Origin of the sequence: Natrinema sp. H-ect1, assembly GCF_041821105.1 — an archaeon.
GTDB classification, from domain to species: Archaea; Halobacteriota; Halobacteria; order Halobacteriales; family Natrialbaceae; genus Natrinema; species Natrinema thermotolerans.
Map to the genome: position 1 here is coordinate 330994 of NZ_JBGUBA010000002.1, position 224777 is coordinate 555770.

Annotated in this window: 220 protein-coding genes, 2 tRNA genes and 3 pseudogenes (2 of these 225 only partly in view); 129 read left to right on the forward strand and 96 right to left on the reverse strand. The window is 65.9% G+C overall.

Annotation, left to right across the window (positions count from 1 at the left end; all coding sequences use genetic code 11):
• The 3 genes from ACERIM_RS05890 to ACERIM_RS05900 all read left to right on the forward strand — a co-directional run.
• Window positions 1-515 carry the 3' portion of a DUF6293 family protein gene (locus ACERIM_RS05890; RefSeq protein ID WP_049965837.1) on the forward strand. It extends 388 nt beyond the left edge of the window, so only the last 515 of its 903 coding nucleotides appear in the window; its start codon lies beyond the left edge, outside the window; it ends in the stop codon at window positions 513-515.
• A gap of 674 nt (window positions 516-1189) precedes the next feature.
• Window positions 1190-3904 carry a valine--tRNA ligase gene (locus tag ACERIM_RS05895; protein ID WP_373632007.1) on the forward strand — a complete coding sequence of 905 codons (2715 nt, stop codon included), beginning with the start codon at window positions 1190-1192 and terminating at the stop codon, window positions 3902-3904.
• Window positions 3905-4306: 402 nt separating this feature from the next.
• The gene (locus ACERIM_RS05900) at window positions 4307-5062 is read left to right on the forward strand and encodes a glucose 1-dehydrogenase (RefSeq protein WP_373631703.1); all 756 of its coding nucleotides are present in this window, start codon (window positions 4307-4309) and stop codon (window positions 5060-5062) included.
• 29 nt (window positions 5063-5091) lie between these two features.
• Here ACERIM_RS05900 and ACERIM_RS05905 read toward each other — a convergent pair whose 3' ends face one another.
• The gene (locus tag ACERIM_RS05905) at window positions 5092-5727 is read right to left on the reverse strand and encodes a TetR/AcrR family transcriptional regulator (protein WP_373631704.1); all 636 of its coding nucleotides are present in this window, start codon (window positions 5725-5727) and stop codon (window positions 5092-5094) included.
• An 83-nt stretch (window positions 5728-5810) separates the two neighbouring features.
• The gene (locus tag ACERIM_RS05910) at window positions 5811-6503 is read right to left on the reverse strand and encodes a DUF1405 domain-containing protein (protein WP_006647811.1); all 693 of its coding nucleotides are present in this window, start codon (window positions 6501-6503) and stop codon (window positions 5811-5813) included.
• A 239-nt stretch (window positions 6504-6742) separates the two neighbouring features.
• Between ACERIM_RS05910 and pdxS the strand changes: the two genes are divergently transcribed.
• Together pdxS and ACERIM_RS05920 are read left to right on the forward strand one after the other, a co-directional pair.
• Window positions 6743-7651, forward strand: coding sequence for a pyridoxal 5'-phosphate synthase lyase subunit PdxS (gene pdxS, locus ACERIM_RS05915; protein ID WP_006647810.1), 909 nt, complete (start codon window positions 6743-6745; stop codon window positions 7649-7651).
• A gap of 95 nt (window positions 7652-7746) precedes the next feature.
• On the forward strand, window positions 7747-8520 hold the full coding sequence (locus ACERIM_RS05920) for a hypothetical protein (RefSeq protein WP_373631705.1): 774 nt from the start codon (window positions 7747-7749) through the stop codon (window positions 8518-8520).
• Window positions 8521-8570: 50 nt separating this feature from the next.
• Here ACERIM_RS05920 and ACERIM_RS05925 read toward each other — a convergent pair whose 3' ends face one another.
• From ACERIM_RS05925 to ACERIM_RS05940, 4 genes are all read right to left on the reverse strand, one after another.
• Window positions 8571-10082: a hypothetical protein gene (locus tag ACERIM_RS05925; protein ID WP_373631706.1), complete on the reverse strand. Its 1512-nt coding sequence runs from the start codon at window positions 10080-10082 to the stop codon at window positions 8571-8573.
• A gap of 125 nt (window positions 10083-10207) precedes the next feature.
• Window positions 10208-10540 carry a hypothetical protein gene (locus tag ACERIM_RS05930; RefSeq protein WP_373631707.1) on the reverse strand — a complete coding sequence of 111 codons (333 nt, stop codon included), beginning with the start codon at window positions 10538-10540 and terminating at the stop codon, window positions 10208-10210.
• Between the two features lie 7 nt (window positions 10541-10547).
• Window positions 10548-11435: a homoserine kinase gene (locus tag ACERIM_RS05935; RefSeq protein WP_373631708.1), complete on the reverse strand. Its 888-nt coding sequence runs from the start codon at window positions 11433-11435 to the stop codon at window positions 10548-10550.
• Window positions 11436-11549: 114 nt separating this feature from the next.
• Window positions 11550-14627: a methyl-accepting chemotaxis protein gene (locus ACERIM_RS05940; RefSeq protein WP_373631709.1), complete on the reverse strand. Its 3078-nt coding sequence runs from the start codon at window positions 14625-14627 to the stop codon at window positions 11550-11552.
• A 357-nt stretch (window positions 14628-14984) separates the two neighbouring features.
• Between ACERIM_RS05940 and ACERIM_RS05945 the strand changes: the two genes are divergently transcribed.
• From ACERIM_RS05945 to ACERIM_RS05955, 3 genes are all read left to right on the forward strand, one after another.
• Complete coding sequence (locus ACERIM_RS05945; RefSeq protein WP_373631710.1) at window positions 14985-16238, forward strand: ABC transporter substrate-binding protein; 1254 nt, start codon at window positions 14985-14987, stop codon at window positions 16236-16238.
• Between the two features lie 341 nt (window positions 16239-16579).
• The gene (locus tag ACERIM_RS05950) at window positions 16580-17917 is read left to right on the forward strand and encodes an ABC transporter substrate-binding protein (RefSeq protein WP_373631711.1); all 1338 of its coding nucleotides are present in this window, start codon (window positions 16580-16582) and stop codon (window positions 17915-17917) included.
• 458 nt (window positions 17918-18375) lie between these two features.
• Window positions 18376-19716 carry an ABC transporter substrate-binding protein gene (locus ACERIM_RS05955; protein WP_373631712.1) on the forward strand — a complete coding sequence of 447 codons (1341 nt, stop codon included), beginning with the start codon at window positions 18376-18378 and terminating at the stop codon, window positions 19714-19716.
• A gap of 66 nt (window positions 19717-19782) precedes the next feature.
• Here ACERIM_RS05955 and ACERIM_RS05960 read toward each other — a convergent pair whose 3' ends face one another.
• Window positions 19783-21048, reverse strand: a complete 1266-nt coding sequence (locus tag ACERIM_RS05960; protein WP_373631713.1) for an MFS transporter — start codon at window positions 21046-21048, stop codon at window positions 19783-19785.
• A gap of 101 nt (window positions 21049-21149) precedes the next feature.
• Window positions 21150-21728, reverse strand: a complete 579-nt coding sequence (locus tag ACERIM_RS05965; RefSeq protein ID WP_373631714.1) for a DUF6149 family protein — start codon at window positions 21726-21728, stop codon at window positions 21150-21152.
• Between the two features lie 238 nt (window positions 21729-21966).
• Here ACERIM_RS05965 and ACERIM_RS05970 point away from each other — a divergent pair, with 238 nt between their 5' ends.
• From ACERIM_RS05970 to ACERIM_RS05995, 6 genes are all read left to right on the forward strand, one after another.
• Window positions 21967-23205, forward strand: coding sequence for an NAD(P)/FAD-dependent oxidoreductase (locus tag ACERIM_RS05970; RefSeq protein ID WP_373631715.1), 1239 nt, complete (start codon window positions 21967-21969; stop codon window positions 23203-23205).
• Window positions 23206-23357: 152 nt separating this feature from the next.
• On the forward strand, window positions 23358-23606 hold the full coding sequence (locus tag ACERIM_RS05975; protein ID WP_006647798.1) for a hypothetical protein: 249 nt from the start codon (window positions 23358-23360) through the stop codon (window positions 23604-23606).
• Between the two features lie 74 nt (window positions 23607-23680).
• Window positions 23681-24091 (forward strand): hypothetical protein, encoded by a 411-nt coding sequence (locus ACERIM_RS05980; RefSeq protein ID WP_006647797.1) that lies wholly within the window; start codon window positions 23681-23683, stop codon window positions 24089-24091.
• A 227-nt stretch (window positions 24092-24318) separates the two neighbouring features.
• Entirely contained in the window at window positions 24319-25236 is a 918-nt protein-coding gene (locus ACERIM_RS05985; protein ID WP_006647796.1) for an ABC transporter ATP-binding protein, read from the forward strand.
• A complete protein-coding gene (locus tag ACERIM_RS05990; protein WP_373631716.1) occupies window positions 25233-26105 on the forward strand; it encodes an ABC transporter permease in 873 nt (290 codons plus the stop codon). Before ACERIM_RS05985 ends, ACERIM_RS05990 begins: the two co-directional genes overlap by 4 nt.
• Window positions 26106-26143: 38 nt before the next feature.
• A complete protein-coding gene (locus ACERIM_RS05995) occupies window positions 26144-26680 on the forward strand; it encodes a DUF5815 family protein (protein WP_373631717.1) in 537 nt (178 codons plus the stop codon).
• A 17-nt stretch (window positions 26681-26697) separates the two neighbouring features.
• Here the strand turns inward: ACERIM_RS05995 and ACERIM_RS06000 are convergent, their stop codons facing one another.
• Complete coding sequence (locus tag ACERIM_RS06000; RefSeq protein ID WP_373631718.1) at window positions 26698-29070, reverse strand: PAS domain S-box protein; 2373 nt, start codon at window positions 29068-29070, stop codon at window positions 26698-26700.
• A gap of 266 nt (window positions 29071-29336) precedes the next feature.
• Here ACERIM_RS06000 and carB point away from each other — a divergent pair, with 266 nt between their 5' ends.
• Window positions 29337-32513 carry a carbamoyl-phosphate synthase large subunit gene (gene carB, locus ACERIM_RS06005; RefSeq protein WP_373631719.1) on the forward strand — a complete coding sequence of 1059 codons (3177 nt, stop codon included), beginning with the start codon at window positions 29337-29339 and terminating at the stop codon, window positions 32511-32513.
• Window positions 32514-32532: 19 nt separating this feature from the next.
• Here the strand turns inward: carB and ACERIM_RS06010 are convergent, their stop codons facing one another.
• Complete coding sequence (locus ACERIM_RS06010) at window positions 32533-33333, reverse strand: alpha/beta fold hydrolase (RefSeq protein WP_373632008.1); 801 nt, start codon at window positions 33331-33333, stop codon at window positions 32533-32535.
• 91 nt (window positions 33334-33424) lie between these two features.
• A complete protein-coding gene (locus ACERIM_RS06015) occupies window positions 33425-35095 on the reverse strand; it encodes a hypothetical protein (RefSeq protein ID WP_373631720.1) in 1671 nt (556 codons plus the stop codon).
• Window positions 35096-35307: 212 nt separating this feature from the next.
• On the opposite strand from ACERIM_RS06015, the gene ACERIM_RS06020 reads away from it, so the two are divergent.
• Together ACERIM_RS06020 and ACERIM_RS06025 are read left to right on the forward strand one after the other, a co-directional pair.
• The gene (locus ACERIM_RS06020; protein WP_373631721.1) at window positions 35308-36084 is read left to right on the forward strand and encodes an ABC transporter ATP-binding protein; all 777 of its coding nucleotides are present in this window, start codon (window positions 35308-35310) and stop codon (window positions 36082-36084) included.
• Between the two features lie 152 nt (window positions 36085-36236).
• Window positions 36237-36479, forward strand: a complete 243-nt coding sequence (locus ACERIM_RS06025; protein WP_373631722.1) for a hypothetical protein — start codon at window positions 36237-36239, stop codon at window positions 36477-36479.
• A 61-nt stretch (window positions 36480-36540) separates the two neighbouring features.
• On the opposite strand, the gene ACERIM_RS06030 is transcribed toward ACERIM_RS06025, so the two are convergent.
• The gene (locus ACERIM_RS06030) at window positions 36541-36912 is read right to left on the reverse strand and encodes a cupin domain-containing protein (RefSeq protein WP_006647788.1); all 372 of its coding nucleotides are present in this window, start codon (window positions 36910-36912) and stop codon (window positions 36541-36543) included.
• Window positions 36913-37104: 192 nt separating this feature from the next.
• On the opposite strand from ACERIM_RS06030, the gene folP reads away from it, so the two are divergent.
• Window positions 37105-39624 (forward strand): dihydropteroate synthase, encoded by a 2520-nt coding sequence (folP, locus tag ACERIM_RS06035; RefSeq protein ID WP_373631723.1) that lies wholly within the window; start codon window positions 37105-37107, stop codon window positions 39622-39624.
• 27 nt (window positions 39625-39651) lie between these two features.
• On the opposite strand, the gene ACERIM_RS06040 is transcribed toward folP, so the two are convergent.
• The 3 genes from ACERIM_RS06040 to ACERIM_RS06050 are packed head-to-tail and all read right to left on the reverse strand — an operon-like array spanning window position 39652 to window position 46688.
• Window positions 39652-43410 (reverse strand): UvrD-helicase domain-containing protein, encoded by a 3759-nt coding sequence (locus ACERIM_RS06040; protein ID WP_373631724.1) that lies wholly within the window; start codon window positions 43408-43410, stop codon window positions 39652-39654.
• Window positions 43403-44431, reverse strand: a complete 1029-nt coding sequence (locus tag ACERIM_RS06045; RefSeq protein ID WP_373631725.1) for a hypothetical protein — start codon at window positions 44429-44431, stop codon at window positions 43403-43405. The genes ACERIM_RS06040 and ACERIM_RS06045 overlap by 8 nt, the downstream gene beginning before the upstream one ends.
• On the reverse strand, window positions 44424-46688 hold the full coding sequence (locus ACERIM_RS06050; RefSeq protein ID WP_373631726.1) for a hypothetical protein: 2265 nt from the start codon (window positions 46686-46688) through the stop codon (window positions 44424-44426). Before ACERIM_RS06050 ends, ACERIM_RS06045 begins: the two co-directional genes overlap by 8 nt.
• Window positions 46689-46826: 138 nt before the next feature.
• Here ACERIM_RS06050 and ACERIM_RS06055 point away from each other — a divergent pair, with 138 nt between their 5' ends.
• A complete protein-coding gene (locus tag ACERIM_RS06055) occupies window positions 46827-47231 on the forward strand; it encodes a CBS domain-containing protein (protein WP_006180811.1) in 405 nt (134 codons plus the stop codon).
• Between the two features lie 159 nt (window positions 47232-47390).
• On the opposite strand, the gene ACERIM_RS06060 is transcribed toward ACERIM_RS06055, so the two are convergent.
• The 3 genes from ACERIM_RS06060 to uvrA all read right to left on the reverse strand — a co-directional run bounded on the left by ACERIM_RS06060 (window position 47391) and on the right by uvrA (window position 51379).
• Window positions 47391-47750 carry a hypothetical protein gene (locus ACERIM_RS06060; protein WP_373631727.1) on the reverse strand — a complete coding sequence of 120 codons (360 nt, stop codon included), beginning with the start codon at window positions 47748-47750 and terminating at the stop codon, window positions 47391-47393.
• A gap of 148 nt (window positions 47751-47898) precedes the next feature.
• Complete coding sequence (locus tag ACERIM_RS06065; RefSeq protein ID WP_373631728.1) at window positions 47899-48315, reverse strand: hypothetical protein; 417 nt, start codon at window positions 48313-48315, stop codon at window positions 47899-47901.
• A 100-nt stretch (window positions 48316-48415) separates the two neighbouring features.
• Complete coding sequence (gene uvrA / locus ACERIM_RS06070) at window positions 48416-51379, reverse strand: excinuclease ABC subunit UvrA (protein WP_373631730.1); 2964 nt, start codon at window positions 51377-51379, stop codon at window positions 48416-48418.
• A gap of 226 nt (window positions 51380-51605) precedes the next feature.
• On the opposite strand from uvrA, the gene ACERIM_RS06075 reads away from it, so the two are divergent.
• Window positions 51606-51839, forward strand: a complete 234-nt coding sequence (locus ACERIM_RS06075) for a hypothetical protein (protein ID WP_006647780.1) — start codon at window positions 51606-51608, stop codon at window positions 51837-51839.
• Window positions 51840-51888: 49 nt separating this feature from the next.
• Here ACERIM_RS06075 and ACERIM_RS06080 read toward each other — a convergent pair whose 3' ends face one another.
• Window positions 51889-52158 (reverse strand): hypothetical protein, encoded by a 270-nt coding sequence (locus ACERIM_RS06080; protein WP_049965871.1) that lies wholly within the window; start codon window positions 52156-52158, stop codon window positions 51889-51891.
• 204 nt (window positions 52159-52362) lie between these two features.
• Between ACERIM_RS06080 and ACERIM_RS06085 the strand changes: the two genes are divergently transcribed.
• Window positions 52363-52569, forward strand: a complete 207-nt coding sequence (locus tag ACERIM_RS06085; protein WP_006180818.1) for a cold-shock protein — start codon at window positions 52363-52365, stop codon at window positions 52567-52569.
• A gap of 252 nt (window positions 52570-52821) precedes the next feature.
• On the opposite strand, the gene ACERIM_RS06090 is transcribed toward ACERIM_RS06085, so the two are convergent.
• From ACERIM_RS06090 to ACERIM_RS06115, 6 genes are all read right to left on the reverse strand, one after another.
• On the reverse strand, window positions 52822-53961 hold the full coding sequence (locus tag ACERIM_RS06090) for a universal stress protein (protein ID WP_373631731.1): 1140 nt from the start codon (window positions 53959-53961) through the stop codon (window positions 52822-52824).
• A 2-nt stretch (window positions 53962-53963) separates the two neighbouring features.
• Window positions 53964-54629: a TrkA family potassium uptake protein gene (locus tag ACERIM_RS06095; RefSeq protein ID WP_373631732.1), complete on the reverse strand. Its 666-nt coding sequence runs from the start codon at window positions 54627-54629 to the stop codon at window positions 53964-53966.
• 118 nt (window positions 54630-54747) lie between these two features.
• On the reverse strand, window positions 54748-56277 hold the full coding sequence (locus tag ACERIM_RS06100; protein WP_373632009.1) for a TrkH family potassium uptake protein: 1530 nt from the start codon (window positions 56275-56277) through the stop codon (window positions 54748-54750).
• A gap of 101 nt (window positions 56278-56378) precedes the next feature.
• The gene (locus ACERIM_RS06105) at window positions 56379-57065 is read right to left on the reverse strand and encodes a TrkA family potassium uptake protein (protein ID WP_373631733.1); all 687 of its coding nucleotides are present in this window, start codon (window positions 57063-57065) and stop codon (window positions 56379-56381) included.
• Between the two features lie 24 nt (window positions 57066-57089).
• On the reverse strand, window positions 57090-57563 hold the full coding sequence (locus ACERIM_RS06110) for a universal stress protein (protein WP_373631734.1): 474 nt from the start codon (window positions 57561-57563) through the stop codon (window positions 57090-57092).
• Window positions 57556-57915: a hypothetical protein gene (locus tag ACERIM_RS06115; RefSeq protein WP_049965878.1), complete on the reverse strand. Its 360-nt coding sequence runs from the start codon at window positions 57913-57915 to the stop codon at window positions 57556-57558. Before ACERIM_RS06115 ends, ACERIM_RS06110 begins: the two co-directional genes overlap by 8 nt.
• Before the next feature lie 430 nt (window positions 57916-58345).
• Here ACERIM_RS06115 and ACERIM_RS06120 point away from each other — a divergent pair, with 430 nt between their 5' ends.
• From ACERIM_RS06120 to ACERIM_RS06130, 3 genes are all read left to right on the forward strand, one after another.
• Window positions 58346-59089, forward strand: a complete 744-nt coding sequence (locus ACERIM_RS06120; RefSeq protein ID WP_049965879.1) for an Lrp/AsnC family transcriptional regulator — start codon at window positions 58346-58348, stop codon at window positions 59087-59089.
• Window positions 59090-59189: 100 nt separating this feature from the next.
• Complete coding sequence (locus ACERIM_RS06125) at window positions 59190-59693, forward strand: hypothetical protein (RefSeq protein ID WP_373631735.1); 504 nt, start codon at window positions 59190-59192, stop codon at window positions 59691-59693.
• Between the two features lie 123 nt (window positions 59694-59816).
• Window positions 59817-60746, forward strand: a complete 930-nt coding sequence (locus ACERIM_RS06130; protein ID WP_373631736.1) for a ribonucleotide reductase — start codon at window positions 59817-59819, stop codon at window positions 60744-60746.
• Here the strand turns inward: ACERIM_RS06130 and ACERIM_RS06135 are convergent.
• The gene (locus tag ACERIM_RS06135) at window positions 60709-60957 is read right to left on the reverse strand and encodes a hypothetical protein (protein ID WP_049965882.1); all 249 of its coding nucleotides are present in this window, start codon (window positions 60955-60957) and stop codon (window positions 60709-60711) included. The two genes, ACERIM_RS06130 and ACERIM_RS06135, sit on opposite strands and share 38 nt — an antisense overlap.
• 314 nt (window positions 60958-61271) lie before the next feature.
• Between ACERIM_RS06135 and nirK the strand changes: the two genes are divergently transcribed.
• Window positions 61272-62330, forward strand: coding sequence for a copper-containing nitrite reductase (gene nirK, locus ACERIM_RS06140; protein WP_373632011.1), 1059 nt, complete (start codon window positions 61272-61274; stop codon window positions 62328-62330).
• A gap of 227 nt (window positions 62331-62557) precedes the next feature.
• Window positions 62558-63349, forward strand: a complete 792-nt coding sequence (locus ACERIM_RS06145) for a hypothetical protein (RefSeq protein WP_006181557.1) — start codon at window positions 62558-62560, stop codon at window positions 63347-63349.
• Between the two features lie 27 nt (window positions 63350-63376).
• Here the strand turns inward: ACERIM_RS06145 and ACERIM_RS06150 are convergent, their stop codons facing one another.
• Window positions 63377-63616: a hypothetical protein gene (locus ACERIM_RS06150; protein ID WP_006647775.1), complete on the reverse strand. Its 240-nt coding sequence runs from the start codon at window positions 63614-63616 to the stop codon at window positions 63377-63379.
• A 180-nt stretch (window positions 63617-63796) separates the two neighbouring features.
• Here ACERIM_RS06150 and ACERIM_RS06155 point away from each other — a divergent pair, with 180 nt between their 5' ends.
• The 4 genes and pseudogenes from ACERIM_RS06155 to ACERIM_RS06170 all read left to right on the forward strand — a co-directional run bounded on the left by ACERIM_RS06155 (window position 63797) and on the right by ACERIM_RS06170 (window position 66670).
• Window positions 63797-63946: a hypothetical protein gene (locus tag ACERIM_RS06155; RefSeq protein ID WP_162834895.1), complete on the forward strand. Its 150-nt coding sequence runs from the start codon at window positions 63797-63799 to the stop codon at window positions 63944-63946.
• A gap of 5 nt (window positions 63947-63951) precedes the next feature.
• Window positions 63952-64643 (forward strand): annotated as a pseudogene (locus ACERIM_RS06160) (triose-phosphate isomerase).
• A gap of 109 nt (window positions 64644-64752) precedes the next feature.
• The gene (locus ACERIM_RS06165; RefSeq protein ID WP_006647772.1) at window positions 64753-65169 is read left to right on the forward strand and encodes a universal stress protein; all 417 of its coding nucleotides are present in this window, start codon (window positions 64753-64755) and stop codon (window positions 65167-65169) included.
• A gap of 250 nt (window positions 65170-65419) precedes the next feature.
• Window positions 65420-66670 carry a digeranylgeranylglycerophospholipid reductase gene (locus ACERIM_RS06170; protein ID WP_006647771.1) on the forward strand — a complete coding sequence of 417 codons (1251 nt, stop codon included), beginning with the start codon at window positions 65420-65422 and terminating at the stop codon, window positions 66668-66670.
• 50 nt (window positions 66671-66720) lie between these two features.
• Here the strand turns inward: ACERIM_RS06170 and ACERIM_RS06175 are convergent, their stop codons facing one another.
• Complete coding sequence (locus ACERIM_RS06175; RefSeq protein WP_373631737.1) at window positions 66721-67977, reverse strand: RNA-guided endonuclease TnpB family protein; 1257 nt, start codon at window positions 67975-67977, stop codon at window positions 66721-66723.
• 323 nt (window positions 67978-68300) lie between these two features.
• Window positions 68301-69941 (reverse strand): TrkA family potassium uptake protein, encoded by a 1641-nt coding sequence (locus ACERIM_RS06180; RefSeq protein WP_373631738.1) that lies wholly within the window; start codon window positions 69939-69941, stop codon window positions 68301-68303.
• Between the two features lie 158 nt (window positions 69942-70099).
• Between ACERIM_RS06180 and ACERIM_RS06185 the strand changes: the two genes are divergently transcribed.
• Window positions 70100-70897 (forward strand): ZIP family metal transporter, encoded by a 798-nt coding sequence (locus tag ACERIM_RS06185; RefSeq protein WP_006647769.1) that lies wholly within the window; start codon window positions 70100-70102, stop codon window positions 70895-70897.
• A 66-nt stretch (window positions 70898-70963) separates the two neighbouring features.
• Entirely contained in the window at window positions 70964-71407 is a 444-nt protein-coding gene (locus ACERIM_RS06190; protein ID WP_373631739.1) for a universal stress protein, read from the forward strand.
• Between the two features lie 32 nt (window positions 71408-71439).
• Here ACERIM_RS06190 and ACERIM_RS06195 read toward each other — a convergent pair whose 3' ends face one another.
• From ACERIM_RS06195 to ACERIM_RS06215, 5 genes are all read right to left on the reverse strand, one after another.
• The gene (locus ACERIM_RS06195; protein ID WP_006647768.1) at window positions 71440-71844 is read right to left on the reverse strand and encodes a hypothetical protein; all 405 of its coding nucleotides are present in this window, start codon (window positions 71842-71844) and stop codon (window positions 71440-71442) included.
• Window positions 71845-71960: 116 nt separating this feature from the next.
• The gene (locus tag ACERIM_RS06200) at window positions 71961-72542 is read right to left on the reverse strand and encodes a cysteine hydrolase family protein (RefSeq protein WP_049905353.1); all 582 of its coding nucleotides are present in this window, start codon (window positions 72540-72542) and stop codon (window positions 71961-71963) included.
• On the reverse strand, window positions 72539-73336 hold the full coding sequence (locus tag ACERIM_RS06205) for a YqcI/YcgG family protein (RefSeq protein ID WP_049905352.1): 798 nt from the start codon (window positions 73334-73336) through the stop codon (window positions 72539-72541). Before ACERIM_RS06205 ends, ACERIM_RS06200 begins: the two co-directional genes overlap by 4 nt.
• Window positions 73337-73493: 157 nt before the next feature.
• Window positions 73494-74186 (reverse strand): YqjF family protein, encoded by a 693-nt coding sequence (locus ACERIM_RS06210; RefSeq protein ID WP_373631740.1) that lies wholly within the window; start codon window positions 74184-74186, stop codon window positions 73494-73496.
• 261 nt (window positions 74187-74447) lie between these two features.
• Entirely contained in the window at window positions 74448-75188 is a 741-nt protein-coding gene (locus ACERIM_RS06215; protein ID WP_373631741.1) for an SDR family NAD(P)-dependent oxidoreductase, read from the reverse strand.
• Between the two features lie 105 nt (window positions 75189-75293).
• Between ACERIM_RS06215 and ACERIM_RS06220 the strand changes: the two genes are divergently transcribed.
• Complete coding sequence (locus ACERIM_RS06220) at window positions 75294-75755, forward strand: universal stress protein (RefSeq protein ID WP_049905330.1); 462 nt, start codon at window positions 75294-75296, stop codon at window positions 75753-75755.
• Between the two features lie 98 nt (window positions 75756-75853).
• Complete coding sequence (locus tag ACERIM_RS06225; protein WP_049905329.1) at window positions 75854-76318, forward strand: universal stress protein; 465 nt, start codon at window positions 75854-75856, stop codon at window positions 76316-76318.
• A gap of 101 nt (window positions 76319-76419) precedes the next feature.
• On the opposite strand, the gene ACERIM_RS06230 is transcribed toward ACERIM_RS06225, so the two are convergent.
• Entirely contained in the window at window positions 76420-76842 is a 423-nt protein-coding gene (locus tag ACERIM_RS06230; RefSeq protein WP_373631742.1) for a hypothetical protein, read from the reverse strand.
• 164 nt (window positions 76843-77006) lie between these two features.
• On the opposite strand from ACERIM_RS06230, the gene ACERIM_RS06235 reads away from it, so the two are divergent.
• The 19 genes and pseudogenes from ACERIM_RS06235 to ACERIM_RS06325 all read left to right on the forward strand — a co-directional run bounded on the left by ACERIM_RS06235 (window position 77007) and on the right by ACERIM_RS06325 (window position 92553).
• On the forward strand, window positions 77007-77984 hold the full coding sequence (locus tag ACERIM_RS06235; RefSeq protein WP_373631743.1) for an ROK family protein: 978 nt from the start codon (window positions 77007-77009) through the stop codon (window positions 77982-77984).
• A 107-nt stretch (window positions 77985-78091) separates the two neighbouring features.
• Window positions 78092-79495 (forward strand): LVIVD repeat-containing protein, encoded by a 1404-nt coding sequence (locus ACERIM_RS06240; RefSeq protein ID WP_373631744.1) that lies wholly within the window; start codon window positions 78092-78094, stop codon window positions 79493-79495.
• A gap of 60 nt (window positions 79496-79555) precedes the next feature.
• Entirely contained in the window at window positions 79556-79921 is a 366-nt protein-coding gene (locus ACERIM_RS06245; RefSeq protein WP_373631745.1) for a NifU family protein, read from the forward strand.
• A gap of 533 nt (window positions 79922-80454) precedes the next feature.
• Window positions 80455-80604 carry a hypothetical protein gene (locus ACERIM_RS06250; RefSeq protein ID WP_373631746.1) on the forward strand — a complete coding sequence of 50 codons (150 nt, stop codon included), beginning with the start codon at window positions 80455-80457 and terminating at the stop codon, window positions 80602-80604.
• Between the two features lie 8 nt (window positions 80605-80612).
• Window positions 80613-81608 carry a sulfite exporter TauE/SafE family protein gene (locus ACERIM_RS06255; protein ID WP_373631747.1) on the forward strand — a complete coding sequence of 332 codons (996 nt, stop codon included), beginning with the start codon at window positions 80613-80615 and terminating at the stop codon, window positions 81606-81608.
• A gap of 131 nt (window positions 81609-81739) precedes the next feature.
• Window positions 81740-82309, forward strand: coding sequence for an amino acid-binding protein (locus ACERIM_RS06260; protein WP_373631748.1), 570 nt, complete (start codon window positions 81740-81742; stop codon window positions 82307-82309).
• The gene (locus tag ACERIM_RS06265; RefSeq protein ID WP_373631749.1) at window positions 82309-83256 is read left to right on the forward strand and encodes a homoserine dehydrogenase; all 948 of its coding nucleotides are present in this window, start codon (window positions 82309-82311) and stop codon (window positions 83254-83256) included. The genes ACERIM_RS06260 and ACERIM_RS06265 overlap by 1 nt, the downstream gene beginning before the upstream one ends.
• A gap of 233 nt (window positions 83257-83489) precedes the next feature.
• Window positions 83490-84755, forward strand: a complete 1266-nt coding sequence (gene tuf, locus ACERIM_RS06270; protein ID WP_006181534.1) for a translation elongation factor EF-1 subunit alpha — start codon at window positions 83490-83492, stop codon at window positions 84753-84755.
• Window positions 84756-85064 carry a 30S ribosomal protein S10 gene (rpsJ, locus tag ACERIM_RS06275; RefSeq protein ID WP_004215311.1) on the forward strand — a complete coding sequence of 103 codons (309 nt, stop codon included), beginning with the start codon at window positions 84756-84758 and terminating at the stop codon, window positions 85062-85064. It begins immediately after the preceding gene.
• Between the two features lie 158 nt (window positions 85065-85222).
• On the forward strand, window positions 85223-85918 hold the full coding sequence (locus ACERIM_RS06280) for a rhomboid family intramembrane serine protease (protein WP_373631750.1): 696 nt from the start codon (window positions 85223-85225) through the stop codon (window positions 85916-85918).
• A gap of 200 nt (window positions 85919-86118) precedes the next feature.
• Window positions 86119-86190 (forward strand) — tRNA-Ala (locus ACERIM_RS06285).
• 168 nt (window positions 86191-86358) lie between these two features.
• Window positions 86359-86598 carry a hypothetical protein gene (locus ACERIM_RS06290; protein WP_049965900.1) on the forward strand — a complete coding sequence of 80 codons (240 nt, stop codon included), beginning with the start codon at window positions 86359-86361 and terminating at the stop codon, window positions 86596-86598.
• 348 nt (window positions 86599-86946) lie between these two features.
• The gene (locus tag ACERIM_RS06295) at window positions 86947-87315 is read left to right on the forward strand and encodes a hypothetical protein (protein WP_373631751.1); all 369 of its coding nucleotides are present in this window, start codon (window positions 86947-86949) and stop codon (window positions 87313-87315) included.
• On the forward strand, window positions 87305-87502 hold the full coding sequence (locus ACERIM_RS06300) for an RNA polymerase subunit sigma-24 (RefSeq protein ID WP_373631752.1): 198 nt from the start codon (window positions 87305-87307) through the stop codon (window positions 87500-87502). The genes ACERIM_RS06295 and ACERIM_RS06300 overlap by 11 nt, the downstream gene beginning before the upstream one ends.
• Before the next feature lie 112 nt (window positions 87503-87614).
• Window positions 87615-89276: a winged helix-turn-helix transcriptional regulator gene (locus ACERIM_RS06305; protein ID WP_373631753.1), complete on the forward strand. Its 1662-nt coding sequence runs from the start codon at window positions 87615-87617 to the stop codon at window positions 89274-89276.
• Between the two features lie 780 nt (window positions 89277-90056).
• Window positions 90057-90782: a hypothetical protein gene (locus ACERIM_RS06310; RefSeq protein WP_373631754.1), complete on the forward strand. Its 726-nt coding sequence runs from the start codon at window positions 90057-90059 to the stop codon at window positions 90780-90782.
• Window positions 90783-91710: 928 nt separating this feature from the next.
• Window positions 91711-91964, forward strand: a pseudogene (locus ACERIM_RS06315) (hypothetical protein).
• Window positions 91965-92014: 50 nt separating this feature from the next.
• Complete coding sequence (locus tag ACERIM_RS06320; RefSeq protein ID WP_006651066.1) at window positions 92015-92167, forward strand: hypothetical protein; 153 nt, start codon at window positions 92015-92017, stop codon at window positions 92165-92167.
• Window positions 92164-92553, forward strand: a complete 390-nt coding sequence (locus ACERIM_RS06325) for a type II toxin-antitoxin system VapC family toxin (protein ID WP_373631755.1) — start codon at window positions 92164-92166, stop codon at window positions 92551-92553. The genes ACERIM_RS06320 and ACERIM_RS06325 overlap by 4 nt, the downstream gene beginning before the upstream one ends.
• 15 nt (window positions 92554-92568) lie before the next feature.
• Here the strand turns inward: ACERIM_RS06325 and ACERIM_RS06330 are convergent, their stop codons facing one another.
• The 9 genes from ACERIM_RS06330 to ACERIM_RS06370 all read right to left on the reverse strand — a co-directional run bounded on the left by ACERIM_RS06330 (window position 92569) and on the right by ACERIM_RS06370 (window position 99106).
• The gene (locus ACERIM_RS06330; protein WP_006651064.1) at window positions 92569-92952 is read right to left on the reverse strand and encodes a hypothetical protein; all 384 of its coding nucleotides are present in this window, start codon (window positions 92950-92952) and stop codon (window positions 92569-92571) included.
• Window positions 92949-93215 (reverse strand): hypothetical protein, encoded by a 267-nt coding sequence (locus ACERIM_RS06335; protein WP_373631756.1) that lies wholly within the window; start codon window positions 93213-93215, stop codon window positions 92949-92951. Before ACERIM_RS06335 ends, ACERIM_RS06330 begins: the two co-directional genes overlap by 4 nt.
• Before the next feature lie 241 nt (window positions 93216-93456).
• Window positions 93457-94641 carry a hypothetical protein gene (locus tag ACERIM_RS06340; protein WP_373631757.1) on the reverse strand — a complete coding sequence of 395 codons (1185 nt, stop codon included), beginning with the start codon at window positions 94639-94641 and terminating at the stop codon, window positions 93457-93459.
• A gap of 109 nt (window positions 94642-94750) precedes the next feature.
• Window positions 94751-95560: a hypothetical protein gene (locus ACERIM_RS06345; protein WP_373631758.1), complete on the reverse strand. Its 810-nt coding sequence runs from the start codon at window positions 95558-95560 to the stop codon at window positions 94751-94753.
• A complete protein-coding gene (locus ACERIM_RS06350) occupies window positions 95557-96135 on the reverse strand; it encodes a hypothetical protein (protein ID WP_373631759.1) in 579 nt (192 codons plus the stop codon). The genes ACERIM_RS06345 and ACERIM_RS06350 overlap by 4 nt, the downstream gene beginning before the upstream one ends.
• Window positions 96136-96137: 2 nt before the next feature.
• Entirely contained in the window at window positions 96138-97751 is a 1614-nt protein-coding gene (locus ACERIM_RS06355) for a hypothetical protein (protein ID WP_373631760.1), read from the reverse strand.
• Between the two features lie 257 nt (window positions 97752-98008).
• Window positions 98009-98530 (reverse strand): hypothetical protein, encoded by a 522-nt coding sequence (locus tag ACERIM_RS06360; RefSeq protein WP_373631761.1) that lies wholly within the window; start codon window positions 98528-98530, stop codon window positions 98009-98011.
• Complete coding sequence (locus ACERIM_RS06365) at window positions 98520-98660, reverse strand: hypothetical protein (protein ID WP_158413756.1); 141 nt, start codon at window positions 98658-98660, stop codon at window positions 98520-98522. The genes ACERIM_RS06360 and ACERIM_RS06365 overlap by 11 nt, the downstream gene beginning before the upstream one ends.
• Before the next feature lie 11 nt (window positions 98661-98671).
• On the reverse strand, window positions 98672-99106 hold the full coding sequence (locus ACERIM_RS06370) for a hypothetical protein (protein ID WP_373631762.1): 435 nt from the start codon (window positions 99104-99106) through the stop codon (window positions 98672-98674).
• A gap of 122 nt (window positions 99107-99228) precedes the next feature.
• On the opposite strand from ACERIM_RS06370, the gene ACERIM_RS06375 reads away from it, so the two are divergent.
• Together ACERIM_RS06375 and ACERIM_RS06380 are read left to right on the forward strand one after the other, a co-directional pair.
• Entirely contained in the window at window positions 99229-99414 is a 186-nt protein-coding gene (locus ACERIM_RS06375) for a hypothetical protein (protein ID WP_373631763.1), read from the forward strand.
• A 245-nt stretch (window positions 99415-99659) separates the two neighbouring features.
• The gene (locus ACERIM_RS06380; protein ID WP_373631764.1) at window positions 99660-99920 is read left to right on the forward strand and encodes a hypothetical protein; all 261 of its coding nucleotides are present in this window, start codon (window positions 99660-99662) and stop codon (window positions 99918-99920) included.
• 71 nt (window positions 99921-99991) lie between these two features.
• Here the strand turns inward: ACERIM_RS06380 and ACERIM_RS06385 are convergent, their stop codons facing one another.
• Together ACERIM_RS06385 and ACERIM_RS06390 are read right to left on the reverse strand one after the other, a co-directional pair.
• Complete coding sequence (locus ACERIM_RS06385) at window positions 99992-100495, reverse strand: type IV pilin (RefSeq protein WP_373631765.1); 504 nt, start codon at window positions 100493-100495, stop codon at window positions 99992-99994.
• Window positions 100496-100501: 6 nt separating this feature from the next.
• Complete coding sequence (locus ACERIM_RS06390; RefSeq protein WP_373631766.1) at window positions 100502-100918, reverse strand: type IV pilin; 417 nt, start codon at window positions 100916-100918, stop codon at window positions 100502-100504.
• A gap of 320 nt (window positions 100919-101238) precedes the next feature.
• Between ACERIM_RS06390 and ACERIM_RS06395 the strand changes: the two genes are divergently transcribed.
• From ACERIM_RS06395 to ACERIM_RS06405, 3 genes are all read left to right on the forward strand, one after another.
• Window positions 101239-102036 carry a hypothetical protein gene (locus tag ACERIM_RS06395; protein WP_373631767.1) on the forward strand — a complete coding sequence of 266 codons (798 nt, stop codon included), beginning with the start codon at window positions 101239-101241 and terminating at the stop codon, window positions 102034-102036.
• Window positions 102037-102174: 138 nt separating this feature from the next.
• Window positions 102175-103185, forward strand: a complete 1011-nt coding sequence (locus ACERIM_RS06400) for a Cdc6/Cdc18 family protein (RefSeq protein ID WP_373631768.1) — start codon at window positions 102175-102177, stop codon at window positions 103183-103185.
• 142 nt (window positions 103186-103327) lie between these two features.
• Complete coding sequence (locus ACERIM_RS06405) at window positions 103328-103609, forward strand: hypothetical protein (protein ID WP_373631769.1); 282 nt, start codon at window positions 103328-103330, stop codon at window positions 103607-103609.
• A 5-nt stretch (window positions 103610-103614) separates the two neighbouring features.
• Here ACERIM_RS06405 and ACERIM_RS06410 read toward each other — a convergent pair whose 3' ends face one another.
• On the reverse strand, window positions 103615-103878 hold the full coding sequence (locus ACERIM_RS06410; RefSeq protein WP_373631770.1) for a winged helix-turn-helix domain-containing protein: 264 nt from the start codon (window positions 103876-103878) through the stop codon (window positions 103615-103617).
• 234 nt (window positions 103879-104112) lie between these two features.
• Between ACERIM_RS06410 and ACERIM_RS06415 the strand changes: the two genes are divergently transcribed.
• The 5 genes from ACERIM_RS06415 to ACERIM_RS06435 all read left to right on the forward strand — a co-directional run bounded on the left by ACERIM_RS06415 (window position 104113) and on the right by ACERIM_RS06435 (window position 108077).
• Window positions 104113-104538 carry a PadR family transcriptional regulator gene (locus ACERIM_RS06415; RefSeq protein ID WP_373631771.1) on the forward strand — a complete coding sequence of 142 codons (426 nt, stop codon included), beginning with the start codon at window positions 104113-104115 and terminating at the stop codon, window positions 104536-104538.
• Window positions 104531-104866 carry a hypothetical protein gene (locus ACERIM_RS06420; protein ID WP_373631772.1) on the forward strand — a complete coding sequence of 112 codons (336 nt, stop codon included), beginning with the start codon at window positions 104531-104533 and terminating at the stop codon, window positions 104864-104866. Before ACERIM_RS06415 ends, ACERIM_RS06420 begins: the two co-directional genes overlap by 8 nt.
• Entirely contained in the window at window positions 104859-105869 is a 1011-nt protein-coding gene (locus tag ACERIM_RS06425) for a site-specific integrase (protein WP_006651083.1), read from the forward strand. Before ACERIM_RS06420 ends, ACERIM_RS06425 begins: the two co-directional genes overlap by 8 nt.
• A gap of 223 nt (window positions 105870-106092) precedes the next feature.
• The gene (locus ACERIM_RS06430) at window positions 106093-107205 is read left to right on the forward strand and encodes a lipid II:glycine glycyltransferase FemX (RefSeq protein WP_373631773.1); all 1113 of its coding nucleotides are present in this window, start codon (window positions 106093-106095) and stop codon (window positions 107203-107205) included.
• Between the two features lie 149 nt (window positions 107206-107354).
• The gene (locus ACERIM_RS06435) at window positions 107355-108077 is read left to right on the forward strand and encodes a helix-turn-helix domain-containing protein (protein ID WP_006651085.1); all 723 of its coding nucleotides are present in this window, start codon (window positions 107355-107357) and stop codon (window positions 108075-108077) included.
• 104 nt (window positions 108078-108181) lie between these two features.
• Here the strand turns inward: ACERIM_RS06435 and ACERIM_RS06440 are convergent, their stop codons facing one another.
• Together ACERIM_RS06440 and ACERIM_RS06445 are read right to left on the reverse strand one after the other, a co-directional pair.
• Entirely contained in the window at window positions 108182-109039 is an 858-nt protein-coding gene (locus ACERIM_RS06440; RefSeq protein ID WP_006651086.1) for a hypothetical protein, read from the reverse strand.
• Entirely contained in the window at window positions 109032-110234 is a 1203-nt protein-coding gene (locus ACERIM_RS06445; RefSeq protein WP_373631774.1) for a PQQ-binding-like beta-propeller repeat protein, read from the reverse strand. Before ACERIM_RS06445 ends, ACERIM_RS06440 begins: the two co-directional genes overlap by 8 nt.
• 172 nt (window positions 110235-110406) lie before the next feature.
• Here ACERIM_RS06445 and ACERIM_RS06450 point away from each other — a divergent pair, with 172 nt between their 5' ends.
• From ACERIM_RS06450 to ACERIM_RS06465, 4 genes are all read left to right on the forward strand, one after another.
• Complete coding sequence (locus ACERIM_RS06450; RefSeq protein ID WP_006181526.1) at window positions 110407-110727, forward strand: 30S ribosomal protein S24e; 321 nt, start codon at window positions 110407-110409, stop codon at window positions 110725-110727.
• Window positions 110728-110862 (forward strand): 30S ribosomal protein S27ae, encoded by a 135-nt coding sequence (locus ACERIM_RS06455; protein WP_006181525.1) that lies wholly within the window; start codon window positions 110728-110730, stop codon window positions 110860-110862.
• Between the two features lie 124 nt (window positions 110863-110986).
• Window positions 110987-112624: a bifunctional N(6)-L-threonylcarbamoyladenine synthase/serine/threonine protein kinase gene (locus ACERIM_RS06460; RefSeq protein ID WP_373631775.1), complete on the forward strand. Its 1638-nt coding sequence runs from the start codon at window positions 110987-110989 to the stop codon at window positions 112622-112624.
• Between the two features lie 89 nt (window positions 112625-112713).
• Window positions 112714-112998, forward strand: a complete 285-nt coding sequence (locus ACERIM_RS06465; protein ID WP_006181523.1) for a DUF5808 domain-containing protein — start codon at window positions 112714-112716, stop codon at window positions 112996-112998.
• A gap of 139 nt (window positions 112999-113137) precedes the next feature.
• Here ACERIM_RS06465 and ACERIM_RS06470 read toward each other — a convergent pair whose 3' ends face one another.
• Window positions 113138-114808 carry an NADH-quinone oxidoreductase subunit D gene (locus ACERIM_RS06470; RefSeq protein WP_373631776.1) on the reverse strand — a complete coding sequence of 557 codons (1671 nt, stop codon included), beginning with the start codon at window positions 114806-114808 and terminating at the stop codon, window positions 113138-113140.
• An 83-nt stretch (window positions 114809-114891) separates the two neighbouring features.
• Between ACERIM_RS06470 and ACERIM_RS06475 the strand changes: the two genes are divergently transcribed.
• Window positions 114892-115545 carry a helix-turn-helix domain-containing protein gene (locus ACERIM_RS06475; protein WP_373631777.1) on the forward strand — a complete coding sequence of 218 codons (654 nt, stop codon included), beginning with the start codon at window positions 114892-114894 and terminating at the stop codon, window positions 115543-115545.
• 23 nt (window positions 115546-115568) lie between these two features.
• Here the strand turns inward: ACERIM_RS06475 and ACERIM_RS06480 are convergent, their stop codons facing one another.
• A complete protein-coding gene (locus ACERIM_RS06480; RefSeq protein WP_373631778.1) occupies window positions 115569-115895 on the reverse strand; it encodes a cupin domain-containing protein in 327 nt (108 codons plus the stop codon).
• A 113-nt stretch (window positions 115896-116008) separates the two neighbouring features.
• Between ACERIM_RS06480 and ACERIM_RS06485 the strand changes: the two genes are divergently transcribed.
• Window positions 116009-116560 carry an XTP/dITP diphosphatase gene (locus tag ACERIM_RS06485; RefSeq protein WP_049965928.1) on the forward strand — a complete coding sequence of 184 codons (552 nt, stop codon included), beginning with the start codon at window positions 116009-116011 and terminating at the stop codon, window positions 116558-116560.
• Window positions 116561-116602: 42 nt separating this feature from the next.
• Here ACERIM_RS06485 and ACERIM_RS06490 read toward each other — a convergent pair whose 3' ends face one another.
• The 5 genes from ACERIM_RS06490 to ACERIM_RS06510 all read right to left on the reverse strand — a co-directional run bounded on the left by ACERIM_RS06490 (window position 116603) and on the right by ACERIM_RS06510 (window position 121895).
• Window positions 116603-117739: a guanosine monophosphate reductase gene (locus ACERIM_RS06490; protein ID WP_373631779.1), complete on the reverse strand. Its 1137-nt coding sequence runs from the start codon at window positions 117737-117739 to the stop codon at window positions 116603-116605.
• A 71-nt stretch (window positions 117740-117810) separates the two neighbouring features.
• Entirely contained in the window at window positions 117811-118284 is a 474-nt protein-coding gene (locus ACERIM_RS06495; RefSeq protein ID WP_373631780.1) for a hypothetical protein, read from the reverse strand.
• A gap of 148 nt (window positions 118285-118432) precedes the next feature.
• Window positions 118433-119536: a putative sulfate/molybdate transporter gene (locus ACERIM_RS06500; RefSeq protein WP_373631781.1), complete on the reverse strand. Its 1104-nt coding sequence runs from the start codon at window positions 119534-119536 to the stop codon at window positions 118433-118435.
• Window positions 119537-119686: 150 nt separating this feature from the next.
• Window positions 119687-121312, reverse strand: a complete 1626-nt coding sequence (locus ACERIM_RS06505) for a methyl-accepting chemotaxis protein (RefSeq protein WP_373631782.1) — start codon at window positions 121310-121312, stop codon at window positions 119687-119689.
• Window positions 121305-121895, reverse strand: a complete 591-nt coding sequence (locus ACERIM_RS06510; protein WP_006651098.1) for a heme NO-binding domain-containing protein — start codon at window positions 121893-121895, stop codon at window positions 121305-121307. Before ACERIM_RS06510 ends, ACERIM_RS06505 begins: the two co-directional genes overlap by 8 nt.
• A gap of 248 nt (window positions 121896-122143) precedes the next feature.
• Between ACERIM_RS06510 and ACERIM_RS06515 the strand changes: the two genes are divergently transcribed.
• A complete protein-coding gene (locus ACERIM_RS06515; protein ID WP_373631783.1) occupies window positions 122144-123178 on the forward strand; it encodes an AIR synthase family protein in 1035 nt (344 codons plus the stop codon).
• Here ACERIM_RS06515 and ACERIM_RS06520 read toward each other — a convergent pair whose 3' ends face one another.
• The 3 genes from ACERIM_RS06520 to ACERIM_RS06530 form a co-directional block, all read right to left on the reverse strand.
• The gene (locus ACERIM_RS06520; protein WP_049965936.1) at window positions 123179-124381 is read right to left on the reverse strand and encodes a PQQ-binding-like beta-propeller repeat protein; all 1203 of its coding nucleotides are present in this window, start codon (window positions 124379-124381) and stop codon (window positions 123179-123181) included.
• 70 nt (window positions 124382-124451) lie between these two features.
• Window positions 124452-124805 carry a type II toxin-antitoxin system PemK/MazF family toxin gene (locus ACERIM_RS06525; RefSeq protein ID WP_373631784.1) on the reverse strand — a complete coding sequence of 118 codons (354 nt, stop codon included), beginning with the start codon at window positions 124803-124805 and terminating at the stop codon, window positions 124452-124454.
• Between the two features lie 2 nt (window positions 124806-124807).
• Window positions 124808-125080: an AbrB/MazE/SpoVT family DNA-binding domain-containing protein gene (locus tag ACERIM_RS06530; RefSeq protein ID WP_373631785.1), complete on the reverse strand. Its 273-nt coding sequence runs from the start codon at window positions 125078-125080 to the stop codon at window positions 124808-124810.
• A 166-nt stretch (window positions 125081-125246) separates the two neighbouring features.
• Here ACERIM_RS06530 and ACERIM_RS06535 point away from each other — a divergent pair, with 166 nt between their 5' ends.
• From ACERIM_RS06535 to ACERIM_RS06555, 5 genes are all read left to right on the forward strand, one after another.
• Window positions 125247-125444, forward strand: a complete 198-nt coding sequence (locus ACERIM_RS06535) for a hypothetical protein (protein ID WP_373631786.1) — start codon at window positions 125247-125249, stop codon at window positions 125442-125444.
• A 111-nt stretch (window positions 125445-125555) separates the two neighbouring features.
• Window positions 125556-126917 (forward strand): bifunctional hydroxymethylpyrimidine kinase/phosphomethylpyrimidine kinase, encoded by a 1362-nt coding sequence (thiD, locus tag ACERIM_RS06540; protein WP_373631787.1) that lies wholly within the window; start codon window positions 125556-125558, stop codon window positions 126915-126917.
• Window positions 126914-127906 (forward strand): TIGR03560 family F420-dependent LLM class oxidoreductase, encoded by a 993-nt coding sequence (locus tag ACERIM_RS06545; protein ID WP_373631788.1) that lies wholly within the window; start codon window positions 126914-126916, stop codon window positions 127904-127906. The genes thiD and ACERIM_RS06545 overlap by 4 nt, the downstream gene beginning before the upstream one ends.
• A gap of 74 nt (window positions 127907-127980) precedes the next feature.
• Complete coding sequence (locus ACERIM_RS06550) at window positions 127981-129402, forward strand: APC family permease (RefSeq protein ID WP_006651106.1); 1422 nt, start codon at window positions 127981-127983, stop codon at window positions 129400-129402.
• Window positions 129399-130091, forward strand: a complete 693-nt coding sequence (locus ACERIM_RS06555; protein ID WP_373631789.1) for a universal stress protein — start codon at window positions 129399-129401, stop codon at window positions 130089-130091. The genes ACERIM_RS06550 and ACERIM_RS06555 overlap by 4 nt, the downstream gene beginning before the upstream one ends.
• Before the next feature lie 29 nt (window positions 130092-130120).
• On the opposite strand, the gene ACERIM_RS06560 is transcribed toward ACERIM_RS06555, so the two are convergent.
• Window positions 130121-130885 (reverse strand): universal stress protein, encoded by a 765-nt coding sequence (locus ACERIM_RS06560; RefSeq protein WP_373631790.1) that lies wholly within the window; start codon window positions 130883-130885, stop codon window positions 130121-130123.
• Window positions 130886-131004: 119 nt separating this feature from the next.
• On the opposite strand from ACERIM_RS06560, the gene ACERIM_RS06565 reads away from it, so the two are divergent.
• From ACERIM_RS06565 to mutL, 9 genes are all read left to right on the forward strand, one after another.
• A complete protein-coding gene (locus ACERIM_RS06565; protein WP_373631791.1) occupies window positions 131005-132138 on the forward strand; it encodes an ATP-binding cassette domain-containing protein in 1134 nt (377 codons plus the stop codon).
• The gene (locus ACERIM_RS06570) at window positions 132135-132953 is read left to right on the forward strand and encodes a hypothetical protein (protein WP_006651110.1); all 819 of its coding nucleotides are present in this window, start codon (window positions 132135-132137) and stop codon (window positions 132951-132953) included. The genes ACERIM_RS06565 and ACERIM_RS06570 overlap by 4 nt, the downstream gene beginning before the upstream one ends.
• 84 nt (window positions 132954-133037) lie before the next feature.
• Complete coding sequence (locus ACERIM_RS06575) at window positions 133038-133283, forward strand: hypothetical protein (RefSeq protein WP_373631792.1); 246 nt, start codon at window positions 133038-133040, stop codon at window positions 133281-133283.
• 48 nt (window positions 133284-133331) lie between these two features.
• Window positions 133332-133655, forward strand: coding sequence for a hypothetical protein (locus tag ACERIM_RS06580; RefSeq protein WP_006651112.1), 324 nt, complete (start codon window positions 133332-133334; stop codon window positions 133653-133655).
• A gap of 86 nt (window positions 133656-133741) precedes the next feature.
• On the forward strand, window positions 133742-134464 hold the full coding sequence (locus ACERIM_RS06585) for a hypothetical protein (protein WP_373631793.1): 723 nt from the start codon (window positions 133742-133744) through the stop codon (window positions 134462-134464).
• Window positions 134465-134728: 264 nt separating this feature from the next.
• The gene (gene mutS / locus ACERIM_RS06590; protein WP_373631794.1) at window positions 134729-137398 is read left to right on the forward strand and encodes a DNA mismatch repair protein MutS; all 2670 of its coding nucleotides are present in this window, start codon (window positions 134729-134731) and stop codon (window positions 137396-137398) included.
• 593 nt (window positions 137399-137991) lie between these two features.
• The gene (locus ACERIM_RS06595) at window positions 137992-138792 is read left to right on the forward strand and encodes an SDR family NAD(P)-dependent oxidoreductase (protein WP_373631795.1); all 801 of its coding nucleotides are present in this window, start codon (window positions 137992-137994) and stop codon (window positions 138790-138792) included.
• Window positions 138793-138917: 125 nt separating this feature from the next.
• A complete protein-coding gene (locus tag ACERIM_RS06600; protein ID WP_373631796.1) occupies window positions 138918-139820 on the forward strand; it encodes a hypothetical protein in 903 nt (300 codons plus the stop codon).
• A gap of 135 nt (window positions 139821-139955) precedes the next feature.
• The gene (mutL, locus tag ACERIM_RS06605) at window positions 139956-142160 is read left to right on the forward strand and encodes a DNA mismatch repair endonuclease MutL (protein ID WP_373631797.1); all 2205 of its coding nucleotides are present in this window, start codon (window positions 139956-139958) and stop codon (window positions 142158-142160) included.
• Between the two features lie 9 nt (window positions 142161-142169).
• On the opposite strand, the gene ACERIM_RS06610 is transcribed toward mutL, so the two are convergent.
• Window positions 142170-143465, reverse strand: coding sequence for an MFS transporter (locus tag ACERIM_RS06610; RefSeq protein ID WP_373631798.1), 1296 nt, complete (start codon window positions 143463-143465; stop codon window positions 142170-142172).
• Window positions 143466-143591: 126 nt separating this feature from the next.
• Between ACERIM_RS06610 and ACERIM_RS06615 the strand changes: the two genes are divergently transcribed.
• Window positions 143592-144533: an ArsR family transcriptional regulator gene (locus ACERIM_RS06615; protein ID WP_373631799.1), complete on the forward strand. Its 942-nt coding sequence runs from the start codon at window positions 143592-143594 to the stop codon at window positions 144531-144533.
• A 14-nt stretch (window positions 144534-144547) separates the two neighbouring features.
• On the opposite strand, the gene ACERIM_RS06620 is transcribed toward ACERIM_RS06615, so the two are convergent.
• Window positions 144548-145942, reverse strand: coding sequence for an MFS transporter (locus tag ACERIM_RS06620; protein WP_373631800.1), 1395 nt, complete (start codon window positions 145940-145942; stop codon window positions 144548-144550).
• A 130-nt stretch (window positions 145943-146072) separates the two neighbouring features.
• Here ACERIM_RS06620 and rtcA point away from each other — a divergent pair, with 130 nt between their 5' ends.
• Window positions 146073-147128 carry an RNA 3'-terminal phosphate cyclase gene (gene rtcA / locus ACERIM_RS06625; RefSeq protein WP_373631801.1) on the forward strand — a complete coding sequence of 352 codons (1056 nt, stop codon included), beginning with the start codon at window positions 146073-146075 and terminating at the stop codon, window positions 147126-147128.
• Between the two features lie 15 nt (window positions 147129-147143).
• Here rtcA and ACERIM_RS06630 read toward each other — a convergent pair whose 3' ends face one another.
• Entirely contained in the window at window positions 147144-147392 is a 249-nt protein-coding gene (locus tag ACERIM_RS06630) for a hypothetical protein (RefSeq protein ID WP_006651123.1), read from the reverse strand.
• A 243-nt stretch (window positions 147393-147635) separates the two neighbouring features.
• On the opposite strand from ACERIM_RS06630, the gene kdgK1 reads away from it, so the two are divergent.
• Together kdgK1 and ACERIM_RS06640 are read left to right on the forward strand one after the other, a co-directional pair.
• The gene (gene kdgK1 / locus ACERIM_RS06635) at window positions 147636-148589 is read left to right on the forward strand and encodes a bifunctional 2-dehydro-3-deoxygluconokinase/2-dehydro-3-deoxygalactonokinase (protein ID WP_373631802.1); all 954 of its coding nucleotides are present in this window, start codon (window positions 147636-147638) and stop codon (window positions 148587-148589) included.
• A 105-nt stretch (window positions 148590-148694) separates the two neighbouring features.
• On the forward strand, window positions 148695-149243 hold the full coding sequence (locus ACERIM_RS06640; protein WP_049965960.1) for a GNAT family N-acetyltransferase: 549 nt from the start codon (window positions 148695-148697) through the stop codon (window positions 149241-149243).
• A 66-nt stretch (window positions 149244-149309) separates the two neighbouring features.
• Here ACERIM_RS06640 and ACERIM_RS06645 read toward each other — a convergent pair.
• Window positions 149310-149603, reverse strand: a pseudogene (locus ACERIM_RS06645) (RNB domain-containing ribonuclease); the annotation flags it as partial.
• A 45-nt stretch (window positions 149604-149648) separates the two neighbouring features.
• Between ACERIM_RS06645 and ACERIM_RS06650 the strand changes: the two are divergent.
• Complete coding sequence (locus ACERIM_RS06650; RefSeq protein ID WP_373631803.1) at window positions 149649-149936, forward strand: hypothetical protein; 288 nt, start codon at window positions 149649-149651, stop codon at window positions 149934-149936.
• A gap of 321 nt (window positions 149937-150257) precedes the next feature.
• On the opposite strand, the gene ACERIM_RS06655 is transcribed toward ACERIM_RS06650, so the two are convergent.
• Both ACERIM_RS06655 and ACERIM_RS06660 read right to left on the reverse strand, forming a co-directional pair.
• Complete coding sequence (locus tag ACERIM_RS06655) at window positions 150258-151556, reverse strand: RNB domain-containing ribonuclease (protein ID WP_373631804.1); 1299 nt, start codon at window positions 151554-151556, stop codon at window positions 150258-150260.
• 99 nt (window positions 151557-151655) lie between these two features.
• Window positions 151656-152549, reverse strand: a complete 894-nt coding sequence (locus tag ACERIM_RS06660) for an alpha/beta fold hydrolase (RefSeq protein ID WP_373631805.1) — start codon at window positions 152547-152549, stop codon at window positions 151656-151658.
• Window positions 152550-152634: 85 nt separating this feature from the next.
• Between ACERIM_RS06660 and ACERIM_RS06665 the strand changes: the two genes are divergently transcribed.
• Entirely contained in the window at window positions 152635-153276 is a 642-nt protein-coding gene (locus ACERIM_RS06665; protein WP_373631806.1) for a helix-turn-helix domain-containing protein, read from the forward strand.
• 23 nt (window positions 153277-153299) lie between these two features.
• Here the strand turns inward: ACERIM_RS06665 and ACERIM_RS06670 are convergent, their stop codons facing one another.
• Window positions 153300-153593 (reverse strand): hypothetical protein, encoded by a 294-nt coding sequence (locus ACERIM_RS06670; protein WP_006181481.1) that lies wholly within the window; start codon window positions 153591-153593, stop codon window positions 153300-153302.
• 113 nt (window positions 153594-153706) lie between these two features.
• Here ACERIM_RS06670 and ACERIM_RS06675 point away from each other — a divergent pair, with 113 nt between their 5' ends.
• A complete protein-coding gene (locus ACERIM_RS06675) occupies window positions 153707-154186 on the forward strand; it encodes an RNA-binding protein (RefSeq protein ID WP_006651131.1) in 480 nt (159 codons plus the stop codon).
• A 167-nt stretch (window positions 154187-154353) separates the two neighbouring features.
• Window positions 154354-154803 (forward strand): cyclic nucleotide-binding/CBS domain-containing protein, encoded by a 450-nt coding sequence (locus tag ACERIM_RS06680; RefSeq protein WP_373631807.1) that lies wholly within the window; start codon window positions 154354-154356, stop codon window positions 154801-154803.
• A 29-nt stretch (window positions 154804-154832) separates the two neighbouring features.
• Here the strand turns inward: ACERIM_RS06680 and ACERIM_RS06685 are convergent, their stop codons facing one another.
• Window positions 154833-155597: a DUF1028 domain-containing protein gene (locus tag ACERIM_RS06685; protein ID WP_373631808.1), complete on the reverse strand. Its 765-nt coding sequence runs from the start codon at window positions 155595-155597 to the stop codon at window positions 154833-154835.
• Between the two features lie 214 nt (window positions 155598-155811).
• Between ACERIM_RS06685 and sepF the strand changes: the two genes are divergently transcribed.
• The 4 genes from sepF to ACERIM_RS06705 all read left to right on the forward strand — a co-directional run bounded on the left by sepF (window position 155812) and on the right by ACERIM_RS06705 (window position 161209).
• Window positions 155812-156174: a cell division protein SepF gene (gene sepF / locus ACERIM_RS06690; protein WP_006651134.1), complete on the forward strand. Its 363-nt coding sequence runs from the start codon at window positions 155812-155814 to the stop codon at window positions 156172-156174.
• 541 nt (window positions 156175-156715) lie between these two features.
• Window positions 156716-159118, forward strand: coding sequence for a rhodanese-like domain-containing protein (locus tag ACERIM_RS06695; RefSeq protein WP_373631809.1), 2403 nt, complete (start codon window positions 156716-156718; stop codon window positions 159116-159118).
• On the forward strand, window positions 159119-160438 hold the full coding sequence (locus ACERIM_RS06700) for a Coenzyme F420 hydrogenase/dehydrogenase, beta subunit C-terminal domain (protein ID WP_373631810.1): 1320 nt from the start codon (window positions 159119-159121) through the stop codon (window positions 160436-160438). It abuts the gene before it with no gap.
• Between the two features lie 111 nt (window positions 160439-160549).
• Entirely contained in the window at window positions 160550-161209 is a 660-nt protein-coding gene (locus ACERIM_RS06705; RefSeq protein WP_006651138.1) for a helix-turn-helix domain-containing protein, read from the forward strand.
• 36 nt (window positions 161210-161245) lie between these two features.
• Here ACERIM_RS06705 and ACERIM_RS06710 read toward each other — a convergent pair whose 3' ends face one another.
• Window positions 161246-161683, reverse strand: coding sequence for a universal stress protein (locus ACERIM_RS06710; RefSeq protein WP_006651139.1), 438 nt, complete (start codon window positions 161681-161683; stop codon window positions 161246-161248).
• 162 nt (window positions 161684-161845) lie between these two features.
• Between ACERIM_RS06710 and ACERIM_RS06715 the strand changes: the two genes are divergently transcribed.
• Entirely contained in the window at window positions 161846-162223 is a 378-nt protein-coding gene (locus ACERIM_RS06715) for a VOC family protein (RefSeq protein ID WP_373631811.1), read from the forward strand.
• Here the strand turns inward: ACERIM_RS06715 and ACERIM_RS06720 are convergent.
• The gene (locus ACERIM_RS06720; RefSeq protein WP_373631812.1) at window positions 162220-163425 is read right to left on the reverse strand and encodes an MFS transporter; all 1206 of its coding nucleotides are present in this window, start codon (window positions 163423-163425) and stop codon (window positions 162220-162222) included. The two genes, ACERIM_RS06715 and ACERIM_RS06720, sit on opposite strands and share 4 nt — an antisense overlap.
• A gap of 303 nt (window positions 163426-163728) precedes the next feature.
• Between ACERIM_RS06720 and citZ the strand changes: the two genes are divergently transcribed.
• Complete coding sequence (gene citZ / locus ACERIM_RS06725; protein ID WP_006651142.1) at window positions 163729-164877, forward strand: citrate synthase; 1149 nt, start codon at window positions 163729-163731, stop codon at window positions 164875-164877.
• 55 nt (window positions 164878-164932) lie between these two features.
• Here the strand turns inward: citZ and ACERIM_RS06730 are convergent, their stop codons facing one another.
• The gene (locus ACERIM_RS06730; protein WP_006651143.1) at window positions 164933-165277 is read right to left on the reverse strand and encodes a hypothetical protein; all 345 of its coding nucleotides are present in this window, start codon (window positions 165275-165277) and stop codon (window positions 164933-164935) included.
• On the reverse strand, window positions 165274-166338 hold the full coding sequence (locus ACERIM_RS06735) for a hypothetical protein (RefSeq protein ID WP_373631813.1): 1065 nt from the start codon (window positions 166336-166338) through the stop codon (window positions 165274-165276). Before ACERIM_RS06735 ends, ACERIM_RS06730 begins: the two co-directional genes overlap by 4 nt.
• A gap of 119 nt (window positions 166339-166457) precedes the next feature.
• On the opposite strand from ACERIM_RS06735, the gene ACERIM_RS06740 reads away from it, so the two are divergent.
• The 12 genes from ACERIM_RS06740 (at window position 166458) to ACERIM_RS06795 (ending at window position 176127) form a co-directional block, all read left to right on the forward strand.
• Window positions 166458-166931 carry a gamma-glutamylcyclotransferase gene (locus tag ACERIM_RS06740; RefSeq protein WP_049965977.1) on the forward strand — a complete coding sequence of 158 codons (474 nt, stop codon included), beginning with the start codon at window positions 166458-166460 and terminating at the stop codon, window positions 166929-166931.
• Window positions 166932-167180: 249 nt separating this feature from the next.
• Window positions 167181-168392 (forward strand): threonine ammonia-lyase, encoded by a 1212-nt coding sequence (gene ilvA / locus ACERIM_RS06745; protein WP_373631814.1) that lies wholly within the window; start codon window positions 167181-167183, stop codon window positions 168390-168392.
• Between the two features lie 170 nt (window positions 168393-168562).
• Window positions 168563-169780: a serine hydrolase domain-containing protein gene (locus ACERIM_RS06750; RefSeq protein WP_373631815.1), complete on the forward strand. Its 1218-nt coding sequence runs from the start codon at window positions 168563-168565 to the stop codon at window positions 169778-169780.
• Window positions 169781-169833: 53 nt separating this feature from the next.
• Window positions 169834-170214: a Rid family detoxifying hydrolase gene (locus tag ACERIM_RS06755; protein ID WP_373631816.1), complete on the forward strand. Its 381-nt coding sequence runs from the start codon at window positions 169834-169836 to the stop codon at window positions 170212-170214.
• A 16-nt stretch (window positions 170215-170230) separates the two neighbouring features.
• Complete coding sequence (locus ACERIM_RS06760; protein ID WP_084158293.1) at window positions 170231-170494, forward strand: hypothetical protein; 264 nt, start codon at window positions 170231-170233, stop codon at window positions 170492-170494.
• A gap of 27 nt (window positions 170495-170521) precedes the next feature.
• Window positions 170522-170602 (forward strand) — tRNA-Ser (locus ACERIM_RS06765).
• Between the two features lie 520 nt (window positions 170603-171122).
• Window positions 171123-171824 (forward strand): SOS response-associated peptidase, encoded by a 702-nt coding sequence (locus ACERIM_RS06770; protein ID WP_373631817.1) that lies wholly within the window; start codon window positions 171123-171125, stop codon window positions 171822-171824.
• A 74-nt stretch (window positions 171825-171898) separates the two neighbouring features.
• Window positions 171899-172417 (forward strand): gluconate 2-dehydrogenase subunit 3 family protein, encoded by a 519-nt coding sequence (locus tag ACERIM_RS06775; RefSeq protein ID WP_373631818.1) that lies wholly within the window; start codon window positions 171899-171901, stop codon window positions 172415-172417.
• Entirely contained in the window at window positions 172414-174054 is a 1641-nt protein-coding gene (locus ACERIM_RS06780; RefSeq protein ID WP_373631819.1) for a GMC family oxidoreductase, read from the forward strand. Before ACERIM_RS06775 ends, ACERIM_RS06780 begins: the two co-directional genes overlap by 4 nt.
• Before the next feature lie 83 nt (window positions 174055-174137).
• A complete protein-coding gene (locus tag ACERIM_RS06785; RefSeq protein WP_162834896.1) occupies window positions 174138-174308 on the forward strand; it encodes a hypothetical protein in 171 nt (56 codons plus the stop codon).
• Window positions 174305-175291, forward strand: a complete 987-nt coding sequence (corA, locus tag ACERIM_RS06790; protein ID WP_373631820.1) for a magnesium/cobalt transporter CorA — start codon at window positions 174305-174307, stop codon at window positions 175289-175291. Before ACERIM_RS06785 ends, corA begins: the two co-directional genes overlap by 4 nt.
• An 89-nt stretch (window positions 175292-175380) precedes the next feature.
• Entirely contained in the window at window positions 175381-176127 is a 747-nt protein-coding gene (locus ACERIM_RS06795; protein WP_373631821.1) for a dolichyl-phosphate hexose transferase, read from the forward strand.
• 88 nt (window positions 176128-176215) lie between these two features.
• Here ACERIM_RS06795 and ACERIM_RS06800 read toward each other — a convergent pair whose 3' ends face one another.
• The 6 genes from ACERIM_RS06800 to ACERIM_RS06825 form a co-directional block, all read right to left on the reverse strand.
• A complete protein-coding gene (locus ACERIM_RS06800; RefSeq protein WP_373631822.1) occupies window positions 176216-178252 on the reverse strand; it encodes an ArnT family glycosyltransferase in 2037 nt (678 codons plus the stop codon).
• 43 nt (window positions 178253-178295) lie between these two features.
• Window positions 178296-179912: an ABC transporter permease gene (locus ACERIM_RS06805; protein ID WP_373631823.1), complete on the reverse strand. Its 1617-nt coding sequence runs from the start codon at window positions 179910-179912 to the stop codon at window positions 178296-178298.
• A 4-nt stretch (window positions 179913-179916) separates the two neighbouring features.
• The gene (locus ACERIM_RS06810; protein WP_006651157.1) at window positions 179917-181077 is read right to left on the reverse strand and encodes an extracellular solute-binding protein; all 1161 of its coding nucleotides are present in this window, start codon (window positions 181075-181077) and stop codon (window positions 179917-179919) included.
• Between the two features lie 39 nt (window positions 181078-181116).
• The gene (locus ACERIM_RS06815; protein WP_373631825.1) at window positions 181117-182298 is read right to left on the reverse strand and encodes an alpha-1 4-glucan-protein synthase; all 1182 of its coding nucleotides are present in this window, start codon (window positions 182296-182298) and stop codon (window positions 181117-181119) included.
• A 7-nt stretch (window positions 182299-182305) separates the two neighbouring features.
• Complete coding sequence (locus ACERIM_RS06820; RefSeq protein ID WP_373631826.1) at window positions 182306-183457, reverse strand: lysylphosphatidylglycerol synthase transmembrane domain-containing protein; 1152 nt, start codon at window positions 183455-183457, stop codon at window positions 182306-182308.
• A gap of 110 nt (window positions 183458-183567) precedes the next feature.
• Window positions 183568-184497 (reverse strand): NAD-dependent epimerase/dehydratase family protein, encoded by a 930-nt coding sequence (locus ACERIM_RS06825; protein WP_373631827.1) that lies wholly within the window; start codon window positions 184495-184497, stop codon window positions 183568-183570.
• Between the two features lie 181 nt (window positions 184498-184678).
• On the opposite strand from ACERIM_RS06825, the gene ACERIM_RS06830 reads away from it, so the two are divergent.
• Entirely contained in the window at window positions 184679-185020 is a 342-nt protein-coding gene (locus ACERIM_RS06830) for a hypothetical protein (protein WP_373631828.1), read from the forward strand.
• A gap of 192 nt (window positions 185021-185212) precedes the next feature.
• Complete coding sequence (locus ACERIM_RS06835; RefSeq protein WP_373631829.1) at window positions 185213-185431, forward strand: hypothetical protein; 219 nt, start codon at window positions 185213-185215, stop codon at window positions 185429-185431.
• 119 nt (window positions 185432-185550) lie between these two features.
• Here the strand turns inward: ACERIM_RS06835 and prf1 are convergent, their stop codons facing one another.
• Window positions 185551-186810 (reverse strand): peptide chain release factor aRF-1, encoded by a 1260-nt coding sequence (gene prf1, locus ACERIM_RS06840; RefSeq protein ID WP_373631830.1) that lies wholly within the window; start codon window positions 186808-186810, stop codon window positions 185551-185553.
• A gap of 184 nt (window positions 186811-186994) precedes the next feature.
• Here prf1 and minD point away from each other — a divergent pair, with 184 nt between their 5' ends.
• Both minD and ACERIM_RS06850 read left to right on the forward strand, forming a co-directional pair.
• On the forward strand, window positions 186995-187882 hold the full coding sequence (minD, locus tag ACERIM_RS06845; protein ID WP_373631831.1) for a cell division ATPase MinD: 888 nt from the start codon (window positions 186995-186997) through the stop codon (window positions 187880-187882).
• Window positions 187883-188172: 290 nt separating this feature from the next.
• Window positions 188173-188694, forward strand: coding sequence for a hypothetical protein (locus ACERIM_RS06850; RefSeq protein WP_373631832.1), 522 nt, complete (start codon window positions 188173-188175; stop codon window positions 188692-188694).
• 108 nt (window positions 188695-188802) lie between these two features.
• On the opposite strand, the gene argS is transcribed toward ACERIM_RS06850, so the two are convergent.
• From argS to ACERIM_RS06880, 6 genes are all read right to left on the reverse strand, one after another.
• Entirely contained in the window at window positions 188803-190590 is a 1788-nt protein-coding gene (gene argS / locus ACERIM_RS06855) for an arginine--tRNA ligase (protein ID WP_373631833.1), read from the reverse strand.
• 540 nt (window positions 190591-191130) lie between these two features.
• On the reverse strand, window positions 191131-191667 hold the full coding sequence (locus ACERIM_RS06860) for an NUDIX domain-containing protein (RefSeq protein ID WP_373631834.1): 537 nt from the start codon (window positions 191665-191667) through the stop codon (window positions 191131-191133).
• 25 nt (window positions 191668-191692) lie between these two features.
• Entirely contained in the window at window positions 191693-192826 is a 1134-nt protein-coding gene (locus ACERIM_RS06865; RefSeq protein WP_373631835.1) for a threonine synthase, read from the reverse strand.
• Window position 192827: 1 nt separating this feature from the next.
• Window positions 192828-193787 (reverse strand): succinylglutamate desuccinylase/aspartoacylase family protein, encoded by a 960-nt coding sequence (locus tag ACERIM_RS06870; RefSeq protein ID WP_373631836.1) that lies wholly within the window; start codon window positions 193785-193787, stop codon window positions 192828-192830.
• Window positions 193788-194046: 259 nt separating this feature from the next.
• A complete protein-coding gene (locus ACERIM_RS06875) occupies window positions 194047-194919 on the reverse strand; it encodes a proline dehydrogenase family protein (protein ID WP_373631837.1) in 873 nt (290 codons plus the stop codon).
• Window positions 194920-195018: 99 nt separating this feature from the next.
• Window positions 195019-197316, reverse strand: a complete 2298-nt coding sequence (locus ACERIM_RS06880; protein ID WP_373631838.1) for an amino acid permease — start codon at window positions 197314-197316, stop codon at window positions 195019-195021.
• 434 nt (window positions 197317-197750) lie between these two features.
• Here ACERIM_RS06880 and ACERIM_RS06885 point away from each other — a divergent pair, with 434 nt between their 5' ends.
• Together ACERIM_RS06885 and ACERIM_RS06890 are read left to right on the forward strand one after the other, a co-directional pair.
• The gene (locus tag ACERIM_RS06885; RefSeq protein ID WP_373631839.1) at window positions 197751-199133 is read left to right on the forward strand and encodes an aspartate aminotransferase family protein; all 1383 of its coding nucleotides are present in this window, start codon (window positions 197751-197753) and stop codon (window positions 199131-199133) included.
• A gap of 20 nt (window positions 199134-199153) precedes the next feature.
• Window positions 199154-199543 (forward strand): Rid family detoxifying hydrolase, encoded by a 390-nt coding sequence (locus tag ACERIM_RS06890; protein ID WP_373631840.1) that lies wholly within the window; start codon window positions 199154-199156, stop codon window positions 199541-199543.
• Here ACERIM_RS06890 and ACERIM_RS06895 read toward each other — a convergent pair.
• From ACERIM_RS06895 to ACERIM_RS06905, 3 genes are all read right to left on the reverse strand, one after another.
• Window positions 199540-199992 (reverse strand): DUF4870 domain-containing protein, encoded by a 453-nt coding sequence (locus ACERIM_RS06895; protein ID WP_373631841.1) that lies wholly within the window; start codon window positions 199990-199992, stop codon window positions 199540-199542. The two genes, ACERIM_RS06890 and ACERIM_RS06895, sit on opposite strands and share 4 nt — an antisense overlap.
• A gap of 20 nt (window positions 199993-200012) precedes the next feature.
• On the reverse strand, window positions 200013-200615 hold the full coding sequence (locus ACERIM_RS06900) for a hypothetical protein (protein WP_373631842.1): 603 nt from the start codon (window positions 200613-200615) through the stop codon (window positions 200013-200015).
• A 162-nt stretch (window positions 200616-200777) separates the two neighbouring features.
• Window positions 200778-201248 (reverse strand): hypothetical protein, encoded by a 471-nt coding sequence (locus ACERIM_RS06905; RefSeq protein WP_373631843.1) that lies wholly within the window; start codon window positions 201246-201248, stop codon window positions 200778-200780.
• A gap of 485 nt (window positions 201249-201733) precedes the next feature.
• Between ACERIM_RS06905 and ACERIM_RS06910 the strand changes: the two genes are divergently transcribed.
• Window positions 201734-203014, forward strand: a complete 1281-nt coding sequence (locus ACERIM_RS06910) for an amidohydrolase (RefSeq protein ID WP_373631844.1) — start codon at window positions 201734-201736, stop codon at window positions 203012-203014.
• 72 nt (window positions 203015-203086) lie between these two features.
• Here ACERIM_RS06910 and ACERIM_RS06915 read toward each other — a convergent pair whose 3' ends face one another.
• Window positions 203087-203998 (reverse strand): hypothetical protein, encoded by a 912-nt coding sequence (locus ACERIM_RS06915; RefSeq protein ID WP_373631845.1) that lies wholly within the window; start codon window positions 203996-203998, stop codon window positions 203087-203089.
• A 273-nt stretch (window positions 203999-204271) separates the two neighbouring features.
• Here ACERIM_RS06915 and ACERIM_RS06920 point away from each other — a divergent pair, with 273 nt between their 5' ends.
• The 4 genes from ACERIM_RS06920 to ACERIM_RS06935 all read left to right on the forward strand — a co-directional run bounded on the left by ACERIM_RS06920 (window position 204272) and on the right by ACERIM_RS06935 (window position 209883).
• Entirely contained in the window at window positions 204272-205483 is a 1212-nt protein-coding gene (locus tag ACERIM_RS06920; RefSeq protein ID WP_373631846.1) for an acyl-CoA thioester hydrolase/BAAT C-terminal domain-containing protein, read from the forward strand.
• A gap of 135 nt (window positions 205484-205618) precedes the next feature.
• The gene (locus ACERIM_RS06925) at window positions 205619-206266 is read left to right on the forward strand and encodes a hypothetical protein (RefSeq protein ID WP_006651177.1); all 648 of its coding nucleotides are present in this window, start codon (window positions 205619-205621) and stop codon (window positions 206264-206266) included.
• Window positions 206267-206722: 456 nt separating this feature from the next.
• A complete protein-coding gene (locus tag ACERIM_RS06930; RefSeq protein WP_373631847.1) occupies window positions 206723-208387 on the forward strand; it encodes a BCCT family transporter in 1665 nt (554 codons plus the stop codon).
• A 134-nt stretch (window positions 208388-208521) separates the two neighbouring features.
• On the forward strand, window positions 208522-209883 hold the full coding sequence (locus ACERIM_RS06935; protein WP_373631848.1) for an aminotransferase class III-fold pyridoxal phosphate-dependent enzyme: 1362 nt from the start codon (window positions 208522-208524) through the stop codon (window positions 209881-209883).
• Between the two features lie 35 nt (window positions 209884-209918).
• Here ACERIM_RS06935 and ACERIM_RS06940 read toward each other — a convergent pair whose 3' ends face one another.
• The gene (locus tag ACERIM_RS06940) at window positions 209919-210464 is read right to left on the reverse strand and encodes a CDP-2,3-bis-(O-geranylgeranyl)-sn-glycerol synthase (RefSeq protein ID WP_006651180.1); all 546 of its coding nucleotides are present in this window, start codon (window positions 210462-210464) and stop codon (window positions 209919-209921) included.
• Between the two features lie 217 nt (window positions 210465-210681).
• On the opposite strand from ACERIM_RS06940, the gene ACERIM_RS06945 reads away from it, so the two are divergent.
• The 3 genes from ACERIM_RS06945 to ACERIM_RS06955 all read left to right on the forward strand — a co-directional run bounded on the left by ACERIM_RS06945 (window position 210682) and on the right by ACERIM_RS06955 (window position 213991).
• The gene (locus tag ACERIM_RS06945) at window positions 210682-211863 is read left to right on the forward strand and encodes a M24 family metallopeptidase (RefSeq protein ID WP_006651181.1); all 1182 of its coding nucleotides are present in this window, start codon (window positions 210682-210684) and stop codon (window positions 211861-211863) included.
• A 63-nt stretch (window positions 211864-211926) separates the two neighbouring features.
• Window positions 211927-213234, forward strand: coding sequence for a glutamate dehydrogenase GdhB (gene gdhB / locus ACERIM_RS06950; protein ID WP_006651182.1), 1308 nt, complete (start codon window positions 211927-211929; stop codon window positions 213232-213234).
• A 97-nt stretch (window positions 213235-213331) separates the two neighbouring features.
• Window positions 213332-213991 carry a DUF502 domain-containing protein gene (locus ACERIM_RS06955; RefSeq protein WP_373631849.1) on the forward strand — a complete coding sequence of 220 codons (660 nt, stop codon included), beginning with the start codon at window positions 213332-213334 and terminating at the stop codon, window positions 213989-213991.
• Between the two features lie 3 nt (window positions 213992-213994).
• Here ACERIM_RS06955 and ACERIM_RS06960 read toward each other — a convergent pair whose 3' ends face one another.
• Window positions 213995-214969, reverse strand: coding sequence for an NAD(P)-dependent oxidoreductase (locus ACERIM_RS06960; protein WP_373631850.1), 975 nt, complete (start codon window positions 214967-214969; stop codon window positions 213995-213997).
• Between the two features lie 98 nt (window positions 214970-215067).
• Between ACERIM_RS06960 and ACERIM_RS06965 the strand changes: the two genes are divergently transcribed.
• Together ACERIM_RS06965 and ilvA (ACERIM_RS06970) are read left to right on the forward strand one after the other, a co-directional pair.
• Window positions 215068-216408: an amidohydrolase gene (locus ACERIM_RS06965; protein WP_373631851.1), complete on the forward strand. Its 1341-nt coding sequence runs from the start codon at window positions 215068-215070 to the stop codon at window positions 216406-216408.
• The gene (ilvA, locus tag ACERIM_RS06970) at window positions 216405-217664 is read left to right on the forward strand and encodes a threonine ammonia-lyase (protein WP_373631852.1); all 1260 of its coding nucleotides are present in this window, start codon (window positions 216405-216407) and stop codon (window positions 217662-217664) included. Before ACERIM_RS06965 ends, ilvA (ACERIM_RS06970) begins: the two co-directional genes overlap by 4 nt.
• Before the next feature lie 54 nt (window positions 217665-217718).
• On the opposite strand, the gene ACERIM_RS06975 is transcribed toward ilvA (ACERIM_RS06970), so the two are convergent.
• A complete protein-coding gene (locus ACERIM_RS06975) occupies window positions 217719-218678 on the reverse strand; it encodes an alpha/beta hydrolase (RefSeq protein ID WP_373631853.1) in 960 nt (319 codons plus the stop codon).
• A 152-nt stretch (window positions 218679-218830) separates the two neighbouring features.
• On the opposite strand from ACERIM_RS06975, the gene pyrE reads away from it, so the two are divergent.
• Window positions 218831-219355 carry an orotate phosphoribosyltransferase gene (gene pyrE / locus ACERIM_RS06980; RefSeq protein ID WP_049966008.1) on the forward strand — a complete coding sequence of 175 codons (525 nt, stop codon included), beginning with the start codon at window positions 218831-218833 and terminating at the stop codon, window positions 219353-219355.
• Between the two features lie 19 nt (window positions 219356-219374).
• On the opposite strand, the gene ACERIM_RS06985 is transcribed toward pyrE, so the two are convergent.
• Window positions 219375-220016 (reverse strand): class II aldolase/adducin family protein, encoded by a 642-nt coding sequence (locus tag ACERIM_RS06985; protein ID WP_373631854.1) that lies wholly within the window; start codon window positions 220014-220016, stop codon window positions 219375-219377.
• The gene (locus ACERIM_RS06990; RefSeq protein ID WP_373631855.1) at window positions 220013-220723 is read right to left on the reverse strand and encodes an HAD family hydrolase; all 711 of its coding nucleotides are present in this window, start codon (window positions 220721-220723) and stop codon (window positions 220013-220015) included. The genes ACERIM_RS06985 and ACERIM_RS06990 overlap by 4 nt, the downstream gene beginning before the upstream one ends.
• 178 nt (window positions 220724-220901) lie before the next feature.
• Here ACERIM_RS06990 and ACERIM_RS06995 point away from each other — a divergent pair, with 178 nt between their 5' ends.
• Entirely contained in the window at window positions 220902-221714 is an 813-nt protein-coding gene (locus ACERIM_RS06995) for a hypothetical protein (RefSeq protein ID WP_373631856.1), read from the forward strand.
• Between the two features lie 328 nt (window positions 221715-222042).
• The gene (gene thrS, locus ACERIM_RS07000) at window positions 222043-224001 is read left to right on the forward strand and encodes a threonine--tRNA ligase (RefSeq protein WP_373631857.1); all 1959 of its coding nucleotides are present in this window, start codon (window positions 222043-222045) and stop codon (window positions 223999-224001) included.
• A 57-nt stretch (window positions 224002-224058) separates the two neighbouring features.
• On the opposite strand, the gene ACERIM_RS07005 is transcribed toward thrS, so the two are convergent.
• Together ACERIM_RS07005 and ACERIM_RS07010 are read right to left on the reverse strand one after the other, a co-directional pair.
• Complete coding sequence (locus ACERIM_RS07005; protein WP_373631858.1) at window positions 224059-224496, reverse strand: hypothetical protein; 438 nt, start codon at window positions 224494-224496, stop codon at window positions 224059-224061.
• Between the two features lie 108 nt (window positions 224497-224604).
• Window positions 224605-224777: the 3' portion of a hypothetical protein gene (locus ACERIM_RS07010; RefSeq protein ID WP_373631859.1), read on the reverse strand. It continues 700 nt past the right edge of the window; only the last 173 of its 873 coding nucleotides appear in the window; the start codon falls outside the window, past its right edge; the stop codon is at window positions 224605-224607.

The window sequence follows — 224777 nt, forward strand, 5'->3', positions numbered from 1 at the left end:
ACACCTACTACACCGCCCCCGAGAAGTACCTCGAGACGGAACTCGCCGAGGAGTTGCGAGAGCAGATCGCCCTGCTCGAGGACCTCCGGAACGACGACGACCCCGAAGACGACCGGATCGCGACCCGCCTCGAGAGCGCGCGGGACCTGTTGGCCGAGTTCGACGAGCGCGGGACGACCATCGGCGCGAAAGAGATCGACGGCAAGCACATCGTCGAGTTACCGGTCGCTTCCTTCTCGAACGTCAAGCCCTTCGAGGAACTCATCCTCTACAAGCTCGGCGAGGACGGCGAGTTCGACTCCGTCTCGGAACTCGCGGAGTCGCTGGCCCGCGAACTCAACGAGGAGTACACCGACAGCTTCCGCTCGAAGGTCATCTACAACGTCGACCGGCTGGGGCCGGGCGGCAAGGGCTACATCGAGCGCGAGGAACACGGGAAGTCCTACCGGACGCGACTCTCCCGGATCGGCGAACTGTGGGTGCGGGCCCACTCGGACGACGATGCAGACGAATGAGATCCTCGGCGGTTGATTTTCTTCGACAGACCATAATATAGATAAAAGTTATTTCAGAATAGAAATTGATTTCATATCTGTATGCGAGAGGCTTTCGGAGGTATCTCCGGTCTCGGAGATCCATGGGTGATCGTTCCTATTTCGCTTGTTATCGCGTCTCTCGGCCTGTATCTGCATCTACATACCGAGCGAAGAGACAGTAGTCGAATTCTGTCTGCTGTGGCGTTCTCACTCCTCGGATATTACACCTATCTTTCGAATCAGCTTCTACTCACAGTATTACTCTCAATAGCAGCAATTTCGACGCTGTTCTCTTTGGCGCATGTGCGATACCTCAATCGATAATACTCGACTAGTATAGTGGTTGGGTGAACGAGTAGAAGACCGGTAATTCTCCGAGTAGCGATCGACAGTGGACGACGAAACACCTAACACCGTTCCCGGGGCAAGTGAGACGTATGATCGAGTCCGTCGCGGCGAACGACCCGTTCGACGGCCCGTTCGGCACCGTTTTCGTAGGGGCCCCGTAGCCCCGCATTCCCACCCCGTTTCGACGGATGTATTGTCGCCGACCAGCATTCACAGCACAACGACCGCTCTATGGACGACAATCGACTGCACGTTCGAACTTCGACGGATCGACGACGCCCGCGACGGGCGGTGAGAGCATGAGCATGGACGCGCCCGAACAGGCCGACGAGCCGACCCTCGAGGGCGGCTACGACCCCGAGGCGGTCGAGTCGCGCTGGCAGGAGCGCTGGGTCGATTCGGACGTCTACGCCTACGACGGCGACGAGAAGCGCGATCCCAACACCGTCTACGCGATCGACACCCCGCCGCCGACGGTCTCGGGGAGCCTGCACATGGGCCATCTCTACGGCTCGACCCTGCAGGACTTCGCCGCGCGATTCCAGCGGATGGCCGACGGCGACGTCCTCTTTCCCTTCGGCTACGACGACAACGGGATCGCGAGCGAGCGCCTGACCGAGAAGGAACTGGACATTCGCCATCAGGACTACGAGCGCCGGGAGTTCCAGGAACTCTGCCGCGAGGTCTGTACGGAGTACGAGGCCGAGTTCACGGAGAAGATGCAGAACCTCGGGACCTCGATCGATTGGAACAACACCTACAAGACGATCGAACCCCGCGTCCAGCGAATCTCCCAGCTGTCCTTCCTCGATCTCTACGAGAAGGGCCGCGAGTACCGGAAGAAAGCGCCCGCGATCTGGTGTCCCGAGTGCGAGACGGCCATCTCGCAGGTCGAGATGGAAGACGACGAACGGGGTTCCCATTTCAACGACATCGCGTTCGAACTCGCAAGTGATGGGACGGACCGCGACGAGTTCATCATCTCCACGACGCGCCCCGAACTCATCCCCGCTTGCGTCTCCGTCTTCGTCCACCCCGACGACGAGGAGAACCAGGACCTCGTCGGTGAGACTGCTCGCATCCCGATCTTCGGCCACGAGGTGCCGATCATCGAGGACGAACGCGTCGACATGGAGAAAGGCAGCGGCGTCGTGATGTGTTGTACCTTCGGCGACCAGAACGACATCGAGTGGTACCAGGCCCACGATCTGCCGCTGCGGGTGGCCATCGACGAGTCCGCGACGATGACCGACCTCGCCGGCGACTACGAGGGCATGTCCACCGAGGAGGCCCGCGAGGCCATCGTCGAGGACCTCGAGGCCGAGGGTTCCCTGCGCGACCGCTGGGAGATCACCCACGCCGTGCAGGTCCACGAACGCTGTGATACCGCCGTCGAGTACCGCGTCTCCAAGCAGTGGTACGTCGAAATTCTGGATCACAAGGAGGAGTACCTCGAGGCCGGCCGGGAGATGGACTGGTACCCCGAAAAGATGTTCTCTCGTTACCAGCACTGGATCGAGGGCCTCGAGTGGGACTGGCTGATCTCGCGCCAGCGCGACTCGGGGATCCCGTTCCCGGTCTGGTACTGTGCCGACTGCGACCACGAGGTCATGGCCGAGAAGGCGGACCTTCCGGTCGACCCGCTGAGCGACGACCCGCCCGTCGATCGCTGTCCGGAATGTGGCGGCGACGAGTTCGTCGCCGAGGACGACGTCTTCGACACGTGGGCGACCTCTTCGCTGACGCCGCTGATCAACGCCGGCTGGGACTGGGACGCCGACAGCGAGGCGTTCACGATGGACAACCCCGAACTCTACCCCTTCGATCTCCGTCCGCAGGGCCACGACATCATCTCCTTCTGGCTGTTCCACACCATCGTTAAGTGCTACGAACACACCGGCGAGGTGCCCTTCGACGCGACGATGATCAACGGCCACGTCTTAGACGAGAACCGCGAGAAGATGTCGAAATCGAGAGGGAACATCGTCGCCCCTGACGAGGTCCTGGCGGAGTATCCCGTCGACGCAGTCCGGTTCTGGGCCGCAAGCGCCGCCGTCGGCGACGACTTCCCGTACCAGGAGAAGGACCTCACCGCGGGCGAAAAACTCCTCCGGAAGCTCTGGAACGCCTCGAAGCTCGTCGACACCCTCGCACCGCGCGAGCCCGACGAACCCGCCGACCTCGAGGCGATCGACCGCTGGCTGCTGGCGGAACTCGACGACGCCGTCGCGGATCTGACCGCCCACTTCGAGGACTACGAGTTCGCGAAGGCCCGCGACCGCCTGCGGACCTTCTTCTGGAACACGTTCTGTGACGACTACCTCGAGATCGCCAAGACCCGCGAGGACAACCCGTCGACCCAATACGCGCTGCGGACGGCCCACCGGACCTTCCTCGAACTCTGGGCCCCGTTCCTGCCCCACGCGACCGAGGAGATCTGGCAGGCCGTCTACGCGGACGGCGAGGCGGCCCTCGAGGACAGCAGCATCCACGTCCGCGACTGGCCCGCACCGCAGGGATACGAGGCCGATCTCGAGGCCGGCGAGACCGCCATGGAGGTCATCTCCGCGCTGCGCCGGTACAAAAGCGAGAACCAGCTGCCGCTGAACGCCGACCTCGAGTCGGTGTCGGTCTACGGCCCGGTCGACGGCTTCGAGGACGCGATCCGGAACGTGATGCACGTGCGGGAGCTGACTCTGCTCGAGGACGAGCCCGAGATCTCGACCGAGGTCGCCGCGATCGATCTGGACTACTCGACGCTCGGGCCGAAGTTCGGCTCGAAGGTCGGCGAGATCGACGCCGGGATCGAGAGCGGCGAGTACGAGATCGTGAGCGCGGAGCAACGCTCCGCGGACGAGTCGAGCGGCGATGAGCCGCGAGACCACGATGACGACGGTGTGTTGCGCGTCGCCGGCGAGGAACTCGAGGACGACCTGTTCGAAGTCGAACTCGAGCGGACCTACTCCGGCGAGGGCGAGATGATCGAGACCGAGTCGGCGGTCGTCATCCTCGAGGGCTGAAACGGCCGCCGAAAGCGGGTCCGTCGGAGCCCCGTTGGAACGTCGAGAAATCAGTACTGCAGTTCGCTAACTGCCGCCGTTCGTCGCGGCTGACTGCTCCATCGCGGACGGTGCTGGCCGTTTTCGCCATCCGTCGCGGTCGGCGACCGGAACGGTCCTCTGGCGCTCGCACCGAGGGTCGTGCGGCGTGACACCCACCCGACTGGGCAGTGTTCGGACGATTCTGTGAGGTATTCGCGATAGTGAGGAGCTGTTGTCTCCGTTCGGTGACCCGGAGCGATCCGGATCGCTTCGAGACGGGACGAGTCCGAACCGAGTACACCGTGTTTGGCCTGAACGTGTCGTCCGTGGAGGGAGGGTGCAACCCAAGATTTATATATTAACCAAATATTCAATACAAGTATGACGGACGAATTCGACGGGAAGACGGTGATCGTAACGGGAGCGGGATCGGGTATCGGACGGGCGTCGGCAGAACAGTTCGCATCTCGAGGGGCACGGGTCGTCGTCGCCGACGTCGACGAGGACGGCGGAACCGAGACCGTCGACGGAATCGAAGCGGACGGTGGTGAAGCGACCTTCGTGGCAGTCGACGTCACCGACGAAAACGACGTCGAACGGATGGTCGAAACCGCGTGTGAAACCTACGGCGGCCTCGACGTGGCCCACAACAACGCGGGTATCGAGGGGGAAAACGCGCCATTGACCGAACAGACGGCGGAGAACTGGCACCGCGTTCTCGACATCAATCTGACGGGCGTCTGGTTGTCGATGAAATACGAACTCCCGAAACTCGTCGAGGGGGACGGCGGTGCGATCGTCAACACGTCTTCGATCGCCGGCCTCGCAGCTGATGGGACCGCACCCTATACGGCGAGCAAACACGGCGTCGTCGGGCTCACCAAATCTGCGGCCGTCAACTACGCCGATCGGGGTGTTCGCGTCAATGCGGTCTGTCCGGGCGTCGTCAGGACCCCGATGGTGGAACGATCGCTCGAGAAACACCCCGATGCGGTCGAACGGATCACCGGCGAACAGCCCCTCGACAGGATGGCAGAACCGGCGGAAATCGCCAATACGGTCGCGTGGCTCGCCTCGTCGGACGCGTCGTTCGTGAACGGTCACGCCCTTCCGGTCGAAGGCGGAAAACTCGCCTGAGTGGGGAGCCCCGATCCGACGAGTCCAGTTCAGTCGTCGTCCGCTCGGGGCGCGCTCGAGTCGGCGTCGGCCGAGATGCGGTCGATGTGGGACTCGATCGCGGCCTTGAGCGAGTCGATCGACTCTGCCGGCTCATAGACGGTGAGACGCCGTGCCCGCGTTCCGATCAACAGCGAGAGGAGCAGTTCCGCCTCCACTGCCGGATCGATCCGTTCGAAGTCTCCGGCTTCGATACCGCGCGAGAGGATGTCCGTGAGATGCGATTTGAGTTCGTCGTCGACAGCCAGGTACTGTTCCCGACAGTCGTCGTCGTGGGGCGCGTTGACCCGGAGTTCGAACATCGCGAGCATCACGCGATACGGCTCCTCGTCGACGGTCGTCGGTAACAGCGTGTCGACGAGCGTTTCGAGTTCGTCTCGAGGCGACTCCGAACTGGCCGGAAGTTCCGCGAGAAACCGCTGTAGAACGTAGTCGAGGAAGTCGACGAGCAGTTCGCTTCGCCCGTCGTAGTGGTAATAGAGCAGTGTTTTGCTGTTCTCGAACTCGTCCGCGATGTCTTGGATCGTGAGGTCGCTGTACCCGTGTTTACTGACGGCGGTGTACGTCGCCTCCATGATGTCTCGCTTCCCGGGGTCCATCTCGTCGATCGCGTCCGAAGCACACATACCCGAGTCCTGCCGCCCCAGTAGCGTGTTCCTTTCGGGTCCCGAATCGAGGTTGATCGCTGCTTCGCTCCGCCCGTTCCCGTTTACGTCTCGAGTTTTTGCACCCGGATCGCGAGCGCGAGAAACAGTGCCAGCAGGACGAACGTGACCTCGCCGGCGGCGATCACGCCCAGTGCGTCGGCCTCGAGGAACATCGCCCTCGCGCGCTCGACGGGGATGATCGTGTGGTGGGGCTCGCCGACGATCGGGACGAAGTAGTCGACGATCAGGTTGCTCCAGTACCAGACGGCGGCGACGCCGACGGCCCACACCGGGAAGTCGCTGATCCGGTGGAGGACGAAGGCCTGGACGACCATCGCGAGGTGACTCCAGAAGAGGAAGTGATACATCCAGACGGGGAGGTACGCGTAGGAGTCGGCGAAGGCAAGCAGCGTGTACGGCGTCCACAGGCCGAGGACGACGTTGCCGAAAAAGGCGAGCGCGGTCAGCCACGGCTGCTCGCGACCCAGTTTCCAGGCGGCGATCGCCAACGCGATAAACAGCGTCGCGAGCGGACTGTCGGGCACCCAGGGCCACAGCGCGGTCGCAGTCCCGGCAAACTGTCCCGAGTAGTACCAGAAGCCAAAGGCCGTCCCCGCGAGGTTGATCGCGACGACCAGCCACGCAAAGCGCAGGCCGAGGTCCTCGAGCGCTCTCGGGACCGGCGCGAGATAGGCCGGGAGCGACTCCTCGTCGTCCGCGCGTCCGCGCTCCGCCGTCCGAGTCGACGCGGTCATCGTCCGGCGCGACGGACGGCACCCGCAAAACAGTAGCGGTCTCCGAACCGGCACGCGCTGCCTCGAGCAGTGGTCCGGTCCGTGACCGCGGCCGGCCTCGGGAACGTCTCGCGAGCGATCCGACGGTCGACGGCGCAACGGCGGCGATCGACCGCCGGGCGAGGCAAACGATTTCGAGGTCCGCGGCCGGACCGTTCCCAAAGAACACGCGTAAGTGCGACGACTCCTAAGCGCGCAGTATGTCGGAACCAGCCGATCTCGAAGAACTACGACGCGGGACCGATCTCGTCAAGCGCGGGTTCGCGCGGATGCAGAAGGGCGGCGTCATCATGGACGTCGTCAACGAAGAGCAGGCCCGAATCGCCGAGGACGCCGGCGCGGTCGCCGTGATGGCCCTCGAGGCCGTCCCGGCCGACATCCGCAAGCGCGGCGGCGTCGCCCGGATGGCCGACCCCGCCGACGTCGAGGCGATCGTCGACGAGGTCTCGATCCCGGTGATGGGCAAGTCCCGGATCGGCCACACCAAGGAGGCACAGATCCTCGAGGCGATCGGTGTCGACATGATCGACGAGTCGGAGGTCCTGACCCCGGCGGACGACGCCTACCACATCGACAAGCGCGACTTCACCGCGCCATTCGTCTGTGGCGCGCGCAACCTCGGCGAGGCACTGCGCCGGGTCAACGAGGGCGCGGCGATGATCCGCACCAAAGGTGAAGCCGGTACCGGCGACGTCAACCAGGCCGTCCACCACCAGCGGACGATCAAGGGCGCGATCCGCGAACTCGAAGGGATGACCCACGAGGAACGCGAGGCCTACGCGCGTGAGATCGAAGCGCCCGCGGAACTGGTCCACGAGACCGCCGAACTGGGCCGGCTTCCGGTCGTCAACTTCGCCGCCGGCGGTATCGCGACGCCGGCCGACGCCGCCCTGATGATGCACCACGAGTGTGACGGCATCTTCGTCGGCAGCGGCATCTTCGGCGCAGAGAACCCGCCCGAGATGGCCGAGGCGATCGTCGAGGCGACGAACAACTGGGACGATCCCGAGCGCCTCGCCGAGATCTCGAAGAACCTCGGCAAGGGGATGAAAGGCGACGCGAACGCCGACCTCCCCGAGGAAGAGAAGCTGCAGGACCGCGGCGTCTAACTCCCGACGGGACCTGTTTCCGTTAGCCGACGGTCCGGGGATCGTCACCTCTTCGCAAGCACGGCCGTTTTCCCCGTGTCGACCCGACCGGTCGTATGAGTTCGGCACTGTCGCCGACCGACGTCGAGCAACTGGTCGACCAGCTTCTCGCGGGGGCCGAACGACACCTTCTGGAAATTGCCGCCGACACCCCGAACGAGGCGCTGGCGACGATGGCCAGCGAACTCCGCGATGTCGTCGAGGAAGTCGACGACCTCCTCGAAACGATCGATTTCGAGACGCTGCCGGACACCGTCGACGTATCGGCGCTACCGGCCCTCGTCGACCTGGCCGAACTCCCGAACGCGATCCGCGAGCGGGATCCGGATCTGGCACTGGATCTCAGTACGCTCCGGGACGTCGTCGAACTGCAGGAGGTCTGGAATACCGTCGATATCACCGGTTTCGTCCGGGGACTGCGACAGCTCGAGCGCGAACTCGAGGACGTCGTCGGTCCCGACGCGTTCGCGTCGTCGGGGGACTCCGTGGCGGGAGCCGAGATCCGGGCGTTCATCGACGAAAACAAACTGGAAGCGACGAACGCGGCGCTTCAGCAAGAAGCGAAAAAGGGCGCACGAGTGGCTCGCAAGGGCGTCATCGACGGCCACTCGACGTTCGAAGAACTGTACGAGTCGAAACAGCGCGGCACCGGTTACGCCGGTCGGAAACCCGTTTCGAATAACCCGACCACAGTCTCGTCGGTCCCGTACGGTCCGCTCCCGGACAGCATCTCCACGAGGGTCTCGACGGTCCCCGCCGCTGTCCGGCATTCGAAGGTCGATGCGCTCCCGCGGATCTACGGTCGCCGCTGGCGGACCGCGACGGAGTAGCGGTAATACTGCCCGGACGGGTACGTCGGGACAGCGGACGATATGGGGGGTCACTCCTCGAGCGACACGTCGTAGGCGGTCACGCCGAGACGCCGGAGCCGCGGTCCGGTGACGGCGACCTCGGCGGTGGCGATCCGCTCGTCGTACGCGACCCCGCCGGGTCTGACGTTGCCGACCGCGACGCGCTCGGCGACGATGCCGCCCCGGACCGTCGGGTTTCCCTGCAGCGAGACGCTCGAGTCCGGCGCGTAGACCAGTCCCGCAACCGTCGGGGTGCCCGTCGCAGTCGTGACGGTGCCGTCGGCCGAGACGAGCAACTGCGTTCGGCCCGGGTCGGAGTCGTTCCCGACGACGGCGTTTCCGCCGACGGAAACCGGCCCGTCCACGAGGAGAGTCAGGTCGTTCTCGCCCACCTGACGGAGATCGTCGCCCTGAACGTCGATCCCGTCCCGGACCACGACCTCGATATCCCCGTCGGACGTATCGAACGTGTGCCCATCCTCGAGCGTCTCGACGCAGTAGCGACCGCCCTCGAGGACGTCGTCGGGCTCCTCGAACCCCGTTCGTTCACACGCCGCGACGCGGCCGGAGACGTAGCTATCGACCGACGGGTGGTCGTAGCCCGCTCCGGAGACGCTCCCGTCGACCCGGTCGGCGTCGACCCGGTCGGCGTCGACGCTGGCCGCGTCGACGTCGCCCTCGATCGGCGGCGCGTTCCGATGGATATCGACCTCGTGTGCGGCGATGGCGGTATCGATACCGCCGATGTCGGGCGGGTCGGTCAGTTCGAACCGAACGCGGTCGGTCCGCCCCGCCGAACACCGCTCGGTGACTCCGCTGGAGAGCGTCGATTCGATCTCGCGCTGCCAGCCCTCGCAGTAGGCGCTCTCGATCTCGATCCGCACGTCGCCGCTCTCTGCCCGGTCGTCGCCCCGGCCGACGCGTGTCGGCGACTCCGACCGACTCACGACGCCGTCGATGGCGTTCCCTCGAGTCCGCGTCTCGACGAACCGAACGACGGGGAACCACAGCGACCCGTCCCGATACTCGAGCGGCGGCGCGGAGACGGCGACGGTCCCATCCCCGTCGGACCGCCACACGCCGCCGCCCTGGGACGCGATCTCGGTGTCGCCGTTGGCGTACGTGACCGCTCCGAGCGGTTCGTCGTACAACACCTCGGTCCCCGAGCCGTCCTCGCGGACGATCCGCAGGCGGCCGGCGTCCGCTCGCGTCTCGAGCGTTCCGCGATCGAGCCCCTCGATCGTCACCGGCACCCGATCGCCGCCCGTTTCGGTCGCGGTCCGGGTCGCGTGCGTGAACTCGACCAGCGAGCGCTCGGCGTGTTCGATCTCGACGGCCGATTCGGATGCCTCGAGGCCGGAACCGCCGAACAACAGGACCGCGCCGGATCCGACAACGACGATACCGACGAGCAACACGTAGCCGAGCAGGTGTGTCTGTCCTCGATCCCGATCCGTCGGGACGCCGCCGGACGACGTTTCGGCGTCCCGCTCGATCTTCGGTACTCCCCCGCTCCGCGGCGCGTCGAACTCCCCCCGCATACGGGAATCGATCCCTGACTGTCACGGATAGTTATCAGTCGAGTTCCGATCCGTAATCGGCGGCCTACCAGGTGGTAGACGGTCGTTACGGCGGTTCGATTCGACGAACTGCCAGGAGAGTTCGACTACCTGGCACGCGATATGACGACGGCAAACAGGAACAGCAGGTACGTCACTAGCGTTCCGATCCCCGCCGAGAGGACGGCTGTCGGTGCGAACGCGACGCCGAGCCCGACGATACCGAACGACAGCGCGAGCGCCGCGAGCTGGACCGGCCTGCGCTCCCAGTACGCCCGGACCGTCCCGTAGTACTGGAACGCGACCAGCTCGAAACCGATCGTCCCGACACAGCCGAGTACAAAACAGGAAATCGAGAGCCGGGAGCCGACGTGAGCGAACGCGATCACGAACCCGGCCAGCGAGATCGACGCAAGTACCGCGTCGGTTCGGGTTCCCATCGCCGAGCTACGAGCCGTCCCAGTACAGCGTCGCCCCCTCGCTGACGGTCGTCTGGTAGGCCCGACTCTCGACGCCGGCGGCGTCGAAGGCGTCGACCATCGCCGAGGCGATCGCCCGCTGATTCTGCCGATGACAGACCGCCAGAATCCCGGGACCGGCTCCGCTGACGGTGACGCCGGTCGCGCCCGCCTCGAGGGCGGCCTCCCGAACCCGATCGTAGCCGTCGATGAGTTTGGTGCGCTCGGGCGTGACGACCGTGTCGGCCATTCCCGAACCGACGAGATCGGGATCGTTCCGGCTCATGCCGACGGCTAGCGTGGCGGCGTTGCCGACGGTATCGACGAGTTCGTCCATCGTCGCCGACTCGGGGACCACGCCGCGCGCATCGCGCGTGGAGACGGAGATATCGGGGAGGCAGACGACGACGGGGACCGAGGCGTCGACCTGCGTGACCCCGTCGTCGGTGACGACGGTAAACCCGCCCAGTAGCGAGGGTGCGACGTTGTCCGCGTGGGCCTCGCCGGAGACGAGCGCCTCGCCCTCGGCGGCGATCGGCACGAGTTCCTCCCGGGTGCGACCGCGGTCGTACAGGGCGTTCAGGGCGACGGCCGCGGCGGCCGCGCTCGCGGCCGACGACCCCAGTCCCGACGAGGGACGGACCCCCTTGTCGATTCGGATGCGAGCGGGGGCGTCGAGCGCCTTCGCAACCGCACCGACGGTGTTCTTCTCGGGGTCTTCGGGGATGTACTCGCTGCCGGCACCGGTGACCGAGATCGTCGTCTCCGGTGCGCGTTCGACCCGGACGACGTCGGCGGGCGTCCCGAGAGCGACGCCGAAGACGTCGAAGCCGCTCCCGAGGTTCGCACTCGTTGCAGGGGCCCGCACGGTGAGCATGCCGATTCCTTTCCAGACTGCAGTCAAAAAGGTAGCGAACGACGACGACAGCCGCGGCGGCTGCCGTCGGCGACTCGAGCGGTCCCGATCGGGAACCGACTCGGTCGATCGTCGTTACTCGTCGTCGGTCGTGCCGAACGTGAAGACGTCGTCGTCGGCGGCGTCGTCAGCGTCGGTTCCGCCGTCGTCAGCGTCTCCCTCGTCGGTGTCGGCGTCGGTGTCGTCAGCGTCGTCGACCGGCTCGAGCGGTTCGGCGGCCGCATCGTCGCTGTCGGCTTCCTCGTCGACTTCGAACCCGGGACTCTCGTCGGCCGCGGGTTCGCCCTCGGTCGCCGATTCCGTCTCGTCGGCCAGCGGGTCGGCCGGCTCACTGTCGTCGGCCAGCGGATCCGGTTCGTCGGCGTCGGCCAGCGGGTCGTCCGTCTCGCCGTCGTCGGCCAGCGGATCCGTTTCGGTGTCGCCGCCGAGCGGCTCGGCTGACTCGTCGTCGGCCAGCGGATCCACATCGTCGGTCGCGGTCGCTTCGTCGGCGTCCGTCAGCGGCTCCGCCGCCGCTTCGTCCTCGATGCCGAGAATCTCCTCGGCACCGATCTCCTCGGGGGTGTCGGCGTCCTCGACCGCGGTCGCGGGCTCGGCGTCCGTTTCGTCGGCGCTCGATTGCGTCGCCTCGAGGGCGTCCCCGTCGTTGTCGTCGTCCGTTGGCTCGGCGTCGGCCGCGGGCGCGTCGTCGTCACCGATGCCGGGACTTGCCGCCGTCTCGGTGTCGTCGGCGTCGGTATCGAAGGTAATCCCCTGTTCCTGTTCGTCGGCCGCGTCGTCGACCGCGTACTCGGGTTCGGTCTCGCTAAGTTCCGTATCGACGTCGAACGCCGACTCGAGTTCGACGTCCGCGAGGTCGATCTCGGTGTCGAACCGGTCGAGCGCTTCCGAGAGCTGCGAAGCCTGTTCGGAGAGACTCGAGGCGGACTTGGTGACCTCGGTCAGTGCAGTGGTCTGTTCCTCGGCGGCGGCGGCGACGTTTTCGGCCTCGGAGGTCGTCTCCTCGGAGATCGTGGCCGCGTCGTCGACCATCGCGACGACCTCCTGAGTCGAGGCCGCCTGCTCTTCGGTCGCCGCGGAGATCTCCTGGACGCCGACGTTGGTCTCCTTGGCGAGGTCGGCGATCTCCTCGAGCGCGCTGACTGCCTCCTGGACCTGCCGGCTGGCGTTCTCGATGTCGCTACTCGTGCCCTCGACCTCGGCCGCGGACTGCTCGGTCCGATCGCGGATCGCCTCGAGGCGGTCCTCGGCCTCGTTGGCGGCCTCGGCGACGTCTTCCGAGAGTGCCTTGACCTCCTTGGCGACGACGGAGAACCCTTCGTCGTCGCTGCTGCCGCCCGCGGAGCGGGAGGCCTCGATGTTGGCGTTCAGCGCCAGCATGTTGGTCTGGCGGGCGATCTCGGAGATCGTGTTGATCAGCTCGTCGATCTGCTGGACCTCCTCCTCGAGCCGGCGGATCTCGCTGACGGCCGACTCGGACTCGGTCTCGATCTCTTCCATGGCGGCGATCGCCTCTTGGGCGGCTTCCTGCCCTTCCTGTCCGGTGTTGACGGTCCGTTCGGCGATGTCGGCGACCTCGTTCGAGGAGGCGGCGATCTCCTCGGTCGTCGTCGAGAGGCCGCTCATCTCCTGGTTGACCGACTGTAGCGACTCGTTCTGTCGGTCCGCACCGTCTGAAATCTCCTGAATCGATTCGGTGACCTGCTGGGAGGCCGAGCGGACCTCCTCGCTCGAGGCGGTCACCTGTTCGGAGGCAGTCGCGACGTCGGTCGCGAACCGGTTGAGTTCGGCGATGGTCTGCTCGATCTCGTCGAGCATCTCATTGAAGTCCTCGCCGATCTGTTGCATCTGCTCGTTGTCGCTGTTGGCGTCCGCGCGGGCGGTGAGATCGCCGTCGGCGGCGTCGCCCATGACCGCACAGTACTCGGCGGCCTTGTCCTCTAGGTGGTCGTTGATCTCTTTGACGCGTTCGCGCTCCTGTTCGGCCTCCTCGCGGGCGGCTTCGGCCTCGCGGATCTGTTCGCGAAGGGCGTCACGCATCGAGTCGAAGCCGTTGTAGAGCCGGCCAATGTTGTCGATCCGCTTCGTCTCGAGGTCGACGTCGAGGTTGCCCTCCTCCATCTGGCCGGCCTTGTCGGTCAGTCGGTCGATGGAGACGGCGGTGTTCCGGCCGAGGACGGCACCCACCATGCCGATCATGAGGACGCCGAGGATCGTCGCGTAGATCCCGTACTGGTTGACCGCGTTGACGAACCCGAAGGCCTGATCGGCGGGTTCGTGGGTCACGACGACCCAGTCGGTGCCGAACACGCGTGCGGAACTCGTGACGTACTCGTCGTGGCCGTCCGATCCGAACCCGTAGGCATCGTTCTCGAAGGTGAGTGTGGAACTATCGGTCTGCTGGGTCGTCGCACCCTCGGTCCGTGCGGACTCTAACAGGCTACTGTTGCCGGCGTAGGCGGTCCCCAGCGTCGAGTGGTTGCCGCCGTAGTTGGCGTTGTCGAGCATGATCTCGTCGTCGCCGTCGACGACCATCGTCGTGACCTTCTCGTCTTGGAGCTGGTTGGCGTAGGCCTGCAGGTCGGCGGTGTAGACGATCGCCCGATCCTCCGTCTCGGGCGAGTACTGGACGTACGTGATCACCGTCGTCTCCTCGCCGAGTTCGCCCTCGGCGAGGTAGGCGTCGGAGACCCACGGAACGTTCGTGGTCGCCTCCTCGTAGGCGCTCGCGTCGACGTTGTCCATCTCGGTTGCGGTCGTCCCACGAAGCTCCGCGTCGGTGCTTGCCGTGACCGTGTCGTTGCTGGTATCGACGTAGGAGATGTCGAACGTGTCGGCGTCTAGGTGTTCCTCCCAGTCGAGGAACCGCTGTTGGATCGCCTCCGGATCGTCACTGGCGACGACGTCCGATCTGGCGATCGTACTGATCGTGTGTTCGTTCTGTTCGTTCCACATCTGCAGGCTCTGTGCTTCTTGTCCCGCTGCAGACGCGTGGTCGTTCTGCACCCGATCCTCCACCTGGTTGGTAATTGCCCCCGTTGCAGCGTATCCGATGAGACCGACGGAGAGTCCGAGAATCAACAGCGCGATTCCGAACTTGACGGCGTACCGCCGTCGGATAGCTGTCGGCACCAGTCGTCGAGCGAAATCCATGGATAGATCACGCGTGATTTCGTCGGTACATAAATTGTCAGGCGTGGTTATCGAAGCTGATAATGGCACCGTTTCTCCACATCGTCACACACATAGTCGAAATCCTCTCCTTTGTCCAATCCTTCCGAGACAATATAGTAAAATAAAGTATTTCGAACCGTATCGGTGGCTGGAACGAATGTCTCCCCTGCCGCTCTCGACGAGTCACAATGCTATACTTTCGAGATCGGTAGCTTCGCAAACGTTAAGAAACGGAGGTCGAAACGACCGTTCAATATGGCTGAAGATAGCTGCGGCCGTCGGAACGGCGGGCGCGCTCCAACCGATACGCCAGCACGTGGGCCGAACCGCCGCCACGTGCTGAAAACGACGGCCGGCGGTGTCGCCGGACTCTCGCTTGCGGGCTGTCTCGAGACCGCCGGATCGATCGTCGGCGATGAGGAGGTCGAGCCGGTCCGGATCGGCGTGCTGGCACCCGACCCGGATAGCAATCCGACGGGGCAATCGATCGTTTCCGGTGCTGCGATCGCCCGCGATCAACTCAACGACAACGGAGGCATCGACGGGCGGGATGTCGAACTGGTCCTCGGTGACACGAACGGAAGTCCGCTCGAGGCGCGCCGCCAGTACCAGCGACTGATCCTCGATGAGAAGGTAGACGCGACTATCGGTATTGCCACGACCGAGGTGCTGATGGCGTTGATGGACGATATCGCCGAGCAAAAGGTTCCGCATCTCACAGTCGGTTCTGCGACGTCGGGGGCGAGTCAGTTGGTCAACGACCAATACGAGAAGTACAAGTATCACTTCCGTGCCGGCCCGATCAACGACGTCAACCTCGCCGAAACCCAGATCGACTTCCTGGACGATATGGGCGGCGAAATCGGCTGGGACTCCGTTGCGATTCTCGTGGAGGACTACGACTGGACCGAGAGACTGTGGCGGGTGTACCGAAACCGACTCGGTGACGTAGACGTCGACGTTGCGATGCAACGACGATACCCGCCGGCAACTGACGACTTCTCGGGCATCTACGACGAGGTCGAACGATCGGGTGCCGACGCAGCGATCGTTTCGGCGGCCCACACCGGGACCCAGGCCGTCATGGATTGGGGACCGGCGGAGCGGCCGTTTGCCTTCGGCGGGATTCACGTGCCGATGCAACTATCCTCGTACTACGAGAAGGTCGATGGTGCGTGCCGTTACGCGGCCGGCTACGCCTTCGCGACACCGACCGCTGAAACCACCGACAAGACCCAGCCGTTCGTTCAGGAATATCAGAACAGAAACGGAGGGGACGCTCCCGTCTACACCGGCTATATCGCGTTCGACGCGATCAAACTCTTCGCCGATGCGGCCGAACGGGCCGGTACGTTCGATCCCGACGGCCTGGTTGGTGCGCTCGAATCGACCTCCTTTACCGGAACGACCGGAACGATCGAGTTCCACGATGCGGACCACGAACACGCCCACGACGTCATCTACGGGGAGGATAACGTCCATCCGCTGTACTTCCAGTGGCGGGAAAACGACGACGGCGAGGGCGTTCAGCGGACGATCTGGCCCGACACGTACTCGACGACCGACTACGTCGAACCCGACTGGTTCTGAGGGGGATTCGGCAGGCAACTGCCTATCGCTCTCTCGCGACTGCCGGCGGTACAGCCAGCGTCTCGGTTGTGGCTGTCTGGCACCATCGAAGTCCGTCGGAACCTCGTCCAGCGGCAGCGAAGCGATGCGGACGGCGAGACGAGACAGCAGGGTGTGACCCGGCCACCAGACGTGGTGATTGCCGACTGCAGTCCTCGTTTCGTCCTTGAGCAGTGACTGCGCGGCGAAGGTGGCGGATGATACGAGCCCCACTCGCCAAGTAGCATATTACATAATATGTCCAATATGTTGATTGTAATATTCGAAAACACTAAGAAACAGAGGTTGAAACGATCGTCAGGATGAATGCGTACAAGGGACGTGGTGGGGAATCGAACGACCGATCGACGTCTCGTTCTCGGAGGGTCGACCGCCGACGGTTCTTGAGGGCGACGGGCGGGATCGCCGCTGGTGCATCGCTTGCGGGCTGTCTCGGGACGTATGGCTCGATCGTCGGGAACGACGAGGCCGAGCCGGTTCGGATCGGCGTGCTGGCACCGGATCCGGACAGCGATTCGACCGGCCGCTCGATCGTGCAGGGGGCTCGGATCGCCGTCGACGAACTCAACGAGAACGATGGGCTGCTTGGCCGAGACGTCGAGATGGTCGTCGGCGACACGAACGCGAGTCCGACGGAAGGTCGTCGCCAGTACCAGCGGCTCATCCTCGAGGAGGACGTCGACGTCACCGTCGGCATCTCGACGACCGAGGTCCTCGAGCCGCTGATGGACGAGATCGCCGAACAGGAGACGATTCATCTCACGGCCGGCTCCGCGACGACGACGGCCAGCGAGAACGTCGGCTCGGACTACGACAAGTACAAGTACCACTTCCGAGTCGGGCCGATCAACGGGACCAACCTCGCACAGGCACAGATCGACTTCCTGACCGAGAAAAGCGAGAGCATGGGCTGGGACTCCATCGCCGTTCTCGCGGAAGACTACGACTGGACCGACGGCCTGTGGGCGTTCTACCAGAGCCAGTTCCCGGACACCGACATCGACGTCGCCACGTGGGAGCGGTATCCGCCGGCGACCGAGGACTTCTCGGACATCTACGATGACGTCGAGGCGTCGGGGGCCGACGCGGCGTTCATCTCGACGGCCCACACCGGTACTGCGGCCTTGCAGGACTGGCGACCGGCCGAACGTGAGTTCGCGTTCGGCGGTATCCACGTGCCGATGCAGCTCCCCTCGTACTACGAGGAGACCAATGGTGCCTGTGAGTACGCCGTCGGCTACGCCAGTGCAGTGTCCACCGCGGAGATCACGTCCAAAACGCAGGATTTCGTCTCCACGTACCAGTCCAAACACGGCGGGACGAGTCCGGTCTACACCGGCTACATCGCGTACGACGCGGTCAAGGTGTTCGCGGATGCGGCCACGCGCGGCGAGACCGTCGCGTCGAAGGCTCTGGTCGGGCCGCTCGAGGAGACCTCGTTTACCGGTACCACCGGCACCATCGAGTTCCACGGCCAGGACGACCCACACCCCCACGACGTCATTTACGGCGAGGGCAACGTCCATCCCGTCTACTTCCAGTGGCAGGAGACCGACGACGGCGAGGGCGAGCAGACGGTCATCTGGCCCGACGAACACGCGGCCGACGGCGACGAGTACGAACAGCCGGACTGGTTGTAACCCGCTCGAGTTTTTCCGTTTGTCGCCGTTTCGGCGTTGTTTCCATCCGATAGCGGTCGGTCCTCACGACGACTGCCGTCGTTTTCACCGGTCTCGACGAGCAGCGACGGCCCCGTTTGTCGGCTCAACCTGTACCGCCGAGGTATCCGTTCGGATGGGAACTCGGACGACCGGTTAGGCCGATGGCTGGCGCTTGGCCACATCGATTGCGTTCGGAGCGTCCGTCCAGCGACAGTACAGCGATACGGGCGGGAAGTAGGCGACGCAGGAGCCGAGATCCGGTCGCCGGATTCTCCCTGGCCAGTCATCGATTCCCGGTCCCGCTCCGAGCGGCGACTGCCCGGTGGTGCGGACCGGCACGAACTGCTATGCGTATCGACACGTGTCATTCAATAAGTAATATTCTGATTGTAACTATGCGAAAACACTAAGAAACCCAAGGAGAAACGCTTGTCAAGATGAATGGGAGCAAGGGCCACGGTACCGAACCGAACGACCACTCGACGTCGCGTTCTCGGGCACTCGACCGCCGACGGCTCTTGAGAGCGACGGGTGGAGTCGCCGCCGGCGCATCGCTTGCGGGCTGTCTCGGCACGTACGAATCGATCGTCGGCGGAAGCGCTACCGAGGGACCGGTCCGGATCGGGTTGCTCGCACCCGATCCGGACAGCGATCAGATCGGCCGGTCGATGGAACGCGGAGCGTCGGTCGCGGTCGACGAACTCAACGACAACGACGGAATCGACGGGCGGGACGTCGAACTGGTCGTCGGCGACACGAACGGGAGTCCATCCGAGGCCCGGCGACAGTATCAGCGGCTCATTCTCGAGGAGGGCGTGGACGTGACGATCGGCGTCTTCGCCAGCGAGGCACTGATGAACATCATCGACGACATCGCCGAACAGGAGACGGTTCACCTCACGTCCGGTGCGGCGACGACGGCGGTAAGCCAGCGCATCAGCGAGCAGTACGAGAAGTACAAGTATCATTTCCGGGTTGGGCCGAACAACAATCACGACCTCGGCCAGATGCAGGTCGACTTCCTGACCGACAAGGCCGACGATATCGGCTGGAACTCCGTCGCCGTCCTCGTCGAGGACTACGACTGGACCGAGGAGCCGTGGAAGGTCTACCAGAACCAGCTCCCGGACGCGGGCGTCGACGTCGTCATGGAAGAGCAGTATCCGCCCGCGACGGAGGACTTCACGGCGATCTACGACGAGGTCGAGGCCGCCGGGGCGGACGCGGCGTTCATCACGACGGCCCACACCGGCACCGACGCGCTCCTGGACTGGGTCACGCCCCAACCGCGCCCGTTCGCGTTCGGCGGCATCCACGTGCCGATGCAGCTCCCCTCGTACTACGAGGCGACGAACGAGGCCTGTCGGTTCGGGGTCGGTCAGAGCAGCGCGACGGCACAGAGTGAGCGAACCGACAAGACGCAGCCGTTCGTGAACGCGTATCAGGACACCTACAACGGCTCGAGCCCGGTGTACACCGGCTATCACACGTACGACGCGGTCGCTTTGTTCGCCGACGCCGTCGAGAATACGGAGACGTTCGACGCCGACGAACTCGTCTCGTATATCGAAGAGGTTTCGTTTACCGGCAGCGCCGGGACGGTCGAGTTCTACGGTCGGGACCATCAATACACGCACGATCTCCGGTACAACAGCTCCGATCCGGACCCGGTCTACTTCCAGTGGCAGGAAAACGAGGACGGCGAGGGATCACAGGAGATCATCTGGCCGGAGGACCGAGCGACGGCGGAGTACCAGACGCCCACCTGGCTCGCGTAATCTTCCGCTCGAGCGAGCGGCGGCGACCGCGTTTCTCCCCGTCGCTGCGTGGGAGCCCAGTGTCGGCTACTCCTTCGCCCCGGTGGGGCGTTCGGCCCCGGTGAAACGACCGAGACCGGCGAGCAGCGCCACCGAGAGGCCGGCCCCGGCGAGGGCGAAGGTCGCGATCACGCCGAAAAACGCCGCCAGCGACGCCTCGCCGAGGACGAACCCGCCGACGGCGATGCTCGCAGCACCGATCCCGAACTCCCCGAGGTAGGTATAGCCGTAGGAGAGCCCGCGGGTGTCCGGCGGCGTGTACACCGCGACGGCGTTCTGGTAGAACGGCTGGATCGCGAAGAGGAAGAACCCGAACGCGCCACAGAGCGCGGCGACGGGGAGCAGTCCCAGTCCGGTCACGGGAACGAACGCCAGCGCCAGCGCCGCGAGGACGCCGAAAATCGCCAACAGACCGCGGGCTGGCTCGAGCCGATCGGTCAGTTTCCCGCCGGCGTACTGGCCGCCCATCCCGACGACCAACAGGCCGACGTAGATGTAGTCCGCGGGCTCGATCCCCTCGAGGCCGGCGGGGACGACCAGTCCCTCGATGGCCGGCAGCCCGTGGAGAATCTCCGGGAGGTAGGTAAGCATTCCCCGGTAGTACAGCCCCTCGACGGCGACGATTGCGAAGATCAACGCGAAGGCGCTGGCGAACAGTGCCCGCGAGTCCGCGAGGAACTCCGAGAGCGACAGCGCGTCGTCGGGGCTGGCGTCGATGTCGTCGGCGACGGCCGCGGTGGGATCGAACTCCGCACTGAGCCCGTACAGGACCGCGAGGATGCCCGGCACGGCCAGGAGGGCGGCGACGAGTTGCCACTCGAGGGCGATCAGCAGGGTCGCGGCGACGAAGGGGCCGAGCGCGATGCCGGTGTTGCCCGCGATCCCGTGCCAGGCGAAGACGGTGCCCCGTTCCTCGACGCCGGTGCTGATCAGCGCGAGGCCGGCGGGGTGGTAGACGCTGGCGGCGACGCCCCACAGGACGAGGCCGACGGCGATCGCGTAGATCGACGTCGCCAGCGAGAGGACGAGGAAGGCGGCGCTCATCCCGGCCAGACAGGCGACGATGAGCCGCTTCGTGCCGTATCGGTCCGCGAGGACGCCGCCGGGCAACGCGCCGATCCCGAAGGGGGCATAGCCCAGCGCGACGACGATCCCGAACAGGCTCACGCCCGCGTCGAACTCGGCCAGCCAGACGACCAGAAAGATCGGAATCGAGGTTTCGAACCAGTGAACCAGCGCGTGGCCGGCCATGGTAAACGCCGCGATCGATCGGTCGTTGCCCTCGAGTGCCATGATCGAGCCGTTGCCCGAACCGGAACGCTCCGGCTACTTAGCCGTGTGGGAACCGGCTGGCGCCGACCGGGAGAAGCACACGAACAGCGTCGACGCCCCTCTCAGTCCTCGTCCGTGACGACCTGTGAGACGTCGACGTCCTCGGGTTCGTCCTGCCCCCCGACGATCAGCTCGCCGTCGTCGGTCTCGACGTAGACGTCGTCGGCGAACCCGCCCTCGGCGTGTGGGTGATCGGGATCGTCGAGCCGTTCGGGGGTCGACGGTGCCGCGGGCAATCCCTCCGGCGGGGCGAACTGGCCCAGCGGCTCGTCGATGGTCACGTCCCAGCGCTCGAAGAACTCGCCGTAGCGGTCGTAATGGGCCTCGAGTTCGTCGGCCGGGAACTCCATCATCTCGGTCCAGCCGTGGTTGTAGAAGTCGAAGTTGGCCTGGATATGGGTGATCTCGCGGGCCTCGGCCTCGGAGTACCCCTCCTGGAGCGCCCGCAGGTAGGTGTCCATCGTCGCGTCGAAGAGACCGTCGAGGTGGGCTTTCCGTTCCTCGGCGCGGGCCGGGTCGGCCTTCCCGGTGAAGATCTTGGTGTGGAGCCTGACCAGCCCCGAGTTGGCGACCGAGCGAATCCCGGGCGTCTCGAGGGCCTTGCGATAGGCGAAGTGTTTCGCGTTCTGTCGCAGTTTCATGCCCGACGATTGGGGGGATATCCTAAAGAACGGTTCGGACAACACTGTTAGGGTCCGCGATCGTCGGCGATGCCAGCAATCGTTGCATGCTCGAGAAATGGTGCCGGATGGCTCGAGATCGGTAAACTCTGGTGAATATATTCGGCGTTCAGTTTACGCTCGTAGTGTCAGACACTGTCGTCCGGCAAAATAGACGAGATAGCAACCCACTTTAACCCGGATTACGAACCATCGGGATATGACTCAGTACGTCATCATCGGTGACGGGATCTCGGGCAGTTCGGCCGCCGAGACCCTCCGGGAAGAGGACCCGGACGCGAAGATTACCGTCATCACCGATGAGGGGGAGCCACTGTATAACCGGATTCTCATCAAGGAACACGCGAAGGGCAAACTCCCCGAAGCCCCGATCTCGATCCACGACGAGGACTGGTACGAGGACCGCGACATCGACCTCTCGCTCAATACCCACGTCACGAGCGTCGACACGGAGGGGAAGGTCGTCCACACTCACGACAGCGGGGAGATCCCCTACGACAAGCTGCTCGTGGCGACCGGCGGAACGCCGACCCAACTGCCCGTCGAGAACAGCGACGCCGACGGAATCCATCACTTCTGGACCTTCGAGGACGCTCGCGGGATCCGCAACCACGCCGACGAGGCCGACAGGGGCGTCATCGTCGGCGCGGGCCTGCTCGGGATCGACTTCGCCGCGGTCTGTGGCGCACAGGGGATCGACGCCGACTACCTGATGCGCGGTGATCGCTGGTGGCGCTACGCCCTCTCGGCCGAGGGTGCCGAGATCATGCACGAGGGCATGCGCAGCGTCGGTGTCGAGCCGGTCTTCGATAGCGGCGTCGACCACTTCGAGGTCGACGACGACGGCCGCGTCACCGCCGCGGTCGACCCCAACGGCGACCGCTACGAGTGTGACTTCGCCGGCGTCGCGATCGGCCTGTCGTTCAACACCGAGTTCCTCCGTGGGGCCGGCATCGAGCAGGACAACGGGATCGTCGTCGACGAGTACATGCAGACCAACGTCGACGACATCTATGCGGCCGGCGACCTCACGCAGTTCCACGACGTCCTGCTGGGCGAGCAGGCCCAGAACGGCTCGTGGGGCTCGGCCAAGGAACAGGGCCGGGTCGCCGCCATCAACATGGCCGCCGACGCCGAGGAAGAGGGTTTCCAGTGGGTTTCGTCGTACTCCATTACGCACTTCGACTTCCCGTTCCTCTCTTTCGGTCATCCGACACGCGGCGACGAACACGCCGAGCGCAAATACAGCGACACCGAGTGGCGACGCATCGCCTTCAAGGACGGCAAGATCGTCGGCGGCGTCCTCATCGGCGACCTCTCGCCCCAGAGCAAGTTCAAACAGCTGATGCGCGAACAGCGCGTCGTCGCCGATCAGGCCGAGGTCCTCTTAGAGCAGTCCGTCGACCTCGACGAACTCGCCCCTACGCAGGAGCAGTAGCGGCCACCTCCGTTTTCCGATCCGTTCGCGGCGCTTTTCCGACGAATCGAACCGTGAGACCGGCGTCTCCGCGACGACGAACTGTTCTCCTGTCTCGCCGCCGCCACTGCCGGAAGCGGAACGCTTAACACAGATGGGTACATTTGGTAACAATGAACATGGCGACCAGTGAACTCCAGTCCCGATCAGTACGTCCCGAGTCCGCTGCTGTGCGACTCGAGCGAGTCCCGTCCGTGCCGGCGGACGCGACAGTCCGTCACGTCGATCAGTTCGAGACGGAGACGCTGGACGCCATCTATCGCGCCGTCACCGAGGACCGCCCCGTTTCGGCCGCCGAGACCGACCTCGAGCCGGGCGAGGTGATCGTCTTCACGGACTACTTCCGCGTCGAACGGGTCTGAGCCGCCGGGGCTCCGCCTCCCGCCCCGTGGGTGGTATCGAAGTCGTTTTCCCGTGTGCGCGCTTTCGATGACGCATGAACGGCGACAGCGACATGACACTGGCGTTCGAACTCGAGGCGCTCAAGGAACTCGCCTCGCCCGAGCGCGTGTTCGAAGACGCCAGAGGGTGGACCGAGTACATCGGCGTCGTCTCCGAGAAACCGACCTACGTCGTCACGAACTTCACCCGAAAGAACCGCATCCGTCAGGACTTCTTCTCCGGGCCCCGTGGCAAAGCCGAGAGCCTCGAGGGCGTCAAAGACCAGTTCGACACCGGACGCTACGTCTACGTCGGAGCCAGCGAGGAGGACGAACAGTTGGCCGAGGAGGTCGACTGGGAGTATCTGGCGGTCGAAGACGCCGCCGACGCGGCCGACTGGATCATCGCCTCGAGCGCCGACGACGAGGACGACGACGCCGAAGAGGTCCGCGACGACTGGCCCTGAGACCGTCGCAGCGACGGCCGGTCCCGTTCCGGGGGAGCCGCGCCGTCCCTGTGTAACCGCATTCGGGACCGACCGCGGCCCCGGCGCACGTGCCCCGTGCCGTGAGTTGCCGTCGTAGCCGACTCCGCGGAAAGACGCTAATCCTTATCGTAGTGGCCGTCCACGAAGCCGTATGCAGACTGTACAACCGCGATCCCTCGGTCCGTCGGCGGTCGGGAGGCTCGGTCATGGCCGCGATTGAACTCGAGGGACTGACCAAGCGGTACGGGGACGTCGTCGCCGTCGACGGACTCGATCTGACCGTCGAGGAGGGCGAAATCTTCGGCTTTCTCGGCCCGAACGGCGCGGGAAAGTCGACGACGATCGACATCCTGCTCGACTTCACTCGACCGACTGGTGGGACCGCGTCCGTGCTGGGTCACGACGCCCAGTCGGAGGGGTTGGCCGTCCGGCAGCGAACCGGTGTGCTTCCGGACGCCTACCACGTCTACGACCGACTCAGCGGTCGCCGGCACGTCGAGTTCGCGATCGAGATGAAAGGCGTCGACGACGATCCCGACGCCCTGCTCGAGCGGGTCCGGGTCGCTGACGCGGCCGATCGTCCCGCCGGCGGCTACTCCAAGGGGATGCGCCAGCGGCTGGTGTTGGCGATGGCGCTGGCCGGCGATCCCGACCTGCTCGTCCTCGACGAGCCCTCGACCGGGCTCGACCCGAACGGCGCTCGGGAAATGCGCGAGATCATCCGCGAGGAGAACGCCCGCGGCACGACCGTCTTCTTCTCGAGTCATATCATGGAACAGGTCGAGGCGGTCTGTGACCGCGTCGCCATCATCGATCGGGGCCGGCTCGTCGCCGTCGACACCATCGACGGTCTCCGCGACGCGACCGAGACCGGCGAGACGCTGTACGTGTACGTCACGGCGCTCGACGAGGGCGTTCTCGAGCGTGTGCGTGGCCTCGACGGCGTGGGGCGAGCGGCGATCGACGAAGGCCGGTTGCGGGTGACCGTCGACGGCGTCTCGAAGTTCGCCGTGTTGCACGCGATCGACGAGATCGCGCCGGTACAAGACTTCTCGGTCGTCGAGTCGTCGCTCGAGGACCTGTTCGTCCGATACACGACCGAGAAACAGGAGGTCGAGGCGTGAGCTGGGTCGCGGTCGCGAAGAAGGACTTCCGGGATGCCGTCCAGTCGCGCGCGCTGTGGGCGCTCGTGACCGTCTTCGTGGTCCTGTCGATCGCCTCGACGTACGCCTACGTCGAAGCGCCCGCGTTGCTGGGTTCGACGACGGCGGCGACGTTCGGCGGCTTGCTGCTCTTCACGGTCGGTCTCGTCGGTCTGTTCGTCCCGCTGGCCGCGATCGTCGTCTGCTACAAGTCCCTCGCCGGGGAGCGCGAACTCGGGAGCATCAAGCTCCTACTTTCCCTGCCGACCACGCGTCGGCGGGTCTTCGCCGGGAAGGTCGTCGGCCGAGCCGCCGTCCTCGCGTTCGGGCTGGGCGTCGGCCTCCTCGTCGGTCTCGGGGTCGGTGCGGCACTGCTCGGTGACCTCGACGCCGCCGCGGCACTGCTTTTCGTCCTCATCACGCTGGCGTTTGCGGCCGTCTACGCGACGATCGTCGTCGGCATCTCGGCGGCGACCGGCTCGACCTCCCGGGCGACGACGCTGGCACTTGGCTTCTTCGTCGTCTTCGAACTGCTCTGGGACGTGATCCCGATGGGGATCCTCTACGTCCTCGAGGGCTTTACGATCCCGTCGACGATGCCGGACTGGCTGTACCCCCTGTTGCAGCTGTCGCCCTCGTCGGCGTACCTCTCGACCGTCGTCGCCTTGCTGCCCGACCTCGCGGACGCGTCGGGCACCGAGCCGACTCAGGCGGGAGCCGGCGTCGAAGTCGCGGCCGACGCGGCCGAGCCGTTCTACGCGAGCCCCGAGATCGGCGTCCTCGTTTTGCTCGCGTGGGTCCTCGTGTCGCTGGTGATCGGCCTCGTCCTGTTCGACGGGACCGACCTCTGATCGTCGCCCTTAAGCCCGCTCCGGCCGAACGGCGGGCAATGGCAGGCCCCGGCGCTGCAGGTGCGGACGGCGGCGATCGGCTCGAGTTACCCTGCGGGACCCACCTCGACCCCCACGAGATCGATCTGGGGATGCGCGAGTACGACTGTCCTTGCGGTGACAGCCACGCGGTCGTCACGGACGTCCACCCGCCCTCTCGGTTCTTTCCCGAATCGCTGGTGACGGTCCTGCGGGAGACGATCGACACCGACGACGAGTTCGAGGAGTTCGGCACCCCCCACTTGCTGGGGGTCGTCCTGGAGGAGTTCCCCGAGGCGGTCGTCGTCCACGACGCCAGCGACGACGGTGCGGTCGGCTACACGCTCGTCTGGGTCACCGACTTCGACGCCCGCCGACTCCACGAGGTCGTCGTCGAACTCGTCGTCGAACTCATGGAACACGCGATCAGCCACGCCGACGACGACACCGCGGTCTCCGAGTTCGAGTCCCAGATGCTCGAGTTCGACGTCGAGGCCTTCGTCGAGCAGTACCGGCGGGAACGGGAGTTCGAGAGCGAACACGACCGCGCGCTGTAGGCCGCCCGCCTTGGCGTCTACTCCTCGAACGAAACGGCCAGCCGGAGCCCGCCCGCGTCGCTTTCCTCGACCGCAATCGACCAGCCGTGGGCCTCGATCGCCTCGGAGACGATCGCCAGCCCGAAGCCGGTTCCGTCCGGATCGGTGCTGTAGCCGGACTCGAGGATGTCCGTACGTTCGGCTGGCGGGACGCCGGGACCGTCGTCGGCGATCGCGAACCCGTCGGCAGTCCGCTCGACCGTGACCGTCACGTCCTCGCCGACGTGTTCGCGGGCGTTGCGGAAGGCGTTCTCGAAGCAGACGAGCAGCCGCTCCGGATCGGCCTCGACCGTCGGGAGCGAGTCCGCGTGGACGAGGTCGAGGTCGGGATCGACGGTCCGGTGTGCCCGCTCGACGATCTCGTCGAGATCGACCGCGTCCGTCTCCGTCAGGTGCTGGCCGCTCCGGGCCAGTGTGAGAACGTTCTCGATGAGCGTGTTCATCCGTTCGAGCGCCCAGTCGATCTCCTCGCGGTAGCGTTCGCCCTCGCTATCGACGTGGGCCTCGAGGTTCTCGAGGTGGCCCGCCGCGAGGGTCAGCGGGTTCCGCAGGTCGTGGGAGACGGTGCTGGCGAAGGCGTCCAGCCGATCGTTCTGGCGCTCGAGTTCGGCCGTCCGCGCGGCGAGTTCGGCCTCGCGACGGGCCCGCTCGAGGGCGGCCTCGACGTTGGCCGCGAGGATGCGCGCGAGGGTGATCGTCTCGGCGTCGAAATCGTTGGGCGTCGTCGAACCGGCGATGAAGATCCCCGCATCGCCCAGCGGGATGTGGATCTCGCTCCGCATCGACGTCTCGGGGTTGCGAACGTTATCGGCACGGCGGACGTCGCCGTGGACGAGCGTTTCCCCGGCCGTGAAGGCGTCCCAGGCGATGCTGTCGGGGCCGAGTGCTGGCACCGTCCCGAGCAGGGCTTCCGTCTCGTCGGTCGCCGCGGCCGGGACGAGAACGCCGTGTTCGTCCCGTCGTTCGCTGGGGCGGCCGGTCCCTGCGCTCGCATCGGTAGCCGACGCGGATCGGATCGTCGGCCGCTCCTCGTACAGGTGGACGGCGTTGAGTTCGAGCGACAGCGCATCGCGGGCGATCTCGGTCGCGACGCGAGCGACCTCGTCGGTGCGTTCGGCCGCCATCAGGCGACGGGTACCCTCGTGGAGGCGGTGGATGCGCCGCTCGCGTTCCTTGCGATCGCTGATGTCGCGGATCACGCCGACGCTGCCGGTGAACGTCCCGCCTTCGTCGACCAGCGGCGCGACGTTGTTCTCGACGAGCAACGGGTCGCCGTCGACGGGCTCGAACTGCATCTCGTAGGTCTCCCACGTCCGATCCTCGTCGGCAAGGATCTCACGGAGGGTCGCCGTCGCCCGGTCGACGTCCTCGTCGGGCATGTAGGCGCTCGGGTGATCCCCGACGAGGTCCGAACGCGTCGTTCCGAGGACGGCTGCCATCGCTTCGTTGACCATCTCGATCCGCCCGTCCGCGTCGAGGACGAACATCGGATCGCCGACGGTATCGACGAGCGTTCGGTACCGCTCGAGGTCACGCTCCCGGCGCTTCTGTGCGGCGATGTCGGTGTAGATCGCATACTCGTGGATCTCGTCGCCGAGATCGACGGCGAACACGCGAAGCAGGAACTCCCGGGGCCCCTCCGCCGTCACCCGCTCGTCGATGGTGGTCACGCTCCCGCCGGGACCGCTTTCCCCGTAGGCGTCGATCGGCTCCGAGCCGTCGGGGACGAGCCGATCCTCGATCGTCGTTCCGACCAGCGTCGCTCGATCGTACCCGAACATCTCCTCGAACGCCGGATTGACGTCGAGAATTCGATTGCCGTCGTCACGAACCGTCAACACGACCGGGTCGGGGATGTTCTCGAACAGCGAGCGAAACCGGTCCCGCTCGGTTTCGACGGCCCCGTCCGACCGGGGATCGATCGCCGTCTCGTCGCGTCCCGCCTCCTCGACGGCCCGTCGGATCTGTGCGAGCAATCGCTCGAGCGAATCCTCGCGACCTCTCGGAACGTAGCCGGCCAGTCCGGCCCCGATGGCGTCGCTCGCGAGCAGTTCGTCGCCGTCGCCGGTGTAGAGGACGAACGGGACGGGCGGCTCCTCGCCGGCCGTGATCCGGTCGTACAGCGTCACCGCGCTCGTCCCACCGAGGTCGCGTTCGGTGACGACACAGGTGCGCTCGGACGCCCCCGCGAGCGCGTCGCGGAGCGCGGTCGGCGTCGCAACGGGGACGACCGTGAGTGTGTTCGCTGCCGACTCGAGGGCGTCGACCGTCCGCCGTCGGCGTTCGGTGGATGGATCGGCGTAGATAACGGTCGTCGGTCGAGAGAACTGATCCGAGCCGGGCCTAACCATCTGATTGCTCCGAAGCAAGGAAACGGGCCGTGATAAGAAATTCGGCCGACATATATGGGTATGACCGCCGATAACGGGAACGGCACGGGGGATCGAATTACGCACGTAATTCACGTTTAACCGGCGGAAATCGGTCGTCGAAACCCGAAACCGGTGTCTCCGGTACCCGTCCGACGCCGTGGGTTCGAATTTCGAAAATCGATTTCGAGATTCGTACTGTATCGTGGGGCTTATTACGATGTGCGAACTCCGATTCGACAAGACAAATGAGTACGGACACCGCCACCGACGCCGAGACGGGCGACGGCCGCACGATCCTGTTGATCGGCAGCGGCCCGATCCAGATCGGACAGGCCGCCGAATTCGACTACTCGGGCGCACAGGCCTGCCGGGCGCTCCAGGAAGAGGGCGCTCGCGTCGTCCTCGTCAACTCGAATCCGGCGACGATCATGACCGACCCGGAGATGGCCGACGAGGTCTACATCGAGCCGATCACCACCGACGCCATCGCCGAGATCATCCGCAAGGAAAACCCCGACGGCGTCATCGCCGGGCTGGGTGGCCAGACCGGTCTGAACGTCACCGCCGAACTCGCCGAGGAGGGCGTCTTAGAGGAGTACGACGTCGAGATCATGGGGACGCCGCTGGATACGATCTACGCGACCGAAGACCGCGACCTCTTCCGCCAGCGCATGGAGAAGATCGGCCAGCCGGTTCCCGCCTCGACGACCATCTCGCTCGAGGAGGACGAAGAAGTCTCGGAGATGACCGAGGCCGACCTGAAAGAGCGCGTCGAGGCCGCCGTCGACGAGGTCGGCGGACTGCCGGTCATCGCCCGCACGACCTACACGCTGGGGGGCTCCGGCTCCGGTGTCGTCCACGAGATGGACGAACTGCTGCGCCGCGTCCGCAAGGGCCTGCGTCTCTCCCGGAACAGCGAGGTCCTCATCACGGAGTCCATCGCCGGCTGGGTCGAGTACGAGTACGAAGTGATGCGCGACGCCGACGACTCCTGTATCATCATCTGTAATATGGAGAACATCGACCCGATGGGCATCCACACCGGGGAGTCGACGGTCGTCACGCCGTCCCAGATCGTCCCCGACGAGGGCCACCAGGAGATGCGCTCGGCGGCGCTCGACGTCATCCGCGAACTCGGTATCCAAGGTGGGTGTAACATCCAGTTCGCCTGGCACGACGACGGCACCCCCGGCGGCGAGTATCGCGTCGTCGAGGTCAACCCCCGCGTCTCTCGCTCTTCCGCACTCGCGTCGAAGGCGACCGGCTACCCGATCGCCCGTGTCACCGCGAAGGTCGCCCTGGGCAAGCGCCTCCACGAGATCGACAACGAGATCACCGGCGAAACGACGGCGGCGTTCGAGCCCGCGATCGACTACGTCGTCACCAAGGTCCCCCGGTGGCCCAAAGACAAGTTCGACGACGTCGACTTCGAGCTGACGACGGCGATGAAGTCGACCGGCGAGGCGATGGCTATCGGCCGCAGCTTCGAGGAGAGCCTCCTGAAGGCGCTTCGCTCCTCGGAGTACGAACCCGACGTCGACTGGGAGGAAGTCTCGGACGCGGAACTCGAGGAACAGTACCTCGAGCGACCCTCGCCCGACCGCCCCTACGCCATGTTCGAGGCGTTCGAACGCGGCTACACCGTCGACGAGGTCGTCGACCTGACGGGCATCTTCGAGTGGTACACCGAACGCTACAAGAACATCGCCGACTCGACGCTGGCGGCCCAGGAGGGCGACTTCACCGAGGCCGCCATCGCCGGCCACACCAACGCGACGATCGCCTCGGCCGCCGGTGCGGACGTCGACACCGTCGAAACCGAGGTCCCCGGCCGCACCTACAAACAGGTCGACACCTGCGCCGGCGAGTTCGAGGCCGAGACGCCGTACTACTACTCCGCGCGCAAGTCCGAGTTCGAGTCCGGCCCGCTGCTGGGCGACGCCGCCGCGGGCGAACTCGAGGTCGATCGCGACATCGAGAGCGTGATCGTCGTCGGCGGCGGCCCGATCCGCATCGGACAGGGCGTCGAGTTCGACTACTGTTCGGTCCACGCCGTCCGCGCCCTGCGCGAACTCGGCATCGACGCCTACGTCGTCAACAACAACCCCGAGACGGTCTCGACCGACTACGATACCTCCGACGGGCTGTTCTTCGAGCCCATCACCGCCGAAGAGGTCGCCGACGTCGCCGAGGCGACCGGTGCCGACGGCGTGATGGTCCAGTTCGGCGGCCAGACTTCCGTCAACATCGGCGAACCCCTCGAGGACGAACTCAACCGTCGCGATCTCGACTGCGAGGTCATGGGCACCTCCGTTGAGGCGATGGACCTCGCGGAGGACCGCGACCGCTTCAACCTCCTGATGGAGGAGATGGGTATCTCCCAGCCCGACGGTGGCACCGCCTTCTCGGAGGAGGAGGCGCTGGAACTGGCCCACGACATCGGCTACCCCGTCCTCGTGCGTCCTTCCTACGTGCTGGGCGGCCGCGCGATGGACGTCGTCTACAACGACGACGAACTCGAGACCTACATCGAGGAAGCGGTCCGCGTCAGCCCCGAGAAGCCGATCCTCGTCGACGACTTCCTCGAGGACGCGGTCGAACTCGACGTCGACGCCGTCTCGGACGGCCGCAATGTCATCATCGGCGGCATCATGGAACACGTCGAGAGCGCCGGCGTCCACTCCGGCGACTCCGCGTGTATGATCCCGCCCCGCTCGCTCGAGGAAGACACCTTAGAGCGCGTCCGCGAGGTCACCGAGGACATCGCCGAGGCGCTCAAGACCAAAGGCCTGCTGAACGTCCAGCTCGCGGTTCGTGACGGCGAAGTCTACGTGCTGGAAGCGAACCCGCGCTCCTCGCGTACCGTGCCCTTCGTCTCGAAGGCGACCGGCGTCCCGATCGCCAAACTCGCCGCGAAGGTCATGGCCGGCGAGACGCTCTCGAGCCTCGAGGCCGACGAGCAGATCCCCGAACACACCTCGATCAAGGAGGTCGTCCTGCCGTTCGACCGCCTGCCGGGCTCGGACCCGCGTCTCGGCCCGGAGATGAAATCCACCGGCGAGGTCATGGGCACGGCAAGCGACTTCGGCACGGCCTACTGGAAGTCCCAGCAGGCGGCCGGCAACGCCGTCAGCGAGGGGACCGCCGTCGTCGACTTAGACGTCGACGGCTTCGAGACCCACTTCGACGTCGCCGAGTTTGACGACGTGCCCGCGGCCATCCGCGAGGGCGACGTCGACTTCGTCGTCAGCCGCGATCGCGACTCGCTCGAGATGGCCGTCGAGGAGGAGATCCCCTACCTCTCGACGGTCGCCAGCGCCGAGGCCTACGTCGAAGCGCTCGACGAGTTCGACGGCGATCTCGAGGTCGCGTCGGTCACCGAGCGGCCGAAGCGCACCGCGAAGTGGGGCGTGTCGGAGTAAGACCGCTCGCCGACGGCGTCTATTCTCGAAGTCGTTCCGCCGTTTCGCCGGTACAGGCGAGTATCAACCGCGCCGCCTCGTCGGGGGCGTCCCAGTGTGGGTAGTGCCCGGCGTCCTCGAACCAGTACACCCGCGCGTTGGGGAACCGCTCCGCGGCTCGTTTCGCCTGCCGTGGGAGCGTGACGCGGTCCTTGCGCCCCCAGCCGAGGACGACCGGTCCCGGCGTGTCGTCGGCGCCCGGTTGGCCGGGTCCGAAGGCCAACCCAGACAGGAGTTCGTCGAACGACGGCGAGTCCGCGAAGGTCCGCATCTCCGTGAGCGCCACGTCGGGAGGCAACGCCCAGGGTCGCGCCGAGAGCTGGGCCAACAGGGCGGTGCGACCCGCGGCGCTGTTCATCAGTCGCCCCATCACGGGCTGGAGCAACCGAACGAGCCGGATCGACGGGGCCAGCGTCGCATAGAAGAAGTACCGCTCCCATCCCTCCCAGAACCCGCCGGGATCGAGCGCGACCGTCGCGCCGATATCGCCCCGCCGCGCCAGTTCGAGGACGAGCCGCCCGCCCATCGAGTTGCCGACGGCGTCGACCCCCTCGAGGTCGTTCGCCACCAGAAACGAGCCGACAGCGTCGGCGAGCGTCCTGACGGACGATTCGCCGGGCAGCGGCGGCGTCTCGCCGTGGCCGGGGAGGTCGACGGCGATCACCTCGCGCTCGGCGGCCAGCGACTCGAGGATCGGCGTCCACGTTCGCCAGCTCCCGCCCAGTCCGTGAACGAGCAGTAACGGCTCGCCGCTCCCGCGGCGAACGGTGTTCATTCGCATGCGCTCCCCATGTGCGCCGACCGTGTAGAACCCCTGCATGATGACAGATTACGGACGCCGGCGCGGTGACACGACGGAGAGCGGGGATCGGCTACTCGAAGTCGTACCAGTCGAACCGCTCGACACCGTAGCGGTAGGAGATCGGCGGCGCGAGCAGGCCGCCGATCAGGACGATCCACGAACCGATCGTGATCGCGCGGGCCGAGACCTCAACCTCGGGCAGCGGGGTCAACGCGGTGGCGGCTCGAAGCAGGCCGGCGATCGTCTCCGGGGCCTCGAGGTAGAGGACGGCGGCCGCGATCGCCGGCAGCGCGATCGCCAGCGTGTATACGAGGAAGGCGGTCTTGCTCGGCATCACCGCCTCGCGGTTGTTGGTCACGCTGACGCTGCCGAAGCGGGGGAACGCCGAGCCGATCCCCGACGCCAGCGCCGGCGTGGCGACCGCCCCGACGACGGTCCCGGCGACGAGGACGCCGGTCCGCTCGAGCGAGAGGGGGCTGACGACCCCGAGGACGAGCGGGACGACCACCGCGAACGGGACGGCGACGAGGGCAGCGGCGACGATCCGGCCGCGGATCGCCTGCCGGCCGGTGAGCGTCGACGTGACGACGGCGGGCAGGGCCGGGCCGAGATCGCCGAGCGGGTTGAGCGTGAACAGCGCGCCGGCCGCCCAGACGACGTACAGACAGAACAGCGCGACCATGAACGACGGGACGGTCCCGGACTCGATGATCTGCTGGACGAACCCGATGGCACCGAGCAGCGGGTAGCCGACGTACGCGAGTCGGATCGGCGAGCGTTTCGTCCGTCGGATCGCCGTCACGGCTACGGTTCGGACCGGCCGCGTGAGGACACCCGAGAGGGCTCCCGTGAGCCGGTCGTCGCCCCGTTCGACGGTCGGGTCGGGTTCGTCCTCGGTTCGGGCCGCATCGGCGAACCAGTGGGTCCGTGCGCCGGCCGTCCCGACGGCGAGGGCGGCACCGACGACGAGCAGCGAGCCGACCGCCGCACCACCGATCGCGACCATCGACGAATCGATGATGGGGACGCCGACCAATAGCAAATGGCCGGGCCAGCCCAGCGGGCTGGCCTGCAGGTGCCGAAAGAGCGTCGCCGCGACCTCGTTGATTCCCCCGGTCATGATCACACCGAAGTACGCGACCCAGAAGGCGGCAAACAGCAGCGTCCGGTACTTGGCGATCGGTTCGTAGGCGGTGATCAGGTGGCGAACCCAGACGCCGACGGCGAACCCGACCGGGACGGCGGTCGCGATGATCACCACTAGGAAAAGCGGCGCGACCAGAACGGGTACCACAGTTCCCGCACCGGAGGCAAACGCCGCGGCGAACACCACCGCCGGCAGCAGTACCCAGGTCAGAAAACGGGCGATCTCCGCACCGACGAGGCCGACGACGGCGTTGCGGACCGACGTCGACAACAGGAGAAAGGCCGGCTTATCGACGTCAGCGGTCGTCGTGACCGCCCGCATGACGGCCATGACGACCAGAAACAGCCAGAGGAGCGCCGTTCCGCCGGTGACAAACTCCGTGATCGTTGTGGTGCCGGACGCCGACAGCGAGCCGGCGGCGGCACGTTCGCCCAATTCCGGCAGGAAGAGGACACCGACTGCCGTCATCGGGCCGAGCGCGATCAGCAGGGCGATCGCGATCAGAAACAACCGCGTCCGGTTGCCCGCGATAGCGCGAGCGGTCCGCCGGAACTCCGTTTCGGTAATCGTACGGGCGATAGCGGCTTGTCCCATCAGCGATCACCTCGAGTCGATCGCAGCGTGCGGGGATGGACAGGGCTCATAGTCGGGCCTGCGTAACGCATTCAGTAAAATATTCGGTTTTTGTCATCACTGTGGCGTCGCTCGGTCGGTCGAATCAGCTCCGACTCGAGGCGGTCGCCCGTGGCCGTTGACGGCCGACACTTATGACACACATTTAACTATAGCGGTACGAAAAGACGCCTATGAGCCCTGTCGACGCCCTCGCTATCGAAACCGATGGCCTGACGAAACGGTACGGCAACACGACGGCGGTCGACGATCTGACGATGCAAGTCGAGCGCGGGACCGTCTACGGCTTTCTCGGCCCCAACGGCGCGGGGAAGACGACCACGATGCGGATACTGACGACGCTGACGAAGCCGACCGCAGGAACGGCGAGCGTCGCCGGCCACTCGATCGTCGACCGCGAGTCGGTCACTCCCCACATCGGCTACCTGCCCGAGGAACCGCCGGTTTACGACGAACTCACCGGCCGGGAACAGCTCGAGTACGCCGCCGGGCTGCGCGATCTGCCCGACGACGAGGCCAGCGAGCGCATCGAGTCGCTGCTCGAGCGGTTCGACCTGCTCGACGACGCGAACAAGCGCATCGAGGACTACTCGAAGGGGATGCGCCAGAAGGTCGGCGTCATCCAGGCGGTGTTACACGAGCCCGACGTCGCCTTCCTCGACGAGCCGACGAGCGGGCTCGACCCCCGCGCGGCCCGAACGATGCGCGACACCATCGCCGACCTCGCCGACCACGAGATGACCATCTTCCTCTCGACGCACATCCTCCCGGTCGTCGACGAACTGGCCGATACGATCGGCGTCCTCCACGACGGCGCACTCGTCGCCGAGGACGACCCCGACCGGCTCAAGACCCGCGCCGAAACCGGCGACGCCCGCAGTCTCGAGGACGCCTTCCTCGAGATCACCCGCGATCATGACGAGACGGCGGCCGAGCCCCGCGCCGAGTGACCGGCCGTTCGACCCCCCGATCCCTCGAGACGGTTTTTCGCGCCGAAACCGCGTTAGATGCGCGGAAAGACTCGTATCGGCGATCTACAGCGTTCGATTTCCCATGGTTTTTAGTAAGTCGCGATCGTACGCTCGTCCGGAGGTGAGAATCGATGGTAGGGAGAGACATCACTGGCCTCGATACGGTTGCTCGCATTGCCGACCGCCTCTCGACGATCGACCGATACGATTGCCTGCTCGGACTGATTCCGACGGCGCTGACGGTCGCGGCGCTCGTCGGACAGGTCCTCGATCTCCCCACCGAGGCGGCCCTCCTCGGTGGCGTTGCCATCGCCTTACTGGCCCTGCTCGATGGACTGTTCTTCCGCCCGCCCACCGGACTACGGGGCGCGTGAGCCGTCCGTCGCCGCCTCGAGTCCGGACCGGAGGCGAGTCGCCGTCACAACGACGGCCGCGCTACGGATCGAAGACGCCGCGTCGCAACCCCTCGCGGACGGGGTCGTGTTCGGCGTCGGTCGGCGGCGGGCTCGTGACCAGCAGGGCCTCGAGCCGTTCGTCCTCGCTCGCTCGAATCCCCCGGTCGACGTCGGCTTCCACGACGACGATGTCGTCGGGTTCGACCGCGTGTTCGGTCTCGCCCTCGCGGACGACGCCCGTGCCCGACCGGACACAGATCGTCACGTCGCTGCCCGGCGCGTGGACCGGGATGAACTGTCCGGGCTCGAAGTAGCCACAGACGACCTTGATCCGGTCGTTTTTGAACACCGGCTGTGCGCTGAACTGGTCCTCGTCGTACGCCCGTTCGGCGTCGAAATCGGTTGCTGGCATGGCTGAATTGTCGACGGATCTAGGTCCGCCTAATTCCGTACCGGAGGAGAGACGGGCCGACGGGGTCGGTCTTCCCCCGAACATATTGGTGCAGTCCTGGGAGTTCACGGACCGCCGGGAACGGCCGCCTCGAGGCGACGCGAGCGGTCCGCGAACGGAATACTCTAAAACGACCGGGTGCTGTGGTTTCGTATGGAGTATCACGAGGCGGCGGACTTCTTATTCGATCTGCGTCGGTTCCGCCCGAAGCCGGGCACCGAGTCGACGGCCCGGCTACTCGCCCACCTCGGGACCCCCCACGACGACGTCGACTGCGTCCAGATCGCCGGCTCCAACGGGAAGGGAAGCACGGCCCGAATGGTCGAGCGCACGCTGCGGGAGGCCGGCTACTCCGTCGGCCTCTACACCTCGCCACACCTCGAGGACCTCCGCGAACGCGTCCGCATCGACGGCCGGAAGATGCCCCGGTCGGCCGTCTGCGAGTTCGTCGAAACCGCTCGCGAGTACGTGACGACCCGCGGTGCCGACGGCGAGTCGCCGACCTTCTTCGAGACGATGACCGCCATGGCGCTGTGGCAGTTCGGCCGCGAGGACGTCGATATCGCGGTCCTCGAGGTCGGCATCGGCGGCAAGTACGACGCCACCAGCGTCGTCGATCCGGTCGCCAGCGCGGTCACGAGCGTTACGCTGGAACACACGGGGATCCTCGGCGACACCGTCACGGAGATCGCCCGCGACAAGGCCCACGTCGCGCCGAGCGAGGCCCCGCTCGTGACCGGCACGACCGGAGACGCGCTCGCGGCGGTCCGCGAGGTCGCCGGCGACGTGATCACCGTCGGCCCCTCACCCGCGGGGGAGTCGGACCCCACCGCGCCGGACGTCCACGTCGCCTACGACGGCCGGACCAACCACACCGAAGCCGCCGTTTCGATCGACGCCGACGACTGGGACCTCGAGACCGAAATTCCGCTGCTGGGCGAGCATCAGGCCGTCAACGCCGGTATCGCGGCCGCCCTCGCCCGCCAGATCGGTGACGTCTCCGAAACCGACCTCGCCCGCGGTCTGCGCAGCGCCCACTGGCCGGGCCGGTTCGAGGTGATGGATACCGAGCCGCTGGTCGTCCTCGACGGCGCGCACAACCCCGGTGCCTGCGAGGGGCTCGCGGCGACCCTCGAGACGTACGACTACGACGACCTCCACCTCGTCTTCGGCGCGATGCACGACAAGGACCACCGCGAGATGGCCGCCGCCCTGCCGACGCCGGCCTCGGTCGTGACGACCGAGCCGACGCTGGACCGGGCCGAGGAGCCGGCGGTCCTCGCCGAGGCGTTCGCCGACGCCGGTGCCGGCCGCGTCCGGACCGAGGCTGCCGTTCAGGACGCGCTGGCGACCGCGCTGGCCGACGCCGACGCCGACGACTGCGTCCTCGTGACCGGCTCGCTGTTCGCGGTCGCGGAGGCCCGCTCCCGGTGGACTCGCACCGACGTCCCCAAACGGATTCGGGACCGCTCGGACGCCCGCGACGCCCTCGCGGAGGCCAACGTCGCGGCGGGCGACGTCGAGCGACTGGACGGCGACGCCGTCCACCGGGTCGTCAGGACGGCCCTGCGGGACCGACAGGCGTCGGTCCTCAAGGAGGAACTGCTACGGCTGGGCGGCGAGTGTGCCCTGTCGGGCCTCGAGCGCGACGACGAGGCCGTCGACGCCGTCCTGATGGGATCCGTAGCGCAGTTCGAATCCCTCGTCGAGGCGCTCGAGGCCCGCTCGCGGCCCCACGGGCTGGCCGACGTGGCCCGCGAACTGCGGGCGACCCTCGAGATCGACGCGAGCGACGAGTCGCGGACGACGATCCGTCCCGCGGACGACTCCCGAGGCGACGACGCGGGCCACCGATTCCCCTGGGGCGACCGGACGGCCGTCATGGGCATTCTGAACGTCACGCCCGACAGCTTCCACGACGGCGGCGAGTACGACGCCCTCGAGGACGCCGTCGACCGTGCCGAGGCGATGGTCGCGAACGACGTCGATATCATCGACATCGGCGGCGAGTCGACCCGTCCCGGTGCGGATCCGGTTTCGGTCGACGAGGAACTCGAGCGCGTGGTGCCCGTCATCGAGCGGATCGCCGATCTCGACGCCCGGATCTCCGTCGACACGCGCCGCGCCGCGGTCGCCGACGCGGCGCTTTCCGCGGGCGCGGACATCGTCAACGACGTCTCGGGGCTCGAGGACCCCGAGATGCGGTTCGTCGCCGCCGACCACGACGCGGGGCTGGTCGTGATGCACAGCATCGACGCACCGGTCGTTCCCGACCGCGATGTCGACTACGACGACGTGGTCGCGGACGTGATCGACCAGCTCTCCGAGCGCGTGTTGCTCGCCGAAAAGGCCGGCCTCGACCGCGAGCAGATCATCGTCGATCCCGGCATCGGCTTCGGCAAGTCCGCCGCCGAGAACTTCGAACTCCTCGACCGGATCGACGAATTCCGGGCGCTTGGCTGTCCCGTCCTCTTCGGACACTCCCACAAGTCCATGTTCGCCAAAGTCGGTCGCGAGGGCGGCGAGCGACTCGAGGCGACCGTCGCGGCGACGGCGCTCGCGGCGGATCGCGGGGCCGACATCGTCCGGGTCCACGACGTAACCGAGAACGTTGCCGCGGTCCGGACGGCGCTGGCCGCGCACGATCCGGAACGGTTCGACTGGCGGTCGTAGGAGCTACTTTTTCCGCCCGTCCGAGCCTCAGTCGTCGTCCGAAACACCCGTATCCGGCGTCCACTCGTCCGGTCCACAGCCCAGCGACCGGTGCGGACAGTGTCGGCAGTGGTCGCCCGGTGTCGTCTCCGTGAACGAGGGCTCGTCGACCGCCGCGAGCGTCTCGAGGACCGACTCCCAGGCCGGCAGTTCGTCGGGGCCGAACAGGTCGACGCGGGGGTCGTCGACGTCGCCGACGTAGACGTAGCCGACCGCGGCGATCGGGTCGTCGAACCGCTGCTTGCAGGCCCGCAGATACAGTGCCAACTGGACCGCGTCCGCGGGCGCGATCCGCTCGGCGGTGGCCTTGTAGTCCAGCACGGCCAGCCCGCCGTCGGGGAGCCGACGGACCGAGTCGACGTAGCCGACCACGTCCCCGCTCACGTCCGCGACGTCCTCGAGCGAGAAGGGCAGCTCCGCGGCCAGCGGCTCCCAGTCGGCAACCGGCCGGTCGTATGCGGGCGCGGTCGCCGCGAAGTAGCGGTCGATACAGGCGAGGACGGGCTCGCGGTGTTCGAGCAGGTCCCGCGCGGTGAGCTGGCGGACGGCGGCCTCGCGCCAGGCCTCGCGGCCGTCGTACTCGCGGTGGAACGCCTCCTCGGCGACGTCGTGGAAGACGGTGCCGACGAGCCGAGAGGCCGCGTCGTCGGTTTCCGTCGCGGTCCCCTCCGTGTCGTCTACTGTCCTGTCCGCCGGCTCCGCCGTCGCCGGCGGATCGTCGAACGCCCGAACGACGTGATCGAGATAGTGCTTTCGTGGACAGGTCTCGTGGGTGTCTATCGCGGAGTAGCTGTGTCGCATCGCGACGGGCAGTTCGGCCGCAGTCGCGAGCGTCTCGACGGGGAAGCGGACGGTGTCGGTCGTCAGCGCCGACGGGCGGCGGCCGCTCGGTACCACCTGGCCGTCCGCGTCCGCCTTGAGGCCGCCGTGACTCGCGGCGTCGGCGGCGGGCAACAGCGAGCCGTCCCGGAGCTGTCGGCCCAGTCGGTGGACCGTCTCGACCGCCTCGCGGGTCTCGAGGGGTTCGACGGGGCGGTCGCCGTAGCCGGCGTAGTAGGTGATCGTGCCGGGTGTCTCGCCGGCCGAGGCAGCGATCTCGTCGGTGCGGTCGACCACGGTTTCGGGGTAGGTCTCCCGGACCTGCTCGACGCTCTCGGTCAGCGACGACCAGAGGTCCATCCGCCGGCCGGTCACCGACCACGCGATCTCGTCGGCCAGACAGGCGTCGGCGGTCGTGGCCGCGAGCCCGTCGGCCGGGTCGTACTCGTACTCGGACCCAAAGAGGAACAGGTGATTCGCCGCGCGGGTGAGTGCGACGTGGAGGACCCGCCACTCCTCGGCGACCGAGTCGGCGGCCAGATCGGCCGTCAGCGGCGAGTCGACGTCGTCATCGAGCGTCGCCGCCAGCAGGCGGTCCCGGGCGCGGTCGGCGTAGTCGCCCTCGACGCACCACTCCTCGTCCGAGAGGAAGGGGACGAGGACGGTGTCGAACTCCAGTCCCTTGGCCTGATGGACCGTCATCACGTCGACGCAGTCCGCCGAGTGGCTCCCCCGGGTACGGTCGCCCCCGCCGCTTCGCAGCGTCGCCGCGAGCGCGTCCACGAACTCCCCCGAGAGCGACTGGACGACGCCATCGGACTCGTAGGCCTCGACGAACCGCTCGATGCGGTCGAACTCCGATCGCTCCTCGCCCGTACAGAACCACTCGAGCCGGGTCACGTCCCTGAACCGTCGCACGAACCCCGACAGCGGATAGACGTCGCGGTACTCTTCGAGGATCGCGAGGTGGTCCCGGACGGTCTCGAGTCGGTCGGGTGCCTCGAGATCGAGCGCCGATGGCTCGGCGGCGGTCACGGCGTCGTACAGCGAGCCGTCCCGTCGCTGGAGCGTCGCCAGATCGCTCTCGGAGAACCGGTACCGATAGAGTAACACGCGCCGGAGGTGGGCGTCCGCACCCGGGTCGACCAGCACCCGGAGGTACGACAGCGCCGTCTGCAGGCCGGGCGAGACCTCGCCCCGCGGCGAGCCCGACACCTCGTAGGGGATCCGCAGCGACCGGAGTTCGTCAGCCACCGCCTGGGCGTGGCGGTTAGTTCGAACGATGACCGCGAGATCGCCCAGCGAGCGCTGGGGGACGTTTTCCGCCTCTCCATTGAGGAGTCGCGAGACCGTCGTCGCGACCTGTTCCGGCGTCGACTGGGGAATCTCGTTGCTTTCGATTTTGACGACGCGATCCGGCGGGTCGGCCTCGTCGTAGGTCCCCTCGGTCCGGCCGTGTTCGCGCAGCGTCTTCGAGGACTGGTGGGCGTAGTCACAGGCGTTGGTCAGCGCGAGGATCTCCTGGCGCGAGCGGAAGTTGAGCTCGAGTTCGATCCCGCGGTGGTCGGCCGCGGTCGTCGCCAGGCGGTCGAGCCCCTCGCGGTCGGTGCCGCGCCAGCCGTAGATGGCCTGGTCCTTGTCGCCGATCGCGAGCAGGTCCGGCCGGTCGGGGCCGTCGGTGAGTTCGGTCAGTAACGAAAACTGGGTCGCGTCGGTATCTTGGAACTCGTCACAGTAGACCTGCGTCCACTGGCCGGTGATTGCCGGGGTGACGGCGTCATCGTCCAGCAGGTCCGTCGCCGTCCGCACCAGTTCGTCGAAGTCCAGTGCCCGCTCGGCCTCGAGGTGGTCGTGGTAGTCCGCGTAGACGTCGGTGTAGTGGCGGGCCAGCCGGAGGAACTCGACGTAGTGTTTGAGCCGGCCGAAGGGGGTTTGCTCGAGCCGTTCCGTGGCCGACCCCCAGATCTCGTTGCCGAACAGCGCTCGTGGGAGGTGTTTCGTGGTCGGCTCTGCGAGGTCGAGCGCCTCGATCGCGTTCGTCACGCAGGTCTGGAGCGCCCGCAGATAGCCGTCGATGTCCCGAACCACGTCCTCCGCCCGGAAGGCGTCCGGCGCTTCGGCGATCTTCTCGCGGCAGTACTCGATGAGCTTGCCGTAGTCGACCAGCGACTCGCGGGCGGTCTCGAGGTGGTCCTCGTCGTTGAACCACCGCAGCGCCTCGTTGTCGAAGGACAGCTCCGCGTCGGCGGTCCGCTCGAGCCAGAGGACGAACTCGGCACACAGCTCGAGGGTTCGGATCGGCGGTAGCGCCGACCGGAGTCGCTCGGGGGTGATCCCCTCCCGACTCATCGCGGCGATAAAGTCGTCGACCGCGTCGGCGAGATCGGCCGTCCCCTCGTCCGGGCGGGCCGAGGCGGCCGCGAAGTCGTAGTCGTTGCTCGCGAGCAGGCGGCCGACGATCCGGCGGCGCTTGCGCTCGGTGACGACCTCGAAGTCGGGCGCATAGCCGAGGTAGTAGGCGTACTCGCGGACGAGCCGGTAACAGAACGAGTGGTAGGTGTAGACGTCGATCGCCGCGGCGGCGTCGGGCGAGAGCCGCTCGGCGACCGCGTCGCGGATGCTCGCGGCGGCCTCGTTGGCGAAGGTCAACACGAGGACGTCCTCGGGGTCGACGTCGCCGCGCTCGATGGCGCGTTCGATCCGCAACAGCATCGTCGTCGTCTTCCCGGTCCCGGCCCCCGCGTCGACGGAGGTACAGGCCGCGTCGCTCTCGATGACGGCCCGCTGGTTGCCCTTGGGGTCGACGCCGGCCGCGAACGCGTGGCCGGGCGCGTCGCCGGCGTCGGCTCGGGTCGTGCCGCGATCGGTCCCGGACTCGAGCCCGTCCGTCGGATCGCGGTCGGGGCCGCTGCGGCGGTCCTCAGCCATCGAATCCCACCTCCCGAGCGATGTAGTCCTGACAACAGACGGTGTACTCACACGTCGGGCAGGCGTGGTCCTCGATCGCCGCCCACCGCGCCGTGGGGTCGTATGGCCCCGAAACCAGCTCGGTGGCGACCGCCGCGAGGCGGTCGTCGACGGTCTCGTTGCGATGCTCGTGGGTCATCCCGAAGGTGTGGTGATCGACGTAGCCGTCGGTCAGGTCGACGATCTCGAGGGTCGTCTCGACGTCGTCGCGGACCCAGTTCACTGCCGTTCCCGACCGATCGGCGAGTGGAATCTGCACGTAGCGACAGGTCCGATCGCCCAGTCCGAGCCGGTCGCGGAGCCCGCGGAGGCCGTCGAGGACGACGGCCGTCTCGAGGAGCGCGCCGACGGGGGCGGGGTCGAACGCCGCCGATTCGGGGTCGAAGTGGTCGGTAAAGAGAGCGGCGACGTCGCCCTCCCAGTCCGATCGGTACCGGAGAAGGCCAAGCGGCGCGACGGTCGGCACGAACCGGACGCCGACGAGCGACGAGCCGTCGCCGGTGACGTAGTCGACTGTCGCGTCGACCCGTACCGCGTCGGTCTCGAGACTCGGCTCGGACAGTTCAAGCGTACTCGAGAGCGGGAGCCCCGGTCCGACGAGTTCGCCACCGATCGCTTCGGCCTCGAGTCGCTCGATCCCCGCGGCGTGGTCGATGCCGACGGCCTCGACGTACGCGGCGGCCGTCGCCTCGAGGACGCGCCGCTCGTGGCGGCGCTGGGTCGCCGAATGAAAGCGCTCGTCGTGGTCGGCCCACAAGGCACCCAGCCGGTCCGCGGCGACCGACTCGAGGGCCTCGCGGTCCGCATCGCCGCTCCGGAGCGCATCACAGAGGGCGGTCCGCAGCAGGTCGACTCGGTCGTCGCCGACCGTCGCCTCGCCCTCGAGTTCGTGGACGTGGGCGAACTCGTACTGGCGGGGACAGCGGAGGCCGGTCCGGAGCCCCTCGACGGAGAGCGTGGGAACGGCGTCGGCGTTACTCATTCCGGACCACCTCGCCCGCGGCGAATTCGAACTGCGACCGGACCGCCTCGGCGAGTTCCGGGTCGATATCGCCGTCGTCGAGGACGACCGCGATCTCCTCGAACAGCGTCTCGGTCTCGCCGAGGTCGGCCTCACCCCCCGTACTCGCCTCCCGGAGGAGCCGCTCGAGTTCACCCCGCGGCTGGGAAAGCAGCGCCTCGACGGCATCAGTCTCGCCGTGGACCGCCGCCCCGGCCGTCGCGTCGACGGATTCGAGGGCGAGCCCCGGCGTCGCGTCGATCAGTTGCAAGTACCGCGACTCGTCGTGGGTCCGGCGCAGGCCGCCCGACCCCCGCTCGTAGGAACACAGATAGAGAGCGTGTTCGGCGGCTCGAGCCCCGAGTGCGAGCCGGCGTCGGGACCGCTGTGCGTGGTAGGTCTCGAAGCGGTCGCCGACGCCGTCGGCGTCGACGGTGGCGAAGGTGTCGGCGATGGCATCGACCGACGGGTCGGTGACCGCGGGGTAGCTCGGCATCGATCGGAGCCACGCCCCGGGGAACAGCTGGGTGAGAAACTGCTCGCCCGGATAGGTCTCGTCGGTCAGATCGAGTAGGAACACTGCCCGCCGCGAGTCGTATTTGAGGTCGCCGACGGCACAGACGGTAACGCCGCCGGTCGGCGGCCGCGTCTCGACCGAATGCACGTACGGCGCGTCGTACTGGATCGTCCGCCGGAGCATCCGGCGCAGTCCCTGCCAGTCCGGCCCCACGAGGTCCGTCTCCTCGACGAACGCGGCGATCTCGAGAACCCGGCGGACACCCTCGTAGCCCTCACGGGCGTCGACCCACGCTTCCTCGCGGGCGATCCGCCCTTTGAGGTCCGTCCGCCGGATCCAGCGCTCGAGCGAACGCCGGACGCTCGAGCCGGCGGTCTCGGCGAGCAGGTCGGCCGAGAACGCCGGCACTCGGGCCCGGAGCCGATCCAACGACGTAGTCAGGGAATCGGACCGGTCCCGGTCGGGGTCGACGGGATCGGCGTCGGCCCGCTCGAGTGCGTCGCCGTCCCGTTCCCGCTCGCACTGACAGGTAACGACCGCGTAGAGTTCGTTGACGGCGGGGTCTTCGGCCAGCGAGGGAGTGCCGATCGTCGCCGTCGGGACGCCGGCCTCGCGGAGCCGCCGTCTGGTCTCGGGAACGCGCTCGATCCGCGGGACGGCGACGGCGAACTCGTCGAACGGCCAGCCGTGGCGGTCGCGTAGCGACTGGATCTCGGTAGCGACCGCCCGGGTCTGTTCACGAGTGGTCTCGGTCCGGAGCCGTCGGGCCCGGCCGGCCGGCGTCGCGTCCGTCGCGTCGGCGGCCGTCGGTCCGTTGCTGTCGTCCGGTTCCACGCTCCGAATCGGCGACTCGCCGGTCGCGAGGAACCGCGTGATCGCCCGGTGTGGCGGCCCGTCGGCGTTCGGTCTCGGGGGCTCGAGCGACTCGACCTCGAGGCCGGCTTCGGTCGCGATGTCGGCGACTCCTCCGGGCTCGACCCGCGTCCGCTCGACGCTGGCGTGGCGTTCACCGAGACAGACGAGATCGGCATCCGCCGACAGCGCGGCGAGATAGCGGCGGTCGAGCCGGCGGTACTCCTCGAACTCGACGGCAAGTACGGCGTCGAAGGCGGCCGTCACGCGGGATCGCAGGCCGTCCGCGTCGGCCTCGAGCAGGTCGACCGCCCGCGGGACCACGTCCGCCCGCTCGACGTAGCCCCGGTCGGCGAGTTCGTCGTGGAACCGGTCGTTCATCGCGTAGAGGAAAGCCAGACAGTCGTGAGGGTCGTCGAGATTGGCGAGCCTGATCCGCTGGCGGGTCGCCTCGAGCAGGAACTGGCCCACGTCGCGGGAAAACCCCTCGTGGTCGGCGGCGCGCTCGAGGTAGTCGGGGACGGAGCGGCTCGCGCCGTCGATCACCAGCGAGATGAGTTCGATGCGTTCCTCGTACTCGAGGCGGTCGAGGGTCGGGTCGTACGCCTCGATGGTCTTGGAGGCGTGTTCCGGCAGTGACTCGACGCGGGGCGAGCGGGGGCCATCGGCGCGCTCGAGGGGCGCGTCGGCCAGCGCCTCGGTCAGCGACGCCAGGCCCGCCGGATGCCGTTTCAGCACCAGCACGTTCCGCGGGCCGTGATCGGCGGCGAGGGCGGCGTACTCGTCGGCGGCGGCCGCGAGGAGAGCGTCGCTGGGCGCGGGTTCGGGGAGGAGTTTGCACGTTCCCTCGAGGGTTGGCGAGGACGGCATGACACGTCACCCTGTATGGCCGATTTCGTATTTAAATGTGCGCCACTCACCCGTCCGGTCGCTCGGAGACGGCTCGGCTGCTCCGTACGCCTTCCGCAGTCCGACAATTCTTATATTGTCTACCGAATACCGTACGGTATGGAAGACATTTTCGTCGCGCGAGTCATGTCAACGGATGTCTATACGGTCGCGCCGGATACGCTCGTCGAGGACGCCGCGGGCGAGATGCTCGACAACGGGATCGGGTCAGTCGTCGTCGTCGACGACGACAACCGGCTCGAGGGGATCCTGACGACGACGGACTTCGTTCGGATCGTCGCCGAGCGAAAGCCCAAGGACCGGACCCCGGTTTCGACCTACATGAGTACGGATGTCGTCACTGTCGGGGCACAGGACAGCATCCGCGACGCCGCCGACGTGATGGTCGAACGCGGCTTCCACCATATCCCCGTCGTCGACGAGGACGAGGGCGTCATCGGAATGGTCACGACATCGGACTTGGCCGGCTACATCTCGCGGGTACAGGAGCCGAGTCCCGAGTAGCCCCCCGGTTCGGGCTCCGACGGACTCTCCGGTCGTCGCTCCCGATGCGTCGCTCCGGCGTACAGCTTTTCATACCACTCGTAGCCGTCATCCGCCGACCAGCCATACGAGTGCCGGTCGGCGGTCCATGCCCGACGGGCGAGCCGAGTCCCGTGTCCGTTACGACGAGTCGACCTCGTCCCCGGGCGCGTCGTCCTCGGTCATCCAGCGGACGACCTCGCCCAGTCGTTCCCGCAACCGCCGCGCCTCCGTCGGCGTCAACTCGACGTCCGCGTGGCCGGTCGCGTGGTCCCCCGCCATCGCGTCGATGCTCAGCACGACTCGGTGGCGGTCCTTCGCTTCGGGCCGCACCGAGATATCGGCCCGCTCGGGATACTCCCGCGGCGGCCCCATCTCGAGGTCGAGTTCGCCCCGCGTGACGCCGATCCGGACCCGCTCGGCGTCCTCGAGGTCGAACGAGTCCGTCCGCGCCTCCTCGGTCGCCGGCGGTTCGTCAGTGTGTGTCTCGTTCTCTCCCATGTCCTGGGGTTGACCGTCCGTCCCCTTGGCTGTACGCCCGGTCGTCACTCCGAAAGTTGCGCCACGAAGGACCGACGGCGACGACGGCATCGTGAACGGGCAGGCCCGAGACCGACAGCCGGTACGACCCGCCGCTGTGGCTCTCCCGTCACTCGACCGCGAAGATCTCCGCGTCCAACAGCCGCCCGCCGGTCCAGCATTCGCGGGCGAACCAGCCGAAATACCCCACCGCGAAGACGGTTAGTGCGGCCGTGAGCAGCCACGGCACGCTTCCGACGGCGAACGCGCCGAGTTGGGTGAGGCCGAACCCGCCACAGCCCACGGCGAGCAGACAGATGCCGACCGCGGCCACGCGGGGCCAGCCGACGGTGCGTCCGGCAATCGCGAGTCGCTCTCGCGTCCCTGCAAGGAAGAGCGTGACGCCGACAGCACCGAGCCACCCGGCCGGAACCAGCGTCGAGACTGCGCCCGGCTCGCCACCGACGACGAACAGTCCGGCCAACAACAGGGTCGCGACGCCGCCGCCGGTGAACCCGCGGCGAACGACGGTCTTCAATCGATTCATCGCTCGAGCGGTTCCGACGGAACGCAGTTATACTGTTCGCTGTCGAGTGCCGAGCGAGCGGTCCTCGTGTCGGCCCGGTGGCCGACACCGCTCGTCGCCGTCAGTCGTCGTCCATCGGCGCGGTCACGGGCTCGACCCGCTCGCCGCGAGGCCCCTCGAGGTCGATCTTCGGCAGGAGATCGCGCAGATAGCGGCCGGTGTGGGAGTCGTCCAGACGCGCGACCGCCTCGGGCGTGCCGGTGGCGACGATCTCGCCGCCGTTCTCGCCGCCCTCGGGGCCGAGGTCGATGATGTGGTCGGCGTTTTTCACGAGGTCGAGTTCGTGTTCGATGACGACGACGGTGTTGCCGTCATCGGTCAGTCGGTGGAGGACGTCGATGAGTTTGCGCTCGTCCTCGCTGTGGAGTCCGGTCGTGGGTTCGTCGAGCAGGTACAGCGTCTCGCCCGAGTCTTTCTTCCCCAACTCCTCCGCCAGCTTGATCCGCTGGGCCTCACCACCGGAGAGCGTCGTCGATGGCTGGCCGAGTTTCATGTAGTCCAGCCCGACGTCTTTCAGCAGCTTCAGCCGGCGGCGGATCCGGCTCGAGGACTCGAAGAAGTCGTAGGCCTCCTCGACGGACAGCTCGAGGACGTCGGCGATCGTCTTCCCCTTGTAGGTCACGTCCAGCGTGGCGTCGTTGTACCGCGCGCCGTCACACTCCTCGCAGGGGACGTGGACGTCCGAGAGGAAGTTCATCTCGATCTTGACGGTTCCCTGCCCGCCACACTCCTCACAGCGGCCGCCCTTGACGTTGAAGGAGAACCGTCCCTTCTCGTAGCCGCGCTGTTTCGACAGCTTCGTCTGGGCGAACAGTTCGCGGATGTAGTCGAAGACGCCGGTGTAGGTCGCGGGGTTCGACCGGGGCGTGCGACCGATCGGCGACTGGTCGATCAGCCGGGCCGTCTCGATTTCCTCGAGACCCTCCAAGCTGTCGTGGTCGCCCGGGATCACGCTCGTGTTGTCGTTCATCTGGCGGGCCAGCCCCTTGTAGAGGACCTCGTGCATGAGCGTGGATTTGCCCGAACCCGAGACGCCCGTAATTGCAGTAAAGCAGCCCAGCGGGATGTCGACGTCGAGGTCCGTCAGGTTGTGCTGGCGCGCCCCGAGGACGGTCAGCGCCCCCTCCGGGTCGCGTCGCTCGTCGGGCACCGGGATCTGCTTGCGGCCCGAGAGGTAATCGCCGGTGATCGACTCCTCGGTCGCTTTGACCTCCTCGACGGTGCCGTTGGCGACGACCTCGCCGCCGCGCTTGCCGGGGCCGGGCCCCATGTCGATGACGTTGTCCGCCCGCCGCATCGTCTCCTCGTCGTGTTCGACGACCAGCAGGGTGTTGCCGAGGTCGCGCAGTTCCTCGAGCGTGTCGAGCAGGCGGTCGTTGTCCCGCTGGTGGAGCCCGATCGAGGGCTCGTCGAGGACGTACAACACGCCGACGAGGCCGGAACCGATCTGGGTCGCGAGCCGGATGCGCTGGCTCTCCCCGCCCGACAGGGTGGCCGCCTCCCGATCGAGCGTGAGGTACTCGAGTCCGACCTCGACCATGAAGCTCAGCCGCGCGCGGATCTCCTTTAAGATCTCCTCGGCGATGACCTTCTCGCGCTCGGTGAGGTCGGCTTCCATCGACTCGAAGTGATCGAGGGCGTCGCCGATGCTCATCGCGTTGATCTCCGTGATTGCGGTGTCGTCGACCAACACGGCGCGACTGGCGGGCTTGAGCCGGGTGCCCTCACAGGCCGGACACTCCGTGACCGACATGTAGTCCTCGATGTGGTCCCGCGTCGAGTCGGAGTCGGTCTCGATGTAGCGGCGCTCGAGGTTCGGGATGACCCCCTCGAAGCGCTTCCGTTTCCGGCGGGTGCCGTTCTTGGTGCTTCGCTTGAACACCACTTCCTCGTCCGTCCCGTAGAGGAAGGCCTGCTGGATCGATTCCTCGAGGTCCTCGAACGGCGTCGACAGGGAGACGCCGAAGTGTTCGGCGACGGCGTCGAGCCGGGTTTGGTAGTACGACCGGTTGTAGCTCCAGGCCTCGAAGACGTGCTTGAGCGGCTTGGACTCGTCTTGGACGACGAGGTCTTCGTCGACCTCCTTGGTCTCGCCCAGTCCCTCGCACTCTGGACACGCGCCGTGGGGCGAGTTGAACGAGAACGAACGCGTCTCGATCTCGGGGACGTCGATCCCGCAGTGGGTGCAGGCGAGGTCCTTCGAGAACTCGACGACGAAGCGGTCGTCCTCCTCGCGTTCCTCGCCCAGCGCGCCGGTTCGGCGGGCTTCTTCGCCGAGGTCGGCGGCGACCTCCTCGGATGCGTCCGGGAGAATGACCTTCAGGACGCCCTCGGCCTCGGCAAGCGCCGTCTCGACGCTGTCGATGATCCGCGGGCGGTCCTCGGTGCTGACCTTCACGCGGTCGACGATCACGTCGACGGTGTGATCGAAGTTCTCGTCGAGATCCGGATCGTCCATCGTGAGGTCGTACTCCTCCCCGTCGATCTCGACGCGGGCATAGCCCTCCGAGACGAGTTCCTCGAAGAGGTCCTCGAAGGCCCCCTTCTGGTCGCGGACGACCGGTGCCGCGAGCTTGGCCTTGGTCCCCTCGGGCAACTCGAGGATGCGCTCGACCATGTTTTGCGCACTCTGCTCGCCGACTTCGCGGCCACAGTCGGGACAGTGGGGCGTGCCGACGCGTGCGTAGAGGAGCCGGAGATAGTCGTGGAGTTCCGTCACCGTCCCGACCGTCGAACGGGGGTTGTTCGCGGCGTTTTTCTGGTCGATCGAGATCGCCGGGGAGAGTCCCTCAACGGTCTCGACCTGCGGTTTGTCCATCTGGCCCAGGAAGTTCCGGGCGTAGGCCGAGAGGCTCTCGATGTACCGCCGTTGCCCTTCGGCGTAGACCGTCTCGAACGCCAGCGAGGACTTGCCCGACCCCGAGAGGCCGGTGACGACGGTAAACTCCTCGCGGGGGATCGTCACGTCGAGGTCCTTGAGGTTGTGTTCTTCCGCACCGCGGACGTCGATAGTGTCCTTGCTCATCGTTCGCTCGCAAATCGGGACTGTTCGGGTCGGCGATACGGTGTCGAATTCATTGTACTGAGTCAGTGGCCGGAAGAACTTAACGAGTCTGAAAGCCCAATGCCGTGGTGTGCGTTGACATTCAGAATCGGTCCGTGAGGCCGTCCCCTCGAACCGAACGGCCGTCCGACAGTCGTTGGTCGCGGCTTTCGCCCGTCTTTATGCCGCCGGGGTCGAAACGGGACGTATGGACGAGATCGATCTCGAGGAACTCGCGGCATCGCTGACGCTTCGGGAGGAGAACCAGGCGATCAAGAGCTACCAGAACACGGTCGCGGTCGCCTGCCCGGCCTGTGACGAGCAGTTCGACGACCTCGTCGTCTGCAAGGAGAACCCGACGAGTCTGAACCTCTCGAAACAGCTGGACCTCTGTGTCGGCTCGGCCGACGGCAAGGGCGTCATCTTCACCCACAAAAAATAGCGATCCGGCACGTCGACCGCTCCGTCGTCGCTCGAGTCGGGACCGCCGTTCAGACCGAGGGCAGATCGCGATTCCATCCGGGGTCGTGGCCGGTCTGCTCGATGAGATCGGACCGACACGCCGGACAGTAGTCGGGGGTGGCGGATTTGCCTCGAGGGACGTACACCGCGTTGCCGCATTCCACGCACGCGTCCGCGACGATGGTTACACAGTCCGCACAGACGTTGAAGTCGTCGACCGTGAGGTCGCGCAGGGGTTCGAGTTGTTTATCCAGGAGATACTCGTCGATGACCGCCTGACAGCTGTGACACGGTTTCATAGCGATGCTTGTAGGCCCATGTTACCATGGCGTAAATACTTGTCTCCGTGAGCGACGGCCGCACCGTCGCGCCCGCTCTCTCCGGACGGCCGCGTCGCTGGCATACGGACGAGTACGCCGGACTAACGACCGATTCCGACGGCGAGCCGTGATGGCGGGTCTTTCGGAAGTGTTATCCCCGAGTCGGGACTACGAGTGGTTGTAATGGCAAACGGTAAGGTTGACTTCTTCAACGACACGGGCGGCTACGGTTTTATTTCGACTGACAGCGACGAAGTAGACGACGACGAGGACGTGTTCTTCCACATGGAAGACGTCGGCGGTCCGGACCTCGAGGAGGGTCAGGAAGTCGAGTTCGACATCGAATCATCCCCCAAGGGACCCCGCGCGACGAACCTCGTCCGCAAGTAATACCGACCGCCCGCTGTCGCTCATCGCGACGAACGGCGATCGCGTTTTTTCACGACGCTACATGCGATAACGATAGCAGTCGCTGAAACGATTTACACACTGATCGCACCGCTGTCGTGCGATCAGGCATGCAATGACGTCCAACGGCTACTATACCGCACCGTCCGTTCCGGGCAGAGTCCCTCCGTCTCCCAACGGCTTGCTCTCCGCTCTCTCCCCTATGGGTCGGTCGACGCTTCGGAGAGACCGCCGTCAGTTTACGGACTCGCGCTCGTCTCCGCTCGCTTCGATACCCCGCTTCCACCGGTAGTAGAGCGACCGCGTGGTTCGATCGGCGTCTCGAGCCATGAGGACGGTTGTCCCGTTCAGTTCCGAAAGCGTCTGCTGAACTGATTCGAAGACCAACTGTTCCAATCGGGATTGCTGCTCCGGGGCCCCTATCGATGTCAGATCGTGTGTCTTCGCTTCCCGTACGATCTCGTCGGCCGTCTCGGGGGCCTCTCTGAGTTCCACTTCGGACGTCACGTCGGGGCCAAGGACGTATTCGGCGAATTTCAGTATCTCTGTCCCCTCAGCCGCCGTCTGGGCGGGTGCATCAGGGGGAATCACGTGGAGGACGGTGACTGACGCATCGACAGCGCGTGCCAGCGCGCGTGCTGCTTCCGCAGCGAGGGCGGCGTGTGGACCCCCTCCGACGGGCAACAGTATCGAGTCGATCGGCGTCGCTTCGGATTCCGCGATCGAAGCGACAGTGTGGTCCTCGACGTCCGGGACGTACAGCGGGGTCTCTTCTCCTCGCACGCTCGGCGTTTCGACGAACACGTCACACTCGGCGTCAGTCAGGATCGAATCAATCGCCCCCACGCTGCGTCGCCCGTCCGCACCGAACCCGGTGTCCCGGAGCAACAGAACCGCCGTCTCCCTCCTGTCATCGATGACGTCACGAATCCCGTCCGTGGCGTCGCTCACGACCCGAACGATTGGCCGAACCGGGACGCTCGGCTCGAGTTTTCGGACCCGCTCAGCTATTCGGGCGACGTGCTTGCGTTGCTTTTCGACGGCCTCAGGTACTTCCGCGTCGGAGTCGGCCGATCGTTCCCGTCGGAGATACCGTCGAACCGTCTCGAGTGACGCGTCGTTCGGCACGGTCTCGAGGCCGAGCAACAGTACCCGGCCGTCGTTGTCCGCTGCGAGTGCAACTGCTGTCCGGAGGAACGGCCGGACGTTGCTCCGCGCCTCGGTATCGAGCAATACGTCGGTCACGGGGACGACAACGGTATACTCCGGCGTCCGGATGAGCGGTCCGCTATGGAGGGACGAATCCACATCCGAATCGACGGACCGGCGTGGGACGGTGATGCGAACGGCGGTTCGTTCGGAACCGTCGACCATGGTTACGGCCCCGTGAACGCATTCGTGACTCGGTTCGTTGCCCCGTTTCTTGCGAAGATCGTGACAACGTCATCCGCTCGGATCTCGGTCTCTCCCTGTGGAATGACCAGGCCGTCGTCCCGTACGATCGCCACGATAATCGTCTCTTCGGGCAGCAGGCCGTCCCTGTCAGCACCGATCAGGCTGCGGCCGTCGATCGGCGCGCCCGCATCGACCGTGGCTTCGAAGATTTCCGCTCCACCCGCTATCGGCATAAAGTCCTGGATCGCGGGGTGTTGGACCGCCCGATAGAGATACTGGCCGTTGAGTCGGTGTGGACTCTCGACGATACTCACACCGAGGTCCTCGAACAGTTCCATGTGGGCGGGGTCGTTGATCGAACTCACGAGCGTCTCGACCCCGTACTGCTTGCCGAACATGGTAATCATGAGATTAACCGAATCGCTCTCCGTTGTCGAGATGAGCGCGTCCGCCTCTTCGATGCCGGCTTCGAGCAGGATCTCTTTCGATGCCGCATCCGCATTGAGGACCAGACAGTCGTAGGTCGTACTCACTGCTTCGGCTAGTTCCGTCTCGCGTTCGATGACGACCACCTCGTGGTCGTCCCGCGTTGCGAGGTCGATGACAGTGTTTCCGGTGCGGCCCGCGCCGATGATGATTACGTACATTGTGATGGTGTCTGACGGCGATAGTCGACGAGCGATACGACCGAGGGATCATGACCGGTCGGCGGGCCGGGCACGTCGAGGACGGGCGTACTGGATTCGGTCCGGTTGAACATCCACGTCACCTCCTGAAGAGACTGTTAAGCAGGACGAGGACGGGGATGATCTCGAGGCGCCCCATCCACATCTGACCGATGAACAGTAGCTCCGCGATAACCGGCATATCCGGGCCAGTGATCCCCGACGAGAGTCCGACGGTACCCTGTGCAGTCGCCACTTCGAAGATCCCGTCGGCGAGCGTGAAGTCCGATGGGAGAACCGCCAACAGTACGAACAGCGAGACGGCCAGTACGATGAGATAGATGAACGCAAAGGTCGTCGCGGCCCGTATCTCGTCGTTGGCTTCATCGGCCGTGACTCTCCGTTGTCCGATGCGGAGATCATCGATCGCGTGCTTCGGGAGGAACACGCGGGAGATCTCCCACCGAATCCCACGAGCGATGATGTGGCCACGGATGATTTTGATTCCGCCGACCGTCGCACCTGCGGACCCGCCGAGCAACATGGCACCGAGGACGATGACCATGACTGCGCCGCCGTTCCAGTCGCCGATCGCGGACGTCTGCCAGCCGGTGGTCGTCTGGGCACTGATAAACTGGAAGAGCCCGTCACGGAGCGCCTGACTCGTCACCACGTTCCCGAGGTACGCTATCGGATCTCCGGTATAGGGAACGCCGACCCAGCGAGCGAGGAACGCTGTCAGCCCGACCACACCGACGATGAACATTGCACAGAGTCCCCTGACCTGCGGATCTCGAGTGAACTCCCGGACGTCACGCTCGGAAAGCACCCCGTAGTAGACCGGGATCGAGATCGCGCCGGTAATCATCGCGGGGATGTGGACGAGTTCCATCGCGTAGGAATCGTAGCCGGCGATGGAGTCGTCGAGCGTGCTGAACCCGCCGGTGGACTGCCCGGTCATCGCGTGATTGATCGCGTCGAAGATCGTGTTCTCGATGCCGTAATTCGGGGCGATGAGGAACGTCGCCGCTGCGAGATACACGGCGACCAGAGCGGTAATACCGACGTAAATTTTCCAGATTGCACGCGCCGTACCGGCGATACTGGGCCGTAACTTCTCGTTTCGTCCTTCCGACTGATAGAGCGAGATGCCTGCGACCCCGTGGGGCTGTCTGAGAATCGCCAACGAGAGGACGATCATCCCCGCGCCACCGATCCACTGCATCTGTGACCGATACCAGAGGAACCCGTGCCCGACCGAGGGTTCATGGATGCTCATCGTCAGCCCCGTGGTCGTATACCCGCTCATGCTCTCGAAGAAGGCGTGGAGGGGGTTCCGAAAGTAACGGAGACTCGAGCCGTAGCTCTCCCCCGCCGGGACGAACGAGTCGAGTACGGGCGGTGGCGTGATGTGGGCGGCAACGATGAACGGGAGGGCGCCGAACGCCGCAGTGACGAACCACCCGAGCGCCGCAACGATCATCGCGTGATGGCGTTTCGGTTCGGGAGCGTCTTCGCATATTTTATACACGGTTGCGCCACCGAGGGCGGTTATCATCCCCGAAATCAGAAACGCAACTGCGCTATACCATTCCTGATAGAGGAGTGAAACGAGTAGCGGCACCGACATCAGTCCCCCAATGAGAACCTGGAGGGCACCGATGTCCCTACTGACCGTTTTCGATGCAGCCACGAACCCGGAGCGACCGACTGTCGAATGTGGCATTTGAATCACACCAATTGGTCTTCGTAATGGCCGAAGATGTCCGTGAGTTCTGGATCAGCACCGGTCGCAGAATAGACCGTCAGCAGGTCGTTCGCCCGGATTCGGGTGTCTCCTCGTGGTGTCTGTGGCTTGTCTTCGCCCTCCCGTTCGATAGCGACGATCAGGGTATCGTCCGGTAGGAGCTGTCCCTCGCCTGCTTCAGTGAGGGTCTTGCCGGCGATCGGTGCCTCCGCTGTGACCCTGATTTCGAAGACTTCCGCTTCCTCCCCGATTCGCATGTAATCGACGATAGCCGGCCTGGCCACCGCCCGATAGAGGGAGCCCGCGATGAGCTGTTGCGGGTTTTCGATCGTGTTCACCCCCGCCTGACGGAAGAGGTTCATGTGGCTCGTATCGTGAACCACGGACGTGATCGCGGGAACGCCAAACTCCTTTGCGAGTAAACAGACCATGACGTTCGTTGCGTCCCAGTCCGTCGTCGAGATGACTGCATCCGCTCGGTCGGCACCGGCTTCACTCAGCGTTTCTTTTATCGTCGCATCCGCATTCAGCACCAGGCAGTCGTACGTGCCGGCGATCTCGTCGGCTTTCGCTCCGTCTTTCTCGATCACTACGACCTCGTTTCCGGAGCGAGTAGCGATGTCGATCAGTGGCGATCCGATATCGCCCGCTCCGACGATGATTATATACATGTGTGCTCCCTTATATTTTAGCAGCTAGTCTCGAGCGTTCCGTCTGATCTCACTTGCGCTTCGCTCACCGTTTGGTCGAGGGAGAACGAGAACGGGGATATCACTGTCTTCGATGAGGTTGTGAGAGACGTCTCCGGTCAACAGTTTCCGCCAGCGACTGCCCCCTCGTGGTGTGAACGCGATCGCACTCGCGTCACTGTCGTGGGCCGCGTCGATGATGGCCGTCGCAATGTCGGTTCCGTAGCGAAGATCCGTTTCAATCGATATTCGGGAATCGTCGAACCCGTCGGAAACGATGGCGAAGACGTCTTCCGCATACCGCTTGCGTTGCTCAACCGACGCCTTATCCGGTGCGCCACTACTCTTCTCGATAACGTGGACGACGATTACGGTACGATCCGTCCCCGCAACGTGCGGACGGAGTGCGGTAGCGGTCGCTGTCGCGTCGTCGCGGTTTGCGATCGGAACGACGATCCGTCGGAAAAGTGGCTCAGTCATCTCGGTCCCCCTCGACTCCGCCGTAGACTCTTCCGAGGTAGTGCCACCGGTACGTTCCCCCTTCGTCGTTGATGTGGGGTTCCCACCTGACACGGTAGGCGAACGGTCCTCGTGCCTCGCCCGTCTCGTCCGGGCGTTCGACGACGACGTTCGTGTATGCGTCGTACTCCGCTATGCGAACGAGTTCTTCCCCGTTTCGTGCTTCGATTGTATCAGTGAGGGGCGGCTGCTCTCGGAGGCATCGTTGCGCGTAGTTGATTATCTCCCTGAGCTGACTATCACTGCTGTCTTCGAGGACAGCAGCGATCTCTTCGGGGACGGTCTCCGGGGGATCGGCATCAGTCGTTGTCATACTTTGAGTTGGATCTCCGCCGTTTCCGTTCGGCTACGGACTACGACGGCCGGTCATGCGGTCCGCGAACGATACGTTAGCTGTCACGACACGTTCCTGTCCTGCTCCAAATTTCCCCTACACCATAAATATGCCTGATTCTATTTCGCTATAGCGAATCTAAGGCCAGGAAAATTTTTGTATGCGGAAATAGTGGCACCAGTATGATCGGTAGCAAGTGTCGGATCGCGTCAGACTCCGACCCCGCCGACTCCGATTCACCCGCCCGACAACGACGCGGACGGGTCGTCGTTACGAATCGGTTGAATCGCTTCACTCAAACGGAGACGAATACCGCGTGTGCGGGTCTGCGGGAGTTTCGGCGCCAGCATCGCTGGACGAACGCGGGAGTTCAGAGAAGACATTTATGAGCCCTGAACGTAGTTTCCCTATGACCCAGCGCGTCGATGAAATCGACAAACGCATCCTCTATTATTTGGCACTGGATGCACGGAACACGGCAACATCGGATATCGCCGAAGAAATGGAGGTGACGCCGGCAACGATCCGAAACCGGATCGCACAACTCGAGGAGCAGGGGATCCTTCGCGGGTATCTCGCTGATATCGATTACAAGTCCATCGACGGGTACGTCACCTATCATTTCAGGTGTACGGCCCCCATTCCGGATCGTGCCCGGCTGGCCCAGTCGGCCCTGGAAATTTCGGGCGTCATAACAGTCCAGGAGTTGATGGCCGGATCCGCGAACTTGGGGATCACGGTCGTCGGAGCGGACACGAACGAGATTAACAAAATCGCGGGCGAACTCTCCGATCTCGGGTTGGAGATCGAAGACGAGAGCGTTATCGAAGGCGAGTATCACACGCCGTACAACCCGTTCGGCCCGGAAAACGTGCCCAAGGGACCGTCGTTAACCGACTTCATGAGTCTGGCCGGAGACGCGGAAGTCGTCGAATTTACCGTCTCGGAAGGGGCCGAGATCGCGGACACGACTATCGAAGAGGCGGTCGATGAAGAACTGCTGGCCGACGAAATGCTTGTCGTCGGGATCGAACGGGACGGAGACGTCCTCACGCCGAAAGGCGAGACCGTTATTCAAACGGGCGACGTCGTCTCCCTCTTCTCGAAGGCCCCGTTGGAAACGGACTCTCTGGAAGTGTTCGGGACGCAGTGAAATCCGGACCGAGTGCGGAGCGGACGCTTCGGAGTCGAACCGTCGTCCGGCTCCACCGTCGGGACCAAAGTGACTTCGGCCGGCAGCCCCAAGGGAGACTATGAGCGACGACGCCGCGGACCCACTCGCGGTCGACGACCTCGTCGAGTACTGTCGTACGCAGGCCGGCCTGCTCTCGGGCAGCGTCGAGACGATGGCCGCGGAGGCCGACGACCTCCTCGACGAGATCGACGCCGAGATGGCCGAGATCCGCTCGCGCCTCGAGGCCCTGCCCGACGAGGTACCGGCGACCGAAACCCCCTCGACCGCCGATGTCCCCGACGCCGGCGAGGTCGACGTCGCGGCGATCGAGGAGTTACAGGCGGAACTCGAGGAGAAACAGCTCCTCGTCGAGGCCAAACAGGCCCGGATGCAGGCGTTTCAGGACCTGGCGGCCGACTATACCGACCTCGCCGAGGAGTTGGCCGCGGACGTCGAGGACGGCCAGACGGCCCTGACCCGGGTCATCGAGTTCGAGGCCGACGCCGACGCGCCGGCCTACTTCGACGAGCGGGAGACGATGCTCGAGACGGCCGCCGCGTCGGCCGAGTCGCCGTCGGAGTAGCGGTCGAAACCGAACTGCGACGCGGGCACTTTTCGCCGATTCCCGACCGCCAGTTCTGATTCTCACGGCCGCGCGTGAAACTGACCGGAACACTCATTGCGATATACATTGCTGTGCCATCACATGACAATCGACTACAGCGATCGAGAGACGTCGTACGAACTCTATCGGAAGGGCAAACGGGAGGGGACGTGGGACCCCGACGAGTACGACCTCGATCGGGATCGGGAGGACTGGGCGTCGTTCACCGAGGCGGAACAACACCGGTTCCTCGCGACGTGTTCGGGCTTCTACGACGGCGAGGAGGACGTCACCCGGACGCTCGCGCCGTACATGATGGCGCTGGACGCCCTGCCCAACGAGGAGATGCCCTTCGACACCGTCCAAGAGGAGATGTACCTGGCCCAGCAGGTCTACGAGGAGGCCAAACACACCGACCTCTTCAGCCGGTACTTCGAGGAGGTCTTCGGCACGCAGGAGACGGCCCCCTACCGCGAGGGCGGCTATCAGGAGCAGGGGTACAGCACGGACGACCTCTACGACACCGCGGACGACCTCCTCGCGGCGATCAACGGCGGTGACCGGACTGAACTCGTCTACACCCTCGGGGAAGCCTACCTGAACTACATGGGGATCGTCGAGGCGCAACTCGCCCGCGGCGGCTACCTCAGCTTCGATCAGATGATCGAACTGAAAGCCGAGGCAATGGGGCGGGACATCGTCCTCGAGTCGTTCCAGGAAGCCATCGGTAAGGTCCGACAGGACGAGACCCGCCACATCGAGAACGGCCGCTGGGTCTTACAGCAGTTGGCCGTGGCCGAACCGGACATCGTCACCGACGTCTACGAGCCCCGCATCGAGGAGTACGTCGAGAATCGACTGCTCGCCGACCCGATCTACGACGAGCAGCCCTTCGACGGCTACGACCAGCAACAGATCGGCAAACAGCTCGCCCAGTACCTGCAAGACACCGTCGACTACATCGGTGCCGAACGGTTCGAGCGGTACGGCGACGTTAGATCCGCCCTCGAGGAGCGACAGGCCGCCGACTGACTTCCGCCGGTCCGGTTTCGCGAATCGCTACAGTGCCTCGAGCAGCGTCCGCGTCGGCCGCGCTGTTGAACGCGTGGATCGACGCCCGGATCGCGTCGGGCGTCGATAGCGGTCGGGCGACGATCCCCCGCTCGGTGACGCCGGCCCCACAGTTACAGTAGACGCTCGACTCGAGGACGGGCACCGCCTCGCGTAACTCGATCGGATCCATCGGCCGACCGTTCGTGCCGTCCCGTGTTCGCTCTGGCGGCCTCCCCGACGGTCGAGCGGGCCTTCTCGTATCGGGAAATCGAGGACTCGACGTCAGCTGTCGATTTCTCCCCCGTCTCGACCCGTCTGAAACCTCTCTTTTCGGTCAAATCAATCCGGTATTCGATTCGCTACTTAAATACCCACGATATATCGGGAACGATCAATTCGCTTACCACTGCTCGAGAATCGTCGATGCCCCTGTACGTATATCCCCGATACGACCACGTGAGGAGAAGACCAATGACCCAATCCAATCTCACCCGACGACGGGCGATGCAGGCGATCGGAGCGACCGGCGCGTTGGCAGTCGCCGGCTGCCTCGGTGGCGACACGCAGACCGACAGCGGGAACGGCGACCAGTCGGCGGCTGAGGACGAGGGGCTGCCAGCGGCCAAAGCCGTCGACGTCGACCGCATCGCGCGGGACCCGACCGACATTCCGGACCCGGTCGACTGGAACGAGCCCCGCGAACACGACGTCACGATCCGGACCGAGCGGGTCACGGCCGAGATCGAGCCCGGGGTCACCTTCGACTACATGACCTTCGAGGGGCAGGTGCCCGGGCCGATGCTCCGGGTGCGCCGCGGCGACCGGGTGAACCTCACCTTCGACGTCCCCGACGACCTGAACGTGGCCGCTCACAACATGGACTTCCACGCGGTCTACGGCCCCGGTGGCGGTGCCGACGCGACCACGATCGCGCCCGGCGATGATCCCACCCAGATCAGCTTCACCGCCGATTACGCCGGCGTGTTCATCTACCACTGCGCGATCCCGAACATGGACCAGCACATCAGTAGCGGTATGTTCGGCTCGATCCTCGTCGAGCCCGAGGACGGCCTCCCCGAGGTCGACAACGAGTTCTACCTCGGCCAGCACGAGATCTACACGGACGGCGACCTCGGCGAGGAAGGCCACCACGGCTTCGACTTCGATGCGATGCTCAAGGAAGAGCCCACCTACGTCGTGTTCAACGGCCAGGCCTACGGCTTCACCCCCGACGGCGGCGTCCCCATGGAGGCCAACACCGGCGAAACTGCGCGGGTGTACTTCGCCAACGGCGGCCCGAACCTGCTGAGTTCCTGGCACGCCATCGGTAACGTCTGGAGTCGCTTCTACCGCGACGGCGACCTCCTGACCGACCCCGATCTGAACGTCGAGACCGCTCCCGTCGCACCCGGCACCACCGCTGCGGCCGAAATGGAGTTCCCGGTGCCGGGACCGGTCAAGATCGTCGACCACGCCCTGACTCGTGCCGCCCGCCGCGGCGCACTCGGCGTCGTCGACGTCACCGGCGACCCCACCCGCGACATCTACGACGAGGATCCGTGAGCGGAGACTCGGCCGCTGATTCCTTTCTCGCCGCCTCGAGACTCGTTTGACCGCGTCTGGACCGACGGCCGTCGCCTCGAGCGGTGCGACCGCGGTCGCCGAACCGACTCGTCACTGGTCGGTACGTCGGACGCTGGGGCAGACGACCCGCGGTCGCCCGCGACGGCTTCCCGAGCGGCGGAAACAGGGATACATACTTATACTGGCGCGGCTGTCACGTTCATCCGATGGTGTTCGCCCCTATTTCGTCGATCACGTTCGATGCCAGCGATCCGGCCACGACGGTCGCGATCGGACGGCTGTTCGCGTACCTCGCGATGGGCGTCGCAGCCGTCGTATTGCTCTATTATGCTATTATCTACGTGCGAGAGGTGCTGGCCGTCGAAGCCACCACCGAACAGTGGTATCTGTTGATCGGCATCGGCGCGGCGATCGTCTACGCCGTCTCAGGCGTCGCCTCGCTGTTGCTCGAGCCCGAGTGGATCGGCCGGTTCGTCGACGGCGCGATCCTCTTTTTCTTCCTCTTTATCGCGTTGGCGATCCGTGCGATGTACCACGACCAGCCGGCTGCGGGCGACCGGTCCCGGCTGTTGCCGGCGTGGGCGGATTACGTCGTCATCGCCGGCTTCGTCGCCGCGTGGTGGGGGGCCTTCCTCGCACAGACCGCCTCGACCCGGCTGGTGGTCGCGGTCGGCTGGATCGTCACCTCCGCGTGGGCGGTGTTGTACGGCGTCCGCGCCGTGCGGGTCCACGAGGGGACGACATTCGCCGCCCTGACGCGACACCTGCTGCCGGCGATCGTCTGTGTCACTGCCGTCGTCTTCGTCGATCTGGTGACGAACCACCTCGCAGGCTACGGGGCACTCGCCGACGCCGCGTGGCTCGTCGGGACCTCACTGGTCGCCGCGTTCCTGTTCAACACCGCCGTGGCAATCCGCCAGCAGGGCGGCGAACTCGAGCGGATGTACGACTGGACGACCTGGCGCGAACAGTCGCTGGACGACGGGTCGTTCGAGTGACGCTGTCGGCTGGTGCGAACGCAGCGACTAGAGTTCGCCCCGCAGGACGACCTCGTTGTCGACGCGGCGAAGCATGTCCTCGGTAACGACGTAGTCCTCGTCGTCTTCGCCCTCCCAGCCGACCGAGGCGAGGACCTGTTCGGTCAGACTGGGATCGGGATCGACGTACGCGCTGCCGTTCTCGACTTTCGCGACGATGCCCAGTTCCTTGCCTTCGACGTCGACGACGGTCTTGCCGACCGCGTCGTCGGTCAGTGGTGCTGTCACGGGGAGCGGATACGAGGGGGATCGGGGTAAACGACCGGCCGTCCCGTGCCGGCGGGGGACGGCCGCAGGCGAGAATCGGCCGGCATCCGGCCGATTTCGGCTGTGTGTCCCCGGACTATTTGCCGCTGGGTGCAGACTGTACGGCTGACGGAACGCGGACCGGCCGCACCACACGTACCCATGACACAGACACTCGAGATCGGCGACGATCTGGCGGAGCGACTCGAAAGCCACTGCGAGGAGGGCCAATCGCCCGAGGAACTCATCGAGGAACTGGTCTCGATGTACGAGACCGAGGGAGCGTTCTTACAGGAGGGCTACTCCGAGTAACGGGGATGGGCCTCGAGTACCCCTTCTTCCTGGTCAATTTCAAGACCGCCGAGGGGACGGCCGGCGACGACGGCCTCGCGTTCGCGGAAACGATCGACCGCGTCGCCGACGAAACGGGGCGTCGGTTCGCCGTCGCTCCGCAGCCCCCCGACCTCCGGCGCGTCGCCGAGCGAACCGACCTGCTCGTCGTCGCGCAGGCGGGTACCCCACGGGCGGAGTGTGGCGTGGGCGACCTCTCCCTCGAGGCGGTCGCGGCCGCGGGGGCCGACGCCGTCTACGTCTCCCATCCGGAGAACGAGGTCGCGTTCACGGCCCTCGAGCGTGCGGTGGACCGGTGTCGCGAACTGGGCCTCGACTCGATCGTCGCCGTCGAGAGCCGGGCGACGACCCGGATGGCGCTGGCCGCCGAGCCGGACTGTCTGCTCTTCGAGCGGCCGGCCGATATCGGCAGCGACGCGGGGCTGATCCGGAGCGACCCCGAGCGGATCGCGGCGTTCGTCGAGACGGTCGCCGACGAACGCCCGGCGACGAGGACGTTCGTCGGCGGCGGGGTCCGCACCGCCGCGGACGTCGCCCGCGCGTTCGAGTGTGGCGTCGACGCGACGGGGCCGCCTCCGCGGCCCTCGAGGCCGCGGATCGGGACTCGTGGCTGCGATCGATCGCGACGGCCGTCCCACCGGCCGGATCGGCTGAGTGACTGCAGCCTGAGTCGATTCGCTCGCGGCAACTCGGTTTGCGGGACAGTCAGTCGTCACTAGGTGTGAGGGAGCCTGACACTCAAGTGGGTGGTCGGCGTACGGTCCGGTATGCACCAACTGGTCGCGCTCGATGACTCGGAACCGGGGTGGGCGGCCCTCGAGTTCGCCTGCCGGGAGCATCCCGACGACGACCTCACCGTCGTCCACGCGGTCGATCCGACCGATAGCGGCTACGGCGAGATGGCACATCTGGGCCCGGAGGGACTGCTCGAGCGCCAGCGGGAGGCCGCCGAGGAGTTGCTCGTCGAGGCCGAAGAGCGCGCGGCCGAGTACGACTGTGCGCTCGAGACGGAGACGATCGTCGGCCAACCGGCCGAGACGATCGTCGACTTCGCCGTCGAGAACGGCGTCGACCGGATCGTCGTCGGGAGTCACGGCCGGACCGGGTTCTCGCGGGTACTGCTCGGCAGCGTCGCCGAACGGATCGCCCGACAGGCGCCCGTCCCCGTGACGATCGTCCGGTAGCGACCCGGCGTCTCGTCGTGGACGGCCTCGAAGAACTCTCTATTCTATGGCAACTATGCTCACGGCGTTACGATCGAGACGCAAATCCGTTCCGACGGACCTGTTCGATTGGCGGAGTATCTCCCGGTATCGATGCTGTACGACCGGTCTATCGGTTCTCCCGAGTCAGGCCCGGTACTCAAGGGATTCCACTACGTACCGCCCATCGTAACTGGACAAACTAATTAAGGTCCGCTACAGTCCCGATTACATGAACGACCGCTACGACGTAGTCATCGCCGGTGCCGGTCCCGCCGGCGCACAGTGTGCCCGCGATATCGCTGCCAGGGGGTACGACGTCGTCGTCCTCGAGACCGAAGCGGAGGACGAGTTCCCGCGCCAGAGCAACAAGTCCACTGCGGGAACCTTCCACTCGATGATGTCCGCGTTCGGTATCCCCGACGACGTAGTGATGCAGTACACCGACAGCGTCGTCCTCGAGTCCCCGACCGAACACTACGTCCGGGACCAGCCCGGTGCGGTACTGGAGTTCGCGGATTTCAAGCGGTACCTCGTTGAAGACGGGCGCGAAACGGGTGCGGAGTATCGGTTCGACGCCCGCGTGACCGCGCCCATCATGGAGGGCGGCGAGATCGCCGGCGTCAGATACAACGGCGACAAAGAGGTGTACGGCGATATCGTCGTCGACGCGACGGGGCCGAGCGCCCCCCTCGCGAAGCAACTCGACGTCGTCGACCTCAAACGCGAGAACCACGCCATCGGCATCGAGTACGAGTTCGAGGGGATCGATATCGACCGCCCCGGCTTTGCCGACCTGCGGGACGCGATGATGCTCCGACTCGACCACGAGATCGCGCCCGGCGGCTACTCGTGGATCTTCCACACCGGCGAGGACACCGCCAAGGTCGGCCTCTGTTACATCCAGAACGAACACCACAGCCGCTACGCCAAGGACGGCCACACCATCGACGACTACATGGAACACTGGCTCGAGACCGACCCTCGATTCAGCGAGGCCGAAAAGATCGCCGGCAAGCAACACCGCGGCTCGGCCCACATCCAAAAGCCCGGACAGCTCCACACCGACCGGTTCATGGCCATCGGCGACACGGTCCCGACCGTCGACCCGCTCTGGGGCGAGGGGATCAACAAGTGCATGCAGTCGGGCCGGGTGGCCGCCATGGCCGCCGACAGCTGTCTCAAACACGACGACATCGAGCCCACCGCCGAGAACCTCGCGGTCTATGACACCCTCTGGCACCGCGACGTCGCGCCCAACGTCGACAACCGGCTGCTGATGACTCGCCTCCTCTATCTCGCACCCAACGAGCGCTACGACAAGCTCATGCGGGACCTCGAGCGCCTCGACGACGACACGCTGGCCAAGGCGAACAAGGGGAACTTCCGTGCCATCGCGCGCCTGCTCGAACTCGAGGACGCGCCGATGCTCGCCCAACTCGCGAAACAGCACTTCGATCTGGACCTCCGATCGCTGGTGTGACATCCTCCTCGCCGTAAACGGCGAGGCTTCCCCGGCATGGGGAATACCAGTCAGTCGTCACTGGCAGAGGGTTTCGACTCTTGGAAGACCGTGAGAGTCATCTGCTGTGGTGAGCTCGTCTCACAGTGAGTCGTGGCGGTGTCACAACCGCTCCCATCCCGAGGCGAGTCATCGCGTTCCGCCTTGTCAAGCGGGACGCTCTCTCCCCACGGGTCAACCCGTTGTGCGATATTCGCGGAAGCATTGATGTCGGCCTGAAACGTCGAAACGTGGCAGTCGTCGTGCAGACACCGGAACTCGGCTTGTGAATCCCGCCGACCGATGCGGTGGCACGAGTGGCACGTCTGCGAGGTGTACGCTGGATTCACGTACTCAACCGGGATGCCTGCTTCCGTCGCTTTGTCCTCGATGCGTCCTTGAAGTCGGGCGAACGCCCATGAGTGAAGGCGACGGTTCATGTACTTCCCGTAGTCGAGGCGTTCTCTGATGTACGTTAAGTCCTCCATCACCAACACCGGGTTCTCAAACTGTTTGGCATACTCGACGGCATGTCGAGATGCTTTCTCTACGATGTCGGTGAGTGTGTTCTGGTAGTGGCTGAATCGGTCTTCAATCCGCCACTCGGATGCGTCACGCTCTTGGAGTCGTTTCAGGGTGGTGTGCATCTCTTTGCGGAGGTGCTTCGCTCTGCTTCCGTCACACACGAATGGGTCAGTCGGAGAACCGTCCTTGAGGGCACAGCCCGTTATCAGGGCGGTTTCTCCGATGTCTAAGCCGATGTGTGTGGTGTCACCGTCCGTAGATGGTTTTTCGACCGGGTACTCGACGGTGACGTGCAGTACCCAGTTCTTCCGGTGCTTCTGAAGCCGTATCTCCCCCGCCTTCGTATCCCCTGATACGAGATCATGCCAGAGATCTTTCTGTTCGGGGTTGATGCGGAGCGGTATCCAGAAGTTCGTCCCCCGGCCGGGTCGGGGAACCCACCATGTAAACTCGTATTTCCGTTCATCAGAGTGGTCGAACTTCGCAGCTTGATTCGTGAGCCGTATCGGGTGTTCGTCGTCCAACTCCTCCGCGTTGTACGTCTTGTGAAGTTTCGGAACGTAGTTGCAGAGGGCAGCCTTCGCCTGATACGGTAGGTCGTAGGGCGTCACAATATCGCTTACATCCGACATGGTACTCGCCCCAGCGTCGAACGCCTCTTGTAGGCCCTCACGGTAAGTCTCGAGCAGGTCGTTCAGTTTTGACTGTTTGTGAGCTGTCGGTGGGGCGAGCGTCGCTTGAAGTGTCTTAGTTATCGTCGTCACTGGCGTCTAATCCTTTCTCGATTAGTTCAGCGTAGGCGCGAGGATGCCGGATGCCATTGTCGCGGGCGTAGTCCTTTACTCGTTCATGGAGGTCGCTCCCTCGCTCCATATCGATTTCAGTTCGCACAATTCTTTGTACGTTTTCTTGTCACTAATAGACTCCGTTTGGTATTCGGGCTGCTGTAGTCTGTGGGTTACATAGTTGAGTGACGCGATTCACGCCCGCCATAAAGGGCGGGATTCTCTCGCTGTTTAAAGATAGGCGGCGGCCGCCGGCCCGCGATACCGAACTGACCCGCGACGACCGATCGCGTGCCGCGTTCTCAGTCGAGAAACAGCGTCTCGAACGAGCGGACGCTCTCGTCCGTCCCGGCGATGACGACCTCGTCGCCCGCCTCGAAGACGAACGCGGCCGGATCGAACTCGGTGATCGTCTCGCCGTCTCGAACCGCGGCGAGGACGGTACAGCCGGTCCGGGAGCGGACGTCGGCGTCGACGACCGTTCGCCCGGCCAACTCGCCGGCGGGGAGTCTCACGACGTCGACCTGTCTGTCGACGGCCAGGACCTCCTCGTCCTCGAGGACGGTCGAGGCGAGCATCCGCCCGCTGACGGTCGCCAGCGACTGGACGTAATCCGCACCCGCACGGTACAGTTTCTGGACGTTCTCCGCGTCGTTGGCCCGAACGATGATGTCGACTGATGGGTCCAGGTCCCGGACGACCAGCGTGGCAAAGATGGCGCTCGTGTCGTCGTCCAGCGTGATGATCACGGCCGACGCACCGTCGATCCCGACCTCGTCGATCGTCGCCGGATCGCGCGCGTCTCCGACGATATCGACGCCGTCCTTGTCGTCGCTGTCGAGGACGGTCACCCGGGTGTTCGTCGCCGCGAGCGCCTCGCCGGCCGCCATACCGGCCTCGCCGTAGCCGGCGATCACGACACGCCGTGCCGCGAAGGGATGGACCGTCGACGCGGCCTCGGCCCGTAACTCGTCGATCCGGTCGGGCTCGCCCGCTACGAGCAGTCGCGTCCCCGTCTCGAGGTCGCGATCGGGCGGAATCGGGCTCTCGAAGTCCCCGTTGAACCAGGCACCGATCCCGTCGACGCCGAACCGGTTCCGGAGCCCGACCGCGTCGGCGGTCTGCCCGCAGAGGTCGCTTCCCTCGGCGATCGAGAGTTCGACGAGTTCCAGATCGTTCCCGATCTCGACCCCTTCGTCGACCGCGGTCGTGACGGCCGTCGGTACCCGGTGGGCGAAGCTCTCGCCGAGCAACTGCCGGGGTGAGAGGACCTCGTCGGCCCCCGCGATCCGGTGATACTCCCCGAGGCGCTGATCCTCGACCAGCGTCACGACCCTGATCTCGGGGTTTGCCTCCTGTGCCGAGAGGACGATGCTCGCGTTCGTGTCGTCCGCCGCGTCGGCCACGACCGCCCGCGCCCGTTCGATCCCCGCGTCCTCGAGAACGTCGATGGATTCGGGATCACCGTGAACCACCCGCCGGTCGGTCTCGTGGAGTTCCCTCGCCGCTCCTTCGTCGGACTCGACGACGACGTACTTCTGCCCGCGGGACTCGAGTTCCTCGATGAACGCCTCGCCACGGGGCGAGTACTCGCAGACGATGACGTGGTCCTCGAGGTCGGACGCAGTCGTCGGGGGCGTCGTCGCGAGCGCCGACCGGAGCCACGGGACGGCGAAGATGTCGACACCCGTGAGGATCAGCCCGATTCCCGTCAGTTGGAGCCCGATCATCAGGAAGTTCATCTGGGGCGTCGACCAGGGCGCATCCTCGCCGTAGCCGGTCGTCGTAAAGGTCTGGAAGACGACCTCGAGCGACCGGTAGAGCGGCTGGGGATCGTTCTCCAAGGTCGCCATCCCGTAGTTGTACAGTAGCGTGGCGGCGACAGTGGTTCCGGCCACCAGCGCGAGGTAGGAGCCGGCCCGACGCGATCGCCACAGTGACATACACGTGCCATTCGACGGGTGGCTGTTGACGGTATCGGTCGGCGATCTCGGAGCGACCGTCCCCGCTTCCCACCGTATGAGGGGGCGACCCGTCGATAACACGGTTACGAACGCCGCTTTCGCCGCCGATTTATACGTTTACCACCGATATCCAGCAGATGGTTGCTCTGGAGAACCTCGTGCTGGTGTTTATCGCCGGCCTGATCACGGCGCTGGCGACTGGCCTCGGCGCGCTCCCGTTTTTCTTCTTCGATGGCATTAGCGATCGGCGTAACGTCGTTCTCTGGGGCCTGTCCTCGGGGATCATGGTGTCGGCGTCGCTGTTCGGACTGGTCGAGGAGGGGCTGGCCGAGGGAACACCCCTCGAGATCGCGATCGGAATGGTCGCCGGCGTCGCGCTGGTCGTCATCGCACACGATGTCCTGATGGACACCGAGATCGATCCGCGGGAGTACGAGCAGGCCGACTTCAAGAAACTCGTCCTCATCCTCGGGATCCTGACGGTTCACAGCTTCCCCGAGGGGGTCGCCATCGGCGTCTCCTTCGCGGACCTCGGTCTCGAGGGCGGCGCGCAGTTCCTCGGCTTTACCGTCCCCGTACTGGCGATCTTCATGACGATCGCGATCTCGATCCACAACGTGCCCGAGGGGACCGCGATCTCGATCCCGCTGCGTTCGATGGGCGTCTCCGAATGGAAGATGGTCTGGTGGGCCGTCTTCTCGAGTCTCCCCCAGCCGATCGGGGCGGTGCTGGCGTTCGGCTTCGTCCGCTACGCTCGGGAGTTCCTTCCCTACGGCTTCGGCTTCGCCGCGGGCGCGATGATCTACCTCGTCCTCACCGAGTTCATCCCCGAGGCACTTGACGTCGGCGAGGGGCTCCCTCGCGGCGGCAAGCGGGAACTACTCGCCGGGATCGCCGTCGGCGTGGCCGTGATGGTGCCGCTGGCGTTCGTTTGATCCGTCGGCCCCGATCGAAGTCACGTTCCGGTAGGAATTTCACCGCGCCTGTCGTACGACCGAGAAATGTTTGACACGATCGTGCTTCCGACGGACGGGAGCGACCACGCCGAGGTCGCCGCCGAGACCGGTATCGAACTTGCGACCGCCCACGACGCGGCGGTACACGTCGTCAGCGTCGCCGACACCGGTCTGCTTGGCGGTCTCCGCCTCCCGGGCGAGGCCGCCAGCGCCGAAGACGCGATGCGGGGCCGAGCGCAGGAATCCGTCGATGCGGTCGTCGAGGCCGCCGAGGCCGCCAGCCTCGAGCCCACCGGGGCGGTCCTCGACGGACCGCCGGCGGAGGCGATCCTCGAGTACGCCCGCGACGTCGACGCCGACCTCATCGTCATGGGGACCCGCGGACGGGGCGGCGTCCACCGGATGGCGATGGGCAGCGTCACGGATCACGTCGTCCGGTTCGGCGACGTGCCGGTCTTCGTCGCCAACTCCGAATCGAGCGTCGAGTGAGCCGGGCCCGACCGGACGAGCAGCCGGCGTGACTAGCGGACGATCTCGTTGATCGCTTCCGTCCGGCGGCCGATCGACCAGCCGATCAGCGCGAGGCCGGCATAGATGCCAAGCGCCGGCAGGGCATAGACCGGCGCGGTCGCTTCGGACGCGAGTCCAACGGCATCGAGCGCCAGCGCGATCACCAGCGAGACCAACAGGAGCGCGATGCCGATGTCGGCAAAGCGCATGTTCGGCAACTCCGGGGGCGCAGACCGGAGTCGTCCGATCGCGTAACATAGCAACGTCACGCTCGCCCAGCCGGCTATCAGCGCCAGCCCGGCCGACACCGGTTCGTTCGGGAGATATCGCGGGAGCAGCCAGAGATGAACGAGTCCCGCCATGGCCAGCGCACTCCCCAGTAACACGACCACGAACGGTCGTCGATCGTCACTCATTGGTCTCCCTGACTGTCTCCCGTTCTATTACTGTTTTGTCATCGGTACGGTCGGCGACCCCCGTCCGATTTCCCGGTGCGATCGCGACCAGTCCGCACGTCGCGTCGTCCGCGGGATCAGGAATCGACGGCGAGCAACTCGTCGGTGCGTGCGATCTCGGCGAACTCGCCCTCGAGGTGGGCCAGCGCGGTTCGGTGGACCGTTTCGGGATCGAACGAGTCGCCGTCGAACGTCCGCCCGAACGTCGCGGTGGCGTCGGCGACGACGATCGGTTCGAAGCCGAGGTTCTCCGCCATCCGGGTCGTCGTCGAGACGCAGTGGTCGGTCGTGAGCCCGACGAGGACGAGCGTCTCGATCTCCCGCTCGCGGAGCCGCTCCTCGAGGCCCGTTCCGACGAACGCGCTGTTGACCGACTTGACGAGCGTCGGCTCGCCGTCGACCGGCGCAGTCTCGGGCTTGAACGCGAACCCCTCCCCGTCGCGCCGGAGCGGCGAGTCGGACTCCGTCGAGTCGTGCCGGACGTGGACGACCGGGCGATCGGCCTCGCGCCAGCGCTCGAGCAGGGCCGCGGCGTTGGCTTCGGCGTCGGGGTTGTTCCGCTCGCCCCACGACGGGTCGTCGAACCCCCGCTGGAGGTCGACGAGGACGAGCGCGGCGTTCTCGAGCCGGTCGCCGATCGCGACCCCGTCCGCCGTCATGGCAGTCGCGCCGCGGGTTTCGGGTGCGTTCGCGTGATCGTGATCGGGCACGTCGACGGGGCCTGTTCCTCGTCCGACGAGAGCATGTACTGGGGCCACTCCCGGTCGCCATCGACGCCCCAGTCGCCGATGTCGGCGTGGGGACAGACACCGTCGTACTCCTCGAGGCGGTCCTGGATCACGTCGCGGGCGCGCTGGCCGGCCTCGGTGTCGGCAGTGACGTCGAGGGACTCGAACAGCGCCCGCGGCTGGAACGTGATCTCGAGGCCGATCGGGCAGTACCGGCTCTTGCGCCGATCATAGAAGGGTGCCCGGCAGGTCGGGAACATGGGTTCGCCGCCGAGACAGAACTCCCAGTAGGGGTCGTCGGGATCGGTCGGGATGTCCGCGGGCCAGGGCTCGGGGTCGTGACAGTGCAGCGTCTGCAGGATATGCCAGAGCGCGTCGTGGTACTCCCGCTCCGACAGCGGCTCCGAAGGCGGTTTGAAAAAGGTCACCAGCGACGCCCGGTCGGAGTGGTCCTCGTAGACCTCGAGGTACTCGAGGAGCCGATCGCGCAGCGTCAACAGCGCGTCGGCGTCGCTCATCGAGGGCACTGCGGTGTAGATCGGCTCGCCGTCCCGGACCGATTCGGCTCCGAAGAAACACGGAAACGACGTGTCGTTTCGCTCGCCCAGCAGCCCCTCGCGAAACGAGTGCCAGTGGTCGGCGACCCACTCGGGGGCTTCGCCGGTGCGAACGCGCCGGTCGAGCGTCTCCTGGTCCATCAGCGACTGGATGCCAGGTTCGTTCATCGTACGTGGCCGTTCGGGCTCACGAACATGTAGGTTCCGCTCGTTCCGGTCGACCGGTAACGACTGCGCCTCGAGTTCGTCGCCGACGCACGTGGCGACGCCGGACGTTCGGCTCGAGAGAGCGGTCGGAGGCGCGTTCGACTGCCCCGCGGTCGACTCACTCCCACCGCCGATTCCGCGAGGACGCGATGTCGACGCCGCGGCTGTAGTAACAGACCGGCGTCCCGGCGGGCGCGTCGAACCCGTTGGCCTCGAACAGCGTGTTCCGCTCGATCTCGGCCGTCGCCGCACGGAGCGTCCAGGGCTCGTGGTCGATGTCGGCGTAGCGAACCGTCCCGTCTCGAGCCGTCGTGTAGTAGCGGTAGTGTTCGGTGAGAAATGCCGCGAGCGAGCCGGGTTCCGGCTTGAAGGCGTCCCCGACGGGTTCGTAGGTGCCGACGAACTCGGCCGGTGCGGCGCCCGGGTGCCGGCGCTCGCTCGCGAAGGCGATCCCGCGCTCGGTCCCGGAGATCTCGATGTCGGCGTAGTAGTACGGCAGCCGGTGGAACAGTCGCGCACCGACGACGCCGAGGACCCCCTCGGCGTCGAGGCTGAAGAAGTAGACGCCGGGCTCGCCGTCCCGGCTGACGTAGGTCCGGAGGTTGAGTTCGGGCAGATCGACGCCGGCGGCTGCGGGGACGCCCCGCGGACGGACGTCGACGTTCAGGTAGGGGACGACCGAGAGCCACGCCCGGCCGTCGTAGGTCTCGACCTCGAGTCCGTCCGGCAGTCGGGCCGCGACGATCCCAGGATCGACCGCCCAGTTGGCAAAGAGCAGGTGCCGCCACCCCATCGCGATCGGGAGACTCATACTCTAGTTAGCGTCCGAGCGCGTGAAAGGACGGCCCCAAACGTTGTCAACCCCGGCCCCTCGGTCCTGTCGGGCCCGTACGAGGGCCACCTTCAGGTCCGATCGGATCACACCGTCTCGGGCAACCAGCCGCCGTCGACCTCGAGGTTCTACACCCACCTTTTTACTGCGTCGGGGTCTCTCACGCCGTTCGAGACCCGGTCCTTGCAAAAATCTGGACCAAAAACTATCCGCGACTCATCGCGCCACGGTCCGATCGGATTACACCGTCTCGGGCAACCAGCCACCGTCTACCTCGATGTTCTCGCCGCTGACGTACTCGCTGTCGTGATCGAGGAAGAAATACAGCGGCGCGATCAGGTCCTCGAAGCTCGCGGGCCGGTCCCGCGGGAGGTCCGCGGGGAACTCGTCGGAGTTCTCCACGACGTATGGCGAGACGGCGTTGACCGTGATCCCGTCGTCGGCCGTGTCGGCCGCGAGCATCCGCGTAAACATCAGCACTCCCGTCTTCGCGACGAAATAGGGGAAGTTCTTGGGGCTCACCATGGCCCGCTCGCTCGAGGCGTACCCGATATTGACGATCCGACCGTACTCATTCTCGCGCATCGCCGGCAGCGCCCGCTTCGAGCAGAGGTAGGTCCCGTTGAGGTTCGTCTCGAGGACGCGGTTCCAGGTCTCGAACGCGAGGGACTCCCAGTGGGCGGGTGCGAAGTCGCCGACGTTGTTCACCAGTACGTCGACATCCCCGAGTTCGGCTTCGACGGTTTCGAAGAGACCGTCGACGCTATCGGGGTCGGTCACGTCGGCCTGTACCGTCGTCGCCGCCTCGGCACCGCGCTCGCGGGCATCGGCGGCCGTCTCGCGAGCGGCGTCGGCACTCGTGTGGTAGTGGACCGCCGTCTTCGCGCCGCAGTCTGCCGTCGCCAACAGGAGTTCGCGGCCGACGCCGCGGCCGGCACCGGTGACGAGTACCGTCTGCCCCGTGAGGTCTGGTCCGTCCATGTCTTCCCCGTCGGCGAGAACGTGGAAAAATCGCCCGGGACGGGGCCGTCACCGTCCGCTTCCGTGACCCTCGGATTTACGTCGCTGCGCGAGCAATCCCTGTCCATGCTAGAGACAGTATTGCTTGCTGTCGGTCCCGGTGATTCCGACCGAAGCGGACTGCTGGCCGAGGCTGCCCTCGAGGTAGCGAACCCCGCCGACGCGACGGTCGTTCTCGCGCACGTGTTCACCAGCAGCGAGTACGACGACGTCCTCGACCGCCTCGAGTTCGATCCGACCGTCAACGAGATCGACCCCGACGAGGTGGCCTCCCGTCACGCCACGATCCACGACATCCGGGACGTCCTCGAGAACCACGACGTCGACTACGAGATCCGGGGTGCGGTCGGCGAACACGGCCCGTCGATCGTCGAACTGGCCGAGAGCGCCGGTGCTGATCGGGTCATCGTCGGTGGTCGCCGGCGGTCGCCGACGGGGAAGGCGATCTTCGGCTCGACGGCCCAGGAAGTGATGCTGTCGGCCCCCTGTCCCGTCACGTTCGTCCGCAGCGACGGGTTCGAGGAGTAGTCCCGCCACGATCCGTCCGCGCCCGGGTCCTGTCGGGTATTTCTGGAATACTGCAACGACGAGAATACTTAAGCGGGTGGCCCAACCACTGTGACGGTATGGCAATCGATACAGTACTCCTTGCGGTCGGACCGATGGACACAGTACGCGCCCCGGAACTCGCCGAGACCGTTCTCGAGATCGCCGATCCACTCGACGCGACGGTCGTGATCGGCCACGCCTTCACCGAAGACGAGTACGAGGACATCCACGAGGAACTCGGCTTCGACGCTCGCGCCGAGGACGTCGACCCCGACGCAGTCGCTGCCGAGCGCGCGCCGGTGCCCCAACTCGCGGAGCGCTTCGAGGACGCCGGCGTCGACTACGAGATCAGGGGCGCGCTCGGCGAGGTCAGTAGCGAGGTCGTCGACATGGCGGTCGACGTCGACGCCGATCGCATGGTCGTCGGCGGCCGCCGGCGCTCGCCCGCGGAAAAGGCCGTTCTCGGCTCCGTTTCGCAGGAGATCATCCTGCAGGCCCCCTGCCCGGTCACCTACTTCCGCGACCTCGACGTGATGGAGTAGGCCACGATCCGCCGTCTCGCTTTCGCCCGATTCCGTGTCCCGGCGGCGACGCGACAGACGCCCACTCACGAACGGCGTTCGGCGACCGACAGCATCGGTTATCACTTCTCCGCCCGTCGCTTCCACTCCCGTTCCTGTCGGCGTTCGCGGACGTGTCGTTTCCCGTCGGCCAACTCGCGCCGGACCCGGCGCTCGAGCGATCGGGTCTCCGCGAGCAGCGTGGTCTGGAAGTTCTCGAGGACGTCGTAGGACCAGCGGTCCTCGTCGACGACGCCGTGGGGGAGCAGTTCGGTTCGGATCGCGTCCGCGAGGTCGTCGTTACCGGTCTCCCTGAGCAACTCCTCGCTCCGGGCGAGGTGGTCCATCCCGTGGCCCGTTGCGTGGTGGAACTCGAGCAGACAGCCCTGGGCCCGCTGGATCCACTCGAGTCCGAGTTCGACCTCGTGGAGGGCCTCGAGTTCGGCGTCGGACGGCACCGCGGCCGGGTCGGCGTCGCGGTCGGGGTGTGGCTCGTCGGTAGCCATACTATGGCTATGTCATAGAGTAACATACGAGTGTCGCCGGCGGCGGGACGCCCCGATCACGGCCCGGACGGCGGGCAACGCCGGCCGTGACGTATCGAGATCGCAACTCATCGGCGAGTACAATCTGGGTAGTTAAGTAGGGTCGCGGTCGTCCCTAGGACAGCATGGTCTACTATGCGGGCGTCGATCTCGGCGCGACCAACGTCCGGGCGGTCGTCGCCGAGGCCGACGGGACGAGGATCGGTGCGAGCCGCCGATCGACGCCGCGCGGGCCGACTGGTATCGACGTGACGGAGGGCGTGCTGCGAACGCTTCGGGGGGCGTGTGCGGAGGCGGGGATCGACCCTCAGTGGATCGCCGCGACCGGAATCGGGTCGATCGGACCGTTCGACCTCGCCGAAGGGGCGGTGATCGACCCCGCGAACCTCCCCGATTCGATCGATCGGATCCCGCTGACCGGGCCGATTTCGGAACTGATCGGCAGCGACGACGTCTTCCTCCACAACGACACCACCGCCGGCGTCATCGGCGAGCGCTTTCACGCCGATCGCAACCCCGACGACATGGTCTACGTGACTATCTCCTCGGGGATCGGTGCCGGCGTCTGCTGTGACGGCGAGGTCGTGGGCGGCTGGGACGGCAACGCCGGCGAGGTCGGCCACTACGTCGTCGACCCGCGCGGCCGACTGACCTGTGGCTGCGGTCACGAGGGTCACTGGGAGGCCTACTGCTCGGGCAACGCCATCCCCGACTACGCCCGCCTGCTGGCCGAGGACGATCCGACGATTTCGACGAGCCTCCCGCTCGAGGGCCCCGACTTCACCGCGAAGGACGTCTTCGAACTCGCGGGCGAGGACGAACTGGCCGATTACGTCATCGAGCAACTGGCCCACTGGAACGCGATCGGCGTCACGAACGTGATCCACGCCTTCGCCCCGCTCGTGGTCTCCTTCGGCGGCGCGGTCGCCCTGTACAACGAGGAGCTGGTCGTCGATCCGATCCGCGAGCGCGTCTCGGAGATGGTGATGACCAACGTCCCCGAGATTCGCGTCACCGATCAGGGTGACGACGTCGTCGTCGAGGGGGCGCTGGCGAGTGCGCTCACCGAGGGCACCGGCGACCGGCGGCGACTGCGGGAGTGACCGATCGACGGTCCGTTCGCGACCGGCTGTGGCCCCGCGTTCCGTGACCGCACTGCCCGCTCCGCTCGAGTAGGACCTTCTATGTAGCTGGGCGAGAGCGAACACGTATGGAGCGACGAGCCTTCCTCCGGGCCAGTGCTGCCGGGTTGTCGCTGGCAGGCGCGACCACGATCTCGGCGGTCCAAGCGGAGCCGGCGGCCGCACGGCAGGCGTCGTACGAACCGCTCGGTCGGGTCACCGTCGAGGCCGCCGCCGAGGCCGTCGTCGGCGACGACGGCGAGACGGCGTACCTCGCGACCACGACCGGGTTCGCGACCGTCGACGTGAGCGACCCCGCCGACCCGACGGTCCTCGCCGAACGCGCCGTCGAGATCGGTGGCGAGTCCCTGCGCAATATCCTCGACGTGAGTGTCGACGGCGACCGGCTGGTCGTCGCGGGCCCGGCCAACTTCGGCTACGAGCCGATGGGGTTTCGCTGCTACGACGTGAGCGATCCCGCCGACCCGACCGCCGTCGACGAGTACGCGACCACCTTCCACATCCACAACTGTACGCTCGAGGGGGACCTGCTGTTCGTCGCCGAGAACGAGCCCGAGACGGACACGAACGCGCTCGCGATCTTCGACGTCGACGGCGAAATTACGCGGATCGGCTCGTGGTCCCTCCTGGATCACGAGCCGGGCTGGCGTGACCGTCCGTTTCTCGGGCGATATCTCCACGACGTTTCCGTCCAGGACGACATCGCCGCCCTTCCCTACTGGAACGCCGGCACCTATCTGGTCGACGTGAGCGACCCGACCGACCCCGAGTACGTCACCCACGTCGCCGACACCACTCTCGAGGCCCAACGAGGGATCGGTTACGAGGACGCCGTCTACGGGTTGCCTGGCAACGACCACTACGCGGCCATCGACGACACCGTCGATCTCCTGGCGGTCGGCCGGGAGGCCTGGGCGACCGACGGCGAGCCCGACCGGCCGGGTGGGATCGACCTCTACGACGTGAGCGATCCCGCGGCCCCCGTCCACCGAAGCTCGATCGACCCGCCCCGGACCGACGACGAGAGCCACGGTGGCGGGCGCTGGACTACCTCACACAACTTCGATCTCCGCGGCGACCGGCTCTTCTCATCGTGGTATCAGGGCGGGGTGAAGATCCACGACATCTCCGATCCGAGTGACCCCGAACGGCTCGCGTGGTGGCGCGATCCCGACGAGACCGGGTTCTGGACGGCCCGCGTCGCCGACCCCGGCGAGACGTTCATCGCTTCGAGTACGGAAGCGATTCCCAACACCGCGCTCGAGGGGGCGCTCTATACCTTCCCGATCGAGCGCGGCGAACAGGCCGATCCGCCGCCGCTGCGAGACGCCGAGCCGTCGAACGAGTCCGGGACGGACGATACCGCGAGCGACGATGCGATTCCCGGCTTTACCGGGTTCGCCGCCCTCGCCGGGGGCGCGGCCGGCCTCGAGTGGTGCCGCCGACGCGGGAACGGAAACGTTCAGGATTAATTCGGCTGTTTTCGCGGTCGTGACCCAACTTATACCACGCTCGAGCGCCTAGCATGGCACATGACCAACTCCGAGGACGAGCCGTCACTGCAGGAACGCGTCGAGCAGTGGATGGCCCGAGAGATGCCGATCATTCAGATGCACGGCGGGACCAGCGCGGTGCGGGCGGCCGACCCCGAGACGGGCGAGGTGATCATCGAACTCGGCGGCGGCTGTAAGGGGTGTTCGGTCAGCGACGTGACGACCGGCAACATCGAGGCCGAACTCATCACGTGGCCGGAGATCAACGAGGTCACCGTCCGTGTCCCCGACGCTCGAGATAGCCTCGGCGGCCCCGACCAACCCGAGTCGATCATGGGCGTCGATCGGACCGAGGGCGGCCGCGGCGACTGGGGGTCGTCGAACCCGGGCAAAGATCACTTGTAACCGCTCTTTTCGACACCTATAATCGCTGATCGCTGATCTCGAGCAGGGACTGTCCCTTGAGGCGATGGGCTATCCTCAGTATCGGGACCCGACAGCCGTGGGACGGGCTGCTGTCACTGCGCTCTATAGTAGCCACTGAAACGATTTACACACTGATCGCGACGCACTCGTGCGATCAGGTGTGCAATGACTTTCAGTGGCTACTATAGTGTCACTCGGCAGGTCGCGGATGCGCCGGAAACAACTGTCAGTAGTCCGTAGATGAAACGACCGAAGGAGCCAGCCGTGTTCGGCTGAATTCGTGGCTGTACACGGTCTGCGCGCGAACTCGTTTTGTCGTAGATAGCGGTAAATATGTCTCCTTAGGCCGCGCGCCCCAGCTACGATAAGTTATGGCTATCCTGTGCGACAGGATAGTGAACCTATGCGTATTCTATCTTGCACGATCTCCACAAGACTATTAAGCCAGGATCGGATGAGACGTCGTTATCGATGCAACCGACACGGGCATGCGGACGTGGAGTGATCGAACGATGCTAGGACTCGAGTCGCTGGGCGCGACCGGAGAGGCAATCATGGGCGTCGGTGCCGTCCTCGTCGAAGCGATGGGGCTGTACGTCGTGTACGGGGCGCTCACGACGGCGCTGAGCGACCCGGTCAAACGCGCTCTCGGAGGGAGCTAATCGTGGCGATGGAACTGTTCGGAATCACGACGGGGCAACTCGGCTTGTTCGTCAGTTTCGGCCTGCTCATCGGGACCCTGTTCGGGTTCTTCGGGATGGGTGGGTCGTTCCTCGTCACGCCCGCGCTACTGGTAATGGGGTACGACTCGACGACTGCGGTCGGGAGCGGCCTCGCGTTCGTGTTCGGAACTTCGGTCATCGCGGCGCTTCGCCACCGCGACCACGGACAGGTCGACTACAAGCTCGGCCTGATGTTCATCGTGGGGATGACCGCCGGCATTGAGGTCGGCAAGGAGGTCGTCTATCTCTTGAAGGGACTCGGCTTCGCCGACCTCGTCGTGAGCCTCTCGTATATCGGCTTGCTGGCGGTCGTCGGGCTGTTGATGCTTCGGGACGCCCGTGCGGAGGACTCGAGCGACGACGAAGAACCCGCACTCGCCACGAAGCTCCAGTCGATCGAGCTCCCGCCGATGGTCTCGATCAAGGGCGGCACCGAGGTGTCGCTGTGGGTAACGCTCGCGATGGCGTTCGGTATCGGGATCCTCTCGGGCTTCCTCGGCGTCGGCGGCGGCTTCCTGCTCATGCCTGCGATGATGTACGGACTGGGCGTCCCCGCTGCGGTCGCGGTCGGGACCGACGTGTTCCAGATCACGGCCTCGGGCGCGTTCGGCGCGTTCACCTACGCCCAGTCCGGGGCGCTCGACCTGACGATCGTCCTGCCCTTGCTCGCGGGGAGCGCGATGGGCGCTCGCATCGGGGCTGGCGCGACGGCGCTCGTCAACGAAGACGACATCACCGAGTACTTCGCTGCGATGTTGCTGGCGGGATCGGCCGCAGTGGCCAGCCGAAACCTCGGAAATGCCTACGACATGGGGATTTTCAATCAGGCCAGCAAGGCGCTGATATTCGGCTCGGCCCTGCTGGTCAGCGGCGCAGTCATCTGGGCGAGTATCCAGAGCATTCGCGAGGAGGAGCCTGCCGAATCGGTCCACGCCGCAGACTGAGCGCGCCGCGGTAGAGCCCATGCCCCTCGTTGACAGGCGGTGAGCATTGGGAAGTCCTATATCCTTTTATGCACCCGTTACGGACTCGTACACCATGATGAGTAACCGTCCGCAGGCAGGAGGTGGCGACGATGGGTAACGGACTCGCGTCCGGCGACGAGGACGACCCCGACGCCGAGACCGACGGCGGCGTCCGCGCCTATACCGTCCGGCTCGAGCTGGTCGACGAACCCGGCGAGTTGCTTCGCGCGCTCGCCCCGATCGCCGACAACGGCGGCAATCTGTTGAGCATCCACCACCAGCGGGGTAACATCACACCGCGTGGGCACATTCCCGTCGAGGTCGACCTCGAGTGTCCGCCCGACCGGTTCGACGACATCGTCGACGCCTTGCGCGGTGCCGGCGTCAACGTCATCCAGGCCGGTGAGGAACACTACGGCGAGGAAGTCAGCGTCGTGCTGGTGGGCAACCTCGTCGAGACCGATCTCTCGAACACCCTCTCGCGGATCGAGGACGAGGCCGACGCCGTCGTCCAGGACCTCTCGCTGGCCGCGCCCGAGGGTACCGACGGCATCTCGAGCGCCCGCGCCCGGCTGGCGATCGATTCCGGCCGCTCCGAGGAGGCCCTCGCGGCCATCCGCTCGATCGGCTCGGACAAGGAACTGACCGTCGTCGAACCGCTGCTCGGAGGTGAGGCCTGATGCGACTCGCAATTTTGGGTGCCGGCGACGTGGGCCGTTCGGTGGCCGATCTGGCCGGCGAGTACGGTCACGAGGTCGTCGCGCTGGCCGACTCGACCAGCGCCGCGGTCGATCCCGACGGGATCCCCGTCGAGGCGGCCCTCGAGCGCAAGGCCGGCGACGAGGCCATCGGGCCGGCCGATCCCGAGGACGTCCTCGAGACCGAGTACGACGTCCTCATCGAGGCGACGCCGACGACGCTGGACGACGCCGAACCCGGCTTCAGTCACGTCCGGCGCGCGCTTGAGGCCGACCGCCATGCCGTGCTGGCGAACAAGGGGCCGGTCGCCGAACGCTACGAGGAACTTCGCTCGCTCGAGGCCGACAGCGCGGGCTCGATCCGGTTCGAGGCGACCGTCGGCGGCGCGATCCCGGTGTTGTCGACGATCGAGGACTGCACGCCCCAGTCGGTCACCGCCGTCCGCGGCGTCCTCAACGGCACCGCGAACTTCATCCTCACGCGCATGGCCGCGGAGGGACTCGATTACGAACACGTCCTCGCGGAGGCCCAGGACTTGGGCGTCGCGGAAGCCGATCCGACCTTCGACGTCGACGGCACCGACGCCGCGCTGAAGTTCGTCATCCTCGCGAACGTGCTTGCCGACGGCGGGTTCTCGCTCGCGGACGCGACCGTCGAGGGCATCCAGTCGATCCCCGGCAGCGCGCTCGACCTTGCGGCCGAGGACGGCCGGACGATCCGGCTGATCGGCGAGGCGACCCGCGACGGCGTCCGCGTCGGCCCGCGACTCGTCCCCGAGAACGGCGCGCTCGCGGTCACGGGCACGCGAAACATCGTCCAGATCGAGACCCGCAACGCCGGCTCCTTGCACTCGAGCGGCCGCGGCGCGGGCGGCCCGGAGACGGCGACCGCGGTGCTGTCGGACGTCGGCCGTCTCCCGCCGCTGTAACCCGCTTTTCCCCCGTACGCACCGTGTTTCGGCTCTTCCGTTCGAATAGTTCGTCCTCGACGTCGTGGGTGTCCGAGCGACCTCTACCCCGGCCGTTCGAACGGTCCGTGTCGTGTGAATGCTAGCCAAACCGCAAGAAGGCGGCGGGATGGACCGAATACGCTTTCGAAATGGTTTTAACCGCAACGAGCCAAAGGGACCGATATAAGCGCCTCTGCGCGTGAGCTACAACAATGAGCGACCAACACCAGAACCTGGCCATCATCGGTCACGTCGACCACGGGAAGAGTACGCTCGTGGGGCGACTCCTCTACGAGACGGGGAGCGTACCCGAGCACGTCATCGAACAGCACCGCGAAGAAGCCGAAGAGAAGGGTAAGGGCGGCTTCGAGTTCGCCTACGTCATGGACAACCTCGCCGAGGAGCGAGAGCGTGGTGTCACCATCGACATCGCCCACCAGGAGTTCTCGACGGACGCCTACGACTTCACAATCGTCGACTGTCCGGGCCACCGAGACTTCGTCAAGAACATGATCACTGGGGCCTCGCAGGCCGACAACGCGGTCCTCGTCGTCGCCGCCGACGACGGTGTCGCGCCCCAGACCCAGGAACACGTCTTCCTGGCTCGTACCCTCGGTATCGACGAACTCATCATCGGCATCAACAAGATGGACATCGTCGACTACGAGGAGTCGACGTTCGACGAGGTCGTCGAGGAAGTCAACCAGCTGCTCAAGCAGGTTCAGTTCCAGACCGACGACGCCTCGTTCATCCCGATCTCGGCGTTCGAAGGCGACAACATCGCCGAGAAGTCCGACAACACGCCGTGGTACGACGGCGAAACCCTGCTCGAGGCCCTGAACGACCTGCCGGAGCCGGAGCCGCCGACGGACGCGCCGCTCCGACTCCCGATCCAGGACGTCTACACGATTTCGGGTATCGGTACCGTCCCCGTCGGACGTATCGAGACCGGCCTCCTCAACACCGGCGACAACGTCTCCTTCCAGCCCAGCGACGTGGGCGGCGAGGTCAAGACGATCGAGATGCACCACGAAGAGGTGCCCAAAGCAGAGCCCGGTGACAACGTCGGCTTCAACGTCCGCGGCATCGGCAAGGACGACATCCGACGTGGTGACGTCTGTGGCCCCGCCGACGACCCGCCAAGCGTCGCCGAGACGTTCCAGGCGCAGGTCGTCGTCATGCAACACCCCAGCGTGATCACGGCCGGCTACACCCCGGTCTTCCACGCTCACACGGCTCAGGTCGCCTGTACGATCGAGTCGATCGACAAGAAGATGGACCCCTCGAGCGGCGAGGTCGCCGAGGAGAACCCCGACTTCATCCAGTCGGGCGACGCCGCGGTCGTCACCATCCGACCGCAAAAGCCCCTCAGCATCGAGCCGTCCAGCGAGATCCCCGAACTCGGGAGCTTCGCCATCCGCGACATGGGTCAGACCATCGCCGCCGGCAAGGTCCTCGAAGTCCACGAGAAAGAATAAATGCAGCAAGCACGCGTTCGACTCGCGGGCACGAGTCCAGACGACTTAGACGACATCTGCGACGACGTCCGCGAGATCGCGAACAACACCGGCGTCAACCTGAGCGGTCCGATCCCGCTGCCGACGAAGACCCTCGAGGTGCCGACCCGGAAATCGCCTGACGGCGAGGGCACTGCGACGTGGGAGCACTGGGAGATGCGCGTCCACAAGCGCCTGATCGATCTGGACGCCGACGAACGCGCACTCCGACAGCTCATGCGCATTCAGGTGCCGAACGACGTCTCGATCGAGATCGTCCTCGAAGACTGACGGTCCGATCGCGACTCGAGAGCGAGTTTCACGTTTTCGCCGTTCCCGTTCGACCAGCGGCCGCCGTCTCGATCGGTATCCGAGAGGGCCCGCGCCGACCGTCGACACCACACCAGTAAGCGCCGGGACTTTTGCCCACCGCCGTCCCAACTCCCCTCATGGCCCGTCCCTCCACGTCCCAATCGACGATCGACCTGCCACCCGACTCCGGGAGCGAGGAGTCGGGACCCCGCTCGAGCAGCGCCGTCCTCGAGGTGCTGGCCGTCTTCGTCCTGGTCTTCGTCGTCCAGGGGCTGACCGCGCTGGTCGGCGTGATGGGAACGTTCTTCGTCCTCAGACCGCCGCTGGCCGCCGACCCGTGGACGATCGTCACGAGCGTCTACGCCCACGACGGCCTCGGCCACCTCGTCTCGAACGGCCTCGCCCTGATCGTCTTCGGCTGGCCGGTCGCGCGAGCGACGACGCGGGCCCGCTTTCACGCCTTCGTCGCCGTGACGGGTGCGACCGCCGGCACTGCCCAGATCGTCCTCACGCGACTGCTGGCGTCGGTGCCGCTGATCCCCGTCGCGCCCTCGCCCGGCGTCCTCGGGGCCAGCGGCGCCGTCTTCGCCCTGCTGGGCTACCTCCTCGCGTCGAATCGCCTCTCGAGCGGGCTGGGCTCGCTCGTCGACGTCCCGCCCTGGCTGTCGGCGCTCGTCGTCGTCGGCCTCGCGGTCGCGGTCACCGTCGCGACCGCCTCGCCCGGCGTCGCCCTGCTCGCGCACTTCGTCGGCTTCCTCGTCGGTGCCGTCGCCGGACGGGCGCGCATTCTCGCGGTCGGGTCGAATGACGGCTCGGACGCCACGAGGATTTGAACTCCGAGCAGGGCCGTCTCCCGGTGACCGACTGTGGATCGCGACGCCGTCGTTTCGTGCCGTCGCACCGAGGGAACCCCCGATCACGACAATCGCGTTTCGCGAGCGACGATCCGACTCGAGCCACGACCGTGGTGGTGTGTCCCGATCCCGCTTCGAAACACAAGCCTCAAATAGAAACCACGGATATGAACGTTCGAGGGCTCGTAGATCAGTGGTAGATCGCTTCCTTCGCAAGGAAGAGGCCCGGGGTTCAAATCCCCGCGAGTCCATTCGACTCTTGTAACGTTTCGAATTACCCGGTTAGTCGCAAGTCTCGCGACTGCTACCGAATTATACGCGGATACCGAACCCGTACAAACCCCCGTAGAAAATCGAGGGACGAACGATGCCGAATTCGGGTCCGCGCTGTCCCGTGATTTCCGCGAAGGAAACCCGGGGTGGTCGGTGTGAGTACCACACTCTCGAGACAGGTAACACAGTCTACCTGTCTCCATTGTGGCACTCATGTGACGGACCGGTTCCGCCGCGTCTTCGGCGACGACGAGGACCGCGCCCACCGCTGTGGCGACTGCGATACGTACGCCCGACTGAGCCGCGGGTCCGCCGCTGGTGTCGACGTGGCGGTCCCCGATCCGGAAACCTCCGAGGGCCGGCACGGGGGAGAGGCCGATGCGTAGCGGGTTCGTCCGAGCGAGCGAACTGTACGATGTCGACAGCCGGACGCCCATCGCCCATCCGGCCCATCAAGCGACCGACACCGACGTTCGTCGCGCGCTCGAGGACCGAGAGATCTGTACCGACGGCGGACAGCCCTCGAGCGATACTGAACGGCGAGTCCGTGAGATCGAGGAGCGTGTTGAAGAACTCGAGTCGATCATCAACCGCGAACTCGGTTACAATCTCGGTCAACTCCCGTCAGAACCGCAGATCGTCGATTGCGACTGTGGAGAGTCGTTTGAGGTGAATGTCGTGAACGGGCTCGTTTGCCCTGAATGCGGACGTACACACGGTACGGGAGGTGACCGATGAGCCGAGCTGGTCTTGGACGGTTCGGTGTCGTGCCGCCGACGGTCGTCCGTGAACCGACACGAGACGCGAAGAACATCCCAGTCTGCCCGGAGTGCGGTCATCCCGTTGCGAAGACGAAAGGGTCCCAGCGGATCGAAAGGCCGGACCTCGTTCACGTGGCGCTCGCGGCCGCTTTCGACGTACTCGTCACGTTCGGGTGGCAGTGCGACCGGCATCCCTACACGATCGTCCTCCCGATGCGAGTCGGCGGTGAGGACGCAAGCGCGTTCGTCGACGGGTGGACCGGCGTCGAGATCCGCTTCGCCGACGACCACGTGCGTCACGTCGCGACTCCCGAACGGGAGGTGACCGAGCATGTCGAGTGAGCAAGCGACGCTCGGGGAGTTTCCGGACCTCTCGGCGCTCACTGAGGCCGAACGCGAGGCCTACGTCGAATGCCGGGTGAAGGGGACCGGCGTCCGTCCGTTCGCTCGAGAAACTGACCGCCGGCCCGGCACGATCGGGAACCTGCTCGCTCGAGCCGAGGCCAAGCTCGAGGAGGGATCACAGTGAGTCGACTCGTCGAGAACAGCGAGTGCGAACGGTGCGGTGAGGCCGTTGACGGGCTCCGACAGCTGTGTCCGGACTGTACGCGCGCCGTTCGTAACGCGCGGGAGGGACCGCTGTGAGCGTCGACGCTGCCGACGACCCGGTGCAGTTCGATGACGTAACCGGGTCCGAGTCCGATACGTTCCCCGAGCCCCGCGCTCACGGCGCCGCAGTGATGAACCACCTCGCGGATGTCGACGACGCCGCTGCTCAGGGGAGCGATCGGGGAACGCTGTACGATCGCTCGCTGGCCTACTGGCGCGAGCAGGTCGGCGATCGCGACCTCGAGCCGCACGTCGCCGTCGACGACTTCGAAGCGGACTGGTTGCCGGCGGGAGACTATGCCCTGGTACTCACGTCGTCGCGGTGGAAGGCCGGGACCGGCCGCGGTGACGACTATCGGGCGTACTACGAACAACACCTGAAACTCCGCGAGTGGGGGCCCGAAGACGACGACGGTGAGCGCGAACTCCGAAAGCCCGCGCTGGCGTTGCACGTCGAGATCATGCCCCAGTTCCGCGACATGGTCTACAAGAGCGGTGATCCGCTCGAATGCCCGTACGGAGAGGGAACGCGGTTGCTCGCATGGACGACATGGGCCGAGGATCCCTTCGAGATCGAGCGCCGGATGTACGATGCGCTCCGGGCGGTCTACGGTGCCGACGCGATCGACCTGGAGGAGCGCGTCGACGATGCCCGCCGGGTTCCGAAAGCGGAGGCACACATCCGCTTCGCGATCGGGAAGAAGAACGCCGCGATCGAGACCCTCGAGCAGTCGAAGCAGCTCATCGACTGGGGCGGCGAGTCCGAGATCGACGCTCACCAGCGCCGCCAGCAAGAAGGATGGCTCGAGGCGCTCGTCGAGAGCGATCGGTGGCACCTACTCGGATTCGATCCCCAGCGGTACAGCACTGAGGTGAAGATCTATCAGGCGAATCAGTGGCACAAGAAGCCGAAAACCGATCCGTTCCATCACCCGAAGCTCGAGGCGTCGTACTCGGGTGTCGACCGCGGCGAACTCCCGCACGTCTCCGAGTGGGACGAGATCTTGGACCACCTCCGGACGGTCGTCGCGACGCATGCACGATGGGCTGGGATCGAGTGTTCGGACCTGGTGGCCGACGACTTCTTCGATGGGCCCGAGTCCGCGCCGTGGGACTTCGAGCGCCCGACAGGCCGCCGTGACATGCTCCGGCGGCGATACGAGGACCTCGCGACAGACATCTACCGGGAGGCGCTGAAGGAGTCGACCACGGCCGTCTACGACATCCTCCGGGTGATCGCCGAACACGACGGGGCGAACTACGATACACTCGTTGAGCGGACCGGGCTCGCGAGATCGACGGTCCGGTACCACGTCCGCCGGCTCGCCCAGGAGGGCGTCGTCTCTCGCGAAGGCAACCCGGTGATGGTGTTTTTCGTCTCCCGCGTCGTCCTCGAGCGGGCCCGCGAGATCCTCCGCGAAGTGCGTCCGGAGGACACGCCGGAAGACTTAGACGAGCGGGCCGACGGCCGCCGTGAGCGCCGTGAGGAACAGCAGGAGGACGATGACGGCCAGACGGATACGGACGACGAGGAAAGCGACGAGAGTACGACCGACGGGAGCGAGATCGGCTTCGAGTACCTCGAGCGACTGAGCGCGTCGATCCACGACCTTGCCTCGCTCCGCGATCGCGAGCGGATCGACGGTCGCGACGTGAGAGTCCGCGTCGACGAGCTGCCGCCACCGCTGCAGTAGGCCGCCGTCGGTCCGGTTCGCCTTGCCGAATAGCTGCAGCACGCGCGTTCTGTCCTTTGTTTCTCGCCTTCCTACCAGTGTGGATTACAGTCTCGTTCAGTACACTCCCTTTTCGAGCGGAGTATTACTTTCACCAAGGTGTTAACGGCGAGAGTCGGCGAGATCTGGGCCAGTTTCGCCGACTCGAGGAATTGATACAATCGCTGATACAGCGGTGAGCGAGCGAAAATTTGGGCGTTTTAGCGGTTGGCGCGGGTAACGGGGTTGCCGGGTACCCCTACGGTAGGTGCCCCTAAGGGGGCAGGGTAATTGCGCGGCGCGCAGAACGCGCGCCGCGCTGGCGAAAAATTGAGCGGGGCGATATCGGACGTAATAGCAGATCTACCCTACTGGTAGGATGTAGCGGGACTTCGTTAACCGTGATTGTCGAATATGCCTACAAGGATTTATCAGTGAAGCCGCGGCCAACCATGTGCAGATGCGACACCCCCAAGAGACCTACTGATCGTTTACGCACTATCACTCCTTGCTAGGGAGCATAAAGGAACCGAGAGAGAAGACCGAGCATTGAATCTCGCGGCCGAGATCGCAGACCAACACGGACTAGCAGTAAGTGACGCAATTCGTCAGCTCGAGTAGAGAGGGTCCCCAAGGGGACAGCACCAAAAGATTACAGCACCCCTCCCCACCTTCGTACGCAGATTTCCAATTGAAACATATGAAACAGGGCGTATCTGGATTCCAGACTATTAAGAGATTGAAAATCAGATTCATTCAATCATGGGAGATCATTCAGCGTTTGGAAGGGTGTACCCAGAACGGAGCAATTTCCGGCTTAGTCCTAGAGAGGTGCAGGTTGATGATATCAATTTCACTCTTGTAATTCACAATTCACAGATTATGATAAAATGTAATCCACCAGAAGATATTGATCCGTTCACACTCCGGAATGTATTACTGCGAGGTGTCCGGTCACAGGTTGACCTCTATGGATTTCTAGAAGGCAGAGCATACGATGTAGAGATCGATGGAATGCTAACTCCATCTGGTGACCAATATTTCTTTGAGTTCGAAATTCCTTCACTATCGGTTAAAGAGGAAGACATAAAAAGCGAATATGAGAGGAAAATAAAATCACTATTTGAAAATGGAAACGCAAAGTACTTACAACGATCTCTACACGATTTTCGCCTCGCAATAAAAGATCCTCATGAAACAGGATTTGCCTGTTATCGTTCGATTGAATCTATAAGAAAACATTTCCATATACTTCGAGACATTCCGGATGATACTGATCATCGATCAAAAGCATGGGCTGCAATGCACGATGCGCTAGGGACAGAGAAAGAAGATATAATAAAAATCCAGCAAAACTTCGCAAATGAACGTCGTCATGGAGGTATTAATCCAGTGACTGATGAGGAACGAGAGGAGATATTCCTGATAACCCATGATACAATATTCAAATATATTGACTATCTATACGAAAGGCAGGATAGTTCCTAAGATAGAAGATATCTCAAACAAATCAATCAATCTGTCAGACTATGTCAGTCCGAACCACGCTACTATTCGCATCGATCCTATTTCTGATTGTATTCCAAGTGATTACGAGTTCACAGTCCTGTGACTTAAGGGATATTGCGGTACGGTATAAGGACGATATTCGGTATTCTTCCCGACTAGGGCGGTTTACCATGTTCCATTACCTCAACATATGTGTCTTGACTTTTATCTATATCTCAATCGTATACACATTTGCGCATCTATTTTTTATTTCTGATACTTCATCAATCAATTCGGATGTCAGTCCGGCAGTCTTCGCACTTGGATTAACACTCTTTATAACTATATTTGCTTTGCTTAATTTACCTATTCTTGAAATAACAGCGATTGATGAGATGTCAACATATGCTGAAAAAACTGACAGGTGTTTATTAGAACGGACCTATGATGAACTCACAGACACGTCATCACTTGGGAAACATACGAGGATATGCGCTTTAATAATATTCTCGCCCATAATACTCCCTATTTTCACAGCGCTAGTTGCAGTCCCTTTATCTATACAGGACACCGCTATACTGGCGATAATCGCAAGTGGATGGACTATTCCATTTGCTATTATACTATTCTGGCTCATTGATGGGTACTTAGTTACACTACGAAACGAATTACTGGAAGATTTGCCTAAAGCAAAACTCCGCTTTTCGTAACATCCTCGTCTATCTCTCCCCCTGGGGTCGCACGTCGACAGAATCCGATTCCCGAATATGCACACGAGTCGCGACACCTCGTGTGCATATCTCGAGTCGATCCGTCGCTTGAACCGTCGTTCGTCTCCGACTATCCGACAGGTTCCGCCGGTTGTGGGCCGAAATGGGCCGTCCAGTGAGTCGAAAAAACTAGGATTTCGGGGGTCGTGTGTACGAGCATGCGAATCAGGACCGACGGCGACTACGCGTACCGACGGGATGCGATCGAACGGGCAGCTGACTTCTACGACTGCAACAAGACGAAAGCGGTCGTCAGCGCCTGCGACGACGTACCGACGTTCGTCCAGGCTGCCCGCCAGGTCCTCGAGCGCGACGACCTCACGCTTGAGCAGCGCCGAGAGTCGCCGAGACACTGTCGACGCGAGCGATGACGTTCGATATCGAAGACGAGATCGTAGTCGAGACCAAGTGAGCGGTCGGTTCACCAGCAGGCTTTTGCGAAACGAAGCGTAATTGCGGACTATGAGCCTCACTACTGACGACTTTGCCGAATTCATGGCCGGCGATCCGGAGGACGATGAAACGGTCCCGTTGGGTGATGCACTCGACGAACTGGCCGTTGATGTCGAGACTGACGCTGTCAAAGAGGTACGGGACGTACGCGAGCGGATATGAAGCTCTTTCTCGATACGAACGTTATCGTCGCTGCTGTCACCAAAGACACTGACCGCTCTGAGACTGCTGTTCGTCTACTCAATGACTTCGATGAAACGTATACGTCCATTCTAAACCTCATGGAGCTTCGGACTGTTCTTACCAAGAAGAAGGCGTTCGAACGCGATCGCGTCGAGCAAATTGAACAGCGAATTAGCTCTCGAACGACGGTCACGTTCCCAGATGCCTCGGATATGGTTGCAGCAAATCAACTCCAAGACGAGACACTGTTGTATCCAATGGATGCCCTCGTGCTGGCAGCCGCTCACGCTGTTGATGCAACTCTCGTTTCGTTCGATGCGGAATTGCGGGAACATGGCGCAGAACGCCCGCAAGACCTGATTTGAGCGGTTCTCTTCTCGCTAAAATATCGAGTCGATTGAGATCTTCGCCTGTTCGGTCCCGCGGTGATCGCCGCCACCGTGCCAGCGGAGTAGCGGGAGATCGCCCGCGCGGACCATCTTGTCCCGGAGGACCGTACAGCCCGAGCGCCCATGTGGCCGGTAGACGACGAAACAGTACCAGCCGTCGTGACGCCGGAGTTTCTCGTGGTACTCGCGGTAGACCTTCCAGTTACCAGGCTGGCCGTCCGCGTGTTCGTGCATGGTCGACTTGATTTCGACTGGCGTTCCGTTCCCGAACCGGGCGTCGTGCCAACTCGCCCGCTCGAGGTCGAACCGGCGCTTCTCGGCCATTCGTTTCTCGACGGCGGTCCCGAAGTGGTTGGCGCGCTTCGATCGGTTCACGGTTCCTTCCGGTCGTCTCGCCAGCGGCGATCGGCTCGAGCGGGGCCATAGGTGAAGAAACCAGCGAGTAGGAGCGACAGGGCCGCGACCGACCACGCGCCCTGTCCGAGCGCGAACACCGCGACGGCGATCGCGACGCCGATCAACCCGAGAGTCTGTCTCGAGAACACGCCTCGCTCGAGGTCGCGCCGGAGCTGGTGGGCGAGATCGACGGCGGTGAACCGAGCAACGAATGCGAGGTTCCGGAGCAACGTTACCGCCACGGCGATCGCCCTCCATGACGCGCGTCGCGATTTCTTCGAAATCGCCCCTCGAAAACATCACTTTTCTGGTGACTACACACGCGCTCCGCGCGCTGATATATATCCTCCTCCGCTGGCTGCAGCGATGGCGGGCCCATCGCTCTCCGTTCGCTCCCGACCGGGAGCGAGCGCGGTGGGCCTTGGGCTGCAGCTACTCTAAAGGGGGGTAGGTTGAAGTTGAAAGATTGGAATCCCGCCGCTGTCATGCGATCACCCGGTCGACGGTTTCAACCCATTCGCGCTTTTCGGAGTCGCCTTCGCGGTAGTCGTCCAACCAGTTGTAGACGGTCGTATCGCTGAACGGGACGTAGTTCGAGGCCGCGTTCGGGGTCATGCCCTCGTCTTCGACGCAGGTCTTGATGGTCCACATCGCGACCTGTTTCACGTCCTCCTTTTCGATCGCCGGGCCGTCGTCCTTGTCGCTGGCGGGCGCGGTCCACGACCAGTCGGCTTCGTCGTTCGTGTGGGGCTCGAAGTCGGCGGGCGGAATGCCGGTGAACGGGCGCGGGTCAACGTCCTGCAGTTTCCCGCCGGAGATCCGGTCGGCGACGATCGCCTTCCCCTTCTGGTTACGGTCGGGCTTCTTGATGATCGTCCCGACGCGCCAGAGCATCGGATGGATCGAACTCTCGTCGTGGCCGATGTAGATGAGCATCCCGTTGTACTTGCGGATCTTGAACACGAGCGGCCCCATCAGCTTGCGGACTTTCTGGCCGTCCTCTCCGGTGCCAGAGGCGTTCGTCGAGAACTCGTCACCGACGAAGGCCTTCGGTTGCTGGGGATTCTCGACCGGGTTGCCGTCCTGGCCGACCCACTCTTCGAGCAGCGGGAAGTTGGGAATCCAGCCGTCTTCGACGGTCCCGTCGTCGCGGACCCAGTCGTCGTTGCGCGGGAGCGTCCGGATGTTCGATCCGACGAGGAGATCGCCGTCGACCCACCGGTCACGGAGCTGCAGGAGCAGACACGCGAGGTTCGTTTTGCCGGCACCCATCTCACCGAGAACGACGATCACGGGTGCGGGCCCAGCGACGATCTCCTGTAGGCGGGTGATCGCCTTGATGCCCGAGAGGTCGGCCTGTTGGCTCGGGTCGCCGATGTAGTGTTTCAGTGTGAGTGTATCGCCGTTCTCGAGGGCTTGGCGGGCGGTGTGGCCGCCCTCGCCGCGGAGGATGTCACGGTTCTTCCCTACGTCCATGTAGGTCGCTGCTGCCTTGCCGTCCCAGCGGTCTGGATCGTGGTGCAGGGCGCGGACGGTCATCTGGCGGTCGATCTGTTCGTCTCGAACGAACCCCGAGTGCGGGAGGACCTCGTCGGGATCACGCTCGAGGTTGTCGCCCTGGTACTCGCGAAAGCCGCCGACCGTGAAGTTGTCCTGTTCATCGCTCATCGATCGATCCACCTCCAATGGTCGGTTCTGGAGGTGGCGGACTCATTGAAGACGAACACGGTCGGCGGGTCGATCGTCCGGTTCCGTAGTTTCCCGTCGTGGATGTATCTCATCGGTTGGTTCCTCCGTCAGTTGCTGCAGGCTGTTCGGATGCCGATTCGTCGGCTTCGACGGGCGTCCGCGGGCCGTGGCGCTCGGTGTAGTCGTCGACGTACTGAGAGACGTCTTTGATCTCGTCGACGTCTCGAGCCTCGGCGTCGTCCTTGGCCGCCTCGAAGCGGTCCTTCACCGCGGTGCGCGGGTTCATCATGCCGCGTTCGTCGGCTTCTGCTTCCTCGTTGACCACGTCGCGCTGGATCTCGAGGCCCATTTTCGAGATCCGTCCCCGAAGTCGATTGTACTCGAGGAAGGCGTCGACGAGATCGCCGTGGATGTCCTCGAGCATCGCCTGGATCGTGACGAGCTTGGAGTCGGCGAGCTGTGAGAAGTAACAGCCACGGACGACCAACTGGTCAGTGTCCTCGTGGTAGGTAAACTCGCGGACTTCGAAGGCATCGCCGTCGTTGCAGTTGTACGGTGACGGGCCCTCGACAGTCTTCTCGCTCCAGACTTCGGGGGCGACGTAGAGTTTGCGGCGAGTGTCGTCGACACCGTTGATGTGGTACACGTCGACCATCCGGCGGTTCCGGAGCTTCCGGGCCCCACTGACGAACATCGCGAACAGCGGCGGTCCCAGAAGGATCGCCGCGGCGAACCATCCCACCGCGATCGGCGGGATGCCCGGCACCGACGGCCGGATCCACAGGAGCGCGACGCCGAGACTGAACAGCACTGCGAAGACGAGTAACTGGGCCTCGGCGAAGACGTAGGTCACGCGGTCGCGCCAGCTGCCGAACGTGCCGCTGGTCTCGAGGCTCACGCTTCGACCACCCCGTCTTCTTCGGAGCGGACGACATACCAGGCTCCGAGCCCGGCGAATCCGACGGTCATCGCGACGCCGGAGAACAGGCCGCTCGTGCCACCGAAGTTACTGAACGGGTTGCTTTGGACTGTCCCGGTCGAGACGACCGCGCCACCGCCGTTCTCGAGGGACTGTTGTGTGGCGATCGCGACGGCCGCGCCCTTGCCGCCCTGCCGCGGCGCGACCATGAACGTGACCGTCTGCGTTCCTTCCTCGAGTTCGTGTTCGGCGTAGTTGAAGCTCTCCGCGTCTTCTTCGAACGATCCCGATTCGGTGAGGCTGATCGTGGTCGGCTCGTCGGCTTCGATCTCGAGCGTGAATCGGCCCGGCGCGTAGGACCAATCAGTCACCCGCGTCTGGTTGTCGATCGTCCGAAGCGCGTCTTCGCCGTCGGGGTCGACTACTGGCTCCTGGTCGGATTGGTTCGCCGTCTGGTTGGCCGGCTGCTCCTGTGCGGCCGCCGGCCCAAGGCCCACGCCCATGCCCATCGCGACCGCGATCGCGACCGCGACGAGTGCGACTGTCCGGCGCATGGTTAGCTCCCTCCCGGACCGAGGTCGGTCACGACGGCGACGGCGACCACGACGGCACCGCCGATAATCACGAGCCCGACGAACGCACCGCCACCGTTCGGGAATCCGGGGATGCCCGGTATCTGGAACCCGCTCGAGTCGTCTTCCTCGATATACTTCGATATAATCGCCTTTCGCGCCTCCTCGTTTTCGTCCAGATATTGGACGAACTCACTCGCGTTGTACGTTCCATACTTCGGATCCTCGTATGAGGTGCTATTTTTCTCGTTACCGTCCGCGTCGTAGATCGCCTCGACTGTGAGGTCCCCCTCGATCAAGGTCGTCTGAGTACCGTCGTCCTTGATGAGGTAGAAGGATTGGTTGTCCGAGACGGTCGTGCTGTACGTTGCGCCGCTCGAGATGGAACTAACCCCGTCAGCGAATAGCAGCCCTTCGACCGTTCCGTTCATCGGGCTGGTCGGGACCGGCTCTCGGGAACTACTGTTCGTGCTGTTGTCCCATTTGAGGTCAGTGTACCCGTCGATGTGAACCCGCATCGTGGACGTTTCCGTCAGATTCGGATTCGAGGTATCCAGCACATAGTGAAGGGCGGTCCGAAGACTGCCTTCGCTCCCGTCACTGCCACCGGCGAGATATCTCCACATCCCTTCAGCGCCTCGAAGCTCGTTCGGATCGAGGCGACCGGCGTCCATCTCGTTGTAGAGATCCGAAGAAATGTCGCTGTACTCGGTCGTCAGCGTCGATGACTCATTCGACCAATGGGTCAGCGCTTCATCCCACTCCGGGAGATCGGACACCTTCTGCCCAGGAAGGCCCTGATCGTTCGGTTCGCTCGTTCCTGCGTAGCTGTTGCGAACGTTGAACTGGCTGGACGCATTGAAGTACGCCAGCATATCGCTGTTATAGGTATTCGACGGTGACCAGTTACCGTTGCTCTCGGACTCGTTCAGTTCCCACGGGTCCATCGGGTGAGCGGCCGTGTACGACTCGTCCCAGTCTCCATAGTTCCCGTTGCTGTTGGTGTCGATGATGAACGGGTCAGGGGCGAACGCGACGGTTCTCGGTCCCGAGTTAGGGTGAGTGAAGTCGACGTACACCTCCGCCACTTGGTAAGTGTGCGTCGTGCCGTTCGCGAGCGTGTAAGTCTTATCTTGCAGACCACCAGTAAAACCAACCTCATCGACGGAATCGACGCGAGTCGGAGCCCAATCAGCCATCGGCTGCTGGAGGAAATCGCTGGCGATCGCGTCCTCATTGGTTAGGTTGCCGATGTGGGCATACTGGGCCTGAGACTTCGTGTAGCTCTCCAGCGTGTTGATCTCGCGGACGCTGTAATAGTCGCGAATCGCCTCAGGAGCCATTTGGTCCGCTGTTGTCGTGGAGTTCTCTTGCTGGTAAGCGGTCGCGATCGCGTTCCGCGCCTCGAGGGATCCGAGTGTTGCCGTGTCTTGCCCGTAGTTGTTGAGAATGGTCAGTAGGGCCTGTTGAGACTCCCACTCTGAGACGGCCATGCCGTGCAACGTCGTCTGAGTCGCTGCCGGATCGCCGTCGTAGCTCGTCGTCTCAGTAGTCTGGTCGGCACAGGAGAAGATGAACCAGTCCACCGCGTCGTACATACAGCCCTCACCAGACTGTGCAGCCGCCGGTTGACTCGCCGCCATCGGAGCGACGAGCGAGCCGACCAGGAGGAACGCGAGCAGGACCGTGAACGCGCGATGGGCTATGGGCCGATGGGCCGACATCAGACCACCCCCGAGCCGGCCAGCGCGAGCGCGATCACGGAGACACTCGCGGCCACGTTGTACGCAACGATCACCGAACTATTCCACACCGTCGTACCGTCTAAAATATCCGAAGTCATGGGTTGAACCCGTTAGTCCCGCATCGTCCAGACCGCCGCACCGATCACGGCGAGTCCGATCACCGCGCCCCCGACGAGCATCCCGCCGCCGAGCGAGTCACTCCCGCCCGGCAGGACGCCGCCAAGGAACCCGGAGCTATCTTCAATCGATGCACTGTCGATCCCCGACCCGCCCGAAACGACGACTCGGTAATCCGTGTCCAGCTCGAGACCGCTGGCATTCTCGTCGTAGCTGGCCGTCGTCGTGTTCCCAGCGTAGGCCCCGATCGTGTCCTCGAGGGCGATCGTGGCGTTGGCCGGGTCGTTTGCGTATTCGGTTTCGTTGTAGAACGTGACCGACGCCGACGTGTTCGCCGGGTCCGTGACGGATTCGTTCCACGTGACCGAGACGTTGATCGGAGTCGAGTCGTTCGAGACGGTCACCGTCTCGTTAGTGGAGAACTCAGACGACTGCGCAGTGCCGATCGCCACGAAACCGACGAGCGAGCCGAGGACGACCAGCGCCAGCAGCGCAGTCGCGAGTCTATTCGACATGGATCGCCTCCCGCCGGATTCCGGCGCTCTTCAGCGTCGCAATGATCCGGTCGCGCTCGAGACCCTCGCTGAAGTTCTCGAGGACGATCCGGGGCGTCTCCGCACTCGAGTCGTTAGTAGTGGTTTCCATCGTTCGGTCCCTCACTTGTAGGCGATCAGGTAGAACCCGGCCCCGTTCAGGAACACCATGAACCAACCGAGCGGCCACGTCGATGCGACCGCGACCGAGACGGCCGGCACGAGGGCGCTCAGGATGTTCAGGATGAACATCAGGAGCAAGACGACCGTCTCCATGTCCGTGTAGTCGTCCACCGTGGTCTGACCGTTCGTGACCCACGCGACGACGATCGTAATCATGGAGATCAGGAACCCCCACGTGATTTCGGTTCCATTGCTCGAGACCAGAACACCCTCGAAGCCGGTGTTGAACGGCGCGTTCAGGGTGAACGTGCCGACCGCGGCGACCGAGATCGACGCGAGGACGAACAGGGGCGCGAGAACGCTATCAATTAGGTCAATACCATCTTCCCGTCGCACCGCGGACGGGACCGCTCCTTGTGGTAGGCTTAGAGCCATACGCTCGGTCGGCAACCCGCCTCTCCGAAAAACCTCGGAATAAATGGATACTCCCCTTGGGGTCCCCACTTGGAACCCAGAGAGTCACGAAGTTTTATGAGAAGGCGGGTTGCCCGCCGGATATGGCGCTGAACAAACTGCGAAAGATCGATCGCGATTCGGTCGGCATCACGATGCCGAAAGACGACATGCGCATCGAGGGCCTTCTCGACGAGGACGGCGAGATCGACGGCGACTATCATATGCACATCCGTCACGTCGACGACGGCCAGTGGTCGCTCGAGCTGGTCGAGGAGATCGACGCGTGACCGAGAGCCCTGCAATCGGGTCTTCGAAGCCGACCCCACGGGGTTGCGCTCAGATGTATACGGGGACCTCGATGTATGCACCCTGTCGTGGGCTGTGGACCGCGCGGGTGCATAGAATCGGACCCGATCGGACCGGCCCCCGCCGTGATCACGCCGGGAACCCGACCCCCATTCATAAAGGACCGACCGGTCGCTCACCCGCGAGCGACGCGAACCGACCCCCCGTGCATACCTTCGCTTAAACCATGACCAAACGCACCAGTCTCAAGCTCACCGACGAACGACAGCGCAAGCTCGAACGCGCGAGCGAAATCGTGGCCGAGGACGATCTCGACGACCCGCCGATGTCCGTCGTCATCGACGCCGCACTCACGCACCTGGTTGAGTCTAAACAGAACATCGATGACGCTCGAGGCGAGTTCGATCCCGAGACGGTTCAGGCGATCGCAAATACCTCCGTGGTTGGACTTCGATATCGGACAAGCGTTGAAAGTCGCTGGCGATGAAATATTTAGAAGACGAATTGATCCCGCAGTCTACGTATTTCGAAAGAAAATAACGACAGTCGGTGAGTGGCTTAGTCGAGTTCGTACTCGCTAATCACGGTTCGACTACCGTCGTATTCACCGATAATCTGGATGGAACCGCTACTGACTGCGGTGCCATCGTCGAAGGAATTGTCGTCATCACAGATGTAGCCGCTACTCAACTTCCCTGAAGGCGTGTCTTCGAAGTGAACTTCAGCTGTCGCCCCAGCGTTTGTGCCGAGGGACTTTTCTTCTGCTCCGCTGCCACCGCTTGAATCGTAAAGGTAGCTACAGTCTCCAGTCCCCGAGATGTAGAGTTCATCAGCACGTTCGATGCTGTTTACGGTTGCAGTGACATTCCCGCTATTTTCGTCGAACGAGATCCCGGCCTGCGCGTTCGCACTCTGCCCTTGGCCGAGATCCAGCACGAAGGCTGCGATAACGGCCGCGAGGATCACGGTGATAGCGACCATCAGAATTACGCCGATAACGGGCGAGACGGCCCGTTCACCGTCATCTCCGATAAGCTTCGAGCGGTATTTTGTCAGATCCATATATTATCAGTAGTGTTCACTGTAGCTCGTGATGACGTTGTCGCTCCCGTCAAGCGTCCCAATGACTTGGATGTCCGAACCGGAACATTCGCCACTACCGTAATCGACCGTGGCGCTACTTCCGGCACTAGCATCGATGCTTCCGGAAGGCGAGGAGCCGTCTGCACACTGCAGGGTTAGATCATCTGCGCGCTCAACGCTGTTTACTGTCACCGTAACAGTCGAAGCAGAACTATCATGATCGAAGGAAATACCAGCTTGCGCGTTTGCACTTTGTCCTTGACCAAGGTCAAGCACGAATGCCGCGATCACGGCCGCGAGGATCACGGTAATTGCGACCATCAGGATAACCCCGATGACGGGCGAGACGGCCCGTTCGTCCTCTGTACCGATCAACTTGTTCCGAATCGATTTTCCGTCCATGTTTTTCTCACGCACCGGCGTTAAATCGTAGGAAAGCTTATTTGCAGCCTCGGTGAACCGAGATTTGCGGTTAGGGGGATTGGACCAACCCTTTGTCCCCGCTTTCCTACTGTCGTCCGATGCTCATAGTGACGACTTGACCAATCCCATATAATGGTATGGGTCCGTGACCATCTGTTTAAACCGAAAGGCTTTCAGAACTGAGAATCAGGCGGCCGCAGATATCTTACAGCAGTGTCTTGAAGCGGTGCAGTCGGGCGATTCCCCGCTCGTCAGTACGAACCAATACCGATTTGATCGTGCGGCCGTAGGAATTGTCCATGCCAGACGCGCACGTGACCGAACCCGAGTTCGCGCGTACCTACGATGGTGGGGCCTACGACGATGCGTGGGCTGCCGTCAAACAGTACCGGCGGGTGATCGCCTACCATCGCGACAACCCCGACGCCGGGATCGCCGAACTCATGCGTATCTCGGGAGCGCCTCGCAACTCGGTCGTCTCGTGGATCGACGATGGTGCGACGCCGCTGGTTGCCCAGGGCTTGTACAAAGCACATGACTACAAACTACTCGGGGTCGACTACGACGAAATTACGCCGTTGAATATCCTCGTCGCTGCCGCCCTCTCGTCTGGGACGATCGACGCCCGAAACTACCAGCCCACGTTTACGGTTGAATCGCTCGAAAACTCGCTAGTCGTCAACAGCCTCGAGCTGGTCGGCGTCGGATCGCAGGAACTCGAGAACGGAACTGGAGATGCTCCGACTGTCGGGCCAGCGGAGGATGCTGCGATCATCGGCCGCACCCTCCATGTCCTTGGGGTTCCGCTGGGGAGCAAGACCAACGCCGGCGAACTCTCGCTTCCGTCGTACCTCGAAGACGCTCCTAACGCGGTCCGGAAACGATTCGTCGATATCTATCTCCAGAACCGTGGCCAGCCCCACGTCGATAACGCCGGACTGGCGATCAAAGAGGATCGCCCTCGGACTTATCAGGAGCAACTGGCATCTCTCATTGAATCGGTCGCAGGTGAGTCCGTGACGGTCGCGGACAGCGGGGTCATGGTGTCGGCCGATGCAGCACGTGCGCTCGGATTCGAACAGCCCGAAACAGTCTGACTGAACAGCCCCACTATCGATCTGTTCTCCAACGATCTCCCATACCGAGTTCTGAACGAATTCGGTTGCTGTTCCTCCGTCTATTCATCATCCAATCGACTCGTCAGTAATTAATAGGTAGTCCGGAAACTACCGGTCATGATTACGGACGCTCGAGCCCTCCGCCCGTCGTACGTCCCGAGCGATCTCCACCACCGGGACGGAAAAATCGAGCAGTTGGCCGGTGCGCTCCGGCCGATCACCGACGGCGACACCGGCGAGAACGTGTTGGTTTTCGGACCGAGCGGGACGGGGAAGACGACGCTCGCACGGTTCGTCGTTCGCGAACTCGAGCGCGAGACGTTCAATCTCCGCTGGGGCTACCACAACTGCATTTCTGGCTCGTCGAAAGCCGAGGTCCTCTACGGCATCATGCGGGATGCAGGTCTCGGTGCGGACCTCAAGAAGATGGGGTCGCCGACGAGCGCGTTCATCGATCGGCTCCGCGAGAGCGATCGGCGCGTCGTCGCGATCGTCGACGAGGTCGACGTACTCGAGGACGACATGACGCTGCAGGCGCTCATCGACATTCCGAACGTGACGATCGTCGCGATCACTATCGACGAAGACGATCTCTTCGCTCACCTCGATTCCCGCGTCCGGAGCCGACTGCGTAGTGCCCAACCGATCACGTTGGACCGATTTACGCACGGGCAACTGGTCGACATCCTTCAGGCCCGCATTCGGGCCGGGTTACGGCCGGGAACGATTTCGACCGATGCGATCGGCTATATCGCCGATGTCGCCGCCGGCGACGCCCGCGAAGCGATCGGGATCCTTCGAAGCGGCGCGCGAGCCGTCTCGAGGGACTGTGATCTGTCACAGATTACGATCGATATCGTCGACGAGGTTCGGACGGCCGCCCTCGAGGAGATCCACCTCGAGCGCGTCGAGGACCTCGGGACGCACAAGCGACTACTCTACGATATCATCGAAGCGTCCGGAACGATCCCCGGCTCGGAGCTGCACGATACCTATGAACAGCGGGCACAGAACCCGAAGGCCAAAAGCACCCGGCGACGGTATCTCTCCAACCTCGAGGAGAAGTACGGGCTGATCGAATCGAACGGAAGCGGGAGAGGGAAAACCTACGCTGTCCCCGAGTTTTGAGATTTCCGCTCATTTCCGTTCGTTTTCCGCTCACCGAAGTAGATGCCTTCTACCGACCGATATCTGACTCGAGAGGCGATTTCGGCTGTTTTCCGTTCACCTCCGCTCTGGACTTATTCACGGCTGTGGCCTTCACTCGCCCATGTCCGTTCAATCAGGCTGCTCGAGGCCCGACGAACCACGGTTGCGTAGCGAACTCGAGGACGGTCGCTCCGTCGACGTCGAGGTCACCGGCTCGCCGGATAACAAGAAGCGGGTCGACGTTCGCGTCGAGCGTGGGCGACACTGGGTTTTCGCCGTCCAAGATCGGACGGCCGGGTTGATTCTAACGCTGAACGAGAACGGCCAGCGAATCGACGACGAGATCCCCAGCTGGCTCGAGCCGCTGCTCCGACGGATCGGACTCGAGGGGATCAAAGCGTGATGGGCTCAGTCTTCCGCCGGCTCGAGATCGTCGGCATCGAGTTCGCCCGCGAGGTACCGTTTACCAGCATCAGTGATCTCGTAGTATCCCCGCTCAACGCGGGTAGCAAGCCCATAATCGATGAGAACGGAGAGACGCCGACTCACGTGGCTCCGGGACTTTCCGATGTTCTTCGCAATCACCTGGGGAGACAGCAACAGACCCGATTCGAGGATTTCAAGAATTCTCTCGTCGGTTGGCAACTGCATCCACTCCCCTGGCTTTCGCATCATTTCTCGGTTTCATACCAGATTCTTACCGGTATCGGTACACCGGGGGCTTGGGACGAATTGGGTCAAGATCTACAACGAATTAGTGATAAGATATATTGTGGTGGGCTCGAGACTGGTTGGGTAACGGGAGTTACACGTGGGCCCGACTGTCCGTTGGGTCCGTTCGGAAAATGCGGTCCGGTGTTAAGGGCACCGGGTCCGCGCGGCTCCCGTGAATCAGGCACGGAAGCCATGTACGACGACAATTCGCGGGGCCTTGAAAGCCCCGACACGACAGACGCATCGACCCTTCCTGACCAGCGACTCGTGGCCGACGGCGGCACGGTCTGGGGAGATCTCACTGGGTTCCAGCGCGACGCCCTGGAGGCGATCGCTCACCTCGAGCGCGACGACGAGACCTGCTACGGGCTCGCGATCAAGCGCCGACTCGAGCCTCAGTACGGCGACGTGAATCACGGGCGGCTGTACCCGAACCTCGATACGCTCGTCGAGCGCGGGCTCGTCGAGAAGTCCGCGCTCGATAAGCGGACGAACGAATACGTCCTCACCAGCGATGGGCGTGGGCTGCTACGCCAGCGCCTCGAGCGGCTCGCCGACGCGTGCGAACTCGAGATCGCCGCGACCGACGGCTCCGGGGACGGTGATCACGATGAGTGACGAGTTCCTTGCCCTGGAGGCACAGCTCGAGGCGCTCGAGCGCCAGGCGGATGCGGTCGAACGACAGACCGAGGCGCTCGAAGCGATCGCGACGGAGATGCGGTATCAGAACGCGGCGCTGGTCGAGATGATCGCGTGTCTCGACGACCTCTCGGTGCGCGTCGACGACCACCACTGTCCGGACTACCCGCCGCACGATCGATCCGGGCCCGCGCTGCAGACGTGGCTACAGGATCGCCTTTTCGAGCGCGACCAGCTCGAGGACGATCACCCGCAGTTCCGCTGGGGCAGTCCCGAGAACTGGAGCGGTGGTGATCGGAATGAGTGACGACCTGCAACCGCTGTCCCCGGAGGAGGGCGTCGATCGGTTCCTCCGTCACCACCGCCCCAGTGTCCGCGATACGTCGTTCCGGAACGCGAAGCACCGGCTGTCGGTGTTTCTCGAGTGGTGCGACGAGCGGGACATCGAGAACCTGAACGACCTCGACGGTCGCGAACTCGCGGATTTCGTCGATTGGCGACGAGCCGATGTCGCGCCGATCACCCTGCAGAAGCAACTGAGTAGCGTCCGTCAGGCACTCCGGTGGTGGGCCGATATCGAGGCCGTCGACGAAGGGCTCGCGGAGAAGCTTCACTCTCCGGACCTCCCCGACGGGGCGAAGTCCAAGGACGTCTTTTTGGACGCCCAGCGGGCGAAGACGGCACTCGAGTACTTCGACCGACATCACTACGGCTCGCGGGATCACGCGCTGATCGCGCTGCTCTGGCGGACGGGGATGCGCCGAAGTGCCGCACAGTCGATCGACGTAGACGACCTCGAGCCGGACGATCACGCTGTTCGTGTGGAACACCGGCCGGATTCCGGGACGACGCTAAAGAACGGCGACGACGGGAACCGTTGGGTCTATCTCGGGCCGAAGTGGTTCGCCGTTCTGACTGCGTACCGGGATAACCCGGACCGGCCGCGAGTCACCGACGACCACGGTCGTCAGCCGTTATTTACGACCCAACAGGGAACGCGACCGACGGGCGATACCATCTACAAGTGGGTCGTCCGGGCGCTGCACCCCTGCACGTACGGTGAGTGTCCGCACGACGAGACGCCGCGCTCGTGCGACGCTCGAGGGAGTGACGGCCACCCTGCACAGTGCCCGTCGGCGCGATCGCCCCACGCGATCCGCCGGGGAGCGATCACGCACCACCTCAATCAGGAAACGACGCCGGAGATCGTCAGCGAGCGCATGGACGTGTCGCTCGAGGTTCTGTACGAACACTACGACGCCCGCACCGAGCGCGAGAAGATGGAAGTCCGACGAGAGAACCTGCCGTAACCTATCACAATCATGAGAAAGACGAGCCAAACTGCACGACTCAAAAGAGTTCGAACATCCCCGCGAGTCCATCCCCCCCCCTGTTTTGATATTTAGAACTACCCGCTGAGTTGCATCGTTAGCGCTCAAGCCATGATATCGTCCTGTTGGCCGTCGTTACTGTCCCCGACCCGGGACGGAATGGAGAGACTACCAAATAGGGTGCCCCGTCTGTCGTCGATCAATGGCACAAGGGACCGGCGGCGAAGCGCGCTCGAGACTCCGTCGCGTCGGGGCGGTGCTGTCCGAACACGTCAGCCCCACGGTCGATGCGGACTCGAGCCTCGAGATCGAAGTCGTCGATTCGGTCGCGGAGGTGGGTCGAGAGCGCTGGAACGGATTGGTCGAGCGCTCGAGTCGGGGGAGCGTCTTTCATCGCTACGAGTGGCTCGCGGCGGTCGAGTCGGGGCTTGGGTATCCGGCCAAACACCTCGTGGTTCGGAAAGACGGGAACGTGATCGGCTGCATGCCGAACGTCGTCGTTGGGATCGAGAAGACGCCGTTCAAGCGGCTTTCGTCGGCTTATCCTGGCTTCGGCGGACCGCTGTTGCCGACGGATACGACGGACGCGCTCGAGCGGGTACTCGATGCGGTGCCGTCGTGCTGTGGCGGACGGACGATCGTCCACCAGATTCGGGGACTGGACGCGGGGTATCTGCGGTACAACGATCCGCTGCAGGAGCGGGGGTATCGCCCGTATCGGCGCGAGTGTCGGTTCCTGCTGAATCTGACGCGGGGCCACGACGAGATCCGCGCGGGCATGAGTCGGACCCGGCGACGGGGGATCGAACGTGGCGAGGACGGCGACTACGAAATCGTCGCGGAGGACATCACCCGCGGGAACCTCCGGCGGTTCCACCGCGCGTACGAACGGGTCATGGACCGCGTCGGTGCGGAGACCTACCCGTTCTCCTTTTTCGATGCGCTCCGGCCGATGGCCGACCGGCTCCTCCTGTTGACGATCCGGATCGACGGCGAGTACGCCGGCGGAATGCTCGAGGTCCTCGACGACGAGCGGGACGCAGTTCATGGCTTTTTCGCGGCTGTGCCGCGGGAGTACTTCGACGATCACGCGTCGGAACTGCTCTACGATCGGGTGTTCCAGTGGGGAATCGACCACGGCTACGAAACCTACGACTTCGGGAGTACGACCGCGGACTTCGCGGACGGCGTCTTCCGGTTCAAGGAGAGTTTCGGCGGACGGGCCGTCCCGGTCCTCGTCTGGGAGCGGGGCTGTAGTCCCCTCTGGCGACTGGTGAAGATCGGCCGGTCGCTGTACTGGCCGTACTACACCTGAATCGGAGTCCGAAAGCGTACCCGATTCGGTCTGCGGGGACTCCTATCATGGGGTGCTTCCCGTCGGTCGTTTAGCCCGCCTGTTTTGTCGTTCAAATAACCCATTCGATCGCATAACTGTTATTTATGATGGATTCGTAATCCAACAGCATGCGATACGTGACATACGTTATCACGCCACCACGAGGGTACTTCGATCGGGGTGCGGAGCGTCTCCGGGAACTTGGGGTCACGTTCGATGCCGTTCGGAACGTCGAGCAACTCAACGACGGGACGATCATGACACAGAAAGTGCTGCGGGGGGATCGGGCCGTCGCCGAGCGGGCACTCGAGGAGACGGGGCCGACGGTCGTCGACTACCAGTTGACCGACGCCGGCGATAGGTCGATCCTCCAACTCCACTACGAGCCGAGCGACCTCACGCGGGAGTTACGGGCGATACACGACCGACATGCGGTGTTGCTCGACTACCCGCTCGAGTACACCGGGCCGGCAAACCGGAGCCTCCGCGTCTCGGAGATCGGCCGCGAGGACGCACTCCGTCGTCTCATCGAGGAGACGCGGGCGATCGTCGACGTCGAAATCGAGCGACTCGGCAGCTACGATCCGTCCGCCGAACGGCCCTTTACCGAACTGACCGATCGCCAGCGGGAGGTGTTACGCGTCGCCGTCGAGGAGGGATACTACGAAGAGCCCCGGCAGGTCACCTACGGGGATATCGCCGCCCGGCTGGACTGTTCTGCGGGAACGGTCGGCCAACACCTCCGCCGGATCGAGGCCCGGCTCATGTCGTCGCTCATCAGCGGCGACGCCGAACGGGCGGCCGAGACCGACGGGCACCCCGATCCTCCGGCGACTGGCCCGTCCCGATAGCCGACCGTCGCGCTCGAGCGGGGACGGTCGTCCGTGGGTCGGTCCGGTTGCCGAAGTTGAGCGCCACCGGACGCGGCCGGCGAGTCGGTTGGCGCGTTGCCGCGTCACCCGCCAGTATCAGCGGGTCTCCCGTCTCGGACAGCGGCCATCGTTACGGCCAGCGTCGAGCCGACGAGAGCCGTACTCAGCGCCGTTCCCACGACCGGAACGAGTCCCAACAGCCACGCCGCGAGGCCGAAACAGACGACGAGCGCGAGCAGCCGCCAGCCGATCCCGCGGGTCGCGCGAGCGCTCCGGGCGAGCGCGGTGACCGGCCCCGATCCGGTGACGACGAACGCGGGCGCGGGGAAGAACCGCACGAACGCGGCGAAGAGGGGGACCGCGAGTATCACGCCGACGACGAGCCCGACGTCGCCGATGGAGCCGACCGCCCGCCCGACCGCATCGAACAGGACGATCAGTCCGAGATACGCCAGCCATCGCCGTCCCCACTGTCGCCAGCTCCAGCCGTCGTCGCTCTCGAGCGTTCGCGCGATGGTCGCGGTTCCGGCGGCCGCGACGACAGCCATCGCGAGCGCCTCGAGGCCGACCGCCCAGGCGAGGTAGGGGAGTTTCAGGTCGATGAGCGCCCCGAGCGAGCGGGCCGTGTCCGGGACGCCGGTCGGGTAGCCGGCGTATTCGATCCCGATCGAGACGTCGTCGCCGGTGGCCAGCGTCGGAATCGGGTCCCACCGCCGGAGCCGGTCGAGGAGCGCGAGGACGAGCCCGGCCACGGTAAACGGCACCAGCAGCGCCGGATCGCGCCGGAGACGCGGTATCGCGCCGGCGATCCCGGTCGGCGGCGTGTCGGCATTGTCGCTATCGGTCTCAGAGGCCGCCTCGTCGGTCGGTGCCGGTGTCGCCGAGTCGTCGCTGATGGTCGGCTCCCGTTCCCGTCCGTCGTCGCCCTCGTCGTCACTCATGATCTCCCTCCAGCGCGAGGACGCGGTCGCCGTCGACGACGTAGAGAACGCCGTCGCCGACCGCCGGTTGCGAGAAGAACCAGTCGGTTTCGCGGGTGAACCGCCGGTCACCCGTCGCTGCGTCGAGGATCATGAGGTCGTAGCCGCCGGTCACGTAGACGACGCCGTCCGCGACGACGGGGGCCGCTTCCCGGGTGAACGCCAGCGTCCACTCCTCGGCTCCCGTCTCGAGGTCGCGTGCGTGTAGCGACTCGGTGCCGTCGGCGAAGAACACCCGGCCGTCGGCGACGGCGGCCGCGCCGCCGGTCGCGTTGCCCGCGAGATCCCGCGACCAGCGAACGTCGCCGTTCGCCTCGTAGACTGTGAGGCCGCCTCGAGTCGGGACGACGACCCCGTCGGCCGTCGCCGTCGGCGGGAGTACCATCGCTTCGTCGAGTTCGTCCTCCCACACGACGTCGCCCGTTTCGGCGTCGAGAGCCCGGACCTGAGACGGCCAGCCGGTGACGAAGACGGTCCCGTCTTTCACTGCCGGCCGTCGTACGGTCACGCTGAACTCGTCGCCGGCGTCGAGCCGTCGCCGCCACTGCTCGCTGCCGTCGGTGGCCCCGAGCGCGACGATCTCGCCGCGGTCGGGGGCGGCGACGTACACCGTCCCGTCCGCGGGGACCGGCGGCGGGCTCTCGAGCGCGTTCACGGGCGGTGACGAGGGGGACGGCCCCGGCCCGCGCCACCGGTTCGCACCGAACTGGACGCCGAACGCCCGGAGGCCGCCGCCGGCGTTCAGTCCGGCGATGCCGTCGTCCGTGCTGACCGTCAGCGTTCCGGTCCGGTAGATCGAGGGGGAGACGTAGGCGGGGCTGGAACGAAACGTGCTGTCGTACGAGAACCGCTCGTCGCCGCCCGCGGCGTCGAACGCGATGAGGTTCTCGTTGCCAGCATAGACCGTCCCGTCGACGACCACGGGCGGCGTGACCGCGAAGCCGCCGGTGTCCGCGAGTCGCCCCTCCCATGCGAGCCGCAGGTCGTCTTTCGGGCCCACCGCGTCGGGGCTGTGGCCGGTTCCGGCGGCATCGTAGCGGGCCATCGGCCAGTCGATCGTCGCGGCGTCGGCTCGATCGTCAACGGCCGCGTAGCCGCCGAAGAGGCCGCCGACCCCGAGAACGCCGCTCGCGAGCGCCTGTCGTCTGGAGGGCATTCCACTGAACCTGTAAGTTCAATAAATAAATACGTTCACATTTCGATCCGATCGGACCACGGAGCCGGGCCGCGGTTTCGGACTCGTCGGAGAACGCCTCGAGTCCCATCGGTGGCCGCTTCGAAATCCTTTTAGGCGCTACACGGGGATAGTAGGGTAACTGAGTGATATCATGGACGTCGACATCATCTCCGAAACGGAGAACCCCATGTTGCATCGGACCGACGTGACCTTCGAACTCTCCCACGAGGACGCGACTCCCGAGCGACTGCAGGTTCGGGACAGTCTGGCCGCGAAGCTGAACAAGGACGCCGACGAGGTCGTCATCCGCAAGCTCGACACCAAGTTCGGGATGCGCAAGACCGTCGGGCAGGCCAAGGTCTACGAGACCGCAGACGACGCCCGTGACGTCGAGCAAGACCACATGCTCGAGCGGAACAAGATCGGTGCCGACGAGGAGGCCGACGCCGAGGCAGAACCGGAGGAAGCCTAAATGGCTCGCTACGAACTCTACAACGACGATGGGAGTACGGAGCGCGAACAGTGCCCCCGCTGCGGTGACGTGTTCCTCGCTGACCACGGCGACCGCAAGCACTGCGGGAAGTGCAGTTACACCGAGTGGGAGTAAGGCGATGTGCCGAGCGACCGCGAGGCACATCGAAACGCGAGCGGGACGTGAAACGACCCGCGAGCGCGCGGTCACCCGACCGTAGCGGGATGTCTCGACCGCCGATGACTACCCGTTTTCAGCCGTGACTGACACCCGCATCCTCGGCATCGAGGGCACCGCCTGGGCCGCCAGCGCGGCCGTCTTCGACGCCGCACGCGACGACGTGTTCATCGAGAGCGACGCCTACCAGCCCGAGAGCGGTGGCATCCACCCTCGCGAGGCCGCCGAACACATGCACGAGGCCGTCCCCCGTGTCGTCGAACGCGCCCTCGAGTACGCCCGCGAGACCCACGACGGCCCCGCGAGCGAACCGCCGGTCGACGCGGTCGCCTTCTCTCGCGGGCCCGGCCTGGGCCCCTGTCTGCGGGTCGTCGGCACCGCTGCCCGCGCGCTGAGCCAGGCGCTTTCGGTGCCGTTGGTCGGCGTCAATCACATGGTGGCCCACCTCGAGATCGGTCGCCACACCTCCGGGTTCGACGCGCCGGTCTGTCTGAACGCCAGCGGCGCGAACGCGCACCTGCTTGCCTACCGCAACGGGCGCTATCGGGTCCTCGGCGAGACGATGGACACCGGCGTCGGCAACGCCATCGACAAGTTCACGCGCCACGTCGGCTGGTCCCACCCCGGCGGGCCGAAGGTCGAGGAGGCGGCGACGGAGGGCGACTACGTCGACCTGCCCTACGTCGTCAAGGGGATGGATTTCTCCTTTTCGGGCATCATGAGCGCCGCCAAGCAGGCCTACGACGACGGCGTCCCCGTCGAGGACGTCTGCTTCTCCCTGCAGGAGAATATCTTCGGCATGCTGACCGAAGTCTCCGAACGCGCCCTCTCGCTGACCGGCAGCGACGAACTCGTGTTAGGCGGCGGCGTCGGCCAGAACGACCGCCTGCGCGAGATGCTCGGAGAGATGTGCGCCCAGCGCGGGGCCGAGTTCCACGCACCCGAGCCGCGCTTCCTGCGGGACAACGCGGGGATGATCGCCGTACTGGGCGCGAAGATGTACGACGCCGGCGATGCCCTCGCGCTCGAGGACTCCCGCGTCGATCCGGATTTCCGGCCGGATCAGGTGTCGGTCTCTTGGCGAACGGACGAGCGCGACCTCGCCGCCGGCCGCGGCGCGGCCGACGCGGGTGACCGACAGATCCGCGGGGCCGAAGCGCTCGTCGACCTCGAGCCCGAACTCGGCCGCGTGACCAAGCGCCGCGAGGCGAAGACCTACCGCCACCCCGAACTCGACGACCGGCTCCGTCGCGAGCGGACGACCCTCGAGGCCCGCCTGACCAGTCTGGCCCGCCGCGAGGGGGTGCCGACGCCGGTGCTGTCGGACGTCGATCCCCGCGAGGCGCGGCTGGAACTCGAGTACGTCGGCGAACGTGACCTCCGCGCGGCGCTGACGGCTGCGGGCGTTCGTGACGTCGGCCGGCACCTCGCGCGACTCCACCGGGCGGGGTTCGTCCACGGCGATCCGACGACGAGAAACGTCAGGGTCGACGGGGACCGAACGTACCTCATCGACTTCGGGCTCGGCTACCACACCGACCACGTCGAGGACTACGCGATGGATCTCCACGTCTTCGATCAGAGCCTCGTCGGGACCGCCGACGACCCCGAACCGCTGCGCGAGGCGGTCCGGGCGGGCTACCGCGAGGTCGGCGAGGAGCGCGTCCTCGAGCGGTTGCGGGACGTCGAGGGCCGGGGCCGGTACCAGTCGGACTCGTAGCGACCGGCAATCACACCACTGCCGTCTCCCGGTCTCGGTGACGGGGTCAGCACACAATCCCTTTATCGGGGGACGACGTATCACCGAGCATGGCAGACAAGTCGACGTCCGGTGAGATCCTCGGGGTACCGTACAACTTCGAACGACCGAGCATCAGTCGCATGCTCTCGTCGTACTGGCAGCCCGGCGAGGGGATGCTCGTCGAGAAACCCTTCGGGGTCGGCTACACCCTCAACCTCGCCAACTGGCGCTCGTGGATCGTCGTTGCCGTCGCCGGTGCGCTGCTCTGGCAGCAGGAACAGGGCGCGTCCGGGGACGACGAGGAGTCGGTCGACGAGCCCGTCGAGGTCATCGTCGACGACACCGACGACTGAGACGGTTTGCTGTACCGATTTACCGGTGCGACCCAGACTGTGTCGCGGTCGCACCGGAAATGACGTACAACAGACCGTCTGACCGGCGCGAACCGCCTTTTTGCCGGCCGCCTCGATCGACGAGCGACTGCGCCGTCGCTCAGCGATCGACTTCGCCCATGATACAGTCGAGGCTCCCGATCGCCGCGATGAGGTCGGCAACGTACTCGCCGCGGGCGATCTCGGGCAGCGCCGAGAGGTTCGAGAAACACGGGCTGCGGATCTTGAACCGCGCCGGCGTCTCGGTCCCGTCCGACCGGATGTAGATCCCGAGTTCGCCTTTCGCCCCTTCGACGGCGCGGTAGCTCTCGGCGTCGGTTTCGGGCTTGAGCGTTCTGGGGACGTTGCTTTGGACGGTGCGTTCGTCCGCGGGCCAGTCCGCGAGCAGGTCGAGACACTGATCGACGATCTTCGCCGACTCCTCGATCTCCCGCAGTCGAACGAGCAGTCGAGCGAAGTTGTCGCCGTCGGGTTCGGTGACCACGTCCCACTCGAGGTTCGGATAGTAGCCGTAGGGGTCGTCTCGCCGGAGGTCGTAGTCGATGCCGGAGCCGCGGGCGACGGGGCCGGTACAGCCGTAGTCCTTCGCGGCCTCGGGTTCCAGGACGCCGGTGTCGACGCAGCGACGCTGGAAGATCTCGTTGGTCACGAGCAGGTCGTGATACTCCTCGAGTTTCGCCGGGAAGCCGTCGAGGACGTCCCGAACGTCCGCGATGAACTCCCCGCGGGGTTCGGGCAGGTCCCAGGCGACCCCGCCCACTCGGAAGTAGTTGAACATCATCCGTTGGCCGGTCAGCGCCTCGAGACAGTCCAAGACGAGTTCGCGGTCCCGGATCGCGTATTGGAAGGCGGCACAGAACTCGCCGACGATGTCCAGCGCGTAGGTGCCGATGGCGATGAAATGCGAGGCCAGCCGCGAGAGTTCGGCCCCCATCGTCCGGATCACCTGTGCGTACTCCGGGACGTCGACGTCCGCGAGAGCCTCGATCGTGCGGGCGTAGGCCCACTCGTTGCACAGTCCCGAGGACACCCAGTCCCAGCGGTCCGGGTACGGCATGATCTGATGGCGGTACGTACTCTCCTGGCACATTTGCTCCTCACATCGGTGGATGTAGCCGATGTCGGGATCGACGTCGACGACCGTCTCACCGTCCAGCACGGCCTTCACGTGGAGGACGCCGTGGGTCGAGGGGTGGTGGGGACCGATGTTGAGAAACATCGTTTCCGAGGTGGTGTCGTGTTCGTCGCCCGCGATCGGGTTCGCGTGTTCCGAGAGGGTGACGATCTGGGATTGCTCCGCATCGTAGTCCAGCGAGAGGGGATGTCCCTGCCACGTCTCCGGCAGGAGGATTCGCCGCAGGTCGGGGTGGGCCTCGTACTCGATCCCGATCAGGTCGTAAGCCTCGCGCTCGTGCCAGTTGGCCGTCTCGAAGACCGGCGTCGCCGACTCGCTTCTCGGCTCGCCGGTCGGCGTCGGCACCACGACGCTTACCTCCCGCGTCGGGTCCGCGTAGGACTTCAAGTGATAGATCGTCTCGAACCGGTCCGGATACTGCTGGGCCGTCACACAGGAACAGTGATCGAACCCGGCCTCGTCGCGAAGCGTCGCCAGCACCGCCTGTACCTCGTCGGGCCGGATCACGACCGCCGGCGCGTTCTCGTGATCGTCCCGCCCGAGGACCGCGTCCCCGAGCAGGCCCTCGAGCGTTTCCTCCCCGTCCGCGTCGCCCCGTTTTACCGGCCGCGACTCGAGCGTCGAGTCCGCTGTCATGGCCGGCCGTTCGGCCGCTCGAGGCGAGTCGGTTCTGCGTCACGGGCTAGGCTATTTATATACGCAGGCCGGACCCTCCGGTCGTGAAGACCGTTCGGCTCACGCTGCGGTTCGACGCCGAGACGATCCACCCGATGCACCGGTTCGTCGCCGAGAGCGACGCGTTCGAGTCCTATCGGCTGGTCCACGGCAACTTCGCTGGCGAAAACGACGACAACGTCTTTATCTTTCACGTCGTCGGTGACGCCGACGTCTACGAGGCCGCGCTCGCCGAGACCGACCGCGTCGACGACTACGAACTCACGCGGACTGGCGATCGAACCTTTACCGTCTACGTCCGCGATCTGCCGGCCGACGTCGACACGAGGCTCCTCGAGGGCCTCACCGCCGGCAGTCTCGTCGTCCTGCCGCCGCTTGAGTACCGGTCGGACTGGACGGTCCGGTTCTCCGTCGTCGGCGAATCGGCCGATCTCCAGGCGGCACTCGAGGAGATGCCCGACGGCATCGAGACGACCGTCGACCGCGTCGGCGAGTACGACGGGGCCGACGCGGCGGTCGGCGCACTGACCGCCCGCCAGCGGGAGACGCTCCGGGTCGCTCGCGAGTTGGGGTACTTCGAGGTCCCACGCGCGGCGGGCGTCGAGGACGTCGCCGCCGAACTCGACTGTGCGCCCGGGACGGCCGCCGAACACCTCCGGAAGGCGGAGGAAACTGTGATGGACGCTCTCGATCTGTAGCCGACGCGTCGCGGTTCCGATCCCTACTCCGTATACGCCTCGAGCGGCGGTGTGAACGCGTCGATGACGCGACACGGCTCGAGGGCACGCACACCGTGGATCGTCCCCGGCGGGACGGCGTAGGAATCGCCCGCCTCGACGATCCCCGAGTACTCGCCGCGGAGTTCGAGTCGCCCCTCGATGACGAACGTCGCCTGCGTCGCCTCCTCGTGGGCGTGTGGTTCGCCTTCCGCGCCCTCCTCGAGTGCGTAGTGAACCAGCACGAGATCGTCGGTCGACGACAGTACGCGCCGCTGCCCGCCCTCGAGGTCGTCGATCCGTTCGGGGTCGTCCCACTCGGTGATGTCCATGATGTGTCATCCAGGCGCCATATGATGGGTCTTTCGGGGCCGGAAGACCGGCTCCCGAACAGTCGGACGGGGCAACCGACGCCTATTTTCGGCCCGCGGCCCCCCGCTCGGATATGACCGTTCGATTCGTTACCGGCAACGCGGGCAAGGCGCGCGAGGCGCGGGACTATCTCTCGGGCATCGAGCCCGTCGAGCAGATCGAGTACGACTACACCGAGATTCAAAGCGACTCGCTCGAGGAAATCGCGGCCCACGGGGCCCGGGAGGCCTTCGACGAACTCGGGGGCGAGGAGCCGGTACTGGTCGACGACGCCGGCCTCTTCGTCGACGCGCTCGGCGGGTTCCCCGGCCCGTACTCTGCGTACGTCGAGGACACCGTCGGCGTCGAGCGGCTCTGGCGACTCGCGAGCGAGGAGGAGAACCGCCGCGCGCACTTCCGGACCGTCCTCGCGTACGCGGACGAGGACGGGACGGAGACGTTCGAGGGATCGGTCGCCGGAACGCTCGTCGCGCCCCGCGGCGAGGGCGGGTTCGGCTACGATCCCATCTTCGAGTACAACGGGCAGACGTTGGCCGAACTGAGTACCGAGGAGAAGAACGCGATCTCTCACCGCGGGCGCGCGCTGGCGGCGTTCACCGAGTGGTACGCCGACCGCGACGCGTAACGGGCGCGGCTCCCGCGACTCGGCGATCAGTACGCTCGGTCGTCAGTCGTCGCTTTCTGCCGGCGGACTCGAGCCGTCGTCGGCCACGAGGTCCGCCTCGGTGACGGTCTCGGATTCGCTCTCGACACTGACGCCCTCCCAGTCGTGGTCCGTGTGGTACCCCTCGCGGTCCTTCGCGCTGGGCGCGACGCGGATGAACTCGGCACCGTCCCGGGCGGCCGGGATGGTGTGTCCGCCGCAGTAGGAGAGTCCGGATCGGATGCCGGCGCAGAACTCCTCGACGACGTCGGCGACCGGCCCCTTGTAGGGGGTCAGGGCCTCGACGCCCTCGTCGGCGTCGACGTCGACGTCCTTGTCGTCGCGGTCCTCGGCGGCCGCGGTGGTCGCCATCCCCCGCGAGCGCTTGTATCGGGTGCCGTCGACCTCGACGACAGCGCCGGGCGCTTCCTCGGTGCCGGCCAGCAGGCTCCCGACCATCACGGTGTCGGCCCCGGCCATCAGCGCCTTGACCGCGTCGCCGGAGGTACGGATCCCGCCGTCGGCACAGATCGTCACGTCCAGGTCCTCGGCGGCGCTTGCACAGTCGTCGACGGCCGTCAACTGCGGGACGCCGGCCCCGGCGACCTTTCGGGTCGTACAGTGCGAACCGGGACCGATCCCGACCTTCACACAGTCCGCGCCGGCCGCGGCGAGATCCTCGACGCCGGCGGGCGTCGCGACGTTTCCGGCGACGAGGTCCGTCTCCGGGAACGCCTCGCTGAGTTGCTCGACGGCCTCGAGCGTCCGCTCCAAGTGGCCGTGGGCCACGTCGACGACGATCGCGTCGACGCCGGCATCGACGATCGCGTCGCTTCGCTTGACGTAGTCCTCGTTGATCCCGACGGCGGCGGCCACCTGCTCGTCGGCGTCTTTCACTCGTTCGACCTGCTCGGCCTGCTCGGCCGCCGTCAGAAACCGGTGTAACACGCCGAGGCCGCCGGCCCGCGAGAGTTCGATCGCCAGCTCGGCCTCCGTGACGGTGTCCATCGCGGCCGCGACCAGCGGCGTCTCGAGGTCGACACTCGGCGTGAACGGCGTCTCGAGGTCGACGGTACTGCGGCTGTCGACGGGCGAGCGCTGCGGGACGAGGAGAACGTCCCCGTAGCTCAGTCCGGTCCGGAGATCACGTAGATTGGTCATTCCCCTCATAAATCAGGGGCTCCCACCGCATAAGTCACACGTTCTTCGTGTAGCGGTCCCGTCGCCGGCGGTTACGCTCGCGGGTCCCGGTCCGGCCCGGGGTACTCGCCATCCTCGACGGCCGCGTACAGACTCTCGGGATCGAACAGGCGCGCGAACGCGTCCGGCGGCCGGACGCTGACCGAGACGCGGGGCTGGAGCGTCAGGCCGGCTTCTGCCGATCGTAGCCGGTCGTCGTAGGAGAGCAGGTGCGCCGCCTCGCCCCGATAGGCCGACGCCAGCGCAGGATGATCGCCCTCGGGCTGGTCGACCGCGACCCGCTCGGCCTCGAGGCGCTCGCGGTGATCGGCGGCGAGGTCGGCGTCGGCGAGTGCCGTCACCAGCTCCTCGGTCGCCGCGAGCAGCGGATCGCTCGCGACCAGTTCGACCCACGAGTGCCGGCGCACGTGATCGAGCGCTTCGCGGGCCGACCCGCCGATCAGCAGGTCCGCCGCGAGGACGTCGGCGTCCGCGACGACGCGGGCGGGATCGGGCTCCTCAGGCATCGTCTTCCTCCCGGATCGCCGTGCGTTCCGCTCGGATCGACTCGAGATTCCCGTCGTACTCCGCGCCGCGATCGAACAGGTCGGCCCAGCTCGGTGGCATCGGTGACGGTTGGCGCTACGGGATGAAAGGTCGTCCGGCTCCCGACGATTATTCCATACGGGAGAGCAGCCAGAACGCGACGGCCCCGGCGACGAAGGCAACGCCGACGTTGACGACCGCGCCGACGGCCCCGACCCCCACTACGAGCGCGAGCGACCGGCGGTCCGAGACGGGGTCGAACGCCGCTCGAGCCAGCTGACCACCGACGACGACCAGCAGGACGCCCAGAAGCGCCATCGGGAACGCCGCGAGGGCAGCCCCGGCGGCGACCAGCGCGAGTGCGAGGTAGCCGACGCCGAGCAGGACGTTTGCGCCGCCGGTCCGCGCGCCGAAGGCGTACTTGCCGGCCAGCCCGCCGCTGCCGTGACACATCGGCACGCCGCCCAGCGGGATCGCCGCCAGACAGGTCACGCCCATGCTCCGCGAGAGCGCGTCGGCCGAGACCTCTCGGTCGTAGAGGTCGCCACAGAGCAGGGCGGTCGCGATGGCGGCGTTCCCGATCGTCATGCCCAACTGGGCGACGGTCCCCTCAATGGCGGCCGCGGACAGCGCTGGCCGCCCGGCGGGAAAGACCGCGAGCGCGGGCACGGTCGGCGTCGGAACGCCCGCCGCCGTGACGGCCGCGACCGCGCCGAGCCCGAGGACGACTAGTGCGCTCGTCCGGGCGTGGCCGACCAGCGCCAGCAGGCCGACGACGGCGAGCCCGGCCGCCGCTATGGGCGGGTTCCCGACCGAGAGATCGACCGCCGCCTCGAGCAGGAGCAGCGCGACGGCGAACTGGACGCCGCGGATGACTGGCTCGCCGACGATCCGCTGGAGCCGACCGACGAGCCCGAGCCGGCCGACGACGAGCAAGACCCCGCCGGCGAGCAATCCGGCCGCGGCCAGTTCGGCGTAGGAAAGCGCGCCGACGATCGCCAGCCCGACCAGGGCCTTCATCGGCTCGACGGAGATCGGCAGGCCGTAGTGGAGTCCCCAGATGATCTGGAAGACGCCAAAGCCAAGCAGCACGTGGGGCAGCGAGACGCTCGTCGTCGCCCCGAGCGCCACCAGCAGCGGCAACACCGTAACCGAATCCCCTAGCGCACCCGTGAGTTCGCCCGCGGAGAACTCGAGGTCGCGATCGGCCCGCGACTCGACGGAGTACGCCATCTGTCCCCCGTAATTCGGGGACGGACTTGACTCTTGCCTGTAACTATTCTCCCTTTCGGGTCGGCGTAAGCGTAATCTATGGTGGTTATCGAACGGCGGGTCGGGACGCTCCCTCGAGCCGCGGGTCGGCGGCCGGCAGTCGGGTCGTCGCTATCGAGACGCGGTGCCGCCGTCGCCGATCGTCTCCGGCGTCGCGTCGGCCGTCGAGACGGCCTCCGGATCGACGTCGTCGGCGGTCCGTGGCTCCGGCAGGTCGTAGCCGCTCTCGGTGTCGTAGGCCACGAGTTGTGCGTTCAACTCGCCGGCCTGCTCGGTCAGGACGGTCGCGCTGCGGGCCACGTGGGAGAGTGCCTCCGCCTGGGCCGACGCCCGGCGGGCCGCTCGCGCCGAGGTCGACGCCGTCGCCGCGCTCGTCTCGGCGGCGTCCTCGACCAGCACGACGACCTGCTGGGTCGCCGACGCCTGCTCTTGGGTCGCCGCGGAGATCTCCTGGACGCCGTCGTTGGTCTCCTCGGCGAGTCCGGCGACCTCCTCGAGCGCGGTCGCGGCGTCCTCGACGTCGGCGACGCTGTCCTCGATTCGGCCGCGGCTGGTCCGGACCTCGTCGGCGGCGGCCATCGCCCGCTCTTTGAGTCCCTCGAGGCGCTCCTCGACGGTCTGGACCGAGTCGTAGACCTCCTCGGAGAGGGTCTGGATCTCGTCGGCGACCGCGCCGAAGCCCTCGCCGCCGGCCTCGCCCGAACGAGTCGCCTCGATGTTGGCGTTCAGCGCCAGCATGTTGGTCTGTTCGGCGATCTCGCTGATCGACTCGATCAGCTCGTCGATCCGCTCGGCTTCGGCCTCGAGCCCCTCGATCTCCTCGAGGGTCCGTTCGGTCTCGGTGTCGATCACGGCCATGCCGGTGATCGCGTCGCCCGCGGCCTCGCTTCCCTGCCGGCCGACGCGTGCGGTCCGGTCGGCGGTGTCGGCGACCTCGGAGGCGGTCGCGGCGATCTCCTCGACCGTCGTCGAGAAGTTTTCCATCTCGGCCGTAACGGTTCGTAATTGTTCGTTCTGTTCCCTGTTGTCCGCGACGACCTCGGTCAGCGCCTCGCTCGTGCGTTCGCCTTCCGCCTGTACCGCCTCCATGCTGGTCGTGAGTTCGCGACTGTAGGTGACGACCTCGCCGGAAAAGGACTTCAGCGTCCCGAAGGTGTCCTCGATCTCCGCGAGCATCGCGTTGGAGTTGTCGGCCAACTCGTCGAGCGATTCGTGGGTGCCCGGCCGCTCGAACCGCCGGGTGAGATCGCCCGCGGCGACCGCTCGCGTCGTCTCCGCGTGCGTCTGGACGGTCCGCTCGAGTTCGTCCAGCGACCGGTCCGTCCGGTCGCGTTCGGCCAACTGCTCGCGAATGCCGGCCAGCGACGACTCGAGGGTCGCGAACTCGTCCTCGCGGTCGCCGTCGAAGCGGTCGCCGTACTCGCCGGCCTCAAGGCGGCTCGTTCGCTCGGTCAGGTCAGCGATCCCCGCACGCAGTCGGTCGCGCTGGCGTGGCGCGGTCCGGGCGGGCGAGGCGGCAGCGAGCCCGGCCGCGGTAGCGCCCGTCGCGACGACGCCGGCGACGCCAGCCCCGAAAACGGCCGCGGTCGGTCCCCCGAGCGCGACCGCCGCGACGGCGACGACGACCAGTCCGACCACGGCGACCGCGAGAGCGAAACCGACCGGTCGATCCGATTGGATCGCCCCGGGGATCGGCGACGAGGCGTCCGCGCCGGCCGCCTCGAGCGAGTCAGTCATTCGCCTCCCCGCTGTGTGCGCCGGCCGTGTCCGCCTCGGCGGGTACTCGCCGCCGAATGTCGAAGACACAGGCGTCGTCGCCCTCGTGCATACAGGTCCGTTCCTCGGCGACGAGGTCCTCGTCGAAGCGGTCGGCGACGCCCTGGATCGCGCCGCGAGCCACGTCACAGAGGTTCCGGTCCGAATCGTAGGTGATCCGGACCCGGTTCTCGTCGACCCGCTCCGACCGAATGCGCGGGGTCGTCAGCGTCGTCATGTCCCGGGTCCGCAGTGAGGTATGGAACCGCTGGATGTTCGCGATGAGTTCGAGCCCCTCCCAGTCGTCGTCGATGTGGAGGTCGTAGGTCTCGAGCAACGCGGGGACGACCCACCGCCCGTACTGGGTGAGGATCGTCCGCGGGCTCTGATCCGTGAGGTCGCCGGCAGTACGGGCGATCTCGTAGACGTCGCCGTCCGGATAGACCGTGACCGGGACGTAGACCTTCTCCTCGATGTCGGCCTCGTCCTGAATCGCTAGCCAGGCGTCCTCGCCGTAGGTATCGACGACGAACGACTGGAGCGTCTGCAGGATTATGCCGTGCATTCCGCCTCCCCCCGTCCCGCGTCCCCGACGACGGTCGCTCCGAACATATCAGATTTCACGATTAGTAACCCTTCTTATGAACGTACTCGGTTAGGTTTTCACCCTGCACTGTTGGGTACCGGAATCGGGCGTGAGAGTCACCCGCTCGGCACGAATCGGCGAGGCCGGCCGAGGCCGATGCCGCCGCCTGATTCCGATTACGAGCGGGAATCAGTACGTATAAGTCGACTGATTAGTATCGATCAACCGTGAGCGACCTCGGAAAAATCGATCGCGCGTTCTTCGACCGCCACATCGCGCCGAACCTCGGTGCCGACCGCGACGACGTCGCCGTCGGGCCGACCCACGGCGTCGACTTCGGCGTCCTCGATATCGACGAGCGCGCGCTTGTCACCGCCACCGATCCCCTCTCGATCCTGCCTGCCTTGGGCCTCGAGCGGGCCGCACGGTTCGCCCTCGATCTCGTCCTTGCGGACGTGGCCGTCAGCGGCGTCCCCCCGTCACATCTCTCGATCTGTTTCACGCTGCCCGAGGGGATGACCGACGACGAGTTCGCGACGGTCTGGGAGACGATCCACGCGGAGTGTGCGGACCTCGGCGTCGCCGTCGTGACCGGCCACACGGCGCGATATGCCGACCCGTCCCATCCGTGGGTCGGCGCGGCCACCGCGATGGGCGTCGGCGACCACGGCGACATCGTTCGGCCCGACGGGGCCCGTCCCGGCGACCGGCTCCTCCTGACGAACGGCCCCGCCGTCGAGGCCGTCGGCCTGCTGAGTACCCTCTTCGGCGAGGAAATCGACTGTCCCGCCGAGACGATCTCGGCCGCCCAGGACCGCCTCGAGGAGGTCTACGCCGTTCGGGACGCCCTCACGGCGGCCGCCGCGGGGCCGGTCCGGGCGATGCACGACGTGACCGAAGGCGGCCTCGCGGGCGCGTTGAACGAGATGGCCGACGGGGCCGACGCCCGGTTCGCGATCGACCGCGACGCCGTCCCGCTGCGCCCCGGCGTCCGCGAGGTCTGTTCGGCGCTCGAGATCGATCCCTGGGCGGCGACCAGCTGTGGCTCGCTACTGATCGCGGTCGACCCCGACGGCGTCGCCGACGTCCGCGAGGCGCTCGCGGATCGGGGGACGCCGGTCGCCGAGATCGGCCGGGTCGAGGCGCTCGAGGACGACGGCGGCGAGGTGCTGGTCGACGGGGACCGGCTCGCGCACCCGAACGCCGATCCCTCGTGGGACGCCTACGCGGAGCTGGCCGCCGCGGCGAGCGACGGCTCGTAATCACGAGAGAACGATCAACTCGGCGGTTTCCGTCTCGGTTCCGAAGACGTTCGTTGTCACGAACAGCTTCGAGTCGGCCGCGGTGACGAAGCCGACCGCGCCGGTGGGTTCGTACTCGAACCGGAGGTGGCGGGTTCGGTACGATCGAACCCCGATCCCACCCTCGATGTCGATCGCGCGGAGCCGATCGCCGCCGACGTACACCGTGTCGCCGACGACGATCGGCGGATTGTGCGCGCTCTCGCCGAGATCGAGCCGCCAGCGAACGCTCCCGTCGGCCAGGTTGAGCGCGAACACCCGCGGTCCCGAGCGCGCGAGCAGTGTCTCGTGGGCGATAGCGATGCCGTCGTTGCCGAACCCGCCGATCTCGGTCTCCCACGCCCGCGCTCCGTCCGGTTCGAAGTACACGACCGTCCCGTCGCCGCCGACGACGGCGATGCCCCACTCGGACCCGCTCTGGTCTAGTGACCGCACCGCCGGACCGCTCCGAATGCCGGCCTCGACGGTTCGCCGCCACTGAACGGTCCCCCACTCGTCGACGGCGTACAACTCGCCGCCGTCGGTCGCGACGTAGACGTAGTCAGTGTACTTCGCGAGCGAGTGCTCCGGGGTCCCCAGTAGCTCCTGTTCCCACAGGCGTTCGCCGGTTCCGGCGTCGAGTGCGTGCAGAGAGTTGCCGCCGGCCGTGAAGACGCGGCCGTTCTCCCCGTCGTCGGTGACCAGTAGCGACCCCTGTCCGATGGTCGCCTCGAACGTCTCGCTCCACTCGACCGCGCCGCTCTCGAGGTCGCGAGCGGTCACCGTGTCCACTTCCGGGACGTACGCCAGCCCCTCGTACACGGTCGGTGCCCCGCGGTAGGTGTTGGCCTCGTTGTTCGGGTCGATCGACCAGCGCCGGTCCCCGCTCGTCCGATCGAACGCGACCACGTCGGTTCCGATCGTCGCGAGGACGGTCCCGTCGACCACGACCGGGTCGGCGGTCGCGTGCGCCGACTCGAGATCGACGCGCCAGTCGACGGTAGGGTCCTCGCGCGGCGCGACGCCGTCGGGGATCGCTCTCGAGTTCCGCCGATCCGCGCCGCCCGTCGGCCACGCGTACGATTCGTCCGTCCCGGGATCGACCGACAGACCGCCGAGACAGCCCGCGGCGGTCGCGATACCGGTCGCACCGAGGGCGGCCATTACTTCGCGTCTGGAGGGCATTCGATGATCGTTGGCGAGGCTAGACGAATGTATTTTATGGAACGGATGATCGAACGCTCCGCCCCGCTGCTCAGACCTCGCGCAAGCCGAGGCTGTACTCGAGGGCGGTGTCGACCTCGGCCATCCGGTCGTCCGGTACCGATCCGACGACGTCCGTGATCCTGTCGTCGATCGAGACGGTTCGAACCTGACTACAGAGCGCGACCGAGTCCTCGCGGAGGGCACACTCGTCGGCTGGAATCAGCACTTCGAAGGGATACTGCTCGCCCCCGTAGGACGTGGTGAAGGGGACGACGATCGTCGTCGGGGCGTTCTCGTTACCGACGTCGTTCTGGACGACGAGACAGGGTCTGGTCCCCCGCTGTTCGGAGCCACGCGTCGGATCGAGTTCGACGACGACGATGTCGCCGCGGCGGACGTGCATCGTCACTCCTCCCAGTCGGGTGCGTCGCCGAGGGAGGCGTTCGCTTCACGCGAGGCCCCGTCCATCTCGGCCGCGAGGTCGCGGTGGTGTTCGGCGCGGCGTCGATACCCCTCCGCGAGGTCCGCCCGCGACGTCGGTTTCTCGATGACGATCTTGTCGTCCTCCTCGCGGATCGTCACCTCGTCGCCGCCGTGGATATCGAACGCCTCTCGAAGCCGCTTCGGCAGCGTTACCTGTCCGCGATCGCCGACTTTCCGCGTTTCGGGCTCGCCCATACGTATTCATATCATATCCATACCCATAACGCTGCCGTCCGGACTGCGTGTCGCCGTTCGAAACCGACCTCGACGGGACCTGCCGGTCCCCGCTCCGCCGACGGGTCCGCCTCGAGCGACCGCGGGCAAGGCGTACCCGTCTCGAGGTCGTATCCCGCCGTGACCGATGAGCGACCTCGAACGGGAGAAGGCGGCGATCGTCGACGAACTCGAGGGGAAACGATACACGCACAAGGCTCTCAGAGAGCGGGTCGCGGACCGACACGACTGCAGCGAGGCGGCCGTCAGTCGCGCGATCTCGGCGCTCCACGACGCGGGCGTGATCGAACACAAACAGGGATTTTTCGAACTCACCGACGACTGACGGCGGGCGGTTCTCGACGACCGGACGTCCTCGAGGCGTCGATCACACCGCGGACGACTCTCAGCGTCGCTGACCATCACCGCTTAGTATAAGCCGGGAATACGGTTTCGTATGCGAACACCAGCACCCGAGAGCCGGCCGGTCGCGCTGACGATCGCTGGCAGCGACTCCGGCGGCGGCGCGGGGATCCAGGCCGACCTCGCGACGATGGCCGCCCACGGCGTCTTCGGTACGTCGGCGATCACCGCCGTTACCGCACAAAATACCCGCGGCGTCGAGTCTTCGCACGTCCTCCCGACCGCGGAGATCGAGGCCCAACTCGAGGCCGTCACCGGCGACTTCGCGGTCGGCGCGGCCAAGACCGGGATGCTCGCGACGACCGAGGTCATCGAGACCGTCGCCGAGTGCGCACAGGAGTTCGAGTTCCCGCTGGTCGTCGACCCCGTGATGGTCGCGACCTCGGGCGATCGCCTGCTCGAGCCCGAGGCCGAACGGGCCTACGAGGAACTGCTGAGTACGGCGACGGTCGCGACGCCCAACGCCGACGAGGCCGAAGTGCTGACGGACATCGCCGTCACCGACGAGGAACGGGCCCGCGAGGCCGGCGAGGCGATCCTCGAGACGGGCGTCGACGCGGTCCTCGTGAAGGGCGGGCACGTCCCCGGCGAGCGGGTCCGGGACGTGCTGGTCACCGCGGAGACGGTCCGGACGTTCGAACACCCCCGCGTCGGGACCGAGGCCACCCACGGCTCGGGCTGTGCGCTGGCCGCCGCGATCGCGGCCCGACTGGCCACGGGTGAACCGCTCGAGCCGGCCGTCGAGGGGGCGACGGACTTCCTTGCCCGCGCGGTTCGGTACCCCTACGATGTGGGCGAGGGTCACGGTGCGGTCAACCACATGCACCCGCTGCGAAACGACGCCGCCCGGGAACCCACCGCCGAGGAGGTACAGGCGATCGTCGACCGACTCGTCGCGGCCGACGTCTCGGCGCTGGTCCCCGAAGTGGGAATGAACGTCGTCGGCGCGACCCCCTACGCCGAATCCGTCGCCGAGACCGCCGCCGTCGAGGGCCGGATCACGCGGACCCTCTCAGGGGTTCGACCCAACCGCGGGGTCCGGTTCGGGGCCTCGAGCCACGTCGCTCGCTTCCTGCTGTCCGCGCGGGAGTTCGTCCCCGCCCTCCGATTCGCGGTGAACTGCCGGTTCGACGCCGACGTCGAGACCGCACTCGAGGCCCTCGCGTGGCCGATCGCCGAGTACGATCGCGGCGATCAGCCGGCCGAGATCAGGGAGACGGAGGGGAGTACGATGGGATGGGGTGCCCGGCAGGCGTTCGCGGACCGCGAGGAGCCCCCCGTCGCCGTCGTCGATCGCGGCGAGGTCGGCAAGGAGGCGCTCGTGAAGATCGTCGCGGCCGACCCCGAAACGCTCGCCGACCGGACGCTGGCGCTCGAGCGCGAGGTGACCCGATGAGCCCCGCCGACGGCGACGCGACCGCCCTCGAGACCGGCGTCATCCTCCCCCAGTACGGGACCGGGATCGACACGGTTCGGGAGACCGCACTCGAGGCCGAGCGGCTGGGCTACGATGCGGTCTGGCTCGAGGATCACTTCCAGTCGTGGATCGGTGACCCCCGGCGAGCGACCCACGAGTGCTGGACGACGCTCAGCGCAGTCGCGGAGGCCACCGCCGAGGTGCGGCTGGGGACGCTCGTGACCAGTCAGTCGTACCGCCATCCCGCCCTGCTGGCGAAGATGGCGGCGGGGGTCGACCAAGTGAGCGACGGCCGGCTCGAGCTGGGGCTGGGCGGGGGCTGGTACGAGGCCGAGTACGACCGCTTCGGCTACGAGTTCCGCGAACCGCCCGCCGAACGACTCCGCCGGCTTGCCGAGACCATCGAAATTCTGCAGGGGCTGTGGACCAACGAGACCTACAGTCACGAGGGCCGACACCTCGAGATCGATCTCGAGGACGCCTTCTGTGAACCACAGCCGGTCCAGGAGCCCCACCCGCCGATCTGGATCGGCGGCGGTGGCGAGCAGTTCACGCTGCGGTACGCCGCCGAACTGGCCGATGGCTGGAACTACGGGACCCTCGATCCCGCGGGCTTTGCCGACAAGCTCGACGTGTTGCGGGATCACTGCGAGAGCGAGGCCCGGTACGACGAGATACGCAAGTCCGCCGAGCTGTTCGTCTTCGTCGGGGAAACGACCGTGGACGCCGAGGCGAAGCGCGAGTCGTTCCGCGACGAGTTCCTGCCCGCCGACGGCCCGAGCGAGCCCCGGGAGTTCTTCCTGTCGGGCTACCTCGAGACGGCCCCCACCGGGACGCCGGCCGAAATCCGAGAGCGGCTCGCCGACTACGCCGACGCCGGCATCGAGGAGGTCATGCTCGCGGTTCCGGACGCGGCCGACGGCGGGGACGAGAGCCTGGCGCTGCTGGCCGACGAACTCGTCGACTGACTTCCCGAGGGCCGGCGTCTCGGTGTCCCGAACGCGACAGCAGAGCTATACGACAGGGTGACGACATCGTACGTATGAGCGATTCGTCGCCGGTCGCGGGGACCAACGTCGACGGGGAGTCACCGCAACTCGAGCCGACGGTCGAGACCGACGAGGCGACGATCACCGACGACGCCGAACTCGAGCGGACGCTCGGGCTCACCGGCGGCCTCGCCATCGGGATCGGGACGATGATCGGGGCCGGCATCTTCGTCTTTCCGGGACTCGCCGCCGGGCAGGCGGGCCCTGCCGCGGCGGGCTCGTTCGCGATCGGCGCGCTCGTCGCTCTGCTGGTCGCCTTGCCGACGTCGGAACTCGCGACGGCAATGCCGAAAAGCGGGGGCGGCTACTACTACATCTCCCGCGGTCTGGGGACGCTCGCCGGGACCGTCGTCGGACTGTCGCTGTGGTTCGGGCTGGTGTTCGCGACGGCGTTTTACCTCGTCGGCTTCGGCTACTACGCGGTCGATACGCTCGCCGAACTCGGGGTCGCGGTCGGCGACGGACTCGTCATCCCGCTGGCGCTGCTGTTCGGCGCGGGCTTTACGGTGTTGAACGTCACCGGGACGGAAAACGCGGCGAAGCTCCAGAACGGGATCGTCGCGTTACTGCTGTCGATTCTGGTCGTCTTCCTCGGATACGGCGGCCTCGACGCCATGGGGCTCATCGGCGACCCGTCCGCGCCCGAACAGTTCGCGCCCTTCGGCACGATGCCGATACTGACGACGGCGGCGCTCGTGTTCACCTCGTATCTCGGCTTCGCACAGGTCGCGACCGTTGCCGGGGAGATGAAAGACCCCGGCCGGAACCTGCCGCTGGCGATGGTCGGCTCCGTCCTCATCGTCGGCGTCCTCTACGTGGCGACGATCTTCGTCGCGACGAGCGCCTTCGGGAGCGAACGACTCGCCGAGTTCGGCGAGACGGCCATGGTCGAGGTCGGCCGCCACTACCTCGGCGCGGCCGGTGCCGTCGCGATCGTCTTCGGCGGGCTGCTCGCGACCATGTCGAGCGCGAACGCGTCGATCCTCAGCACCTCTCGAGCCATCTACGCCGTCTCGAAGGACGCCCTGTTGCCGCGGCGGGCGAGCCACATCAACCTCCGCTACGGCACGCCACACGTCGCGCTGGGGTTGGCAGGCGGGCCGATCCTCGTGTTGGTCGCGACCGGCCGCGTGGAACTGCTCGCGGAGGTCGCCTCGTTCCTGCATCTGGTCATGTACGGGCTGATCTGCGTGGCCCTGCTCGCACTGCGCCGGAACGAACCGGAGTGGTACGATCCGGACTTCCGTACGCCCGGCTATCCCGTCGTTCCGATACTCGGGGCGCTCGCCAGCTTCGCCCTGATCGGCTTCATGCAACGCGCGTCACAGCTCATCGGCATCGCAATTATGGTCGCAGCCGCCGGGTGGTACGCCTACTACGCCCGCGACGTTACGCTCAGGGGGGCGCTCCAATGACCCGCGTCCTCGTGCCGCTGGCGATCCTCGAGGGCGAGACGGTCCCGGCCGGCCTGCCGACGTTGCTCGCCCCGGCGGACGTGACGGTACTCGGCTATCACGTCCTGCCCGAACAGACGCCGCCGGACCAGGCGCGCCTCCAGTACGAGGACCGGGCGACCGCCGCCCTCGACGACCTCGCCGCCGAGTTCGAAGCGGCCGGCAGCACGGCCGATCATCGTCTCGTGTTCACTCACGACCGGGAGCAGACGATCGACCGGGTCGCCGCGGAAACGGGAGCGGACGCCTACGCCATCACTGGCGTGACCGGACCGGTCGATCGGCTCCTCGTGGCGCTCTCGGACGCCGCCGCCGTCGACCGCATCGGTTCCTTCGTCGCCGACCTGGTCGCCGGCCGCGAGATCGACGTCACGCTCTTTCTCGCGACCGACGACGAGCCCGGCGGCCGCGAATCGCTCGAGGCGGCCGCCGAAGCCCTCGCCGCGGCCGGTATCGATGTCGAGACCGAACTCGCGGTTGACGACGCGCCGTTCGAGGCGCTTGTCGACGCCGCGGCGGACCACGACGCCATCGTCATGGGCGAGCAAGCACCGTCGCTCCGGTCGTTCCTGCTGGGCGAGGACGCCGAGCGGGTCGCCGCCGAGTCGGTCGGTCCGGTACTCATCGTCCGGAGTTCCGACGGCGCGTGATTACCGAGTGTGGGTGTCCCACACGGTCGCTACTCCTCGTTTTCGCCGCCGTGTTCCGTGTCCTCTGCTGTCGTCTCGAGGTACTCGCCGCGAATCACGAGGACCGGATCGACCGTCTCCCGTGCCAGCCGTTCGACGCGATCCCGGAAGACGTACCGGCGGATCGACGGTCGACTCTCGCCGAGGACGAGGAGGTCGTGATCCGCCGCGGCGTCGAGGATCGCCGCCGTAGGCGAGTCGTCGACGACGACCGTGCTGTCGATCCGCCCGTCGTCGAGGCCAGCGGCCACCAGTTCCGACCGCGCCGTCTCGAGCAGTTCCGCGCCCGCGTCTCGCTCTCCCTCGTCGGTCGCGACGTGAAAGAGGGTGACCGTGAGCGTCGTCTCGGCGAGGACCGTACGGAGTAGTCGGGCGATGTGGTCGACGTTGACGTCGCTCCGAATCGCGACGAGAACCGTCTCGAGGACGGGTGCCGGGTTGAGGATAAGGACGGCGTCGCACGATTCCTCGACGGCGACGCGTTCGAACGTCTTCAGTCGGGAGTGAGTAAACGCCAACCGCGACGCGACGTCGCAGCCGGCGTCCTCGAACACCGTCCGTCGCTCCGCGAGTTCGGCCCGCATGCGATCGCCGTACTGATCGCGTGCCTGCTCCGTGCCGGTCTGGTCCGGGAGTTCGCGATAGCCCAGCAGGACGACCGGAATCGACGCGAACGCGTCGACGAGCGTCCGCGGAACGCTCTCCCCCTCGAGGACGTCGACCGGGATCAACACGCGATGGGCGCGGTCTGACATGACTGACGAGTGACTCTCCCACGGGCAGCGTAATATATCCCGGCCGACGACAGCCCCCTCGAGCCCCGTTTCGGCGGACGGCCGCGCGTTTTTGTAGCTCCGCCACTTAAACCAGTACCGTGACGGCGCGAGAAAACAGCGTGACGACGAACGGAACGGACGCCGTGGCCGCGTTCAGTGAGGGAGCCGGTGCGCCGCCCGGCGATGACGCGGTGGGGACTGACCGAGGGTTCGACCGGGAGCGGCCACCGACCGAGACGCGCCCGGACAGCCGCGAGCCGTCGGCGACGGATAGTCGCGACGTCGCCGTCTCCGTCGACGGACTCTCGAAGCGGTTCGGGGCCGGCGAGACGGCGGTCACCGCGGTCGACGACGTGAGCGTCGACATCGAGACCGGCTCGATCGTGGGCCTGTTGGGACCGAACGGTGCCGGTAAGACGACGCTCATCAAGTCGATTCTCGGGATGGTCGTGCCGGACGCGGGCAGCGTCCGGATCCGTGGCATCGACCTCCGGGAACGACCGCGGGCGGCCTACAGCGCCGTCGATGCCATGCTCGAGGGGGCGCGAAACGACTACTGGCGGCTGACCGTTCGGGAGAACCTGCGGTACTTCGCTACGATCAGCGGCGTCGACCCGAACTCGGTCCGCGACCGCCACGACCGGCTGCTGGCCCAGCTCGACCTCGAGGCGAAGGCCGACGTTCCGGTCCGCGACCTTTCCCGGGGGATGAAACAGAAGGTGTCGCTGGCGAGCGTCCTCGCCGGTGGTGCCGAGGTCGTCTTTCTCGACGAACCGACGCTCGGGTTGGACATCGAGAGTTCCCGGACGCTCCAGCGGGAACTGCGACGCCTCGCCGCGGAGGAGGACCTCACCGTCGTCCTCAGCAGCCACGATATGGACGTCGTCGAGACGGTCTGTGACCGCGTCCTCATCATGTCCGACGGAGCGATCATCGCGGACGATACCGTCGACGCCTTGCTGTCCGACACGGACCGCCACTGCGTTCGGATCACGAGCGCCGACATCGACGCCGCGCTCGTCTCGCAGCTCCGCCGGCGCTTCGACGCGATCGAGGCCGAGCGACGCGACGCCGGCCACCGGATCGAGGTCGTGACCGACAGCGACGGCCTCTACGAGCTGCTGGCACGGCTCCGCGACGCCGGCGTGACCCTCGAGCGCGTCCGGACGGTCGAGCCGGACCTCGAGGACGTCTTCGTCGAGTTGACGAGCGGCGATCGAGGTGGGCGATGAGCGCGGGCGCGGGTCGGCAGGACGGGACCGACCGGCCGCGGCCGGCCGGCTACCGCCACCTCGCGCGGGCCGTCCTCTATCGCGAGTACCTGGTTTTCGTTCGCTATCCCGCGAACGCTATCGGCGGGCTCATCGCCTCGGTGTTTTTCTTCGGGCTACTGTTCTACGGCGGCCGGGCGATCGCCGGACAGGCCTTGACCGACTCGATCGAGGGGATCATCGTCGGCTACTTCCTGTGGTCGCTCTCGGTCGGGGCGTACTCCTCGATCGCGAACGATATCGGGAGCGAAGTCCAGTGGGGGACCCTCGAGCGCCACGTCATGTCGCCGTTTGGCTTCGCCCCCGTGGCGCTGTTGAAGGGCCTCGCCAAGATCGTCCGGTCGTTCGTCACCTCGTCGGTGCTGCTGGCGGTGATGCTGCTCATCACCGGGCGGAGCCTCGAGTTGAACGTCCTGACGATCGTCGTCGTCGCGACGCTCAGCATCGTCTCGGTGCTGGGTCTCGGACTGGCCGCCGGCGGCGTGACCGTCCTCTACAAGCGGGTCGGCAACTGGCTCAACCTGCTCCAGTTCGGCTTTATCGTGCTGATCTCCGCGCCCGCGTTCGATCTCGGCTGGCTGCGATTCTTCCCGCTCGCCCAGGGCAGCGCGCTCCTCCAGCGGACGATGATCCACGACGTCCGCCTCTGGGAGTTCCCTGCGGTCGATCTCGCGATCCTGCTCGGGGTCGCCGTCGGCTACGTCGCGCTCGGCTACGCGATCTTCCAGTACGCGACCCGTCGGGCGAGACGGCTCGGCGTCCTCGGGGACTACTGACCCGCTTTCAGCCCGCCGGACCGACGGCATCCGGAACCGTCGCCCCCCGCCAGACTCTCCCCCGTGGCACCCGTTCGATTTCGTATGGCCCACGACAGGATCCACGCGCGGAAACCGACACACGACCTCGAGCGGTGGTCGGTCGGAACGATCGCCGCCATCGACCAACGGGACGGTCACGCCGTTTTCGAGGTAACCGCCGAGGGCGGCGAGTCGGTCGAACTCGTCGTGACGGTCGCGATCCGGGATCTCGTCCTCCGGCGACTCGATCTCGCGGCCGACGAGTCGCCGATCGGTGCCCGCGTCTGGTACCGCACCCGCGGCGGCTGACGGTCGCGGACCGATACCTAGTTTTCGGTGGCGACGGTACCGTGGGGCATGGTCGAGAGCCCGTTCGACGTGACGATCGAGGTTGGCGAGGTACTCGAGGCCGAACCGTTCCCTGAAGCCGAGAAACCCGAGATGACCAAGCTGTGGATCGACCTCGGCGACGAGGAGATCCAGTCCGCGGCGCAGTTGGACCACCATCACGACGCCGCCGACCTCGAGGGCCGGCAGGTGCTGTGCGCGACGAACCTCGGCTCCGTGCGGATCGCGGGGTTCAAATCGGAGGCGCTGACCGTCGGCGTTCCCAGTGAGGAGGGGTATCCCGTGCTGGTCTCGCCGGACGAGGACGTGCCGCTGGGCGGGTTGTTATACTGAATCCGGTCGGAACCTGAATGCTTAGTCCGCGACTTAGACGAAGGTAAAAACCCTTTATAACACCCGTTGCGTGGTTCAGACGAGCAATGGGCCAGAACGAATCGGACTCCGATTCGAAACCGAAGTCCGAATCTGGCAACGACAGCCTCCCTGTCGACGGTTCTAGATCGACAGCACGTCCCAACGGTTCTGAACCGGGCGAGCAGCAAACCCCGGCCGAGAAAGTCGATATCGCAGCTCTCGAGATAGTTCGAAAGGAGTCCCGTGAGGTACTCGACGAACAGATATCGCTGTTGGGTGATATCGATGACAAGGCTATGCGGACGGTCCGAACTGCGGTTCTCTTTATCGGCCTCGTTATCTCTGCGATTCAGATCAGTGGTGATTCGATAACGACCGAGGAGATCGGAACGTGGCCGTTCAGACTAACGACCAGTGGCGTCGTGTTTTTGCTCGCTTCCATCGTGGCGGGTATCTGGACGTATTCCGTCTCGGATCCGAGTTTCGGCGTGAGTAGTGACCATCGAAAAGACGTCGTTGCGGGCGGGTATACGGACCGTGAGTGGCTCCTTTTTCAACTAAACGAATACGACGAGTGGACCGAATCGATGCGGGAGACGAATCAGACTAACGTCGTCGGGCTACATACGACGCTTTTCTCGTTAGTCGCGGGCGTACTTTGCCTCCTGTTCTCGGCCGTTTTAACGCTGGACGGTAGTCCGGACGAGTTCTTCTACCCGACGCTGTTCACGACTCTCCTCGTACTTGGGATTGCCACAGTTTTATGGGTAGCGAGAAGGAAAGGATAGGTGAACATGGGCCGCTCACCGAAGACTAACCGCGAACTCGAACCGGAGCAGGGGCACAAGGGACCGGGAGTGCTGTCTGCCGTTCGGACTCGAGCGAATAACTTCATCAGCGGTCTCAGAAAGTAGCCCGCGCCGTTTTTTACGTACTTGACGGAGCATCGGGGTATCATACCGGATCGATGTCCGTCCTCGTCCCCGTCGCTGCCCGGCCACGTTCACCGCGGATCCCGCAGGGTTTTTGCGGTGGAGGGACAGTCACCGGATATGACCGAGGCGACGGGGATCGTCGGCGAGTTCTTCTCGCTCAAGGAAGACACCGACGCCGACCTCCTGACGATGCAGTGTGGCGATTTCTACGAGTTCTTCGGGGAGGACGCCGAACTCGTCAGCGAGGAACTCGACCTCAAAGTCTCACAGAAGTCCTCGCACGGTTCCTCCTATCCGATGGCCGGCGTGCCGATCGACGACCTGACGCCCTATCTCAAGGCCTTAGTCGAACGCGGCTACCGCGTCGCCGTCGCCGACCAGTACGAGACCGATTCCGGCCACGCCCGGGAAATCGTCCGCGTCGTGACGCCCGGGACCCTACTCGAGACGAGCGACGCCGACGCCCAGTACATGGCGGCGGTCGTCGACGGGGGCGAGGTCGGCGGGGCGAGCAGTGACGGCTACGGCCTCGCGTTCGCCGACGTGACGACCGGCCGCTTTCTCGTCGCCGACGCCGCCGACGCCGACGAGGCGCTGACGGAACTCTACCGATTCGATCCAGTCGAGGTCCTGCCCGGCCCCGAAGTGCGGACGGACGACGACCTGCTCGGGAAACTTCGCGAGCGCGTCGACGCGACGCTGACGCTCCACGAGACCGACGCGTTCGCGCCGAAACGCGGTGCCCACACTGTCCGTGAGCAGTTCGGAACCGAGACCGTCGACCGACTGTCAGTCGGCGAGCAGACGCTCGCGGCCGCCGGTGCGGTGCTTTCCTACGTCGAGGAGACCGGCGCGGGCGTGCTGGCCTCGATGACCCGCATCCAGGCCCACCACGGCGACGACCACGTCACCCTGGACGCGACCACCCAGCGCAACCTCGAGTTGACCGAGACGATGCAAGGCGAGCGCGACGGCTCGCTGTTCGCGACGATCGATCACACCGAGACCAGCGCCGGCGGCCGCCTGCTCAAAGAATGGCTCCAGCGGCCCAGACGGTCGCTCGAGACCCTCGAGGAGCGACAGGCGAGCGTCGACGCGCTCTCGACGGCGGCGCTGGCCCGCGACGAACTGCTGGATCACCTCGGCGAGGCCTACGATCTTGCCCGCCTCGCCTCGAAGGCCAGCCACGGCAGCGCCGACGCCCGGGATCTGGTTGCCGTCCGCGAGACGCTGGCCGTTCTCCCGGCCGTGGCCGAGACGATCGAGTCGACGCCGGCACTGGCCGACTCCCCCCTCTCGGCGATCGTCGACCGGCCGGACCGGGCGGCCGCGCGGGAACTGCGCGAGACCCTCGAGGAAGCCGTCGCCGAGGACCCCCCGTCGACGGTGACGCAGGGGGAACTCCTCCGGAAGGGGTACGACGCGGAACTCGACGAGGTGATCGAGCGCCACGAGGAAGTCAGGGAGTGGCTCGATACCCTCGCCGAGCGCGAGAAGCGCCAACACGGCCTCTCACACGTCACCGTCGACCGGAACAAGACCGACGGCTACTACATTCAGGTCGGCAAATCGGCCGCGGACGGCGTGCCCGACCACTACGAGCAGATCAAGACGCTGAAAAACTCCAAGCGGTTCACGACCGAGGAACTCGAGGAGAAAGAACGCGATATCCTCCGGCTCGAGGACCGGCGCGGGGACCTCGAGTACGAACTCTTCGCGGAACTCCGCGACGCGGTGGCCGAGCGGTCGGCACTGCTGCAGGACGTCGGCCGGGCCTTAGCGACGATCGACGCACTGGCGAGTCTGGCGACCCACGCCGCCGAGAACCGCTGGGTACGGCCGGAACTGCATCGGGGCGAGAACCTGACGATCGAGCAGGGTCGCCATCCGGTCGTCGAACAGACGACGGAGTTCGTGCCCAACGACGTCCGCATGGACGAGGACCGCGGCTTTCTGGTCGTCACCGGCCCCAACATGTCCGGCAAGTCGACGTACATGCGACAGGTCGCGTGTATCGTCCTGCTGGCCCAGATCGGGAGCTTCGTTCCGGCCGAGGCGGCCGAGATCGGCGTCGTCGACGGCATCTTCACTCGCGTCGGCGCGCTCGACGAACTCGCACAGGGCCGGTCGACGTTCATGGTCGAGATGAGCGAACTCTCGAACATCCTCCACACCGCGACCGAGGAGTCGCTGGTCATCTTGGACGAGGTGGGGCGGGGCACCGCGACCTACGACGGCATCTCGATCGCGTGGGCCGCCACGGAGTACCTGCACAACGAAGTGAAAGCGAAGACCCTCTTTGCGACCCACTACCACGAACTGACCGGCCTCGCGGAGAACCTCCCCCGCGTCGCCAACGTCCACGTCGCGGCCGACGAACGCGACGGCGAGGTGACCTTCCTCCGGACCGTCCGTGACGGCCCCACGGATCGGTCCTACGGCGTCCACGTTGCCGATCTCGCCGGCGTTCCGGACCCCGTCGTCGACCGCTCGAGGGAAGTCCTCGAGCGCCTACGCGAGGAGAAAGCAATCGAGGCGAAAGGCGGGGCCTCGAGCGAGCCGGTGCAGGCGGTCTTCGATCTGGGCAGCGGGACGATGCAGACCGAGTCCCAAGACCGGTCGCAGGCGGCGTCGACCGACGGTGGCCCGGCGGGCGAGTCGGCGACCGCGACCGATCCCGAGACCGAGGCCGTCCTCGAGGACCTCGAGTCGATCGACGTCAACACGACGCCGCCGATCGAACTCGTCTCGCGGGTCCAGGAGCTACAGGAGCGACTCGAGGAGTGACCTGGCCGCCGACGCCGCGTTCGATGTCGGAGAGCGAGAGGTAGCGATCGGTGTTCGGATGGGTTCCGAAAACGGAGCGGCTGAATCGACAGGTGGACATGCGCACTTATCGAAGAAGTCGGAGTGTTAGCAGAGCCACCATCGGACCGAGGAACAAAATCAAACCGACCCCAATAAGTAACAACTCACGCGGGAGAATAAGGTAAAGCAGCAGTACAAGGTTGCTAAGCAAAAGTACGATAATCAGATTAAGGCGGAAGATAATCGGTCTATCATTCATCGTACGACTATTTTAAATATATAATAATGTATATTTTTCGCATCACTTGCGTGCCCTGAATTGGATTGTTCTCCGGCTCCAGCGGAGGAACGCGAACCGGAAACTACTGGTGGCGGTCCCGTTCGAACGCCTCGAGCGGGCCCGTGTACGATCGCAGGACCGACAGAAAGCGCGAGCAGCATAGCGGGGCGGCGTACACGAGCTGGGTGGGCGGATCCGGGGGCGACACGACCGTCGATGCCACGCGACCGAGAGACGGCGAGGCCGTCGGCGATCGGTAGAACTTTGAGATACTGGGGCACTCGGTAGCACGATGCACGAAGCAGACTTCCACGTGGCGGGGAAGACCGCCATCGTCACCGGCGCGAGCCAGGGAATCGGCGAATCGATCGCGAAGACACTGGCCGCAGGCGGCGCGGACGTCGCCATCTGTTCGCGTTCGATGGATCGGGTCGGCCCGGTCGCCGAGGAGATCAACGACAGCGAGGCCGACGGCGAGGCGCTCGCGGTCGAGTGCAACGTCCGCGAGCGCGAGCAGGTCCAGAACCTCGTCGACGAGACGGTCGACGAGTTCGGCGATGTCGACATCCTCGTGAACAACGCCGGCGGGGAGTTCGTCGCCCCCTTCGAGGACATCTCCGCGAACGGCTGGGAGACCATCGTCGATCTCAACCTGAACAGCACGGTCCACTGCACGCAACTGGCCGGCGAGGTCATGCGCGAGGGCGACGGCGGGGTCATCATCAACATGTCCAGCGTCAACGGACAGCACGCCGCGCCCGGCGAGAGCCACTACGGCGCGTCCAAGGCCGCGATCATCCGCCTGACCGAGACGCTGGCCGTCGAGTGGGCCGAGTACGGCATCCGCGTCAACTGCATCGCGCCCGGCCTGATCCAGACGCCCGGCGTCGCCGAGACGCTCGGTATCGACAGCGAGGACATGCCGCCCCGCGAGGAGACCGACCGCCGCATCGGCTACGGCGAGGACATCGCCGATGTCGCGCAGTTCCTCGCCAGCCCCGCCGCCGCCTTCATGAACGGCGAGACCGTGACGGTGAAAGGCGTCCCGCGAGCCGGCAACTCGATGTCGCAGGACCTGGGCCTCGAGGACTGACGGCGTCGGGAACTCCGTCTCGCTTTCCCTCTGTCCAGGTGTCAGCCGCTGGCGGATCGATCCGGGGCGCCCCGCGGTAGCACGGACGGGTAACGAATATGTCGACCGGCTACCAAGTGTAGCCGATGGCGACTCCTGGGAACCCCGGCATCGACGTGGTTGCGGCCGTTGGCCTGTACGTCGCGGCGGTCGCAGTCGGCCTCGTCGCGCTCGGTGGAGTCGCCGCGGGGGCCTCGAGCGACGCTCTCGTCGCGCTGGTTCCGACCGCGTTCACCGCCGGCTTGCTCTGTGGGGCCATCGTCGCGCGTGTCACCGCCGACGCCGCGATCCGATTCGGTGCCTCGCGGTTGCGGACCGTCGCTTGTTGGGCGCCCACGTGGCTCGTCGCGGGCGGTGTCGGCGTCCGCTCCGTGACCGACACAGGCGCACGGGACTGGCAGCTGCTACTGCTCGGTATCGCGTCGGGTGCGGTCGTCCTCTCGGGCTGGCTGTTGTCGCGGACGACGCGCGACGCCTACGTCGGTGCGGTGATCGACGATCGCGACGACATGCTCGTCGACTGGACGTGGTATCAATCCGGGACCCACGCGTTCCTGATCGCCATCGGCCTCGCCCTGCTCGGGGTCGGAACGGCGGCCTCGCTCGTCGCCGGCACGTCCTCGTACCGGTTCCTCCTCCCATCGATCGTCTTCATCGTCCTCGGGTGGGCACCGACGCTCTCGATCCCGAACCCGGGCGGCGACGACCTGACGCTGTTCTCGGTCTCCGGGCTCGAAGGTGCCCGCGCCGACGTCCGCGCCTATCCCGACGGCATCGTCATCGAACCTCGTCACATTCCGTCGTACAGGCGGTTCGTCCCGTGGGACCGGATCGTCGACGTGCGAACGACCGCGGATCGACTCGTCCTCGAGCGCCGGTGGCGACCGGCCGTTCGCTGTGATCGGTCGGCGATCGAGGACGCCGAGGTCGTTCGCGACGCGATCGAGCGGGCGCGGCGGGGGACGGCCGATTCCCAAACCACAATTTAACGCCGTTCGAACGCGAGCCAAAACCATGAACGGACCGCGGACGAGGACCGATGGGAGCGCACCGGGATCCCCATCGAGTGCGCACGACGGGGACGAACGCCGACGGTACCGACGCCGCCGTACTCGAATCCAGCAATGACTACCGACCCACCCCAGGACGACACCGAGATCCACCAGTTAGACGAGGACACCGTCGCCCGGATCGCCGCCGGCGAGGTCGTCGAGCGACCAGCCAGCGCGGTGAAGGAACTCGTCGAGAACAGCTTAGACGCCGACGCCGACAGCGTCGACGTCACTGTCGAGGCGGGCGGCACCGACCTGATCCGGGTCGCCGACGACGGCCGCGGAATGAGCGAGGCCGACCTTCGGGCGGCCGTCCGCGAACACACGACCAGCAAGATCGACGGCCTCGAGGACTTAGAGTCGGGCGTCGCGACGCTGGGATTCCGCGGTGAGGCCCTCCACACGATCGGTTCGGTCTCGCGAATGACCATCCGCTCGCGGCCCCGCGGGAGCGAGGGTGCGGGGACGGAACTCGTCTACGAGGGCGGCGACGTGACCAGTGTCGAGCCGACGGGCTGTCCCGCTGGAACCACCGTCGAAATCGAGGACCTCTTCTACAACACGCCCGCCCGGCGGAAGTTCCTCAAGACGACCGCGACGGAGTTTTCCCACGTCAATCGCGTCGTCACCCGCTACGCGCTCGCGAACCCGGACGTCGCCGTCTCGCTGACCCACGACGGCCGCGAGGTGTTCTCGACGACCGGCCAGGGTGACCTCCAGGCCGCCGTCCTAGCTGTCTACGGCCGCGAGGTCGCCTCCTCGATGATCCCCGTCGAGGCCGACGCCGACGACCTCCCGCCGGGCCCCCTCGAGTCCGTCTCGGGGCTCGTCTCCCATCCGGAGACCAACCGCTCGAGTCGGGACTACCTCGCGACCTACGTCAACGGCCGCGCCGTCACCGCCGACGCCGTCCGCGAGGGACTCATGGGTGCCTACGGGACGCAACTGGGCGGCGACCGCTACCCGTTCGTCACCCTCTTCCTCGAGGTACCCGGCGGGGCGGTCGACGTCAACGTCCACCCGCGCAAGCGGGAGGTCCGTTTCGACGACGACGATGCGGTCCGCCGGCAGGTCGACGCCGCGGTCGAATCGGCGTTGCTCGAACACGGCCTGCTTCGCTCGCGTGCCCCGCGTGGTCGGTCGGCCCCCGGCGAGGCGCGGGTCCGGCCCGACGCGCGCGGAACCGGAGCCGGGACCGATCCGGCCGCTGCCGGTGGCGAACCCGCGACGCTCGAGGACGGCGTCGAAACGGCGTCGTCGGCGGCGACCGACTCGAGCGGGACCGAACGCGACGGTGACGACGATCTTGTCGAGCGGTCATCGACCGACGGGGCTGCGGACGCGAGAACGGAAACGGACGCCGGCGACCCCATCGCCGATCCGAGCGGCGCGGCCGGCGATCGGGCCGCGAGCGCCAACTCGGACTCGAGCGGGTCGACGCCTCCGACTGCGGCGGAGCCCGCTGGGGAGCCGGCGTCCGACACCGGCGGGTCCGCCGTTGACTCGAGCGAGACGGAGGGGGAGTCCGATCGGACGGCCACCACAGGAGCCTCGAGCGGGTCCGGGACGAATCGGGACCGCGACCACGATGCCGACCGCAAGTTCGACGCCGCGACCGAGCAGCGAACCCTGACCGGCGAGGCCGCGACGGGCAACGAAACCGCGTTCGACTCGCTGCCTGCTCTGCGGGTGCTGGGACAGCTCCACGACACCTATCTGGTCTGTGAGACCGACGACGGGCTCGTCCTGATCGATCAACACGCCGCCGACGAGCGGGTCAACTACGAGCGCCTGCAGGCGGCCTTCGCCGACGACGCCACCGCGCAGGCGCTGGCCGACCCCGTCGAACTCGAGTTGACCGCCGCCGAGGCCGAGGCCTTCGCGCAGTACAGCGAGGCGCTCTCGCGACTGGGATTTTACGCCGACCGGACCGACGACCGTACCGTCGCCGTGACGACCGTCCCCGCCGTCCTCGAGGAGACCCTCGAGCCCGATCGCCTGCGGGACGTGTTGGCCTCGTTCGTCGCGGGCGACCGTGAGGCGGGGGCCGAGACGGTCGACGCGCTGGCCGACGAGTTCCTCGGCGACCTCGCGTGCTATCCGTCGATCACCGGGAACACGTCGTTGACGGAGGGGTCGGTCGTCGACCTGCTCGAGGCGTTGGACGACTGCGAGAACCCCTATTCCTGCCCGCACGGCCGGCCGGTGATCGTCCGCTTCGACGAGGCCGAGATCGAGGATCGGTTCGAGCGGGACTATCCGGGCCACGGCGGCTGACGGAGAGGGTTAGCCGTCCGACGGTGCCCCCGGTGCGGCGTCGGCGAGCGGCGACGCGAGGAGGTACCCGACGGCGGTGACCGTGAGGAAACCGCCACCGAGCGCGGCGACGGCACCGGTCGGGGCCGCCCGGTCCGCGACGACGCCGGCCAGAGGCAGCAACGGCGCACGGACGAGCGCATTGCCCATCGAAACCCCGCTCAGGACGGTCGCCCGGCCGGCGTCGGGTATCCGGTCGTTGAGGAACTGTGCGACGAGCGGCTTCGAGAGCGCCTCGCTACCTTTCATACCGACGAAGACCGGAACCGAGAGCAACGGGACGGCAAGCGGTAGGAGAAACGACGCGGCGACACAGACCGGGAGCCACCGGAGCGCGTGCCGGAGTCCGAACCGCCGACGGACGGCCTCGGCGTAGTAGCTGCCGACGGCGGCCACGGCCGCGAACCCCGCGTAGACGAACCCGAGCAGCGCCGCCGGTCGGATTGCGATCCCGGCGACGGCGACGTTCTCGAGCGCCCCACCGACCTGTGCGCGGAGAACGTCGACCGTGATCGGCTGGACGTACGTGTCGGCCGCGTGTACGATGCCGAAAAACAGCGCGGCGTAGGCGACGACCGCCCGAATCAGGGGGACCGCGAGTCGCGCGGCGAGTACGGAGAGCGATTCGAAGACGCCGAGCCGCTCGTCCGTCTTCCCGGAGTTCGCGGCCGCCCCCTCGAACCGCGAATTTCGCGGCATGGCGAGGACCACCAGCACGCCGACCGCGTTGAGCAACGCCGAGGCGACGAAGGGAGCGGTCGGGTGGACGACGTAGAGGAAGCCCCCGCCGATCATCGTGACGGCCGACGTCCACTGGTGGACGGCCCCGCCCCGGCCCCGTACGCGTGTGAACCGTCGCGATTCGGACGGTTCGTTCTCCGCTCTGTCGCCGCCGAGTGCGTCGTAGAGCCACGCATCGGCGGTCCCGCTCTGGAGCGCCATCGAGAGCGCCCAGAGTGCGTACAGTACCGCGAACTCGAGGAAGGCGTCGGCGACGACGAATCCCGCCGTCGAGGCGGCCATCGAGAGCATCCCTGCTCCAAGAACGAGCCGACGGCCGTACCGGTCGGCGACGTAGCCCGTCGGGACCTCAAGCGAGACGACGAGAACCGCGGACATCGCACTCAACGTCCCGATCTGGACGTAGGTGAGACCGTTCCACAACAGAAAGAGGGTAAACACCGGCCAGATGAATCCGACCGAGTCGGCCATCTGGTACAGGTAGTAGGGGATAGCGACCGAGCGCCCTCCGCGAACTCGCGACATCGTCGTCCCATACCTACTGCCGAGCCCGGAAATACGCTCGCGAACGCGAGTTTTAGTTGGAGATTTAACACTCCTGTGGGCGCCACGGCGGCAGGATTATTGCAGCGTCGGGACGACGTTCGAGGCATGGATCGCGAGCGGACGGAGCCGGCGCCTGACGATCTCGTTCCCGCCGACGCCTTCTCCCTGCTCGGACACGACCGCCGAGTCGACATTCTGCGGGCGCTTCTCGAGGCGAGTCGCACGGGGGACGAGTACCCCGCGTCGTTCTCGACGCTGCGCGAGCAGGTGGGTGCCGAAGTGAGCGCGCAGTTCAACTACCACCTCGGGGAACTGACGGGGCACTTCGTCAGGCGGACGGACGACGGATACGAACTCCGATACGCGGGCTGGGCCGTGGCGACCTCGATCCTTGAGGGGACGTACAACCGGCGGGCCGCATTCGGCCCCGAAGGGATCGACGGCCGCTGTCCGCACTGCGGGGCGGAGACACTCGTCGCGTCGTACCGCGAGGAGTGGCTTACCATCGAGTGCGGCGCCTGCGATGACCGACTCGTCAGGTACCCGTTCCCACCGGGTGGGCTCGAGTCCCGCACGTTACCGGACGTCCTCGAGGCGTTCGATCGGCGCGTTCGGTCTCACGTGGCGCTTGCCCGTGATGGGGTCTGTCCGGCCTGTACGGGGCCGATGGCGGTCACGGTTCCGTCGCTGGTCGACGGTGACGCCAGTGCCGACTCCGACGGCGACGACGCGGCCCCCGAGGACGATCCGATCGCGACGTTCCGCTGTCGCCGGTGTGGCAATCGCCTTCGACCGGAACCGGGGCTGGTCCTCCTCGAACACGAACGCGTCGTTCGGTTCGCCGCCGAGCGCGGCCGCTCGCTTTCGGCGACGCCGTTCTGGGAACTCGAGTGGTGCGTCTCCGGAGACGCCGCATCGGTAACGGCGACGGAGCCGTGGCGGTGTACGGTCTCGATCCCCGTCGGGGACGAGTCGTTGCTGATCACCGTCGACGACGAGTTCGCGGTTCAGTCCGCGACGGTCGAGAGCGCCGAACCTGCCCGGTAGCGGTACGCTCGGTTTTATTTTCCGGCGACGCCTCGACCGCCGTCGTCGCCGTCCGTCTTCCCGTCGGCCCGCTCGTCCGAATCGGGGTCGGGGTTCTCGCCGCTCGAGGCGGGCGCGTCGGTGAGAGTCATCGTACGCCGCTTCTCGTGGTAATAGAGCCAGCCCGTACAGACGAACGCGATCGCGCCGGCGACGGTGGCGATCCCGAACGCGATCCGGTAGCCGGTCTCCGTGTAGACGCGGACGCCGCCGACGAGGTCGCCAGTCCAGTAGGCGTCGAGCGCTCGCCCCATCAGGGTCGGGAAGATCGCCGCGCCGGTGAAGGCCGCGGCGTTCGTCGCCCCCGTCGAAATCCCGCTGGCACTGCTGGGGTGGCGTTCCTGAACGACCGAGTACCCCAGCACGAACGCGCCGAGCATGATCCCCGCGAGCAGAAACACCGCGCCGACGACCGGGAGCGGCGGGTTCCCGACGACCGCGAGCAGGGCGAGACAGGCGGTGTAACACGCCCCGCCGACGACCATCAGTTCGATCCGGCGCTCGAGGCGGTCGGCCAGCCAGCCGACGGCGGGCGGACCGACCATCAGCCCGAGCCCGCCAAGCAGGGTCAGCGTGGAGGCTCTGGTCACCGTCACGTCGTAGGTCTGGACGACGTAGGGGACGCCCCACAGTCCGAACAGGGTGATGTTCACTCCGGTCGAACAGAACAGCATGACGCTGATGACCCAGAGCCAGCGGTCCCGGAGGACGGCGGCGAGATGCGATTTGAGCTGCGCGTTCGTCAAGACCTCCTGTCCGGGGACGCCCTCGAGCGGTTCGAAGCCTGCGGCGCTCGGGGAGTTTCGGACGAGGGCGAAGGCGACGCCGGTCATCGCGAGGCCGAGGACGCCGAGCCCGGCGACCGTCGATCGCCAGCCGAACCGCCCGACGGCGAGCGCGAGCGGCGTCGTCGCGAAGACGCCGCCGAAGCCCGCGACGGCGAAGGTCGCGCCGCTCATCGTCGCGAACTCGTCGGTGCGGTACCAGTTCGCACAGAACCGGAGGACGCAGACGAAGATCACGCTCCCCCCGAGGCCGATCAGTCCGCGGGCCAGCGTCGCCGCGAGATAGCCCTCAGCGACGGAAAACCAGACGACGCCGACGTTCATCACGATCGCGCCGCCGGTGGCCGTCTGTCGGGGCCCGATCCGGTCGGCCAGCAGGCCCGACGGGATCTGCATCGCCGCGTAGACCCAGAAGAAGACGGCGTGGAGCGTCCCCAGTTGTGCCCCGGTCGTCCCGAAGGCGGCCATCAGATCCTCCGAGAGGACCGCCGTCGAGAGCCGGCTGACGTTGACCAGCAAGAAGAGGACGCTCAGGATCGCCCACAGGAGCCACCGACGCCGAAGCGGATCGTGCCAGAATCGCATTACGCTGGAACTCCTCCGCGGAGCGTGGAAAAAGTTAACAAACCGGAAACGCAGCCCGTATTGACGAACCGCTCATCGGTACCGGCCCGAAGCCGCCACCGGTAGGTACCTCGAGTCCGCAGTCGAATCCATGACGACTCCGCGCGAACTCGACGGCGCGAACGCCGGCGGCCAGTTCGTCCGGACCGCGCTCGCGCTGTCGGTCCGCACGAACGAGCCGGTCCGCCTCGAGAACGTCCGCGGCGACCGGCCGACGCCCGGGCTTCGCCACCAGCATCTGGCGGTCCTCGAGACGCTGGCCGAGGTCTGTGACGCCGACGTTTCGGGCGCGGAACTCGGCGCGGAGACCGTTGCGTTCGACCCCGGACTCGAGGGACATGGCGGACTCGAGGGCGGCGAGTACGCCGTCGACATCGGAACCGCCGGCAGCGCGACGCTGCTTTGCAATGCACTCTTGCCGCTGGCGACGGTCCTCGAGTCGCCGCTATCGGTCACGGTCACCGGCGGGACGGACGTGGCGTGGTCGCCACCGCTTGACTACCTGCGGCGCGTGAAACTCCCGCTCGTCCGGCGGTTCGGCCTCGAGGCGACCTGCGACGTCGACCGTCGCGGGTTCTACCCCGAGGGCGGCGGCGAGGTCACGCTTCGGCTCGAGCCGTCCGCTCTCGAGCCGATCGCCCTCGACGAGCGGGGCTCGCTCGAGGCCCTGCGGCTCTATTCGGCCGAGTCGGAATCGCTTGCCGACCGCGACGTCGCCCACCGGCAGGCCGAGGGAGCGCTCGAACGGCTCGATTCGGACGCCCCCGAACTCGCAACGCGGCGCGAAACCGCCGTGGACAGCCCGTCCCCGGGCTCCGCGATCGTGATTCGCATCGATCACGGGACCGGGATCGCCGGCGTCTCCGCCCTCGGCGAACGCGGGAAACCGGCCGAGCGGGTCGGCGAGGAGGCGTCCGACGCCGCGAACCGCTTCCTCGCAGGGGCGGCCCCCGTCGATCGACACATGGCCGACCAACTGCTTGGCTTCCTCGCGCTCGCGGGCGGCCGACTGCGGATCCCGGCCGTGACCGACCACGTCGAAACCCGGTGTGAGCTGCTCGAGGCGTTCGGGGCCGAGATCGACCTCGAGGACGACGGCGAGACGACGCTCGCCTCGGTCTCGTCGCCGTTGAACGGGGTTCCGTAGCGCGTGGCTCCGGGGTCACGGCCGTTCTCGGTTCAACAGCCCCGTTAGCACGACCAGCAGGGAAATGACGAGAATACCCGCTCCCGTGACCGCGAGTGCGAACTGCGGAGCCGCAGGATCGAACTCCGGGGCCGCGAGCAGTAGCGTTCTCAGGTAGGACATCAGTCGATTCCACACGACGGTGGCGATGACCACCGTGATCGCGAGTCCCAGAAAGAGAAGTTGGTAGTCGAACCACGTTTTAAGTCCGTCTGACGACACCATCCGGAGACATGTTCGAATAGCAACGTTATAATCGTTCGGCCGACGCGACATTTGGTAGCGTAAAGCGTCAGTCGATTCCCGCGCCACCGAAGGTGATTCGCGGTCCGAGCGAAACCCTCCCCTCGGTTCAGCGTGATTCTGCGCTGACAGACCGCCACAACTTATAGCAACGCCGTTCGTTGGCTGGAGTATGACCGAGGGACACACCGACCGTCGCGGCCGTACAACTCGGGGGGCCGACCGGTGAGCGACATCGTCACCTTCGGTGAGACGATGCTCCGGCTCTCGCCGCCGGGTAACGAGCGCCTCGAGAACGCCGACGAGTTCGAGGTCCGGGCCGCCGGGGCCGAGAGCAACGTCGCCATCGCGGCCGACCGGCTCGGCGCGTCGGCGACCTGGCTGTCGAAGGTGCCCGAGACGCCGCTGGGTCGCCGGGTCGTCAGCGAACTCCGGGGCCACGGCATCGAGACGGATGTGACCTGGAGCCACCGGGGCCGACAGGGAACCTACTACCTCGAACACGCCGGCAAACCCCGCGGGACGAACGTGATCTACGATCGGGAGAACACGGCGGTCTCGACGGCGAAGGTCCGCGACATCGACATCGACAAGATTCAGAACGCGCGGGTCTTTTTCACGACCGGGATCACGCCAGCGCTCTCCTCGACGCTGCGGGATACGACGCTCAAGTTGCTCAAAGCGGCCCGAAAGGGCGGGACGACCACCGCCTTCGACTTCAACTACCGTCGCAAGCTCTGGTCGCCCGACGAGGCTCGAGAGACGCTGACCAAGCTGTTCCCCGGCATCGACGTCCTCGTGATCGCCGCCCGCGACGCGCGGACGGTCCTCGGATTCGAGGGCGACCCGCGACAGTTGGCACACAAACTCGGCTCGCAATACGATTTCACGACCGTCGTCGTCACCCGCGGCGAAGAGGGTGCGGTCGGCTGGCACGACAGCGTCGTCCACGATCACGCGGCCTACGAGACCGACACCGTCGATCCCATCGGCACCGGCGACGCCTTCACGGGTGCGTTCATCGCCCGTCGACTCGACGGCGACAACGTCCCGACCGCCCTCGAGTACGCCGCCGCGACGGCCGCACTCAAGCGGACTATCCCCGGTGACGTCGCGCTGGTCACCGCCGACGAGGTCGAGGCCGTCGTCAAAGAGCAGGATAGGGACATCTCGCGGTAGTCGGCCGGTAACTGTTCGCTCGGTCCGAAGTCACGGCGCGGCGACCGTAACGAACGGCTGGGGGTCGGGCCTCGCTTTTTATCGACCGCTGTACTACCTCCGGCCGTGAGTCGAACCGTTCGTCCGGCGACGGTCGACGACGTCTGGGTCGTCCACGGGATCGCACGCGAGAGTTGGCACGCCGCCTACGACGACATCCTCGGCCCCCAGCGGGTCGATACCGTCGTCGACGAGTGGTACGCGCTCGGCGACCTCGAGTCGTCGATCGCGGCGGCGACGGACCGTGAGGATGCTGCCTTTCTCGTGGCCGAAGGATCGACCGACGACGGCGAGGACGGGACCGGGACGGGCGCGGACTGTCACGGGTTCGCCCACGCGGTCCCGTGGCCGGAGGACACCTCCGTGGCGTTTCTCGCCCGCCTCTATGTCCACCCGGCCGTCTGGAGCGAGGGCGTCGGCACCGCCCTGCTCGAGGCGCTCGAAACCGCCCTCGAGAGGACCGCCGACCGGCTCCGACTGGCGGTGCTTGCAGCCAACGATGTCGGGATTGCCTTCTACGAATCGCGGGGGTTCGACCGCGTCGGCACTCGACCGTCGGATCTAGGTGAGGGGCTCGAGGAACACGTCTACGAACGGCGGTTCGACGCCGACTGAGCCGGTCGTTCGCGCCACCGCAACTCGTCCCCACTGAACGGGAGAAAACTGGACGGTTTCCGGCTGCTACAGTGTCTTCTCCGCTTCCTCGTCGTCGACCACTTCGATCCCGCGGTTATTGACCGCCATCGGATCGAGGCCGACCTCCTGCAGGAAGTCCTTGTACTCGCGCTCGCACTGCTCGGCGTCTTTCTGCTTGTCGCTGGCCCGATCGCAGAGTTCGACGAGGTTCTCCGGCACGTCGTTCTGGTAGACGATCCAGTGGTTGATCAGGTCGCTGAGCCGCCGGATGGGGCTCGTGAAGTGGCCATAGATCTCGAAGTTCAGCGCGTGGTGGCCGCCGAAGGGGTCGTTCATGTATGTTGGTGGACAAATTTTATAGCCACAGGTGCGATTACCATAGGTATGAACTCTGAAGAGAAAACGGCCACCGATGGTGGTGCAACCCCTGGTATCGACCAGGAACAACTCTATACTACTGTCTATTCCGCAACGAAAGATGCGATGCTAGCGACGGTTGCCACAGTCGTGTACTTGGGACTCGCAGCGTTCTTCGTCTTCGGTGGTATAGACCTCGCGTTTTCTAACTCGGGGACGTCCAGTCTCGTCTGGGGGTTAGGCGTAAGTGTGATCGGATTCGTCATCGCCGCGGAGGCCACGGGTGTCACATCCCTGTTGAGTCGCTTTCGGTGAAGAATGGGTCCATCTTAGCGCGGCCGTGGTGACATGTGGCACGCAAGAAGTTAATTTGACAGCAAATTTGCCGCGCGAGCGGGGCATCGCATGACAACCAACCGAATCACGCGTTAACGTACCCGCTTCCCGGTGTAATCGCACAGTACCGAACACGGGCGCTCACGAAGGAAGTTCTGACAACGAAAGCTGGTCAGATCGTCTTCTCGGCGTCCTCGCCTGCTCGCAGCTCGCTACGCTCTCCGCTCGCTGTGCCGAGGTCCTCGAAAATCGGATATTTTCGGGATCACGAGACGGCGTTGCCGTCTCGGACGACCTCCCTCACAGCGTCTTCTCGGCCTCGCTCTCGTCCACGACTTCGATCCCGCGGTTGTTGACCGCCATCGGATCGAGGCCGACCTCCTGCAGGAAGTCCTTGTACTCGCGCTCGCACTGTTCGGCGTCTTTCTGCTTGTCGCTGGCCCGATCGCAGAGTTCGACGAGGTTCTCCGGTACGTCGTTCTGGTAGACGATCCAGTGGTTGATCAGGTCGCTGAGCCGCCGGATCGGGCTCGTGAAGTGGCCGTAGATCTCGAAGTTCAGCGCGTGGTGGCCGCCGAAGGGGTCGTTCATGTACCGCGCTCGAGGCATGACCTTCATCACCGCCCACTGGATCTTGTCCAGTTGGCGCTCGGGCGCGTCCTCGAGCGTCGCGTTAACGGCTTTTCGGGGATCGTCCCACGTGCTGCCGGGGATCGAGACGCCGTCGAGGTCCTGAATCTCCCGCAGCGCTTCGGACCACTCGTCGGGGCTGGGCTGAGGGTGGACCCGGTACATGGCCGAGACGCCGCGGTTCCACATGAGTTCGTGCGTGACGGCCTTGTTGGCCTTCAGCATGCACTCCTCGATGATGGTGTGGGCGCGGTCGCGGGCCGGGTTCAGGACGAGCGAGCCGTCTTCCTTGCGCTGTTCGTGCATCTGCTCTGCGAGATCGTAGACCAGCGCGTTCTCCTCGTGGAGGTCGGCGTCGGGCTCTTCGAGCCGGCTTTCGGCCTCGGCGTAGGTGAGCCGCTCGTCGGACTCGATGACCGATTTGTAGATCTCGATGTTCTCGTAGGTCAGGTTCTCCTTGTCGAGGTGCATCTCGACGGTGTGGGCCAGTCGGTCCTCGTTGGGAACCAGCGAGCAGACCGTCTCGGCCAGCACCGGCGGCAGCATGTGGACCGTGTAGCCGGGGAGATAGACCGTGTTGCCCCGCTCGACGGCCTCGTCCCACATGGCCGTCTCCGGGTTGACGTAGTGGGTCACGTCGGCGATGTGAACCCAGAGGACGTACTCGTCGTCGCGTTCCTCGATCGAGAGCGCGTCGTCGAAGTCCTGGGCATCGATCGGGTCCGTGGTCCACGTCGTCAGATCGCGCAGATCCTTCCGCTCGTCGATCTCCTCCTCGATCTCGGCCGTCACGCCCTCCGTCCGGGCCTCGGCCTCCTCCAACACTTCCGGGGGGAACTCGTCGCGCAACTCGAACTTCTCGAATAAGTCCTCGCGCTTGTTCTCGAGATGGCGCGCGAGATCTTCGGAGACCTCGACGGGACCTTGCCCTTCCACGGTCCCGGCTTCGGCCTGTGCGTCGTCACTCATGCCGAGGGCTACGCACGTAAGAGTGAAAGTCGTGTCGGGATCGGCCCCGCTCGGAACCGCCGACCGGGTGGCGGGGCGTGTCGGGCCAAGCGCGCCCGCTTACCGCTGGGACCGGACGATCCGCGACCGACTGCGGGACAGGGCGGTCAGATGGCCGGCGTCCTCGAGGACGGTCAACTCTCCGTCGGGTAACCGCTCCCGAAGGCGGCGGGCCCCTCGAAGGGGCGCGTTCGCGTCGGCGTCGCCGTGCCAGAGTCGGACCGTGTGATCGATATCCGACGGCGAGAACTCCCACTGCGTCGCCACCAGTCGCGTCTCGGTGACGAACCCGTCCCGCTGTGTCCCGACCCCCTCGAGGAAATCGCGCCGAACGCGCTCTGCCATCGCCGGCGGGATCTCGGTGCGCTCGGCCGCCGTCGTATACTGCGAGAGGACGACCGCGGGCGGCGTCCGTTCGACGAGTCGGGCCTGGACGCCGAGTAACCCGCTCAGCAGGCGGGGCGTCCGCCGCGCGAGCGATCCGAGCAGGCGCTGGACGACGGGGAGATCTGCCGCGAGCGACGGCGGCGGCGCGCCCGAGACGATATCGATCTCCGTCACGAGATCTCCCCGCGTCGCTGCGACCGCGAGTGCGTGGGGTCCGCCGCCGGAGAACGCGACGATCCCGGCCCGAGAGACGCCCTCAGCCTCGAGGACCGCAGCGACGGTCGCGCCGGTGTCGGCGACGTCGCGGTCGGGAACGGGCGACGAGCGTCCGTACCCCGGCCGGTCCGGGACGAGGAGCCGAACACCGTTTTCCCGCGCCTGGTCGTCGAACAGGGCACCGAAGCGGCGCGAGCCGGGTGTACCATGGAGGGCGACGACCGGCGTCCCGTTCGGGTCGCCGTAGTCGGCGTACGCGACCCGCCTCCCGTCGGCCTCTGTAACGATCGTCGGTGGATCTGCCCCGCGGCCGTCGTCTTCGGCCGAGGCATCCGATCGCGACTGTGTCATCGGTCGAGCGTTGTCGCCCGATCCGGGAGTGACTTCTCCCGGACCCATGCGGTCTTTTAATAACTCTCGGCGACATCGGCCGACGATGAGACGGGTTTCGTTCAGCGTGACGTTTCCGGACGGGGTCGCACACCCGCTCCATCGACGGCTCGTGGCGACGGATGGCGTGTCGCGGGTAGAACTCCTGATGTGGGGGCCGATGGGGACCGTGACGACGCTGTTGTGGTGTGACGGCGGGCCCGCCGCGACCGCCGACCTGCTGGCCGCCGTCGAGAGCGTCACCGCGACCGAGTTCGTCGAGCGCGACGACGGGACGTACGCGTTCGTCCACCAGACGACCTACGAGTTCGAGGCGGCGATCCTTACGCTCGTCGAGGACGCGCGAATCGTGTTCCTGCCGCCGGTCACGTTTCGCGACACCGGTGCGGTGGCGTTCGAGGCCGTCGGACGAGCCGACGCGCTGACCGATTTCTACGACGAGCTGACCGAACTGGGCGAGGGGACGATCGAACGCGTCCGCGAGTTCGACCGTCGGGCGGCGGCCGGGCTGACCGACCGCCAGCGGGCCGCCCTCGAGGCCGCCGTCGCCGTCGGCTACTACGACGTTCCGCGGTCGGGCTCGGTCGCGGACGTCGCCGCCGAACTGGACTGTGCCGGCAGTACGGCCGGCGAACTACTGCGGAAAGCGGAAGCGACGCTCGTGACGGACGCCATCGACACGGGGTAGCGACGTTCCGACTGCGACGCCGCTTACGACTCCTCCTCGAGCGGCCCGTATCGCTCCTCGACCGCCGTCAGGTAGCTCGCGAGAAAGCCCGCCCGGTCCCGCCGCCCGGCCTCGATCTCGACCAGCAGATCCTCGAGGTCGTCCCGCGGGTGATGACACAGCTCGCGGTGACAGGACTTACAGAGGTGTTCGAAGGTCTTGTCCGCGCGGTCCCAGCGATCCCCGTGTTTGTCGTACTCGCGGGCCTCGTCGCGCGGACACTCGGTGCCACAGGCGAGACAGGTGACGGTCTCGGTTCCCGACCGAGCGGGCCACATACGCGGTCCGACGGGGTGGACCCACTTAGCAATTGGTACGCCCCGCGGCGTCGCCCGGCGGCTCGAGGGTCCGGAACGGGTCTTTTATTTCCGGACCGCTCGTTGGGCCGGACATGCAGGTCAAATCCCGACACCACCTCCGCAGCGACGCGGTCTCGGCCCTCGAGGACACGCTCGAGGCACAGCTGGGCGTCTCCCCCGAGGGCGACGCCTACGAGCGCGTCGAGTTCGAGGACACCGACTGGGAGGTCGTCCTCATCGACGGCGAGCCGCAGGTCGCGTACTTCGACGAGGAACCGTTCCTGACGGTCCGGGGAGCCAACGCCTACGATCCCGACAAGCGACTCGTCACCGTCGACGCGGGCGCGGTCTCGTTCGTCAGCGACGGGGCCGACGTGATGCGGCCCGGAATCACCGAGGCCACCGACGACATCTCGCCGGACGATCTGGTCGTCATCGCCGAGGAGTCCCACGGCAAGGTCCTGGCCGTCGGCCGCGCCCGCGTCGACGGATCGGAGATGGCCGGCAACGAGGGGAAGGTCGTCGACTCGCTGCACCACGTCGGCGACGACCTCTACGAGTTCACCGGGTGAGTCGGTCGGGTCATGCGGCGGCGAGAGCGCGCGTTTCCCCATCGACCCAAAACTCTGCTACGAATCCGTTCAAATTCCTCGGTTAGCGGGAGATAGTGCTAGCAATACTAGGATCTAGAAGACGTATGTCCACAGGACCTATATACTGTCGTGCGGTCTCATGTCCCATGATCCGGACGACGGTCGAAACGGTCGCCCTCCGATCACCCCCGACGATCGCACCGACGACCCCGGTATCCGAAGCGGCGCGGCGACTCCGCCGTCCGGGCGTGTCCGCGCTCCCGGTTCTCGAGGACGGCTCGCTCGTTGGTATCGTCACCGGGTCGGATATCGTCGCACTGGTCGCCGAGACGGACGACCGGCCGGCCGTTCGGGAGTTCATGTCGAACCCGGTGACGACCATCGGCCCGACTGCGACGCTGTCCGCGGCCGCCGAACGGATGCGAACCGCCGGGGTCAGACAGCTTCCCGTCGTGGCCGACGGTCGGTACCGCGGGCTGCTCGCCGCGCACACGCTGGCACCGTACCTCTCGCGGCATCGACTCGAGATCGAGTGGGACGACGAGCCGCTCCGGGTCGATCGGTCGGCCGAGTCCGGTCTCACTGCGGGCGACTGAGTACCCACCGATCGCCGCTCGGCCGGCGCTCACTCGCCGCTTTCCGCGAGGTCGTCGGCCTCGTAGGCGCCCTCGTACCGGGCGAGGGTGTCCCGGTAGCCCCGGACCGCGAGGTCGTAGGTCTCCCGCAGGTCCGCGATCGGTGTCTCGGTCGCGTCGATCCGCAGGTCGTTGTACGGCGGCTCCACCGGGTGCGACTCGGTCGTCTCGACGACGACCGCCGCGCTCTGGACCGACAACTCCTCGCGTTTGTCTCCGCCCTCGCGGTCGCCGGCGGCGAGCGCGTCGATCAATCGCTTCGCGAGCGGGTCGGTGTCGACGTCCGTGGTGACGGCGTCCGGACCGGTCGAGGGGTCCGGTTCGTCGCGAACGGCGGTCGCCTCGTAAGCCTCCGCGGCCGCCTCGAGGACCGCGGGACCGGTCAACAGGTTGCCGGCGACGGTGTAGGTCTCGCCCTCGCGGTGGCCGTACCAGTCGCCACACTCCTCGCCGGAGAAGGTAAACGTCGTCTCCCGATCGACCCCGTGGAGCTGGCGCTGGGGTGCGCCCTCGTCGGCGTTGAGCAGGGACTCGAGGACGTCGTCGACCGCCAACCCGTCGTCGATGTAGGCGATCCCGCGCTCGCCGAGTTCGACGTTGACCAGACTCTGGGTCGCGACGGCACCGTGTTCGCTGACGAAGGGACAGAGCGTCCCGACACCCGGGAGTCGCGTCGTGACCGCAACGCCGAACCGGTGGTGGCGCTCCCCGGATTCGGTTTCGTACGGTTCGTGGACGCAGATGCTAAACGTCATCGTTTGAATCGCTACGGTGAAGGAATTAAAAACCCACGGACGGCCCAATCGGACCGCTCGCCGGTCCGACCGTCCACCCCACTGGCCGCCGGGACGAACCGATCGAACCGTCCGACTGTCCCGACTGAACGACCGTAATCGACCGACGACGGTCCGGCTGTGACGACCGTGTCTGACGTAAGAACTATACAGACAGCGACGGACGCACACACCTATGGGATTGATGAGCAAAATTCTCGGCGGGAACCAGTCCCGCACCGTCGAGGACTACGCCGAACTGAACCTCGAGGACGTCGACGCGGGGTCGGCCGAGGCGACGATGCAGGTACACATCGCGGAGGTCGGCAGTCAGGCCGACGCGATCGACATCAAAGACGCCGTCTACGACGGCGACATCGTCATCGCGGACATCACGCGGCTCCGGACCGAGGACAGCACGGTCGAACACGTCATCGACGAACTGCGGCAGGTGGCCCAGGAGGTCGACGGCGACATCGTCCGAAAGGGCGACGATCAGATGATCATCACCCCGACGGGCGTCCGGATCAGCCGCGAGAAGCTCGGCCAGAAGCTCTGAGGGACGGGGCTGCCGAGCCCGTGACCCAGTGTCGAACACCCCTTCGTGGTCGGTATCGTCTCGCTGCTTTTCGGCACCGTCTTTCGGTTCGGCTCGAGTTCGGACTCTCGCTGTGTTACCCGTGGCGAACCGCCGATCGACCGAACGGACGCGTCGATGTCGCGACCGGCGATTGGTCGGTCCAGCCCGGCGATCCGTCCGACAGAGGCGGACATTTCTGCCGATTCCGGCGACGGAGCCGTCCGATGGCCACTCGAGCGAGAGGGCTCCCGAGTCGCGAGATCCATTCGACGGGGCGAATAAAATCAGGACATACGAAGGGTAATAGTTCTGTCAGGAGTGGCGACGGCCCGCTGCCGTGGTTCCGGAGCGACGGTACTGTTTACCCGGACGCGTAGCTGAAAGGGGAGTCGGCTACAACCGACGGGTACACCATGAGTACGACAGTATCGAACGTTCGACAGGAACGGTCGGCGAGCGGTCGATCGGCCCGGTCCGGTCGCCGCGGCCGCACCGATCGCGACCGCGCGGGTGATCGTGCGTGAGCTTCGGCCCCGCGGTCGTCTCGCCGTCGTGGCTCGAGGCCCACCGGGAGTCGGAGTCGGTCGTCGCCGTCGACGTCCGGGAGCGGCGCGACTACGAGGAGTTGGGTCATCTCCCCGGCGCAGTCAGCGTCCCGGGCGGTCGGTTCCGCGATCCCAGCAGCGTCGCGGCCGGGAAACTGCCGACGGCCGACGACTTCGCCGACCTGCTCGGCGAGGCCGGCATCGACCCCCACGACACCCTCGTCGCCTACGGTGGCGACCCCGCGCTCGCGGCCCGCTTTCTGGTGACCGCACTGGTCTACGGTCACGAGGGGAGTCTTTACCTGTTAGACGGCGGCCTCGAGGCCTGGCGCGACGGCGACGACCGCTCGCTGACCACGGACGTCCCCGACCGCGAGCCGACCGACTACGAGGCCGCGCTGTGCGAGGACGCGCCGCTGGTCGACCGAGACGCGGTCGAGGCGGCCGTCGAGGGCGACGCCGTCCTCGTCGACACCCGGACCGCCGCCGAGTACGAGCAGTCCCGCATTCCGGGAGCCGTTCACCTCGATTGGGAAGACCTGCTCGAGGACGGCCGGCTCAAGTCCGAGGACGACCTCGAGGCCCTGCTCGCGGAGCGGGGGATCGAACCGGACGAGCGGATCCTGCTGTACTGTAACACGGCCCGGCGGCTCAGTCACACGTTCGTCGTCCTCCGACACCTGGGCTACGAGGACGTGGCCTTCTACGAGGGGAGTCTCACCGACTGGGTGCGAGCCGAGGCGCCCGAGTGGGACCCCGTCGAGCTACAGGAACAGGTCCGTCACTACGCCGACAACGGCGGCTTCGAGGCGATGGTCGACGAGCTGGGCGAGGACGTCCTCGGTCGGCTGAAGCTGATCGGGCTCTACCACCAGAAACAGCGGGGCTACTTCATGTTGCGGACACGGGCCCCCGGCGGACGCCTCACCGCCGAACAGGCCCGGACCATCGGCGAGGTCGCCGACGAGTTCGCCCGGGCCCCCGCGGAATACGGCGGCCCCGACCAGAACCCGGTCTTCGGCGACGGCTATCTCGACGCCACGACCCGGCAGGACGTCCAGATGCACTGGATCGAGATCGAGGACATCGCCGAGATCTGGGACCGTTACGACGCGGTCGGGCTCTCGACGATGCAGGCCTGTGGCAACTCGGTCCGGAACGTCGTCGGCTGTCCCGCGGCCGGGCTCGACCCCGACGAGACCGTCGACATCGAACCCGTCGTCGAGCGGGTGAGCCAGCGGTTCCTCGGGGACCACCACTACGCCAACCTCCCCCGGAAGTTCAAGGTCAGCGTCACGGGCTGTCACGAGGACTGCGCCCGGTCGGGCATCCAGGATCTCGGGCTGACGCCCGCCCGGAAGGACGGAAAAGACGGGTTCGTCGCGCGGGTCGGCGGCGGCCTCTCGGACGGTCCCCGCGTCGCCAGCGACATCGACCTCTTCGTCGAACCCGACCAGGTCGACGACCTCGTGGCCGCGATGGCCGACCTCTTCATGGACCACGGCAGCTACCTCGACACCGCGGTCAACCGGCTGCGCTTTCTCGTCGCCGAGTTCGGCCCCGAGCGGTTCCGCGAGGAACTCGAGTCCTACGCCGACTTCGAGTTCGTCGAGCCCGACGAGACCCTCACGATGGACTACCGCGGGGACCACGTCGGCGTCCACGAGGGGGCGGACGGCCGCTCCTACGTCGGGCTGAACGTCCCGACGGGCCGGATGGGCGGCGACGAGTTCGCGGAGTTGGCAGAACTGGCGGACGAACTGGGCGACAGCGAGGTCCGCCTGACGCCCAACCAGAACGTCCTCGTTCCGCACCTGGCCGACGACGACCTCGAGGCATTGCTCGAGGACCCCCTGCTCGAGCGATACAGCCCCGATCCCGGCCCCTTCACCCGGGGAATCGTCACCTGCACGGGCCGGGAGTTCTGTAACTACGGGATCATCGAGACGAAAAACAGGGCGATCAGGTGGGCCCGCGAACTGGACGACTGGGCCGAGCAGGTCGGAATCGCCGACGATCACGAGGCGATCCGGATCCACATGTCGGGCTGTTCGGCCTCCTGTGCCCAGCCCCAGCTGGGCGATTTCGGGCTGCGCGGCGAGGTCTACCGCGACGATTACGAGTCCGGGCGGGCGGCCGACCTCGGACTGGGCGGCGACCTCGGGAACGACGAGTTCATCGACTGGCTCGTCGGGAAGATCCCCATCGACGACGTGCCCGACGTCGTCAAGGCCACAATGTGTGCCTACGATGCCGACAGCGAGCCCGGGGAGTCCTTCACCGAGTGGACCGACCGGACCTCGAACGCGGAACTGCGCGAAATCGTCACCGAACGGCCGGCGCGTGACTCGCCCGCCATCGGGACGGAGGTGAGCTAGATGTCGGGTACCGATCCCGCCGGGACCGACAGGCCCCGTCCCGGCGTTCCGCAGGCGGGGGTCAAGGGCATCGGCGAGGATCCGCGCGAGCAGGACCGTGACGTCGCCGAGGCCCCCGGCAAGATCTGGTTCCGCGACTTAGACGAGGCCGTCATCGAGGCCGACCGCTGCATCCAGTGTGCCTCCTGCGTCGCCGCCTGTCCCTCCGACTCCATCGGCATCGACGTGGACGAGGGCAGACCGACGCTGGTCAAGATGTGTACCGGCTGCTCGCGCTGCTGGGACTTCTGTCCCCGCAGCGGCCTGCGCTACGAGCGCCACCTCGAGCTGACCCATGAAGAACGCGGCCTCGCGGAGCCGGGTACCTACGCCGCGCGGGCGACCGACGAGGCCGCCGGAGCGGGTCAGGATGGCGGCGTCGTGACGGCGCTGCTCGCCGAACTCATCGAAGCGGGCGAGATCGACGGCGCGGTCGTCGCCCGCGAACAGGAAGACGAACCGCTGCGCGGCGAGGCCGTGCTGGCGACCTCCCGCGAGGAACTGCTCGCGGCGGGCGGTAGTATCTACAACCAGACGATGGGACTGGGACAACTCGACGAACTGCTCGCCGACGCCGATCTGGGGAGCGAGGCGCACGGCGCCTCGGACAGTCGAGCGGGGAGTGAAACGACCCGCGAGACCGATGATCCCGACCTCGCACTGGTCGGCACTCCCTGTATGATCCAGGGAGCGACCGCGCTCGATCGCTACGACCACGAGCCCGCCGACCCGATCGCGCTGACCGTCGCGCTGATGTGTACCCGCAGCTTCGAACACAGCCGGTTGGTGTCGCGACTCGAGACCTTCGACGTCGACCCCGCCGCCGTCGATACCCTCGACATCAGCGACGGGCAACTCCGTGCGACCGATACGGCCGGCGAGACGCTGCTCGAGACCGACGTCGACGCGTTCGACGCGGCCGGGCTGCGCGGCTGCGACGAGTGTGCGGACTTCGTCGGTGGCGCGGCCGACATCAGCGTCGGCAACGTCGGCAGCCAGGACGGCGAGACGACCGTCGTCGTCCGGACCGAAACCGGCGAGTCGGCCTGGGAGACGGCGGCCCCCGCCCTCGAGACGGCCGCGATCGATCGGCCGGGGACGCTCGAGAAACTGGCCGACTGGAACCGCCGTCGCGCCGAGTCGATCCTCCCGCGGGAGTACGACCCCGAGGCCGGGATCGGCATTACCTACGAACACCACCGCGAGAGCTACGACGGAACCGACCGTGAGCCCGAACCGCTGAACCCGGCTCGTGTCCACCAGTACGAGGAGTGGTGTTGACCGGCTGACGGCCGGCCGCGGGCTCGAGCGACGCGTTGGGGCCGCTCGAAGTGTTTTCATCCGGCGGGAATTCTCGGCCGGGTTATCCCCCGCCGTCCCGTATGGGGTAGTATGACGGGCTTTCGTGCAACGGTCGTCGTCAACGAACCGGCGGACTGTCCGGTCGCTACTGTCTCGGCGGCGGCCAACGAGCAGATCGACTCGATCGCTCGCTCCTCACGGGCCACCGCCGACGGGACCGTCGTCGAGGAGTTCGGCGTCGCCGCCGACGCCTCGATCGACGAGAGCGGGGACGCCGGCGTCGAGCTGACGCCGGTCCAGTCGAACGAACGGGAGGCCATCTACCGGTTCGAGCGCGACGCCGCCGCTGACTGCGTCTGCGAGGTCGTCGAGGGAACCGGGACCCCGGTCTCCTCGGTCCGGGCCCAGGATGGCTCCCTGCTGTTGTCCTTTCGGACCCTCGAACTGGCCGAGATCGCCGACATCGTCGATCGCCTGCGGGAGCTGTTCGACGGCGTCCTCGTCGAGGAACTGACACAGGACCACGAGGAAATCTCGGCGGATCCGGTCGTCGTCGACCGCGAGATACTCACGGACAGACAACAGGAGATCGTCGAGACAGCCCACGAGATGGGCTATTTCGACTACCCGAAGGGTGCGAACGCGACCGATGTCGCCGAGGAGTTGGGCGTCGCCCGATCGACCTTCACCGAGCATCTGGCGGCGGCCCAGACGAAGCTGATGGACGCGATCCTCGAGGAAGAAACGTAGCTGCTGGCATCGTTTTCGGACCGAATCCCGTTTTCCTTATTCAGCGATGATGACCGGTCGGTCGGCGTCGATGATGACCCGCTGACTGACGCTGCCGAAGATCGCTTTGCCGACCGGCGACCGTTTCCGAACGCCCAGCAGGATCGCATCGGCGTCGATCTCCGCCGCGACCTGTCCGATACCGTCGGCCGGGTCGCCGACCATTTCCATCCGCTCGACATCGATGCCGTCGTCCGCGAGCCGTTCCTCGATCAGCGGGACGGTGTCGGGAACGTCACGGATCTCGGGCAGCGACTCGTTGAGATCGTCGATGAACGTCGTTCCACCTTCGTCGGCGATCGTGTCGATCTCCTCGAGGACGTGCAGGACCGTCACCGACAGGTCGTCGGGATCGGCCGGGAGCGAGCGTAGCGTCTCGAGCTGTGCGGTTGCGCGCTGTTCGTCGGTGTCGACCGGGACGAGAACGTGGTACATACCCGATCGTGAGGGCCATGCCGTCAAAGGTGTACTGGCGGTTCCCACCGCGTGACGGCGACGCCCCGCCGTCCGGCAGGCGACACGGTCGGTTCCCTCCGAGAACCGGCAGTCCCGGCGCCTGCCAGTAACCCTTTGGCAGGCGGCGTCCTCCCGGACCACATGGACGTCATTCACACGGCGCTGTGGGTCTCGGATCTCGAACGCACCCGGGCGTTCTACGTTGACGCCCTCGGACTCGAGGAGAACTGGTCGTTCACCACCGACGATGGGGTCGAGAACGTCTACATCGGCGGCGAGAACGCGGAGTTCCAGTTCAAGTACGATCCCGAGGGCAGCCCGGAGATCGATTCCGGGACGATGGCCCACGTCGCGGTCGGCGTCGACAGCGTCGACGAGGTCTTCGATCGACTCGTCGAACGGGTCGATCCCCCGATCCACGAGGAACCGATGACGATGGACGACATCGGCGTCCGCGTTGCCTTCCTCGAGGACCCGGACGGTTACGTGGTCGAACTGGTCGAAGAACTCGATTCCTAGTCCGACTCGCCGGCCGCAGCGGGGTTCGTCACGGTCGGCTCCGTCCGAACGACCTGGACGAGGAATCCGGCCGCGATCGTGACGACGGCGGCCAAAAACAGCCACGACGTGCGGTAGCCCACCGTGTCGGCCAGATAGCCGAACGCGGGCGGGGCGACGAGTGCGCCGCTCGTCAACGCGAGTTGGCCGCCGGCGGTCGCACCGCCCATCTCGTCGGCGCGGACGAGCGTCGCCATGACGGAGTAGTAGACGCCGGTGTAGCCGAGGACGAAAAAACCGAGAACCGAGAAGGCGACTGCGGCGCCGCGTTCGCTCGTCGTCGACGCGACGACGACGAACATGACGGCACTGCCGATCGATTGGGCGATCAGCAGCGAGCCGATCCTGACCCGTGGCTCCCCGGGGAGGGCGTCGCTCAGCCACCCGGTCAGCACGCGACCCACGCTGCCGAACAACTGGACGAGTGCGAGGACGATCCCGCCGAACGCGACGGACGCGCCGACGGACTCCTCGACGTAGAGAACGGTGTAGCCCGTCGTCGTGAACAGGGCCGCTCCGAGAAAGAGCCCAGCAACGATCAACGAGCGGTACGCCCGATTCGAGAGCAGTTTGCGGAAGTCCGGATAGCCGGGCTCGTCCCCCTCGCCGTCGCTCGCATAAAGCCGATAGAAGGCGACGGCGACGAGCAGTCCAACGGCGGCGGCGACGAGAAAGCCAGCCTGCCAGAACAGCGCGCCCGCGAGTCCGGTGACCAGCAGGGCGCTGATGCCGCTGCCACTGGTGACGCCGACCTGTTTGATCCCCATCGCAAGGTTCCGTCGACCGGAATCGATGTTGTCGAAGACGGCCTTGTTCGTCCCCGGGATCGCGGTGCCATACAGCGACCCGAGAACGAACACCGCCGCGAGCAACAGTGCGTAGGTGGGCGCACCCGCGACCAGCAGCGTCCCCGTCGCGAGTCCGAGCAGGCCAAGCGTCAGCGTCGTCCGCTCACCGAACCGGTCGGTCAGGGCACCGAGGGGCAACAGGAAGACGGCGTAGCCGAGGGTGAGTGCCGTGACGACGACCCCGACCGAAAACCGGGAGAGTCCGAAGGCGGTCCGGAAGAACGGCGTCGCCGCGAAGATCGTATAGTAACAGATGCTCGCCGAGATCTGCCACGTCGTGACCAACAGGACGGTCCGCCAGTCCGATCGCTCCATCCGCGGTACCCTTTGCAGAGGGGTTCGAAAAACGTGGCGGCGACGGTGTCCCCTGCTGAATCGATTGCGTGTATCGCCGACCCCGACGGGGCCGGCGGTGACTCGATCCGGGCGCTCGAGCGAACCCCACGAAAGACAATTATAGTAATCGGTGGGGCATTCGACTGACTGTCTGTTCGTTCGATGTCGAAAACGCCACCCGGACGTGTTCGTGATACCGGCAAAATGCGGACATCCGACGTGTCGAGTGCCGGCACCGACTAAACGATAATACTTTTCCATTGGCGTCCGAAATCCCTGAGTATGTCTGACGACCTCAAGAAAGGGCTCGAGGGCGTGTTGGTTGCCGAATCGGAGCTCAGCTCGATCGACGGTGATGCGGGCCGGTTGATCTATCGCGGCTACACCATCGAGGATCTGGCTCGCGGCGCGAGCTACGAGGAGGTCCTCTATCTGCTCTGGAACGGTCATCTCCCGACCGAGGACGAACTCGAGCCGTTTATCGAGGCCCTGCTCGAGGAACGCGAGGTCGACGACGACGTCCTCGACACGATGGAGCGGCTGGCCGCGGCCGGCGAGCGGCCGATGGCCGCGCTGCGGACCGCCGTCTCGATGTTTTCGGCCTACGAACCCGAGGACGACGCCGATCCCGAGGATCTCGACGCGACGCTCCGGAAGGGTCGTCGCATCACGGCCAAGATCCCGACCGCGCTGGCGGCGTTCGAACGCTACCGCCAGGGCGAGGAACCGGTCGACCCCGATCCGGACCTGGGGCTCGCCGCGAACTTCCTCTACATGCTGACCGGCGAGGAGCCGGACGACATCGCCGCCGAAACCTTCGATCAGGCGCTGATCCTCCACGCCGATCACGGGCTCAACGCCTCGACGTTTACCTCGATGGTCATCGGCTCGACGATGGCCGACATCTACAGCGCCGTCACTGGCGGCATCAGCGCCCTCTCGGGGCCGCTTCACGGCGGCGCGAACCAGGACGTCATGGAGGTCCTCATCGAGATCGACGAGAGCGACCTCGACCACCGCGAGTGGGTCGAGCAGGCGACCGCCGAAGGCCGGCGCATTCCCGGCTTCGGCCACCGCGTCTACAACGTCAAGGACCCCCGTGCGAAGATCCTCCAGGAACGCAGCAAGGAACTCGCCGAGACCGGTGAGGACAAGTGGTACAACTACACCACGACGATCGAGCAGTTCCTCACCGAGGAGAAGGGCCTCGTCGAGAAGGGGATCGCCCCGAACGTCGACTTCTACTCCGGCTCGGTCTACTACCAGCTCGGCATCCCGATCGACATGTACACCCCCATCTTCGCGATGAGCCGCGTCGGCGGCTGGATCGCCCACGTCCTCGAGTACCAGGCGGAAAACCGTCTCATCCGACCGCGCGCCCGCTATACCGGCCCGCAGGATCAGGCGTTCGTCCCGCTCGAGGAACGGTAACGGCCGCGAGTCGTTTCGGTTCGGGTTCGATCGCGCGCGAACGTTTTCGTCGGATTCAGTACCGATCGCTCAGTTCTCGGACCAGCACGGAGACCCCGATCAGCGAGGTCAGCAGGACGGTGAGGTTGAACGCGGCGTGGACGAGCGGCTGGTACTTGGGATCGACCCAAAGGTCGATGGCGTCGGTCACGCTGCCGTAGAACCGGACGAGCGCGACGACCGCGACCACCGAACAGACGGCGAGCCCGCCCCAGACGAGGTATCGCCGGATCGCCGCCGAACGCGGATCGAGCCCGTCGTCCGACTCGGCGGTCGGCGGCGAATCGTCCGTCTCATCGTGATACTGGTCGTCCGGCGGTGCCTCGAGCGTCGTTTCGGCGTCGGTCGGTGTCTCGGTCATTGGAACCTCCGTGCGAGGGCGATCGTCGCGAGGACGGTGACCGCGGTGACGGCGATCCCGAAGCCGGGCGTGCCGTCGCCGCTTCCGTCTTCGCCGTCCTCGCCGTCGTCGTCGTCCGCGCCGTACCCGTCACTGCCGTCGTCAGCGCCGGTCGGACCGCCCGCGAAGTCGCTCACCTCGAGCCCGCTGTCCGTCGCCGTCTCGTTGACCGACAGCGATCCCGGGCCGAGGTTGGCGACCGAGCGGTCCGTGCCGACGATCGTGCCGTCCCGCCACAGCACCGCGTCGAGGTAGTAGTCGTATTCGGCCGGGACGGTGAGTTCGGCGGTCGGCGACGCGGTCTTTCCTGGCTCGATCGTCGACAGGTCGACGGTCGCCGCGTCGGCGACGACGTTCGACCCCGACTGCCGGGCGACGACCTCGAGTTCGAGATCGGATTCGGGGTCGTCGCCGGTGTTGGTGAGGTAGCTATTGACGGCGAGCGTCGCCCGCTCGTCGGTGGTCGACTCGATCGAATAGCCGATCGCGGGTACGTCCGCGAGGCTTCCGCCCGACCCGCCGCCGAACCGGTGGAACTCGACGTCGGTGTCGGCGTAGGCCGGAGTCAGCGAGCCGACGCCCTCGACGGTGTGGCTCGTCGACTCGGTCCGGTTGCCGTCCCGGTAGACCAGCGTCTCGATCTCGTAGCCGCTCTCCCGGGGGACGGCGACCGAACTCGAGACGACGTGTTCGGACTCCTCCTCGAGCCGGCCGACCTCGCGTTCGGTTGTCGCCTCGACGAGGCCGCTCTCCGTATCGATCGCTCGGTGGACGACCGTGACGTTTTCGACTGGACCGCCGCGGTGGTCGAGATACGTATCGACCGCCAGCGTCGCCGTGCCGCCGGTGACGCTGTCGGCGCTGATCGTCAGCTCCGTCAGCGAGACATGGCCGGCGGGTTCGACGTCGCTGGCCGTCTCGGACGCGGCGGGATCGGACACCGCGCCGGCGAGAGCGAGCGTCGTGAGCGCCCCGAGGACGACCACGAGCGTCGCGACGGCGAGGAGGGACTCGCGGTTCATGCCCGAACGGTCCGATCAGTTGTATAAGTGCTTTGTGTAATTTAGGGTGAACGTCCCGCGAGACGATCGTCCCGGTCCCAGGCGGTACGTGCAAGTCCTTCGAGGCCGAATCGCGGCCCGTGACGGTCTTCGTCTACGGGACGCTGACCGACCCCGAACGGGTGGCATCCGTCCTCGAGACGACGCCCGCGGCGGCAGCCCGGCTGTTCGTCGGCCACGCGACGCTCGAGGGGCTTCAGCGGGTCGACGGCCGGTATCCGACGCTCGTTCCCGGCGGCAGCGTCGACGGTCGGTTGCTCGCGGTCGGCGACGCGGCCCTCGCGTCCCTCGACCGCTACGAGGGCGTCGAGAGCGGGCTCTACGTCCGGGTCGCAGTCCCGTCCGTTGACGCCGACGGTGATCGGCGGGACGGCTCGAGTATCGCGTCGGATCGGGTGACTGCCGCCGACGCGACGACCGAGCGGTCGTGGGTGTACGTCGGCGACCCGGCACGACTCGCGGTCGATGCAACTTGGCCGGGTGACGGCCCGTTCGGCGACCGCGTTCGCCGGCTCGTTTCGCGGGCCGATGTCGTCGTTCGGAACCGCGAATGACACCCGTCGTCCTTCCGTCTGACGCGGTGATTAACCCGCCGCCTTCGTGTGGTTTCACTTTCACTGCGGGTGCATGAGATTTATATGGTCACGGTCCCCTTCTCCAGTCGCACGTCACACGCCGTGCATTCCCTGTATTCCCTGTCGTGTTGCCCGACTGGCAACACATCCTGTTGGGGGTGGGCGGGCCCCACGGGCTCCCCGTTCCCTGACAGAAATCCTTACACTCCACGTCCCGTAGTCAGGGGTATGCTCGAACTCTCGGATGTTCTCGAGGCACGCGAGCGGGTCCGGGAAACCTCCCGGCACACGCCGCTCGAACACTCACACACATATTCGTCGATGACCGGAGCCGACGTCCGGCTGAAACTGGAGAACTTCCAGCGGACCGGCTCGTTCAAGATCCGCGGGGCGACCAACCGGATCGCGACCCTCACCGAGTCCCAGAAGGACGCGGGCGTCGTCACCGCCAGTGCGGGCAATCACGCGCAGGGCGTCGCACTGGCGGCCACCAGGTCCGGCGTCGACTCGAAGATCGTCATGCCCGAACACGCGCCGATTTCGAAGGTCAAAGCGACCAAAAGCTACGGCGCGGAGGTCGTCCTCGCGGGCCAGGACTACAACGAGGCCGCCGAACGCGCCCACGAGATCGAACGCGAGGAAAGCCGCACCTACGTCCACGCCTTCGACGACGAGGACGTCATGGCCGGCCAGGGCACCATCGGCCTCGAGATCATCGACGACTGTCCCGACGTCGAAACCGTCGTCGTTCCGATCGGCGGCGGCGGGCTCATCAGCGGGATCGCGACCGCGATCAAGGAGCAACAGCCCGAGGCCCGCGTGATCGGTGTCCAGGCCGATGGGGCCTCCAGCGCCGCGAAATCCCTCGAGAAGGGCGAGCGGGTCTCGCTCGACGGCGTCGATACCATCGCCGATGGGATCGCGACCCGTAGCGTCGGCGAGCAGACCTTCCCCCACATTCAGGAGTACGTCGACGAGGTCGTCACCGTCTCCGACCCCGAGATCGCCGTCGCCCTGGTCTACCTGCTCGAGCGCTCGAAGACGGTGGTCGAGGGCGCGGGCGCGGTGGCGCTCGCCGCGGTGTTGTTCGAGAAGTTCGACTACGCCGAGGACGAGGTCATCGTCCCCGCGCTCTGTGGGGGCAACATCGACCTCAATACCCTGACCAACGTCATCGTCCGCGGCCTCGTCGAGACCGGCCGCTACCTGAAGATCCGGACCGTGCTGAAAGACCGCCCCGGCGCGCTCGAGGACCTCCTCGACGTCTTCACCGCCCACCGGGCGAACATCTATGCGATCCACCACGACCGGACCTCCCGCGAGGTCGAGATGAGCGACACGGAAGTCGAGATCGAACTCGAGATGCGCGGTCCCGACCACGTCGACGCGTTCCTGTCGGCGCTGCGGGACGCGGGCTACGAAGTCGACGTGCTGGCCTGACGGCCAGCTCCATCGCGGTCGGTGCGGGTCCGACATGTCCCGCTCGACGACAGCGCCGTTGACCGCAAACGATCGAAAACAGTTCATAGACGACGCGTATCACCACTATCTCGTCGCCGGAGCCGTGTATCGGCCGATTGTTAATGATCTATCGACGGGATTTTGCCAGCATGCAGCGTCGAACGCTCCTCGGCAGTATCGCAGCCGCAGCGATCGGATCGACGGTATCGGCGTCGGCGACGGGATCCGGAACGGGTGACCGGCCCGCCCGCTCGGAACCGAATCGGCAGTCCGACATCCTTCCGACGGGGACCGAGCGGATCGCGGAGACGTTCTTCGATCAACTCGAGCGGGAACTCCATCACGGCGCACAGCTCGCCGTCTACCACGAGGACGAACTCGTGGTCAATCTCGCGGGCGGTACGACCGGTCCCGACGGCGGTACGGAACGGACCGATACCCGTCACGTCCTCTTCTCGACGACGAAGCCGTACACGGCGGGGTGTATCCACCACTTGGTCGACGAGGGGATCCTCGACTACGACGACCACGTCGTCGATCACTGGCCGGCGTTCGCGAAGGGCGACAAGCGGAAGAAGAACGTGACGATCCGGCACGTCCTCTCGCACCAGTCGGGCCTGCACGCGATTCCGGCGATCGACGACAACCCCGAGGTCTGGGGGGATCCCGCCGAGAAAGAGCGACTCGTCGAGGAGGCCGAACTCCTGTATCCGCCGGGGACCCGCACCGACTACCACCTGCTGAGTTACGGCTGGATCATCGACGGGCTCACCCGAAACGTCGTCGGCAGGCAGATCGACGAGATCGCCGCGGACGCCATCTTCGAGCCGCTCGGGATGGGCGACACGAGCATCGGGCTCGAAGGGGATCACGGCCCGGTCGCGACCCTCGTCGGGTTCGAGCCGTACAGCCAGATCACCGAGCCCGAGTCGCCCGGCTACAACGCCTACGTCGCCGACCTGTTCAACCGCCCCGCCGTCCAGCACAGCGTCGTCGGGGCCGCCACCGGCATCGGCACGGCCCGCGATCTGGCGCGGTTCTACAACTGCCTACTGAATGGCGGCGAGGACGTCTTCGGCGAGCGCGTCACGAACGCGTTCACCTCGGTGGAGGTCGAACAGGCGGAGGACGGCGAATACACCCGTCGCGGCCTCGGCGTTCGCTTCGGCGGCCAGCCCGGCGACGACTTCGGCGTCACTGCGTCCCACTCCGTCTACGGACACGGCGGGCTCGGCAGCATCATGACGTGGGCCGACCCCGACAACGACATCGCGTTCGCGTACGTCACGAACGGGATCCGGGACGGCTACGAACACAGCCAGCGCGTCTCCCGGCTCGGCGACACGGTCCGGCACGAACTCGCGTAGCGGCGGTCGCCGGCTTCACGTCTTTTAACTCGCCCCGCCGCGAAACGGCGCTCATGAAACGAATCATCGAAACCGACGACGCGCCCGCCGCGGTCGGCGCTTACAGTCAGGCGACCAGCAACGGCTCGCTGCTGTTTACCGCCGGCCAGATCCCCATGACCGCCGACGGCGACCTGCTCGACGACGAGCCCATCGCGGCCCAGACCGAACAGGCGCTGTACAACCTCGATGCCGTCCTCGACGAGGCCGGCGGCGGCTACGAGGACGTCCTCAAGGTGACCGTCTTCCTCGAGGACATCGACGACTTCGACGCGATGAACGAGGCCTACGCCGACTACTTCGATGACGAGCCGCCGGCCAGAAGCGCCGTCGAGGTCGCCGCCCTCCCCAAGGGCGTCGGGATCGAGATCGAAGCCGTCGCCGATCTCGAGTGAACCCGGTGAGCGTCGCGTGAGCGGCTATCCAGCCGGAAAGATGGGGATCGGGCCGCGGACCAAGTCGGCGGTCCTGTGGGGGCTCGTCGGCGGACTGGCGTTTCTGGTCCTCGTCCAGGGGTATGCCCTGCTCGTGACACCGCTCGTACGGTTCACGGTCGCGGTAGCGCTGGCGACCGCGGTCGGAATCGGCGCGGGGCTGGGAGCGTACCTGCTCGAGCCCCGGATCGCCGCGTGGGCGCTCGACCGCGGGCGCGGCGACGGATCTCGTAAGGGTTAAACGAGGGACGCGGTTAGGATAGCGTGAGCCAGGATGGCCGAACGGTAAGGCGCACGCCTGGAAAGCGTGTTCCCTTTGGGATTCAGGGTTCAAATCCCTGTCCTGGCGTTTTTGTCGCGAACAACTTCGTGAGCGACGAAAACACAACGTCGGGATTTGAATCAGACCAGTCGCAGCGCCGAGCGAAGCGAGGCGATCGTCTGGGCGTGGTTCAAATCCCTGTCCCGGCGTTTTCGTTGACATCGACCGACGAGCGACGCGTCGCTGAGAGAGTCGCGAGCGGACGGCGGAAAACGGGTAGGGGTACCGGAGCGCGTTACCGCTCGATCTCGACAGGGGATTCGGTCGCGATCCAGCAGTCGGGGTCGTCAGGATCTCGGAGTTCGAGCGCGCCGCGCTGACACACCACCATTTCGTATCGATCGTCCATGTTGACCCCATCGAGGAGTCGACCGGGATCGGGTATCGTAACGCGGTCCGTACCCGGCGGTTCGGCCGGAGTAACGGCTTCCTACCGCCCCAAATCCGTTCGGCCGGTCGCTCGAGGGAGCCACTGACACCCCGTCGCCGCGGCGGCCGGCGAGCCACGACCGGACAACCCTTTGGGCCGTCGGGCCGAGGATCGGGTATGTGCGGTCGCTACACGCTCACCGTCGACGGGGACGACCTCGAGGCGCGGTTCGACGCCCGGCTTTCCGACTCGGCGTTCGACCCCCGGTACAACATGGCACCTGGCCAGGAGCTGCCGGTGATCACGAACGAGGAGCCCGAGGTCTTTCGACGCCTCGAGTGGGGGCTGGTCCCGTCGTGGGCCGACGACGACAGTGGCGGGCTGATCAACGCGCGGGCCGAGTCCGTCGACGAGAAGCCAAGTTTTCACGAGGCCTACGAACGACGGCGGTGTCTCGTCCCCGCGGACGGGTTCTACGAGTGGGTCGAGACCGAAGACGGAAAACGCCCGTATCGGGTCACCTTCGAGGACGAGCGGGTGTTCGCGATGGCGGGGCTGTGGGAGCGCTGGGAGCCGGACGCGACCCAGACCGGACTCGACAGTTTCGGCGGGGGCCTCGAGGGCGGGACCGAGACCGGCCCCCTCGAGACGTTTACCATCGTCACGACCGAGCCCAACGCCCTCGTCGCGGACCTCCATCACCGGATGGCAGTGATCCTCGACCCCGACGACGAGCAGCGGTGGCTGTCGGACGAGGCCGGTCGGGAACTGCTCGAGCCCCGGTCGGCCGACGGGATGACGGCGTATCCTGTTTCGACGGCGGTCAACGACCCGGCGACGGACGAGCCGTCGCTGGTCGACCCGGTCGAGACGGTGTGACGGCGGCCATCCCACGGCCGCGCGACCGTCCCGTTCCAACGAATATATGGTTTAGGCTTGCCTAATCCTCCCGCATGGAACTGACGAGGCGGGACGCGGTCGCCGCGCTATCGGCGCTCGGCGTCGGGGGGACGCTGGCGGGCTGTGTCACCCCGCCCGGTTCGGAACCGGTCGACGTCGATCGCCTCCGCGAGACGCTGGTCGCGGCCGCCGAGGTCGTCTACCCGAGCAGGGTATCCGGGATCGACCCGTTCGTCGCGGCCTTCCTCGAGGGGCGACTCGCGGACCGGGTCCACATCGAAGGGCTCGAGGCGGCGGTCGCGGAACTAGACGAGAACGCGCGGGTGTGGTTCGACGACGAGTTCGCGGCGCTGTCGGTCGCCGACCGCGAGCAAGTCCTGCGAAACGTGGGTGCCGACGAGGCCGACGAGGACCCGTCGGGGACGGCGAGCGAACGCGTCCGATACTACGTCGTCAACGACCTCCTGCTGGCGCTGTATGCCTCGCCGACCGGCGGCGAGCTGGTCGGCCTCGAGAATCCGCAGGGCCACGCGGGCGGGACCGGGAGCTACCAGCGGGGGCCGAACGCGTGAGCTGGGACCGGCCGCCAGCCGGTTCGGCGGCACCGACCACTGACGACGCCGACCGAACCCCCGTCAGGGACGCCGACGTCTGTGTCATCGGCGCGGGGCCGGCCGGCGGAATCGTCGCTGACCGCCTCGCCGAGGCCGGCCGCGAGGTCGTGATCCTCGAGGCCGGGCCGCGGTTCGATCCCGACGACCGGCTCGCCCGGCAGGAACGCGCGATCCGTCCCGCCTACGACCGCCCGGACGTCTGGGACGGCGATCCGGAGCGGGATGCCTACGAGTCCACCGGCGAGCGGTTCTACCCGCTGAACCACGCCCGCGCCCGCGGCGTCGGCGGCTCGACGCTGCACTGGCAGGGGATGGTAATGCGGCTCCACGAGGACGACTTCGCTTCCGAAAGCGCCCGCGGCGTCGGGGCCGACTGGCCGATCGACTACGACGACCTGCGGCCCTACTACGCCGCGGCCGAGCGGGAACTGGGCGTTGCGGGGGCCGACGACAATCCCTTCGCGCCGCCCCGAGAGCAGCCCCATCCGATGCCGGCCTTCCCGCCCTCCTACAGCGATTCGCTGTTCGCCGAGGCCTGCGACGAACTCGAGATCGCGATGCACTCGGTGCCCAACGCACGCAACTCGGAGGGCTACGACGACCGCAGCGCCTGCGTCGGCTACGGCACCTGCCAGCCGGTCTGTCCGTCCGGCGCGAAGTACGACGCGACCGTCCACGTCGAGCGTGCCGAGCAACGGGGCGCGACGGTGATCGACCGCGCGCCGGTTCAGCGACTCGAACACGGGCCGGACGCGATCGAGGCAGCCGTCTACGCGACGCCGGACGACGAGCGCCACCGCCAGTCGGCCGACGCCTTCGTGATCGCCTGCGGCGGCGTCGAGACACCGCGCCTGCTCTTGCTCTCCGAATCCAGTCACTATCCGGACGGGCTAGCCAACTCGAGCGGGCTCGTCGGCCGGTACTTCATGGACCACCTCTTCGCGGGGACCGGCGGCGTCCTCGACGAACCCACCCGGCAGAACCACGTCGGCTTCCTCACCAGCGAGTCCCACCAGTTCTACGACGAGGCCGACGCCGAACAGGCTCCCTTCAAGCTCGAGTTCTTCAACTACGACGGCCCCTCGCCGGTCGGGATGGCCCTTTCGAGCGACGGCGCGGACTGGGGTGACGACTTGCTCGCGGAACTCCGCTCGGCGTATGGCACCCACATCGGCATGGGCGGCCTCGTCGAACAGCTCCCTCGCGAGGACAGCTACGTCGGGCTCGATCCCTCGACGACCGACGATCACGGCAATCCGGTGCCCGATGTCCACTGGACCGTCGGCGATCGCGCGCTCGAGACGATCGAGCGCGTCAACGAGATCCAGGAACGGATCCTCGCGGAACTCGGCGCGGAGATCACCTGGCAGGCCGGGCCCGAGGGGACGGGGCCGGCCTACCATCACATGGGGACGACCCGGATGGGGTCGGAGCCGGCCGAGAGCGTCGTCGGCCCCGACCTGCGAACCCACGATCTCGAGAACTGCTGGATCGCCTCGAGCAGCGTCTTCCCGACCGGCGGGGCGATGAACCCGACGCTGACGATCGCGGCGCTGGCGCTGAAGGCAGCCGACCACGTCCTCGAGGCCGCGTAACGGCGGCGAACGCCATCCGGCTCGGCGTTCCCGAACGCGGTCCACACCACAGCTTCTTTTGAGCGGCAGCCGATGGGGGAGCTATGAATCGGGTACGGCTCGCGGGAGTCGGGGTGGCCGCCGTCGGCGTCGTCGGGTACGTCGTCGGGATTTCCGTCGCGTATGCCGGTCGAGCGTTCTCCCTGACCGCGATCATGGTCGGGTTCACGCTCGTCGCGATCGCACGGTCGTCGGCGACCGGGGGCGAGACATGACCCTTCGCGCCATGGTCTACGCCGACGACGGCATAGAGCGATACGACGATCCGGCGGCCGCAGTCGCCGCACCGGGGGAGACGTGGGTTCACGCCGCCGGGATCGAGCCGGACGAACTGCAGACGCTCGAGGACCGACTCGGAATCCACCGGCTGGCCGTCGACGACGTTATCGACGACCAGACGCGGCCGAAGACCGCCGAGTACGAAACGCACACGTTCGTTCTCCTCAAGACCGTCAGCCTCAGTCAGCGCGACGAGGTCGCGCTGCAAAAGGAGATCCGGACCCACACTGTCGGCTTTTTCATCGGCGAGGGGTGGCTCGTGACGATGTCGACGACCGACATCGACGTCGTCGACCAGTCGGCCACGCAGTGGGCGAAGAACGAACGCCGGGTCGCGAACCGCGGCACTGACTTCCTCGCCTATCGGCTCATGGACGCCATCGTCGACGACTACTTCGACGTCCTCGACGAGATCGAGGACGACATCGAAGCGGTCGAGGAGCGCGTCCTCGACGAGCCGGAGCCTCGTATTCTGGAGGACCTGAACGACGTCCGCCGGGACCTGCTGGCCTTCCGGAAAGTCGCCTGGCCGGCCAGGGAGGCGATCTCGTCGCTCTCCCGCGGCGACATTCCGGAGGTCGCCGACGAGAACGAGAAGTACTTCCGCGACGTCTACGACCACCTCGTGCAGGTCGTCGATCTCATCGAGACCTACCGCGACCTCACCGGTGGTTCTCGCGATATCTATCTCAACGCCGTCTCACAGTCGACCAACGACGTGATGAAGACGCTAACGGTCGTCGCGACCATCTTCATCCCCCTGACGTTCGTCGCCGGGATCTACGGGATGAACTTCGCGGAGACGCCGCTTGCCATGCCCGAACTCTACTGGACGTACGGCTATCCGGCGGTCATGCTCGGGATGGGGGCGGTTGCCGGACTGATGCTCGTCTACTTCCGTCGGCAGGACTGGATCTGACCGATCCCGCCCCGACGAACGGGGACCGGTGTCCCGACTGTTTTAGGCAAACCTAAACGCATAAATACGGCGCGCAGAGAGTACCGGCAATGAGTGATGGGGTCCAGCCCGCGACGACCGACGGTTCGGACGAGGAGTACACCTTCGAAGACGTCAGCGTCGTCATGGGGACGTACAACGAGGAGGAAGCGATCGGCAAAGTACTGACCGACATCGACGAGGTCACCGACGGGACGGCCGAGGTCGTCTGCGTCGACGGCTCGTCGGATCGAACCCCCGAAATCGCCCGCGACCACGGCGCGACGGTCATCGAACAGGAGCCACAGGGGTACGGCGTCGCCGTGCGCGCGGCCGTCTTAGAGCCCGACCGGCCGATCGTCGTCACGACCGACTGCGACGACACCTATCCGATGGAGCAACTTCCGGAGTTTCTCGCGTTGATCAACGACGGCTACGACGTCGTCAGCGGCGACCGGCTCTACCACGGTGCCGACGCGATGCCGGCGCTCAACCGCCTCGGCAACCACGCCTTCGCCGCGGTCGCGAGCTTCCTCATGGGCACCCGCGTCCACGACACCACGACCGGGATGCGGGCCTACCGGCGCGACGTCGTCGAGGACATCGAGTGGACCGAAAACACCGGCCTCTCGGCGGAACTGCTCATCCGTCCCCTACTGCGTGGCTACGACGTCCGCGAACACCCGATCGAGTACCGCGAGCGCGCCGGCCAGACCAAGCTCGACCCGTTCAAAGGCGGGGCCGAGATCGCCCGCTCGATCGTCAAAGTATCACTCGAGGAACGGCTTCGAGAACTCCCACACCGGCCGACCCAGTAGTCGACGTACCTGCTCGTTCTATAGTAGCCGCTGAAACGATTTACACACTGATCGCAACGCTGTCGTGCGATCAGGTGTGCAATGACTTTCAGCGGCTACTATAGTCGGACCCGTTCCGATCCAGCGCCGTGAGTTCGGTCTGGACGAAGATGCCGTCGGGCGCGTTCTCGGGGAGATACGCCGCTTCGCCGCCACAGTCGCGGATCCCGCTACACCGCTCGACCCTGGGTGTCAGCGCCCGTGTCGTTCCGTTTTCGGCCGCCTCCACCGGCAGCTCGAGCCGGTAACTGAAGCTGTTGCCGGGCCCCCGATCGACGAACACGGTCAGCGTCACGTCGTCGCGTTCGTCGACGGCGACCGAGTCGTTGGCCCCCCACGCCGCGCCGCGCAGTCGTGCCTCGCCGTCGGTAACGACCACTCGGGTCGCCAACGGACTCGAGACATCGTCGGCGACGTAGGTGGCGCTCTCCTCGTCGGTCGTGATCGTCGCGCTAACGCCGCCGGCCGTTTCCGGGACGCCGACGGTCGCGTTCAGCGAGACCGTCTCGCCGGCGACCCTGTCGACCCGCTGGAGCCGGGCTCCCTGTGGCGACCCGGCCTGTGGAGCCCAGACCCCCCGATACGCGAGGCGGTACAGTGAGCGGTCGGGATACGCGTCGGCCACGTCGAACGGCCGCTCGTCGAGAGCGTAGACGCGCTCCCCGTCGAACCCGGGGTCGTTGCGAAGCGCCTGGAACGGATGCCCGAGCCAGTCGCCGTACGGCGTCGGTAGGTAGACGACCGCCGGCTCCTCGATCGTCCCGTCCTCGAGCGGGTCGTAGACCCGATCGTAGGTCTCGGTGATGGCCTCGTTTCGCTCGAGTTTCCCCTCGAGGGTCGTCGCGGTGACGCCGCCGACCGCGAGCCCGCTGACGAGCAACACCGCGACGACGACCGCGCGTGCGCGCTCCGGCGACAGCGATCGATCGGCCCGTCGGCGAACGCCGTCGAACAGCGCCAGCGCGCCGACGGCCGCGAAGGCCGCGACCGGGAGCAGGAGATCGAAGTGGTAGTAGGGGCCGTGCGTGGCGATCAGTCCAGTTCCGGCCCGGTCGATGTCGCCGAGGACGTTGAAGTTCCCCCAGAAGTAGACGTTGCCGACGGCGATCGTCAGTAACTGTCCAGCGAGGATCGCCGCGCGTGGCGAGAGGCGTCGGCGGACGGTCAGCCCGAGTCCGACCGCGGCCAGCCCCGCGCCCAGCAGTCCGCCAACGACCCATTCGGTGAAAAACGACCGCAGTACCAGCGCGTTCGACCGCAGCGCCAGCCCGACGGTGTACTCGATCTCGTGTTCGAGGATGCGCCGACGGCCGAACCCGAGCCCGTCGAGCGGGGCGAACGCCTCGTAGGGGAACACAAGCGCCGATCCGGTCACGACGGCGTTGTAGCCGAGCGCGAGGGAAACGCCGGCCAGCCCGAACGCCGCCGTCGCGGCCTGTCGGGGAACGGCCCCGCGGAAATCCCGCCGGAGCGTCCAGCAGGCGTGGGCGATAACCGGCGCGGCGAACAGGACTGCCGTGTACGGCCGTGCGAAAAAGGCCAGTCCGATCGCCGCGCCGGCCGCGCCCGCGACCCGCAGGTCCCCCGTCCGGTCGGCCCGGAGGTAGGCGTATGCAAAGGCCAGATTGAGCATCGCCGTCGGCGCGTAGGGCAGGAACACCGCCGTTTGGATCAGGAACAGCGGCGAACACAACACGGCGACGGCGGCCACGAGGCCCGTCCGCCGGTCGAAGACCTCGCGCACGACCAGCGCCACGAGCGCGGGGACGGCCGCGCCGATCCCAGCCAGCGCGAGCCGGTAGCCGCCCACAATCTTCCCGAGCGCGAAGATCGCTGCGGGCACCGGCGAGTACTTCGGATAGAGCCGGTCGCCGTCCGCAACGAAGAACCAGGGGCGGAAGGCCTCCTCGACCGGCGGCCGGACGAACAGTTGCCCCTCGAGCAACATCGCCGCTTGCTGGAGGTAGACTCCCTCGTCGTGGTTGAGCGAGTGGTGGGGGAAAGTCCGCGTCGCGAGCAACCAGATCGCGATCGCACCGACGAGGGCGACGCCGGCGACCGCGGCCCGCCATCGTCGCCGTCTCATCGCCCACCTCGTGTTCGTCGTCCCGGTCCTGTTCTCACGGTCGTCACCGTCCTTCCTGTGCGAGCATCACGGCCATCGACAGCCCCGAGATGGCCACGAGGACGAGCGCCGGCACTGCCGCCTGTCCGTAGAGACCGGCCTCCTCGACCCGCCAGATGTAGGTCACGAGCGTCTCGAATCCGAGCGGGCGCAACATGAGCGTCGCCGGGAGTTCCTTCATCGTCGTGAGAAAGACCAGCGCGGCTCCGGCGGCCACGCCCGGCAGGATCAACGGGAGCGTCACCGACCGGAAGGCGTTCAGCCGCGATCGACCCAGCGTCCGGGCCGCCTCGACCAACTTCTGGTCGACCTGCAGCGTTGAGGTCCGGATCGAGCCGATCGCCTGGGGCATGAACCGGACGACGTAGGCAAAGATCAGCAGCGGAACGGTCTTGTAGATCGACGGTAGCACGTCGAGGCTGAAGCTGAGCAACGCGATCGCCAGCACGATCCCGGGCGTGGCGTATCCGATGTAGGGGGCCCGGTCGGCCAGCGCCGCTACCCGCGAATCGGTGGTCGCCGATCCGATCGCGATCGGCAGCGCCACCAGCACCGAGACGAGGGCGGCCAGCAGTGCGACGTAGGCCGAGTTGAACCCGTACTCCCAGTCGAAAGTCAGTCGACCGAGCTGATAGCCGGGGCCACCCGTGTTCAGCCACATGGTGAAGATGGCGATCGGGAGCCCGATAGCGAGCAGGGCGATCGCAACCGGCAACAGCAGGGCCGGATACCGCCACGCTCCGAGTTCGAGGTCGGCGGTACCGCGGTCGCCACCGCTCTCGTAGGCCCCGGAGTCGTCGGCACCGATGCGGGACTCGATCGCGAGGATGATCACGGTCACCGTCAGCAACTGCAGGGACAACAACGCGGCGTAGTCGCGGGCGAAGGCATTGTATCTGGCGTAGATGAACTGCGTGAACACCTCGACGCGCATGATGTTCGGCGTGCCGAAGTCCGCGAGGGCATACAGGGCGACGAGCAACGCGCCGGCGGCGATCCCCGGCAGGATCTGCGGGAGGGTGATCCGGCGAAAGGCCTCCCAGCGGCCCGAGTTGAGCGTCCGAGCGGCCTCCACGAGCGAACCGTCCATCGAGAGCAGGGACGCTCGCGTGGTCAAGAACACGTACGGGTAGGTATACAGCGTCAACACGAACGCGGCACCCGCGAACCCGTATACCGAGGGGAGCGCGTCGATACCGAGGGGCTCAAGGAAGCCGACGAGTTCACCCTGTGGACCGAACGCCGAGACGAACGCGAACGCCCCGAGATAGCTCGGGACGGCCAGCGGCAACGCGATGAGGACGGTCCAGAACCGGGGGAACGGAATCTCGCCTTGGACCGTCAACACCGCGAGCGGGACGCCGATGAGGACGCTCGCACCCGTTACGATCGCGACGAGAGCGACGCTTCGGATCAGTACGTCGATCGTTTGGGAATCGACCGCGAGTTCGAACGCTCGAGTCCCGAGCCCGGCGGCGTCGACGACCAGCCAGAGCAAGGGGAGGACGAGAACGGCCGCGATGGCCGCGGCGAGCAGGGTGAGCCCGACGCCGGTGGCGCCGCTCCCGTCGTCGTCACCGGCTCGCTCGACCGTCTTCGCGACTCGATCCCGAACGCTCATTCCGTTATCCGGAGACGCCGGCTTCGTCCATCAGCTCGAGCGTCGGCTCGATGTCGGCCAGTTCCGCGAGGTCGATGTCCGGCGGGCTCAGCTCGTCGATGGTCGGCAGCCCGCCGACTGGTTCGACGCCCGAGATCATCGGATAGGCGAAACTGATCGTCGCGAAGTACTCCTGGGCCTCGGCCGAGAGCAGGTGGCGGACGAAGTTGTCGACCAGTTCGCCCTTCTGGGTGCCCTGTACCTTCAGCGCGCCCGCGACGTTGATCAACGCGCCGGCGTCGCCCTCGGTAAAGGCCAGATCGATCGGGGCGTCCGGCCGATTGTTCTTGACCCGCATCGCGTAGTAGTGGTTGGCGAACCCGGCCGACAGCGAGCCGTTGGCGACCGCCTCGGAGACGGCGTACTCGTTGCCGCGTCGTTCCGTTCCGGCCTCGCTCATGCTCTGTAGCCAGTTGCGGGTCTCGTCGTCGCCACGGAGCAGGCGCATGGCCGTCACGAAGGCCTTGAACGCGCCGTAGGTCGGTGCCCAGCCCATCGTCCCCTGCAGCGCGTCGGCGTCGGGGAACTCCTGCACCGTGGTCGGGATGTCCGACTCGCTCAATTCGTTCGTGTTGTACGGCACGGCACGGGCGCGTCCGGCGACGCCGGCCCACGCGTTGTCGTCGCCGACGAACTGACTGTTCCCGACCGCCTCGACCGCCTCGTCCGACAGCGGCTCGTAGGCATCGTTTTCCGCGACGAACCCGAGGGAGCTGGCGTCGATCGACCAGAAGACGTCGGCCTGGGCCGCACCGGCGTCGGCCTCTTCGACGATCGTCTGTGCCAGCGACGACGAACTGTTGTCGGTCGAGTGGACCTCGAAGTCCGGATAGATGTCCTCGAGCATCTCCACGAACTCGTAGTAGATGCCGCCTTCACCGCCGCCGATGTAGAGCGCGAGGTCCCCGGAGAGGTTCGGGAGGTCCTCGATCGACGTGCCGCCCGGTGCCGGTCGGCCGTCGACCAGCGATCCGGACCCCCGAAACTCCGAGAGCGGCGGAATATCCGCGCTCTGTCCGTCGTCGAAAAACCCGAGACAGCCCGCGAGCGATGCGGCCCCGAACGCGGAGCCGACCTGTAACGCCCGCCGACGTGAAACTGCACGATTGCCCTGCTCGTCGTTCATACTCGATTTAGGTTAACCTAAAAACTTATAGTTGACGATTCAGTCGTCCGCGACGACCCGCGCGCCGTCGGCCTCGAGGCCGGCCGCCGGGCGCAGCGTCGCCAGGCAGTCGAGCCAGTCGCGCATGTACTCGCCGACGTGGTTGAAGAAGGCTCCGTTGTTGTAGTCGTCCCAGTCGCCCTCGGCGAGTTCGTCGGCCATGGCCTCGAAGACCGCAGCGTAGGAGTCGGCCTCGCTGCCGGTCTCGTCGATTACCTGCCACAGGTGTTCGTTCAGTTCCAGCCCCGGCACCTCGTTGTTCAGGTCGTCGAAGGTGCTGCGGGGGGCCTTGTTGTGTTCACACAGCGGCGCGCCGTTGTAGATCCGCTTGCCCAGCACGTCACAGGCGCGCTTGAGGAACACGCCCGACCAGATGTCGTCGAATCGGCCCACGTCCCACTCGTTTTCGTCCATCGGCAGCTGGTAGAACGCGGGGATCACCTCCCGGCGGAACGCGAGGTTCATCGAACAGACCGTGAGGTAGTTGTCCCGTGCGGCGACGAAGTCCTCGCCGAAGTCATCGCTCGAGGTGCGGGTCTGGGCCTGGCCCTCGAGGTCGCCGTCCATCAGGATGCGGACGGCGTCGAGGTCGGGGACGTTGGTCCACAGTCCCTGCGAGGCGACGACCTCGCCGCCGTCGATCTCGGTCGTTCCAGTCTCGACGGTCTCGCCCATCGCCGAGTATGGGTACCCCCGCGGGTAGAGACCGTGTTCCTCGGCGTTCTGGTAGAGGACGTTGACCCACTGCTCGTCAGAGGACACGGATTCGATCTCGCCCTCGAACGCGAGGTTCTCCATGTGCGTGCCGAAGAAGTCCTCGTCCTCGTGAGGGAGCGTGTCGTCGTCGATGAAAAAGCCGTAGTCGAACTCGTCGTGGGCCCACATGTACAGCAGGCCGAAACTCGTCTCGGCGTGGCTGGCCGCCGGCACGACGTGACCGTACTCGGCGACGTCGTGGGCCTCGTACCACTCCTCGCGGCGGCTGCCGTCGAAGACCTCGCCCGAGACGCCCTCCTCCTCGAGCATGGCTTCCATTTCGTCGGTCTCACAGAAGTCCTCGGTCACGAGGACGACGTGGAGTCGCTCGAGGTCGAAGCCGTGGTCGCGGGCGTTCGCGAAGTACGAGCGCATGCACTCGTACTCCCGTATCGTCGGGACGATGACACAGATGTCCTGATTCATTGCTCGACTATCTTTTAGGCGAGCCTAAAATACTGTCGGTCTCCCGCGTCGGTTCCGCGGCCGTCGCGTCCGAGACGGAGAGCCCCAGCGCGGCGACCGCGCCGGCCCCGCCGACCAGTGTCACACCGTTTTTCAGCGCGTGGTCGACGATCGCCGCCGCCAGCGCGGTCCCCGCACCGATGGGAGTAAGCGCGACTACCAGCGCGGTAAAGGCCGCCTCGTAGAGTCCGACGCCGCCCTGAGACAGCGGGAGGACCTTCGCTAAGTTCCCGACGCTGACCGCCAGCGTCCCAACCGCCAGCAGCGGCCCGAGCGCGAGTCCGCTGCCCAGCGCTGCGAGTACCAGTACCGCCGTCAGCACGTCGAACGCCCAGATCAGCAGACTTCCCGCGCCGATCCGCGCGACCGCCCTCGGCTGGCGGGCGACGACCTGAACGTCCGCCGCGAACCCGAGCGCGGCCTCGAGCGCCCGCTCGAGACGCGGCCGGCCCACCGCTCGAGTCCGCAGTCGTGCGCCCAGTCCGTGGTCCGTCCGCGAGGCGGTGACGACGACGAATCCGACGCCGACGGTCGCCGTACTCACGGCCGCCGCGGCCGCCAGCGCGGTCCGTGCGCCCCCGGCCTCGGCGGCGATCTCGAGCGGGCCGGCCGCGCCGGTGGCCGCGAGCCACGCCGTCGCCAGCCCCGCGAGCGCGGCGATCGTCGCCAGATCGAACACGCGTTCGACGGCCAGCGAGGCGAAGCCGGCGGTGTAGGGCACGTCCCGACGGGTCTCCATCACGTACGCGCGGACTGCGTCGCCGGCCCGCGCCGGGATCGCCAGGTTCGCCGTCTGGCTGACGAAGACGGCGGCCGTACAGAACGCCGTCCCGGTCCGCCGTTCCATCGCGGCCAGTACGTCGCCGTACCGTCGCCCCCGAAGGGGCCACGAGACGGCGTAGACGGCGACCGCGGCGGCGAGGAGGCGCGGGTCGGCCGCCGAAATCTCCGTGAGGACCGTCCCGACATCGACGTCCCGGAGGGCGACGAACAGGCCGGCGAGGACGAACAGCGTCCCGCCGATCGTGAGTCGGCGGCGGGTCAGCGCCGCGGCGAGCCCGCCGCTCGCGGCGTCGCCGTCGGACGCGTCCGCCCCCGTTCGCTCGCCCCCGTCGTTCATACGCGACGCTTCGGGCCCAGATATTTAAGCCCACCTAAAACCGGGCTATGCCGGCGGGACGGTCACGCTCGAGCGGCTTTCTGCCGTGGAAACCTATCCACGGTCGTCGCTCAGCGCAGTTCCTCGATGATCTCGCGGGTCGCTTGCCGCACCGCCTCGTCGCTCGAGCGGTCGGGCTCCCAACCCAGCGCCGCGAGCTTCTCGATCGAGAGGCGCATCTTCGGGACGTCACCGGTCCAGCCGCGGTCGCCGCCGGTGTATTCGAACGCGGGCTCGAGGGCCAGTTCGTCGGCGACGATGGCGGCGATCCGGTCGACCGAGGTCGTCGTCCGCGTGCCGAGATTGTAGGTGTTCATCGCGTCGTCCGAATTCTCGACCACGTGCAGCATGGCATCGAGGCAGTCCTCGACGTATAGATAGGACTTCTCCTGACGGCCGTCGCCCAGGATCGTCAGCGTCTCGGGATCGCCCCCCAACTTCTCGATGAAATCGGGAATCACTGCCCCGCGCAGCCGCGGGCCGACGACGTTCGCAAAGCGGAAGTTCCAGACGGTGAGGTCGTGGCTGTGGGCCCGCGCCGAAAGCAACCCCTCGTCGGCCAGCTTGCTCGCCCCGTAGGCGCTGATCGGCTCGAGCGGCGCGTAATCTTCCGGCGTCGGTCGCGGGGCCTCACCGTAGACCGTCGAGGAAGAGGTGTAGGCGATCTCCGTGACCCCCGCGTCGGCCATCGCCTCGAGGATGTTCCGGGTCATCCGCGTGTTGTCGTCGAACTGGCCGTGGGGCCGGTCCGTATCGACGTGTTTCGACGCCGCGAGGTGGAAGACGAGGTCGACGTCCGCGAGGTGGCCGGAAAGCGCGTCGGGGTCGGTGAGGTCGGCCTCGAGGAAGTCGGCGTCGTCGGGGACGCGGTCGCGGTCGCCGTTCGACAGATCGTCGACGGCGAGGACGTCCGCGCCGTCCGCGAGCAGGCGCTCGGTGAGATGCGATCCGATGAATCCGGCTCCGCCGGTGACGAGTATCTGCCGATCCGAAATAGCCATAGTCGATTGTTTGCTGGTTCGATCATAATCCTGTTGTGTTTCGGCGCCGCAAAAACACCAATATTTAAACAATTGTTTAAACACACACCACATCTATAGTTGGAAGCGGTTGAAGCAGTTGTTTATCCAATACATGGCGCATCAAAATATTTTGGAATTATATAGTCGAACTTCTTCGAATATGATAATAATTGCGATCCCCATTCATTTTTTACTGTCTTCTTACTCGGAATTTGCCGCATTCACACATATACTCTCGGCCACCAATAAATTCTCTCATGCAAGAGCTGGATTAAGTGGAACTGATGGTTTAGAGCAGTTCAGAGGGAAGATAAATAATTATGTATTAGATAGCGACGACACCTACAAAGTTTGGGTGAAACTTCGTGTTGAAATTCACGTCCAAGGAACAGGTGCCACTGTTGCTGATTTTGGAGGTGAGGATAACGACTTTGCAGACGAACCTGGTGATCCAGAACAGTTCGTTCAGATAAATGAAATAATAATAGATAAGGACCATTAATTATATATCTTGGATTATAGATTTTCTATCCTAAAAATCCTTAAATAATTAAGAAATAGTAAAGGTTAGACCATAGAAAGGGAATTGCAGAAGGGTAGAGGTCGAAGATAATAAGACACAAGAACAAAATAACCCTCAATAGTAATCCAAACAATGAGAATTGATTTTAGTGTACAAATACAGACTCTAATGATGAGAAAGGGGATGGAAGCCGACGAATTACTGGTGACTATAATAATAGCATCCTTACTTATCGGTGTTCCAACTGGAGCAATGTACTTCCGCACAATGAAGGATGAAATAAACAGATCATACGTATGGATTAGTGCAATGTTAGCTATTTCGATATTACTTCCAATCCTTGGCCCATTTATTCTATGGGTTGTGTATAAGTCCTCGGTTCCTCAATAGAATGTTCTAGATATGTGGATTTCGGAACCGTTGCTTTTGAATCGTAGACACTATCCCTAGTTACCGGTGTGTACCGAATAGACCCCTAGGCCGCCTGCAAACCTAGTAGAGGTTAGTACTTAAACGCCGGTCGAGTACCGCAGCAGGCCGGCGAAACCACCGAAGGCGTTCAGCAGTTGTTCGCCCTTCTCGAAGTCCGTCGAGATGAACTTGGTCTCGGTGCCACGTTGTTCGGCGATATCGATGAGGTGATCGATGGCGTCCTCGCGGTCGTCCTCGTCCCCTTCGACCTCGGTGCCACAGTCGGTACAGGTGTGGGCCGGCGTCGACTTGCGCCGGTCGATGACCTCGCGTTCGGTCGCGCCACACTCGGGACAGTCGTAGGTAATCACGTCCTTCCGGAGGTCCTCGCTGATGAGCAGGCGGTCGACCGCGCCCATCATCAGGTTCCGGCGGGTCTGCTCGAAGCCGTAAGTGGCCTGATCGCCCGCGTTGAGTTCCTCGAAGAACTCCTCCATCACCTTCTTGTCCTTCATCACCTCGGCGTCGGCCAAGGCGTCCTCGGCGTTGTCGACCAGGTCCTTCAGGCCGGACTCGTCGGTGTAGGCGACGTCGAACTTGCCCAGGACTTCGTCTTGCAGTTCGTGGTGGAGATAGTCGCCGTCGAGGAACTCGTCTTTGGTCGGCGAGGGACCGCCCACGAGGATGCCGTCGATCTCGTGGCGCTTGGGGACGAACAGGTCGTTTGCCATCCCCGCGACCTCCTGATAGAAGTTGTCGATGGCCTCGAGGCGCAGGCGGGCGAATCGCTGGGCGGACTGGCCTCCCTTTCGCTGCTTGCCGGGGACCAGCGAGGAGGCGGACTTGACGGGTTCGATACGCTTGCCCTTCAGCCAGCCGACGTTGGCCTCGCGGCGGTCGAGGACGATCAGGCCGTACAGGCCCTTGTCGGCGAGCATCTCCTCGAGGGGCTCGGTCAGGAAGTCCGAGTCACAGTGATAGCGGAAGGATTCGATGGGCTGGGGCGGACTCTCGAGGACTTTGGTGACCATGTCGGTCCGGCCGCCGCCCGAATCGACGGCACCGGAAAAGAGAACGATGCCGTTGTCCGGCGGGAAGGTGTCGTAGTATCGCAGTCGGTCCTTGATGCTCGTCAGCGCGTCCTGGACCGCCGTTCGGGTCTGCTTCGACTTGATGTTGGCCGCTTCGCTGTGTTCCTGCGTGACGTGCTGGACGACGTCACTGATCTGTCTGTCGTCGGGGATGTAGATCGTCACGAGCTGCGTTCCGGAGCCGTCGTAGTCCTTGAGGTCCTCGATGACCTTCCGGAACTCGTACTTCTTCCGGTCGGATTGCTCCTGCTCGCCCTCCTGGCTCATTACACGTATAAAACCGGGCTGTCGGTAAGAATCCTTTGACACACCGATCGACCGGGCGACCGCCCGGTCCGACGACGTTCGATCGGACCGCGTTCGACCACCGGTCGGCCGACCCTCCCACCGGGCGGGCGGTGAGGTGACGATTTAAGGGGGTGCCGTTCCACTGTCCGGACAGTACCCACGTATGTCTCACGAGACTGTCTATGCCATCGCGAGCGGAAAAGGCGGTGTCGGGAAGACGACGACGACGGTCAACCTCGGCACGGCCCTCGCGGACGCCGGGGCACGCGTCGCCATCGTCGACGCCGACCTCGGGATGGCGAACCTCGCCGGGTTCGTCAGCCTTTCTCCCGACTCGACGACCCTTCACGACGTATTAGCCGGCGACGCATCGATCGAGGACGCGACCTATCGACTGGCCGACGACATCGTCGCGGTGCCGAGCGGCACGAGCCTCGACGAGTACGCCGAGACCTCCCCCGAAGGGCTGCGCGAGGCCGTCGAGGACCTCCGCTCGCGCTTCGACTACGTCCTGCTCGACGTCGGGGCCGGCATCAGTCACGAAACCGTCCTGCCGCTCGGACTGGCCGATGCCGTCGTCCTCGTCTCGACGCCCGAACCCGCCGCCGTCCACGACACGAAAAAGACCGTCGAGCTGACCGACCGCTCCGGCGGCGAGGTCGCGGGCCTCGTCCTGACCCGAACCCGACCCGACGGCGACGTCTCCCACGAGGAACTCGCTGACCGCCTCGAGGTGCCGCTGCTCGGGACCATCCCCGAGGACCCGGCGGCCCGGGACAGCGTCTACGCCGGGACGCCGCTGGTCGTCTACGAACCCGACGGCCCGGCGGCCGTCGCCTACCGGCGGCTCGCGGCCGATCTGACCGGCCTCGAGGTGCCCGTTCCAACCGACGACGATCCCGAGACGGCCGACGCGGACGCCGACGACGGGACGAGTGCGGTGTCCGAGTCCGACACGGCCGCCGACGCCGCGACCGACGAAACCGAGGAGCGGGAAGCCGCACACGACGACGTCTCGAGTGCGATCACGGAAGCCGAGTCCGATCCCTGATCGGCGGCCCGAACGCGACAGTTAACGGATGCCTTCCCTGGCTCTCGGTCGCGGGTATCGACCCGCGGTTCGGAACGACCCGATTAGCGCCGTTCGGTCTCTTCACGAGCGCACGGCGGTCGGACGCCACGTACTGTCGGTCTCGAGCCGATATGGTCGCCGTTTCGATCGGTTTGGTGGACCCTTCTCGACGCGGTTTCGACCGCCGGGACGATCCGAATTAGTCGCCGCTCGTGACTGACCGGGTAACGAACTTATTACTAATCACGACTGTTCCCGATGGGTCGCCCATGGAGCGACGAAAGATCCTCCTCGGCAGTGGCGCTGCGCTCGCAACGGTCCTCGCCGGTTGTTCCAGCGACGAAACCGGCGACGACGACTCGAACGATGACGATGACGACGACGGGTCGCCGTCCAACGGCGGGAACGGCGACAACGGCGAGCCCGACGACGAGAACGAGTCCGACATCCCCGGAATGGACACGGACGCGATGGAACTCGACAGCGAGAAGATATCGATCAAAGACATCAACAAGGACGGCGACGAGGTCGACGTCGTCGCGACGACGACCACGACCGACCCCGACGTACTGCGTGCGGAACTCCAGTCGATCGGGGAGACGCTCGCGGCGGCGATCACCGACCCCGAGGCGTTCGCGGCCGAGGTCAACAGCGTCACCTGGGTCCTCGAGCAGGACGGCGCGATGGTGATGTCGTTCTACGTCGACGTCCAGTGGGCGATCAAGTACATCAACGACGAGATCGACGAGGACGAACTCGCCGACCTCGTGTTCGATACCACCGACGGGTAAGCGCGGTCGTCCGTGTGGACGGCGTCGTTCTTTCGGTCACACTCCGACCAGTCGCACGCCCGTTCCGACGACCGGCACCGTTGCGACCGCCCCGCAGACCCCGGCCGCTTACATCGACCGCGGCGCGGCCACGCCCAGGATCGACAGGGCGTTCGCGACCGTGTGTTTCGAGGCGGCGACCAGCGCGAGTCGGGCCTCGCGAACGTCAGGATCGACGTCGTCGGCCAGCACCGGACACTCCCGATAGAAGCCGTTGAACCGATCGGCGAACTCGCGGGTGTAGGTCGCGATCTGATGTGGTTCGAGGTCGTCGCCGGCCTCGTCGACGACCGCCGGGAACCGCGCGATCGTCTCCAGCAGGTCGCGCTCGGCATCGGTTGCGAGCAGGTCGGCCTCGAGTGCCTCGAGTTCGACGTCCTGGTCCGCGAGGTCGGCCTCGGGGTCGAGGCCGGCTTCCTCCAAGATCCCACAACAGCGCGCGTGGACGTACTGGACGTACGGCGCGGACTGGGCCTCGAAGTCCAGCGCGCGGTCCCACTCGAAGGTGATCGCCTTCGTCGGCTGTTTCGAGACGATGTCGTAGCGGACGGCACCGATCCCGACCTGATGGGCGATGCGCTCGATGTCGTCGTCGTCGAGTTCGTCGTCGCGGATGCGGTCGTCCAGCCGGTCTTCGACCTCGTCGCGGGCCCGGTCGATCGCCTCGTCCAGCAGGTCGTCCAGATCGACGCCGGTCCCGCGACGGGTACTCATCTTCCCCTCGGGGAGGTTGACGTAGGAGTACAGCACCTGCCGGAGGCCGTCGGTGTCGTTGCCAAGCAACTCGAGCGTCGTCCGGAGCTGTCGGGCCTGGAGCTTGTGGTCCTCGCCCAGCACCGTCACGGCGCGGTCGTACTCGTCGAACTTCCACTCGTGGTGGGCCAGGTCCCGCGTGGCATAGAGGGAGGTGCCGTCCGAGCGCAGGAAGACGAGGTTCTTGTCGATCCCGTGGTCCTCGAGTTCGAGCTGCCAGGCCTCTTCTTCGTAGACCGACTCATCGAGGTCTTTGAGCCGCGAGACGAGGTCGTCGGTGTCGCCGTTGCGCATGAACCGGGTCTCCTTGACGAACTCGTCGAACTCCGCCGGCAGGCGCTCCAGACACTCGGTCATCCCGCCAAGCACCTGATCGACGACCTCGCTGACGCGCTCGTAGGCCTCGTCGTCGCCCTTCTCGAGGCCCTGCATGATCGACTCGATCTCGGCCTCGGCGGCCTCGGCCTCGTCCTCCGGGGCGTTCTCGAGGAACCGGTTGCCCTTCCGGTAGTAGCGCACGAGGTCGTACTCTTTCCGGTCGCGCTCGGGCTCGCTCTCTAAGTCCGCCTCGTCGAAGGTCTCGTAGGCCCACGTGAAGACGGCCATCTGCCGGCCGGCGTCGTTGACGTAGTAGTGGCGGTCGACGTCGTAGCCGGCGTACTCGAGCAGGTTCGCGACGGCGTCGCCGATGATCGGGTTCCGCGCGCGGCCGACGTGGACCGGCCCCGTCGGGTTCGCGCTCGTGTGTTCGACGACGACGCTGGTATCGCGGTCCGGCAGGGTACCGTAGTCGTCGGCGGTCGCTTCGGACAGCGTCTCCGCGAAGTAGGCGTCGCTTGGCAGGAAGTTGAGATAGGGGCCCTGCGTCTGTACCGCGGCGACGTAGGTCAGCTCGTCGGCGTCGATCTCGTCGGCGACCTGGCCGGCGACCTGCGGCGGCGGCGCGCCCGCTTCGCTAGCGAGTCGGAAGGCGACGCTCGAGGCCAGCACGCTCGCGACGTCGTCCGGCGGTTCTTCGATCCCGAGATCGTCCGTCGGGAAGTCGAGCGCTGAGAGCGCCCCCTCGAGGGCGTCCTCGACTTCCGTGCGTAGGGCAAGGAACATACCCGCCCGTATTCAGGGCCGGAGTAAAGGGATGTCGGGTTTCGGCTCGGGCTCGTTCGGATACGACTCGAGTGCGAGGACCGTGATCCAGTCCGGTAGATTTGCTCGAGAAATAGGACGGTGTATCGGCTCTGAGACCGCCGATATGCGGTGGCGCACGCTGTCGACTGCCTGAGGGATAACGAGGGCAGTCGATAACGTCGTGCGAGGGATGAGCGAACGCCGACAGGCGTGAGTGAATCGGCTGGGGAGGGCGTGGCCATTCCCTGTTGCCACGCTAGCAGGACGCTTTGCTTCCGAATCACGTCAAAAAACACTGTTCCGTTCCTGCTGTGTGTTACCAGTGAGGAACGTCCTACTATCGTGGCAACGATGAGAACCACGCCCTCCCCAGCCGATTCGTTCGCTCCCGGTAGTCGCTCACTCATCCCTCGCACGATGTCACCGGCCGCCTTCGCCCGCACTCAGGCGGCCGCCAGCGCGCGCCACCGCAAACCGGACTTCGGCGGCTGTGTACTCGCTACGGACTGCACTCGTCCGTCACTCGAGAAACTGCGCGGCCTCCCGGAACCGCTCCTCGTGGACCGGCCGAAACGTCTCGCTCGAGGCGTCGAACTCGCTCGGCGTCCAGAACCGGGCGTCCGTCGCGTCGCTGCCCGCGACCGGCTCGCCGGTGGCGTCGGCCCGGTCGGCCACGTAGTGAACCGTCACGACGTGTTTGCCCGTTCGGGGCGGCATCGCCGACGCGGACAGGATCTCGAGGTCGTCGGGATCGACCGCGACGCCGGTTTCTTCCTCGAGTTCGCGGGCGGCCGCCTCCGGGGGTTCCTCGCCGACCTCCATGTGACCGCCGGGGATCGTCCACTCGCCAACCCCCGGCGGGACGCCGCGCTCGACACAGAGGACGGCCGGGTCCGGCCCGGAGCGGTCGACGACGGCGACGCCGGCACAGGGGACGGGGTTGTGCCAGACGATGGCCTCGCAGTCCGGACAGCGCTTTCGCTCGCGGTCGTCGGCACTCGTCCGCTCGAGGCGGGCACCACAGTCGGGACAGAACGTCGGGGGTCGGCTGACCATTCGTCGACGTCTCAGTATGCAGGCCTCAAAGGGTCTTCAATCCACTGCCGGTCAGCGGGACGACGACGTCGTCCCCGTCGTCGATGACGCCGTTCTCGCGATACTGCTCGAGGGCCGCCGGCGCGACCGCACAGGTCGGTTCGACGTAGAAGCCGTTGCGGTGGAGTCGATCGAGCGCGGTCTCGATCGGATCCCCGCCGAGGGCGATGGCGTCGCCGTCGGTTTCCTCGATGGCCTTGAGGATCTCGGTGCCGCGTGCGGGCTCGGCGATCTGGATACCGTCGGCGATGGTCGTCCCCTCGCCGTCGGCGTCGGTAGTGTCGCCGCCGAGCGCGGCGACGATGGGGGCGTAGCCGGCCGCCTGCGCGCCCAGCAGCCGCGGCATCCCGTCGACGATGCCGGCCTCGTTCAGCAGCGAGAAACCACGATACGCGCCCAAAAAGAGCGTCCCGTGCCCGATCGGGAGGACGACGGCGTCGGGGACGGTCCAGCCCTGCTGGGCGGCCACCTCGAACGCGAAGGTCATCGTACCCGCGTAGAAGGCGGGGTTCCAGGCGTGGCTGGCGTACCAGCCGTCACCGGTCTGGTAGGGGGTATCGCGCTCCCCGTCGCCCTCGACGGCCCGCTGACAGGCGGCGGTGACGTCCTCCCGGGTCCCCTCGATCCGAACCGGGCGGGCGTCGGCCCGCTGGATCGTCATCAGCTTGGACTGCTTGACGTCGGCGGGGACGTAGATGTCCGCGTCCAGCCCCGCCCGCGCGGCGTAGGTCGCGATCGACGCGCCCGCATTGCCCGAGGAGTCCTCGATGACCTTCTCGACGCCGAGTTCGACCGCCCGCGAGAGCGTCGTCGTCGCGCCGCGGTCCTTGAACGACCCCGTCGGGAAGACGTACTCGAGTTTGAACTCCGCGTCCCAGTCGGGGGCCTCGACCAGCGGCGTAAAGCCCTCGTAGAAGGTGACGTGCTGTTCGATCGGGAGGAACTCGAAGAAGGTCCACAGCCCCTCGGTCGTGTCGAGGCTATGCAACGGGAGCGGATCGCCCTGTGGGTGCGGTCGCTCGTCGAACTCCAGCGCGTGGCCACAGCCACAGCGCCAGGGCTCGTCCGGTCCGGCCTCGTAGACGGTCCCGCAGTCGGGGCAGGTGAGATCGGCCGCCATATCAGTATTCGTCGATGTCGGTCCCGACCGAACAGACGTACTCGCCGGTCGCGACCTGTGGGAGCCGTCTGGCCCGCCAGAGGATTCCGTTGCTGTCGGCGGTCACCTCCGCTTTCGGCTCGCCGAAGGGGGTCGTCACCTCGAACAGCGTCTCGCCGGGGCGGACGCGGTCCCCGAGGTCTTTCGTTCGGGTCACGAGCCCGCCGGCAGGGGCACCGTACTGCTCGAAGCCCTTCGCTCGCGTCTGGGTCTCGAGCGGGTTCCCTTCCTCGAGGAAGTTGTAGTATCGGAGGACGTTGAACACGCCCGTGACGCCCTTTCGAATGCTTTCCTCGTCCCAGCCGACCGCGCCGCCGAGTTCGGGGTCGACGGTCGGGATCCCCTCGTCGGGGGCCGCGCGGGCCAACTGGCCGTCCGGCCCCTTCTGGTCGAGGACGTAGCCACAGCCGAAGGCCTTCGCCAGCTCGAGACACTGGTCGTGAAGCCGGTGGCGCTTCCCACAGCGGACCCGGACCTCATCGAGCATCCGGCTGGTCGAGCCCTGGTGGAGATCGAGGATCAGGTCGGCCCGCGAGGCGGCCTCGAAGGTCGCGGCTGCGATCCGTTCGGTCGAGGTACCCCCCTCGTTGCCCGGATAGGCCCTGTTCATCTTCGTGTCGTCGATCGGGTTCCGGTGTTCGGCGACCTGAAACGCGTGGTAGTTGACGATCCCGACGATCAGGATCGTCCCCGAGAGTTCGGTGGGGTCCAGTCGCGGCACGACCCGCTGGACGACGCCGACGCCGTTGAGTTCGTCGCCGTCGCTTGCCGCCTGCATGTAGAGGGTCTTCCCCGACTTCGTGCCGTTGACCACGGCCACGGGCAGTCCGAACGGACTGCCATCCCGCGTCTCGCCGACCTCGAGACGGCCCGTATCGATCTCGCCGGGCCCCGCGCTCGCCGTACCGAGCGTCGTCGTCATATGTCCCTCACGATGAACCCGTTCGCCTTTATACTATCCTTTGATCTCGAGCGGTGGGAGCAGCGACGGGACGAACGACCGAGCCGCTTGCCGGTTTCACGGAACCGAGACGGGTCGAATCCCCCGCCTTTCGGCGAGCCACGCCGGCCGTGGTTTGCACTCGAGGTCGGCCGTAGTTCGCGCTCGAGGTCGGCAGTGGCCCGCACTCGAGGCCGGCCGGGGCTCGAGTTCTCGAGCAACGGTCGTGTATCGGTCCCGGTCAGCTACTGAGAACGGCCCGAAGCGCGAACCGGAGGTTTTCCCGCCGTTCGGCGACCCGACGATAGAAGTACGACAGCCAGCGGTCGCCGTAGGGGACGTACTGATAGACGTCGTACTCCTCGGCCAGCTCGTACTGGGCCGCTTCGCGGACGCCCATCAGCATCTGGATCTCGAAGTCGGTGCCGTAACGGTCGTGTAACGCCGTCGCGTGTTCGATCATCGCCGGATCGTGGCTGCCCACCGCGATCCCGCCGTCGTAGTGTTCGAACGCGTACTCGAGCAGAGTCCGATACTCCTGATCCACGCGCGTGGAATCGGTGTAGGCCACGTCGCTGGGCGGATCGTAGGCACCCTTGACCAACCGGATCTTGCCGGGGACGTCGGCGAGTCGCCTGACGTCGGCCCGGGTCCGTCGGAGGTTCGCCTGCAGGCAGACGCCGACCCCACCGTCGGATTGAGGTTCCGACGAGGATCGCTCACCCCCGCCCCGTTCGCGGGCGACCGCCTCGAAGGCGTCCAGCGTCGCGTCGGTCGTCGTGTGATCCTCCATGTCGATCCAGACGAAGACGCCTCGCTCGGTCGCGGCGGCGACGATCTCCGCCAGTTCCCGCCGGAACACCGACTCGTCGATCTCGAGGCCCAGCTGCGAGGGTTTGACCGAGATGCAGGCCCCGAGCCGCGAGCCGGCGATGTCGTCGACCAGCCGCCGGTACTCGGCGGCGTCGGCGGCGGCCGCCCCGCGCTCGTCGTAGTGTTCACCAAGGAGGTTGACGATGCCGCCGACGCCGCGGTCGTTCAGCCGCCGGACGTGGTCGAGCGCTTCGGCCGGGGACTCTCCCGCGACGAACCGGTTCGCGATCGGCGGGATCATAGCCCCTACTGGGGGCGCGACCGACAAGAGGATTCCTCCGTTTCGCGAGTCGTGACGGGCGGTGGCAGCGTCGCGTCGATGTCCCGGACGCCGCGACGCTCACTCCTCGTCGTGTCCCAGCAACCGCTCGCGCATGGAGCGCTCGCGGGCCCGTTCGGCCAGCAGCACCGAACACTCGATGTCCTCGTGGACGTCTAAGACCAGCGAGCCGCGGACGATCCGCGAGAGCAGACCCTTCCCGGTCGCGCCGAGGACCACCAGCGTCGACTCCGTCGCGGCCTCGGTGATGGCCGTCTCGACGTCGCCGTCCTCGAGTCGCAACTCGGCGTCGGCGAGGTCGTTCTCGGCGGCCCACTCCTCGAGGAACTGCTCGCCCTCAGCGAGGGACTCGTCGTCGGTGAGGACGTGCAACAGCGTCACCTCGGAGTCGAACTCTTCGCGGAGCAGTCGGACGACGTCGGCGCTGAGCGCCGAGTCGGGGCCGCCCGCGGTCGGGACGAGGATGCGGGACGGATCGAAGCCCCGCTCTTTCAGCACGAGGAAGTCACAGGGGAGGTCGTGGGTCAGTTCGTCGATGCGCGACTCTGCCCGGCCGTGGGCGGTCGGTCCCCAACCCATGACGACCTGATCGGCCTCGAATGCGCGAGCGGCATCGAAGACCTCCTCGAACGAGCGATGTGAGAGAACGGTGTGGGTCTCGACGGGCACGCCGAACGTCTCGGCGTCGGTCCGGGCCTGCTCGAGCAGTTTCTTGGACTCGGCGTCGAGGCGCTCGTTCTCCTCGGCGCGTGCCAGCGGCGTCTGGTCCGGCACCTGCACGATGTGGACCGCGTGGACGGTGCCGCCGCGTTGCTTCGCGATGGCTCCTGCGAGGGTGATGAGGTCCCTCTCGGTCCGGGGGTTGGCCAGCGGGACCATCACGCGGAAGTCGTCACCCGTCTCGCTCGCGTCCGCCGCTTTGGCGGCGTCGGGGCGGACGGTGTCGGCCGCGGCGACCGCGGCGTCGGGCATCTCCTCGGAGCGGTCGAGGATCCAGCCGGCGAAGACGCCGGCGCTCTCGACGCGCTGGCGGGCGTAGAACAGGTACCACGCGCCCGCGAAGACGACCAGCGCCGCCGACAGCAGGAGCACGAACGGCTCGATGTAGGCGATCAGGGCAAAGGACGAGATCGTCCCGATTATCGGGACGACCGGGTACAGCGGGACCTCGAAGTCCGGATCGTAGTCGGCCGGTTCGGCCTCCCGCATGACGATCAACGCGATGTTCAACAGGCCGTAGACGATCAGGTGTAAGACCGAACCCGCCGTCGAGAGGATCTCGAGGTTACCGAAGAGCAGGAAGACGATGATGAGCGAGCCGGTGATCAGGATCGACTTGTACGGCGTGCCAAAGCGGGGATGGATCTCGTTGACCGACGGCGAGATGATCTTCTCCCGGCCCATCGCGAAGTTGATCCGCGAGGAGGAGAGGATCGAGGCGTTCGCGCTCGAGGCCGTCGCGAGGAGCCCGCCGAGCAAGAGCAGCCCCCAGCCGAGCGTTCCTAGGCCGAAGCCGAAGACGCTGTACTGTCCGAACAGCAGTTCGGCGGCCTCGACGACGGCGGTATCGTTGTTCGCCACGAGGTCGTTCGGGACCGCCGCGAGCAGGACCAGCAGGAAGAGCGCGTAGACGACGGTCACGATGACGACCGAGCCGATGACGGCGAGCGGGAGGTTCCGTCCTGGATCCTTGATCTCCTCGGCGACGGAGGTGATCTGGACGAAGCCGAGATAGGAGACGAAGACGATGGCGGTCACCGGCAGCACCTCGCCGGGGGTCCCCTCCGGGGCGAGCGGCCGCAGCGACTCGAGGTCGGCGTTCAACAGCCCGACGATCGTGAAGGCGCCCAGAATGGCAAGCAGCGTGAGGACGATCCCGATCTGGAGGCCGCCGGTCTCCTTCGCGCCCATGTAGTTGACGGCGATAAAGAGCGCCGCGCCGATCAGGCCGATCGTCTGGGCGGCCGAGATCGTGACGGGCCCCAACCCGATCGCCGGCGCACCCACGAGCTGGTTGACGTACTCGCCGAACCCGTACATGTAGAACGCGGAGGCGAAGGCGAGTCCGAGCCAGTTGGCCCAGCCACTAATCGAGCCAAAGAGCGGCCCAAGGGCGCGATTGATGTAGAAGTACGCGCCGCCTGACTTGGGCATCGCCGTCCCCAGTTCGGAGGCAGACAGTGCCGTGAACAGGGCGGTGACGCCGCCGATGACGAAGGTAAGCGCCGCGAGCGGACCGGCACGAGCCACCGCGGTGCCGGGCAACACGAAGATGCCGGCCCCGATCATCGTCCCGATCCCGATGGCGATCGCCGACAGCAGGCCGAGGTCCTTCGCGAGTTCCTCGTCGGCGCTCATACGGGGCCACCCCCGCCGCCCTCGGCTGGTCCGAGGACGCGGCCCGACGCCGCATCGACGACCCCGACAGAGCGCGGACCTCCGCGCTCGTCGGTCCGTTTCGACCGGTGTCTGCGTCGCTGGGTCGCGTTCGATACCGACCGTCTCGACGGACCGCGGACTCGAGTTTGGATGTTCATCGCCCGGAATTGTGTCGGAACCGATGATAAACTCCCTGATTACGGTAAGGACCTGCGAACGGCTCTCGTGGGCCGACTTCTCGCGGTCCGTCGCGGCAAGCGACCGCCGTCGATCGATCGCGACGCGAAGACGGCATCGCGGTGTGGTCTCGTCGCATCTCGAGTCACCCACACCGGACCGTGTTCAATATCTGTATACAGTCTGCATGAATATCGTGGACAAGTTATTTGTAACCGGTTCCCTTGCCACTACGTATGACGGCAGGACCGCCGATAGACGAACTCCACTTCGCGGACGCACCGACCGTCGACGACGTTCCCGGCCCGAACACGCGGGCCTTGCTCGAGAAACAGCGTGAGATCGACAGCAGCGCGGTCGCGTATCCCGACGACATCCCGATCGCCTTCGAGGAGGGCAAGGGCGCAACCGTTCGGGACGCCGACGGCAACACCTACATCGATCTCTTCGCGGGGATCGGCGTCCTCAACGTGGGCCACTCGAACCCGTACGTCCTCGAGGCGGTCCACGAACAGGCAGACAAGTTCGTTCACACGGTCGACTTCCCGACCGAGGCCCGGCTCGAGTTGATCGAGAAACTCGACGAGATCGCTCCCGACGGACTGGCGGGGAACCAGAAGGTCGTCTTCGGCGGCCCGACGGGTAGCGACGCCGTCGAGGCGTCGATCAAGCTCTCGAAGTACAACACCGGCGGCGACGGCCTCATCGCGTTCCGCGGTGCCTACCACGGCGCGACGACCGGCGCGATGAGCGTCACCTCGAACAAGAAGTTCAAGGGGGACTACACGCCCCTGCTCGCCGACGTCGTCCACGCGCCCTATCCCCATCCGTTCCGCCAGGACAAGGCACCTCAGGAAGCGGTCGACCACGCACTCGAGGAGGTCCAGGCGATCGTCGAGGACCCCTACGGCGGCCTCGCGAACCCCGCGGGGATCATCGTCGAGCCGATCCAGGGCGAGGGCGGGATCGTCACGCCCCCGGAGGGGTTCCTGCAGGGGCTGCGCGACATCGCCGACGACAACGACGTGACGCTGGTCTTCGACGAGATCCAGAGCGGGCTCGGTCGGACGGGCCAGTGGTGGGCCAGCGACTGGGAGGGGATCACCCCCGACGCGATGACCAGCGCGAAGGCGCTGGGCGGTGTCGGCTTCCCGCTCTCGGCGACGATGTACCACGAGGACCTCGACACCTGGGGCTCGGGCGACCACGCCGGCACCTACCGGGGCCACGTCGTCGGGATGCGCGCCGGCACCCGCGCCATCGAGTACATTCAGGACCACGACCTGCTCGCGCACGCCCGTGACCTCGGCGAGTACATTCGGGGGCGGCTCCGCGAGGCGGGCGAGGGCAATGCCCACCTCGCTGACGTTCGTGGCAAGGGGCTGTTCATCGGTGCCGAGTTCGTCGACACCGACGGCAAGCCCGACGGCGATCTCGTCGACGCCATCCAGCAGTACTGCTTCGAGCGCGGCGTCCTCGTCTGGACGGCCGGCCGCCACGGCAACGTCCTTCGGTTCCTGCCGCCGCTTGTGCTGACCCACGATCTGGCAGAAACCGCACTGGACGTCGTCGTCGAGGCGATCGAAGCGGTCACCGCCGAGGCGACACGAACCGCCTGACTCGAGCCCCGACGATCCACATGTCCGACATCGATCCCATCGAAACCGACGACGCGCCGAGCAACGACAACCCCTACTCGCAGGGGGTCCGCGCCGGCGACACGCTGTACGTCTCCGGCTACGGCCCCGTCGATCCCGGGACGGGCGCGGTCGTCGACGGCGACATCGAGGCGCAAACGAATCGGGTCCTCGATAACATCGCGGCCGTCGTCAACGAAGCCGGCGGCGACGGTCTCGCCGACGTGATCAAAGTCACGGTCTATCTGACCGATCTCGAGGACTACGAGCGGGTCAACGCGGCCTACGGTGCCCGATTCGGCGCGGAGCCGCCCGCGCGGGTCTGCGTCGAGGTCTCGCGACTGCCCGATGACGTCCGCGTCGAACTGGACGCGACCGCGTACGTGGGTTAACTCGGTTGGTCACCGTCCGCGTCGGCACCGACGAACGCCGGCGCGAAGGGGTATTCCCAGGCCTCGCCGAAGATCGCCTTCGCCATCGCGACGATCCAGACGAAGACGCTGAGAGCGCCGAGGGCGATCGCGAGGACCGTCAGGGCGAAGACCGGCAGAAAGACGACCGTCTCGAGGAGGTCCGGTACCGGGGCGTACTCGAACAGCGCGTCCAGCCCGAACACGAGGACGACGGTCCCGATGAACGAGCCACTGACCAGCAGATGCCAGTTGAGCGCGTTCCGGGCGTTGGCGCGGGTAAAGTCGTGGGTCGATACCAGATAGATCACGGCGGTGGCGACGATGCCGACGAGTGGCAGTATCGCGATGAAGTGGACGAAAATGCCCAGTAGCGTCCGCTCCGTGAGGATCGACGGGCCGGGTTCGGTCGTTGCGGTTGGTTGTGACATGTGTTCTGTCGTGTGTGCTATTATTTGGGGTTCGATCGATCAGCCGTCGGCACCGAAGCGGCGATTCCGCCGTCGCGGCGCTTACGAACGGCGCGTTCGGCGACGAGCAATACTAGACAGGCGACGAAGAGGTTCCCGGCGGCCACCCAGAGCCCGTGACTGGCACTGACCGGCGCGTCGATCGACAGGGCGGTCAGCACGACGCCGGCGCTGAAAAGCACCAGACTCAACTGGAAGCCCGCGAGGACCAGCGTTCTGATCCCCGCGGGGTTCCGAAGTCGGAGGAAATCCCCGGTAGACAGCGTCTCGAGCGGTGTCTCGTACTCGAGGGCACGTTTTCCCTCCGGCGAGAGCGGCCACTGCGACTCGGGGTGGTTGATGTAGTACAGCGTGATCGTCTCGGGGTAGGTCTCCGCGGCGACGACGTCGATCTCGCGGAGTTCGTCGAGCCGGTTCCGAACCGTCTCCGTGCTGACGGTCGGTCGCACGCGGGACTGGAGCTGTCGGATCGAGAAGAACGGTCGATCCGACTCGAGCATCACCTCGACGACGTGTCGTTGCGTGAGTTTCTTTTCGAACGTGGGATCGATTCGGTCCTCGATCCACGTCGGGAGGGTCGTCATGGGTAGTCCCGGCATCGGTCGGGTTCGAAGTAAACCCCGGGGCGGATTTGCTGGCTCCCAAACGCGACTCCGCCCCCACCAAGGACCGGACGGTGAATGGAAAGGAGTAGTTGAACGGACGTGCAGTCGTGTGATTTCGACCGGTTCCGGACACGCCTCGGCTCAGGACCGACCGCGGCGCTCGCGAACCCGCGTGGCGGCCAGTTCGGCGAACCGGAGGGCGACACAGACCGCGAGCAGGTTCCACGCAGCGGTCCACAGGCTGTGGCCGCCGTGGAACGGTGCCGCGAGCCCGACGACGGACAGCGCGAGCCCCAGCACGAAACACACCAGACTGAGCTGGTAGCCCGCGAGGACGATCGTCCTGATCCCCTCGGGGTTCCGCAGTAACAGGACGTCCCGCGCCGAGAGCCGATCGAGCGGGTTCACTGACGGCAGGGGCCCCGTTGCGGCCGAGCGCCCGGTTCCATCGGGGAAATCGACGTAGTACAGCGTCGTCGCCGACGGATACGTCTCGTCCGCGACGACCCCGCGGTCGCGGAGTTCCGCGAGCCGTTCCCGGACGGTCGCCTCGCTCGCGTCCGGTCCGATCCGGTCTCGAAGCTCCGGTACCGAGAAAGAACGGTTGCTCACCGTCCAGCATCGCCGCGACGACCCGTCGCTGGGCGAGCGTGCGGTTCGGGTCCGATTCGATCCGCTCGTCGATCCACGGTGGGAGGGCGGGCATGCGAACCGTCGCTATCGATCGCCCGCCTGATAAACACCCGACCGTATTTGGTCGCCGCCGACCGCCCCTCGAGCGATGCCGTGTCGGTCTCGATCTACCGTCCAGATCGTTCGGGGAGTCGTTCGGCGGTTGGTGGCCGCCAAAATCGCGCCCGGTTTTACGTCCGTCCCCTGCCGAGGGTCGCATGCGGGGGTTTTGACCCGCCCGTCGGCCCTCCACGCGCCCCCTCGATCGACCGCCATCGACCGGCCCGCGTTGCCGGATCGTGTCGCCCCGTCGTTTCGCAGTCGGTCGAGGGGACGGCTTCCCTGCGATTCTACATCGATCGTGGAGAAATAGTATACGATTATTGACTACGGTTAAGTATCCGCCGCGCATACAACCGGCAAGAATGTCCTACGAGGTGCGAAACAGAGTGCGGGATCTCCGGCGGGCGTTTCACCGCCACCCCGAGCCCGGCTGGCGCGAGTTCCGGACGACGGCCCGGGTCGTCGAGGAACTCGAGCGGATCGGGGTCGACGAGATCGCCGTCGGCCGCGAGGCGCTGGCGACCGACGAGCGGATGGCGGTGCCGCCCGAGTCGGAACTCGAACCGTGGCGCGAGCGCGCCCGCGAGGCCGGGGTTCGGTCGGACCTCCTCGAGCGGACCGCCGACGGACACACGGGGGTCGTCGCGACGCTCGAGCAAGGCGAGGGCCCCTGTCTGGGGCTGCGGGTCGACCTCGACGCGATCTCGATGCGGGAATCGACGGCCGACGACCACCGGCCGGCCGCCGAGGGGTTCCGGTCGGAACACGACGGCTACATGCACGCCTGTGGCCACGACGCCCACCTCGCGATGGCGCTTGGGGCGCTCGAGACGGTCAAAGCAAGCGAGTTCGAAGGCACGTTCAAGGTGTTCTTCCAGCCGGCCGAGGAGATCTCCGGTGGGGGGAAGGCGATGGCCGAGAGCGGGCACCTCGACGACGTCGACTACCTGCTGGCGTTGCACGTCGGGCTGGATCATCCGACCGGCGAGATCGTCGCCGGCATCGAGAAGCCGCTGGCGATGGCCCACCTCACCGCGACCTTCGAGGGGGCAAGCGCCCACGCGGGGAAGGCCCCGAACGAGGGGGCAAACGCCATGCAGGCGGCCGCGACCGCCATTCAGAACGCCTACGGCATCCCCCGCCACAGCGACGGGCTGACCCGGGTCAACGTCGGCCGGATCGAGGGCGGGACCGCGAGCAACGTCATCGCCGAGGAGGTCACCATCGAGGCGGAGGTCCGCGGCGAGACGACCGCCCTGATGGAGTATACGCGCACCGAACTCGAGCGGGTCTGCTATGCCGCCGCGGAGATGCACGACTGTGACGTGACGCCGCGGATGATCAGCGAGTCCCCGCGCGTCGACAGCCACCCCGCCCTGCGGGACCTCGTGGGCAACGTCGCGTGGGACGTCGACGGCGTCGAGCGGGTGATCCCGACCGAGGAGTTCGGCGTGAGCGAGGACGTGACCTATCTCATGCAGCGTGTCCAGGACAACGGCGGCTTCGCCTCCTACGTCCTGATCGGGACCGACCACCCGACGAGCCACCACACGCCGACGTTCGACATCGACGAGACGAGCCTCGCGATCGGCGTCTCGGTACTGGCCGAGACCGCGGTCGAACTCTCAAAGCGGCCGGTTTGAGCGACGGCTCGCGACGCGGAACCCCGTCGACGAGACGGCGGCGCCGGACCGATCGTCTGCCATCGCGACCGGTCACCGGTCCTCGGTCGCCAACGTGCGTCGGTACGTCCGGGTCTCGAGCGCGTCGTCGAGTTCGATCTCGAGCCGGTCGCCGTCGACCTCGAACCGAACCAGCACGCCGTCCCCGAGCGGTTCGCTCTCGCAGCGCCACGCGGTCGACCCGTACTCCAGTTCGGGCGTCCGGTAGTCGATACCGTGGTCGTGCAGGAACGCGATGGTGGGTGCTCGCGTCAGCGCGTAGTAGAACGCTGGCACCCGGAACGAGACGCCGCACCGCCGACAGCGCATCCCGACTATCACCATCGTCGCGGTCTCACATCCGAGCGTTTCCAGTCGGGTCTCCGACTCCGGACTGTGAGCGGCGATAGCGGCTTCCTCGAACCGTCCCGCACAGTGCGGACAGACGTCCCAGGAGACGGACTCGAGGTACCACAACGCCCGCCGGTTGGCCCACGCGAACAGTTCGTCCGGGTCGCGGCCTCGGGGCGAGTTGAACGAGAGCATCATGTCGAATAGAACGCCGTGATCCGGACACGACACGGTGATGACGCCGGTATCGACCGCGGCCTCGAGGCGCTTCCCGTCGGCCGGACACGTCCACTCGAGCGGTCCCGAGACCGCCTCGTGACCGGCCGAGAACGTCCCAGCGTAGATTTCGTCCACGACGCGCGACCCGGCCGTCGTCAGCCAGTACTGCCCGTCCTCGCTGCGAACGAACTGATCGCGGAGCTCGTTGACGTGATAGTTGAACCGACCGCCGTCCTCGATGCCCACCGCCGATCGGAGGTCACTGTAACTCATTCCCCGGTGGTCCCAATTCGGCCGACGCGTCTCCGCGAGCGCCAACAGTATTCGAATCCGTAACGGGTTCGACAGCGCGGAGAGGTTCTCCGCGATCGTCTCCGGATCCACGTCTCCGCCCATACGCTGCCATCGCGAGCGCCCCATATTGACCTGTTGTTCGCTAGCTATCATCGTCAGGCGTCCGCCGAAGTGACAAATAATCTACTAAAATACTCTTCTCGAAGATCGCTTACCAAAATGTAGTTCTCCAAACATCTATTTGGTGGACGCCGGTACACTGTCCCGGAACGCATGACTGGAGAAACCGAACGTGACGACGCGGCGCCACCCCCGAGCGAACGGGGCGATGCGAACGGGGAAGTCGCAACGGAAGTCGGGTTCGAGGGTCCAGCCGTGGTTTCGGTTGACGAGCCGATCGACCTCGCGATCACGGACGTTTCCGTCGAAACCGTCGACATCCGAGTTTCGTTGACGGATCGGCGCGGCCGCGATTGGGAAGCGGACGCGACCTACGACGTGTCGGGGGACACACTCGACCTTGACGCTGCGACGTCGACGGACGGTGAGGTCACGGGTGGCGTGACCGAACTCGTCCAGCGAGCGACACCGGTGGCGGGTTCGGACCCGTTCGAACCCGAGCGCGACGGCGACGATCTGACTGTCCGTGTCGAACGCGACGGAGCGGCGCTCGGTTCGACGACCATAGAACGCAGGTTCGGGGGCGGGGACGTCACGTCCGAATCGGTCGACGGCGAGTCGTTCGTCGGCAGGATCTACGAGCCTCCGGGAAGCGATCCGAAACCGGGGGTGGTCGTGCTCCACGGATCGGACGGTCAATCCGCCGACGGGATCGCACAGTTGCTGGCATCGCACGGGTTCACCGCGCTCGCCGTGCAGTACTTCGACTGGCGGGGCGAGTACGAGCGCCTCCCGGCGGAACTCGTGGGGGTGCCGCTCGAGTTCGTCGCGGCCGCCGTCGAGCGGGTACTCGACCGGGACGGCGTTCGCGGCCCCGACGTGGGGCTTTTCGGGACGTCGAAAGGCGGTGAACTCGCGCTCCTCGCCGGGAGTCGACTCGAGTCGGTGGGACCCGTCGTCTCGGTCAACGGCAGCGGCGTCGTCTGGGCGGGCATCTCTCGGCGGGAGTTTCCGCCGGGACCGTCGTGGACGGTCGACGGCGAGCCGGTTCCGTACCTCCCGTACACGGACGACCGCTCGGTCTGGGACGTACAGCCACCGATGGAGATGGAACCCGGCTACTCGCAGTCGCTCGAGGACGCCGACGACGAGACGATCGCCGCGGCGACGATCCCCGTCGAGTCGATCACGGGGCCGGTCCTCCTCGTCTCCGGCGGTGCGGACCGGATGTGGGACTCCGAGGAGCTCCACCGTATCGCGGCCGAGCGACTCGAGTGCCACGATTGCGACTACGAGCAGCTGGTGTATCCGGACGCGGGACACGCGATCACCGTCCCGTATCTACCGACGGAAAACCGCGAGCGAACGGCGCAGTTCGTCATGGGCGGTTCGGCGGCCGGCTACGCCGAGGCGGACGGCGACCACTGGCCGCGCGTCCTCGAGACCCTCGAGACGCTGCGGACGTGACCCGTCGGCTCCTCTCCCCATACACGGACGGCCCGTTCGGGCGTGAATTCGTCCCCTCGAGCGACGAAGCTATTCGGCATCCATCACGTTCTCCGCAACGGAAATATTAATTCGCGGGCCCACCGTGTGTCACGTATGAGCCAGGACGACGTGCCGGAGTCGTTACGGACGGCGGCGGACTCGGATCGCCCGCGCGGGATTCTCACGCCCTCCGACCGCGACTTCCTGCTCGGTCGGAAGACCGACTACACCGACCACTCCAAGAAACAGAAGCGAAACCGCATTCGGCGACGGGTGCGCAACGCCGTTCTCGATTTCAGCATTCTCTTCGAGTACATGGAGGAACGCGACCGCGAGACGGTCTTCGACCCCGACGACGAGGAACGCGACGCCTACACGCAGGGGATCACTGACATGCTCGCGTTCCTCCATCTCGGGACGATGGGGTATCACACCCCGTTCAAGGACATGCTCTCGGAGGGGGTCGGCAAGGCCGAACAGCGCCTGGCCGGCTCGAACTATCGGATGGTCAACGTCGAGTTCAACGTCGATCCGGTCGGCCAGATCGACGTCGACGAGGTCGTCGACAAACTGGAACACGAGGAGTTCGCTCAGCTCACCGACGAGGAACTCCGGGCGTTCGTCCGCCTGTTGACGATGTCCGACGACTTTTCGCCGACGGAAACACGGGCGGAGATCAAAGACCGGGTCGACGAGTTCGCCGAGCGGGTGACCGAAAGCACCGAGGCCCGCGAGCGGGCAGTCGAAGAACTAACCGACTGATCCGTCATCGAATTCCGTTTGCGACGACGGGCGACTCGAGGCCGGTACCCGGTCGCGGTTCCCACGCGTTCGTTCTCACGTCGTGGGGGGTGACACCCCTCCACGACACGCAACGCCAGTCCAGCACGAGTTCCGCCCTCGACCGGTGCCACTTCCGATTCGAATACGATTTCTGATTTCACCCGGTATTCCGCTACCTATCTTCTGTCCGAGAATAGATTTGGTGTTTTGTTTTTTGGCTTAGTTTAGTGGCTGATTGAACACATCACTGCCATACTTGGTGTGTTTTAGTCTTGTGTAGAACTAAACATAATTCGTTTATTATTCTCGCGAGTGAGAAACACTTATTGTATACGGCGTCAATGGTCGCGGTATGCCATTACGCAGCATGGCAAATGGTCGGTGGAGAACGGGGCAATCAGCGAGCAGCCGCTCGATTTGCGGGGGTGAAGCCGGATGAGCGACGCGGACCGGGGGATGGTCGACGAGTTCCTCGAGGAGATCGACACGACGGTCTTCCTGTTCGGCGCGCTGTTGACCGTCGGCGTGATCGCGGCGTTCTTCATCAGTCCGAGTACGGTGGAGAACGGTATCTCGACGCTGAACGATCAGATGCTCGGCGCGTTCAACTGGGCGCTGCTGTTGATCGTGTTCCTGATCGTCGTCTTCCTGTTGTTCCTGATCATCGGACCGTGGGGGAAGATCAAGATGGGAGACGAGGATCCGGAGTACAGCTTCCTGTCGTTCTTCGCGATGCTGTACTCCGCGGGGTTCGCCGCTGGCGTCGTGTTCTGGGGCCCGACCGAGGGCCTGTTCTACTACGCGAACCCCTCGCCCCTGTTCGGCGGCGTCGAGGGGGGATCGGCCGCAGCGATGACCGTCGCGATCCAGCAGACGCTGTTCCACTGGGCGCTGCCCCAGCTGGCGGTGTTTACGATCATGGGGGTCGCGATCGGCTACTTCGCGTACAACTACGAGAACGTCCCGTTGCGGGTGTCCTCGGCATTGACGCCGATCATCGGTGCCGATAATCTCGACGGTCCGTTCGCCAAGGTCGTCGATATCCTCGCCGTCTTCGCGACGATCGGTGGCGTGGCCACCTCGCTCGGCTTCATCGGGAGCCAGTTCATCACCGGACTCGACTACCAGTGGGGGATCAGTATGGGGAACATCGGTATTCTCCTCGTGGTGACCTTCATGACGCTCCTGTTTACCACGTCGATGGTGCTGGGGGTCGACAAGGGGATCCGCCGGCTCTCGAACTTCAATATGATCCTCTTCGTCGTCCTCATGGTGGGGACGTTCATCGTCGGTCCGACGCTGTTCCTGATCCTGCTCGGGACCCAGGCCGTCGGCGGGATGATCACGGACTTCGTCTCGATGAGCCTCTTCACTGGGGCCGGCACCTTCGGCGCAGGAAACCCCGAGGCGACGAACTGGATGAACGCCTGGACCGTCTTCTACTGGGCGTGGGCGCTCTCGTGGTCGCCGTTCGCGGGCCTGTTCATCGCCCGCATCTCCAAGGGACGAACGGTTCGCGAAGTCGCGTTTACGGGAATCGTCGCGACCTCAGCGGCGACCATCCCGTGGTTCACGATCGTCGGCGGCACGTCCGTCTGGTCACACCACAACGGCATCGCCGACTTCGGTGCGGTGATTGCCGGTGAAGCTGGGCCTGAAGTTTCCGGCTTCATCCTGTTCGAAACGTTCCCCCTGGGATCGCTGTTCATGCTGGCGTTTATGATCCTCGTGACGACGTTCTTCGTCACGTCCGCGGACTCCTCGACGCTGGCCGTCTCGATGATGACGACCGGCGGCAAGGCGCGCCCGTCGACCATCAATCGCGTCTTCTGGGGTGTCGTCCTCGGCATGACCGCTGCGATCCTGATGATCCTCGGCGGGACCGGCAGCGCGAACACGCTCCAGCAGGCGGCGATTATCACCGGGACGCCCTTTGCCTTCGTCTGCTTCCTCGCGATGCTCTCGCTGATCAAGGACTTCGGCTCGAACTACGGTCGCGTCCTCCTGCAGGACGAAACCGTTCTCATCGGCTCGAGCCGGAAGACCGATACCGACTCTCCGTCCGGCCCCGCTGGGACCGTCGAAACGGACGACGACTGACCGTCTCGCGGCCCTCCGTCCGCGGTTCGGCGATACCCGCCGGCCGTCATGCTGTCCGCGTTTTTCCCGTCGTGACCGCACACCCTCGCCAATCTATAACAAGTTTTAATGTACGAGGTACACATAAACTGTGTATGGATAGGGACACGGCGGAACCCGATGCGGACGCGCTTCCCGGGCCGAACGCCCAGCAGTGGGTCGACTTCCACCAGGAGTACTCCGCGCCCAGCGAATACTCCCACGAGTTCGTCTGGGACGTGACCCGCGAGGCCGACGGGCCCTTCGTCACGGACGTCGACGGCAACGTCCTGCTCGATTTCACCTGTCACATCGGCGCGGCACCGCTGGGCTACAACAACGAGAAGGTCCTCGAGAAAGTCCGCGAGTTCGACCTCGTCGAACCCATGAAGATCGCGGGCCAGGACATGTACTTCGGCTCCGGGCCCAGTCCCGACGAGGCCGAGTTCCCCGGCTCGAGTCACCTCATGCAGAAACTGACCGAGGTCTCGAGCCAGTACGGCATGGACACGGTCTTCCTCTCGAACTCCGGCGCGGAGGCCATGGAGAACGCGATGAAGATCACCAACGACTACCGCGCGCCGGCCAAATACGGCGTCGCGTTTTCGGGGAGCTTCCACGGCCGTACCCTCGGCACGCTCTCGCTGACGAAGTCCAAGGACGTCTACACGCGCCATTACCCCGAGATCAGCGGGATCGAGACGGTACCGTTCTGCGCCGACCGGGGCTGTGACGCCGACAGTTGCGACTGCGGGTTCTTCGCCGGCGGCGGCTCGCAGCTCCGCAATATGCTCGCGCCCGAGGGCGGCCACGTCGACCCCGACGAGATCGCCTTCCTCACGCTCGAGCCGATTCAGGGCGTCGGCGGTTACCGGTTCCCCAGCGAGACGTTCATGGAGGAAGTGGCCGCCGTCACCGACGAGTACGACATTCCACTGGTCGTCGACGAGATCCAGGCCGGCGTGGGCCGGACCGGCGAGATCTGGGCCTCCGATCACTACCCGATCGAACCCGATGTCATCGCCAGCGCGAAGGCCTTGCGCGTCGGCGCGACGATCTCCCGGTCGGAGGTCTTCCCCAGTCAGAAGAACCGGCTGGGCTCGACCTTCGGCGGCGGCGACCTGCTCGGCTCGATGATGGGTGCGTTCACGCTCGAGGCCATCCAGGACCACGACCTGCTCGACAACGCCACCCGACGGGGCGAACAGGCGACGGAACTCCTTCGGGACGACGCGCCCGACCACGTCGAGGACGTCCGCGGGAAGGGGCTGATGCTCGCCGTCGAGTTCGACACCCCCGAACGCCGCAACGCCGTCGTCGAGTCGGCCCTCGAGCGCGGGCTGCTCACGCTCGGCTGCGGGAAGAAGACGATCCGGCTGCTGCCGCCGCTGGACTCGACCGAACGCGAGATCGAACTCGGCATCGACATCTTCTGCGAGGCAATCGAAGCCGTCGGTCCGAGCGCGACGGTCGCGTAAAAACCGGCGTCGTCCGTCGCCCTATCGCGGCTCGATTACCACGGTTCGTTCTTTAATTCGAGTTTGTACGCGGCCATGTTCGTCGTCACGTGCAGGATCGGGGTGAGGACGACGACGACGAGGATGACCTCGAGCGTGAACCACTCGCGGAACCACTCGAAGTCGAGCAGCGCCACGAGCGGCAGCGAGACGACGACGAAGTCGAGCTGGTCGAGGCCGGGGAACATCGCGCCGCGCTGGCGGCCCGTCCGGCGTTTGAGAAAGGAGGCGAGGATGTCACCGAGCATCGCGCCGCCGGCGAGACCGAGCGCCGCGAGCGGGGTAAAGGCCGGCACGTCGAAGCCAAGGGCACTACTGACATCGCCCGCGATGACCGTCAAGACGGCCGCGAGCGCGAGGCCCGCCGCGACACCCATCGCCGTCCCGCGCCAGGTCTTCCCGTCGCCGAGTACCCGTTTGTCACCCCAGGTCCGGCCGCCGTCGATCGGTTGACCGCCGCCGGCCAACACCGCGGCGTTGTTGGGGACGTACGCGGGCAACATCGCCCAGAACGCGATCACGAGCGTCTCGAGTACTGCCATATCGGCCGGAAGGAACCGACGTGTCTTAACGGCCGGTGGTTCGATCGGACGGGCCGACCGGTTCGAGACGGCTGCCTCGCCCTCGAGCCGGCTGTGGCCGACGGTCCGGTCCTCGCTGCCCGCCCGGCCCGTTCCATAGTAAACAGTATCTGTATCTACTATACACGAAAAGATTTTATTACTACTTGCCGATGCTCTTCGTAGAGGTCCTGTTACCATGCCACGAGAGCATATTTTCGACGAGGCCGAATACGAGCGACGGGTCGAACGGACCAAAGAGCGGTTGCGCGAGGAGGATCTCGACGCCATCGTCGTCGCCGATCCGGCGAACATGAACTACCTGACCGGCTACGACGGCTGGTCGTTCTACGTCCATCAGGCCGTCGTCGTCACGCCCGACCGCGACGAACCGGTCTGGATCGGCCGCGACATGGACGGTGGCGGCGCGCGGGCGACGACCCACCTCGGCGACGACAGCATCCGCGCCTACAGCGACGATCACGTCCACTCCCCCCACGACCTCCACCCGATGGACTACGTCGCGGGCGTCTTGGAGGAACTCGAGGTCGCGGACGGCCGGATCGGCCTCGAGATGGACGCGGCCTACTTCACCGCGAAGTCCTACACCCGACTGCAGGAAAACCTCCCCGAGGCCGAGTTCGAGGACGCGACGCTGTTGGTCGGCTGGGTCCGGATCAAGAAATCGGAGCAGGAACTCGAGTACATGCGCGAGGCCGCCCGCATCTCCGAGAACGCGATGCGGGCGGGGCTGGACGTCATCGAGGAGGGGGTTCCGGAGTACGAGGCCGCGGCCGCGATCTACGAACAACTCATTACCGGCACCGAGGAGTACGGCGGCGACTACCCCTCGATCGTCCCGCTGATGCCCTCGGGCGACCACACCGGGACGCCGCATCTGACCTGGACCGACCGCGAGTTCGAGGACGGCGATCCGGTCATCATCGAACTCTCCGGTTGCCGCCATCGGTATCACTCCCCACTGGCTCGAACGACGTTCGTCGGCGACCCGCCCGCGGAACTCCAGGAGACCGCCGACATCGTCGTCGAAGGGATCGAGGCCGCGCTCGACACCGTCGAACCCGGCGTCACCTGCGAGGCGGTCGAGAAGGCCTGGCGCGAGACCATCGCCCAGTACGGCCTCGAGAAGGAGGACCGGATCGGCTACTCGATGGGACTGGGCTACCCGCCGGACTGGGGCGAACACACCGCGAGTATCCGTCCCGGCGACGAGACCGTCCTCGAGGAGGACATGACCTTCCACATGATTCCCGGCATCTGGACCGACGAGATCGGGATGGAGATCAGCGAGACGTTCCGCGTCACGAGTACGGGCGCGGAGACACTGGCCGACTTCCCACGGGAGTTATTCACGACGTAACGCGATCCACACCCACCATGGAACGCCAACCATACTACTGTCTTCGATACGACTAGCAGACTGATGACTACCTCATCACCCGCGACGGAAAACGAATCAACGGACGAACCCGCCTCGGCGCTTGTCACCGCGCGCCGCCAGCTCGAGCGGGCCGCGACCCACGTCGACGTCGACCCCGGCGTCGTCGAGCGACTGAAACACCCGACACGGGTCCAGCAGGTATCGGTCCCCTTAGAGCGCGATGACGGGACCGTCGAGGTCTTTACCGGCTACCGAGCCCAGCACGACGACGTCCGCGGCCCCTACAAGGGCGGCCTGCGCTACCACCCCGAGGTCAGCGCGGAGGAGTGTACCGGGCTCTCGATGTGGATGACCTGGAAGTGCGCGGTGATGGACCTGCCCTTCGGCGGCGGGAAAGGCGGAATCGCCGTCGATCCCAAGTCCTTGACCGACGACGAGACCGAGCGGCTCACCCGCCGGTTCGCCGAGGAACTGCGCGATGCCGTCGGGCCGACGAAGGACGTCCCCGCGCCCGACATGGGGACCGACGCCCAGACGATGGCCTGGTTCATGGACGCCTACTCGATGCAACAGGGCGAGACCATCCCCGGCGTCGTCACCGGGAAACCGCCGGTTATCGGCGGCTCCTATGGCCGCGAGGAAGCCCCCGGCCGCTCGACTGCCATCGCCGCTCGCGAGGCGATCCAGTACTACGACCGGGAGGCCTCCGAGACCACGGTCGCCGTGCAGGGCTTCGGCAGCGTCGGTGCCAACGCCGCCCGCCTGCTCCACGAGTGGGGCGCGTCGATCGTCGCCGTCTCCGACGTCAACAGCGCGGTCTACGACCCCGACGGGCTCGACGTCGAGGCGATTCCCTCCCACCACGAGGAACCCGAAGCGGTCACCAGCTTCGCGAACGACCTCGAGGGCGACGATAGCGTCCGTCGGCTCACGAACGAGGAACTGCTCGAACTCGACGTCGACGTCCTGATCCCGGCCGCGGTCGGCAACGTCATCACTGCCGACAACGCCGACGCGATCGCCGCGGACATCGTCGTCGAAGGGGCCAACGGCCCGACGACGTTCGCGGCCGACACCATCCTCGAGGAGCGGGACGTGCCGGTGATCCCTGACATCCTCGCAAACGCTGGCGGCGTCACCGTCTCCTACTTCGAGTGGCTCCAGGACATCAACCGCCGCCAGTGGTCCCTCGAGCGGGTCAACGAGGAACTCGAGGACCACATGCTCGAGGCCTGGACCGATGTCCGCGACGTAGTCGACGCCGAGGGGCTGACGTGGCGCGACGCCGCCTACGTGGTCGCGCTGTCCCGGATCGCCGAGGCGAAGGAGACGCGCGGCCTCTGGCCGTAGTCGGCCCGGTCGCCAGCGATGGGTCGGACTGGCGACTCCCGGCCGAGCGCGGTTGCGAAGGGAAGCGCTCATGTCCCGCCGGTCACATACTCCGACAATGGCGTGGAAGCGCGAGTTCGCGAGCGGACTGATCGTCATCGGTCCGATACTCGTCACGCTGTACGTTCTCTACCGCGTCTACGCGCTGGTGACCGGCATCGTGCCGATGGTCCCGATCGACGCCGTACTGAGCGGGGTGATCACGCACGCGCCGACCCGGTCGCTGGTCGTCGATGTCTCGCACGCGATCGTTCCGCTCGTGTTGTTCTCCCTCGTGACCGTCGCCGTCGGGTTTCTGACCCGAACCACGGTCGGTGACCTCTTCACGCGCGGCATCGACCACGTCGCGAACCGCGTTCCGGGGTTGCGCGTCATCTACAACGCGTCGAAAGTCGCCGCCGAAACCACGTTCGGCGAGGAACAGGCGCTGCAGGAACCGGTCAGGGTCGAGAACTGGAACGGCGTCGAGGTGCCCGCGTTCAAGACCGGCCACACGACTCCCGACGGACGGCCCGTCCTCTTTATTCCGACCGCGCCGAACATCTCCTCCGGTTTCGTCGTCGAGGCCGATCCCGACCGCGTTACCGAGACCGACGAACGCGTCGACGAAACGCTTGCACACGTCCTGAGCGGCGGGTTCGGCGAGTCGACTCGACCGGATGGGGCGTCCCCGACGGTCCCCTTCGAGACGACCGACGATCACGCCGACGACGAGTGACGGTCACTCGGACGATGCCGGCCGCAAGACGGCGTTTTCGATCTCGCCGCCCGCATCGAGCGCTGCGAGGTTGCCCGCGACGATGTCAGCCAGCCGATCCCAGTGTTTGGGGGTGTGACCGCCGGTGTGGGGCGTGATGAGACAGTTCTCGAGGTCCCACAGCGGGTGATCGGCCGGCAGCGGTTCGGGGTCGGTGACGTCCAGGGCCGCCCCGCGGATCCCCTCGGACTGTAGCGCCGAAAGCAACGCGTCGGTGTCGACGATGCCACCGCGGGCCGCGTTGACGATCACGGCGTTCGGGGGGAGCGTCGCCAGTTCCGCCTCGCCGACGAGCCCGCGGGTCAGGTCGTTGAGCGGGCACGCAAGGACCACGTAGTCGCTCCGGGCGAAGGCCTCGTGGACGTCGTCCTCGTCGAACCCGAGTACCTCGTCGGTCGGTCCGCCCTTCTCCGGGGTGTAGCGGATCCCGATCGTCTCGACCTCGAACCCCGCGAGCCGTTGGACGACCGCCTGTCCGATCGAGCCCAGCCCGACGACCGTGACGGTGCTGTCCGTGAACTCGTGGGACTGGAAGTGTCGCCACTCGCCGTTTTCCTTGCGCCGCCACCCCTCGTGGAGCCGGCGGGCGAACACGAGCATGTTCCCGATCGTCTGCTCGGCGATCCCAGGGGCGTGGATGCCGCCCGCGTTCGTCACGGTCACGCCGCGATCGGCCAGCGCGTCCATCGGCACGTGATCGGTGCCGGCGAAGGTACACGCGAACAGCTCGAGCCGGTCGGCCCGCTCGAGGAGCGCCTCGTCGATCGAGATCCCGGTCACGACCCGGGCCTGCGGGATCAGTTCGCGTTCTTCTTTCGGCGTGCGTGCGAGCGCGACGGTGTGGTCCGGCAGTCGCTCGCGCAGTCGCTCGGCGTACGATTCCATCGACAGCCCTTCCGTTCCCTCGCGGAGAACGACAACGTCCGGCTCCGGACTCATTGTCCGACGATCGTCATCGACTCCCTTATCCTTTTTGTGTAGTCGTCGTAAACACTCATTGTGTATAATTAAGTCCCTGGGGCGCGTCAGCCTCTCGCATGACCGAGCCGATCCAGGACCGACTCGTGACGGTTCGTCGTAGCTTCCACCGCCACCCCGAGCCCGCGTGGCGCGAGTACCTCACGACGGCCCGCCTCGTCGAAGAGATCCGGGCCATCGGCGTCGACGAACTGGCCGTCGGCCCCGACGCCTACGACCCCGCCGACCGAATGGCCGTCCCCGACGCCGACCTCGAGCCGTGGGTCGAGCGCGCCCGCGAGCGCGGCGCGGACGAGGCCCTCTTGGAGCGCATGACCGGCGGCAACACCGGCGCGGTGGCGGTCCTCGAGCGCGGCGAGGGGCCGGCGATCGGCCTACGCGTCGACATCGACGGGCTGTTCATCGAGGAGTCGACCGACCCGGATCACGACCCCGTCGACGAGGGCTTTCGCTCGGAGATCGAGGGCACGATGCACGCCTGCGGCCACGACGTCCACATGACCTGGGGGCTGGCCGTCCTCGAGGCCATCGCTGAGAGCGACTTCGCGGGCCGACTGGTGGTTTTCTTCCAGCCCGCCGAGGAGACCGGCGGCGGCGGCTGTCCGATGGCCAAAAGCGAGTTCGCCGACGACCTGGACTACCTGCTCGCGGTCCACGTCGGACTCGACCACCCCACGGGCGAGGTGATCGCGGGGATCGAGAAGCCGCTGGCGATGTGTCACGTCGACGTGACGATCGAGGGGACCTCCGCGCACGCGGGCAAGGCCCCGAACGAGGGGGCAAACGCCATGCACGCCATGGGGGCGGGGATCGTCAACGCCTACGAGATTCCCCGCCACAGCGACGGGATGACGCGGGTGAACGTCGGCAAGGCCGAGGCCGGTACCGCGAGCAACGTCATCGCCGAACGCGCCCACATGGAAGCCGAGGCCCGCGGCGAGACCACCGAGCTGATGGAGTACATGAAACGCCGCTTCGAGCGGACGATGCGGTCCGCGGCAAAGATGCACGGCTGCCGGGCCGACGTCGAGGTGGTCAGCGAGTCACCCCGGGCCGACAGCGATCCCGAACTGCAGGCGCTGGTGGGCGAGGTTGCCGGCGGCGTCGCGGGCGTTGACCACGTGGTGCCGGCCGCCGACTTCGGCGCGAGCGAGGACGCGACCTTCCTGATGGAACGGGTTCAGGAAGACGGCGGGCTGGCGACGTACATGATCGTCGGCACCGACCATCCCACGAGCCACCACACGCCGACCTTCGACGTCGACGAACGGAGCCTCCAGCACGGCGTCGACGTCCTGGTCGGGACGATCCGGGAACTCGAGGCCCGGCATCCGGTCCCACAGGTCGACACGGGGGACGCGACGCCGGCCGACGACGCGAGCGCGGAGGCCGGTGAATGAACGGGGGCGACGCGGCGAGCGGTGCGGACGACCCCCCGGTCACGCTCGCGGATGTCGAAGCCGCCCGCGAGCGCATCGCCGACGTCGTCCATCGGACCCCACTCGACACCTCGCGAACCTTCGCCGAGATGAGCGGGGCGGCGTCGGTCGGGCTCAAACTCGAGACAGCCCAGCGGACCGGCTCGTTCAAGATCCGCGGGGCCTACAACCGGATGGCACAGCTCTCGGCCGCGGAGCGCGAGGCGGGGGTCATCACTGCGAGCGCGGGCAATCACGCCCAGGGCGTGGCGCTGGCGGGCGACCTGCTCGGGATCGAGACGACGATCGTCGTCCCCGAGATCACCCCCGCGGCGAAGATCGAGGCCACCCGCGGCTACGGGGCCGCGGTCGTCGTCGAGGGCGAGGTCTACGAGCGCTCCTACGAATACGCGCTCGAGCGAGCCGCCGAGACCGGCGAAACGTTCGTCCACCCCTTCGACGACGAAGCCGTCGTCGCCGGACAGGGGACGATCGGCCTCGAGTTGCGCGAGCAGTTCCCCGAGATCGACACCGTCCTCGTGTCGATCGGCGGGGGCGGGCTCATCGGCGGCATCGGCACGGTACTGAAAGCGATCGACCCCGAAACGCGGGTGATCGGTGTCCAGCCCGAGGGGGCCGCCCACGCCAATCCCTCGCTCGAGGCCGACGAGATCCGCCAACTCGACACGGTCGACACCGTCGCGGAGGGGATCGCCGACGCCCGCATGCTCGAGACGACCTTCGAGATCGCCCGCGAGGTCGTCGACGACGCCGTCAGCGTGAGCGACCGTGAGATCGCCGCCGCCGTGACCCTGCTCGCCGAACGGGCCAAGACCGTCGCCGAGGCCGCCGGGGCCACACCGCTTGCCGCCGCGCTCTCGGACGGTCTCGACCTCGAGGGCGACCGCGTCGCGGTCGTCGTCTCGGGCGGCAACGTCGATCTCACTGACCACGCCGAACTGACTCGGACCGGCCTCCACGAACTCGGGCGCTACGCCGAGGCCAGGCTCGCGCTCGCGGGCTGGCCGACGGCGGTCGGGGACGTGGTCGAGACGGTCGAATCCGAAGGGGCCGAACTCGACGTCCTCGAGCGCGCCCGCCGGACCGCCGTCGACGACCCCAACCGAACGCCCGTGACGATCGGTCTCGCGGGCAGCGGTCCCGCCCATCTCGCGGGCGTGTTCGAGGAACTGGCGGCGCTCGAGGGCGTCTCGGTCGTCGAGCGCTCGCTCGAGTGACGGCGCTCGGAGCCGACGCGAGTACCGGCGGCGAAAACGAGCGTTCGCGGCCGCTTACTCCAGTTCCGCCTGCATGTCCGCGACGGCCGCCTCGTAGGCCTCGTGGGCGCGATCGAGGTCGATGGGATCGGAGATCATGCTGAAGAACCCGTGGATCATGTCGTCGTAGTTGTGGTACTCGACGGGGACGCCCGCGTCCTCGAGTCGGTCGGCGTAGTTCGCACCGATGTCGCGAAGCGGGTCGAAGCCGGCGGTGAGGACCGTCGCGGGCGGCAGCCCCGAGAGGTCGGCCGCGAACAGGGGGAAGGCGTAGATATTCCCCATCTCGATCTCGGTCTCGAAGTAGTGGTCCCGGAACCACTCCATGTCCGCTTCGGTGAGGAAATAGCCCTCTTTGTTCTCCTCGTAGGCTTCGGTCGCGGGCGCGTCGCCGACGCTGGGGTAGATCAGCAGCTGATAGGCGATGTCGGGGCCGCCCTGATCCCGGACGAGCAGCGACAGTCCCGCCGCGAGGCCGCCGCCGGCGCTGTCGCCGCCCACGATGATCCTGTCCGGATCAGCGCGGAGTTCGTCGGCTTCCTCGGCGACCCACTCGAGGGCGGCGTAACAATCTTCGAGGCCCTCGGGGAACGGGTGGTCCGGCGCGAGCCCGTAATCGACGCTGACGACGGGGTACCCGGTGTCGTTGGCCAGTTTCCTGCAGACGCCGTCGTGGGTATCGACGCTTCCGACGACCCACCCACCCCCGTGGAAGTACAGGATCAGCGGCCGGTCCTCGCCCTGGGTGCCGGGGTCGTAGCTCCGGACGACGAGGTCGCCGTGTGGCCCGTCGATCGTGTGATCTTCGACGGACTCGAGTTCGATATCGGGCTCGTCAGTGACGCGCATCTCCTCGAACATCTGGCGGGCCTCCACTGGCGAAATCTCGCTGAACTCGGGGGTGTCGAGCGACTCGTAGAGTTCCAGAAACGCCTGCACGTTCGGATGCGGCTCGTCGGCTCTGGATGGTGTCATCGTGGGGCACACTTCTCTCGGAGGACAAAAACCTACCTGCAGCGGCAGCCGGGAACCCGCTGCTGCCCGGTGATCGCGGGAACGGACCTCGCTCGAGCGGCCGTCGATCGCGTTCCACACCGCTTATTTCGGTCCGGCGCGCCCTCTCGAGCATGACGAATCAGGACCTCATCGACGCCCTCCGCGCGGCCGACGCCGTGCAGTTCGGCGAGTTCGAACTCTCCCACGGCGGCACCAGCGAGTACTACGTCGACAAGTACCTCTTCGAGACCGAGCCGGACTGTCTCGAGGCAATCAGCGAGGCCTTCGCCGAGCGGCTCGCACCCGACGACAAACTCGGCGGCGTCGCGCTCGGTGGGGTCCCGCTGGCGGCGGCGACCAGCGTCGCGGCCGGCGTCCCCTACGTCATCGCGCGCAAGCAGCGCAAAGAGTACGGGACGGCCAATCTCGTCGAGGGCCGGCTCGAGGACGGCGAGGAAGTCGTCGTCGTCGAGGACATCGTGACGACGGGGACGAGCCTCGTGGAAGCCGTCGAGGCGCTGCGGGAGGCGGGCGCGACCGTCGAGCGCGCGCTGGTCGTCGTCGACCGAGAGGAAGGCGGCCGCGAGAACGTCGAAGACGCCGGCATCGAGATGGAGGCGCTGGTGACCGCGAGCGACCTGCTCGACTCGCAGTGAATTCGTCAGGGATCGACGGCTACTGCCCGTAGGACTCGAACTGCTCGAGGACCGTCTCGAGTTGCGCGTCCGAGAGCGTCGTCGGCTCGAGGCCGGCCGCGCGGGTCTGGAGGTACAGGCGCGCGAGGCTCTCGACGTGATGCGTGTTTTCGAGCGCGGTCTCTATGTCCGACGCCGTGACGACGAGGCCGTGGTTTTCGACGAGCGTCGCGGTCGCCTCGGCCTCGTCCATCGCCCGGACGATGTTCGCTGCGAGTTCGTCGGTACCGTAGGGCGCGTACTCGGCGACGGGGACGCGCTTGCCGACCGCGACGATCATGTAGTGGATCGGCGGCAGCGGCTCGCGGGCGACGGCCAGGGTCGTCGCCCACGGCGAGTGGGTGTGGACGATCGCGCCGACGTCCTCGCGCCGATAGATCGCGGCGTGCATGGGCACCTCGCTGCTCGGGGCCATCCGCCCGTCGCGGACCTCGCTGTCGGTCCCGACGACCGGGACGTCCTCGACGCCGAAACCATCGTAGGGGACGCCGGTCGGCGTGACCGCGAAGGCGTCGCCGCGCTCGCCGTCGCGAACGCTCAAATTACCCGTTCGCCCGGGCGTCAGTTCCGCGAGTTCCGGTGCGGACTCGACCACCGCCCGGCGTTCGGGCTCGAGGATCACAGCACCACCTCCGGCAGGGCCGCGACCGAATCGATCCGATGGTCCGGTTCTCGGTCGCCCTCGAGCGGCCCGTCGGGGTCGTCACCGTCGGCGCTGAACAGCACCGTCTCGAGGCCGACCGCGTTGGCCCCGACGATATCGGCTTCGACGTTGTCGCCCACCATCACCGCCTCGGACGGGCGACGATCGAGGCGCGACAGCGCCAGGGTGAACATGACCGAGCCGGGTTTCTCGCGGCCCGTCTCCTCGGAGGTCACCAGCAGGTCGAGATCGTCACCGAGCCCCACCGCCTCGAGTTTCTCGAGTTGGGTTCGCGCCGTGAAATTCGTGACGATCCCGACGTCGACTCCCCGGTCTCGCAACGATTCGAGGGTCGCTTCGACACCCGGAACGAGTTCCATCGCGTCGATGTATGCCGTCCAGTATGCCTCGCCGAGCGCGAGCGCCTCGGTCGGCTTCGGTCGGCCGGTGTGGCGCTCGAGCGCGCCTTTGAAGTAGAGGTACCGATCGTGAGATGCCGCCGTGCCGGGCACTTCGCGCTTTATCGCCCGCCGCCCCTTCTGATAGAACGCCTCGAACCCCTCGCGATCGAAGTCGTAGCCCAGTTCCCGCGCGGCCTCTCGAGCGGCGTTTTTCCCTGCTCGATTACACGGCGCGTAGGGATAGAACGTGTTGTCGAAGTCGAAAAGGACGGCCTTGGCGCGCATATCCCATCGTCAATGGGAAGGGAAAAACGAGTACCGGTACCTGATACTCTTTCGAAGCGACTCGGCGGAATTACTGTGCCACCACGGTGTGTCGATACTGAAACCGTACCATCGCTCTCGACAGAAACACTACTATTTATATTATCTAAATTTAGATTATATAACAACACATCGGACGATGGCTGAGATCGTAGTAGTCCTCTTTCTGATTATTGTATTCATTCCCGCATTTCTGGTCTTTGCAGTCTATCTTTGCTACCTCGGCGCGCGTGATCTGCAAACGTTTTGGACGATCGTTACCACTACTCCACAATCCATCGACGAAATTACCGCCCAAAGAGGACCGATCGAAGTGGAAGGAACGGCGATTCCATCGGACGAACACGGAACCGTTACCGGGCTTTTCACCGAAACGGACTGCCTCGTATACACGTACAGCGCGCAGGGGAGGCCGGGTTCGGGTCCGGACGACGCGCGGCGGTCGGACGACGGGAAATTCGACGTACTCGACGAGGGGACGGAGTACACGAAATTCTACGTCGAAGACGAAACGGGACGGGTACTCGTCGATCCGGCCGGTGCGACGTTCGAATTGACGCCGGAATCGTACTACAACGCGCCGCTGAGCGATACCCCGACGCCGGTCAAGGAGTACATGCAACGGCATCCGGAAACACGACCGCCGGACACGCTGATTCATCCCGTAATATCGCATTTCCTACGGAACCACAATCGATTCGTCGAACGCCGACTGGATATCGGCGACACGGTCTACATTACAGGCTACAAGCGGACCGATACCGGGTGGGGGACTGATGAGATAATCGTCGATACCGGACCGAACGAATCCGAATTCGTCATCTACGACAGATCAAAACGATGGACCGCGTTCGAGTACGGCATATACGGGCTTGGAAAAGTGATCGCGAGCCTCATTTTGGCCATAATGATGTTGATTCTTCTCCACGAAAACCTCCAGTATCTCCTCTGAGACGGTGACGTGCTACCGTCCTCTTCGAATTGAAGTTCGGTTTCGTTACTCACCACACGACCTGCTCGGTCCCCGTCGTACCGCCACGCGTTGGATTCGAACGCCCCCATCGCATACCATCACAACGCTTTTACCCCACTCGAGACTACGCGTAGCCACGATGGTAGGTGTCCGTTTTACACGCCGGGCTCATGCCCGCTTCTAACTCACACCTACCGTTTGTTGTGTCGGCCGTGATCGACCGACAGACGGTGGGATCGGCTCGCCCGTCGACGGACACGCCACCGGCGTTTTCCACGCAGTTACAACACCCACACCAGCTACACCCATGTCAGAATCAGATTCTCAGTCACAGGAACGGATAACGGTCGTACTGCCCGACGGCTCCGAACTCGAGGTCGACGCCGACGCCACCGTCGAGGATTGTGCGTACGAGATCGGCCCCGGCCTCGGCAGCGACACCGTCGCCGGCAAGCTCGACGGCGACCTCGTCGCCAAGGAGGAACCGGCCTACGACGGTGCCGAACTCGAGATCATCACCGACGGTAGCGAGGAGTACCTCGAGGTCATGCGCCACTCGGCGGCCCACTGTCTCGCACAGGCGGTCGAGCGCCTGTACGACGAGGACGCGGTCAAACTCGCGATCGGCCCGCCGACGGACGAGGGCTTCTACTACGACTTCGACAACCTCGAGATCGACGAGGAGGACCTCGCCGACCTCGAGGCCGAGATCGAGTCGATCATCGACGAGGACTACGACATCGAGCGCGAGGTCGTCTCGATCGACGAGGCCGAAGAACGCCTCGCGGGCGAGCCCTACAAGCTCGAGTTGCTCGAGGAATTCGCCGACGAGAACGACACCGTCACGTTCTACAAACAGGGCGAGTGGGAGGACCTCTGTGCCGGCCCCCACGTCGACTCGACCGGCGAGATCGGCGTCGTCGAACTCCTCGAGATCGCCGGGGCCTACTGGCGCGGCGACGAGGACAACACGATGCAGACCCGCATCTACGGGACCGCCTTCGAGGACGAGAGCGACCTTGAGGACTTCCTCGAGCGCAAACGGGAGGCGGAAAAGCGCGATCACCGCCGGATCGGCAACGAGATGGATCTCTTTTCGATCCAGGACGTGACCGGCCCCGGACTGCCGCTGTATCACCCCGCCGGGAAGACCGTCCTCTCGGAACTCGAGGGGTTCGTCAAGGATCTCAACGAGGACGCGGGCTACGACTACGTCGAGACGCCCCACGTCTTCAAGACGGACCTCTGGCACCGGTCGGGCCACTACGAGAACTATCAGGACGACATGTTCATCTTCGACGTCGGCGACGACGAGTTCGGTCTGAAGCCGATGAACTGTCCCGGCCACGCCGCCATCTTCCAGGACCACTCCTGGAGCTACCGGGACCTGCCGATCCGCTACGCCGAGAACGGCAAGGTCTATCGAAAAGAGCAGCGCGGCGAACTCTCGGGACTCTCGCGGGTCTGGGCCTTCACGATCGACGACGGCCACCTCTTCATCCGGCCCGACCAGATCAGACAGGAGGTCGAGGAGATCATGGACATGATCACCGACGTCCTCGAAACGTTCGACCTCGACTACGAGATGGCGCTTGCGACCCGTCCCGAGAAGTCCGTCGGCAGCGACGAGATCTGGGACCGTGCCGAGGAGCAACTCGAGAACGTCCTCGAGAACCGCGCCCACGACTACGAGATCGAGGAGGGCGACGGCGCGTTCTACGGCCCGAAGATCGACTTCGCGTTCGAGGACGCCATCGGCCGCTCGTGGGACGGCCCCACGGTCCAACTGGACTTCAACATGCCCGAGCGGTTCGACCTGAACTACGTCGGCGAGGACAACGAGGAACACCGCCCGGTCATGATCCACCGCGCGCTCTACGGCAGTTACGAGCGCTTCTTCATGATGCTCATCGAGCACTACGAGGGCCGATTCCCGCTGTGGCTCGCGCCCGAGCAGGTCCGGGTGCTGCCGATCTCCGACGACAACCTCGGCTACGCCCACCGCGTCGCGAACGAGTTCGACGACTTCCGCGTCGAAGTCGACGGCCGCGACTCCACCCTCGAGCGAAAGATCCGCGCGGCCCACGACGATCGGGTTCCGTACCAGATCATCGTCGGTGACAACGAGGAGGAAGACGGCAACATCTCGGTGCGGGACCGCTTCGAGGACCAGGAGTACGACGTCGAGATCGAGGAGTTCCGGGAGCACCTCGAGGGCGAACGCGACGAGCAGCGGACGGAACCGGACTTCCTGCAGGACGAGTAGCGTCGCAGGCTGTACCGCAATGTTGACCTCGGTGTTCGTGAATTTATCCGCGTGCAGTTAGTCACAGCTGGGTACTTCTTCTCGATACGTCATCTCCCGCTCATCTCCATAGTAAAGGATGATTCCCCGGGGAATGCTCGGATGTGGTGGACATTCCGGTTCGGTAGGTACAGAAACGACACCGTTTGCACCGTCATCGGTTCGGTACTCGACAGTACGGATCTCATCGGGGATCGGGTCGGTGATAAATGAATGACTCTTTGTCACTTCGCGTTTGTCTTCGTAGATGACGGTGCCGTTCTCCGCTCTGGCTGTAAATTCGAACGTCGTCGTCTCGTTCTCGTAATATGAATTGGTTAGCACAATCTGTGCTTTATTCTCATATTTATGTTCCTCGTCGTAGAGCAAGTCTTGACAGCCGGCAGTTGCAGTAATTACCGTAGTTGCTACAATCCCGACAAATCCACGCCGATAGTGCAATTTGTTTTCGTTCATAAATGGTTAGATGGCTCTCTATCCTGTCTCATAATAATATCATCGAGTGTAAGTGAACGTGCTGAATCAAGGGGCCAAATACAATTAATTATCAATCAGTATGGTCGATTAGAGTACCTCGTCGACCCGTATTTCGAACGTATCTCGGTCAGTGTCGTCTGCACCTCGAGTATGTTGGAAGCGCTGGTACGCTTCGAATCGCTCTGAGTTTGCCGAGATATCGAACGACGGCGGATATCCAACCGAGATATCTGGTTTCGTCCGACTCCCTTTCCAGACGT

Excerpts from the sequence above, each read along its gene's own strand:
- ACERIM_RS06025 (WP_373631722.1), top strand. The coding sequence starts at position 36,237 with ATGGTAGGGAGAGACATCACTGGCCTCGATACGGTTGCTCGCATTGCC.
- pdxS (WP_006647810.1), top strand. The coding sequence starts at position 6,743 with ATGTCGGAACCAGCCGATCTCGAAGAACTACGACGCGGGACCGATCTC.
- ACERIM_RS06650 (WP_373631803.1), top strand. The coding sequence starts at position 149,649 with ATGAACTCTGAAGAGAAAACGGCCACCGATGGTGGTGCAACCCCTGGT.
- ACERIM_RS06875 (WP_373631837.1), bottom strand. The coding sequence starts at position 194,919 with ATGATCCCGCCGATCGCGAACCGGTTCGTCGCGGGAGAGTCCCCGGCC.
- ACERIM_RS06255 (WP_373631747.1), top strand. The coding sequence starts at position 80,613 with ATGGAACTGTTCGGAATCACGACGGGGCAACTCGGCTTGTTCGTCAGT.
- ACERIM_RS06220 (WP_049905330.1), top strand. The coding sequence starts at position 75,294 with ATGCTAGAGACAGTATTGCTTGCTGTCGGTCCCGGTGATTCCGACCGA.
- ACERIM_RS06990 (WP_373631855.1), bottom strand. The coding sequence starts at position 220,723 with ATGCGCGCCAAGGCCGTCCTTTTCGACTTCGACAACACGTTCTATCCC.
- ACERIM_RS06040 (WP_373631724.1), bottom strand. The coding sequence starts at position 43,410 with ATGGCTGAGGACCGCCGCAGCGGCCCCGACCGCGATCCGACGGACGGG.
- ACERIM_RS05970 (WP_373631715.1), top strand. The coding sequence starts at position 21,967 with ATGACTCAGTACGTCATCATCGGTGACGGGATCTCGGGCAGTTCGGCC.
- ACERIM_RS06260 (WP_373631748.1), top strand. The coding sequence starts at position 81,740 with ATGGGTAACGGACTCGCGTCCGGCGACGAGGACGACCCCGACGCCGAG.
- ACERIM_RS06440 (WP_006651086.1), bottom strand. The coding sequence starts at position 109,039 with ATGAGTGACGACGAGGGCGACGACGGACGGGAACGGGAGCCGACCATC.
- ACERIM_RS06100 (WP_373632009.1), bottom strand. The coding sequence starts at position 56,277 with ATGTCGGTGCCGCTACTCGTTTCACTCCTCTATCAGGAATGGTATAGC.
- ACERIM_RS06665 (WP_373631806.1), top strand. The coding sequence starts at position 152,635 with ATGAGACGGGTTTCGTTCAGCGTGACGTTTCCGGACGGGGTCGCACAC.
- ACERIM_RS06235 (WP_373631743.1), top strand. The coding sequence starts at position 77,007 with ATGGTCTACTATGCGGGCGTCGATCTCGGCGCGACCAACGTCCGGGCG.
- ACERIM_RS06735 (WP_373631813.1), bottom strand. The coding sequence starts at position 166,338 with ATGAACCGCGAGTCCCTCCTCGCCGTCGCGACGCTCGTGGTCGTCCTC.
- ACERIM_RS06110 (WP_373631734.1), bottom strand. The coding sequence starts at position 57,563 with ATGACTGAGCCACTTTTCCGACGGATCGTCGTTCCGATCGCAAACCGC.
- ACERIM_RS06550 (WP_006651106.1), top strand. The coding sequence starts at position 127,981 with ATGAGCGATTCGTCGCCGGTCGCGGGGACCAACGTCGACGGGGAGTCA.
- mutS (WP_373631794.1), top strand. The coding sequence starts at position 134,729 with ATGACCGAGGCGACGGGGATCGTCGGCGAGTTCTTCTCGCTCAAGGAA.
- ACERIM_RS06480 (WP_373631778.1), bottom strand. The coding sequence starts at position 115,895 with ATGGACATCACCGAGTGGGACGACCCCGAACGGATCGACGACCTCGAG.
- ACERIM_RS06455 (WP_006181525.1), top strand. The coding sequence starts at position 110,728 with ATGGCTCGCTACGAACTCTACAACGACGATGGGAGTACGGAGCGCGAA.
- ACERIM_RS06945 (WP_006651181.1), top strand. The coding sequence starts at position 210,682 with ATGCCACGAGAGCATATTTTCGACGAGGCCGAATACGAGCGACGGGTC.
- ACERIM_RS06520 (WP_049965936.1), bottom strand. The coding sequence starts at position 124,381 with ATGCCCTCCAGACGCGAAGTAATGGCCGCCCTCGGTGCGACCGGTATC.
- ACERIM_RS06870 (WP_373631836.1), bottom strand. The coding sequence starts at position 193,787 with ATGACGACGACGCTCGGTACGGCGAGCGCGGGGCCCGGCGAGATCGAT.
- ACERIM_RS06250 (WP_373631746.1), top strand. The coding sequence starts at position 80,455 with ATGCTAGGACTCGAGTCGCTGGGCGCGACCGGAGAGGCAATCATGGGC.
- ACERIM_RS06400 (WP_373631768.1), top strand. The coding sequence starts at position 102,175 with ATGATTACGGACGCTCGAGCCCTCCGCCCGTCGTACGTCCCGAGCGAT.
- ACERIM_RS06075 (WP_006647780.1), top strand. The coding sequence starts at position 51,606 with ATGGACGAGATCGATCTCGAGGAACTCGCGGCATCGCTGACGCTTCGG.
- ACERIM_RS06810 (WP_006651157.1), bottom strand. The coding sequence starts at position 181,077 with ATGAACGACGAGCAGGGCAATCGTGCAGTTTCACGTCGGCGGGCGTTA.
- ACERIM_RS06080 (WP_049965871.1), bottom strand. The coding sequence starts at position 52,158 with ATGAAACCGTGTCACAGCTGTCAGGCGGTCATCGACGAGTATCTCCTG.
- ACERIM_RS06770 (WP_373631817.1), top strand. The coding sequence starts at position 171,123 with ATGTGCGGTCGCTACACGCTCACCGTCGACGGGGACGACCTCGAGGCG.
- ACERIM_RS06880 (WP_373631838.1), bottom strand. The coding sequence starts at position 197,316 with ATGAGCGCCGACGAGGAACTCGCGAAGGACCTCGGCCTGCTGTCGGCG.
- ACERIM_RS06955 (WP_373631849.1), top strand. The coding sequence starts at position 213,332 with ATGGCGTGGAAGCGCGAGTTCGCGAGCGGACTGATCGTCATCGGTCCG.
- ilvA (WP_373631852.1), top strand. The coding sequence starts at position 216,405 with ATGAACGGGGGCGACGCGGCGAGCGGTGCGGACGACCCCCCGGTCACG.
- ACERIM_RS06500 (WP_373631781.1), bottom strand. The coding sequence starts at position 119,536 with ATGGCGTACTCCGTCGAGTCGCGGGCCGATCGCGACCTCGAGTTCTCC.
- ACERIM_RS06380 (WP_373631764.1), top strand. The coding sequence starts at position 99,660 with ATGACCAAACGCACCAGTCTCAAGCTCACCGACGAACGACAGCGCAAG.
- ACERIM_RS06280 (WP_373631750.1), top strand. The coding sequence starts at position 85,223 with ATGGCCCGTCCCTCCACGTCCCAATCGACGATCGACCTGCCACCCGAC.
- ACERIM_RS06850 (WP_373631832.1), top strand. The coding sequence starts at position 188,173 with ATGGAGCGACGAAAGATCCTCCTCGGCAGTGGCGCTGCGCTCGCAACG.
- ACERIM_RS06320 (WP_006651066.1), top strand. The coding sequence starts at position 92,015 with ATGAGCCTCACTACTGACGACTTTGCCGAATTCATGGCCGGCGATCCG.
- ACERIM_RS06405 (WP_373631769.1), top strand. The coding sequence starts at position 103,328 with ATGTCCGTTCAATCAGGCTGCTCGAGGCCCGACGAACCACGGTTGCGT.
- ACERIM_RS06610 (WP_373631798.1), bottom strand. The coding sequence starts at position 143,465 with ATGTCGCGAGTTCGCGGAGGGCGCTCGGTCGCTATCCCCTACTACCTG.
- citZ (WP_006651142.1), top strand. The coding sequence starts at position 163,729 with ATGTCTGACGACCTCAAGAAAGGGCTCGAGGGCGTGTTGGTTGCCGAA.
- ACERIM_RS06105 (WP_373631733.1), bottom strand. The coding sequence starts at position 57,065 with ATGTATATAATCATCGTCGGAGCGGGCGATATCGGATCGCCACTGATC.
- ACERIM_RS06700 (WP_373631810.1), top strand. The coding sequence starts at position 159,119 with ATGTCGGGTACCGATCCCGCCGGGACCGACAGGCCCCGTCCCGGCGTT.
- ACERIM_RS05900 (WP_373631703.1), top strand. The coding sequence starts at position 4,307 with ATGACGGACGAATTCGACGGGAAGACGGTGATCGTAACGGGAGCGGGA.
- ACERIM_RS06800 (WP_373631822.1), bottom strand. The coding sequence starts at position 178,252 with ATGAGACGGCGACGATGGCGGGCCGCGGTCGCCGGCGTCGCCCTCGTC.
- ACERIM_RS06615 (WP_373631799.1), top strand. The coding sequence starts at position 143,592 with ATGGATCGCGAGCGGACGGAGCCGGCGCCTGACGATCTCGTTCCCGCC.
- ACERIM_RS06195 (WP_006647768.1), bottom strand. The coding sequence starts at position 71,844 with ATGAGTGACGATCGACGACCGTTCGTGGTCGTGTTACTGGGGAGTGCG.
- ACERIM_RS06340 (WP_373631757.1), bottom strand. The coding sequence starts at position 94,641 with ATGAGCGATGAACAGGACAACTTCACGGTCGGCGGCTTTCGCGAGTAC.
- ACERIM_RS06165 (WP_006647772.1), top strand. The coding sequence starts at position 64,753 with ATGCACCAACTGGTCGCGCTCGATGACTCGGAACCGGGGTGGGCGGCC.
- ACERIM_RS06230 (WP_373631742.1), bottom strand. The coding sequence starts at position 76,842 with ATGGCTACCGACGAGCCACACCCCGACCGCGACGCCGACCCGGCCGCG.
- ACERIM_RS05910 (WP_006647811.1), bottom strand. The coding sequence starts at position 6,503 with ATGACCGCGTCGACTCGGACGGCGGAGCGCGGACGCGCGGACGACGAG.
- ACERIM_RS06265 (WP_373631749.1), top strand. The coding sequence starts at position 82,309 with ATGCGACTCGCAATTTTGGGTGCCGGCGACGTGGGCCGTTCGGTGGCC.
- ACERIM_RS06525 (WP_373631784.1), bottom strand. The coding sequence starts at position 124,805 with ATGCACGTCCGCCGCGGCGACATCGTCGTCGTCGAACTCGATCCGACG.
- ACERIM_RS06975 (WP_373631853.1), bottom strand. The coding sequence starts at position 218,678 with ATGACACCATCCAGAGCCGACGAGCCGCATCCGAACGTGCAGGCGTTT.
- ACERIM_RS05980 (WP_006647797.1), top strand. The coding sequence starts at position 23,681 with ATGAACGGCGACAGCGACATGACACTGGCGTTCGAACTCGAGGCGCTC.
- ACERIM_RS05955 (WP_373631712.1), top strand. The coding sequence starts at position 18,376 with ATGAATGGGAGCAAGGGCCACGGTACCGAACCGAACGACCACTCGACG.
- ACERIM_RS06215 (WP_373631741.1), bottom strand. The coding sequence starts at position 75,188 with ATGGACGGACCAGACCTCACGGGGCAGACGGTACTCGTCACCGGTGCC.
- ACERIM_RS06965 (WP_373631851.1), top strand. The coding sequence starts at position 215,068 with ATGACCGAGCCGATCCAGGACCGACTCGTGACGGTTCGTCGTAGCTTC.
- ACERIM_RS06185 (WP_006647769.1), top strand. The coding sequence starts at position 70,100 with ATGGTTGCTCTGGAGAACCTCGTGCTGGTGTTTATCGCCGGCCTGATC.
- ACERIM_RS05930 (WP_373631707.1), bottom strand. The coding sequence starts at position 10,540 with ATGGGAACCCGAACCGACGCGGTACTTGCGTCGATCTCGCTGGCCGGG.
- ACERIM_RS06245 (WP_373631745.1), top strand. The coding sequence starts at position 79,556 with ATGACCAACTCCGAGGACGAGCCGTCACTGCAGGAACGCGTCGAGCAG.
- ACERIM_RS06000 (WP_373631718.1), bottom strand. The coding sequence starts at position 29,070 with ATGGTTAGGCCCGGCTCGGATCAGTTCTCTCGACCGACGACCGTTATC.
- ACERIM_RS06410 (WP_373631770.1), bottom strand. The coding sequence starts at position 103,878 with ATGCGAAAGCCAGGGGAGTGGATGCAGTTGCCAACCGACGAGAGAATT.
- thiD (WP_373631787.1), top strand. The coding sequence starts at position 125,556 with ATGCGAACACCAGCACCCGAGAGCCGGCCGGTCGCGCTGACGATCGCT.
- rtcA (WP_373631801.1), top strand. The coding sequence starts at position 146,073 with ATGACGACTCCGCGCGAACTCGACGGCGCGAACGCCGGCGGCCAGTTC.
- ACERIM_RS06935 (WP_373631848.1), top strand. The coding sequence starts at position 208,522 with ATGGATAGGGACACGGCGGAACCCGATGCGGACGCGCTTCCCGGGCCG.
- ACERIM_RS06465 (WP_006181523.1), top strand. The coding sequence starts at position 112,714 with ATGGCAGACAAGTCGACGTCCGGTGAGATCCTCGGGGTACCGTACAAC.
- ACERIM_RS06995 (WP_373631856.1), top strand. The coding sequence starts at position 220,902 with ATGGCTGAGATCGTAGTAGTCCTCTTTCTGATTATTGTATTCATTCCC.
- ACERIM_RS06445 (WP_373631774.1), bottom strand. The coding sequence starts at position 110,234 with ATGCCCTCCAGACGACAGGCGCTCGCGAGCGGCGTTCTCGGGGTCGGC.
- ACERIM_RS06420 (WP_373631772.1), top strand. The coding sequence starts at position 104,531 with ATGAGTGACGAGTTCCTTGCCCTGGAGGCACAGCTCGAGGCGCTCGAG.
- ACERIM_RS06045 (WP_373631725.1), bottom strand. The coding sequence starts at position 44,431 with ATGAGTAACGCCGACGCCGTTCCCACGCTCTCCGTCGAGGGGCTCCGG.
- ACERIM_RS06390 (WP_373631766.1), bottom strand. The coding sequence starts at position 100,918 with ATGGACGGAAAATCGATTCGGAACAAGTTGATCGGTACAGAGGACGAA.
- corA (WP_373631820.1), top strand. The coding sequence starts at position 174,305 with ATGACCCTTCGCGCCATGGTCTACGCCGACGACGGCATAGAGCGATAC.
- ACERIM_RS06020 (WP_373631721.1), top strand. The coding sequence starts at position 35,308 with ATGAGCCCTGTCGACGCCCTCGCTATCGAAACCGATGGCCTGACGAAA.
- ACERIM_RS06620 (WP_373631800.1), bottom strand. The coding sequence starts at position 145,942 with ATGCGATTCTGGCACGATCCGCTTCGGCGTCGGTGGCTCCTGTGGGCG.
- ACERIM_RS06095 (WP_373631732.1), bottom strand. The coding sequence starts at position 54,629 with ATGTACGTAATCATCATCGGCGCGGGCCGCACCGGAAACACTGTCATC.
- ACERIM_RS06430 (WP_373631773.1), top strand. The coding sequence starts at position 106,093 with ATGGCACAAGGGACCGGCGGCGAAGCGCGCTCGAGACTCCGTCGCGTC.
- ACERIM_RS06815 (WP_373631825.1), bottom strand. The coding sequence starts at position 182,298 with ATGAATCAGGACATCTGTGTCATCGTCCCGACGATACGGGAGTACGAG.
- ACERIM_RS06010 (WP_373632008.1), bottom strand. The coding sequence starts at position 33,333 with ATGCGAATGAACACCGTTCGCCGCGGGAGCGGCGAGCCGTTACTGCTC.
- ACERIM_RS06470 (WP_373631776.1), bottom strand. The coding sequence starts at position 114,808 with ATGACAGCGGACTCGACGCTCGAGTCGCGGCCGGTAAAACGGGGCGAC.
- ACERIM_RS06495 (WP_373631780.1), bottom strand. The coding sequence starts at position 118,284 with ATGCCTGAGGAGCCCGATCCCGCCCGCGTCGTCGCGGACGCCGACGTC.
- ACERIM_RS06600 (WP_373631796.1), top strand. The coding sequence starts at position 138,918 with ATGGCGACTCCTGGGAACCCCGGCATCGACGTGGTTGCGGCCGTTGGC.
- sepF (WP_006651134.1), top strand. The coding sequence starts at position 155,812 with ATGGGATTGATGAGCAAAATTCTCGGCGGGAACCAGTCCCGCACCGTC.
- ACERIM_RS05950 (WP_373631711.1), top strand. The coding sequence starts at position 16,580 with ATGAATGCGTACAAGGGACGTGGTGGGGAATCGAACGACCGATCGACG.
- ACERIM_RS06055 (WP_006180811.1), top strand. The coding sequence starts at position 46,827 with ATGGAAGACATTTTCGTCGCGCGAGTCATGTCAACGGATGTCTATACG.
- ACERIM_RS06675 (WP_006651131.1), top strand. The coding sequence starts at position 153,707 with ATGCAGGTCAAATCCCGACACCACCTCCGCAGCGACGCGGTCTCGGCC.
- carB (WP_373631719.1), top strand. The coding sequence starts at position 29,337 with ATGAGTACGGACACCGCCACCGACGCCGAGACGGGCGACGGCCGCACG.
- ACERIM_RS06145 (WP_006181557.1), top strand. The coding sequence starts at position 62,558 with ATGGTGTTCGCCCCTATTTCGTCGATCACGTTCGATGCCAGCGATCCG.
- ACERIM_RS06485 (WP_049965928.1), top strand. The coding sequence starts at position 116,009 with ATGACCGTTCGATTCGTTACCGGCAACGCGGGCAAGGCGCGCGAGGCG.
- ACERIM_RS06360 (WP_373631761.1), bottom strand. The coding sequence starts at position 98,530 with ATGTCGAATAGACTCGCGACTGCGCTGCTGGCGCTGGTCGTCCTCGGC.
- ACERIM_RS06225 (WP_049905329.1), top strand. The coding sequence starts at position 75,854 with ATGGCAATCGATACAGTACTCCTTGCGGTCGGACCGATGGACACAGTA.
- ACERIM_RS06630 (WP_006651123.1), bottom strand. The coding sequence starts at position 147,392 with ATGGTGTCGTCAGACGGACTTAAAACGTGGTTCGACTACCAACTTCTC.
- ACERIM_RS06395 (WP_373631767.1), top strand. The coding sequence starts at position 101,239 with ATGCCAGACGCGCACGTGACCGAACCCGAGTTCGCGCGTACCTACGAT.
- ACERIM_RS06890 (WP_373631840.1), top strand. The coding sequence starts at position 199,154 with ATGTCCGACATCGATCCCATCGAAACCGACGACGCGCCGAGCAACGAC.
- ACERIM_RS06015 (WP_373631720.1), bottom strand. The coding sequence starts at position 35,095 with ATGGGACAAGCCGCTATCGCCCGTACGATTACCGAAACGGAGTTCCGG.
- ACERIM_RS06710 (WP_006651139.1), bottom strand. The coding sequence starts at position 161,683 with ATGTACCACGTTCTCGTCCCGGTCGACACCGACGAACAGCGCGCAACC.
- ACERIM_RS06580 (WP_006651112.1), top strand. The coding sequence starts at position 133,332 with ATGGTCGAGAGCCCGTTCGACGTGACGATCGAGGTTGGCGAGGTACTC.
- ACERIM_RS06900 (WP_373631842.1), bottom strand. The coding sequence starts at position 200,615 with ATGACGACCCTCCCGACGTGGATCGAGGACCGAATCGATCCCACGTTC.
- ACERIM_RS06530 (WP_373631785.1), bottom strand. The coding sequence starts at position 125,080 with ATGGGCGAGCCCGAAACGCGGAAAGTCGGCGATCGCGGACAGGTAACG.
- ACERIM_RS06865 (WP_373631835.1), bottom strand. The coding sequence starts at position 192,826 with ATGGCGGCCGATCTCACCTGCCCCGACTGCGGGACCGTCTACGAGGCC.
- ACERIM_RS06575 (WP_373631792.1), top strand. The coding sequence starts at position 133,038 with ATGGCCCACGACAGGATCCACGCGCGGAAACCGACACACGACCTCGAG.
- ACERIM_RS06915 (WP_373631845.1), bottom strand. The coding sequence starts at position 203,998 with ATGGGCGGAGACGTGGATCCGGAGACGATCGCGGAGAACCTCTCCGCG.
- ACERIM_RS05985 (WP_006647796.1), top strand. The coding sequence starts at position 24,319 with ATGGCCGCGATTGAACTCGAGGGACTGACCAAGCGGTACGGGGACGTC.
- ACERIM_RS06655 (WP_373631804.1), bottom strand. The coding sequence starts at position 151,556 with ATGAGTGACGACGCACAGGCCGAAGCCGGGACCGTGGAAGGGCAAGGT.
- ACERIM_RS06685 (WP_373631808.1), bottom strand. The coding sequence starts at position 155,597 with ATGACGTTTAGCATCTGCGTCCACGAACCGTACGAAACCGAATCCGGG.
- ACERIM_RS06180 (WP_373631738.1), bottom strand. The coding sequence starts at position 69,941 with ATGTCACTGTGGCGATCGCGTCGGGCCGGCTCCTACCTCGCGCTGGTG.
- ACERIM_RS06680 (WP_373631807.1), top strand. The coding sequence starts at position 154,354 with ATGATCCGGACGACGGTCGAAACGGTCGCCCTCCGATCACCCCCGACG.
- ACERIM_RS06585 (WP_373631793.1), top strand. The coding sequence starts at position 133,742 with ATGGGCCAGAACGAATCGGACTCCGATTCGAAACCGAAGTCCGAATCT.
- ACERIM_RS06065 (WP_373631728.1), bottom strand. The coding sequence starts at position 48,315 with ATGAATCGATTGAAGACCGTCGTTCGCCGCGGGTTCACCGGCGGCGGC.
- ACERIM_RS06595 (WP_373631795.1), top strand. The coding sequence starts at position 137,992 with ATGCACGAAGCAGACTTCCACGTGGCGGGGAAGACCGCCATCGTCACC.
- ACERIM_RS06830 (WP_373631828.1), top strand. The coding sequence starts at position 184,679 with ATGATAATAATTGCGATCCCCATTCATTTTTTACTGTCTTCTTACTCG.
- ACERIM_RS06300 (WP_373631752.1), top strand. The coding sequence starts at position 87,305 with ATGTCGAGTGAGCAAGCGACGCTCGGGGAGTTTCCGGACCTCTCGGCG.
- ACERIM_RS06805 (WP_373631823.1), bottom strand. The coding sequence starts at position 179,912 with ATGAGCGTTCGGGATCGAGTCGCGAAGACGGTCGAGCGAGCCGGTGAC.
- tuf (WP_006181534.1), top strand. The coding sequence starts at position 83,490 with ATGAGCGACCAACACCAGAACCTGGCCATCATCGGTCACGTCGACCAC.
- ACERIM_RS06555 (WP_373631789.1), top strand. The coding sequence starts at position 129,399 with ATGACCCGCGTCCTCGTGCCGCTGGCGATCCTCGAGGGCGAGACGGTC.
- ACERIM_RS06135 (WP_049965882.1), bottom strand. The coding sequence starts at position 60,957 with ATGGATCCGATCGAGTTACGCGAGGCGGTGCCCGTCCTCGAGTCGAGC.
- ACERIM_RS06925 (WP_006651177.1), top strand. The coding sequence starts at position 205,619 with ATGAGCCAGGACGACGTGCCGGAGTCGTTACGGACGGCGGCGGACTCG.
- ACERIM_RS06910 (WP_373631844.1), top strand. The coding sequence starts at position 201,734 with ATGTCCTACGAGGTGCGAAACAGAGTGCGGGATCTCCGGCGGGCGTTT.
- ACERIM_RS05895 (WP_373632007.1), top strand. The coding sequence starts at position 1,190 with ATGGACGCGCCCGAACAGGCCGACGAGCCGACCCTCGAGGGCGGCTAC.
- ACERIM_RS05920 (WP_373631705.1), top strand. The coding sequence starts at position 7,747 with ATGAGTTCGGCACTGTCGCCGACCGACGTCGAGCAACTGGTCGACCAG.
- ACERIM_RS06885 (WP_373631839.1), top strand. The coding sequence starts at position 197,751 with ATGACGGCAGGACCGCCGATAGACGAACTCCACTTCGCGGACGCACCG.
- ACERIM_RS05995 (WP_373631717.1), top strand. The coding sequence starts at position 26,144 with ATGGCAGGCCCCGGCGCTGCAGGTGCGGACGGCGGCGATCGGCTCGAG.
- ACERIM_RS06670 (WP_006181481.1), bottom strand. The coding sequence starts at position 153,593 with ATGTGGCCCGCTCGGTCGGGAACCGAGACCGTCACCTGTCTCGCCTGT.
- ACERIM_RS06895 (WP_373631841.1), bottom strand. The coding sequence starts at position 199,992 with ATGTCACAACCAACCGCAACGACCGAACCCGGCCCGTCGATCCTCACG.
- ACERIM_RS06435 (WP_006651085.1), top strand. The coding sequence starts at position 107,355 with ATGCGATACGTGACATACGTTATCACGCCACCACGAGGGTACTTCGAT.
- rpsJ (WP_004215311.1), top strand. The coding sequence starts at position 84,756 with ATGCAGCAAGCACGCGTTCGACTCGCGGGCACGAGTCCAGACGACTTA.
- ACERIM_RS06240 (WP_373631744.1), top strand. The coding sequence starts at position 78,092 with ATGGAGCGACGAGCCTTCCTCCGGGCCAGTGCTGCCGGGTTGTCGCTG.
- nirK (WP_373632011.1), top strand. The coding sequence starts at position 61,272 with ATGCAGGCGATCGGAGCGACCGGCGCGTTGGCAGTCGCCGGCTGCCTC.
- ACERIM_RS06125 (WP_373631735.1), top strand. The coding sequence starts at position 59,190 with ATGAGCGACGACGCCGCGGACCCACTCGCGGTCGACGACCTCGTCGAG.
- ACERIM_RS05940 (WP_373631709.1), bottom strand. The coding sequence starts at position 14,627 with ATGGATTTCGCTCGACGACTGGTGCCGACAGCTATCCGACGGCGGTAC.
- ACERIM_RS06210 (WP_373631740.1), bottom strand. The coding sequence starts at position 74,186 with ATGAGTCTCCCGATCGCGATGGGGTGGCGGCACCTGCTCTTTGCCAAC.
- ACERIM_RS06570 (WP_006651110.1), top strand. The coding sequence starts at position 132,135 with ATGAGCGCGGGCGCGGGTCGGCAGGACGGGACCGACCGGCCGCGGCCG.
- minD (WP_373631831.1), top strand. The coding sequence starts at position 186,995 with ATGTCTCACGAGACTGTCTATGCCATCGCGAGCGGAAAAGGCGGTGTC.
- ACERIM_RS05935 (WP_373631708.1), bottom strand. The coding sequence starts at position 11,435 with ATGCTCACCGTGCGGGCCCCTGCAACGAGTGCGAACCTCGGGAGCGGC.
- ACERIM_RS06940 (WP_006651180.1), bottom strand. The coding sequence starts at position 210,464 with ATGGCAGTACTCGAGACGCTCGTGATCGCGTTCTGGGCGATGTTGCCC.
- uvrA (WP_373631730.1), bottom strand. The coding sequence starts at position 51,379 with ATGAGCAAGGACACTATCGACGTCCGCGGTGCGGAAGAACACAACCTC.
- ACERIM_RS06325 (WP_373631755.1), top strand. The coding sequence starts at position 92,164 with ATGAAGCTCTTTCTCGATACGAACGTTATCGTCGCTGCTGTCACCAAA.
- ACERIM_RS06730 (WP_006651143.1), bottom strand. The coding sequence starts at position 165,277 with ATGACCGAGACACCGACCGACGCCGAAACGACGCTCGAGGCACCGCCG.
- ACERIM_RS06060 (WP_373631727.1), bottom strand. The coding sequence starts at position 47,750 with ATGGGAGAGAACGAGACACACACTGACGAACCGCCGGCGACCGAGGAG.
- ACERIM_RS06825 (WP_373631827.1), bottom strand. The coding sequence starts at position 184,497 with ATGGCTATTTCGGATCGGCAGATACTCGTCACCGGCGGAGCCGGATTC.
- folP (WP_373631723.1), top strand. The coding sequence starts at position 37,105 with ATGGAGTATCACGAGGCGGCGGACTTCTTATTCGATCTGCGTCGGTTC.
- ACERIM_RS06355 (WP_373631760.1), bottom strand. The coding sequence starts at position 97,751 with ATGTACGACGCGGTGGACTGGTTCATCTTCTCCTGTGCCGACCAGACT.
- ACERIM_RS06660 (WP_373631805.1), bottom strand. The coding sequence starts at position 152,549 with ATGACACAGTCGCGATCGGATGCCTCGGCCGAAGACGACGGCCGCGGG.
- ACERIM_RS06085 (WP_006180818.1), top strand. The coding sequence starts at position 52,363 with ATGGCAAACGGTAAGGTTGACTTCTTCAACGACACGGGCGGCTACGGT.
- ACERIM_RS05975 (WP_006647798.1), top strand. The coding sequence starts at position 23,358 with ATGAACATGGCGACCAGTGAACTCCAGTCCCGATCAGTACGTCCCGAG.
- ACERIM_RS06835 (WP_373631829.1), top strand. The coding sequence starts at position 185,213 with ATGAGAAAGGGGATGGAAGCCGACGAATTACTGGTGACTATAATAATA.
- ACERIM_RS06775 (WP_373631818.1), top strand. The coding sequence starts at position 171,899 with ATGGAACTGACGAGGCGGGACGCGGTCGCCGCGCTATCGGCGCTCGGC.
- ACERIM_RS06450 (WP_006181526.1), top strand. The coding sequence starts at position 110,407 with ATGGACGTCGACATCATCTCCGAAACGGAGAACCCCATGTTGCATCGG.
- ACERIM_RS06415 (WP_373631771.1), top strand. The coding sequence starts at position 104,113 with ATGTACGACGACAATTCGCGGGGCCTTGAAAGCCCCGACACGACAGAC.
- ACERIM_RS06130 (WP_373631736.1), top strand. The coding sequence starts at position 59,817 with ATGACAATCGACTACAGCGATCGAGAGACGTCGTACGAACTCTATCGG.
- ACERIM_RS06155 (WP_162834895.1), top strand. The coding sequence starts at position 63,797 with ATGACACAGACACTCGAGATCGGCGACGATCTGGCGGAGCGACTCGAA.
- ilvA (WP_373631814.1), top strand. The coding sequence starts at position 167,181 with ATGCTCGAACTCTCGGATGTTCTCGAGGCACGCGAGCGGGTCCGGGAA.
- gdhB (WP_006651182.1), top strand. The coding sequence starts at position 211,927 with ATGACTACCTCATCACCCGCGACGGAAAACGAATCAACGGACGAACCC.
- argS (WP_373631833.1), bottom strand. The coding sequence starts at position 190,590 with ATGTTCCTTGCCCTACGCACGGAAGTCGAGGACGCCCTCGAGGGGGCG.
- ACERIM_RS06190 (WP_373631739.1), top strand. The coding sequence starts at position 70,964 with ATGTTTGACACGATCGTGCTTCCGACGGACGGGAGCGACCACGCCGAG.
- ACERIM_RS06050 (WP_373631726.1), bottom strand. The coding sequence starts at position 46,688 with ATGCCGTCCTCGCCAACCCTCGAGGGAACGTGCAAACTCCTCCCCGAA.
- ACERIM_RS06860 (WP_373631834.1), bottom strand. The coding sequence starts at position 191,667 with ATGGTCAGCCGACCCCCGACGTTCTGTCCCGACTGTGGTGCCCGCCTC.
- mutL (WP_373631797.1), top strand. The coding sequence starts at position 139,956 with ATGACTACCGACCCACCCCAGGACGACACCGAGATCCACCAGTTAGAC.
- ACERIM_RS06795 (WP_373631821.1), top strand. The coding sequence starts at position 175,381 with ATGAGTGATGGGGTCCAGCCCGCGACGACCGACGGTTCGGACGAGGAG.
- ACERIM_RS06785 (WP_162834896.1), top strand. The coding sequence starts at position 174,138 with ATGAATCGGGTACGGCTCGCGGGAGTCGGGGTGGCCGCCGTCGGCGTC.
- pyrE (WP_049966008.1), top strand. The coding sequence starts at position 218,831 with ATGACGAATCAGGACCTCATCGACGCCCTCCGCGCGGCCGACGCCGTG.
- ACERIM_RS06120 (WP_049965879.1), top strand. The coding sequence starts at position 58,346 with ATGACCCAGCGCGTCGATGAAATCGACAAACGCATCCTCTATTATTTG.
- ACERIM_RS06200 (WP_049905353.1), bottom strand. The coding sequence starts at position 72,542 with ATGACGGCGGACGGGGTCGCGATCGGCGACCGGCTCGAGAACGCCGCG.
- ACERIM_RS06375 (WP_373631763.1), top strand. The coding sequence starts at position 99,229 with ATGGCGCTGAACAAACTGCGAAAGATCGATCGCGATTCGGTCGGCATC.
- ACERIM_RS06295 (WP_373631751.1), top strand. The coding sequence starts at position 86,947 with ATGAGCCGAGCTGGTCTTGGACGGTTCGGTGTCGTGCCGCCGACGGTC.
- ACERIM_RS06370 (WP_373631762.1), bottom strand. The coding sequence starts at position 99,106 with ATGGCTCTAAGCCTACCACAAGGAGCGGTCCCGTCCGCGGTGCGACGG.
- ACERIM_RS06505 (WP_373631782.1), bottom strand. The coding sequence starts at position 121,312 with ATGACTGACTCGCTCGAGGCGGCCGGCGCGGACGCCTCGTCGCCGATC.
- ACERIM_RS06170 (WP_006647771.1), top strand. The coding sequence starts at position 65,420 with ATGAACGACCGCTACGACGTAGTCATCGCCGGTGCCGGTCCCGCCGGC.
- ACERIM_RS06820 (WP_373631826.1), bottom strand. The coding sequence starts at position 183,457 with ATGAACGACGGGGGCGAGCGAACGGGGGCGGACGCGTCCGACGGCGAC.
- ACERIM_RS06510 (WP_006651098.1), bottom strand. The coding sequence starts at position 121,895 with ATGCACGGCATAATCCTGCAGACGCTCCAGTCGTTCGTCGTCGATACC.
- ACERIM_RS05960 (WP_373631713.1), bottom strand. The coding sequence starts at position 21,048 with ATGGCACTCGAGGGCAACGACCGATCGATCGCGGCGTTTACCATGGCC.
- ACERIM_RS06705 (WP_006651138.1), top strand. The coding sequence starts at position 160,550 with ATGACGGGCTTTCGTGCAACGGTCGTCGTCAACGAACCGGCGGACTGT.
- ACERIM_RS06030 (WP_006647788.1), bottom strand. The coding sequence starts at position 36,912 with ATGCCAGCAACCGATTTCGACGCCGAACGGGCGTACGACGAGGACCAG.
- prf1 (WP_373631830.1), bottom strand. The coding sequence starts at position 186,810 with ATGAGCCAGGAGGGCGAGCAGGAGCAATCCGACCGGAAGAAGTACGAG.
- ACERIM_RS05905 (WP_373631704.1), bottom strand. The coding sequence starts at position 5,727 with ATGTGTGCTTCGGACGCGATCGACGAGATGGACCCCGGGAAGCGAGAC.
- ACERIM_RS06385 (WP_373631765.1), bottom strand. The coding sequence starts at position 100,495 with ATGGATCTGACAAAATACCGCTCGAAGCTTATCGGAGATGACGGTGAA.
- ACERIM_RS06350 (WP_373631759.1), bottom strand. The coding sequence starts at position 96,135 with ATGCGCCGGACAGTCGCACTCGTCGCGGTCGCGATCGCGGTCGCGATG.
- ACERIM_RS05925 (WP_373631706.1), bottom strand. The coding sequence starts at position 10,082 with ATGCGGGGGGAGTTCGACGCGCCGCGGAGCGGGGGAGTACCGAAGATC.
- ACERIM_RS06560 (WP_373631790.1), bottom strand. The coding sequence starts at position 130,885 with ATGTCAGACCGCGCCCATCGCGTGTTGATCCCGGTCGACGTCCTCGAG.
- ACERIM_RS06090 (WP_373631731.1), bottom strand. The coding sequence starts at position 53,961 with ATGGTCGACGGTTCCGAACGAACCGCCGTTCGCATCACCGTCCCACGC.
- ACERIM_RS06720 (WP_373631812.1), bottom strand. The coding sequence starts at position 163,425 with ATGGAGCGATCGGACTGGCGGACCGTCCTGTTGGTCACGACGTGGCAG.
- ACERIM_RS05965 (WP_373631714.1), bottom strand. The coding sequence starts at position 21,728 with ATGAAACTGCGACAGAACGCGAAACACTTCGCCTATCGCAAGGCCCTC.
- ACERIM_RS06715 (WP_373631811.1), top strand. The coding sequence starts at position 161,846 with ATGGACGTCATTCACACGGCGCTGTGGGTCTCGGATCTCGAACGCACC.
- ACERIM_RS06535 (WP_373631786.1), top strand. The coding sequence starts at position 125,247 with ATGAGCGACCTCGAACGGGAGAAGGCGGCGATCGTCGACGAACTCGAG.
- ACERIM_RS06750 (WP_373631815.1), top strand. The coding sequence starts at position 168,563 with ATGCAGCGTCGAACGCTCCTCGGCAGTATCGCAGCCGCAGCGATCGGA.
- ACERIM_RS06545 (WP_373631788.1), top strand. The coding sequence starts at position 126,914 with ATGAGCCCCGCCGACGGCGACGCGACCGCCCTCGAGACCGGCGTCATC.
- ACERIM_RS06205 (WP_049905352.1), bottom strand. The coding sequence starts at position 73,336 with ATGAACGAACCTGGCATCCAGTCGCTGATGGACCAGGAGACGCTCGAC.
- ACERIM_RS06310 (WP_373631754.1), top strand. The coding sequence starts at position 90,057 with ATGGGAGATCATTCAGCGTTTGGAAGGGTGTACCCAGAACGGAGCAAT.
- ACERIM_RS06115 (WP_049965878.1), bottom strand. The coding sequence starts at position 57,915 with ATGACAACGACTGATGCCGATCCCCCGGAGACCGTCCCCGAAGAGATC.
- thrS (WP_373631857.1), top strand. The coding sequence starts at position 222,043 with ATGTCAGAATCAGATTCTCAGTCACAGGAACGGATAACGGTCGTACTG.
- ACERIM_RS06365 (WP_158413756.1), bottom strand. The coding sequence starts at position 98,660 with ATGGAAACCACTACTAACGACTCGAGTGCGGAGACGCCCCGGATCGTC.
- ACERIM_RS06930 (WP_373631847.1), top strand. The coding sequence starts at position 206,723 with ATGAGCGACGCGGACCGGGGGATGGTCGACGAGTTCCTCGAGGAGATC.
- ACERIM_RS06425 (WP_006651083.1), top strand. The coding sequence starts at position 104,859 with ATGAGTGACGACCTGCAACCGCTGTCCCCGGAGGAGGGCGTCGATCGG.
- ACERIM_RS07005 (WP_373631858.1), bottom strand. The coding sequence starts at position 224,496 with ATGAACGAAAACAAATTGCACTATCGGCGTGGATTTGTCGGGATTGTA.
- ACERIM_RS06755 (WP_373631816.1), top strand. The coding sequence starts at position 169,834 with ATGAAACGAATCATCGAAACCGACGACGCGCCCGCCGCGGTCGGCGCT.
- ACERIM_RS06960 (WP_373631850.1), bottom strand. The coding sequence starts at position 214,969 with ATGAGTCCGGAGCCGGACGTTGTCGTTCTCCGCGAGGGAACGGAAGGG.
- ACERIM_RS06490 (WP_373631779.1), bottom strand. The coding sequence starts at position 117,739 with ATGACCAATCTACGTGATCTCCGGACCGGACTGAGCTACGGGGACGTT.